We start from the raw sequence: 230,686 nt of genomic DNA on the forward strand, positions 1-230,686 counted from the left end.
CAGGCTTCATGAATCGCGGTCAACGAGGACGAACACATCGTATCGATCGGCATGCTTGGCCCTTGCAAATTAAAGAGGTACGAAATCCTATTCGCTACCGAACTAAAGGATATTTGGGGAAATATTTGCGCTCCCTTCTTCCATAATTCCGGCCCATAGAGTTCGTAGCCCGTCTTAGTAATTCCGGCAAATACGCCTACCCGGCGGTTATGCCGCACCGCAAGCTGTTCCCGGGTGTAGCCCGCGTCCTCCAGTGCTTCCCAGCAGGCTTCAATGAACAGCCTTTCCTGCGGGTCCATACCGAGTGCTTCCCGTGGCGAAATATTGAAAAACAGCGGATCGAATTCTGCAAATCCTTCGATAAAGCTCCCCCATTTGCTGTAGCTTTTTGCATTCACCACCGCTTCCTGTGGATCAGGATGGAAGAACCCTTCCAGCGTCCAACGCTCACGCGGGATTTCGGTGACACAGTCCTTCCCTGCTTTTAGATTTTCCCAATATTCGTTCATGTCCCTGGACCAGGGATACTTTCCAGCCATCCCAATGATCGCTATCGGTTCACGCATTTCCGCAGGGACAGACCCGGCCAAGCTTCGGACAGGCTTCGCTTCCGCCTTTGCCTCAGCCGGCACGGCTTCTTCCTCGGCATACAGCGGTGCCGCAAGTATTTCCTCTACAGGCTGCATGTCACGGCTCATCCCGGTCCACTGCATACACTCCTGCGGGTATTCCGCCACAAAATATTCCGTCAAAGCACGCAAGGTTTGGTACTCATAAAACAGCGTCTGGGACAGTTCTCCAAAGAAGCCCGCCAGCTTGGAATTGAGCTGGGTAATCATGATCGAGTCGATTCCATAGGTTTCCAGCGGTTCATTGGTTTCAATGCTGCCGACGCTCAGCCGGGTCACCTCTCCAAACAGCACCTTGAGACAATGCAAAGTTTTGTCGTAGAGCAAGTCTGCATCCAGCATAGGTACGCTTGCCTGGTTAGGTACAGCTGCCTGGATGGCACGGACGCCGGCCTGTGAGAAGGCTTTCGTCAGGTAGGCCTCAATTTTCTCAGGTTCTCCTTCCATGACCATTACCTGCTCCTTGCCGGAGGCCAAGCTTTGGTACAACGCCCTCATTCCCGACCGAGTCTGCATGGCTGTAATGCCCATGTTTTGCGTCATGATCTGTTCCGAATCCGCATCGATCCGCATACCGCCCTCTTTCCATAGCGGCCAGCGGATAGATAATGTCTGCCCCCGTCGTTGCTTGGCCCCTACCAGGGCATTCCGATATTCGGCGTATGCGTCCATAAAGGCATTGGCGGTCGCATAATCAGCCTGTCCCGGATTGCCCAGGCTGCCCGATATGGAAGAAAAGAGCACGAAGAAGTCCAGGTCCTGACCGCTGCTCGCCTCATCCAGATGGGCTAGTCCGCTCACCTTCGGTCCCAGCACCTCTATAAATTCTTCCCTTGTTTTCTTGATGATGAAGTTATCTTGAATCACCCCTGCACAGTGGATAATCCCATGGACACGTCCATATTCCTGCTCGATGCTGTCCAGTAAATCGATAACCGTCTTCCTGTCGGTGATATCGCCTTGCCTGTACACCACGCTGGCCCCTGAAGCTTCCAGCTCCTGAAGCTTCGTCTGCTTGTCTCGGTCCAGCGGCGACCGCCCCGTCAAAATGAAGGTCGCTGCTTGCGTCTGCCGCGTAATCTCTTCTGCAACCAGCAGCCCCAGACTGCCGGAGCCGCCGGTGATCAGATAGACCCCACCGTCTCTCCATGGAAGCCCCTCTTCTTGCCCAGATGTTTCAAGCCTGCTCCAGCAAGCGGTTTTCCGTTGACCTTCCTCATAGCGAATCCAGCCATCCATCGGGCTTCGACTGTTGTCCTCCAGCTTCGCCAGGATGCCTTCCGCCTGTTCTCCCTGATCCACTTCAATCAGCTGCCCGATGAATTTTGGATTTTCCAGCCGGGCTGTCTTCAACAGTCCCGAAAGCCCCGAAAAGAGCCGCCCTTCCCCAGAGTTCCGCACCACAATCTGGACCAATACTCTTCCCTTCGGCTTGTCTTTGAGCATACTTTGGATGCTCTCAAAGGCCTGAACAGCATAGCCCTGGAACCGTTCATCAATCCGGCTCTTCCCGGATCGACAGGCAAGCACCTGCGTAGCTCCATTCAAGCTCGCTTCGAGTTTCTCGTGCAAAGCTTCTTCCGGCTCACAAAGTAAGACCATTCGCCGATCATAGGCAGGGATTTCGACTTCCAGCGGTATGTCCTGCTTCTCCCAGGCAGGCTCAAATAGCAGTGTACAGCTACTCGTAACCGCTGGCGCTTTCGCTGTTTCGGTTCTTACTGCTCTGGCCTCAACCTCTGGAGCCCAACAACGCTCCTGTGCAAAAGGATACGTAGGTAGACTTATTCTTTTCGGTATGACATTGGAATATAGCAATCGCCAATCTATATAGAAACCTTTGGCCCACAACTCTGCCAGCTTGTTCATTTCACGATTTGCAATCCATTTGCTCATTAATTCCTTGAAACCTTCTTCCTGTTCAAATAATTGCACTGAATCTTTTGACTGATTGTTTTCTCCCCTCCAGCAGTTCTCGATATGTGCTTGTTCATTCGTGAACGATTGGAGCTTTTGTACCAGCTCGCTCGTATTCTTTACGATAAAAGCTACCCGGTTTTTCATTGCCATTCGTCCTGTCTGAAGCGTAAAGGATACATCCGACAAATTAATGTCTTCAGAAGCTATCAAAAAATCTGAAAGCTCTTGTGCATACACTTTAAGCCGATGATGATGCCTTGCAGATAATGGAATTAGATAGATAGTATCTTCGTTCGCAGAATGATCTTTAAATTGTTCTGATTCAGCATTGGCTACAAATTGTTCAAATATGGCATGAGCGTTAGTTCCGCCTATTCCAAAGGAGCTTAACGCCGCCCGGTGAGGAGACGACGCCTTCTCCCATTTTTGGAGACGATCAACAACATAAAAGGGTGAATCGGGCAAATGGATATCAGAGTTTGGTTTTTCGTAATTAAGCGAAGGAGGAATCTCATTATGGTATAGGCTTAAAGCAACTTTAATGCACCCCGCCAAACCTGCTGCAGTATCCAGATGCCCGATATTGGTTTTGACCGATCCAATACCGCAAAATTGTTTTTTGGTCGTATACTGCCTGTACGTTTCATTTAAGGCAGCAAATTCAACAGGATCGCCCAATTTTGTTCCGGTTCCATGCGTCTCGATATAACTGATAGATTCGGGATGAATTCGGGTTGATTCTATCGTCTTCTGAATAACCTCAGCCTGACCTTTGACACTTGGGGCATAAAACCCTAATTTGTCGGTTCCATCGTTGTTCACACCTACTCCCCGTAAAAGCGCATAAATATGGTCACCGTCTCTAACGGCATCTGTCGCTTTCTTCAGTAGAACAACCCCGACCCCTTCTCCGCCAATCATCCCATCTGCCGACTCGTCAAAGGCTTTAATATGTCCATCACTGGAGAAATTCAAGCCGGGTTGATGCACATAGCCTAAACTGGTGAAAGGAAAGATCGTGGATGCTCCGACTAAAGCGTACTTGGCTTCACCAGATAGCAGGCTTTGCGAAGCCAGACGCAATCCGACTAATGAGGAAGAGCAGTTCGAGTGCACAAACAGACTCGGACCTTTAAATCCTAATTTATGAGAGATCATGGTAGGAATTGTCCCACCCTGTGCTAAGATCCAGGTTACATATTCATCCGCGTTCTTCAGGACATTAGGCGATTGCGATGCCAAATTGGGAATAAATGCTTGATAGAAGCTGCTGCTTGCCGACATAAACACACTGGTATCAGGAATTTCTTTGCTAATATAGCCAGCATCCTCAACGGCTTTCCATGAATGCTGCAACAGCAATTTCATTTGAGGATCCATAAACTCTGCATTTTTCTGTGATAAACTGAAAAACTCAGGGTCGAAATACTCTTTTCCTTCAATCGTGCATCGTCCGGGAACATAGCCTCGATTACCGACGATTTCTTTTTCCAGCCCTAATCCAACCAATTCTTCCTCGGAAAAGAAGCGAACACTCTCTACCCCTGCCCTCAAATTGCTCCAAAACTCGGCATGGTTTTTGGCCCCCGGAAAATGACATGAAATCCCTATAATTGCGAGACTATCCTCGAAATAATCTGGGTAGGGTGGCTTGAGGTCGTCTTCGCCTGAATCCATTTTCGGTAAGGCTGTATTCTCAGCAGTATCTGTTTGTTCCGGTGTATGTGATTGTTCCGTTTGAGAATCAACATTCTCGCTTCTTGTTTCTGTAATATAGGCACTGAGTTCCTTAACTGTCGGATACTTGAACAATGCTGTCACCGAAATATCGCATTCCAACAATTCCTTGACCCTTCCGATCATCTCTGCTGCTGAAAAAGAATTCCCACCTACGTCAAAGAAAGCATCATCTGTACTTAGATCATCAACATTCAGAAGTTTTTTCCATACCGTTAGAACTTGCTGTTCAACATCCGATTGTGGTAAGTGGATCTTTCTTGTTGTTGCTAACTCGATCCTGCGATTCATTAATTCTTTTCGATCTATTTTTCCATTAGGGGTCAAAGGCAGCTTATCTAGCTCTATAAAAAATGCGGGTATCATATAATAGGGCAAGAAAGTTTTTAAATAGTTTCGCACTTCCTTCGGATCGAGAGGAGGCTTACCGGACTCGGAATTGTTCAGCAAACAGTAGGCAACAAGCTGCTTATTCCCCCCCTGTTCCTTGGCAATCACAACACAATCATCGATTCCTGGATATGTTCTGACCTGACCTTCAACTTCACTCAGCTCGATCCGAAACCCGCGAATTTTCACTTGATAATCCATCCGTCCCACATACTCAATAGAGCCGTCCGAAAGCCACCTGCATAAATCTCCAGTTCTGTAGAGCTTGGTTTCGGGATTGAATGGGTTGTCTATGAACTTTTCAGCCGTAAGCTCTGGCTGGTTCCAATAACCTCTGGCCAATCCGCTGCCCGAAATAAAAAGCTCTCCCGGAAGACCGACAGGCACAGGTCTAAGATGTTTGTCCAAAATGTAAATCTGGGTATTTGCGATAGGCTTACCGATCGAAATAGGCTTATCTGCGTTGATCTTTTGAATTGTAGACCAAATTGTGGTTTCGGTCGGACCGAACATATTCCATGCTTCACAGCTGTTATGAACAAAATAAGATTTCAACGTTTCCGAAAGGGCTTCCCCTCCACAGAGAACTTTCATGTTCTCTTCGTTCTTCCAGCCGGCTTGAAAGAGCAGGGTCCAAGTCACAGGAGTGGCTTGCATGATTGTCGGTTTTATTCTTTGAATTTCCCGCTTAAGTCTTTCGGCATCCTTTATATTTTTGGAAGTGCAAATATAGCATTGAGCCCCCTTAATCAAAGGCAGATATAATTCCAGTCCCGCTATATCAAAGCAATACGTTGTCACTGCAAGTAGTTTGTCCTGCGCTGTTAAACCGGGCTGCTCTCCCATGGAAATAAGAAAGTTGGTCAACGCTTTATGTGGAATCATGACCCCCTTGGGTTTCCCTGTACTTCCAGAGGTATATATCACATATGCCAAATGGTGAGGTTGTACTTCCCGTTTGATTGTCTTTCTACCCTTCACATCACTTTTCAGATGATCCCAATCTTTATCAAGGACAATACAGCTAACGTTGTTCCCTTCCAAACGTGACACTTTCTCCAACAACCCCGATTGCGTAATGACCAGTGAAACTTTGGAATCCTGAAGCATATACTCCAATCGGTCCTCCGGATATTCCGGATCGAGCGGTACGTAGGCTCCACCGGCCATCAGGATTCCTAACAGCCCAATCACCATATCTAAAGAACGTTCCATGCAAATCCCCACAAGAGTATCAGGAGTTACCCCATGTTTCTGCAAATATAAGGCCAGCAAAGTGATCTTTTCTTTTAGTTCCCCATAGGTAAGCGATTCCTTTTCATATACAACTGCAATAGCTTCAGGTGTTTTTCTTGCCTGTTTTGCGAATAATTCAGGGAAGCACTTATCAGGATGAATTGTTCCGGTAGCATTCCAGTCATTAAGGATGATGTCCTTTTCCTCTGGTAAAAGTAACGAATGCTCCTCCAAGGGCCAAGTGGGATTCTCCATAAGTGCTTCCGCTAATTCTATATAACGCTCTGCCATTTGTATGATGGTTGAATGATCGAACAAATTGGAGCGATACTTGATATTTAATATCATTTCCTCTTCCTGCTCTTGCAGTTCCAATACCAACTCGTATTCGCCTTCCTGATGAATTTCTTCAACCAATTCGACGAAAAAGATATCTTTATATGGCTTGCAAAGCTGCCGAAAGCTTGAAGTTGGAAGGAAGTTTTGATAAGAAAAGGCTGCTTGGAAAACAGGTGAGCTCGTCTGTATCCGCGGCACATTCAATTCTCGGACCAGAGCCGGAAAAGGATACGAGGCATGATCCATTCCATCGACTACTGTCAGCTGCAATTTTTTCATGAAATCTAGGAATGTCTCTGTTTCCGATATCTGACTCCGGATTGGAAGCATATTGACAAAATAGCCGATTAATTTATCAAAACGCTGCTCCGGGCGCACCATAACTGGCATTCCAACAATGATATCTTCCTGTCCCGAATACTGGTTAAGCAATACCGTATATATACCTAACAAGACTGTAGACAAGCTCGTATATTGCGCTTGGGCAAAAGACTTTACCCGTTTGACCCATTTAAGCGGAAGCGGTTTAGAATATGTTTGTGCTTCCATGCTTTGAGCCGGAAAACCAGAGCGGTCATATGGCAGCTCCAGGGTCGGTAAAGCACCTGACAGCTGTTGTGTCCAGTAGGAACGATACTTCTCCCCTTCTGCACTCGCTAACATCGTTTGCTCCCATTTAACAAAATCGCCGTAGCTCGCTGCGGGTGGCAACACTGTCGATGTCTTTCCCTGTACCACGTTCTTATAGGCATCTAAAAAGCTTTGTATAAACATGCCGAAAGAACTTCCATCAAAAATAATATGGTGGATGACAACCAGTATGAAATGTTCCTGTTCAGATCTGGACATAACATAAATACGCATCAAAGGATCCTGTTCCAGCATGAATGGTTGCTTTGCTTTATTGCTAATAAATGGAATAATCTTATCTACTTCCAAGGCTGAAATATCCTCCACTTGCACATGAAGCGGCTGCGTGGGCTGCAGCTTTTGATAAGGTATCCCATTTTCCTCTTCAATCACACTTTTTAAAATAGGATACTGTTCTAAAACGATGTGAAAAGCCCGTTTAATGCTCTCAATCTCAATCTTCGTATTAAACCGGAGGCATATTGGTATATTGTAAGCATTCATCTCAGGGGACATTTTATGTAATAACCACAACCCTTTCTGAACTTCAGAAAGCGGATTCCTTCGGAAACTGAGCGAATTTTTCTCAGTATTGACCTGTACAGTGGATTTATCTTCTTCAACCTTTTGGGCTAAATATGCCGATAATAGTTGAATCGTCGGGTTCTCTAAAATTTCTCTTGCTTTAACCTTGATCGGATAGGACTTCTCAAGGCCGCGTATAAGCTTCATGACAAGAATAGAATCGATGCCATAACCATGAAGATTTGTATTCAAATTCATTTCCTCGTGCTTGAGATTCAGTTCCCAACACAAAAATTGCACTATATACTCCTGAATCTTCGACTGAACCAACGAAATGGCATTTTTGGTAGCGTCATGGTTTTCTGCAGCGGCTTCTTCCATATTCGAATGTGATGGTGAAAACCCACTCCGATATTGATAAAGTGCTTGAAGCTCTTGTTTGATATAAGCATTGCGGCAGATCTTTCTTTGGATTTTCCCACTTCCCGTTTTGGGTATACTTCCCTTAAGCAGCAAATAGATATCGTAAATTTCAAGTTGATGTGTATTGGATACGGCATTCAGTATGTTTTCGACCAACCGTTTATATTCCTGCTCATGAAGGGGCGCTTCAATTTCCTGTACGACGATTACTTTTTCCTGACCATTGATTTCAGAGGAAAATACAGCGATGGGCAAGGTCAACTCTGGCATATTCTTTTGGATGGTCCATTCAATATCGACGGGATGATGATTTTTGCCACGAATAATGATGACTTCCTTCTCTCTGCCGATGACATAGATATGATTATCCGCAATGAAGCCAAGGTCCCCGGAACGAAAAAAGCCGCCTTCTTTTGTATCGGAAAGGGCTACCTCAAAAGTGCTATTCGTTTCTTCCTTCCTGTTTAAATATCCCTCTGCCATCCGTGCAGATTTAATCCAAATCTCGCCGACTTCCTCCGGTAAGCATTGTGTATGTCTTTCAGGATGAACAATTCGTATTTGCGTCGGATCTTCAATCTCCCCACAGCTCACTACGGACTTCGATTTGTTCTTCTCATCCGTGTATTGGACTCTTCGTTGCTCCAAGCTAGGGATATCTAAATTAAGGAATCTCATCGACTGACCTGGTTTTATACTGGCGACGGGGCACAGCTCCGATAAGCCAAGGAGGGGACAAAATATATCCTCTCGTAGCCCTAATGCCCGGAATTTATGGATGAAGTTCTCGTAAGTTTCCTTCCGAATGGGCTCACCTGCACATATAATCGCTTGGAGATGGCAAAGTGAATATTGCTTAATTGAAGCGATGTCCAGTGTGGAGCAGCAATAATCGAACGCAAAATTTGGCGCTGCCGTATGGGTAGCCTGATACTTGTCAATCATATGAATCCAATTTTCCGGATTTTTAGCGAAGCTTTCTGGCGGGAGAATAATGCTCGATGCCCCGTTTAAAAGTGGAACTAAAATATTGTTATGCAGTCCAAAAGCATGAAATTGCGGCGTCCAGGAAACAACACGACTATTCCGGTCAATTCTCCATTGCTCGGCCTTGGCCTGATTCATCAAGCAGCTGTGACTAAGGATTACACCTTTTGGCAAGGATGTTGAGCCCGATGTATACATCAAAAGAGCAGTATCCTGCGGCACTGGCATTCTCATTTCTATATCAACGTTAACGGCGTCTTCTTGAAAGATTTCATCAATATTCAGGATACGGATTGAATTAAACTCCTCCCGTGTTTGGAGAAATGCTTTGAAGTCCGTATTAGTTATGATACATACGGCTTGGGAATCCTTATAAATAGGCATCATCTTCTCAAAGATTTTTTCATCCGGCTCCGAATCTGTAATTGGTGTAGGTATGGCCACGATATTTGCATAAAAACATGCCAGCATGCTGCTGATATATTCCAGGCCCTGAGGAAATACAAGAAGTGCCCGTTCCTGCTCAGCTAGTTCTTTCAAAAGGATACTGCCCAAAGACTGTATTTGATGTAGAAGCGTATTTCCGGAAAGAATTTGAGGACTCTGGCCTTCTTTCTCAAACGTAAATAACTCTTTTTCAGGAAATTTCCCGCAAGTTTCAATAAAAGAAGCGATCGGAATATCAAGGTTCCATGTTTGGTCATGTTTTCGCATCATTCTCCACCAACTCCTCAGAACACAAAGTTTATATAACATGAGCTAAAGGCTTATCACCCTGTCCATTTTGAGCTATTATTCACGTTTGAAGCATTGCCAGGAGTTGCCTGCTAAAATATATCAAAGAAAAAACGAGTGATGAGGAAGGCTATATGCTTCTTTCACACTCGTTGCTGGTTCGCATGAACAACCGCAAAGTCGTTCAACGAATCTCTATTTGGTTATTTTCCAAACAAGTTGATAATTCGTTCTTTAACCTCCGCTTGATGAAAGGTCTTCTCATGCATGATAAGCTCTTGTTCTACGATTTTGGGAAGCTGTTCCCGGAGTGGAGCAACCAAATGATCCTTTAGCGTGATTAAAGAAAATCTGGGTTTCTCGGCTAGCTGCCGGGCAAGATCCATTACATAGCCCATCACTTCTTTGCGGGGCAGGGTCGGAAACGGAACTCCCCGTTTCTCCAGTTCAACGCCTCGATAATTTCCCCCATTTAACAATAGTTCTTCTCCCAAGCTGAACCCTAGTTTTTTAGGAATAATATACGTGGCACCCATTCCCGGTGTGAATCCGTATCTCATAAAATTAGTCGTGTACACACTTTCCTTGCTTAGGACTACAAAATCAGCAAATAGCCCCATTACAAAGCCACCGCCCACCGCATGTCCCTGCATGGCAGCTATCACTGGAACTTTACAGCCCAATGCAAGAGAGTAAATATTTTCATCGGTAAACTTCGAGATTCCTTCATGTAAAGCCAACAGTCCCTCTTGCGTCCCACCCGTGGCAAAGTAATTATCGTATCCTGTTAGAATTACGACTTTGCAGGTTGAATCTTCTTGGATCGTCTTGAACGCTTGTCTTAGTCCATGGGTCATTTCAAGCGTAAATGTATTTTTATGAACTCTATCTTGCATTTTCACTTGAATAATGCCTCGCTCGATTTCAAGTAATTCAACCACGGATTGTGACATTATGATCTTCTTCCCCCCTGCATCCCCATCTTGTGGCGCACGCCATCAGTCCATCCACGGAAATTGCCCCGTTTCAACGTACCGGAAAATCCCCTTAAGATTTTGAGAATCTGAAAACACCTCTTGATTGGACGCCAACGCTAGTGGTTTACATTGACGCAAATCGTTGAGTTCATCCATAAAGTGCTTGTAGCGTAAGATCCCCTTCTTGGTCAATCGTCTGAGGCGTAATAAATGTTTGCGTAGCACCATCTCGCTCTGAGCATCGTACGCATCAACCAATCCCCATACATGGGCCTGTTGAACCGAAACGGGCTGCGTCATTAGTGTTAAATAATGCGCTTTTTGGAATCCAATCCTGCGGACTAAAAATGGTAGAACGCAAGCAGGGAAAAGTCCGAATAGCAATTCTGATAAGCTGAACTGTGCCGTCTCGTCAGCTATCACAATATCGCTGGCAGCAATAAATCCGACGCCACCAGCGTTTGCTTTTCCTCGCACATGAGAAATCGTGATATAAGGCCCAGTTGCTAGTTTTAACCACAGATCATACATAGGTTCTGGACTCATTGCATGTTCTTGTCCACTTTCCACTTTTTCACGCATTCCCTCAAAATCCGCCCCAAAACAGAACACCTCTGGCAGACCCTCCAAAACTACGATCGTAACCGACTCCTCACACAGTGCAAGTACATGCAAGCACTCCTCGATGAGGGTATTATTAATCGTATTATTTGCCTCCGGTCGGTAAAACCGAATATAACAAATCGATTCTTGAAACCGAACCTGAATCGTTTGATAACTCATGATTCCCACCTGTATTTACGGTGGAATTCATAGATTTCTTCCAAATACAACCGCTGTCTCCCTTTCCCGGAAGCTATGACCCCCGGAATCAATTGAAAATCCAGCTTGGCGTTGCGGGTTCCAAATCGTACGGCGCCACTGCCTTTTAGCAGGGATTCATATTCGTCCATAGATAACTGATAGCGATCATTCAAATTACGCTCGATTTCAAAACGCCGCAGATGTTCCTGGCTTTGCGGCATAACAACCCCGCTATAAAATTCAGAGCAGCAGCCTGACCCGTAGGAAAAACAGCCGATTCGCTTTGGAGCATCGAATGTACCCTGATCAATCGTACCTGCCAAGGAGAGGTACAAAGTCGCCCCCATAATATTTCCGACACGTTGGCAATACGCTAATCCAGGCTTAACACGTTGTAAATAATCTGCCTCAATCTCATTTGGTTTGGATTGAGTCAACCTTCGCATCATCGTGCGATGCGCTCCTTTTACCATTCCGCCAAAAGGAGTATGAAAGGCAAGATACTGAAAGGTATCTTTATAATCCACTCCTTTCACCCGTTTTTGATATTCCAAAAACGCTTGCTCGCAACAATCCAGATAGGACATTAAAGACAAGTCTGCATCCCCAGCCTCGCTATCTGGAATCGGCCGACAAGTATCCATCACCTCATAGCCGTAATATCCATTAGCGCCTGCATCGATTTGAAAAACATGAGGATTTTCACTAATGAGCATTGCCACGGCCCCTGCGCCTCCACTGGGCTCAGCATAAGACCAATCCTCACTCAAGACATCCCCGCCTTCAGCAGCAATAAATCGTGAAATATCACTGGCAATTACAAGCGCTTTTGCTCCTGGCGAGACCTGAGAAAGAATAAAATTCACCGCCATTTGGAGTCCTGCAGTACCGGAATAGCAGGCTTGCTTGAGCTCAAATAATCTGCAATTCCGATTCAACCCCAAATAGTGGTGAATATATGTACTGATTGATTTCCCAAAATCAATACCTGATTCTGTACAGGTGATAAGCATTTCGATTCGGTTTTTTTCCGCTTCTGAAAGAGCGTCCACCAGCGGTTTTGCCGCATTTACTCCAAAGGTAACTGGATCTTCATAAGGCAGGGCAACCGCCTTTTCTTTCATTAATAAATTTTCGAACCTTGCAGGATCCAATTGCCTGTGTTGGGCTAATTGCATAACATCCAGATAGGCAGAGCCACCAAAAACGTTCATTGCCTCAATTCCCACGACAACCATAATCGTCCCCCTCTCTCAAATACGCGACTCACATTTTTGCATACAAATAGCAGTATTGATTCCACCAAACCCCATGCTCAGATTCATGGTATTGTGAATAATTGCTGGTACTGGCTCATTCTTCACCCAATTGCAGTCCAAATGGATAGGCTCCTCCAAATTACGGGTAGGGTGAAGTCTCGACTCTTTCATTTGTAAAAGAGTAGCCACAATTTCAACCGTTCCTGCCGCGCTCAAGCCATGACCGATAATAGATTTGGTTGCATTGATATAGGCATGTGACAATTTACAATCCTGTAATGCCTTTATTTCTATCTCGTCTCCAACAACCGAGCCTGTCCCATGGGGATTAATATAATCAATCTCTTTCGGTAGTAGCTTTGCTTTCTCCAAAGCTCTTCTAATCACTCGGGCTTCGCCTTCGTAAGAGGGATTGGGATTCCGGTTTCGATCCATTCCCATATCCCATCCTGCAAGTTTGGCATAAGGTTTCTCCCGACGCCTCACAGCAGAATCGGCCCGTTCTATGACTACAACCCCGCAAGATTCCCCATAGATGAACCCGTCCCGCGACTGATCAAATGGTCGACACGCCATTGCAGGTTCATCGGCATATCGGTCGCTTCCCATCGCTCCCAAGGACCGCAATGCCTGGCATTCCATATACGAAATATCCATCAATGCCCCCATTGCAATACAAACATCAACACGATCTGCTTGAATGGCCTCAATTGCTTGAATGATTGCGACTTGTCCACTCGCGGATGCACCACCGACGGTATAAGCTAACCCCTGAATGCCGAACTGTTCGGTACATAGTCCGCACAAATCAGTATCCATAAAGGAAACCCCATAGGTCGGCGGTACAAAGCACATTTTTTCCCGATAGGCCTCATAGGTCTGAAATAGCTCCCGTTGCTGAAAATTGGAGCCTCCAACCACCAGTCCAATACGGCTAGGATCAACGTTATCCAATTGGGCATCATTCCAGGCTTCTTGAAGGGTTACCATGGCCACCTGCCCCGAAAATGATGCTGTACGTAACATTCGTTTGGATAATGCCTTCGGATAAGACAAGGTTGGCAGCTCCGCACCTATAAATGAAGCTTCGCCTCTTCTGCCAGGGCGCTGCATGACGCCAAATGCATGCTGCCCTTTGAACAACGCCGAGGCAAAAGCAGCCTTCCCCTGCCCAATCGCCGAAGTCACGCCAATCCCCGTAACGACTAACTCAGACTTTTCATAATTTTTCATAATTTCGCATAAAGTGCATCTGTCAATTCCCCTATATTTTTCACGCCGGACAATTCGACACGCGGAATATTAAGAGATAATGTTTCCATCGTCTTGTTTACAATTTCGGCCCGATCTACTGAATCTGCACCCAAATCCACCAATCGATCGCTATACTCGAACGTGTGATCTTGTAATTCAGGAAGCACTTCACGAATACAACGTTTAACAATATCGAATACTTCTTCCTTATGCATAGGTATCCTCCTAAAAGATAAATGTTTTAAACTCAACAACCCGGTATTCAATAAGCATGACCTACAAACGGATTTCGATGAAAAATTGTATTGAATTTCTCATAAATCCGAGAAGTATTCATACTCCATTCCGTCTTCCTTGGTGCTACAATCGTGCAGATATAGTCACCTAACCGGTAAGACTGGGCAACATATTGTGGAAAATGTGAAAATGTACTTTGGAAGTATCCATCCACCAATCTGGTCTCATTCATTTCAAGTACATGCAGCGATGTTGTAAAACCTGTGCGCAATATTTTCGACAGGGCCTCCTTCACTGTCCAAAAAACCGTCAATAAAGCTGAGTACTCCCCTACTCCCCGCACGACAGAGATTCTTTCCTTTTCTTCCGTCGTCAGTTGGCTTTCAATTGTCTTGTTTCGCTTAGAATCAATCCTCTCAATATCAATGCCCATGGGATGCGCTTCGGGAAAAACAACAGCCGCTCCGATATAGTCGCAATGGGCAATGCTCACCTGGTAACTGTGGACACCATTGATTCGAAGCATGGGCTGGCCAAAGACACCTGTCTCCACACTTACGTTGCGCAGGTCTGGCTCGCTTAACAACACCGAAACTGCTTGTTTCGCACTTAGCCTGCCAAGCACAAAGTTGGATTTCCGCCGATGGAATACCAAACTCTCGAAGTAACTACACTCATTCGAATGGAAAACTTCTCGATCAAGGGGAGCGTCTGCGTTATAATCTGCATGGACAAAACTGACGGCCGCCTTCATCACGGCATCTTCCCGCTTCAATATTAGTTGTTCTGCATACGAGGCTACGCATATCCCCCCTAGTAAACTACTAACTTAGCAGTCCAAATCAAAAAAGGCCTTCAAATCCCTTAAGGGTTCTGAAAGCTTCCTCATGGAGTATGAACTCGTCATAAGTTCTCCACTTTAAACCTTACTTATAATTTCCAACGCCACTCTCACTAACCTAATATCACCCATAAATTCCAACTGAATGACCGCTTGTCGTTTATGTCTATCTATTTTCTTGACTATACTCCCCCTTCCTTTAAGTGGGCCATCTAGGATACGTATATTGTCTCCTTCAATAATTCCAGTTGATGATTCTATACAATAGCTATCATTGCATAGACTCTCTAACATTTGTTTCTCCGAATCTCTCATTGAAGCTTCAAACTTCGAGTATCTCAATAAACGAATGATATCACTAGAAGTGCAAATCATTGAATTTGTACTGGTTACGAACTGCAAGTCAGGTAAATTCGACTCAATAAATACATAGCTTGGGAACAAAGGAGCCCATTCTTTCTTTACTATTCCTGCTACTTTAAAAAGTCTCTCTTGGAGAGGTATAAAGGGTTTGTAGACTTCAGAATCCAACCACTCATTAATAAGCTGCTTGACCTGTTCTTCCCTACCCGTTCGCACAAAAAACACGTACCAGCTCACTTAACTCATCTCCTATAAAAACGTACTGCCAAATCATCTTCTATAATGTCTACTACCCATATACATAGCTTCGCCCTTTCACTTATCCTACTTGATAAGCTACAATCTCTCACGATATATCCCTCATTAATGGTTAACGTGACCCGCCAGCGATTAACCACAGACAAGTTCCTTTATTTTTCATATAATCATATAATTGGAATAATGTTTTTCCATTATAATCCTCTACTCAAACCCTGTCAATTCACAGTTGATTGGGAACGGCAAGTTCATCATTGGATTCGCAAACCTTTCTGAAAATGGCTCAATTTGAGGTCATTATTATCTTTCGAGTACAGCTTTTGTGTTTCTAGCGGCTCATAAAAAAACTGATCTGGGTGTTTTATACTAGTGAACTTGAGCATCTGAGGCATACACAAGCGATAGATCGTTATGTACTATTTTTTATATTCAATATTTTCTCTCACCATTAGAACTGGGCCACAATACAGACTCATTTGAAATCGAACAGACCCTTTTGGTTCGGACGCATTCTAAATTTAATAAAAGATTCCTTACTCGTAAATTGAAAATAAATATTTTCATCCATGAGGTGATTGAGTGTAAAACCAGGCGCTTTACCAAATGAATGAGCAGGATAAATTTGAATAGAGTCATCAATTTCTCGCTTTATTTTTTGTACGCTATTATATAATTCTACCGGATCTCCTCCATTTGGGTCACAAAAGCCACAACCTTCAATGAAAATTGTGTCCCCAGTAAATAAGCGATCTGATAAAAGATAGCATACACTTCCCGCGGTATGTCCGGGGGTCAAAAGACTTTTGATTTCCGTTTCACCAACCTGGATTGAATCCTTGTCTTTAATTGGATGTAAATTTCTACATCTAAAATGATAAAAATCGATTTCGTTTGTTGACATGAATACTTGCGGGTTATATTTTTCTAGGAGTGGATTTACCAAATTAATATGATCCCAATGTGAGTGAGTTAATAGTATCGCTTTGAGATCGCCATTCAATTGTTGAAGATAGGATTCTACTTTCAATAAATCCCATGATGGGTCAACAATAGCTATGTCTCTTGTTTTCTCATCCATTACAAAATATACATAGTTAATGAAATTCATAAAACAAACTCTTAACTGTTCCATATGATAAGTCAGATTCATATCAGCTTCACTGAACCACCTTCCCAATGATTAATTAAAAACAACAACATTCTGATTTAAGGTTTTAGGCCACTTCATTTTTTAGAAATACTTACTATTTAATTATAAAGGCCTAATTTCATTGTCCTATGATTATAACAATTGATGCAATAGAAAGGCTCCAACTCTCTGTTACAAGATCGCTTAATTTTTCCAAAACAAAAAACGCCTCTCCGTATGTTAACGGTGAGACGTTTTTTGTTGATCCTACATACCTGTTACGGAGTATTCCGCAGGTACACAGAACCTCGCGTTATTTTCGTTCATTTAACTTTGATGTGTCCGTTATAAATCAAGAATGCCGAGGACCGGGATCGAACCGGTACGGTAGTCACCTACCGCAGGATTTTAAGTCCTGTGCGTCTGCCAATTCCGCCACCCCGGCATAAAATTAGGAACGCTAATCTTTACACTTACTTTTCTTACAAGTATCTGAGAAACATACATCTGATTAAGAAGTGTTCTCGTTATGTAAATGTCGTTCAATTGGGCACCAACATATAATACGATAATTTTATCGAATTGTAAAGTGTTTTTAAAAAAAAATAATAAATTTCTCTTTTTGTATAACTTGTGCACATTTGAATTACACTAATAAACGTCTTTCCAAACTACCAGAAGGGGTGTTACGAATGCGTGAAGGTATGATTCCAGCTGTTCTTGGAACGGTAGTATCGGCTTCAGGCGCTGTGTTGCTGAGCAGTAAGTACAAACTTGCAGCTACAGGCATTCTCGGTTTCGGACTGGCTCATGTTGTTCTGGGGGCGATTGATCTGATTGAGCATCGCTAGTTGTTTGGGAAGTGCCGGGCGGGATTTACTTCCTCCCGGTTTTATTTTTATCAACGTTTAGTCTGGAGCACAAGCGTTTATGTAAAGTATAGAAGCTGAATGTACCTAATAAAAGGAGCTGTGATGTGCTATGAGAGATAATAATTCTGAAAAAAATCGTACTGACGATCAAATCGAACATAAACAATCCCTCGACAAGCGCGAGCCAGGATTTAATCGCATTCCTGACACCGATGCAGATACACCTGCTGCTACCGATATGATTGATGAAGCCATAGGTCGCGGGATAGACAAGTTACGTAACGATTTCACAAAATAAAGCATGGGTAATAGGACACAGGTTTGTGAGCAGCCCTTAATTTTATTTGTTTTGATATGTACAGTGATTTCGTAAAATCACTTAAAGATCAGCATAATCCAGCCAATGATCGATATCCACAGCACGATGCTGATTAAAAGTCCACACATGATACCAAAAGAGAAATTACCTTCATTCTTCGGCATAGTACTGCCAAATTTCAATCTAAGCTTCATTTGATTCCAGTTCATAGAACCCCCTCCTTAAGTTCTATTTCGGAATATGAAGCTTATTTTTTTAGACCTATAGTCATGTTTTCGAAAATAAAAAAGGGTTTTTTGTCCTATCACCCTGATCGCGGAAACAGGATTACAGCTATACCGACCAAACAAATCAATCCACCAAAGAAATCGTACAAGTCAGGTGTCTTTTTATCAATCCACCAGCCCCATGCAATGGAAAGAACAATAAAGACACCTCCGTATGCTGCATATACACGCCCAAAGGAGGAAAAAACCTGAAAGGTAGCAATGATTCCATACACAGCCAAAATTACTCCGCCGCAAAGTCCGACATACCATGTCTTCCCTTCACGCAGCCACTGCCAAATCAAATATCCTCCTCCAATTTCAGCGATGCCAGCCAATATAAAAAGTAAAGCTGCCTTTAACACCATTTCACACCCCTAATTCTTTAAATTCTTTTTGTTTTTTTGGATATCTCATTAGAGCACTCGACCTAAAATGATAATCAGTGCAATCACGCCAACCAAAATCAGCAGGTTACTAACCTGACGCCATAAGCTAGGCACTCCCTCGGAGTGAAGCTTCCGCTGATTGGCATCAAAGTTCGCTTTGGCTCCTTCAGCATCTGCTGATCTAGAGAATGGTCTGTTTTCTTCATTCATAAGAGTACCTCCTTTTCGATCCACTTTAATCATACCAAAATTTTCCGTCGATTTCGCGGTGCTTTTATGCATATACTTACCACATATTTCTGATTGCATCTTCATTTATGTGAAGTGTACATCTATATGTCAATATTTCGCTGAATATAAAGTATGATGTCGAATCAAGGTAGAGTGGGTATTTAGACGTCTTTCATTGCAGGACGGTAGTTATGGTATAATTTAGTCAACTTGTTCAAGATCGTACCAGCGCTCAATTGTTTACTCAACTTGTAATTAAATTGACATCTAAGAATCCACATCCCGGTACAACCTGCATTTTATGTTTGTAAACCTAGGAGGAGGATACCGATGTCCCCAATCTTTATAGCAAGTTTAATGATAATGGGCATATTTTTATTTCAGGCAGCCATCGTTTTCGGCATCATACATTGGATTTCAAAACGCACCCAACGTCCAGCACAAACCAAAATGTATCTTGCAATGGGTTTGCTCGTTGTAATTTTAGGCTTCCTTGTATGGGACAACTGGATACACTCACAGGAATTTAATGGATGGGCCACGATTAGTCTGCTGGTGATTATTATTAGCGCCTATATACAGCTTAGAAAGCAAAAAGAAAAATACTAATCCCATTACCATGCATCAAAGGAGGAGCGCCATGAAATCTCACTCAACACGCTTTTGGTTACAGAGGGTGCTACTGCTAATGCTTGTTTTACTCTTCAGCGGCTCTCAGCAATCATTCATTGTTGCCGATGCCGCCCCGCCAATTAATGTTCAGGCCTCTGCCAAAGCCAAGCAATTACTTGCCTACCTATCTAATGTACCGGATGATATGCTAATTTCCGGGCAGCATGATTACTTAGAGGCACCGGATGAACAAAATAACAAGCTACAACAAATCAGCGGACAATACGCAGGACTTCACGGCTATGAGTTTGGAGGATTAGCTAATCAGTCCCGTACGGCCCTACAAGAGCAACGTCAGCATGTTATGAATAGTGCTATCCAATGGAGTCAGGACGGCGGAATTGTAGCTATTACCTTCCATCAGGCGCTACCGGGCACACCCAAAACGTGGAAAAATGTACAAGCAAAAATAACTCAAGCTGAATTTAATCGTTACATCACGCCGGGTACCCCGCAATATAAACAACTGATCGCCGATCTGGATGAGGTGGCTCTGTCCCTTAAGACTTTACGAGACGCGGATGTACCTGTTTTATGGAGACCCTATCATGAGATGAACGGCAACTGGTTTTGGTGGGGGAACAAGCAAAATTACGCTAAGTTGTGGAATCTAATGTATGATCGGTTCACTCATGTCCATCATCTGGATAACCTGTTGTGGGTATGGAGTCCCAATGCCCCAAACGCATATAGCACTCCCTATAATCTGTCCTTCCCAGGTATTAACCGGGTAGATATTCTTGCAGCTGATATCTATAATAATGATTATAAATCCTCCTATTACACTGAATTGCTAAAGCTTGCGCAGGGCAAGCCTATAGGAATCGGAGAAAGTGATATTCTGCCGAGTGCGAAGGTGCTGCAAAACCAGCCAGCCTGGGCCTATGCCATGACATGGGGAAAGGAGCTGTCTGCAACCAATTCACAAGCAGCAATCAGACATTTTATGAACCAAAATAATATCATCACACGAGACCTTCTTCATGAGTCCCTCCGCTGAAAGAAAAAAGCTTCCACTTCGCTCTAAGAGCAAAGTGGAAGCTTTTTTTATACTAAATCCAAATAAAGCTCTCTAACTATTTCTGATAACCTCTTCTAGATCAATATCGGCATACGCCTCTTCACCAAGATGTACGGATACAATGGTGTAGATCCGCTTGGACAGTCTAGACATCAGCCGATCACCCGGTGCTACAGAATATTCTTCCCGATAATCTCCAATTTTGTGAAAACCGCTGGACATATGGATGTACAAGTTACCCCTACGTGTTCTACCATGCACCAACATCAAATCTCCTCCTGCTGTGTAACCAACCTAATTTCCCTGTTACATGTATATCGGTCAGAACAAGATAGGATATAAGTCCCTGGTACCCTTCTTTTGTTTCACAAGTTAGTGCACGTAAACGAAACGGGTCTGCCAGTGATGTGACAGACCCGTTTTTGTAAACCCATTTTCGTGATTTAGGAAGAAACTATTCTTGATAGGATTCTGCTATTGCATTCGCTGCAATGATTGCATTGTACACGTCAGCAGGACTAACCGGGAACGGCATGTTGACCATTGTATCATTCGATGCACAAGCAGCTTCAGCCACTTGGCGCCATTCAGCCTCAACAAATTCCTCTACACCCAAGTCACGAAGCGTCAACGGAAGGCCTACATCCTTCACCAGTTTAATCACGGTTTCCAGTTCCTCTTTCGGTGCATTTTCCAGCACTAGCTGGGTTAACAAACCGAATGTAACTTTCTCACCATGCTGTGCTTTATGGAGCGAAGGAACAGCCGTCATGCCATTATGAATGGCATGTGCTGCTGCCAATCCACCTGATTCTGCACCAACACCGCTCAGATAAATAGTAGCTTCAATCGTATCCTCAACCGCACGAGTATATACTTTACGATCCACAGCACGTTTGGCCTTCACAGCATTTTCCAGCAACGTATCATAACAAAGACGAGCAAGTCCCAGTCCTGTAGTGGAAGGCTTGTTCAGAACCAGGTTATCTCCATTGGCCTGATAGCAGGCACGAGCTTCAAAATAAGTGGCCAGTGCATCACCGATTCCAGCTGCAAAGAAACGCGCAGGCGCTGCTGCCAGGATGCCTGTATCCGCCAGTACAACGTCTGGATTAGTAGGCAGGAACAGATATTCATCAAAAGAGCCATCTTTTTTGTATATAACCGCAAGCGCGGTACAAGGAGCATCTGTAGAAGCAATCGTTGGGAAAATAACAACAGGCAGCTTTTCATAATAAGCCGTTGCCTTGGCGGTATCCAATGTTTTTCCCCCGCCAATCCCTATGATAATGTTCGAACCATGTTTACGCACCAATTCGCGGTTACGATCAATCTCTTCTTTTGTACATTCATATTGAAATTTCTCGAAGACCACCTGATTACCAGCTGCTTCAATCGAAGCACCTGCCTCCTTTTGGGCCCTTTCAAGTATGAACTCATCACAAATGACAAAGGCTTTATCGCCATAATCCTTAATATAGTCATTTAACGACGAGAGTAGATTTTGTCCAGAAATAAATTTCTTGGGTGAAGTAACGGACCTTACAACGTTTGCCATGTAAATTCCTCCTCAGCTTTGACTCATACTCAAATTAATAATGATTTGGGCATGTGACCCCTTAACTATAAACCTCTTTTCACGTTATTAAAAGGCTTATTATGGAATATTTTATGAACAAATTGTGTATCTATTATATTTGAACAGTCGAGCTCCATTCAGAATACAGGATACCCATCATGATACGATCATAACTGTTACCATCACGAAGAACAGCGGAACGAACTCTACCCTCAAGCTGGAACCCCGCCTTCTCATAAGTTCGGATCGCTTGTGTATTGTACTCAATCACATCCAAGCCGACCCGATTCAAATTGAGCTCATAAAACGCATAACGAAGAATGAGCCGTACCGCTTCTGCCCCAAAGCCCTTGCCGTGGTAATCCGTATTACCTATACCTATTGCCAGTTGTCCGCTGCGATTATTCCACTCAATCCCGTGGATAGCAACAAATCCGATCAAGACATCATCTGCCAATGTTCTTAATCGAAAATAGACCTCGTTAGAGCGGGGAGATCCTTCTGACTCCATCTGTTTCAACGTGTAGGGGAGCGCCAAATCCGTATCTACATTTCGCAGATACTTCGCATCCTCACCCCATTTGAACATCACTTCGGCATCTTCTTCCCTGACTGCGGCCAGTTTTATTCGTTCCCCATAAAATAAATTTTCGATCTTAATGACTCTTCAGCTCCTATTATGAATTGTGTGCCATGTTTTCCGTCATAATTGTCATGCTATCCGATGTCCGCAATATAAGCTGTCCCTTTTAATTCAATGTTTAAATTTTACAAAATAATCATACATAGCACAACCAAATCATTACAATTGTCATTGTGTGACACACAAAAAAGACCTTACAGCTGCAAGGTCTTCTCATAACTAATATTTAAACAACATAGCAACCAGCTGATATCCAGCTCCAATCGTCCAGAACAGCACATAATCACCGCGCCGGATACGACCCGATTCAATACCTTCATATAGCGCAATGAACGGGCTACTGGTACCTGTGTAACCATATCGATCACCCACATAAATCATTTGGGCATCCTCTAGTTTCAAGTGATCCTGAATCTTTAATACATTTGCCAACGAGAACTGAGACAGACAATAAGCCCGTACATCCTGAGGCGACAGTCCATTCTTTTTTAAAATGCGTTCAAGCAGATCAAATGTAGGAGGCAAGGCCATATTAGCATCGAACGGAAGCCACTGAATATATTTTCCGGGAGCATTCCTTTGGAGTGTTGCCGCTAACCCCTGAGCCGGGTACAAAATTTTATCTATATTGACTGGGTCTGTAAAATACATCGAATCTATAAAACCGGTGTCTTCTTCTGTACGCTCCAAAATAGCCGCACATGCAGCATCTCCATAGTTCGCATAAGTAATCTCATCCTCCGGACCGGAAATGAGTGAATTATAATCTGAACCGATAATAAGCGCTGTCCGCACGTCAGGATTAGATAGCATCGACCGACTGGCTTGATCGACAGCGACTGTCATCCCTGCACAATTCGCGTTGGAATCCATCACGGCCACATCATGTCTGGCCCCAATCGCCTGGTGAACAAACAATGCATTCATCGGAAACAGTGACTCAGGAACTTGAGTGGAGAACATGATCATATCCACATCACGGCCTGTCATACCGGCCTGTTCCAGAGCTTTTTGCGCAGCTGCAATTCCCATTGTTAGACCGTTTTCGTTAGGATCATCAATGATATAACGCTGTTTTCTACCCATATGCTCCATGAAGCGTCGAATATCTTTGCCCCGCTCGTCAAAATGGCGAACATAGTATTCGTTATCCAACGAATGGGGCGGATGGTACACACCCAGTGCTTTTATTTTGATATGGCTCATCAGGTTTCCCCCTTACACATACGTCAGCGCATTATTGTACGACAATATCTACGTTGTTTAATCCTGCTTCACGTGCTACTCGACCAAGCTGCATTTTAATAATGGTTTGTTGAAGACTGATGCCAAAGATTACTTTGGTAAATCCAGTTTCTTTGTAACGTACAAATGAGCCCTTCAATTTTTCCACTTCTCCCGGACCCAAAAGTGCCATCTGGGTACAATCTACCTTGAGTGTAAAGCTGGACGCCTGAATGGATGAAGTTTTGGCTACATAATCTTTTACAAAGCTATCATACTCCTCCTGGCTAAAAACTCCATTCACCGCCATATGTACCGTTTTCATGGCTTGATCTACTTCGATAGTGTAAGGATGTTGACTCATTTAGAAAGACTCCTTTGATTTCATTTTTTTGTCTATTAAGAGTATCGGAATAATAGGTAGAATTTTTAATATTAAATCAGATAAATCACCACTAAAATATTACAAATTTGCGAATATAAAAAACCGTCACTGCTCCTAGAAGAAGCAACTGACGGCTGGAAATTTGCGTATTCTCATGTGCAATTAATTCGTAAACGTATGGCGACCGAGTGAGATGACAGCCGGGCGACTTTTACTCCATTTGGCTGTGGCAATGGCCGGGTTGTAATAAAACAAGGACCCATTAGTCGGATCAGCACCGTTAAGTGCCTGTCTGGCTGCACGGTATGCCGTCTTGTTTGGTTTCAGGCGGTATTGACCATCCTGTACAGCGGTGAATTGGCCAGGCTGCAAAATAACGTCCGGGATCGAGCTTGGAAACTCGCCGGACTGCACACGGTTTAATACGACAGCTCCAACAGCCACTTGACCTTCAAAGGATTCTCCGCGCGCCTCAGAATAAATGATACGAGCCAGTTGATCCAGCGCGGTTACGCGCACCTCTCCGAAGGATTTCAGCTTGGCTTGTGTTGCCGCTCCGGCTACTCCATCAGGTGTCAGACCGTTATCTCGTTGAAAACGAGCCACCGCTTTACTGGTCAGAGAACCATAGTACCCAGTAAACCCAGCCTTGAAATAACCGAGCGAATGAAGCTGCTGTTGAAGCTCCAGCACCCGTTCGCTTTGAATCCCTTTCTTCAAAGCTGACGTTTGTGCTTGTGCTTGTCCTGGTGCGACTGACAATACAGTACCTAACATACATGCGCAGGACAGGATTAAAATAGATAATTTTTTCATATTCCAGACAACCTCCTCTTTCATGTTCTGTCCGGTGCAACCATTCCGGCCTGTACAACTCAGGGACGTTTATCCGATGATGTTTCTTATGACATAACTTATGCCTAGCTGCAGAAATGACGCGTGGTTACATACGGAATGGGACAATCATGCTTTCACACGTCCGTTGCAGTATACCACAAGCCGCATTTACGTATCATCCGGCTCTGGTCCTAAGACTACCCAAGCAAATAAAACGCCATCCCTAAAGGGATGACGTGTATTAAAAGCAATGGATCATGTTCTGACCACACTTGAATACGTGACTTTTTTCGCTATTTTTCGCTTCAACTTGCCCGGGATCGGAGCCTGATTTCTACTAATTCAAATCACATTTGCGCGCACACATATATGGGCGTATGCATAGGGTAGCGTACGATCATCAAATCTTGATTAACAGAAAGGCTGGAAACGACGCGTGAATTCATATATGGATTACACCTCTCCTACTGTACAATTCACCTATGATTTAAGTGACAATGTTTTGTTTCAGAAGGATGCTCAAAATTCGATCAACGAGCTGTCGATCCAGCAGCTGAATACATTAGCAAATGTATCGCTGCTGGATATTCGCCTCAGCACTGCTAATGTTGTGGAGCCTCACTATCACCAAAATGCCACAGAACTGGTCTACTGCATCTCTGGAGCAGTAACCGTGTCACTGATTAACCCCTTTACCCGTGAGTTACGACATTTTCCGATCACACCTGGCCAAGTGGCTAACGTCCCTCAAGGATGGTGGCATTATCTGGTCGCCACGATGGATAACACTCATTTGTTGACGATTTTTGATGCCCCGACCCCTGAATTCATACTGGGATCTGACATTTTGCGCCTAACGCCAAATAACATTCTGGCTCATACTTACTGCCTGGATGAGAATAAGGTTCAGGAAGCGCTCGCCCCTATTAAAAAACCTGTCATCATCGGTCCTCCCAATGACTGCAAGCAGCAGCCCCCCCGAAAACCAGGGATACATGTAAGACTTGCTGATGCTTCATCACACCATCAAGCCGTCCCCCAAAGAGATTACGCCTATACTAACGGATATCCTGGCTTCTCTTTTAATCCCTATCAAGAATAGGCTAACTCTAGTCAGGTCTTAAGTTGGAGGGAATACCCTTTCCCTGTATGTTCGCCGTTACCATAAGACCGTCCCTCTCATAAAATGCCAATGTATAAGAGGGGGTGATGGAATGGACGCTTACTACAACTGTTTGAACTGCATGAATAAAAAGGTGCGTATTCTCACCATTGACGGAAAACAGTACGAAGGAACCATTATGGATGTGGATCGTAATAATGTGTACTTAAAAACAGAACGGAACGGACGTGTACAAACGTCTGCCTTTTATCCTGGCTACGGGTATGGGAATCAAATTTTAACTTTGAGCCTGTTCACCCTGCTGGCGATTGCGTTAATTTAATCCCTGATCCATTGTCCGTTCCTGTCTATAGATGCCAATGTACCTCAAATGGCAGCTGCCCAGCCCGGCACAGTTTGTGTAGGGCTTGTACGCTGTTATTTGAGGTGTTTTATCATACGTTCCATCCTCTAAAACACTTAACCCCCCATCGGTTATATACCAATGGGGGGTTAAGCTACTCAGTTCATTTTAAACCCATAAAGACTTCGTAATGATAACGAGCAGAATGAACAGTACCAGAATAGCTCCTGTCGATGTCCATACTCCTGGGTAGCCCCCTACTGAACCGCCACCACAACCTCTTTCACATTCACTCATGGTCATTGCCTCCTTCAATTCAAGGTACAACATAGCTTATGTATTGAGCTTTCCTACGGACCGGGCTTTTCGGCAATGTTATGAATGTTTTCGCTGATGGGCATTAGCCTACACCTTTCCTAGGCAGGAGCATAGGATAACACAACTAATCTTGAAGGAGTGAAGCAATTGAATTCAAATCAAATGCTCAATTACAACGTTAATCAACCTTTCCCCCACCATCCTACCTCTCACCACGTCGTGGTGCACCCTGTAGATCCATACGTCGTAGAAACATTAAAATCGGTGATCGGCAAGTACGTTGTACTTGAGACAACACGTGGCAGAATTGATGGATGTGTAGTGGATTGTAAGCCCGACCATGTCATTTTAGATGTATACGGAAAAAAATTCTTTGTTCGAATCAGCGAAATCGTATGGATCATGCCCAACTAAACAAATCAGACATAAACATCCTCGCAGATCCCGTTCCGGATTCGCGAGGATTGATCATGATATGATTATGCTAATTAAGCTCTCCTGCCAGTGAAGCCCGGAGTTCATCTATCGTTCCGTTGTATTCATCCAAATCGACTTGGCCTTGAATACCCGGAACACTGCCTGTGCTACTGTACTGCCAAGCCCACCAGCTATTCCAAGCTGGGACTGCGGTCGGCTTTTGCGTAGTGCTGTATCGGGCTACCCACAGCTTATACATAGAAAATGTAGGATCAAACTTGGAAGCAAAGACATTGCCCGTGTATACGATCGGCTGACGCCCGGTAAGCCTCTCCATTTCATCCAAAAAAGCATGCGCCACTTCACTAATCTGTGCAGGAGTAAGACCTTTGGGGTTATTTTCATAGTCCATCACAGGGGGTAGATCCAGCCTGCCTCCTGCTGAATCTATAGCCCTGGCAAAATTAGCTGCTTCCTGACGAGCTCCATCCGCAGTAGTAGCGTTCAAAAAGTGGTAAGCGCCAACCAGGATGTTAGCATCTCTGGCACCCTGCACATTTACTAAAAATTGATTATCTTGATATTTTGTGCCCTCTGTAGCTTTAATAAAAGCAAATGTCTTGCCTGCCGCCGCCACTTGCTGCCAATCAATATTGCCATTATAGTGTGAGACGTCAATCCCTTGCGCGTGTCCATCAGAAGAAATCTCAGGTACAACAGGTATGGTAGGTATAACGTTCTCGGTAGTTGATGGCTCCTCTGTTTCCTGATCCAACGCTATAACCACCTTACCATCATCCGCATTGAGTACATGAAAGGATGTACTCTGATTAAGATCGACCACGATGCGTACCGAGGCTGGGTTTGTACTAGCCATGGAGTATCTTACTTGAGAAACATCTGGATCTTCTGTGACTGGAAAACTTCCTTGTCCACCATTGTTAAATGATTGCGATGCTGGAAATTCCTCAGCAAACTTTGTATCCGGTATGTCTACAACAATACGGTCTGCATGAGTCAACGTGGTTACTTTTGGGGTTACTTTTCCATTAACAGTTATAGTTAATTGGTGATTATCGAAGCTAATTTGGTTTATAGCCGTGCGCGCACTCTCTTTAGGATTACTTACAGCTGGAGTAGCAGGATGATCATGAGTGGACTCGCTATTGCCGCTTGAAGTAGGAGGAGTCGTCAGGAACACGGTTTTAAGCTCGTTGTTCCAGATCACATTCATTCCTGTCTGTTCCGATACAAAGCGAAGCGGAACATAAGTCGTCCCCTCTTTAAGCAAAGGAGCTACAGCCAATCCCATTTGATGATCATTGACAGAGGCTATGGGATTGTTGACCTGAAGACTGAGGTTAAGATTTTGCTTATGTATAGTTATGGTCCCTGTCTTGGACTCCCAATTCACGCTATAACCCAATTCCTCTACAATGAGACGGAGTGGAACCAGTACATTCCCCTTTACTTCTTGAATCTGAACACCTTTGCCAACACTTATATCTTTACCATCCAACTGAAGACGTGAACTCGAAGATGCAGCATGACTTTCTCTTGGAAATGCTAGTAGAAACAGAAACAAAAAAGCAAATAAACAAATTTTTTTCATTATGTACCCTACCAATCTCTATATTTTCGCTTATGAAATTCTTGCACTCTATGATTCTCAGGACCTCTATTTTGATAGACGCGAATCATATGGTAAAAGTTACGATTGATTCAGTACATATTTCAGTCTTATCATACAAAAGTACTAAAAAACTCTGCCAGCTATACAGCAAGCAGAGCTTTTTTCAGTTTTATTAACCTAGTTTACTAGCAATCTTATCACCAAACGAATACTTCATGTTCACACTGTTAAAAATGTTAACCCTATAAGAATGATCGAGGTAACAGATAGTACCAGTAAGGGAAGCATTGCTTTCTCCCGCAAAGCCTTAAAGCTCACATTCAGCCCCATGCCTACCATAGCCATTGTTAACATAAAGGTGGTAACTTGAGAAATTCCGTTCGTCAGACTAGATGGAACTACAATATATTTCCCAAAAACATAGCTGCCCACAATACTTGTAGCCATAAAGCCGATGAGGAACCAGGGAAACTCCACTTTAGCGTCTGTACGAATTTTTCCAGTTCGTTTCATCCAAACCATTAAAACAAAGCTGAGCGGTATGAGTAAGAAAACACGCCCCAGTTTAGCTAATAAGCCCATTGCAAGAGCATCCTGTCCGGCAGGCGCTGCAGCTAAGGCCACATGTGCAATTTCATGTAAACTGATGCCCGACCAGATTCCATATTGCATATCCGTCAAAGGAAGCCAGGGCCGAAGCACAGTAAACAAAATGGCAAATACCGTTCCAACCAAGGCAATGAGTCCTACTCCTATGGCTGTATCCTCATCTTTGGATTTTAACAAGGGAGAAACCGCTGCAATCGCTGCTGCACCGCAAACTCCTGTTCCAATACCAAGAAGAAGCGAAAGCGAAGCATCTGCCTTGAAACGTTTTGCCAGCCAAACCGTAAAAAAGATGGAAAATACAACAGTGCCCACATCACGCAAAAGTAAACCCAACCCATGATGAATGACAACATCCATGTTCAGCTTCAGCCCAAATAACACAATCGCTCCACGTAGTATTTTCTTTGCTGAAAACTCAACCCCCGAGCGCACAGCTTCAGGGTATCCCCACAACTGTCGGTACAGAATAGCGAGAAACATAGCACAGGCCAATGGACCTACATAATGAAAACCTGGCAATTCATTCAGGCCGTAGCCTGTCAAAGCAAATAACATCGTGAGGATAATGCCAAATATACGCTGGAATAATCGCCCTCTGTTCGAAAATAATTTGGTGTGTTGTGTATGACTGTTCATGGTGAACCCCTCCAATTCTACATGCATCCAGCTTAATATGTTTTTTGTCATAAGAAAAATAAATCATTATAATAATGATAATAAGTAAATAGATATGATGAATTTGGAGGAATGGGCTTTGGACCAATCTTTAATCGTATTTGTTATGGTCGCGGAGAAACAAAACTTCACACGAGCTGCCGAGGAGTTACACATGACCCAACCTGCGGTAAGTCAATATATTCAAACGCTGGAACGTAGCGTAGGGACCCGCCTCCTGGAGCGTAGTAATAAATATGTGCGCTTAACCAAAGCAGGTGAAATTGTGTATCATCATGCTCAGGAGATTATCCGTCTCCATACACGGATGCAATATTTGGTGGACGAGCTGATACATACGGCAAAAGGAAACCTGTCGATTGGCGCAAGCTACACATATGGCGAATATGTGTTGCCGCATGTGATTGCGCAAATGAGAATCCAGTATCCACTCATTCAGCCCTCGATTACCATCGGTAACACTCAGGAAATTGAAAAACTCATGATCCATAATCAACTGGATGTAGGCATTATCGAAGGAGAATTTCAGCATGACCATTTACACATTGAATCATTTGCTGATGATCGAATGTATATCGTCGTTCCGCAAAATCATCGTTTGGCTGGTAAATCTCAAGTGGATTTAAGTGAGCTGCAAGAGGACATCTGGATTCTGAGGGAAGAAGGTTCTGGAACCCGGGAAGCGGCTGAAAATATGTTTGCACGGTTCCGGTTCTCCCCTTCTCATATGATGAATTTTGGCAGTACACAGATCATCAAAGAGTCTGTAGAAGCAGGCTTGGGGATTTCTTTGCTGTCCCAATGGGTCATTCAGAAGGAACTTGCTCTGGGCACATTAAAAGTACTGGATATTCATAATCTTCCGGTCATTCGAAAATTCTCCTTCCTAACTCCTTCATCGACATTTGAAACGAAAGCAAGCACCGCTTTTTTGGAGATTTTGCGAAGTTATAATGTGACAAGGTAAAGTGCAGAAACCACGAAAAAAAGCACCCATTAAGGTGCTTTCAACATAATCATTATCATGTTTTTTATGAGGAAAGATGATCCTTACCATGATATAAGAAATGAGAAAAATCAGCGTAGCTTCCTTGGAATTGTTGCATATCATGAGCAGCAATACCTACAAAATTCCCTGTAAAACCACCGGATAAAAATCTGATATCCTGCATTTCAAAAAGCCGCTTCCAAGCAGGTTTGTCTCCGACTCCATAATAAAATTGCCCGTGGGATGCATGGACTTCCACAGCTAAATGTATAGGAAGATCGTCCTGAAGCGTAATCGCTTGGGGAACTAAGGTAAATGTGTTGGCTTCACATCGCATCATACGCAGCACCTTCCCTTGTCCCTCCTCATAGCTAATATAGGCGTACAAATAATCTTCTTCATTAAGGTACAGTAGAAGCCCCGCCATTTGCAAATAGCTTGTTGGCTGATACTCCAATGCTGTTTCCACCCGGAAATGATGATCCGTTTGCCGAATGGCAAGCACATGATGCTGGAACAGACTTTGAATGGATTCTCCAGCTAGAATCCGAAGATAACCGGGGCGCTGGCTTAATGAACACCAGCTATCATCCGCCAGGATACGCAATGTGTTCCACGTTTTATCTAATGTGGGTCCCTCGAAAAAATCCTCGAAAATATAACTCTGCTGCTCTTGTTTAACCGAGAACTTCCCTTGAGGTGCGGGCACCTCCAATTGAGGTGTATGGCCCCCGGCGGTTAATCGCAGCCAGCCTTCATCATTCCAGTACACTTGCTGCAAGGCTGTTTCCCGTCCTAAAATGGCATATTTCCCCTCTACTGGACGTGTGCATAAATGAGCCATGTACCATTCGCCGTCCGGTGTTTGTACAAGACTGCCATGTCCTGCGCATTGTAACGGGAAATCCAGTCGATCACGTGACGTAAGCATGGGGTTGTGCGGGTCTACTTCATATGGACCGGATATCTGCTTCGACCGTGCTACGGTAACGGCATGCCCCGTACCCGTTCCGCCTTCCGCTGTAACAAGATAGTAATATCCATTTTGCTTATAGATGTGAGGCGCTTCTGTTTTCTTCAAAGGAGTACAATCAAAGATTTTGACAGGCTCGCCAATGAGTTGTTGTTGCTTGCTGTCATACTCCTGCATGACGATACCGGAAGATTTATTGCTTTCCAACATACGGTAATCCCACAATGCGTTCAACAGCCATTTGCGTCCGTCCTCATCGTGAAATAAAGACGGATCAAATCCACTACTGTTAAGATAGACGGGTTCCGACCAAGGTCCTTGGATCGTAGGCGCCGTCATTACAAAATTATGGACGTCCTTGAACGGACGCTTGGTGCTTTTCACATCCGTATAGAGCAGATAAAAAAGGTCATCCGCATAGCTAAGCTGCGGTGCCCAAATGCTGCAATTTTTCGGGTTTCCTCTTAAATCAACCTGATCGGTCAAAATATCTGTGCAATGCTCCCAGTTGGCCAAATCTTTGGACTGGTACACCCGTACTCCAGGCAGCCACTCAAACGATGACACCACAATATAGTAAGTATCCTCGACTCGTGTAATACACGGATCGGGATTAAAGCCTTTTAATATGGGATTTTGAATCATCATGAGACCTCACTTCTCCTTACTTCCAAAATGTGACTTCATCAAATACCTGTTCCTTGCTCCATACTTCTGTTCCCGTTTCAAAACAATCTGCCCACGGAACACGTTGCTTACGTAACGTAGCAACTTCATCGGGTCCGTTATATTCCTGATAACAGACCGTTTTCTCGTTCGCGACATTATCCCAATTGTCCCAGCCACGTGGGTCAATATGATCGCCCATTTTACAATCGACAAATACGGTCTTGGCATACTCCCGCCACGGACGTCCCAAAAAAACCGGGGTAATATCAGCTTCTGCGGTTAAGTAGCAATGGTTGAATACATAACCATACGCTTGTCCTTGCGGCGTAGAGGCGGCTGTGACGTAGCTCGTTTGGTTGTCATGATGGCGTAAACTGCGAATTTCGCAATCTTCAAAATACGCGGTAGCCCCACCAAAAATAAAGTCCACCGTACCCTCTATATAACAATGCTGATAAAGCTGCCGATAGTGCCTATGATGCTCCTTCAAATGGATTCCACCAAACTGGAGTCGTTCTTTCGGTGCAGGAGGTAGAGGGCCTGTAAATAAAGTATCCTGGTGCCCTTTAAAGGTACAGTTTCTAAAGACCGTTTCATCACAATGAGCGTATACCGCAACGGCCTGCCCAATGGCTTCTCCCTGTCCTGCCGTGTTGGAAATCGTGAGATTTTCCAAGATCAGATGGCTACCGCCTAAAAATAAAGTAGGTGTCGCAAAGGTCCCTATTTCCTCTCCCGCTTCATCCCGTTCCTTGGCATACCGATCCATTCGAATCTCTACCTGTCCGATGCCTATAATATGAAGATATGAACGGTAAATTCGTACCTCTTCCTCATAAGTACCTGATAAAATAGTTAGCGTTTCCATTTCGTTGGAATCCGACTGCTCCAATACAGCAATCGCCTCCTGAATCGTATGGAAATCACAAAAGGATTCTTTTCCAACTAGCATGGTTACCCCGATCCCTTCATTTGATTTACAGGTGTTCGGCTAAAAATGACTGCCACGCCGTTCGCATTTCCAACGTCTCCATATGTCCACCGCCCGCAATCACAGGCTGCCAATGCTCAGGGTGACCTGCCTCCTGGTAAGCTTCCAGCAGCCCTTTTGCCAAATACTCGACTCCTTCAATAGGACACATCCGGTCATTTTGACCTGTTATACTCATCCGTTGACGAGGTACGATCCGCTTTTGAATATCCAAGGTGGTAAAATGCTTCAGCAAGCCGGGGACATAGGAATAGAAACCATGATGATCCAACCCCCTTTTGGCGATTAGCGTATGGGCATCTACCTGTCCACAAATATCAACCGTCACCTGTATCCGTTCATCTAACGCAGCCATCCACCATGCCATGAGTCCGCCCATCGACATACCGATTGTTGCAATACGGGAAGCATCAATATCTTCACGCTGGCACATATAATCCACCAAACGACGGTTATCATACAGCATCATGCCCCACAGCACTTGGCCCTGCCAGAGCATTTCTTTTACCAGCTCGCTCTCGGTTTTGCCTCCACGTTCATTAAAGCCCCACATGTCAATACAGCATACGCAGTACCCCATGTCTGTCAGGGTGGTACCAAACGAGGGCTGCTGCAAGTAAGAACTGCTATGGATCAGTTCATTGCGCCCGTTCGTATAATTGCCTCCATGCGAATGGTTAAAAACGACCAATGGGAACGGACCGTTCCCTTGTAAGGGTGTAGCTACATAAGCGGGTACAGACTCGATCCCGTTCAAGTCGAGCAGGAGACACTCCAGTCGGTATCCCTCGCGCTCTTCTTGATTCAGCAGAGTTGCCGTTACAGGGCGATCTGCCGGAAGGTCTCCCAACAATGCTTGCAACTTATCCACGTTGTACCTCCTTTCATGCCCTCCTAATTCATCTTATTTCGTTCAGAAGGTTGTATCGTTACTTGTTCTATCAGCTTTTCGGGCTGAGCTGTATTCTTCGAATGACAACGATTGATTTCAACGTCTTCCCCATTTTCAATATAAAAGGCAGGACCTTCATGATTCTCAATCGTCACATGTTGAAAACGAATATCCTTCACGTTACCTAGATAAAAACCACGGTTGCTCATATCTTCTATCCCTGTCATCATGGCCGGACGACCGGGAATTGCATTTTTAGCCATAGAAATATCAATATTGGAAAATGTAATTTCAGCAATATATTGTTCTGCAAGTCCATATAAGAATCCAGCAGCCGCATGAACCTGTCGTGCCGTAATATCGGAAAAATGGATTCGTCTAAAGCACGGGGTTTCATCGGTAATCGGATAGGGATTTTTGTCCCACACATATTTGTCTTTGCCCCGAGGGCCGCAGAAATAATAAAGGTTCAGAATAAATGGACAAATTACATCTTCCATCACAATGTTGCTGATGCGAATATCCTCGATGGTTCCGCCACGTCCTCGTCTGGATTTCAGACGTATGCCCCGATCCGTTTGCTTGAACACGCAATTGCTGATCGTAACATTGCGAATGTCACCACTCATTTCGCTTCCCAGTACGACTGCGCCATGTCCATGCACCATCGTACAGTTGGTAATCGTAATATTTTCACATGGAATTCGCTCTTGTGTATCTTCGGTTCCTGCTTTGATCGCAATACAATCATCGCCCACATCTATATTGCAGTTGCTAATACGAACATTCGAACAGGATTCGGGATTAATGCCATCCGTATTGGGGGAGTCCGCGGGGTTAAGAATGGACAAATTATCAATCGTAACGTTATAGCAAGCGATGGGGCTTACAGTCCAACTGGGGGAATTTTTTAACATAACATCTTTAATGGTAACCCGCTGACAACGGTCAAAGCTGATTAATTTGGGTCTCGGATACTGTAACTCCTCTGGATGATTGCGGTGCTTTTCCCACCACGGCTGACCATTTCCATCCAGCGTTCCGCTACCTGTAACTGAAATATTCTCAAGGTTCTGCCCATAAATGCATGACGCATGCACTTCCCGCTGAACGCCTTCCCATCTGGATTCTACTACAGGGTAATCAGCCAGTTCCGTACTGAAGGACAGAATTGCGCCAGGGCTTACATGAAGCTCAATGTTACTTTTCAGAAAGATAGCACCTGTCAGATACGTCCCAGACGGAACAAAAACGGTTCCTCCTCCAGCATTGCTGGCCGCTTCAATGGCAGCCGCAATCGCTTCCGTAGCCAACGTCGTACCATCCTGAACTGCTCCATAATCTACAATGTTATACAATTGCATTTTGTTCTCTCCTGTCTTTATATTTTGTGAATGTTAGATCCATTTTGTATTGGGAAAGCATAAGCTGCCCCCGGATTTCAACATCCAAGAAATCATTCAAGGAGTCTGGGGGCAACAGCCATGCTCAGCTATTATTTTTTCGTTTTCTTATACGCTTCCTCATACTCAGCAGTAATTCGTGATCCACCGGAGTTTTTCCAGTTTTCTACGGCTGCTTTAAATCCGGCTTCGTCAAGCTCACCCATAATAAATTTGAAGGAGGCATCGGTAATGATTTTCTCCAGCTCTGTTCCTTGCTCATTAGCGGTGACTGAATCCAGTGGCACGGTCGGGTCCAGAACAGCAAATTCATTATTTTCACGGACTAATTCATTAGCCAGTTCCTTTTCTGGATTGGCATCTTTTAAGTTATAGGTCACTTCGCTCGGTCTGGAGCTTGAAAACGGCTGAACATCTGCTTGCCACAAATCTGTATTCGTAATTTTGAAGGCTCCATCTTTTTCGATCTTATAATGAGTGCCTTCAATACCGCCGGTCATATACATATATACATCTTTGTCAATTAAATCATCTACAAATTGCAGCAGTCTCTTCAACTCAGCTTCTGTTTTTACTTCGGATTTCGGAAATGCGAGCAAACCTCCTACCCCGCTTCCCTCAGACCATACGTGGTATTTGCCATCTCCATTCGAAATCTTGTTAACCGGTACCAGCTTCAGCCCTTTTTGCAAGCCTTGGGACAAGGTTCTGAGGTTAGAGATATCGATCATGCCTGTATAAATACCTGCTTTACCTTGTGCAAATTGTTGCTGCTGATCCGTTTTAGCGGTTACAGCAAAGTCTTTAGAGAGATATCCATTTTTGTATAATTTATTGGAATACTTTAAGGTCTCCAAATATTGAGGAGTATCAAATTCCGGCGTAAACTTTCCGCTTTCATCTACTTTCCAGCCATTAGGTGTGCCAAAGTAGGAACTTAAAGTTTTGAAGCTGCTATAGCGTAGATCCGATCTGTCAACAAACCCAGTCGTATCATTTTTTCCATTTCCATCCGGATCATCTTCTGTAAACGCTCTCGCAACTTCATACAACTCATCCAGTGTCGTCGGCACCTTCAGTCCTAAGCGATCCAGCCAATCCTGGCGAATGACCAGACCTGCCCGAGCCAGATTTTTCTGGAACGGAACGCCATACAGTACCCCTTCAATGGATGCGGCTTCCCGAACTTCAGGCGGGATTTTTTTCAAATTTTCATAATCATCCAAATACTTTCCTACATCCCAGAATAGCCCTGATTTCAAAGAGCTTCGTACTGAAGAATTTGTCATCATCGTCAGGGTCACCATATCGGCCAATTCGCCGGATGCAAGCGCGGTAGTGATTCTCTCTTCTTTGGAAGCGTCAGGCACCCAATTGAACGTGATTTTAGAATTGGTGTATTCTTCAATTTTGCTTTTGATCGTTTCTGTAGGCGGAGAAGCTGTATGCAATACGTTTAACCAGGTAAATTCCAGTTTGGACTTCGGATCATAGGTTTGGCCGCTTTGATCCTCAGCTCCCTTGTCAGCGCAAGCAGCTAAAAAAACACTCATGACCATTAGTACAGCAAGAAGGCCCGATACTCCCTTTTTCGTCGTGATTCCCTTTTTCATCGTGTTTGCTCCTTTTCTGTTTATATATTTATGCCATATCTTCCTCTTTCACCAGAACCTCTCGCTCTATTTTGCTGAACACCTGATGCGTCATCCACATCACGAGATAACCCATAATACTTGCTCCGGCAAAAGTTAGAATTCCTGGGTACAAGCCTAGAATCAATGCAAAAAGCACGACAATGGCTACAAAAAGAACAAGCGTATATTGTAAATACGAAAATCCAATCACTATCGACATTTTGACCTTCAGTCCGATACCTTTCCAATCATAGTGAGCCAGCAGCGGGAAAATGTAGGCCAAAGAGATGAGATACAAAAAGGCTCCAATAAGCGTCACCACACGAACATACCAGGACGAGACGTTGACTATATCCACGTAGAGCACGTAACCCACAAGGCTGTAAAGCCCGCCAATGATTGCTGCTTCTTTAAAGCTTTCTCTAAAGTAACGTACAAACGTCGAGAAAATGGCGACTTCCTCATTGCCCCGAATCCACTGCCTTAAAATACTAAGCATAGCAACGGTTGCAGGCCCAACGCCTATAAAACCCAAGCCCAGAATCGTCGCAACCGTCCAAAGCAAGTTAAGGTAGACCAGGCGCAGCAGGCGCATGCACCATTTGTTCATGTTTTCTACAAACCGTACCATTTTGCATCCTTCCCGTCGTCATTAGTAAACGCCGTCTTCACCAAATTTCTTGGCCAGTCGATTGGAGCCCATAATCAGGATTAACCCTACTACACCTTTAAAAAGTCCTACCGTCGTACTGAAACTTAATTGTCCATTCTTTAAGCCCGCAGTATAAATGTAGGTGTCAAAGATTTCGGCAACCTCGCGGTTTAATGAGTTCAATAGCAGATACATATGCTCAAAGCCCAAATCCAACGTGCTACCGATCTTCAAAATTAACAATGTAATAATGACTGGGCGGATCGCAGGCAAGGTAACGTGCCATGTCTTTCTCAGGCGTCCAGCTCCGTCCATCTCTGCTGCCTCATACAATTGCGTATCTACCACTGTAATCGCAGATAGATAAATGATGGTAGACCAGCCAAGTTCCTTCCAAATCACTTGCCCGATGTAGACGGTTCGCAGCCATTGAGGAGAAGTTAAGAAGCTGATCTTCTCACCGCCCAGCGCGGCAATCATTTCATTCAGCACCCCACCGTCTACGGTTAGGAATACATAAGAAATCGAAACAATGATAACCCATGACATAAAGTGCGGGATGTAGATGATGGTTTGAATAATGTTTTTAAAAAACATCTTCCTAACCTCGTTCAACATGAGTGCCAAAATGATGGGCAATGGAAAAAAGATTACAATGTTCAGCGCAAACAAAACCAGTGTATTACGAAGCAGCATAAAAAACGTAGGCTCGGTAAACAAACGAATAAAATGCTTCATTCCTACCCATGGACTGCCCGTGATTCCCTGAAAAGCTTGATAATCCTGAAATGCAATCACCAATCCCCCCATAGGAAAGTACTTAAAAATAATGAAGTACACCAGTCCGGGTAAAACCATTAAATAGAGCAACTTGTGTTTCTGCATTCGTAAAAGGCTTTCCGTCGTTCTTTTGTTCTTTTTCATTTTCATGTTTGGTGCGGGGACACTTGAAACTTTCATTAGTTCGACCTCCTTCAAACGTTCCTGTATACGTTTTCAAGAGTACGCGATTTTCAGCATTCCGCATATAATCATCAAATGATAGCGTTTACAAAATTGAGTATACAGCCTACTTTTCAACCTTTTCACCTTAGCAAATGATTACAACACAACCTAATGATCATCCGCTTTTCTCCATGATTAGAGAACACCTCAAGATTTGATTATATACGGAATTCTTTCCTCTTGATAAGGTTGACATGTAAACGATTACGAGGAGGTCAACCACATTGACGCAACCATTACGAAAACAAAAATTACGAAAAAAAGAATCGCTGGGCAGCCGTATTTTCAACATTGTAAACAGTACACTATTGATTCTCATTGCCCTCACTTGTCTCTTACCTTTTTTGAATATCATCGCCAGCTCTTTTGCCTCAACTGAAGAAGTGATAGCCAAGAAGTTCATTTTATTCCCAGTTACTTTTTCCTTGGATGCCTATCGCTATATTCTGTCGACTCCCACCATTTTTAGAGGTCTCGGGGTTTCGGTTGGAGTAACGGTCGTCGGTACAGTTGTAAGTATGATATTTACTGCTTTTATGGCTTATGGATTATCCCGAAGATATCTACTTGGCCGCAATACGATTAACTTCATTGTCGTGTTCTCTATGTTGTTTAGTGGGGGGATGATTCCGACATTCCTGGTTGTAAAAAGCATGGGGCTTATCAATTCGTATTGGTCCTTGATTCTTCCCGTGGCCATTAATGCGTTTAACCTGATTATCATGCGTAACTTTTTTCAGGCGCTGCCAGATGATTTGGAGGAATCAGCCAAGATGGACGGGTGCAACGATTTTGGTATCTTCTTTAAAATTATGTTGCCGTTAGCCCTGCCTTCTATTGCAACCATCTCTCTATTCTACGCTGTTGCCTACTGGAATACGTATATGCACGCCATTCTCTATATCAATGATTCTGCCAAATGGCCGATTCAAGTCTTGCTTCGTCAAATTGTAATCGTTTCCAGTGGTATGCAGGCAGAAGGAACTGCTGTAGATGTCATCCCGCCTGCGCAGACGATTAAGATGGCGGTCATTGTCATTGCGACCGTTCCGATGTTAATCGTTTATCCATTTGTGCAAAAGCACTTTGTCAAAGGAGCTTTATTAGGAGCGGTTAAAGGCTAATTGGCTTGCTTCATCTTTCGGTAAGCTCCCGGTGTAACCTGTTCCTTTTTCCGAAAAGAGCGGATAAAGTTTTGCGAATTATGATATTGCAGTCGCTCAGCGATTTCTTTAATCGTCATATCGGTCTCAACGAGCCATTTCTTGCCCATTTGTAACCGGTAGCCCATTAGATATTCACTAAACGTCGTTCCGTATTCTTTTTTGAAAATACTGCTTAAATAATTCGGATTGTAATGAAGTCGGTCTCCAATGAGTTCTAATGATAATTCCTGGTCATATTCAGCACGGATAATAGCAGCAATTTTTTCCGAGAGACAGCGGAATTGCTGATTGGTCTTCTCCTTCATGCTTTTTACCATGGGGAAAATAACTTGCTCTATCAGCATACGTTCTATCTCTTCCGGGTTACGGATGTCCAGCAAACGATGATACAAGGCATGATTGTCTTGCGTCAGCAGCACTTCAATCCCTAATAGCTGCTCCAATTGGATGAGGTTATTCACAAACCGTACCAACAGCACTTCAAAGTTCATGGAATGATTGTTTTTTATCATCATTTCCTCCAATAAAGAGTGCACGGTATGGTATACCTGCTCTTCGTCCCCTATTCGGATGGCATCAAACAGTTTTGATTCCAATTCCGTAGGATAATGAAGCAGCACCGGACCTGAAATGACCATGGAAATATCTTCATAAAAAATAATCGACTCTTTGCCTAAATTTAAACGGTGATGCAAAGCTTGCTTGCTCATCTCACAGGCTTCTTTACTTTCTAATAAGTTATCATACGCCGTACTAATGCCGATGCTGATGGATACATTCAAATACTCTTTTACGTTTCGAACCAAAAGGGTCGCATCATCTAGGACTTGCTTTCTCATTTCCTGTTCGCTCTTACCTGTCAAAATTAATATAGTGGCCTGAGTGTTATCGTTCAAAATGATGGGAAGCATTCGCTGCTGCTCTGGAATCGTTTCTTCTACGATTTTGTTAATAGCCAGCAGCAAAACGTCTTTATCCGAGGGATCTCGATCTCCCAGATTATCCAGTTGGACCAACAAGGTAATATACATTTGATTCTCGATCTGCGGATAACCCAAGCGTGGCATTTTTCGTGCCAATTCCTCTGCAGAAATACGTTTGCGGAACAGGTTGAGAATCAATTGGGTTTCCAACTGTGGCATTTCGGACTGAATGAGACTTTCCAAGCTTTCCTTCTCGGTTACAATGTTGTCGATGGAATTAATAATCCATTCAATTTCATTTTTAGAAGGTTCATTTTTGAAAGCGAAATTAGGATTTTTAGGCAAGCTTCGTTTTATTTGCTGAAATGGCTTTGTAAAGTAAATGGCAATGAAGTACGCCACTACCACCATTAAGAGCGTTAATACAAGTCCCATCATGATGATTCCAAATTTGGTCGTTTGAAAGGCATCCGCAATTTCTTTCTTATCTAATACCGTTAAGTAAGTCCAATTGTTATAGGCAGATTTGGCGTAAATGACTTGTCGTGCAGGCTGCTGATCCGTTTTCTCCAAAGTTAACATACCTGTGTTGTTCGGCTTCACTGTAGCTTCTGAAATGTGCTGAAGCTGCTGAGTGGACAATAATTGTTCAGCAGGCTGGGTTTCATACATTAAATCGCCTTGTTTATTCAAAATAAAAACAGCCATATGATCCTCGGTTTGAATCGTATGATTTAACGTTTGCAGCGAAATATCCGACAAAGCAATGGCTTGCTTCTTCTTAGAGAATACAGGCAAGGTATTCACAAAACGAATTCCTTTATCTGTTTTAACCCAGAATAGCCCCTTCTCTTGGTGGTCGATATAGGTACTAATCAGCTTTTCTCGTTCCGTTTTCGTCAAATAGGACAGGCTACCATTGGAGATTCTCCAATTCTGATCCAGACTGATTAGTGAATATTCCGTTCCTTCTAATCCCATCGTAGCAATATAATTGAGCTGAGTATTCACATTCCGATACGCTATAAAATCTTTTTCTGTAATGGGATTTTTCACAACATCATTAAAGGAACTGGTCGTGCTATACGTATTAAAAGCATATTCAATCGTTTGAATTTTCTGCTCCAGGCTATTTCTGATCTGTGCCATGTAGCTTTGCTTGGTATTGGAAACTCTCTCCACAACGGAGCTAATTGTTGTAAAATAGATGTAGCTGCCAAAACTGGCCACCAATCCTACTCCCAAAACCAGAATCGTAATAAAAATAGTGTAGAACATTCTTCCTTTTTTCATTGCGCTCCCCCTCTGGCTCTTTGCTTCACATCAAAATTATAGCGCTTTCATAACAAGGTTTAAATCATTTTTTTCACGTGTGCATTATTTTTTACATCCGTATCATTCCAATTTAAGTCGATTTTGTTTGGTTTGCGGCAGTTAAAAAGAATTTTGGAGGAGTTACTTATGTTACATGTGGTTAGTCCTAAAGAACCGATTATAAAAGAACAATTTCCGTCAAACACTTCTTTTCTCTCCCTATATCCCGTAACAGTTCGTCAAGCTCGTCCTTTTATATTGGTATTACCTGGCGGTGGCTACGAGCATTTGGCCTCACATGAAGGAGAGCCTATAGCTCGGTGGTTGAATGATCTAGGTATTCATGCGGGTGTGCTGGAGTATCAAGTCGGCGATTTCGAGATTACTTCTTTGTTGGAGGATGTAGAACATGCTCTGCAATGGATTCGCCAAACACCGCATGACTGGCTAGTCATTCCTGATCAAGTGGGGCTCATCGGTTTTTCAGCAGGCGGTCACTTGGCCTCCATAGTCTCCACTATAGGGGCAGTAAAGCCAGATCTTCTGTTGTTGGGATACCCTGTAATTTCATTTCATGAGCCTTATACACATATCGGAAGCCGTACACATTTTTTAGGGGAACAGCCGACGCCGGAGCAGCTTCAAGCCTTTTCATCTGATCGGCAAGTAACTTCACAGACACCTCCAACTTTGATATGGACTACAGCCAATGATGGCGCTGTACCGGTAGAAAATAGTCTGTTGTTCGCTTTTTCATTATCCCGGGAACGTATTCCGTTTGAACTGCATGTATTTGAGGAAGGGCGACACGGATTGGGACAGTCAGAGGACAACCACGAATGCCGTCAATGGCTTGATCTGGCGGAAACTTGGCTTCAAAAACATGGATATGCTCAGGCAAGGCAACAGATGACAACTCGACTGTTTATCGCCGGGGACTCCACTGCAGCTCAAAAAGGGGCTACCGAAAAACCGATGACAGGCTGGGGTGAACACTTGCAAAGCTATTTGGCACCGTCTGTTCATGTGGACAATCGTGCTGTCAATGGGCGAAGCACCAAATCTTTTATAGCAGAAGGCCGATTAGCTGATATTGAAAAAGATATTCAAGCTGGAGACTATCTGTTTATTCAATTTGGACACAACGATGAGAAAAAAGAAGACCCCACTCGCTATACCGATCCTGATGGAGAGTATCGTCAAAACTTAATTCAATACATTCAGTCCGCTCGGGAGCGTGGTGGAATTCCAGTGCTATTGACCTCTGTAAGCCGCCGCCGATTCACCGCAGACGGTGAACCTGATCCGTTGGCTGTAGGAGCCTATCCTGCTGCCATGAGAAAAGTAGCCGCGGAAACCAAGACACCCCTGCTCGATATTTTTGAAGCTTCTCAGCAGCTTTATCGTTCAATGGGTGAAAAAGAGTCACAGCAGCTATTTATGCATTTGCCTGAAAAAGCGCATCCTAATTACCCCGCTGGTGTAACAGATAATACCCATTTTTCTGACGAAGGAGCCGAACAGGTCGCCCAGCTTGTAGCGGAAGCCATTCGACAGTGTGCGGAACTGTCTGCATTAAAACAGCGTATCGTAGAAAGGAATCTAGACAGCGATGAGAAGCTTGCACACCAACTTGTAAACTGATATCAAGAACTAAATAGATACAAACACAAAACGGACTTGGAGCTAATCACTCTGACGTCCGTTTTTTATTCCGTGTGGATCAAAGACTATACAGCTAGGAGAATAGTTCAAAAGTACAGTAAAGACTTATTGGGAGTATTATCGTCCCTAGCGCGTCCGCATCTGTAGGCCCTTCTCCGGTAATTACGCCTGTCGTAGAAGTTAACGGAGTATACTACAGAACGGCTACGTTGCCACGTAATTATTCCTATGCGTTGTCAAATTACCCAGGGGATACTTATAAAGTGGCGAGCGGAAATGTCACCGTCTCCGCTTCCGGGGTGGTAACCACCACTACTGCAACGAATGCAAGAGTTGAGATTTACGGCGGTAACGGTAAATTGAGAATGGTATACACTGTTAAGGTATCTTAAGATAAAAACGGTAAAAATAGCACTGTCCGTTTATTGGGCAGTGCTATTTTTATGGACGGGCTGATGTCAACCCCTATTCTCATAGCTATTCAATGTCCTGTTCTTTGAACTCTAAAGATCATGTTTAAACCGAATCCAATTAAAACGAAGCCCGTAGCTTTATCAATAACATTTTGTACTCTCGAAGACATTAACCATTTCCTTACATAACTCAACAATAATACGATTGTGGCAAACCAAACAATGGAAACTGCTGCATAAAGTAAAAAATGAAGGCTTGATTGTAGCCAGGCATAATAAATTTCGGTAAAAACGTGAGAAAAAATAGTGAAATTAGTTATTTGTAAATATTTACAGAAAAATAGATCTAGTTCTGATAGACTATTGCTACTATATTTTTATGCTGGAGGATATTGGGTTCATGAAAAATAAAGCTTTTTTCTCTCTTTTGTGTGCTTTTATTATTTTTATAATGGGATTAACAGCATGTGGAGTATCATCAAGTAAAGATCATTCATTATTATCTAAAGAAGAATTTGAACAAATGTACGTCAATGCTGATCAGTTTGAAGACCGCTCTATTGATTTTTATGGACAAATCACTAATGGTCCTAAGGAGGATAGAGATGGGATTTATGTTCAAGTAAATGCTGATCCGAAAAATAATGAAAAAAACACTTTTGTCTACGGCAATAGTTTTTCCAGCTTTGTTAATGCAAAAGAGAATGATTTTATCCACGTAACCGGTACTGTCATTGATAAATATCGCTATAGAACGACCTACGGCACCTACACGTCAGCTCCTGCCATCTCGGCAAATAAAATAGAAAAATCTATGTTTATTGATCCTACATTGAGCACTATAGAAGTAAATAAGTCAATAAAACAAAAGGGCTATATCATGACTCTTCAAAAAGTCGAGTTTGCTGAAGAGGAAACACGGATTTATATGGCAATCGAAAACAAATCTAAAAACACGATAAATTATTATGACTTTTATACTAAATTGGTTCAAGAAAACAAACAATACGAACCAACGACTGATAGTGTAAGTTATACTTATCCTGCGTTACAGTCTGAAATACTACCTGGTATGAAGACAGAAGGAATTCTGACATTCTCAAAAGTTGACTCTTCTACGGACTTAACCTTAATTGCAAAGGGGTCTGCGGAGGATTTTTCCATTGAATATAATCCGTTCAAGTTTAAAATCTCAAAAAAATAGCCTTTTGGGAGCTTCTCCTAGCCTATAGATTGCATCCCCTAGAATAGATATTGATCCCCACTGGGTAGTTTAATATATTCTAAGGGGGCATTCTTCATGGCAATGAAAGATTAAAAAAATTAAATCACATTTAGAAAAAGTGAAGAAAGAGAAGGTTCGCTGCAAATTATAATCGCTCCCTAATAAAGGGGCTATTCCCCTCCATTTTCTCACCCTCTATAAACAACAAAAAAACCCTTGCTACGCAAGGGTTTTGAGGAAATGGGCCCTGAGGGACTCGAACCCCCGACCAATCGGTTATGAGCCGACCGCTCTAACCAACTGAGCTAAGGGCCCTCAAAAAAATTTGTATATTCACGTTACACATTCATAACAGCAACGTTAATTAATATACAACATTTTCTTGTGTTTCGTCAATAGTCTTTCGAAAATTTTCTTTTATAAAATTATTTTTATGGACTTACGGAATAAATCGGACACCATAACGACCTTTGCGCGAGCGGTACACCTCCACTGCGCGGGGATCATTGTAGCCATACATCCAGCCGTCGTGCTCCAACCTTTTTGCCAGACATCCTGCCTGGAATTTAGTCGTGTACAGTCTGCCATAGTAAATCCAATACATCCGAGCTCCCTCTTTTCACATGATGGTAGGAGTAGTGTAACCGGATCGAATTCGATTTACACGGCCCGAGCCATAACAATCTACAATAGTTAACAACGAGTACGAATCGTTCTAATCATTAGCTCTGTTGTCCCCTATAGCTCATCTTATTTGCCAAAGGAAGCCGGGTCCTGACGCCAAGAACGCAGCAGTTCCATCTCTTCTTCCTGAATGGTTCCTTCACGCAAGGCAACATTCATCAGAGCTGTATAATTGGACAAGCTTTGCAGCTCCACACCTGCTTCTTCAAAAGCTTGAGTCGCTTTGTCTAGCTGGTAGCTGAAAATGGCTAGTACCGCTAACGGCTGAGCGCCTGCTTGTGCTACAGCCTGTGCTGCTTTAATGGAGCTGCCTCCTGTAGAAATGAGATCCTCGATGACCATAACCTTTTGTCCTGGGCTGATGCGGCCTTCAATTTGGTTCTCTTTCCCATGTCCTTTAGCTTTGTCCCTTACATAGGCCATTGGCAGATTTAGCTTTTGCGCCACCCAGGCCGCATGAGGAATCCCTGCTGTAGCTGTCCCTGCAATGACTTCGGTTTCGGGATATTGCTCACGAATGAGGGCAGCAAATGAGTCTGCGATCAGCTCGCGTACCTCCGGGTAGGACATGGTCAGGCGATTGTCGCAGTAAATTGGCGATTTAATGCCCGATGTCCATGTAAAAGGCTGCTGCGGGCGCAATGCCACCGCCTGAATACGTAACAGATGGGATGCAATTTGCTCGGGTATACTATTCAATGTAGTCATACTTGTATCATCTCCTCAATAATGTGTTCCGCTGCGGCGCGTGGGTCTGCTGCTGCGGTGATAGGACGTCCAACGACAATGTAGCTGCTGCCTTGGTCAATGGCTTGTCCAGGAGTAAGCACACGTGATTGATCGCCTGTAGCACTACCTGCCGGGCGTATGCCAGGGGTTATCGTCTTAAATTCTGCTCCACACACAGCACGAATGGCAGGCACTTCCAAAGGGGATGCTACCACACCATCCAGTCCCGCCTCACGGGTCAGTTGTGCGTAACGAACCACTGCATCCTGTACCGTACCAGGAATACCTAACTCCTTATTCATGGTCATCTGATCCGTGCTGGTCAGCTGTGTGACTGCAATAATGAGCGGCATGGAAAGCGAGCTGTCTGCCGAAATAGCTGCTTCTGCACCAGCTTTAGCGGCTGACATCATATTAACGCCCCCAGCAGCATGTACGTTGAACATATCCACACCTAGGCGTGTAATGCTCTCTGCCCCTCCCCGCACCGTGTTAGGGATATCATGCATTTTCAAATCCAGAAATACGGAGTATCCTCTGGACTTTAGCTGTTCTACAAAAGCTGGCCCTGCACTATAAAACAGTTGCATACCTACTTTTATATAACAAGGAATCCCCTCTAGCTGCCGAATTAACTGCTCAGCCTGTTGTGCATTGGGATAATCTAACGCAACCATCAGCCGTCCTGCCATCTGCTGAAATGCTCCATTCACCGTTCTACATCCCCTTTTCACGTCAATTCGGGTACATTTGCCCGTGATAAAGGACATCCGTCAGCCGAAGCTGATGAATGTCCTTCCCTGTGCTACTTATTTCCTCACATCTATTCGTAACGCATTATTTGCTCAGGACTGGCATGGATTCGGATGTGAAATTGATTGTTTCCAGCATTCTTAGCAAAGCGCGTACTGTATCCAATGAGGTCATGCAGACGATGCCATTCTCAACTGCTTCACGGCGGATACGGAATCCATCACGCTCTGGCGTTTTGCCTTTGGTCAGCGTATTGAAGACAAAGTTGGCTTCACCCGTACGGATCATATCCAGGATGTTCGGGTTCCCTTCGCTCAGCTTATTGATCGTGTTCACTGGAATGTTGGCTTGCTCCATAGCAGCCGCTGTTCCACCTGTTGCAATAATTTTATAGCCCAGTCTGTAAAAGCCCTGCATCAACTCGACAGCTTCTTCCTTGTCCTTATCCGCCACTGTAATGATGATCGCCCCAGTGGATGGAATTTTCATACCAGCCCCCACAAGTCCTTTGTACAGGGCTTTGGCATACTGAATGTCGCGTCCCATAACTTCACCTGTGGATTTCATTTCCGGGCCCAGCGTCGGCTCTACACGGCGTAGTTTGGCAAAGGAGAATACCGGAACCTTAACCGAGACATAATTACTTTCAGGCCATAGACCTTCTGAATAACCTGCATCTTTAAGCTTACCACCCAAAATAGCCTGTGTAGCCAGATTCGCCATTGGGATATTTGTTACTTTACTCAAGAAAGGAACTGTCCGCGAGGAGCGAGGATTAACCTCGATCACGTACACCTCGTCTTGATGAATAACAAACTGGATATTTACCAGACCGATCGTTTTCAATTCCTTAGCGATGCTGATTGTAATTTCCACAATTTTTTGTTTCAACTCGGCAGACAAGTGCTGTGGTGGATACACCGCGATAGAGTCACCTGAGTGAACCCCGGCCCGTTCTACATGCTCCATAATGCCTGGTACCAATACTGTCTCGCCGTCGCAGATGGCGTCGACCTCAACTTCTTTACCCAGCATATAACGGTCGATGAGCACCGGATGCTCTGGATTGATTTTAACCGCTTCTTCCATGTACCGCAGCAATTCCGTATCTGAGTACACGATTTCCATAGCGCGCCCACCCAAGACGTAGGATGGCCGTACCAGGACCGGATAGCCTAGCGCCTGTGCGGTTCCTACTGCTTCATCTACCGATGTGACCGTGTTGCCTTTAGGCTGTGCGATAGCCAGACGAGACAAAAGTTGCTCGAACTTTTTCCGGTCTTCCGCTTCATCGATACTTTCCAGACTCGTACCCAAAATATTCACGCCTGCCGCACTCAGCGGAGCTGCGAGATTAATGGCCGTTTGACCACCGAACTGGACGATAACCCCAATCGGTTTTTCCTGCTCGATGACATTCATGACATCTTCGAAGAAGAGCGGTTCAAAGTAGAGGCGGTCGGATGTGTTAAAGTCCGTAGATACCGTCTCCGGGTTGTTATTGATAATCACTGCTTCGTAGCCCGCTTTTTGAATAGCCCATACCGCATGTACGGTGGAGTAATCAAATTCAATCCCTTGCCCGATCCGAATCGGTCCAGAGCCGAGTACGATAACTTTCTCTTTGCTAGATGGAATCACTTCATTTTCCATCTCGTAAGAGGAGTAGTAGTACGGAGTTGTGGCTTCAAACTCGGCTGCGCACGTATCTACCATTTTGTAGACCGGACGCAGGTTTTGAGCTAGACGGAATTCACGCACCTCACGCTCGGTTGTCATACTATCGGTTTGGCCCATACTGCGAATCTCGGCGATCGAGCGGTCAGTAAAACCTTTACGTTTGGCCTGATAGAGTGTTTCGTAGGTCAGCTCAGATTCTCCAGCGATGATGGCTTCGAACTTGACGATTCCCTCTACCTTATCGAGGAACCACCAGTCAATTTTCGTCAAATCTTGAATCTCCTGCTGCTGCCAGCCGCGACGGAACGCCTCAGCTACCAAGAACAACCGCTCATCATCTGCTTTAATCAGGCGATCCTGGAGTACGTCATCAGACAGCTGTTCGGCTCCCTTAAGATGCAGACGGTGTACACCAATTTCCAACGACCGTACCGCTTTATGGATGGATTCTTCGAATGTGCGTCCGATGGCCATGACTTCACCCGTTGCTTTCATTTGCGTGCCCAGCTTGCGGTTGGCAGAAATGAATTTGTCAAATGGCCAGCGTGGTATTTTGCTCACGATGTAATCCAGTGTTGGCTCAAAGCAAGCATACGTTTGTCCCGTTACCGGATTCACAATTTCATCCAACGTGTAGCCCAGTGCAATTTTGGCAGCCATTTTAGCAATCGGATATCCGGTTGCCTTGGAAGCCAGCGCCGAGGAGCGGCTTACGCGTGGGTTTACTTCAATTACATAGTATTGATAGCTGTGCGGATCAAGCGCAAACTGTACATTACAGCCACCTTCGATATTGAGGGCGCGGATAATTTTCAGAGAAGCGGAGCGCAGCATCTGGTATTCGCGATCTGACAGCGTCTGACTCGGAGCTACTACGATACTGTCGCCAGTATGCACGCCGACTGGATCAAAGTTCTCCATATTACAGACAACGATGCAGTTATCATTGCCGTCACGCATGACCTCATATTCGACTTCCTTCATACCTGCGATACTTTTTTCCACCAAACATTGTCCGATTGGACTGTATCTCAAGCCAGAGCTGACGGTTTCACGCAGTTCTTCTTCTGTGGAACAGATACCACCGCCTGTTCCCCCTAGCGTATAAGCCGGGCGAACGATAATTGGATAACCGATTTCGTTAGCAAATTCCAACGATTCTTCCAAGGTTGTTACAATTACACTCTCCGGTACAGGTTGTTCCAACTCGCGCATCAAATCACGGAACAGATCACGATCTTCGGCTTTTTCTATCGAATTCAGTTGAGTTCCCAGCAGCTTGACGTTTTCACGCTCCAGCACTCCGGCGCGAGCCAGTTCCACTGCCATATTCAGACCTGTCTGTCCTCCCAGCGTAGGAAGCAGCCCATCTGGACGCTCTTGACGGATAATCTGTGTTACAAAATCAAGTGTAATCGGCTCGATGTATACTTTGTCTGCCATGTTGGTGTCTGTCATGATGGTTGCCGGATTACTGTTGATCAGTACTACCTCGACGCCTTCTTCTTTGAGCGCTTGACAAGCTTGTGTACCAGCGTAATCAAATTCTGCTGCCTGACCAATGACGATAGGACCGGAACCGATCACAAGTATTTTTTTAAGTTCTGTATTTTTCGGCATATTAGCGCTCTCCTCTCACTGCGGCGGCGATAGCAGCCTGACGCGGTTGCTTTGGATGATTTCTTTTGTGCTCACGGATCATGTCCAGAAAGCGGTCAAACAGGTAGCCATTATCGTAAGGTCCTGGTGCAGCCTCTGGATGATATTGCACCGAAAACGCGGGATACTTGGTATGTTTAAGACCTTCAATTGTTTTATCGTTGTTATTAATATGTGTCACTTCAAGCTCAGTACCTTGGATCGAATCCTCATTCACCGTGTAGCCGTGATTTTGTGATGTGATAAAGCAGCGTCCGCTCTCCAGTTCTTTCACCGGATGGTTACCACCGCGATGTCCGAATTTCAGCTTTTCCGTATCTGCTCCCGAAGCTAAAGCGAACAACTGGTGTCCCAAGCAAATTCCGAAAATCGGATATTCCCCTAACAGTTCAGCTACCGTACGAACGGCATGGGGTACGTCTTTTGGATCTCCAGGGCCGTTAGACAGCTGGATACCGTCCGGGTCCAAGCGGCGAATTTCCTCAGCCGTCGTATCATGTGGAACGACAACCACATCGCAGTCCCGTTTATTCAGTTCGCGCAAAATGCCGCTTTTTGCACCGTAGTCAATCAATACGATCCGCTCTCCGTTGCCAGGACTGCTGTACGGATGAGGTGTGGAAGTCATAGGAACCTGATTGCGCAGTTCTTCAATGGTCAAGTCAGACATCATTTCTTTCAGTTCTTCCAGCGGCTGGGAACCAGTCGTCAAAATGCCCTTCATCGTGCCGTGATGGCGAATAATCCGGGTAAGCATGCGGGTGTCGATGTCGCTAATGCCAATGATGCCATATTCCTTCAGCAAATCGCCCACGCTGTATTGAGCACGCCAGTTACTTGGCGCTGGCTCGTAATGTCTAACAGCAAAGCCATGGACATAAGGCCGTACCGATTCAAAGTCATCACGAGTAATTCCATAGTTGCCAATCAGCGGGTAAGTCATCGTTACGATTTGTCCGCAGTAAGAGGGATCAGTAAGCACCTCTTGATAGCCTGTAATCCCTGTGTTGAAAACGACCTCGCCTGTTTTATCACCTTCCGCACCAAATGATGTGCCTGTAAACAGCGTGCCGTCCTGAAGTAACAATCTTGCCTGCATCCCGTCTCACTCCTCTATATTGTTTCCTGCTATAAGGTTCTATTTTTTTTAGTGGTTTCTATTTATTTTGCTTCGTCAGCAGACCATACCAGTTTGCCATCTACCCAAGTTTTCACAGGCCAGCCTTTGAGCTTCCAGCCTGTAAAAGGAGTGTTGCGTCCTTTGCTGGCAAACGTTTGCGGATCAACTGCCTGCTCCTGCTCCAGATCAATCATGGTCAGGTCGGCTGGAGCTCCTTCTTCCAGGCGTCCCGTATCAAGGCGGAAGACACGCGCTGGATCAGCAGTCATACGACGCACCAGAAAGTCCAGCGTCCACTGTCCGGTAGCTACGAATTTCGTGTACAACAGCGGGAAGGCCGTCTCAAATCCAACGATCCCGAATGGCGCCAGCTCCATCCCTCTTGCCTTCTCTTCCTCACTGTGCGCTGCATGGTCGGTTACGACGATGTCAATCGTACCGTCTTCCAGTCCCTCGATACATGCCTGCACATCACGTGGGGAGCGGAGCGGAGGATTCATTTTCCAATTCGCATCCAGCCCAGGGATGTCCTCATCTGACAATACCAAGTGGTGTGGGCATACCTCAGCCGTTACCTTGATACCAAAAGATTTCGCGTGGCGGATTAACCGCACTGACTGCTCTGTGCTGACATGGCATACATGATAGTGTGCCCCGGTTGCCTCGGATAACAAAATGTCTCGTCCGACGTGAATGGCTTCGGATTCGTTCGGAATGCCTTTAAGTCCGTGGCGCTTGGCAAATTCGCCGTCCGTCACAGCCGCTCCTTCAACAAGCGTGTTATCTTCACAGTGTGCAATAACCGGCATATCCAGTGCTTTGGCCCACGCCATGGCGTCCTTCATCATTTGCGCGCTTTGCACCCCGACACCATCGTCAGTAAAGCCGATTGCACCTGCTGCTTTGAGCGCTTCAAAATCTGTCAGCTCACGACCCAGTTCGTTTTTCGTAATGGCTGCGTAAGGAAGAACCTTGGCAAGCCCGGCTTCCTGTCCCTTTTTCAATACCAGCTGGACTGTGTCGACATTGTCAGTCACTGGGCGTGTGTTTGGCATGCAGGCAATCGTCGTAAATCCGCCTTTCACCGCCGCGCGGCTGCCCGTTTCAATCGTTTCTTTATATTCAAAGCCAGGTTCTCTCAGATGCACATGCATATCGATTAAACCGGGGATGACCAGCTTGCCCTGGGCGTCGATTTTTTCGACTTCGCGCTCCTGTCCAGATGCCCCTTCTTCTACAAGTAGGCTAACTCCAGCATCCGCATTTGCGATAGCCAAAATCTTTCCGTCGGCGATTAGGATGGATTTCAATTCAGCCTCGCCCTGCTCGTTCAATACGCTTGCATTCATAATTAATTGTTTCATCTGAAATATTCCTCCGCTCAGTTTTCTGCAACTTTTCCTACGATCCTACTGACAGCTTCTACAGCTTCATTGCCCGTTCCATAACCGCCATGCGGATCGGAACCCCGTTTGCCATTTGTGGAAAAATTCGTGATTGTTCGCTTTCCACAACCGCACTATCAATTTCCACGTTCCGATTCACTGGAGCTGGATGCATGATAATTGTTCCGGGCTTCAGGTTCGCTGCTCTTTTCTCTGTCAAACCGTACTGCTCTCGGTACTCATCCGCTGAGCGCAACATCCCTTCGGCATGCCGTTCCAGCTGTACCCGAAGCATCATGACCACGTCCGCCTGTAGTGCCTCTTGCATCGGAACATAAGGCGCGTACGCCGCAAGATCAGGTGCTTGCATATTATCAGGAGCGCAGAAGCTAACCTTGGCTCCGAATTTTTGCAAGGCCCACAGATTCGAGCGAGCGACACGGCTGTGCAGAATGTCTCCTATGATGGATACTCTCAAGCCTTTAAGCTCACCGAAAGTTTTGCGCATGGTGTACAGGTCCAGTAGAGCCTGCGTTGGATGCTCATTGTTGCCGTCCCCTGCATTAACCAGTGGAACACTGACCTTCTCAGCGAGCTCTTGCAGCACCCCGGCTGGCTTTAACCGGATGACTCCTGCATCAATGCCCATGGATTCGAGCGTACGTACTGTATCGTAAATGGACTCCCCTTTTTCCACACTGGAAGCCGCAGCGGAAAAGTTCAAAACCTGAGCGCCCAGCCGCTTCTCTGCCATTTCAAAAGAAAAGCGGGTGCGAGTGCTGTTTTCAAAAAACATGTTGGCCGCAAAGCGTGATTGCAGTACTGGAACCAGTTTTTCTGGTTGAGATTCCCAATAATGAGCACGATCCAGAATGGACTCGATTTCATTTCGGCTAAGTTCCTTTAACCCGAGCAGGCTACGTTCTTTAAGTTGACTGGCTGTTGTGATCATAGCTGTTCCCCCCGGTTCTGAATGATTGTCACTTCGTCCTTACCGTCCGTCTCTTGAAGGGCTACTACGATTTCCTCAGATTTGGAGGTCGGGATGTTCTTGCCGATGTAATCCGGACGAATCGGAAGCTCACGGTGTCCGCGATCCGCTAGCACTGCCAGCTGAATCATTTGCGGTCGTCCGCAGTGCATCAATGCATCCATCGCCGCGCGGATGGTGCGGCCTGTGTACAGCACATCGTCAAAGAGAATGACTTTCTTATCATGAACCGATACGTCAGCAGGATTCATCAAAAGCTCTTTTCCATTTCCTTTAGCTTCGGCTACACTGCTTCGGTCATCCCGGTAGGCTGTGACATCCAGCTCTCCCCATGGAATTGGTGCGCCTTCAATCTCAGCAATTTTTTCAGCCAGTCGTTGCGCCAGATGAACTCCGCGTGTTCGAATACCTACTAGCACACAATCGTCAATACCTTTGTTTTTCTCCAAAATTTCATGTGCAATCCGTGTCAATGCCCGACGAATCGCAATTTCATCCATTAGTACATGTGTTTCATTACTCATGCTTCCAGCCTCCTCAGGTGATGTTCCCTTCAGACCTGGTCCCGTGTTCGGATACAAAAAAGACTCCTTGCCCAAGTTTGGCAAGGAGTCTCGTATGAACAGTCTTCCACTGTTCTCCGATCTCTCGGACACACTGAAGACATACCGCCGCAGCGGATGCACTGATCAGTGATCCATTCACGTTACCTTGCCAGCCTCACGGGACTGATTTAAAGGTGCTATTCAGGATTTCCTTTGTCCTGCTTCTCATAGTGTGAGATGGTTAGCCATCTCTTGGACAAAGTTCATCGCAACTACAAGAAGTATGACAGATTGAAAATCGTGTGTCAACACCCGTTCAACCGGAACCACCGGAAGCACTCTAATAATTATACAACTTCATTGTATAATTATCCATAGTTGTTTTTACCCATACCTTATCCCACAATAAAAAAACCGCCATTTAGGCGGTTTAACTTAATAATTTATTCAGGTTTGTGAATAGGAATGCAAATTGTCATTGTTTTAGCGACTACGCAGGGACGCTAAAACATCCTCCATATCAGGAGGGATCGGTCTGTTGAATTCCATGTACTCTCCAGTGGAAGGATGCTTAAAGCCCAGTACCGCCGCATGCAGCGCCTGACCATCCATACGAACCCCTTTGCTGCGCCCATACATAGGGTCGCCAACCAATGGGTGTCCAATAAATTTCATGTGAACACGAATTTGGTGTGTGCGTCCTGTTTCCAATTGAAGTTCAAGCAGGGTATAATCTCCCAATCGTTCAATGACGAGAAAATGGGTGACTGCGTGCTTGCTGTTACGTTCCGTCACTGTGAACAATTTGCGATCACCGGAATCGCGGCCAATCGGAGCATCTACCGTTCCCTGATCGTGGCTCAAATGACCGTGAACTAAGGCTATATATTTCCGAGTCACACTATGGTCCTTAAGCTGTGCTGCAAGTGATGCGTGAGCCTGATCATTTTTAGCCGCCATCAGCAGTCCTGATGTATCCTTATCAATACGGTGAACAATACCAGGACGTAATTCCCCGTTGATGCCGGAAAGATCGTGACAGTGGTACATCAGTGCGTTAACCAATGTTCCCGAAGAGTGTCCCGGTGCAGGATGCACGACCAGACCACGTTGCTTGTTAATAACAATAACGTCCGAGTCCTCGTAAACGACATCCAACGGAATATTTTCCGGTACAATATCTACACTTTCTGGCTCCGGTACCGATAATACAATATGATCTCCTTCAGCCAGCTTGTAGTTCGCCTTGATCGCCGTACCGTTCACCAGCACGCGACCGTTTCCGATCCACAGCTGTATCTGAGAACGAGACACTTCCTTCATTTCTTCGGCGATATATTTGTCTATACGCGTTTTGGCATCCCCGGAATCGGCCGTCCATTCCAGAGATTCACCCTCCAGTTCGTCCTCATAAGACAGACCTGCGGCTTCGCCGTTTTCATTCACTTCGCTCATGCTATGACTTCCCTTCAATGCTATCATTGCCATTTCCTTTTTCCCGACGCGATTCCAGCAATGTATCCAAAATAATCAGTGCTACACCGATGACAATCGCCGAATCTGCCACATTAAAAATGGGAAACGTATAGCTTCCAAAATTAAATTGTGCAAAATCAACTACTTCCCCTGAAATAGCTCGATCCAAAAAGTTACCGACTGCTCCCCCCAGCACCAAACTTAGCGCAACAGGAAGTAGCTTTTGTCCAGCCTTGACTGTTTTTCGCAGGTACCAGACGATACCAATCACCACTACAATTGTAATCACGATAAAAAGCCAACGTTGACCTTCCAAAATTCCAAAAGCGGCTCCACGATTTCGATGGGAGGTGATTAAAAAGAAATTGCCGATGACTGGTATTTGTTCGTACAATTCCATCCGCGTAGCCACCAAATATTTGACTCCCTGATCAATCAAAAAAATAATTAGCGCAATACCAAAATAAATCACAGTCCTTCGTCACTCCGATCCGCTTATATCCGTTGTTGAACCCATTTATTGTAGCATAAGCATTCTCAGATCGTCCACGAATCCCGCAAGCTTCAAGTACAGATCATCCATAAAATGAACTCCTTCGCATTTGATTAGAATTTCCTATGTAAAAGAGGTCTTCCCGGTGCAAACTACATGGAGCATACTCGACACAACGCATGCGCATGTAAACCTAGAACAAGGAGAGGATTCCATGTCCCCATTGACGGAGCAACAATTGCAGGGCTTGCGTAACGAACTGCTGGAACGCAAAAAAGAAATTGAGCATCGTTTGCAAAACAACGACCATTACGGACTCGGCGATTCCCAACGCGACCAAACCGGCGAGCTTTCTCCTATTGATAACCACCCAGGAGACCTGGCTACCGAAACCTACGAGCGAGCCAAGGATATTTCCTTACTGGAACACGACGAATTCCAATTAGAACGCATCGAATCAGCTCTGATGGCCATGGAAAAGGGGACGTATGGCATTTGTGCCGTCAGCGGTAAACCCATTCCCTATGAGCGCCTACTGGCTGTTCCCTATACCATTTACTGTAAAGAGTACAGTCCCGAAACAGAAGTGTCTAACCGCCGCCCAGTAGAGGAAGAATTTCTCGCTCCCTCGTTCGGTAGAACGAGTCTAGATGAGCGTGATGATCAAAACGGCTTCGACGGTGAAGATGCTTGGCAGATCGTCGAAAATTGGGGTACCTCTAACACACCAGCCATGGCCGAAAGTGGAGAAATCCACAGTTATGATGATATGGAAATTGAAGCAGGCGACGATAATATGGGCTTCGTAGAGCCATACGAAAGCTTTATTGCTACTGACATTTATGGACAAAATGTATCTGTTATTCGCAGCTCCATTTATCAGCGTTATATCGAAGATGGCGAGGGCGAAGGTCTACTGGAGCCGGATACGCACGAAGACGAATCGTGAACTTCAAAGTGGAGATCGCTGCCTAATAGGTGGTAAGCTCCAATTGTCGCTGTACGATCCGTACAATATCAGCGATATAATCACCGATAATCGGCAAATTCAACGCTCCGAGCACTTGCAGCACATAAATAATGGTAGCGGCAAAAAAAGTAAAACCTAGCGCGATGCCGATTCCCCGGGAAACGCCTGATATTAGATTTAGCCAGAGTAATCGCCAAGGCTTATTCAGCAGCAAAGCGTAATCTGCAATACGTGTCCGTTCCATCTGCTCTGACACAGCACGTATCAGCTTTTCAACACGACTTAATTGCTCTGCCTGATTACCTGTTTTGCTTTTATCTGCGGCTATGGCAGCCCCTTCTCCGTTCATACCTCGGAGACTCCTTCCCTGTCTACGCCTTGATCGTGCCGTCATATGCACAATCCCCCTTTTCCCATGGCTGCCCTGAACGCAGCAAACGAGCCGAAGCACGTAACGGAGAAAACCCGTTTCCGATGCTTAGGCTCGTTTTTATATGCTGCCTGTTATTGTATTATGGGACAGGGAGCTTGTAATTATTCCCCAATATGAACGCCGATGGTTTTACCGTTCACTTCCACATGTTCTGCCGGTTCGGCTTGACCAAATGTCACAGCAGTAACCAATACGTTCTCACGCAACACAGAGTCGAAGCTTTCGATGGCCAGACGCAGCTCATTATCTACATCCAACGTCAACGCCACATACTTTTCAATCGGCAGATCCAGTTTTTTACGATAATCCTGTACCGCACGAACCACTTCACGTACCCAGCCCTCTTGCTCCAGCTCCGGTGTAATGTCTGTGTTCAACGCTACCGTTAAGCCATAACCGGAAGCAGAAGCGAAGCCTTCTTTCGCTTTTTTCTCCACCAGCAATTCTTCGGCCGTAACTTGCAGTTCTTCACCTTCTGGAGAAGCGACGTTTAACACTCCTTTTTCTACAACAGAACGGGTATCCTCAGCAGACATTCCTTTGAAAAAGTTTTGTAGGAAACCGACATTTTTGCCGTATTTCTTGCCTGCTACTTTCAAATTCAGTTTCAGTGTAAAATCTACAAAGCCGCTATCGTCCGTCTCCACATGAATATGCTTCACGTTAATCTCATCTTTGATGATTTCCTCATAGCCACTCAGTTCAAAGTCCTGATCCATGGACAGAATCAACTCGGACAACGGTTGACGCGTTTTCAAACCCGTTTCGTTGCGGACGTTACGCGCCAATTCGACGACACGGCGTGCCGTTTCCATATCTCGTTCCAGTTCCAGATCGATCAAGGACTCATTGGCAGTCGGATAATCATCCAGATGAACACTTTCCCCGTTACTCAGGTTGAGGTAAATATCCTCTGCAAGCAGTGGTGTAAACGGCGCAAGCAGTTTGGCAGTCGTTAACAGCACTTCGGTCAGTGTACGGTATGCATCCAGCTTATCTTCTGTAAGACCATTGCCCCAGAATCGGTCGCGTGAACGACGGATATACCAGTTGCTCAGCTCATCCACAAACGATTCAATTGCTTTAGATGAGTTCAGGAAGTCATTTACAGCCAGCGCTTTGTCCACTACCAAAATGAGGCTGTTCAGACGGGATAAAATCCAACGATCCAACTTATGAGCCGATGGTTTGAACGGATGCTGTGCCGGATCAAATCCGTCGATATCCGCATACAAGGTCAGAAAAGCGTGTGTATTGACAAGCGTATCGACCAGCTTCGATTTAGCCTCGCCTACAATGCCTTTGGAGAAACGTTTGCTATTCCATGGTGCACTATCGGACAGCAATGCCCAACGGAAAGCATCTGTACCGTACTCGTCAATCACTTCCCACGGATCAATAACATTACCCTTGGATTTAGACATTTTCTGCCCTTGCTCATCCAGTACATGGCCTGTCGCCATGACAGCTTTATAAGGAGCTTTGCCAGTCAGCATAGTCGAAACCGCAAGCAAGCTATAGAACCAGCCACGAGTCTGGTCAATTCCTTCACAGATCATATCTGCCGGAAATTGCTGCTCAAACGTTTCAGTATTCTCAAAAGGATAATGATGCTGCGCAAACGGCATGGAGCCGCTATCGAACCATACGTCGATTACTTCCGGTGTACGAGTCATTTCGTATTTACCGCATTGACTACGAACCTTAATATCATCTACATATGGTTTGTGCAGCTCAATGTCCGCTGGTACATCGCCAATCGCACGTTCCCTCAATTCAGCAATACTATGTGGAGCGAACTGTTCTCCAGTTTCTTCACAAACCCAGATGTTTAGTGGTGTACCCCAATAGCGATCGCGACTGATGTTCCAATCCACCAGTTCCTCCAAAAACTTGCCAAAACGTCCTTCACGTATATGCCCCGGGTACCATTCGACTTCGCTGTTGTTGGCAATCAATTGATCCTTGATCGCAGTTGTTTTGATAAACCAGCTGTCCATAGCATAGTACAATAATGGAGTATCGCAGCGCCAGCAGAACGGATAGCTATGCTCGTATTTTTCCTTGCTGTACAGCAAGCCTTTTTCGGACAGCATTTTAACAATATCTACATCACAGTCTTTTACAAAACGGCCTGCAAAATCAGTGATTTCCTCTACATAGTTACCTTGAAGATCCACCACGTTGATGAACTCAACACCATTTTCACGACATACCCGGTAATCATCCTCACCATGCGCTGGAGCCATATGAACGATACCTGTACCGCTGGAGTCTGTTACAAACTTCGCACCCAGAATCTGATTTCCCTTCTCAACCTGAAAATACGTAAATGGCGGGGTATACGTTTGGCCAACCAGTTCTGAACCGGATAGCGTGCCAATCACTTCATGATCGCCTTTAATTACGTCCTCAACCAGATTTTTAGCAACGATGTATACACCGTCTTCCTGCTTCACACGTGCATATTCCAGTTCAGGGTTGACGGCGAGCGCCACGTGACTCGGCAAGGTCCAAGGTGTTGTCGTCCAAGCCAGTACATATTCACCACTGTTATGCAGCTTGAATTTAGCCGTGGCGCTCAGATCCTTCACATCTTTGTAGCCCTGCGCTACTTCATGAGAACTTAGCGTCGTCTGACAATCAGGGCAATACGGACTCACACGATGACCACGATACAGCAGATCTTTTTCATGAATCGTCGCCAAAATGTTCCATACGCTCTCGATATAGTTATTATCCAATGTAATGTACGGGTTATCGAGGTCTGTCCAATATCCGATCGCTTCGGTTAGATCACGCCATTGTTGCTCGTACTCAAACACGCTCGCCTTACATTTTTTAATAAACTTTTCAACACCGTATTCTTCAATTTCAGGTTTGTGGGAGATTCCCAGCTGCTTTTGTACACCCAATTCTACCGGCAAGCCATGCGTGTCCCAGCCTGCCTTACGTACGACGCGGTATCCCTTCATTGTCTGATAGCGACCGACGAAATCCTTAATTACACGGCCCAGCACGTGACCGATATGCGGTTTACCGTTAGCTGTTGGTGGGCCTTCATAAAACACAAAATTTGGCTTTCCTTCACGATTTGTGATGGATTTACGGAATGTGTCCTCCTGCTTCCATTTGCTCAGGATGCGTAGGTCACGAGACCGTGCTTTTTCTTTAACATCCACTCTGTTCATACCGTCATACTCCCTCTCTGCTCATCATTGATTTCTCTAGCATTTCCTAAAAAAAGCAACAAAAAAAGCCCCATCCCTGTAAAGGGACGAGACTGTGCTCGCGTTACCACCCTGATTCCGTAAAAACAGACCATTAAAAATACAGTCTCATCACGGCTCTCTGAGCCCCACTCAACTACAGCAGGGCGCCATTATAACGCATGGCAAACGGTGATTGCTTACACACGCCATAAATCTTAAGCGCTTCAGCTCACTTCTCCGGGAGGATCTTCGGTCATGTTCTGAACGTTGGCTTGCACCGGAAGGCCAACTCTCTGAGGGACAAATCATGACGTACTCGTTCCCATCAACGAATTAAACATGTTAAATTCATTGAAATCAGCAACATCGTTGCATTGAATAACAATCATCAGCCGACAGACGGATAATCATTGAATTCAGTATAGTATTTACAGTTATAGCCTGTTTAAAGATAAAAGTCAACCCTAACAAAGCCTGATAAAAGCTTGTCAGCAATGAAATTAGTAAATTTCTTTCATCTCACGCTCGCGCTCCAGTACTTCGCGTTCCCGGTTTTCAAGTGCTTCCCAGCCGTCTTGGCTTAACAAGTCAAGCTGTGCTTCCACCAGTGTACGAAACCGTGCTCGGTAAATCGAGGCCTGCTTCTTCAGTTCTTCAACCTCCAACGCAATCTTGCGGGATTTGGACAATGCTTCGTTCACAATACGGTCCGCATTTTTTTCCGCTTCCTTCACGATCAGTTGGGATTCTTTCTTGGCGTTGTTACGAACTTCATCAGCCGCTTCCTGCGCTACGATAATCGTCTTACTCAGCGTATCTTCAATCGTCGCGAAATGATCGAGCTTCTCCTGTACGTTCAACAACTCGGTGCTCAGTTCTTTATTTTCACGAATAACGCCCTCGTAATCTTTGATCACCTGATCCAAAAATTCATTAACCTGATCCTCATCATAACCGCGAAGCCGGCGGGCAAATTCCTTGTTATGTATATCCAATGGCGTTAATGGCATGCCGTCCACCTCCTATAAGATTGACAAAAAATACATTTTCCGCGTCACGACGCTCACTATCATCTATCGGTCATCATACCCCGTTTTGTGAATACTGTACAGAGCAAAATCGTTCCAGTTCTTCGCTATAGCTTAATTCTTTCGACAGAAAGCTCGTGATTCCTGCCTACAGCTATACAAACTTACCAATTTTGACACGGAATCTTCCCTTTTTTGTCATCCCGTCTGTTTCAAGCACTTTGAAACGCCCAAAACCCTGCATGGAAATAACGTCCCCCGCTTTAAGTGGAGTGGATGGATTCTCCTCCACCTTCCAATTTACCCGGCACCGCCCCGCCCGAATCGGTGTTAATATTTTACTTCGGCTTAGCTTGTACACGTCGCTGGCAATACCGTCTAGGCGCAAAGAAGCGACCGTCAGATCTAGCGCATCTAATGCAACTTCCTTTGTTCGCAGACTCGCTACAGGCAACAGTTCTGTCCATACATGAACACGATGTACCTGCTGTAAATGCATCGTCATAAAATCACCAATCTCTGAAGCTACCAATACATGGCACCCATCATCCAGTACATGAATGTCCCCGATTTTCCCACGTTTGATTCCAAGCCCCAGTAGGGCACCTAGATAATCACCGTGCTCAAGGGTACCTATTTTATGATCGTCAGATGTGATGGAAAGGACCTGAATCCCCATCTCCTCACCGTCCAAATACGAATAATCGGGCGCAATAAGCGCCCGCTTTCGTTCCGAAGCCATGTATCCGCCATCTAACCTAATCGTGACCTTATCTTCCTTCGAAGCAAGTGTCTCCAATATGTACTGTTGGCGCGGGTCCAAAAAATCAGTCAGCTTCTGCTCATGATAAGCTCCCGCATGACTGATCCATTCGGAAGCGCGATCCACATAGTCCCGTTCATCCGGGTGAAAATGCTCATAAATCTCAGTTCGCATAACTCCTCCTAGACGAAATTACCAATTAAAGAAATCAAGCCGTATGACGCAAAACGCAGAGCAATCAGCGCAACGATGGGCGAAATATCAATCATCCCGAAGATTGGCGGTATAAATCTGCGAAAAGGAGACAAATACGGCTCCACAAACTTGGCAAGTAAATCACCAATTACACTCTCTCTGGCATTAGGAAGCCAAGACAGCAGAACATATGCAATGATCATGTACGAATAAATCTGAAATAGCCAGTAAATTACCTCGATCAAGAAAAGTTCACCTCATTCTGTTAAGTTCTTGTTCAGTGTCAGCCAGTATTTCCGTAATAGAGCCTTGAATCTCAACCGTATCTGGTGTACACAGAAAAATATTATTCCCGACCTTGGAAATACCACCACCCAGTGCATACACAGTACCACTCAAAAAATCAATAATGCGCAGCGCCTGATCCTTGCGAATTCGTTGCAAATTAACTACGACGGTGCGATGGGAACGGATATGGTCGGCAATTTCCTGTGCTTCATCATAAGAACGCGGCTCATACAGGACAACTTTCACATTTTTCTGTGAATGGATGCTGACAACATTAGTGCCCTTCTGGTTCTTACGTTTATCAAAGCTTGGGGTTTCAATTTCTTGATCTTCCGGCGTATTCATAACCTCTCGCTCTATAACTTCCTCTTCTTCCTGAAGCCCCAGAAAGTTCATGAACTTATTCATTACGCCCAATGGAAATCCTCCTCTCGTCCGACCAGTACGGAACCAAGCCGCAGCCAGGTCGCTCCCTCTTCAACTGCCACTTCAAAATCATTGGACATCCCCATTGACAAGTGAACGATGGGTTCTCTGGTCAAGGCTTGTCCATTTAACGTATCCCGTAATTCACGCAATCCCCGAAACACAGGCCGAGTTTTTTCCGGGTCTTCTTCATGAGGAGCCATCGTCATCAAGCCAATCACGTCCACATGCTCTAACTCGCGAATTTGTTCCAAGAAGGGGGCAACCGCCTCAGAGGACAAGCCATATTTGGACATTTCTCCAGAAATATTGACTTGCACAAAAGCTTTAACTCGCAATCCCAGAGCGGCTGCTTTCTTGTCCAATTCCTGAGCGAGCGATAGGCGGTCAAGCGAATGTATAAATTTAAATTTTCCAATCACATCTTTAACCTTATTCGTTTGGAGATGACCAATAAAATGCCACGTTCCCCGGTCACCCAACTTGCTCCATTTATCCGCAGCATCCTGCCAGCGATTTTCGCCCACATGCTCCAGATTGCTATCCAATACAGATGTCATTGTCGCCGCCGAAACATATTTCGTGACAGCGATCACATTAACTTCATCACGCGAACGTCCGCTTCGGGCACATGCCGCTTCTACACAGGCATTCACTTCTTTAATTCGTTCCTCCAAAGACACGGGAGGACTCACCTCTCTTCCAGACCAATCCAACTCGCCATTCTTCCTGTGACACCGCCTTCTTTGCGATATGAAAAAAACAAATCGCTACGGCTACTCGTGCATAAGGTAGTACATTCGATATGGCTCGGCAATATTCCTGCTTTCATCATAATGTGTCGATTGCATTGTTTCAAGTCAAGTAGTGTTTTTCCGTCGGTTAAGGGGAAGTAAACAGAACCTTCCCATTTATCATTACCCGGGCAATCATGCTCCAAAACCCGAATTTGGCTCATCACGTACTCATCCACCTCATAGGATTCAGAACCAATAGAAGGACCGATAGCTGCTAGTATATCAGACGTCTGAGATCCATATTCGTTCTGCATGGTCTGCACCATTTTCAATGCAATTTCCGCAACGGTTCCCTTCCAGCCTGCATGCGCCAACCCAATCACACGGCGCACTGGATCACAAAAATATAATGGTACACAGTCTGCATAAAAGGACGTCAGCAAAATGCCAGGTACATTCGTCAAAAGTCCATCTGTGTCCTGAAAAGCGGATGCACGATCCCTAAAGCCCCGCCCGCGATCAGCAGCCTTGACGACAGCAACATGATGACCATGAACCTGCTCACCGCACGTCCATGCTTCAGCAGCAAAACCAAGTTGCTCAGCAATGAGCTGCCGATTACGAATGACTTTCTCGGGGTCATCCCCTACATGAAACGCACAGTTCAGACTAGCGTAGGGCACCTCACTGACACCGCCATGACGACCTGTAAAACCCGCTGTTAATCCCTGAACCTGTCGCTCCCAAGATTGAATATATAACAACTCCGGTACGGGACGTCCACCATCTTGCATTGGCTTTGTCCCCGTAGCCTCGGTATTCACTACAAATGGTTCCATTCATTCTCACCTCTACTGCCCAGTGTACCAAAAAGCCGCCGCCGTGTCTTCACAACACACTAAAATACGTAGATCTGCAAGTTCAGAAGCCCCTTCGGTCACTCCGCTCTTGACGTTCGATATACAACTTTTCTTCCCCTTCACCCGGCGGCTCTTGCAATCCTTCCAGTCGTACAAGCACAACATCCGAACCAATTTTCACAATGTTGCGCCACGGAATGACCAACTCGCTTCCGCCTCCAAACCAGCCCATAAAACGACTGCTGCCTGGAACCACAATGGCTTCAATTTTCCCCTGCCGCACGTCAATCTCCAAATCACTGATTTGTCCGAGGCGTCGTCCATCTACAATGTTAATGACATCCTTGGTTTGAAACTCGGAAATTTTCATTGCTCTTACTGACGTTTCCGGTGCACTCACACGCATCACATCCTTTATTTCACTATATGAGCGGAAGAGCCCAAAAAATGTCCTGTAAACGCAAAAACGATCCAAGTAGGATCGTTTTTATCGCTGGATCATTCAAGCATTCATTTCATTAGGACTTTACATGTTTTTGCATTTGCTGTATAGCCGACTTCTCTAATCTTGAAACCTGGGCTTGAGAGATACCGATTTCGTCGGCAACCTCCATTTGCGTCTTTCCTTCATAAAAACGCATAGACAATATCATCTTTTCACGCTGGCCCAGGCGATGCATCGCTTCCCGCAGAGCGATTTCCTCAATCCATGAGACGTCTTTATTTCTGTCATCACTGATCTGATCCATCACATAGATTGGGTCGCCCCCGTCGTGATATATCGGCTCGAACAGCGAAACCGGATCCTGAATCGCATCCAACGCGAACACAACGTCTTCTTTAGGCACATTCAGTGCCTCTGAAATTTCAAAAATCGTTGGTTCCCGCGAGTTCAGATTCGTCAGACTGTCCCGCACCTGAAGCGCCTTATATGCAATATCTCGTAACGAACGAGACACACGGATCGGATTGTTATCCCGCAAATAACGGCGGATCTCTCCGATAATCATCGGCACCGCATAAGTGGAGAACTTTACGTTTTGCGAAAGGTCAAAATTATCAATCGCCTTCATTAGGCCGATACATCCTACCTGAAACAAATCGTCCACAAACTCTCCCCGATTGTTAAATCGTTGAATCACACTCAGGACGAGCCGGAGATTGCCGTTGACCAATTTTTCTCTGGCTGATCGTTCATTATTTTGCTGAAGTGATGTGAACAACTCGCGCATTTCTGCATTGGTTAATACCGGCAGTTTGGCGGTATCCACACCGCAAATTTCCACTTTGTTTCGGGTCATCGTGTCTTACCTCCCAAGGAGCAACATTAATGTACATTATCTCCTGAGGGCATTTTTTTATTCGCCGTTTCCATCGCTTCCGGATATACCCATGCATTATACCATTTTATTGAATTCTTTTCGTAAGCGCTTTATAATTCGCTTTTCCAGACGCGAAATATACGATTGCGAGATACCCAACAGGTCAGCAACATCCTTCTGTGTCTTCTCCTCTCCGTCTTGTAAGCCGAAGCGGAGCTCCATAATCAAACGCTCTCGATCCGTCAATTTATCCAGTGCCTTATGCAATAATTTACGGTCCACCTGCTCCTCAATATTACGGTAAATGGTATCATTTTCCGTGCCCATCACATCAGAAAGCAACAACTCGTTACCATCCCAGTCAATATTCAGGGGCTCATCAAAAGAAACTTCCGTTCTCGTTTTACTATTGCGACGCAAATACATCAGAATCTCATTCTCAATGCATCGAGAGGCGTATGTGGCAAGTTTGATTTTCTTCTCCGGATCAAAAGTGTTAACCGCTTTGATTAGTCCAATAGCACCGATGGATACGAGATCCTCAATGTTGATGCCGGTATTCTCAAATTTACGGGCAATATATACGACTAACCGCAAATTTCTTTCGATTAGCATCGACCGTACTGCCGCATCTCCAGAAGAAAGTTTTCCCAGCAAATATTCTTCTTCGTCTCTCGTCAGCGGTGGGGGGAGCGCCTCGCTGCCGCCAATATAATAAATTTCTTCACTTTTCAGCCCAAATAAAAATAAAATACGATAATATTGCAATTGCAATGCTAACCTAATTTTCATCTTCAATTTCATCTGTTCCCGCATATCATTCTCCCCCTTTTGAAAATAGTGCAATTCCAGCTGTGCTCCGCCCATTTCACCATTGGATATTTCTCGTCGCCTTCAAACATCATTTTGTGTTTATTCTCTGTCATCCTGATTCTGTAAAATGCTCACCAATATGTGCATCTTGTTTCTGGTTGGTATCAGCACTGCCCCCTTCTTGTGCCGTCACATCCGGGTGGATGATGGCGCGATACTTACCCTCTGCCGACAATGTCCCCCCGTCCAAGCCAATCAACACTCGATGATGTACAAAATGAACCCCATTCATCACCACCTCTACCCGGTCTGGTTTAAGGGCCAGCATAAAGGAATGATTGCGGTTAATTGCACGATACGGGACGAGACGAACACGATCCTGCCAGCTAAACGATTCGTCCCCCAGTTCCATCACCAGTTGGTCAGCATTACCCTCAGAACATTTTCGGAGCCAAGAGGCGGGCAAATGCGATTCCCACAAGGCCGCCTCCATGACCATCACCGGGGTTCGGGTCAAAGGATCATAGAGCTGATTACCTGTATCCAACAAGCCTGTACACTCAATATGATCCTGCCCAATCCATACCTGCACTTGTCCCAGAAACCCACTCATCCTTTCTGTGCGCTGCTTTGAGGACTGCACAATACGAAAGAAAAGCATCACTCCGCCAAATGCGCATAAAATAAACCAGAATGCGATTTTGAGTTCAAAGGACATTCCGCCCGAAGCTGTGTACCAGATGCCGTTAAACAATTCCCCCGTATTTTGGAGTAAATAATGCATCCCCAAAATGCCACCTGCAGCTACAAAATTGATCATGTAAAAAGCACCCATTGTACGAAGATACTTTTGCATGCTGCCAAATCCAAAAGCCACCAGCAGCATTATGACCGATAATGCCAGTTTGATCAGGAACGTAAATAAAAAGGACAGTTCCGGCACAAACATCATGACCACATACATTGCGCCGATTCCAGCTGAAGTCATCAACCTCCACCACACTGGACGGATTTTTCTCATCCAAGCGGTGACCATCAGCAACACAGCATCAATGAACAAATTGGCCAAAAAAATCAAGTCGATATAAAAAACCAAGGCTTCACCCGCCCAGCGTTTGCAGGATAGGATTAAGTATAGTAGTCATGCTGTTCAAAGTCTGTCTAACGGTGGGGACGGTGACCGACTAATTTTGTCGGAAAGAGGAGAAGCGCCTGAACTACAGGATACGGAAAACAGAAAGAAGCCCGCATCTCCAGGGAGAATGCGGGCAATCCGAATTGAAACTAGTTATCGTTATTATTATTGCGCGAACGGTTACGTAAGAATGTAGGAATGTCTAATTGGTCACTGCTTTGAGTGTTACCAAATGGACGCAAGTTAGGAGAGCCTTTTTCCGCCGATTCGGAAGTGGCCGGGTTGGCTGCCGGTTTACGTCCCGGTGCCGGTTGACTTGGCTTGCCTTCAAAGCCAGTGGCAATGACAGTAACCTTGATCTCTTCTTTCAACTCTTCGTCAATGATAGCACCGAAAATCATGTTTACTTCCGGATCGGAAGCCGATGTTACAATTTCAGCTGCCTCATTAACCTCATACAAAGACAGGTTGTTGCCGCCAGTGATGTTCATAATCACACCACGAGCACCTTCAATGGATGTCTCCAACAACGGGCTCATGATAGCCTTGCGTGCTGCTTCAGCCGCACGATTTTCACCAGTTGCTTCGCCAATCCCCATCAAAGCGGAGCCCCGCTCCGTCATGATCGTCTTAACGTCAGCAAAGTCGAGGTTGATTAGACCCGGTACAGCGATCAAATCTGAAATACCTTGAACCGCCTGACGCAGAACATTGTCTGCTTCACGGAATGCTTCCAACATTGGGGTTTTCTTGTCCACAATTTCAAGCAAACGGTCATTCGGGATTACAATCAAAGTGTCTACTTTTTCTTTTAATCCCTCAATACCAAGTTCAGCTTGATTGGAACGCTTACGCCCTTCAAACGTGAATGGTCGGGTTACCACGCCTACAGTCAGCGCGCCGCATTCCTTGGCAATTTCAGCAATGACAGGAGCCGCTCCGGTTCCAGTACCGCCACCCATTCCTGCCGTTACGAATACCATATCCGCACCTTTGAGCGTATTCATAATGAGCTCACGCGACTCTTCAGCCGCTTTTTTACCCACATCGGGGTTAGCGCCGGCACCCAGACCGCGGGTCAGCTTATCCCCAATTTGAAGCTTATGCTCAGACTTTGCTAAATGAAGTGCCTGGGCATCTGTATTGACTGTAATGAACTCCACACCCTGAACACCATTTTCGATCATTCGGTTAACCGCATTGCTGCCGCCGCCTCCGACGCCGATCACTTTAATTTGAGCCAAGCTCTCCATTTCAAAATCAAATTCCAACATACTATTCCATCTCCCCCTCAATGTGCATGGATGGCCCGTCCATGATTGGCATAATTAGCAATGAACGTTATATAAATTCACTGAACATATTTTTTAAGCGTTCAATCAACCCCTGCTTTTGCTCGCCTTCCGCAGCGGGACTACTGCTTTTGGTTCGGTTAGTCGGCTTCTTGGTACTTCCGCCACTGTTGCTAACGCTAGTCGATCTTCCGCGATAGTAACGAATAGCATTATGCAAGATTCCAACTCCGCTCGTGTAGCCCGGATCCCTTACACCGATAAAATCAGGTACGGCGATCCTTACGGAAGCGGCCAGTTCGCTTTGTGCCACCTGAAGTACACCAGGCATGGAGACGGTGCCTCCGGTAAGTATATAACCTCCCGGAAGCTCTGTGTAACCCAAGCGCTTAACTTCCGCCAGAATGAGTTGAAAAATTTCCTGCACTCTCGGCTCAATAATAGCAGCCAAATCCTGCTGGTTGAATTCCTTATCCACATTACTGCCGATACGCGTCACTTTAAAGACGACATCGGCTGCCGCATCATCATACCATGCGCAGCCGTATTTAAGCTTTACTTTTTCGGCTTGATCGGTAAGGGTTCTCAGTCCGTAGGCAATATCATTGGTTACAAATTCTCCACCAATCGGAAGTGTTGATGTGGCAACAATCGTCCCTTCCTGGAAAATGGCAACATTCGTAGATCCTGCACCAATATCCACCAGCACTGAACCCATCACCTTTTCATCCTTCGAAAGAGACAATTGTCCGGCTCCAAGAGGCAGCAAGACCAGATCTTTAATCCTCAAGCCGGCTTTCTCAACGCAGCGCAACAGATTATGTATCGGGGTCTTGCCTCCAGTAACAATCGTAGCCTCTACTTCGAGACGAACTCCAATCATACCGCGAGGGTCCTGAATGCCTTCAAGGCCATCCACGACATACTGCTTGGCTACCACGTCAATAATTTCTCTCTCCGGTGGTACGGCAATAACCTCAGCTGCCTTCAGTACACGCTCAATGTCCTCCTCACCGATTTCACGGTCCTCGTTGGACACGGCTACTACGCCATGACTATTTTGCAGGCCAATATGATTGCCTGAAATCCCCACATACACTTCTGTTATTTGAATACCAACCATGCGTTCTGCGTGATCCACGGCGTTACGGATTGATTGCACGGTTTGATCAATGTCTACAATTGCACCTTTGCGAATCCCTTCCGAGTCGGCAGATCCAACTCCAATAATATTAAAGGTTCCATTATTCATTTCCCCAATAATAGCCCGAACTTTGGATGTACCGATGTCCAAACTAACAATGATGTCATTGTTGCTCAAGTCTGTGGCACCTCCTGACTCCAAAATGAATTTCGTTCTTTAAACACACTCTGTACATATTCAACAAACTCCATGCTTTCCCTCTTTTTTCTACAAATTTTTTAGAAGCCAATTTATGGTTGCAGTCACATAAAAATTTGAAGAAAAAAGAAGGAGGCAAGTCTATTACCCATAAAATCAATTCTAGCATTTTTTCACATCACTGAGTAGTATCTTTTTCTTGGCCCTCTTCACTCGTATCCGGTTTGAACGGAACGTAGGAATCCGCCTCCAACATGGTGATCAAACCTGGATCTTCTGTTTCTAGCACCTGGTTCAAATAACTGATTTTAGAATTCAGTAGGGAAACGGTTGTAATAACCTCAAACTGGGAACGTGTGTACATTTTGATGCGATCCGGAAAAGAAGGAATCGGTGCGGGAATGATTTCCGAAATATCGGCTGTCCATTCCCCCGGAATGCGCGATAAAGCATCACACAGCTTCGCTTTGTACGGATCATCAGATTTCCATTTGGTCAAAATAGGCTTCTCAACAGCTATTCCGCTACTCCCCACGCTCACGCTTGTCCCATTGGCTAGAATAGCACGAAGGCTCCCATCACTCTGCAACTCGTAAGCGACCGTAGCAAACTCTTTAATGTGAATAGCAATAATACCCGGAAACTGCTTGTCCACTGTGACTTGCTGTATCGATTGAATTTCCCGCAGCTTCTCAGAGATGTCGGATGAACTGACTCCGAAATACTGGTCTCCAACAGCCAGACCGCTTCGATTAAGAAGCTGATCTCGGGTCGAAAATACATTACCATCAAAACGAATTTCAGAAACCCGACTCAACGAAGAACGGAAAAAGAGAACAGCGAGCAGTACGATAAACAACAAAATGAGAAGAATAGCAATCTTCCGGCTTGTTCTTTTTTTCGTTCTGTTCTTTTTAAGAACAGGTATTTGAGCATTTGGCATAGCTTCTCTCCACAAAAGCCTTTTGTCCCCCCGTTAACGGAGGGACATTACAGGCATTAATTTACGAAATCCAGGTGCTCCGGCACCGGAGACTGACGGCTCATTCGGGCACCCAGTCCCTGGAAAAGACGTTCGATCCGGTCATACCCTCTGTCAATATGATGAACCTGCTCGACAATAGTACGTCCTTGAGCCGCTAGACCCGCTATGACCAGCGCTGCCCCTGCCCGCAGATCGGTAGCCTCTACCGTAGCCCCGTACAGACGAGAAACTCCTCTTATAAAAGCAGCATTTGCATCAACCGTAATATCAGCACCCATTACATTTAGTTCATCCACATGTTTGAATCGGCTTTCGAAGACGGTCTCTTTCATGACACTAAATCCGTCCGCCAAAGAAAGCAGAACCATGACCTGAGATTGCAAATCTGTCGGAAAAGACGGGTAAGGGGAGGTAACGATCCTCTCCACTGCTTTGGGACGACTCATACAACTTACGGTCATTATATCATTCAAGATGCCGATTTGAACACCAGCCCGCCTGAGGACGTGAATCAGAGCAGACAAGTGGGATGGATTGCAGTGGGTCAGCGACACACTTCCTCGTGTAGCTGCAGCTGCAATCATAACCGTTCCAGCTACTATGCGGTCAGGAATGACCTCATACGTACACGGATTGAGGCGGCTGACCCCCGTGATTGTAATCGTGTCGGTTCCAGCACCAATAATACGGGCTCCCATGGCATTCAAGAAGTTTTGCAGATCCTGAATCTCCGGTTCCCTCGCTGCATTGGTGATCGTTGTTCGTCCTTCAGCCAACGCAGCGGCCATCATAATATTTTCCGTTGCACCTACACTCGGGAAATCCATGTGGATGTCCGAGCCGATTAGCTTGTGGGCTCGAAACGTAATTTGCTCGTCTTTTTCCTCTATCTCTGCGCCAAGAGCTTTTAAGCCCTCTAGGTGAAGATCAATTTTGCGCTCGCCTATGGCGCAGCCTCCGGGCTGGTAAATGGAAACTTCTCCATATCTGGCGAGCAGCGGTCCCATCAGAAAGATAGATGAGCGCATTTGCTTCATCAAATCTTCCGGAATTTGGAACGTTCGGACGGACGACGTATCCACGTATACCGTTTCCTCTTCATGTCGGCATGTACAGCCGAGTCTTTCAAGGATGTGCAGCATGACCTTAATGTCTAAAAGATGGGGCACATTCCGAATTTCTACCTTACCTTGTGCAAGTAAGCTCGCTGCAAGAATAGGTAGTGCCGCATTTTTTGCCCCATGGATACGTATGGTGCCTGACAGGGGACGGCCTCCCTCAATCACCAATTTGTCCAATGTATCACCTCCGAGTTTACCGCTCACCCACTACGAAAACCTCCGGAACTAGCTTGATGCCGGTTTGAGATGATATTGTACTTTGAATATGCTTCATTAGGGTAAGCACGTCCTCTGCTGTCGCTTGACCGGTATTTACAATGAAATTGGCATGCTGTACAGATACCTCAGCGCCTCCCGCCTTCAAGCCCTTGAGACCTGCGCTCTCAATAAGACGAGCAGCATAGTCACCTGGAGGATTACGGAACACGCTTCCTGCACAAGCTAACTGTAGCGGCTGGGTCAGCCGACGGCGGTCTTTAAAAGCCGCAAGCGCTGATGAAATTTCCTCCCGATCGCCCCGCTTCATCCGAAACACTGCCTCTGTCACCATTCCACGTTGCTCATGCAACACGGAGTGACGATAGCTGAAATGCATATTGTCAGCATCGTACACAGCCAATTCCCCTGTATCCAGCACAATCTCAGCGGACTGGAATATTTGTGACACATCAGACCCATGGGCACCGGCGTTCATGTAGACAGCCCCACCGACTGATCCTGGGATACCACCAGCAAATTCAAGACCGGACAGGCCCTGCTTGCTGGCCATAACGCACAGTTTGACCAGTGAAACGCCTCCTCCAGCAACGATCTGTTCATTCTCAAAATGAACATAATCAAATCCTGGCCCCAGCTTGATCACAAGTCCCCGTATCCCTTTGTCAGAGACGAGCATGTTGGAGCCCCGCCCCAACTGCATCCAGGGAATTCCGTGCTCGCTAGCCAGCTTCAAAACTCTTGCCAGCTGCTCTTTGGTATCCGGGATGACAAGTGCATCCGCAGGGCCTCCAATCTTCCATGTCGTATATTTGGACAGCGGCTCATGCTCCAGCACTTTTCCGATATCATGCTCCGCTAATAATGGCATCCATTGCTGCATTGTACTGAAACCTCCTTGTTGCTTGCCCAGCATGGTTGTAAGGCTCTCACCTGACAACCGGCAGCCTGAGTGATGGTCACAATCTATAGGGTATCCTATGTAAATACCATCCGGTGTGTGACAACCGCCCAATTCTGCGCTGCAGACTACCTTTTATGGGCAAGACGTTCCATTTCTTTTACTAAAATATCTGCTGAGTCAGGCTTGCCGAGCGCAGACGCCGACTCTGCCATGCGACTTCGCCGTGCCTCATCCTTCATAATTCCCGCTATAGATTGAAACAGAGCCGGACCACTCAGTTCCTTTTCTACAATCATGACGGATGCGCCTGCCTTTTCAAGTGTACGAGCATTAGCCTCCTGATGGTTATTCGTCACATTAGGTGATGGGATCAGAATAGACGGAATGCCCAACGATGTGATCTCTGCCAAGAAGGAAGCACCTGCGCGATTAACAATTAATGAGGTACAAGCCAGCACCTCTGGCATATTGTGAATATAGGGAAGCACATGTAGATGATTGGGCAATGAGCCGATCTGATTCCGTATGCTATCCAGCGTTTGCTCATAATAAGATTCACCGGTTACATATACAAAATGGACGTCTTTCAGTTGTGAAAGTTGCGGAGCCATTGCAATCATGGCGTCATTAATGGCCTTCGCTCCCCTGCTGCCACCGACCACAAGGACGACCGAACTGTTCATCGGAACCCCAATTGTAGCAAATCCCCGATCCCGGTTAGCCAAACGAACTGTTGTAGCACGCGGGTTCCCAGTGTACAGTACATTTTTAGCTTTGGGGAAAGCTCCTTCTGAGCCTTCAAAGCTAACAGCCACTGTATCCACATAGCGACTCAGAAATGTATTAGTCAACCCTGGAATTGCATTTTGCTCATGAATAATGCTGGGAATTCCCAACTTGGAAGCTGCATAAACGACGGGTCCGCATACATATCCCCCAGTGCCAATAACGACATCTGGCTTAAATTTCTTTAATAATGCTTTGGATCTGCGAACCCCTTTGAAAAAGCGCATGATCGTTTTTATATTTTCCACAGACAAGCTGCGGCGAAATCCTGTGATATCAATAGCCTCAAATGGAATTTTTTCCTGAGGAACCAACTTGCTTTCGAGTCCTCGTTGACCGCCAATGTATAAAAATTCAGCGTCCGGATCAATCTCTTCGCACTGTCTGGCTACGGCCAGCGCCGGATAAATATGCCCTCCGGTACCGCCGCCGCTCAACACGACGCGCATAAACGTTCACCTCGCATAACGTGATAAATTTAGTAAAATGCCCAGAGCTGTTAGCATTAAGGTCAGAGAAGAACCTCCATAGCTGATTAAGGGCAGTGTTATTCCTGTCACCGGCATTAAACCGATAACGACACCAATATTAATGACGACCTGTACGGCGACCATTGCGACAATACCCACCGCAAGCAAACTGCCATAGGTATCCGGAATAGTTATAGCGACACGCATTCCTCTCCATACGAGGACCAAAAAGAGCCCCAGCACCGTCATTCCACCGATAAAGCCAAGCTCCTCCGCCAAAATGGAAAAAATAAAATCAGTCTGCGGCTCAGGAACGTAGCTATATTTTTGTCGACTCATGCCGAGTCCCAAGCCCGCCAGCCCGCCAGGACCAATCGCATATAGCGATTGAATAATTTGATAGCCTGCGCCAAGCGGATCGGACCAAGGGTCCAGAAAAGCGGTGATGCGCTGGAGTCGATAAGGCGCAGCTGCAATCAGTGCAGCAAACCCTGCTGCTCCCGACAAAGCCAGCAGACCGAGATGCTTCATACGCGCGCCTGCCGTAAATACGATGAGCATGGACGCTCCCATCATTACCGTGCCTGTGCCCAAATCGGGCTGGAGCATAATAAGCCCAAAAGCCAGTCCCATGAGTCCAAGCGGGGGCAACAGGCCGCGCGTAAAAGAGCTAATATCATAGTCAGGACGACTGAGCCAACGAGCGAGAAAAAGAATCATACCCAGCTTCATAAACTCGGAAGGCTGAATGCCGAAAGAGCTAATACCGAGCCAGCTTCGTGCCCCGCCTCTTACTACACCAATGCCGGGAATTAATACGGCAACCAGTAGCGCTAGACAGATCAACAACACGACCTTGGCATATTTCTGCCAGATCCGGTAGTCCGTTCTGGCAGTAAAGTACATCGCTACAAGGCCGAGCCCTGCAAACAGCAATTGCCGCTTTACAAAATAGTAGGAGTCCCCGTACTCGTGAAAAGCGAGGACGGCGCCCGCACTGTATACCATAACCATGCCGATGGCTAATAAGCTTACAATACAAACGAAAAGCCATAGATCCGGCGCTGGACGAGATTGCTTCATCAGGAGGCCACCCCTTGCATAAAAGTAGGGGCTTATCCAACCCCCCTACTTACAATTTATGCGCCGCCTCTTTAAAAATACGTCCACGCTCTTCATAGGATCGGAACATATCCCAGCTTGCACAGGCGGGTGAGAGTAATACTACATCTCCCGTCTCAGCAAATTCAGCAGCCTTGTTCACAGCCTCCACGAGCGTAGCGGCGGCATCCTCCCCATTATCGACGACCTTGACATGCTCTATTCCGGCCTGATGGGCCCGCTCAGCCAGCTTATGCCGTGTCTCACCCAAGAGCACAACGGCTTTCACACCTTCCTGCAAGGAAGGTACGAGCTCTGTATAATCAGAGCCGCGATCCAATCCTCCGGCAATGAGTACAATCGGTTGCTTAAAGGAGGATAAGGCCATCATTGTTGCTTTCGAATTGGTTGCTTTGGAGTTATTGTAATAAGCTACACCAGCGTGTTCTAAAACATATTCAAGCCGATGTTCGACGCCGCGAAAAGTACTTAATGGTTCCGCCAAATTCGCTGATTCTGCGCCTGCAGCAATGGCGATTGCGCAAGCAGCAAGAGCATTTTCTACGTTAAAACGACCGGGAAGTCCAATCTCAGCTACGCCTATAATGGGATGCAGCACACCATTTCCATCGCGGTATACGATGCTACGTTCAATATCGTCCGTCACATCCGGTATGTATGGCGGGTCAGCGAACAACCCTTCCTGCAAACGTTCTGTCATAGAGAACGGAAGCAGCTTCGCTTTTATATAGGGTACGAGCTCCCGGCAGACAGGGTCATCCCAGTTCACCACCGCAGTATCCGCTGCCGTTTGATTGGCAAATAGACGCGCCTTGGATGCAACGTAGTCCTCCATGCCTCCGTGGTAGTCCAAATGGGTCTCAGCTACATTGAGCAGGCAGGCCACAGTGGGCTTGAAATCTTTTGTTCCTTTTAACTGAAAGCTGCTCAGCTCCACAACCATCCACTCGTCCGACTTGGCATCCACAGCCGCCTCACATACGGGCGTACCGATATTACCAGCCACGATTGGATTCATGCCGGATGCTTCCAACAGCTTGCCTACCCAAGTGGTCGTGGTCGTCTTTCCGTTGGAGCCAGTAATTCCGATGATCGGAGCTTTACATAGATGGTAGGCGACCTCAACCTCGGTCACGACCTCAATGCCGAGCTCGACAGCTTTCTGTACGGGAGGGGCCGTATAAGGAATCCCTGGATTTTTGACAACCAGCTTCACTCCAGGATGAATTAGCCCTTCTGGGTGACCCCCACATAAAACGGAAATTCCCAAAGCCTCTAATTCAGAAGCTTCGGGACATTGTTTCCTATCCTTTTTATCATTGACTGTCAGCTTGGCTCCGGCCTGGTGCAGCACCTTGGCAACTTGCACGCCGCTTTTAGCCAGACCGATAATGACGACTTCCTGATCTCTGTATGCGTCTGGATGGTTCATTTGTCTACAACCCCTTGTTGAGATAAAGTCCGAGTCCTGCCAACAGCAGTCCTACAGCCCAGAATGTAATAACTACGCGCCATTCGGACCAGCCGGACAGCTCGAAGTGATGATGAATTGGGCTCATTTTGAAAATACGCTTGCCACGTGTTTTAAAGGAAGCTACTTGCAAGACTACGGACAGCATTTCAATTACGAATACACCACCGATAATGAGGAACAAAATTTCGCTTTTCGTAACGATGGCAATGGCACCTATGGCGCCGCCGATTCCCAGCGAGCCTGTATCACCCATAAACACCTTGGCTGGATGAGCATTATATACGAGAAATCCGAGTACAGCGCCAATCATAGCCGCTGAGCATACTGCTGCCGGAAGCGAGGTTGCCTGAATCGCGACAATGGCATAAGCAGCAAAGGCAATGGCACTTGTACCGGACAGCAGCCCGTCCAGCCCATCCGTGAAATTGACAGCATTGCTAATCGCCAGCATCATGATAATGATGAACGGATAATAAAACCAGCCGCCCCAATCAAATGACCATGACGTTCCAGGGATGCCGATCGCAGTACTATGATCATTGCTAAGCAGAAGCCAGCACATAATTGCGCCGAACAATAATTGCCCAAACAGCTTTTGACGCGCCGTCAGACCTAACGAGCGTTTGAATACAATTTTGATATAGTCGTCCAAAAAGCCGATCAGCCCAAAACCGAGCGTAGCAACCAGCAGAACGTAAAAGTCCGTATTTTTGATAGCTGAAAACTTAAGAAAGGTCAGTGTAAAAGCCACCAGAATCACGATACCGCCCATTGTAGGCGTACCTATCTTTTTAAGATGGCTTTGTGGCCCGTCATCCCGGACCTGCTGGCCGAATTTCATTCGCCGCAGCAGCGGAATGAGCAGTGGAGCGGCAATGACCGCCAGTATAAACGATACGACGATCGTCAGCAGTAATAATTGAATATCCATGGGAGTCTCCCTCTCGTCAACATCAGTTCTGTAGCGGACCGTTTTTCAGCGCATCCACAATTTCTTCTAGCCGCATCCCTCTGGATGCCTTAACCAGCACAATATCATTGGCGTGGAGATGAACCTGCAAATGCTGGATCAGCTCTTGCTTATCTGTATAAGCGTGCACGTTAGCAGTTGGCATCAACCCTTGCGCACCCTGCGCAATCGAAGTGCCTAACGCACCGTAGGTATACAGTACCTCTACGTCGTGCTTTGCCGCAAAAATTCCAATTTCCTCATGGAATTGCTTTTCCTCAGGTCCCAGCTCCAGCATGTCACCAAGTACGGCGACTTTACGTCCGTCCGTTTTATATGCAGACAACGTCTGAATTGCGGCCTTCATTGAAGCCGGGCTGGCATTATAAGCGTCGTTTAGCACGGTAAGTCCATTAGGACAGTTCACGACCTCAATGCGCATGCCCGTCAGTTTTAAAGACGACAACCCTTTACGTATTTGGTCTGCATCGACATTGAAATGACGCGCTACCGCCAGTGCTGCCAAACCATTTACAACATTGTGCTGTCCAAGCAAGGGAAGCCGGAAAGCCTCTTTGCCAGATTGGGCTGTTATGAATAAGCTACCTTCTTCATCCGAAGTGATTTCAGTCGGATAGTCATCGTTTCCTGTAGCTAGCCCGAACGCAAACAATTTTAAACCTTCAGGCTTGACCGTTTCAGACTCCGCCAACACTTGTGAAAGCAGTGGTTCATCCCCATTGTAGATCAGCAAACCACCAGGCTTAAGGCCACTTGTAATCTCCAACTTTGCACGAGCGATTTCCGTTCGAGAACCAAGCTGCAGCAAGTGCGATTCGCCTATGTTCGTTATGATAGCTACATCTGGTTGAGCGATATTAGCCAGCAGACGAATCTCTCCGCGCCCACTCATGCCCATCTCCAGAATGAGAATATCTGTATCCTGCGGCATGGAAAGTACAGTTAAAGGCAAACCGATATGATTGTTATAATTCCCTTCGGTTTTGTGTACTTTAAAAGTCGTGCCCAGCAGAGCGTTTACGATGTCTTTCGTTGTCGTCTTGCCGTTGCTTCCCGTGATCCCAACGACAGAAACGCCAATTTCGCGTAAGTATGCAGCTGCTAGATGCTGAAGGGCTTCTAACGTATCCTCTACCTCAATAGCATTCTCAGCCGGAGGTGCTCCATGATCCTTTTGCCATAAAAATGCAGCTGCACCTGCCTCGCTTACGATCTGCTGCACATAATTATGTCCATCAAACCGTTCGCCCACGAGTGGAACAAACAACCCTTGGCTCTGCGGCCTGCGAGAATCTGTAAAAACGCCTTCGACCATCTGTTCGGCGTCCGCTTCTCCGTGAAGTGTTCCTCCACACATAGATGCAATCTGACCGATTGTTCTTTTCATCACTTGGATAAACCCCTTATCGCTTCTTTGGCTACGATGCGGTCATCGAATTCATGCACCGTTTTTCCGATCAACTGGTAAGTCTCATGACCTTTTCCCGCAATCAATACTACATCGTCAGGGCTTGCCATTTCAACAGCTTTATGAATTGCAGTTCTGCGATCCACGATCAATTCGTATCGTTCTGCGGGTACACCTTCGTCAATCAACCCTTGTTCGATGTCTTTCAAAATCACTTTTGGGTCCTCTGTTCGCGGATTATCGGAAGTAATAAACGAATGATCACTGTAACGCGCAGCAATTTTCCCCATCAACGGACGTTTTGTACGATCCCGGTCACCGCCGCATCCAAATACACACCATACTTTACCGACCGCAAATTCCTTTACGGTGCGAAGGACATTTTCCAATCCGTCCGGTGTATGGGCATAATCTACAATAACAGCAAAGGGCTGACCCGCATCTACAGGCTCTACCCGCCCATCTACGCCTGCGATAGACTCTAGACTGCGCTTGATATCCACTAGCGAGATTCCTTCCAGCAAAGCAGCGGTAATGGCCGCCAGTGCGTTGTACACATTGAACTTGCCCACCATTCGAAGCTCAATATCGGTATCTCCTTTAAAAGTAGACACATGGAAGGAGGTTCCCTTGGAACCTATAGTGATACGAGATGCCTGCACATCAGACTCCTTTTCTACGCCGTATGTAATCACTTGGGCCGCAGTTTGAGCCTGCAAATAGGAAGAAGCCGGATCGTCTGCATTCAGAACAGCATATTTGCTATCTGATGCATCCCGCGAGAAAGCATTTCCCAACCTAGAGAACAAAAGTCCTTTTGCAGCACGGTACTCCTCCATTGTGTTGTGGTAGTCCAGGTGGTCCTGCGTCAGGTTTGTAAATATAGCGGTGCGAAAATCAGTTCCTTTGACGCGGCCCTGCTCCAACGCATGTGAGGATACTTCCATGACACAGCATTGAACCCCCTGCTCTGCCATATTTCCGAGATAACGTTGCAGTTCCACCGCTTCGGGCGTAGTGCCAGACATTGGGTAAGACTGGCCTCCGTAACGCATTTGAATCGTACCAATCAGTCCGGTGTTCACCCCGGCATCCTTCATGATCTTTTCAATCAAATAAGTTATCGTTGTTTTACCGTTGGTTCCGGTTATGCCGATCATGCGCATGCGTCGGCTCGGTGAATCAAACATATAATCCGCCAAAACCGCCATGGCATGTCGTGCATCCTTAACTACAAGCTGCGGAACAGGTACATCCAGTTCCCGTTCAACGACCAAAGCTGCCGCCCCGGACGCAATTGCCTGCTCAGCATAGTCATGTCCGTCCACTGTAAAACCTGGCAAACATAGAAATAAATCTCCCTGTTGCACTCGACGTGAATCCGCCCCGATTCCTCGGCAATCCACTGTACCGTCACCCACCACACGGGAGACGGCCAGCAGTGAAGCCAATTGTTGAAGCTGCATCTTTCATTCCTCCATTGCTCTCTCGTTATTCATAGTATGGTATAAAATGAACCTATCAATCCCCCATGTAAATACGGATCGTTGATCCCCGCTCCAATCTGGAGCCCGGCTTCGGCGCCTGACTCACGACCGTCTTGCCTGACCCAGATTTGACGAGCATAAAGTTCATATTCATATCTTCGTACAAATCAGCTGCAGTAGCACCTACCAGATCAGGTACCGTTTCGATTGGATTTTCTCCATACTTGTACTCTTTGGCAATTTGATTGGTGCGAGGCGGTATTTTCAAGGCAATCAGCGCGTCCTTTAAAATATTTTGCACGATTGGCGCAGCAACCACCCCGCCGAATTGAATGCCCTTCGGGTTATCGACAGCGGTATAAACGACGATTTGCGGATCATCCGCCGGTGCAAAACCAATAAAGGATACAATATGCTCCGAGGAAGAATAACGCCCGTTAATCACCTTTTGTGCTGTCCCCGTTTTACCTCCCACCCGGTAGCCTTCAATGAAAGCAGGACGACCTGTACCTTTAGCAACGACGCTTTCCAGCGCTTCCCTTACCTGTCGGGAGGTTTCCTCTGAAATAACCCTACGTACCAGTTCTGGCTCTACTTTTTCCAGCACTTTTCCGGTTCCCGGCTGAACCCAACCTTTTGTAATGTGAGGCTTATAAAGATTACCGCCATTGATTGCCGCTGATACAGCCGTAACCTGCTGGATCGGAGTAACAGACACCCCTTGACCAAAAGCGGTTGTCGCCAGCTCTACAGGACCAACCTGAGGAAGCTTGAACAAAATACCGTTGCCCTCACCAATCATGTCGATCCCCGTTTTGCTGCCGAAGCCAAAATTGCGAATGTATTTGAACAGTGTTTCTTTACCTAATCGCTGCCCTAATGTTACAAAACCGGGGTTGCAAGAATTCTCCACCACTTGAAGGAAAGTTTGGCTTCCATGTCCGCCTTTCTTCCAGCAACGCAGGCGTGCTCCACCGACTTCAATATATCCCGGATCAAAAAAACGGTCATTTTTGAGATTGACCTTCTTTTCTTCCAAGGCAGCCGCCAGTGTAATAATTTTGAAAGTAGACCCAGGTTCATATGTCATCCAGATAGGCAGATTTCGATTATAGATTTCAGGCGCATATTGCTTGTATTGCGCTGGCTCATAGCTTGGTCGTCCAGCCATGCCTAATATTTCACCCGTCTTAGGGTTCATAGCTATAGACAACGCGGACTTCGCCTGAAATTTGACCATGGCTTGGTCAAGCTCCCGTTCCATAATGGACTGCACAGACTTATCAATGGTTAATTGTAAATTCAGTCCATCCTTCGGTTCAATGTATTTTTCAGAAGAACCAGGCATTAGACGACCACCTGCATCCGATAAATACGCAATGCTTCCGTCGATTCCCCGAAGCTTACTGTTTTGCTGCTTCTCTACGCCTGTCAGCCCTTGATTATCAATTCCTGTAAACCCAAGAATATGAGCCGCTAGATCACCATAAGGATAATAACGTTTGTTGTCTTCAGCAACAACGATACCCGGCAGCTTCAAATCACGAATTTGCTGCGCTTTCTCCATCGTAATTTTTCGTCCGCCGGGCTGAAGTTTTTGGCTTGCTGTTCGTTTGGTAATCAGCTTGAGTACTTTATCCTCACTCATATCCAGCAAGGGCGCTAGCCTGCGTGCCGTTTCTTCCGGCTTCTTAATTTGTACTGGTATCGCCATGACTGTCGGCGAACTGACATTATAGGTCAGCGCCGTACCCTGCCTATCCAAAATTTCGCCACGCTTGGCGGCAAATGGAATATTGCGGCGCCACGAATCCTCAGCCTTGGCCGAGAGCTCGCCTCCTTTACCCAATTGAACATAGGCGAGCCGGATCGACAAGGCCGCAAACAGTACAAATAATCCCATTAGCCCCCATACCAGCCTCCGCCGCATGGTCACGTTAGATTTTTTCAAACGCGCTCCCTCCGTTCCTCAAATACTCATGACATGTCTTACCTCATGAATATTCAAAAGAACGGACATTAGAACAAGCTATCAGTTATCCTCGCCTTTAATCGCAGCAGCACTTTCCTCATCTGCAACAGCAGATATTCCTCCCTTAGGAGCTCCCGAGTCTGTTCCAGCATCAGCAGTAGTACCGGAATCGGTTTTAGTATCGACCTCCGTTTTTGTTGCGCTGCCGGTCTGGTTAGCTGCAACTCCATTGGTCGAGTCCTGTGTTTCCTCCGGTTTCACTCCGGTCACCGTTTCTTTGGCCGGCTGAAGCGTCACGCTGACCATCCGCTTTCCATTTACCATTTGCGCCTTTTGAGAGACAACATAACCTTCGCCGCTTACCTGCACACCAACCTTCATAAGGGTCAGAACTTGAAGTGTGTCACGCAACGAAACACCTGTAAAATCAGGAATAGTCATGTTGGCACTATCCTCAGTCAGCAAGTAAATGCGTTGTCCGGGTTTCATTTTGACGCCTGCTTCAGGATACTGGCGAACAATTTTGGAGCCTTTGCCTACCGTTTCATAGGCAATTCCCTGTTTGAGCAATGCATTTTGCGCATCCTTCTTCACCTGACCAGTTAATGTTGGTACCGTTGGCAAATTCACTGTTTTTACAACAGCGGCACCTGATTTATTCGTTTTAGTTCCCGTTTTTGGAACCCCCATATATTGCAACGATTGGGATACAATTTTTTTAAATACAGGTGCTGCTGCTGTACCGCCGCCTACCGATTTGTTAGGTTCGTCCATAACAACCAAAACAGCTATTTTCGGATCATTTACCGGTGCAAAACCTATAAAGGACACGACATCCTTCGAATGGTCATATACTTTTCCGACGACCTTCGTCGCCGTACCTGTTTTACCAGCTACACGATATCCGTCAATATAAGCAAGACGTCCCGTACCAATTTCTTGGTCAGATACGACCTGCTCTAGATAGCTGCTTGTCTGGACTGCCGATTCCCGAGTAATCACTTGGCGGACTTCCTTCGGTTGAATCGTCTGAACTTCGCCTGTATCTGGGTTGATGATTTCCTTCACCAGATGAGGCTGCATCAGCTTCCCTCCGTTAGCAATTGCCGAGATGGCAGCTACCTGCTGGATTGGCGTCACCTGAACACGTCCGTGTCCATATGAAGCGGTTGCGACCTCGGATTTGTACTGGGTATGGAATGTAATAGCTCCGGTAGACTCACTCGGAAGATCAATGCCCGTTTTCACGCCGAATCCAAAGTTATTAATATATTTCTTCAGTCTCTCGCCACCCAACTTATCCAGTCCCAGATGGACGAAACCAACGTTACTTGAGCGCTTGACTCCCTGAAGATAGGTTAACGTTCCCCAGTTGCGGCTTACATCACGAATATCCCAGCCTCCGACCCGAATCATACCAGATTGGTAAGATTCATTTGGATTGAACACCTTTTCTTGAACCGCAGCTGCCAAGGTTACAATCTTAAACGTGGAGCCAGGCTCGTAGATAGATTGAGTAGCATTATTACGGAAATATTCCAAGGGTGTACTCCCATATGTATTGGGATTAAAATTCGGATAAGTTGCCATACCAAGGACATCCATCGTCTGGGGATCAGCAGCTACTACAGTCATCGTTTTAGGGTTGTATTTTGCAATAGCTTCCTGCATGGCATCCTCTATATAATACTGAATTGTATCGTCAATCGTCAGCTTTAAATTTTTACCATTTTGTGCCGGCTCATAGACACTTTCCGATCCTTGAAGAGGAACTCCCTTCCGATCCCGCTGATACAGAAGCTTTCCAGCCGTCCCCGAGAGCTCTTTATTATAATAAGCTTCCAACCCCATACCTGCTGTGCCATCTTTTCTTTGATAGCCAAGAACATGGGAAGCCAGCTTATTTTCCGGATAATAGCGTTTGGATTCTTGAACAGTGTCCACAGCTCCAATTACTTCATACTTATCCTTCAAATACTCTTTGAACGTATCCACTTGTGCCTTGATCTCAGGGTCTACCTTCCAGCCCCCATTACGAATCTCGCGATTTTTTAAGTAGTTCCCCTTTTTATCCTTTGCAGAAAGATGTCCTCTCAGCTCATCCTCAGGCGTTTTGAGTAACTGGTGCAGCTTAGCTACAACCTCATTCTCCAAATCATACTCCTGAATGATGCTAGGATTGACAACTACCGTATAAGCCGGTGCATCCGTAGCCAATACGTTTCCTTTACGGTCCGTAATGGTTCCACGCTTGGGCTGAATGACCTGATCTCTTTCCACTTGATTAACTACCAGGTTATGCCAGTACTCCCCGCTCACAACTTGAATCCAAAATACCTTAAGTAGCAGAACAAGAAAAAAGAGGGTAATACATCCCCCTATTAGCAGTGTGCGAAGCTTTATTCTTTTGACCATAGCTCAAACCTCTCTGCAAAAAAATGTACGTCAGAGCATAGCTTGATGCTATGCCCTTAACTATTTGGCAGCCTGCTTTTCCACACGAATGGGCTCTCTTGTTGGTTCGATATATCCCTGTTGCTTTGCAGTCGGCACGATCTGATTTTCCAGACGCTCCTTTTGAATCTTCAGTTGGGCGATATTGGTCTGTAATTTGGAAATGTCCTTGCTTGCCGTATTAATCGAATAATTGATTTGATAAATGTGAGCGTACCTGCTAATCAACATACCAGCAATGACAATGCACGCTACAAGTGTCAATAGATACAGCAGCTTTTCTCGAATCGGCAGCTCTCTGCGGCGTGTAACGACTTTGGTGGTCTCACGATACCGTTGTTGCTGAACCTGTTCCTGACGGGCTCTTTCTTTTACAGCCAAATTACCGCGTGTATAAGCCATGTCGCCTCTCCTTCTCCATTAAATTTACAATTTCTCGGCAACTCTCAGCTTCGCTGACCGGGACCGTGGATTAAGCTCCAGTTCCTGCTCTGACGCCACAATCGGCTTACGGTTCACCAGCTTCAGATCGCCTTCCATTTTGTCCTCCAAAATAGGCAAATCAGATGGATAGATGCTTTTCGCCAAATACTCCTTGAAAATATGCTTGCATATCCGATCCTCCAGAGAATGGAATGTAATGACCGAAATTCTGCCTCCTGGAGCCAGACATCTTACTGCCTGATGCAAAGTATCTTCCAGTGCACCCAACTCATCATTCACAGCAATCCGCAAAGCCTGGAAACTGCGTTTAGCCGGATGTCCCCCGGTTCTGCGTGCCGCAGCCGGAATTCCTTCTTTGATAATATCGACAAGTTCCCCAGTTGTGTGAATAGGCTTGTTCAATCGACGTTCAATCATGATCTTTGCGATCCGCCGTGAAAACTTCTCTTCTCCGTAATGAAACAAAATACGCGCAATCTCTGCTTCCGACCATTCATTGACAATTTCGTAAGCCGTAAGCGAGCTACTCTGATCCATCCGCATATCAAGCGGCGCATCATGATTGTAGCTAAATCCCCGTTCCCCCTCATCGAACTGGGGCGAGGACACACCCAGATCGAACAAAATACCCTGGACCTGCGGGACGCCGTCTTTCTCGGGCAATCCCAATTCGGTCAGCTTGTCCTGCAAGTGGCGGAAGTTGGATTTCACTAATGAAATCTTGCCTTCATAGGCTGACAGCTTCTCTCGCGCATTGTTCAATGCCCAGTCGTCCTGATCAAAGGCAATGAGCCTTCCCTCAGGGCCAAGCTGTGATGCAATGACGGAACTGTGTCCTGCCCCTCCCAACGTGCAGTCCACATAAATCCCGTCCTGCCTGATGTTTAGTGCCTGTGTTGCTTCTTCTTTGAGTACGGTAATGTGGTGAAACAAACGGCTGACCTCCTAAATTACAATTCAAAGTTGAAATCAACCAATTTCTCAGCAATGTCGTTAAATGCTTCTTCTGATTGGTTGAAATATTGCTCCCAAGTGTGCTTGCTCCAAATCTCTACACGGGTGGACACTCCCAATACGACGCACTCTTTAGTGAGCTTGGCGTATTCGCACAAATTCCCCGGTAAATTTACCCTGCCCTGTTTGTCCAATTCGCATTCAGTCGCCCCCGAGAAAAAAAAACGGGTAAACGCCCGCGCATCGGCCTTCATCAGAGGCAGTGCTTTAAGTTTTTTCTCCATGACAGCCCACTCATCCATGGGATACACGAAGAGGCATTGGTCCAACCCGCGGGTAACCACGAACGAGGCACCGAGAAGTTCACGAAACTTGGCCGGTACAGTAAGCCGACCCTTCTCATCAATGCTATGTTGGAACTCCCCCATAAACATTGGTTTCGTCACCCCTTACCCCATTCTCCCACTTTGGCCCACTTTCCACCACCTAAGCATAATAGATTCGCTTTAAAAAATCAAAGACCTCTTTTTCATTACCAAAAAGTGATAGAAGCCGGATCCATACCATTATGTCTGTTATTGTAGCTCCGCGTCACAAGATGCAAAAAAGCCCCTTATCCCATGAAGCCGTCCCCCGACAATATGCATCAGGTTTCGAAACAACACGGAATAAAGGGCTTACTCTCTGTCCATTATGTCAACCTAAACAAATACTTGCATTAAAAACGCAACACTTTGCAGCGAAAATCGTGATGGAAAAATCCGATTACGCGTTCCAGCTGTCCAAATAGATCTTTTGTTCTTCAGTTAACGTGTCAATTTGGATTCCCAGACTATCAAGCTTGAATCGAGCTACCTGCTCATCAATTTCATAAGGTACATTAATAACGGCTTTGCCTAGTTCATTGTAACGATCATTCACATATTTCAAGCCAAGCGCCTGAAGCGCAAATGTCGTATCCATAATTTCCGCAGGATGTCCATCAGCAGCAGCCAGATTCACGAGGCGTCCTTCTGCCAGCAAATACATTTTACGTCCATCTTTAAAACGATATTCCTCGATATTGCGACGCACCGTACGAATGGATTCGGAACGTTTAGCAAGCTCAGGCTTACTAACCTCCACATCAAAATGCCCTGCGTTACACAGCACAGCTCCATCCTTCATCACATCAAAGTGTTCTCCTGTAATTACAGCCTTGTTTCCAGTTACTGTAATAAAGAAGTCGCCCAGTTTGGCAGCCTCTACCATCGGCAAGACATGGAAACCATCCATATGGGCTTCTACTGCCTTGATCGGATCAACTTCGGTTACAACAACGTTAGCTCCCAGCCCTTTCGCACGCATTGCAACTCCTTTGCCACACCAGCCATAACCTACCACAACCACTGTACTTCCTGCTACAACCAGATTAGTCGTACGAATAATGCCGTCGAAAGCTGACTGTCCTGTACCATAGCGGTTATCAAACAAATATTTGCAGTAAGCATCATTAACAGCCACCATCGGAAAGTGAAGTTGCCCTTCTTTTTCCAAAGCCTTCAAACGAATAATGCCAGTAGTTGTCTCCTCTGCTCCCCCACGGATCGTAGAAATCAGATCAGGCCGTTCGGATTGCAACAGAGTAACCAAGTCACCACCATCATCTATAATGAGATCCGGCTTTGTTTCCAGTGCCTTGATTTGCAAATTCTTGAATTCTTCTGGGTCTGGATTGTATTTAGCTAATACTGTAACGCCATCTTCAACTAATGCGGCACAAACATCATCTTGTGTAGACAAAGGATTACTCCCCGTAATAGTTACCTGCGCTCCACCTGCTTGTACCACTTTAGCCAGGTAAGCCGTTTTGGCCTCCAAATGTAGACAGATGGTTACCTTCAGACCAGCAAAAGGCTGCTCTTGCTCAAATTGTTGACGTATACGGTTCAATACCGGCATATGGGCTTCTACCCAATCAATTTTTAAATGACCTTCAGGGGCCAATTTAAGATCGTGAACTATGCTATTTTGTAGAGAATGGGAAGTCATACTTTGTTTCCTCCTTCATATTGGTTAAATTTGCTCCATGATAAATCCTATATAAAATAACAATCATACATAAATAACACGATGCGTACCTGTCAGATCCAATGGTACATTCATAATCGTATCAATCAAGCTGAGACCATGACGATTTAGAAAATGATAGACCGTATACGCCCGCTCCTGCGGCTGTCCAAATGGAAAAAGCGACCATTCAATACGATCCCACTGGCGAAGTGCTGTTTCATTTTGCCGAAGCAACGCTTCCTGAACTTTTGCCTCCAGATAGGCGATCTGTGCCAGAATCTTCTCGCGGTTGGTTTCTCCGAGCCGTAGCAAACCTTTTTCAATCAAACCTGTCTGCTGCACAAGTGGTTCGTACATGCGGACAAAAGCTTCCTTAGCCCCTGAAAACTGATCCTGCATTCCAAGCTGATCTTGAGTGGCAATCCATTGCTTTTTCCGTTCCTCAAGTCCGTCTCTAACTTGACCAAAACTTAATTCATACTTAAGCATATGCTTCTCCACACCTGGCTCTACCAACGTAAAAGACATTCGTGGCAGCAGTATCGGCATCTGCATCTCCAACACCTCGAAAGCATCTCGTGTAATCGCCCAGTAAGCAATCTCACCTAGACCCAGCACAGATGCCAGCACCGGAAACAGTGAATCCTGCATTAGAGGACGAGTTAGCACATTGTTACTAAAACGTTCGGGATGTCTATCTATCTCTTCAAGCAGTTCATCCACAGTAAACGCCACCAGACCGTGTCGATCCGTGAATAGTCCAGCTTTTTTGAAAAGCAGCAAGCGTTCATCTTCATGGATATAAAAGAGATTCGCGCCACCTTCATGCACATCGGCTTGTAAATGATATCCATAATCTACGATCCGTGTGGCAGCCGTCCGATAAGCCTGCTCCAACTCATCATTGTGCTGAACCAGCCGCTTAAAAACGGATGCTTCCAGCTTGCGTAGCGAAGGATCTGCTGAATCCAAGAGTACTAATCCATAGGTGCCAAACAAAAGGCCCAGCAACTTGGCAAAGGCTTCACTCAGTCCATATGAATCCGTTATCCCGTTCTCAATCATGCGCATTATATCAGCCTTATGTTCTGAATCTGGCAAGCTTTGCTCTATATCCGCTATCGCTTGCTTCCATTCAAAAGCGTCAACTTTAATGGCACTAACCGAAGATCGGCGTTCAGGTTGCTTGTTCAGCTTGATTTTGACGGCTTGTGGGTCATTTGCCATTACGTATGTATGATTGACCTCGTCCCAGTCATGATCTTCGCCAGCAATCCAGAAGATGGGAATAACCGGACGTCCAAGCCGTTCCTCAGCTTCTCTCGCCGCCTTAATAAGGGTAGCGGCTTTGTAAATGACCAACATCGGACCTGTGAACAATCCGCTTTGCTGCCCGCCAGCTACTACTAAGGCATCTGGACTTTCCAGACGGTCCAATGAAGCACGAACCGCCTCATACGAATTGTATTTCTCATTGTATATACGAAGACATGCTACGACATCCTTACGGTTTAATCGCAGATGCCCCGTCTTATCCAGCCACTTCGCCCGTTGGGCATAAGCATCGGCGTGCAGCACATTATATTCATACAAGTCGCTTGCGCGTCCTGTACCCTGTATATAATCTTCTGCCAAAGCCGACCCTCCGCGAAGCGTTTCCGGAATTATTTTCATGGGTCTGCCTCCTGTCTCCACCAAAACCTTACTGCTTGATTGTACCGAAAGCCTCTGTCCACGTCAAAGCTTCCTACAAAAAAAACCGCCGAATAACTCGGCGGTTGGTGCATAAAACAAGATCAGGCGTAAGGCTCAGCTACAAAATGTCCTTTAGACACTTCGATGAGCGTGGCATTTTCCAGGTTATAAGCCCCTGTCTTACTGCCAGATGCATCATGAATCGGGCCTGCTTGGTCGCCTGGCATAATAATCCGTTTTTTGTTGGCTTCTACTTCTGGATCAGGAAGTGGGATCGCCGACAAAAGCATTTTCGTATAAGGATGGATCGGATTTGCATACAACTCAGCACTTTCTGCAAGCTCAACCATTCTACCCATATACATTACAGCTACCCGATCACTGATGTGCTTGACCATCGACAGATCATGCGCAATGAACAGGTATGTTAGACCCAAACGTTCTTGAAGCTCTTTTAACAGGTTGACAACCTGAGCCTGAATAGATACGTCAAGAGCTGAAATCGGCTCATCACAAATGATGAATTTAGGATTAACAGCCAGTGCACGTGCAATACCGATCCGTTGACGTTGACCACCAGAAAACTCATGCGGATAGCGTGTTGCATGGTCAGGGTTCAAACCAACCAGATCAAGTAACTCCTCAATCCGTTTCTTACGTTCTGCACGGCTACCCGCCATATTGTGAATATCCAGTGCCTCACCAATAATATCAGAAACGGTAAAACGCGGGTTCAATGATGCATACGGATCTTGAAAGATCATCTGCATATCACGGCGCATTGCTTTCATTTTACTTGGTGATAATTTGTAAATATCCGTACCGTTAAAACGTACGCTACCTGCTGTAGGTTCATACAAGCGCAAAATCGTACGACCCGCTGTAGACTTACCACAGCCGGATTCGCCAACCATACCCAGCGTTTCACCCTCGCGAATATAGAAATTCAGGTTGTCCACCGCTTTGAGCACACGGTTTTTGCCAACATTAAAATACTTTTTAAGACCTTCAACCTCAATTAAATTGTTGCTACTCACCATGATCTCACCTCCTATTTCTTCAACTTCGGATCAAGCGCATCACGCAAGCCGTCGCCAAAAAGGTTGAACGCAAGCATAATCAAACTGATCAAACCTGCTGGGAAAAGCATCCGCCACGGGTAATACATCCACCCGGTCAGAGCTGATTCAATCATTGAACCCAACGACGCCTGAGGAGCCTGTACCCCTAATCCAAGGAAGCTCAGGAATGCCTCAGAGAAAATAGCACTTGGAACTGTCAAAGTCAGTGTGACAATGATCGGTCCTACCGCATTGGGCAACAAGTGACGGAACAGCAAACGACCAGCACCTGCACCCATTGAACGGGAAGCGAGTACGAATTCTCGGTTTTTAAGTTGTAACATCTCACCACGTACAATCCACGACATGTTAATCCACCCCGTTACACAGAGCGCAATAATAATTGTAGTGATACTTGGCTCCAGTACCACCAGCAACAGGATCGTAACAAGCAAGTAAGGAATGGAGTACAAGATTTCAGAAAATTTATTCATGATTTCATCAACGCGGCCACCAAAGTAACCCATAATTCCACCATAAATAACTCCAATCATCAAGTCAATCATTGCAGCAGCCAAACCAATAATCAAGGAAATCCGAGCGCCCATCCAAGTACGTACAAACATATCACGCCCCAGATCATCTGTTCCGAACCAATGTTCCGCCGAAGGAGGAAGATTGGTGCTCAACAAATCATTCGTGCGGTCATCGTATGGGGACAGCATTGGACCAACGATTGAAGCAAGCACAATGAGAACCAAAACACTCAAGCTTGTCATGGCCAGTTTGTTTTTACGAAGTCGCTCCCAAGCATCTCGCCAAGCGGATAAGCTTTCGCGCTGAATAACTTCAGACTGCTTTTCATCCGCCCCGACCTTCTGGAAATCTTCCGGTTTCACCTGAAGCTTATCCAAGTTCACAGCATTATCTTTAACAGACATAAAGTTATCCCTCCTTCCCGCCAGTAAGCTTAATCCGCGGATCAATAAATCCATATGCAATATCTGTAATAAAACGCGCCACCATCAGCAAAATACCGTAAAAAATAGTAACTCCCATAATCATGGTATAATCACGGGTTGTAATACTATCTACGAATACCTTACCAATACCGCCAATCCCGAAGATACGTTCAATAACAACTGAACCCGTAATAATATTGGCCGTCATTGGTCCCACATAGGTAACAACCGGCAGAATAGCATTACGCACAACGTGTTTGAACATAATAGTAATGGATTTCAAGCCTTTAGCCTTGGCAGTCTTGATGTAATCCGCATGAAGCACTTCCAGCATACTAGAACGCGTTAGTCGAGCGATAAACGCAATAGGGGAAGCAGATAGAGCTGCAACAGGCAGAACGTAGTCCATCGGACCGTCAAAGCCCATAACATTAAACCAACCTAACTGTTGAGCGAAGAAAAATTGAATCAACGATGCCAGAACGAAGCTGGGAACCGCAATCCCCATGATAGCTAATACCATTGCAACGTTATCTATTAGCCTACGATGATACAAAGCTGCTAGCATACCTAGCAAGAGACCGACAATTATCGACACGATTATGGCAACAAAACCCAGTTTAAGGGAAACCGTAAACGTTTGTCCGATAATGTCAGTTACACTTTGATTCAGCTTTTTCATAGAAATACCAAAATCACCTGAAGCAATATCACCTAAGTATTTAAAATATTGGACATATACAGGCTTATCCAGCCCATATTGCTCCATTAACCGGGCTTGAATCTCAGGAGAAGTCGCTTTTTCACTCATGAAGGGGTTACCCGGAATTGCTTTCATGAGAAAAAACGTCGCAGAGATCAGAATGAACAAAGATAGCAGCATGTAGAAAAATTTACTGATCAAATAACGCGTCATTGCCCGTTTACACCCCCCATAAATTTTTTTCGACACCATTCGATTTTATCGAAATAGAATTGGACTGTCCAATCTACTTATTTACATGGTTACATGATGATGGAAAAGACCATGACACACAAAAAAAACGGGATATATATGGTTCTATCCACATATATATCCCGAAGTAACTATCAAACTTCAGAATCGAGCTTCAGTTACTGTGTAATATACGCTCTTGTGAAATCAACTGCTCCACTAAAGTCAAGCCCAATGTCTTTTACATTCGGTTTTGTTAAAGAAACATTTGAGTAGTAGTAGATCGGAAGCATTACCATATCATCTTGAACCAGAATTTTCTCCGCTTTCGCAAAATCTTCCATTCGTTTTGCTGGATCAGTTTCTTTCTTAGCTGCTTCAATCAAAGCATCGTATGCTGGGTTAGCATAACCTGCATTGTTGTTGCCATTGCCTGTTGTCCACATATCCAGGAATGTCATTGGATCATTATAGTCAGCAGACCATCCACCACGAGCGATTTGGAAATTCAGCTTGTTACGTGTTTGGATAAATACGCCCCACTCTTGGTTTTGGGTTTTGATGTCAACGCCAAGGTTTTTCTTCCACATATCAGCAACTGCCAAAGCAATCTTTTGGTGACTCTCACTGGAGTTATACAGCAATGTTACCGGAGGAAGTGTAGTTACGCCTTCTTCCTTCATACCTTCTTGAAGCAATTTTTTCGCTTCAGTGAAGTCTTCTTTGAAGTAATCATCTTTATTCTCAGTGCGGAATTCTTGAGATACTCCTTTGATACCTGGAGGTACAAAGCCGTATGCAGGAATTTGACCGCCCAATGTTACTCTTTCAACGATTGGTTGGCGTTCAATAGCCATCGCAAACGCTTTACGGATTTTAACATTGTTAAATGGTTTTTCAGTTACATTAAACAGATAGTAGTACGTACTTGCAATCCCTTTTGCCTTAAATTCGTTAGGCAGTTCTTTTTTCACAGCCGGAATTTGGTCGGTAGGAATTTCACCGTTTGGCATACCTGCGTAATCGAGTTGTCCACTTCTATAAGAAGCCAGCTCTGTTGCACCGCTATTTACAAGGGACATCGTAATTTTGTTCAGCTTGATCTCATCTTTACCCCAATAGTTTTCACTCTTGGTTACTTCGATCTTTTGACCGCTGTCCCAAGTCGTTAATGTGTAAGGTCCATTAGTGATCATGCTATCTTTCTTAACAGCCCACTTATCATTACCTTTAACAGAAGGATTTACAGGATAGAAAGTGTAGAAAGAAGTCAATCCCAAGAAGTAAGGAGTTGGGTGCTCCAGCTCTACTTGCAATGTATGATCGTCAACAGCTTTAACACCTACATCTTTAAAGTCTGTAACTTTAGTGCCTTTAAAAGATTTCGAAGTGCTCAGGTTGTAACCCTCAGCATTTTTGATATAGTACAATTGGTAAGCATATGGAGGTGCAGGAGCCGTGGAAGGATCCAATACCCGTTGCCAAGCAAATACGAAGTCGCTTGCTTTGACTGGGTCGCCATTACTCCATTTTGCAGTATCACGAAGCTTGAACGTATAGGTTTTGCCGTCATCGGAAATTTTCCAAGATTCAGCTACGCCAGGGATTTCTTTGCCGTCAGGACCCATACGTACGAGACCTTCATACAAAGTTTTCAGAACCGTGTTAGTTTGACTATCCTGAGCCTGTGCCGGATCGAACGTTGGCGGCTCGGATGCAAGGTTAATGCGCAAAATTTGCTTGTCGGCCGCAGCCGGCGTAGTCGAGGTGTTTTCTTGTGCGCCCTTACCATTGGTATCGTTCTTGCCGCCGCAACCTGCGAGCAGTGCGCCAACTGCAAGAATGAGTGTCAAAAGGACTAAAAAGCTTTTCCTTTTCATCTAGCGTTTTCCCCCTAGTTCTAAAGTGGTATATGTTTATAGATTATACAACCAGCGGTCAAAAAAATCTACATTACATTTCTTCAAATTGAGCTTTTTTTTCAAAAAAACATGATTAATTCATATTTTTTCACCTTTTCATGTCACCTTATATCACATGGCGTTGAATATATTCTTAAATATACCAACTACAGTCAACAAAATATACGCCAATGTCATCGCCATAAAAGTTAATCTCCAGACCGCTCTACATAATCTTTTACCATCAACCTTCCCTTTTATTCGATTTTGAGCTCCTCCAATTAAACCCAAGGCCAGTAATAGGAGCAGTAGAATCAAATAAAAACCGAATCGAGATGTAAAAATGACGTTAAAGAGTGCTGCGACGGAAAATATCAGAAAAAACGTGGTAATATCCATAGAAGTAAGTAACGATTTCTTTTTTTCCATTTTAAGAATGTAGCGACAAACCGCAAACACGATCAAAAACGGAAAAAAGGGAAGAATACTGAAAGTAATAATAGTACCTTGTATAAGACTCAACTGATCACCCCTCTTTTAGCCGCATGCCTTCAATTAATTGCCACAATAACTCATGAGTTGGTGCAGTAACTCCAGCCCGATCTGCCATCTGCACCAGTTGTCCGTTAATCGAAGCAACTTCCGTCATGGACTGTGCAAGTACATCAGCTAGCATGGACGAGTGATTCTCTGCCGTTGCCCGGCATACATTCATAATTTGCTCCCACCATGCGTTTTCCCAGTGGATACCATGAGCTTCATACACTTGAATGCCTTCATCGTACAGCCTGCGCATCATATGTATTCGAATAGGGTCCGAAAGCAGCTCGCCATTACGAACTCGCCATAACGCCGTCAGCGGATTGATCACAGCATTGATCAACAACTTGCGATACATACCGTTCTCGATTTCTTTCGACAAGCAAGCGTCAAATCCTGCTGCAACCAGCCGATTTAGCACACATTGATTAAAATTATTGTTCTTCGACTCCTCCTCTTCCTCCGAACATCCTATTTCAGTAACACCCGATCCTGCATGTACAATAGATGCTACTCCCTGCCTCTTGGCTCCTTCAGTCGTCACAGCAGGGTATACTACAGCCTTAGGCCAAGCCTTTCTAATGCGTTCTATATGGCCGATTCCATTCTGGAAGCAAACAATTCCTGTATCTCTATCCATTTGAGCTGCAGGCTGGATCTGTTCTAATACTTCTTCAATCGCCCCCTGTTTGGTCATAAGCATTATCCATCGTGCCGGAGCCTGTGAATTTAACAGTTGCCAATCTGCCAATGGCGCTACCTTCAATTTATTCCCGGACACATGTACTGCCGTCTGTCCCTCCTTATCAAACACAGTAATCCCTTCACGAGCAATGATGCGTGCCTGCTCAAGTGTACGCGTCCACAGCCTTACTTTTGTACCTGAGGCAGACAACCTCCCGGCAAACAACAAACCCAGCGAACCCGCTCCAATAATATCAATCACCTTTGTATCGTCTCGCTTCCATCTTTTTTTCTACTATATCATATGCACTCTAGAGAAATACAAAAAACGCCAACTACAGCAAAGCGCTAGTTGACGTTTTATTTCAATATTGCAAAAGTAATCTTGTTACTCAATGCGCTCCAGATTCCCATTGGCGTCCATTTTGAATCTGGATTTAAGCTCTTCCTCATCATCAGTGATTAAAGCCAAGCGCCGAGCCCGGTCCATAATCTGAATCAGAGCTTTATAATCATCATTCACAACACGATAGTCGGTTTGCACCTCATTCACTTCTTTGGACAGCCGGTCATTAATGGAGCGAAGCTGATTCAATTCTTCTTCCTTTTCCCGTAAATCTTTCTCCAGCATCTTAATCTGCCGATTCGTTTCCTGGACGGATCCCTTCCATTGACGCAAGAAGCGAATTACTGCATCAATAGATAACGTATCCTCACTCGTACCATCCGTTCTGTACCCACCTTCGACTGCATCAAGCGAGGCAAAAGCCGCAACCTGTGATACACCTACCGGGTTCTGCTTACGGATATAACTGCGCTTCTGGCGCTGTGCTTTGGCAATGCTAATCGCTTCATCATAACGTTTGCGCACGCAGCTGTTCCAACGAAAGCCGCATGCTGCAGAGGTTCTTCCGATTTTTTGTCCAACCTCCTCAAACGCAGCGAGCTGCGTCCCACCTTCACGGATATGCCGCAATGTCACCTCCGCCAATATCAAGTCATCTTCCACACTCCATGCATCTTGTCTTATTGCAGTCATGCCTCTAGCCCTCCTAACAACATCCTGAAATAACCGTCTTCATGAACCGATCTTGCCGGTATTTGAATAGGGTATAAAAGCTGTTTATTCATTCCTATGCCTCTCGTAGAGTTCATAGAATCTATTTGATACTAAATTGTATTTCCATTTCTGCAAGAACTCATACGTGAATGTAAACAGTTTCGGGTTTCAAGCATGCTCAGACTGCTGTACAATAAAATGAATGGTTAAAGAAACAGAAAGGATCATATACATTACCATTAGTTTTTTCGGGAATACATAAAAGGGGAAACCAAATGAACAAACGAATAAAAATCACAATCAGCACCCTGCTGACCACTATCATGATGCTAACTTTCATATATGTACGTCCTACTCTGGCCGCTCCCTCTCATGAAGAAAATCAGATTTTACAAGATAGCCTGTCGATTGTAGAGATAGACCATGAAATTGAGCGAATCAGTCAAGAGCAGCAGACTCTTTTGCAGCGTCAGCGAGAATTGCGAAGTAATCTCACCGTTCAGCAAGAGCAAATGACCGTACAACGGAAGCGTGCAGGTTTTGTGCTGCGATCGTATTATATGGGAGAAAGGGACAAGCTGTTGAGTGTAGTGCTAGGGGCGAAAAGTATAAGGCAACTTCTCTCTCTGTACGATTACTACTTATTATTAATTAGTCACGATCAGGATGTGCTTCAAGAATACGAATCCAATTATCAATCTATGCGAAAAACAGAACAACAAGTCACCCAAGCCTCAATGGAATTGGAGACAGTCAAAACAAACTTACTGGCACAACGCAAACGCATTATCCTGCTTCAGTCGCGTGTAAATGACGGCGTTAACGCCAGTAATGACCCGGATACCCTACGCAAGCTTATTGGCGAAATGACAGCTTATTGGGAGAATGTAGGTGTCTACGAGGTAAATAAGCACTTTAAAGCATTAGCTCAAGCTATGCAGGATTTACCGCAATTCATTCAACAACAACAAGGTGCTATGGTTACAAATGGAAAAGTGATTACGATAAGCATTCGCGAAGAGGACTTTAACCGTTTTTTAAAGTCAGAAAATGAATTGTTTAATCACTTCAACTTTACATTTGCACAGGATCGAATTATGGTAGAAGGTCAGCAGGGAACGATGAAATTAAGAGTAGAAGGTCACTACACGGTAGAAAATGAACCGAAAAATGCAATTTTATTTCATGTAGATCGATTGGTATTTAATGGTCTGGAACTACCTGATACGACCCGCAACAAGCTGGAAAAAGATTTTGATCTAGGTTTCTACCCACAGCAGCTTATTTCCTATGTCAAAGCCACAGAAGTACGCACTTTAGCAGGAATGCTTGAAGTTAAGCTCGAATTAAACTTTAAATAAGCTTTTGCTCACTTTCATTGTTCTGAATTTTTACGTATACAAAACAAGAGACCCCGGGATATTCCCGAGGTCTTTATTATTGTAATAACGATAGGGATTTTATAGCAGATCGGCTGCCAACTGCGCGAGCTTGGAGCGTTCTCCTTTTTCCAACATAATATGCCCGCTAATCCCTTCTTGCTTAAACCGCTCCACTACATAGGTTAAACCGTTACTGGCTGCATCCAGATAAGGGTGGTCAATCTGCTCCGGATCTCCCATCAAAATGATCTTGCTCCCCTCACCCACCCGGGACACAATCGTTTTGATCTCATGTCGGGATAAGTTTTGCGCCTCATCGACTATAATAAATTGCCCAGGTATCGAACGCCCGCGAATATAAGTAAGTGCCTCCACCTGAATACTGCCCAAGCCCATCAAAATTTTGTCGATATCACCTGATTTTTTGGCATCAAACAGATACTCTAGATTGTCGTAGATTGGTTGCATCCACGGGCGAAGCTTTTCATCCTTTTCTCCCGGTAAATAACCAATATCCTTACCCATAGGAACAACAGGCCGAGCAATCAGCAGTTTCTTGAAGCGATGTTCATCCTCTACCTTAAGCAAACCTGCCGCCAGCGCCAGCAGCGTTTTGCCCGTACCCGCTTTTCCTGTAATGGTCACGAGGGGGATATCGTCATTAAGCAAAAGCTCCAATGCCATCCGCTGTTGAGCATTACGCGCGCTGATTCCCCACACCGATTCGTTACTTAAGTACAGCGGCTCTAATCGCTCTGCCTCCTGATTTACTTTCAGCAAAGCTGATTTTCCAGTTCCCATTTCATCTTTCAGAATGACAAATTCATGTGGATACAGCGTATAAGGTAGTTCTAGTGGCTTGATTGGTAAAAAACGGTTAGAGTAAAATTCATCTATGATGGACGGGTGCACCTGTATTGCCGAGTATCCGGGATATAGCTCACTTAGATCGCCTGTTCTATCGGATAGGTAGTCTTCGGTCAGCAGTCCCAATACATCTGCCTTGATCCTGACCAGCACATCTTTACTGACCAAAACGACCGAACGTGGTTCAGGCTGCTCTTGCTCTTCCAGATGATAATTCAAGGCAACCGCCAAAATCCGGTTATCGTTCGAAACCTCCCCGAACATCTCCTGAACTTTCAAAAAACTTCGGTGGTTTAACTCAACCTTAAGCCTTCCACCTTGGGGAAGTGGAACGCCACTATGCAGATGACCCACTTCTCTCAACCCGTCCAACAATCGCGATACATTGCGGGCATTCCGTCCAATCTCATCCGCGTTGCGTTTTTTGGAGTCGATTTCTTCCAGAACTACAGCTGGAATAACAACTTCATGTTCTTTGAAGGTAAAAATGGCTTTCGGATCATGCAGCAGCACATTCGTATCCAGCACAAAAATTTTCTTCATTAAATCCCCTCCAAAGCGGCGTGGACAATCTCGTGTTTCATACCTATACCTATTCACCGGGTACCTAATACTTGCTGATTCCCTGAAAAAAGAACCCCAAAGCAGCATTAAACAACGAAAAGTTGTAAGTGAAGATAGCCTCTGAGCCTGTCCATTTTTGAAATTAGACACAAAAGGCCCAGTGATTGCTCACTGGACCTAGACTTGGTTCACTATAACTTTAGACATACCTCAACCCCCTTATGTTATATAAGAGCTTTACTCGCTGCGAGTATAACATAAGTGGGAAGAAAGATACATACTCAGGAATTGGAAGAAGCTGCGGTATTGTCGCTTGCTTTTTTAGCTAATTCCTCTTGTAGCGCTTGCTTGGCCAAATCGAGCTGTTGCTCATCAATGTACACATACGGGCTACGCCACGTTCCTGCTACCGGATTGTATTTCACATTTTGCTTGGAAATATTCCAATAGGTTTGTACGATATTTTTCATTTGCTGTGACTCGATATCTGTCATCATATTCTTATCAACCGATTTAATAATTGTACTAAACTTGGTCAAAGCGTTAAAGGATTGCATTTGGTCAATTAGGGAATGAAGCACCTGATTTTGTCGACGATTACGATCAAAATCGTCAGATTCAGCTGTTCTCGGACGGCAATTCGATTTGCGGTAGCGAACAAAATCAAGAGCCTGATCACCGTTCAAATGCTTGGCTCCAACTGTCAGGTTAATATCGGTACCATCTGCACGGTCACGATAACACATGTTTTTATCAACCGTCACATCTACGCCACCCAAATTATCTACTACATCTCTAAAGCCCTGGAAGTTAATAACCGTCACATAATCAATATCAATGTTTAAATATTTGCCAATCATCTTCTTCATTTGTTCTTCAGCAACTTCGCCAGATTCTTTCTCTCTAGCCTTAAACACCGGATAATACTCATTCAACTTGCGAGGTTTATATCCATCCATTTCTAGACGCGTATCGCGCGGTAAGGACACGATGGTAGACGATTTAGTATTGGGGTTCAATGTAGCTACCATAATAACGTCGGACAAATAAGTCGGATGATCAGGGCGGTAATCGGTTCCTAGCAATAAGATAGTCAAAGGCTTAGCTTCTGCCAATTGTGTTTTGGGTACTTCCTTGTTGATCCCCGTATCCAAAACTTCCTCTACCTGATTGTAAATATAGTAGGTATAACCACCTGCTGCCAAAATACCTATAATAAGCAGAAACAAGACAAACTTCATAAACGATCTGAAAAAGCTTTTTTTCTTTTTCGTTTTTTTCGGTTTGGCGGATTTTTTCCCGCTTTGTGTCCGGGGAGGCAATCCGTTCGAAAGATTACTCATGCTTCAACACCTTTTCCTGCGTTTTGAGAAATATAGCTTTCTCCAAGTTTACAATCCTAAAACACACACAGCGGCGCATCCCGTTCCCGGGCGTCGCCGCTGTGGCCAAAGACCAATCCAATCAATTACATATTTGCTTGTGCTGTTTTACGTTGTTTCTCCGCACGCTCGCGTTCACCTTTGTTCAAGATCTTTTTACGCAAACGGATAGCGTTAGGTGTAATTTCGCAATACTCATCATCATTCAGATATTCGAGCGCCTGCTCCAAAGAGAAAATAACAGGTGTTTTCAGTTTAACTGTATCGTCTTTTGTTGCTGAACGAACGTTTGTCAATTGTTTTTCTTTACAAATGTTAACGACAATGTCGTTATCACGTGTGTGCTCCCCAACGATCATACCCTCATAGATTTCAGTACCTGGCTCCAGGAACAAAATACCGCGATCTTCCACGCCCAGCATACCATAAAATGTAGAGCTGCCGTTTTCCGTTGACACGAGTACACCCTGATGACGTCCACCTACTTGACCGCCAACAAATGGTCCATAGCTGTCAAACGCATGGTTCATTACGCCATAACCACGAGTCAAAGTCAGGAAGTTTGTAGTGTAGCCGATCAGACCACGTGCAGGGATCAAGAATTCCAAGCGAACCTGTCCGGTGCCGTTATTAATCATGTTAACCATTTCGGCTTTACGGGAGCCCAAACTTTCCATAACCGCGCCCATGCTTTCTTCCGGAATATCAATAAGGAGACGTTCGATTGGCTCCATTTTCTTACCGTCAATTTCTTTGACGATAACTTCCGGTTTGGACACTTGCAGTTCGTAACCTTCACGACGCATGTTTTCAATCAGGATACCCAGATGCAACTCACCACGTCCGGATACAATAAAGGCGTCCGGGCTATCTGTTTCATCAACACGTAAGCTGACATCCGTTTCGAGTTCTTTCAGAAGACGCTCACGCAATTTACGGGATGTTACCCACTTACCATCGCGACCTGCGAATGGGCTGTTGTTAACCAGGAAGGTCATTTGCAGTGTCGGCTCATCAATCTTCAGTACAGGCAACGCTTCAGGATGATTTGGATCAGCAATGGTTTCACCAATGTTGATATCTTTAATTCCCGCAATCGCCACAATGTCACCAGCGCCCGCTTGGTCAGTTTCAATACGTTTCAGACCTTGGAAGCCGAACAGCTTCTCAATACGCGCTGATTTACTGCTACCATCACGCTGCATAACTGTGACTGCTTGCCCCTGCTTGATGATACCGCGGTTTACACGACCTACTGCAATTCGGCCAAGGTATTCGTTATAGTCCATCAGTGTTACGAGGAATTGAAGAGGCTCATCTACTTTCTCAGTTGGAGCCGGAATGTGCTCTACAACTGTTTCGTACAATGCTTGCATGTTATCGTCTTGCTTTTCAGCATCCATGCTGGATGTTCCGTTCAGCGCCGAAGCGTACACAACAGGGAATTCCAATTGCTCGTCATTCGCACCCAACTCGATAAACAGATCCAGTACTTCGTCAATAACTTCTGCCGGACGAGCTGCCGGACGGTCAATTTTGTTTACTACAACGATTGGCGTCAGATTTTGCTCCAGCGCTTTACGCAGTACGAATTTCGTTTGCGGCATGCAACCTTCGTAAGCATCAACGACGAGCAAAACACCGTCAACCATTTTCATAATCCGTTCCACTTCGCCACCAAAGTCGGCGTGTCCCGGTGTATCTACAATGTTAATCAGATAATCTTTGTAAGTGATAGCTGTATTTTTAGCCAAAATCGTAATACCGCGTTCACGCTCCAGATCGTTGGAGTCCATGGCGCGCTCCTGAACAGCCTCGTGTTCTCTAAATGTTCCGGACTGTTGAAGCAGCTTGTCGACAAGCGTCGTTTTTCCGTGGTCGACGTGGGCAATAATCGCAATATTGCGAATGTTTTCTCTAGCATGCATGGTTTGTATCCATATCCTTTCCGTATATCAAAATAGTGTCTCTATCCTGAAGCAGTGCTGATTCAAGGCTAACAATCGTTCTTTAGGCCCACTCCCTGCCAGCCTTCTATATGTTTCAGGCTTTGTACAGACAGCTTCTCTCTCCGATTCGCGTGAAAACCTTAAAATAAGCGTCAGAAATCATTCCGACGCTCTTATCATATCCATTATATTATAGTTGAAATATGTCATAAAGCAAGACATTATTGCCTGTTCCGTAATTTACCGCCATAAAATCTCACAGCTTGTCGTTTTAACTTTTGCGTTTGCCACGGTTGTTTAGGACCAACCAGATTCCAGCGCCAATCAATAAAACTGCAATAACATATATGATACCCGTTCTTAGGGAGGTAATAACCAATAAAAGCACCGATACCAAGCCCAATATTACGCCCCCTGTATATACATTGCGAGAAAGCGAAATATCATTAATGGCATACTCCCATAATCCAATCGCCACACCTAGAAGTAACAAAGGCCATAAATAGGCCATTAAATGCCAGCCCCAAATATTGCAGAGCAAAAATAAGAAGCCATAAACCGACAAAATCCCTGCCGGCAGCAACATAAAGGGTGAAACTTTACGCTTTATGTACATTGCATGCAGTACGATTCCAGGTATTAAAAACAGCAAAGGCCAAAAGTTTCGTCCCAAAAAGGAGAACGCCCCCAGTTTCCCCAACAAAATAATCAGTCCTACGGCAACAATGCCCACTCCGATCATACGCTCTTTTCCGGAATTCATCGTGGTCTCCTTTGTTTGCTGAATTTGTTATTAGGTCTCTTAATGTGATTGTTTTTAAGTATATTTTTGTGAATATAGAGTCTTTACAAAAACCGAGTAAACTTGGCATTCGCAAAAACTCTATGTCTATTTTAGCCGATGTTTTCCAAAAAAACTACGTTCAAATATGGCGAGCTCGTAACTGACGATATATACCTGCAACGACAACTGCTGTTGCCAAGAGTCCCGGTAACCATGCATGTATAAGCTCTCCCGTACCTGCTAACCATACACCCAATCGGGGATCACGCAGTAGCATTTCTCCTGCCGTAAAAGCCAGGATTGCAGATCCGAGCAAAACAAGTACAGGGAACCGGTGAAGCCAGATCGCAATCACGTTGCTGCCCCAGACGACAATCGGAATACTAATCGCAATCCCAATGACAATAATGGCGATATCCCCATCTGCTAGGGCTGCAATAGCTAACACGTTATCTAGACTCATCACAAAGTCCGCTACCAGAATCACCTGTATAGCCTTCCATATGGTTGTTTCTGCTCTTACTCCCACATGATCCTCATTCTCATAAAGCAGCTTAAACGCAATCCATAACAGAAGTAGACCGCCTGCCGCCTGAATAAAGGGTATGCCCAGCAAAATGACAGCTACAAAAGTCAAAACACAGCGCAGGAGGACTGCACCGACTGCCCCCCACCATATAGCTTGACTCCGCTGCCTTGCAGGCAAGTTTTTGCTTGCCATGGCTATAACAACCGCATTATCACCGCTTAACACCAAATTAATCATTAATATTTTCAACAGCAAAATGATATGCTCCATGTGTACAAACACCCCCATCCTACTTGTATGCGAAATAGGACGAGGCTATGCTTATAAGCCTTGTCAAATAAGTCATCATTTATTAAAAATTGATGTCAAATTTGTTGAGCAAAGACCTTGAAATCAATAACAAACAGCAATATAATGAATCGTATTTCCGAAAAACGGGTATTAAAATAAACAACATACAATGATTTTAGGATGTTTAATCAGGGAGATGAGAACGATTGATATGTCTGGACTTCAGTTCTTTTGGCTACTGCTTAATGTGATATTTATTGACCTTCTGCTCGCAGGAGATAATGCGATTGTAATTGGACTTGCCGCCAGAAAGCTGCCTCCTGCAACGCAAAAAAAAGCGATACTGTACGGTACCGGTGGTGCCCTTCTCATTCGCATTGCAGCCACCATTGTGGTACTCTGGCTGCTTCAAGTACCATGGTTGTTACTCATCGGGGGTGTCATGTTAGTCTGGATCGCGTATAAGTTGCTCGTAGACCAGGAGGACCATACCGAAGTCAAAGCGGGAACAACGTTATGGGGTGCTATCCGCACGATTGTTGTAGCCGATGCGGCTATGGGTCTGGATAACGTGATTGCTGTTGCTGGCGCGGCCCAGCAGCATTTGCTCCTTGTAGTGCTGGGACTATTAATCAGCGTACCGATCGTTGTATGGGGAAGCACTCTTTTTATCAAGTTGATCAATAAATTCCCTTGGATTATCTATTTAGGATCGGCTGTGCTTGGTTATACAGCCTCTAATATGATTACTGAAGAACGTAAGCTGGAACCCTACTTTAATGAGCATCCTGCGCTGCGTATCTTGTTTATTGCCGCAGTCATGGCAGGTATTTTGCTCACAGGATATCTTCAAAATCGCAGAGCAGTGTCCAGTCGAGAAAAAGCCGTCTAAAATCATTCAAAAACTGTTTTAACTAAAATAAAAAGGCAGACCCAAAATAGCTGGCGGGTCTGCCTTTTTGTTTAAAACCAATCTTCCTGTATAACTTCCTCTTTGCGCCCCTCTATAGCTCCGCCTGCCTCCAGGACAAGCGTCTCCGTTGTAGCCACAGCCTGTTCAATCAACACATTTAAATCCCGAATAGAGGCTTCAATCTTTTGAACAACCCACAAATTTGGATTGGTCGTTGGGGATTTAGGAACAAACAATGTGCAGCAATCCTCATAGGGGAGGATCGATAGATCGTAGGTGCCAATCTGCTTTGCGATTTCCGTGATCTCCTGTTTATCCATCATTACGAGAGGTCGCAGCAATGGTAATTCTGTCGAGCGGCCAATCACATTCATGCTGGATAACGTTTGACTAGCGACTTGCCCCAGACTGTCGCCTGTCACGAGTGCCAGTGCTCCTTCACGCTCAGCCAGCATCGTTGCAATTCGCAGCATAGACCGTCTCATTAGCGTAATAATCAGATTATCCTGTCCAGTGCGCGTAAAGGCCGTCTGCACCTCTGTAAACGGGACAAGGTGGATTTTGATTCGACCCGCATAGCCTGCTAATACCCTTGCCAAATCAATAACCTTTTCTTTCGCACGCTCACTTGTAAACGGATAGCTATAAAAATGTACACATTCAATTTCCAATCCTCTACGCATGGAAGACCATCCTGCTACCGGGCTGTCAATTCCACCAGACAGCAGCAGCATAGCTTTACCGTTCGTTCCTAACGGAAAGCCCCCTACAGCCATAATAACATCGCTGAATATATAGGCCGCCTGCTCTCTAACCTCCACACGTAACTCAATATCTGGTTGATGTACATCGACCCTCAACGCTTGAAACTCTCGCAATATAGGAGAACCAATTAAATGATTCATCTCTTGTGAGGAATGAGCAAACTCCTTCCATACTCTGCGGGCATTTACCTTGAACGTCGTTCCCTCGGCCACATTCAGCTCACGCATCAAAGCTACAGCGGTCTCAATGATAGCACCCAGCTCGACAGGAGCCATTTTGACAGGACTTATTGTCGTGATGCCAAACACTTTTTGTAACACTTGAATGATCTGTTCATAAGGCTCTCCTCCGAGAACCACATAAATCCGTCCAAATTCCTTCCGCAAAGAAGCACCGGGAAACGGTTTGAGCAGCAGCTTCACGTGATTCAGTACTGCCTTTTCAAAACGAGTCCGATTCTTCCCTTTTAATGTAAATTCACCGAAGCGAAGTAACAGCATATCATAGTGCATTTTAACGTTTCCACCTTTCAAGGGATTCCAGCTTGGCTACAGCCTTTCGCAGTGCAAGTATAAGCTCATCGATATCCTGTTCCGTATGTTCATCACCGAAGCTGATACGAATGCCGCCAGACGCTTCCGCCTCATTGCATCCCATCGCCAGCAGCACCCGACTGGGTTCAGCCAATTTCGAAGAGCAAGCCGATTTGGTGGATACTACCACACCCAGTTGCTCCAGCGTATGCAGCATTACCTCGGCTTTCATGCCCGGATACGAAAAGTGGACAATATGTGGCGCTTCTTCCCCGCTGTTCAGCCGCAGTTGAGGGAGTGTCTTCACTTCTGCGACCACCCGTTCTCTCCACTCGGTCATACGGCGTGCTGTCTCTACTTGCCGTTCGCCCGCCAACCGTATCGCCTTAGACATACCAACAAGCACCGGTACATTTTCCGTACCTGCACGAAAACCCTGCTCCTGAGAGCCGCCACTATGCAGTGGGAAAAGCTCTACACCTTCCCGAACGAATAGTAGTCCAGCACCTTTGGGTCCACGCAACTTATGCGCAGAGAGACTGTACAGATCAGCCTGCCATCCCCGGATATCAACCGGTAGCTTTCCAAACCCCTGTACACCGTCAATATGAAATAGAACGCGAGGGAACTGTTTCTTCAGCGCAACTCCGATATCATGCAACGGTTGCACCCTTCCCGTCTCATTATTGACATGCATAATACTGACTAAAATCGTATCTTTACGGACAGCGGCACAAACCTGTTCGGCGCTCACATGCCCTTCTGCATCGACAGGTAAAAATGTAACCTCAAAGCCCAGATTTGTCAGTTGTCTGCAAGCTTCATACACAGACGGGTGCTCTGTCGATACAGTAACAATATGCTTGCCTCTGGTCTGATACTGCAAAGCTGCTCCCTTGATAGCAAGATTGTTGCTTTCCGTTGCCCCAGATGTGAAGACAATCTCTGATGGATGCACTTCCAAAGCCGCAGCACATACTTCGCGCGAACGCTTAAGCAACTTATCCGCATCCTCTCCAAATCGATGCATCGAGGATGGATTCCCGTAGTGGCGTCTCATGACCTCGGCAACTGTTGTAATCACCTCTTCAAAAGGCGGAGTTGTCGCGGCATAATCAAAATATTTCATTGCACTCCCCTTTTCCGCTCTATAACTGCTGCAACAAAAAAAGACCAAAACAGGGAAAGGCCGCTACATTATAGCGACACCCTTTCCCCATATTGATCCTGTCTGCGGACCTAATCTAATTGAAATTACGCACTTTTTTCGTTGTAAGCTATAGGGCTTAGATCGTATATTTTTCACGTGCATTTTGAATTTTGGTAATATATCTTTGCGTTTCCACCGGAAGCTTGTCCAGTACAGCCATTAACTGTTCATCACTATTTACACCAAGCCGCTGCACCCGTCCGGGACCTGCATTATATGCAGCCAGCGCCATATTTTCTTGTCCGTTAAACCGTTTAATCTGGTAAGACAAATAACGAACACCGGCATCAATATTTTGAACAGGATCATATGGGTCGCTGACTCCAAGGCCTTGAGCCGTAGCATCCATAAGCTGCATAAGCCCTTTGGCTCCGGCCGAAGAAGTGACCGACGGATTAAATGAAGATTCCGTATCAATAACCGCTTTAATTAACGCTACTGGAACGCCGTATTTCTGGCTAGCCTCGTTAATCAAATCATCATATGCTGTAGGTGTTGTGGGTCCGTCTGTTGCTGTGCTGGAAGGAGCGGGGTACAATGACGAAGCCGTTCCCCTCGAAGGTCCCAATTGAAGCCATAGCAAACCGTTTTCGTCTCTGGTAACATCACTTGAATTTTCTCGTGTCACAGCACCATCAGTTTCCAACTGACCTACTTGTTCCAGTAATCCGGAAAAAGCGTCCGTTGTACCCGTCTGGGTTGTAGCACTCATATTATTTAACAGCTGCATGTCTAACATGGACTTGGACACGCGCGGATCAATTTGCATGTGGTGTTCCCAACTTTCTATAGTTGTTATATCCCAAATAGCTTGTCATTACTGCTATGATACAACTTTTTACTATGTACTTCCATACCTTTTAATGAAAAAAAGCTCCGTTTCTGTCGAAAAGACAGTGGAGCTTTATAAATCAGCTTTAATGTAATTATATCACTAAGATGATTTTTCTCGGATATACAAAAGAAAACTGAGCTTGTTCTCCAGTAGGGTCAACGAACAAACGGGATAAAAGCAAAATAACTCAATGTCGCCAGCGCCCCAAGACCAATCGACCAAATGCCGGTCGTTTTGCTGCCATTCACATAAGCAAAAAAACCTAAAACTGCAGCAATAGGTCCCAGCACAATTGACCACATAAACAATGAGGCAATTCCTGCAGCCAGACCAATATAGCCAGAAATACGGCCACTATTGTTTATAACCTGCTCTTCACCCTTAATCTCATGTCGAGTCACAGCTGAGCCGGGAGCAACCTCTGCTGCATATTCCTCACGATCATTACGGCGCTTGGCAGATCGTTCATGAATGTGACGGGGGTAATCTACACGTTCGCGGCTAACATGCTCTTTACTCTGATGCTTGTCATTTTCATGATCTTCCATAATAAACTGCACCTCCAAATGCGAAATGAATCGCGCAATAAAATTTACACGGACTTCGGCTTAAAAGTGTGGCAACAGGTTGCGGCTGACGTGGCAGCCTTATCACGTTCTTCTGAACTGAAGCTTTCTCCCGCATATTCTTCTTTAAATTTCTTACCGGCATGACCATCAACTTCAATCATGATTAAATCTGCCTTGCAAAAGTTGTTTTCTCCCCAATAATGGCAATTGGCTACGCTACACTTAACGATTGGCTTGGCCTCTTGGCTCATGATTATCACCTCGGATTCATTGTCCCCCCGCTACCCTGCACCTATGCGTTCATGGTATATGGCAGTTGGTGACATACGAAAAAAGCCGCTTCCTTCACCTCCTCCAAAATGGCAGGAAGCAAGTAGAAAACGGCTTGCTTGTCTTGTTTTAGTTTTTGATTAGAATTGATCTTCCCCATTGAATGCTTTAGGCATGAGTACGTCGAGTCTGCATCCGGCGCTGAGTCAAATAGTCACTTTCATAATAAGTCAGATCATCACGCAATTCTTCAAAATTTTTCGTAATGTCCATGATCACTTCGCGAGCGGCTGGCACTGGCGTTTTACGGAAGCGAATAGCATCTTGTCCCGTATACGCATAGCGTCCATCCTCTGCGTAAGATTCATTTTTGGGATAAAAAAAGCTGTTCACGCAGTCATGGTAAACGTTATACAATGCCTTCTCCGCAAAATCGACGTCAAAATTGGCACGGCGTAAAGCCACACCCAGCTTTTCATAAGATACTTCGGAAAAAACAAGGACATGACGGAGATCCGACAAAAGGCCTTTGTAAAAAAGTACGGACTCCTCATTGCCATCTGCAGCAAGTTGCGGCAGAGCATGCTCATTGAGGAATGTTTCCACCCGTTTCACGGCAGTTTTCAGTCTCTCCTGCGCCGACTCACATAATTTTTGTACGTTGACTGCTGACATCAAGGCAGCTCCCCCTTATTTGTTGCTTGTTCATCAATTGGTTACCCGAAAATAGTCCCTTCTAACCGAAAGAGCTGTAATTTTCAGTATTTATCCTACCACAAATGAGCATTGAAAGGTATAAAAACATGCCAACCTCCTCACGCTAAACCATAAATTTATGAATACTCAAGGAGGACGGTCCCATGTCTCGGCGAAAATGGTTAAAACCCCTGCTCGGAGCAGCTGCCGGGGTGCTTCTCATCACACTGATGCTGCCTTCCCGTGATCACCGCCATACACCGCAGCCCGAATATACGGCCAAGATGGTGCCACAGCAAGAGAAGCAGCTCAAAAAAGGAATGTTGGCTTTGGACCTGTCCGCTACGGATACCCTCACACGCATGGATGCAAGGCAGGATATTCATTACGTGATGCGGGAGCTTGATGGTAAAACTGCTGATCAGAAAAGGCAGTTTACCCGCACGCTCCAGCAATCGCACAGTCATCTTCATACGTTACTGTGGATTCACACACGCGACGGGAACACGAGCACCTATACGGGCGGTAAATCACAAACTCGTCTGCTGAGTCATCCTCAAATTAAAAGCAGTTTGGCCGCGGCTCGCCGTTCCGTCATGCAAAATAAATCCTACGAATCTGCTGCATTTCAGGCTGAAGGCGGTAAATATTTTGTCATGGCAGAACCATCTGCTGACGGAACATGTGGCGTTGCTGCCCTGGTCAGTCAGCAAGTATTGCGAGACGTGGAGAAGCATCAGCGTAAGAATTTGCGGTTGATTCCCTATCCAAAAGAAGGCAGCTACAAAATCGAATCCGTACATCCCGACACATTGCACGATATTACTGTCAAGACGGGCCACGACAACGAAAATGCAAGTCATTATTTTGAAAACGAAATTGTCGTTCGCTTCCGTCACAATCCTGATTCACGACAATTGCAGGAAATTGCAGCAGATTTACACTGTGCGCCAGGGCGCAAGCTTGGTTATACCTATGTATTTCATTCGGATAAGATGAACTTCAAGGAGCTAAAGCAATATTTTTCAAGAAAGTGGAACCCGCTTTATATCGAGCCTCACTATATGTATCTAACCAATGAGAAAACACCTATCCAAGCCGACAGCTCTATCCCCAATGATTTGCTCTTTTCCCGCTATCAATGGAATCTGCCGGCTACGGAAACCAACCGGGGGTGGAAATTAAGCAAAGGCAGCAAGGATGTAATTGTCGCTGTCGTAGATACGGGAGTAGATTTGGATCACCCCGACCTAAAAGGTCAAATCCTTTCAGGGCATAACGTGGTAAACCCGTCTGAAAAGCCTTATGATGACGTCGGTCACGGAACGCACGTCGCCGGCATCATTTCTGCCCTCGTGAATAATGCTGAGGGGGTCGCTGGCATGACATGGTACAACAAAGTCATGCCGATTAAGGTACTTGACCAATCTGGCTCCGGTACGACTTACTCGGTTGCAGAAGGTATTATATGGGCAGCTGATCATGGGGCCAAGGTCATCAATTTGAGTCTGGGCAATTACGCACAAGCTGAATTTTTGCATGATGCGATCAAATACGCCTATGATAAAGATGTCGTATTAGTTGCAGCCACAGGTAATGACAATACGGAACGACCTGGCTATCCAGCAGCGTATCCAGAAGTATTTGCCGTTTCCGCTACAGATTCTTCTATGCACCGTGCATCCTTTTCTAACTATGGAGATTATGTAGACGTCATGGCTCCAGGTGCAAGTATCGCCAGTACGTACCCAGGAAATCAATATGCTGCACTGTCAGGCACTTCAATGGCCAGTCCCCATGTATCAGCGCTTGCTGCACTGATTCGATCCATTAACCCCGATCTGACCAACAAAGAGGTAATGGAATTAATGAGAAGCAGCGTAATTGACTTGGGCACACCAGGGCATGACAAATATTTCGGGTATGGTCAAATTGACGTGTATAAAGCGTTGAAAGCAGCACAACGTCCATATGTTCCTTTGCAATTCTATCCACAGCATTTAAGTGACAAGTTAAAATCAATTTTAAAGAAACTGGAAACGTAAGATTCCTTATTGGAAAAAAGCAGCCATGTTGCTCCATGGCTGCTTTTTTGGGCTTTATTAACGCTTGGAACTGCTGCGAACAGAACGCTTGCCATGGCTGCGAGTATGACAGCAAGGTTCTCCAGGATCCTTTATACTTACCGGAAATACGTGATGAGGCACAGGTACAATGTGCGTCTGATTTACAATTTCAATCGGATGAACCACAGGCACGACTTGTGGGAAAAATTGATGATTTACAAATTGGATCGGTGGGCACACGATCGGGTCGTAAGGGCAATGACTCATAATGTGCAACTCCTTTCGGTGAATTAGTACAGCATATTAAGAAGGCAGGTGCTGTGCTTGGATGTTTACCCCCTAATACAAATATCCCTTATAAAATAGGCTTCCGCTCAACAATGACCGAACGATCAAGCAGTTCACCCAACAAACGGCACAGTTTGTGAAGACCTGTTTTAAGTGTTTCCTTGTCCGCATACGAAAAAGAAATACGGATATGATTACTGTCCATACCACCTGCATAGCATACTGCCCCAGGTAAAAAGGAAACGCCTTCTCGGTCAGCCAGCCGCTCCAATTCTGGAATATCAACATTAGGAGGAAGCTTAATCCACACATTTAGGCCGCCTTCGGGAGCATACCAGCTGACCTCTGGTGGAGCATACCGCTGGAGCGTGTGCAATGCGACTGTCAACCGATCCCGCATTTGTTCCCGCAACCAAACAAGATGCTGATCAAGTCGGTTCTTGATAAAGGGCAGTAGCGCTTTTTGCGTTAATAGAGGGCTCCCCAAATCTGTAGTAGACTTGGCAGCCACCAAACGATCCATTACACTGCCCGTGGCCGCTACACAAGCTATACGGCAGCCGGGAGCAACGGTTTTGCTAAAGCTTTTGATATATATCACATGTCCAGACTGATCATGCGCCTTGATAGAGAGTGGCGGCTTTGTTTTATAATAAAGGTCGGAAAATGGATCATCTTCAACAATGAGACAATGATAACTTTGAGCTATATCCAGTAATTGTGTGCGTCTGGCCATCGTTAAAGTTACTCCGGTAGGATTATGAAAAGTGGGTATCGTGTAGATCAGTTTTGGGGGATGAGTGTCGCAAAGACGTGTGAGGATATCGATCCGCATGCCCTGCTCATCCATCGGAATCATAATTACTTTGGCACCACGACTGGTAAACACATCAATGGCCCCCGTATATGTAGGAGCCTCCATGTAGACAACATCTCCAGAACCAACAAAAGTACGTGCCACCAAGTCAATCCCTTGTTGGGCACCACTGGTTACGAGTAGCTGTTCTGCCACTGTGCATATACCGCGTTCGTTCAAGTGATCTACAAACACTTCCCTCAGCGCCAAATCACCTTCAAAAGTCCCATATGCTGCCATTGCATCGGGATTTCCAGAGGATAGACGTTGAGTATCAGCAATGATTTCGCGTGTAGGAAGAAGCTCCGGTTGAATTGCTGCTATATGAAAAGAATAGGGAACCTGTCTGCTATGGTTAAAGTTTCTCCATAGCTGTGCGCGCGGCAAATAATCGATCAGCGACATTTGCCATGACAAATCCTGCGCTCCCTCTCGTTGAACAGCTACCGAAGGCTCTGCTACATAGCAACCTTTTCCCTGTGTACAGGTAACCAAATGAATAGACTCCAGCTCAGCATACGCCTTGCTTACAGTTACGGGACTTACCGCAAGTAGGCTGGACAGATGACGGACAGACGGAAGCTTTGTGCCCTGAGGCAGCAATCCAGACTGGATGCGATCTGCTAATGTTTTGGCAATCTGTAAATATAATTTGACACTGCTATTGCGGCTGAGATCAATATGCATCGGAACTGTCCCCTCCAAAAATCAACTGTTACATTTAGACGTTTACTGTTATACTTCATTATCGATATAATACAACAAATTTCATAGTACAGTATAGAACACAGGAGATGATTGGATTGGAACACAAATTTTCGGGTATGGCTCGTACTCAGGGCTCGTCCATGGTAAGGGACATTTTAAAGCTGACACAGGGAACAGATGTGTTATCTCTGGCAGGCGGCCTTCCTGCCGATGCCTTTTTCCCCATCGAAGCTGTTGCTAAAGCCTATGAGCGGGTATTTCGCCTCGGCGGTACTACCGCTCTTCAATACGGCCTAACCGAGGGCTACATTCCTCTACGGGAACGTCTTGCAGCAATCATGTCATCCCAAGGCATCTCCGTCACCAGAGATAATATCATTATGACGACGGGCTCACAGCAGACTATTGATCTGGTTTCGCGTGTGTTGCTCGATCCGCAGGATACTGTATTGGTGGAGTCCCCTACTTATTTGGCGGCTCTTCAGGTATTTAATTCCTATGGTGCCAACATTGTCAGTGTAGATACAGACTCTAACGGTATGCAATTAGAAGATCTTGAAGCCAAGATCAAAAAACATCAGCCTAAATTCGTGTATGTCATCCCCACCTTCTCCAACCCGGCAGGAAGTGTTTGGAGTATGGAACGCAGAACAGGCGTTGTTGAACTATGCCGTAAATACGGCACTTTGATTTTTGAAGATGATCCTTACGGACGTCTTAAATTTGACGAAAACCTTAACTTTCCATCCCTTTTCTCAATTGATCAACAGTTAGGTGGAGACAGTCATGTAATGTACACTTCTACATTCTCTAAAACTGTCGCTCCAGGTGTTCGCTCTGGATGGTTGGTAGCCGATCAAGCTATCGTCGTTAAAGTCGCGAATGCCAAACAATCTGCCGATCTGCACTCCAGCAGTATTGATCAACGTGCTTTGAATGAGTTACTGGACTTTTTTGACTTGGACGGACATATTCGTACCGTGTCCGCCGAGTACCACACTCGTATGCTGCGTCTCACATCGCTGATGAAAGAACGCCAATGGGAAGGAATCACATGGAATGATGCACTTGGCGGTATGTTTATGTGGGTTACCCTACCTGAGGGCTTCCGTTCTGACCGGTTGCTGCAACTCGCAATTCAGGAAGGAGTCGCATTTGTGCCTGGACAAGTCTTCTATGCTGACCTGAGCGGCAGCAACCATATGCGAATCAACTTCACGCATACCGATCCTTCCCTGCTTCCAAAAGCAGTTGACCGATTGGATCGAGCACTGAAGATGTACACAGAGGAAAGTGTGGTAAAAAGCGTACGCTGATGGAGTTGTCAGAACACGTACATGAGGCCCGCTTCACGTTGTTTTTACGATCGCTGTTATCCCTGATTCGTTTGGATTTTGAATAGTAGTGGAATCTGGGACAAAAGCCGCACGCCTCGCTCTACAGATTCAAATGCGTTGCTACGCTGACTACGTGCCTCTTCCTCGCACGTTTTTACGGTAGAGGAAGTAAAAATTAAAATGAAAGCCTCCAGTAATTATGCTGGGGGCTTCATTCTAAAATTGCACTATTTCTGCGCAAATACGGTATGTTAAAAAGGGTGTGTCATGATTCCCACAGGAATATGACACACCCTTTTTAATTCAATAAATACATTTGGATTAAAGGCTTTCATGCAAACAGGTCATTTACAAAAGTTAAATTCATACATTTTAAGGTGTTGCAGTGGGGAAAGTTTTCCGTAAGCCGGGTTCTGTGCTATTCGTGGTACAGACGGGAACTACCCTCCCACTACAAGCGACAATCATCTATCTAGGCCGAACATTGCTATCCAGCTCCAGCGACCAACCTAGACACGCCTCGGGCTAAGGCTGCTTCGCGAAGAAGCTGTGTCCCATTAGGTCTTGCTCCAGATGGGGTTTACCAGGAACGAAGTCACCAGCGTTCCTCGGGGTCTCTTACACCTCGGTTCCATCCTTGCCTGTGCCGCAAGCGGCCATCGGCGGTCCATTTCTGTGGCACTATCCTTCAACTCGCGCTGACTGGACGTTATCCAGCATCCTGCCCTATGGAGCCCGGACTTTCCTCTCGCGGCTTATGCCGCCAGCGATTGTCTGTCAAACTTTCCGAACAACATTACATAGTATACAGGGAACGCGCGCACGTTACAACCCTGAAAATATTGTAAAAAGTAGAAAGCACCTTTATTTTCTCATAGACGTTGAGGTTTTACAAAAATTGGAAAGGTTCGGTTTCCACCTGAGATACATGTACTTCCGTTGAGTATCGACCTTCTGCCAAGCGTTTACGCATCCACTCTGCAGTTTTAGGCTTCATAATCTTTTCAGCGTTATGTCCAGGGTCAATAATAGCAATCCCCGCCATAAGGGCATCCTGAGCCGTGTGATAGTCAATATCCCCCGTGACTAATACATCAGCCCCCTTAAAAAGCGACTTGTTCACATAACGGCTGCCAGAGCCCCCAAGCACGGCTGCCTTTTTGATCGTACGATCTAAGTCGCCCACCACACGTACATGCTCGACGTTGAAACCGTTTTTCACAACATCGACAAACTCACGTAACGTGCAGGCTTCCTTAAGCTTGCCGACCCGCCCCAAACCAAAGCTACGGCCTTGCAAATCCATATGGTACAGGTCATAAGCCACCTCTTCATAAGGATGAGCCTTCAGCATCGCTTGAACAACTTTATTGCGTACACCCTGCGGTACAATGGTCTCAATACGAACCTCTTCACTACGTTCCATTTTACCCTGCTCACCCAAAAACGGCTGTGTGCCTTCACCCGGCACAAAAGTTCCGTAGCCATCAATGTTAAAGCTGCAATGGCTGTAGTTGCCAATATGTCCAGCTCCCGCTCCCAGTACGGCATCCAGTACCCGTTGATGATGTGTTTTGGGTACGAAAACAACAAGCTTGAACAATTGCTCGGTGTGAACATCCTCCAGCGTACCTTCACTTTGAATACCCAGTGCTTCCGCCATCCAGTCATTCATGCCGTCCTCAGCCGTATCCAGATTCGTATGACTGATGTAGACAGCAATATCATTCTTGATCAGCTTTTCATACAATCTGCCCGCAGGCTGATCCGTGTTCAAAGCTTTAAGTGGGCGGAATATAATCGCATGATGCGCAATAATGAGGTCTGCTTTTATGCGGATTGCCTCTTCGACAACCTCATCATTAACATCCAGGGCTACTAATATGCTTTTGATTTCCTTTTGCAGACTACCCAGCTGAAGCCCGATTCTATCGTCTGGAACTGCTAAGTATTTTGGAGCCAGCTGCTCCATGTAAGTAATTACTGTCTGTCCTTTGGCAAACATGCAAGTACCTCCTCTAGCTGTTCAATTTGCTTGCGCAATTGTTCCCGCTTATGCTGTGCGGATTCCTGATCTGACCGTGCCACTTGTGCCAGCACATCCTGAAGCTTGCGAATCTCCAATTTCCATTTATAAAAAAAGATTTCATTCGGTGCTTTAACCAATAGCGGCCCGAGTTTCATTAACAAATCCTGTGTCAGTACCAGCGAACTATCGGGAAGTTTCCATGGTTGATACAGCTCATCCTGTTTCAGTGGGCTTACCGAATCAGGTACTGCCGTCAGAATCTCATATATTTTTCCGTCTTCTTCCATAATATGTTCACTTGTTAGTACCCATTGATGTTCGATAAGCCATCGGCGTAAAATATCCTCGCCTACGTTAGGCTGTAGAACAAGTTGTTTTACTGAAATAAGCTTGTCTTTCCCTTGCTCTAGAATGGAAGCGATCAAGGCACCACCCATGCCGGCTATTGTAATAACATCAACCTCATTGGCCTTAATTACAGCCAAGCCATCTCCCTTTCTAACCGCAATGCGATCAGTAAGACCTGCTTCGGCCACCTGCTTTTGAGCCGCACGCAACGGCCCATCGTTGACTTCACCCGCCACGGCTTTCTGTACTCTGCCACTACGCACTGCAGCCACAGGGAGTAGTCCATGATCCGAGCCAATATCCGCAAGTCTGCTCCCGGCAGGAATTTGTTCCATAATATATTGTAATCGTTGAGAAAGTTTCATGACGTCACCCACGTAATCCATTTTTTTCGAGTCCAAAATAAAATCCCTACAACAAATGCCAACTTCAGTATGCTGTAAAACACCACATCTCCCGCTGCTTGATGGCGCAGGATAATCATGTCTGCTTCAGCCATGAATGCTAGTGTCATGCCTATAGCGAAATAAACCAAAGCGAGACGCGGAAAGCGGCGATGCACCCACCAGCTTAACCAGATCAACAATACTGCGTGCAAAATCCAAAATGCCTCAAGCATCACTAAAGTTGCTGTAGGCCAGTAGCGGCCTATAAAGACCGCGTACACTAAAAGCAGCCCAGCAAGACCACAGTAATGAAGTAAGCTGATCCGCAAAGTTAACCCTACAAGACACCATACTACACCGCATAGGCCTACGAGAAAAAGAAACCAAACCTTAGCTTCACCTTGATGGAGCTGAATGATCCACACACCCGAACCCAGCATAATCGCACTGCCTAAAGTGCTCAACATCGCACTCATACTCTTTTCGGAAGACCGCCAAAATGCGGCCACTCCATAGCAAATCGTAGTAACTGCACTTGCCGAGAATATTTGCATTGCCAACGGAAAAGCGGTAAAATAAAAACCGATCAAACAAATGCAGGAAATAATGACAAAACCAAGAAGCCAAGCGATCCCATGCCCGTGTCTAAGATATGTAAGCAGCCCGGTGTTATTACGGTTCTGGCTCTGCGACGGCTCTTCGTCCTCCCGATACAGGTTAGACAAAAAATCGCAATATTGCTCAGGGAGCAGCCGACTTCGCCGCCAATGCTCAATTTCATGTAACAGTATTGCCCGTTTTTTCTCCTGGTCCAAGCTTCTTCCCCTCCACCAAGGCTGCCATGAGATAAAAAAAGACCCCCTGCGCGCTTCAAGCCGCAGAAGGTCCGCAATGTTACGCTTCTATTCGAGGAAATCCTTCAGTCGCTTACTGCGGCTTGGATGGCGCAACTTACGCAGCGCTTTGGCCTCAATCTGACGAATACGTTCACGTGTAACACCGAACACTTTACCCACTTCTTCAAGAGTTCTGGTTCTTCCGTCGTCCAAACCAAAGCGGAGACGCAAAACATTCTCTTCCCGTTCGGTCAACGTATCCAGTACATCCTCAAGCTGTTCCTTCAGAAGTTCATAGGCAGCCGCATCTGCAGGCGCCAAGGCTTCCTGATCCTCAATGAAATCCCCCAGATGTGAGTCATCCTCTTCACCAATTGGTGTTTCCAATGAAACCGGTTCTTGGGCAATTTTCATAATCTCCCGTACTTTTTCCACGCTCAGCTCCATCTCGGCAGCTACTTCTTCCGGCGTAGGTTCGCGCCCCAGCTCTTGCAACAGTTGACGCGATACGCGAATCAGCTTGTTGATCGTCTCCACCATATGCACCGGAATACGGATCGTTCTCGCCTGATCGGCTATTGCGCGCGTAATGGCCTGACGAATCCACCAGGTTGCATAGGTACTGAATTTAAAGCCTTTTTCGTAATCAAATTTTTCTACTGCTTTAATCAAACCCATATTACCTTCCTGAATCAGATCCAGGAAAAGCATTCCGCGACCAACATAACGTTTGGCAATACTTACAACCAGACGCAAGTTCGCTTCGGCCAACCGACGCTTAGCTTCTTCATCGCCGTTATTGATCCGTTTGGCAAGCTCCACCTCATCATCAGCAGAAAGCAACGGTACACGACCGATTTCCTTCAAGTACATCCGGACCGGGTCATTAATTTTAATACCGGGAGGCAGGCTCAGATCGTCATCGAAATTAAAATCATCCCCATCATTGTTTTCCGGGTCGTCATTTTGACGCAATCTGGTAACTTCTTCGTCGTTGTCATTCACAACCTCAATCCCCAAGTCACCCAGCTGCTCATAAAACTCATCCATTTGCTCGGGGTCCTGATCAAACGGCGACAGTTTTTCCATGATATCTTTGTAGTTCAGAGAGGAACTTTTTTTACCCAACTCAATCAGTTGATCTTTAACCTGATCCAGTGTTAGTTCCGTCTCCAGTTCAGTATGCTGATCATTCGCCATCTTTCGACTCCCTCCTCCCTAGAAACATCCGACCTCTGTGTGTTCATTGTCTCTCTAGGGCTATAATCTCACTTGCAATTTGTGCTGCGCGCAAAAAGTCACCTAAGCGCTCAGCGGCTCTCATTTCTTCCCTTTTCAAATCCAGTTGCTCCTGCAATGGAAATTTTCGCACTTGATGAATATAATCATCCAAAATGTGCGGTGCCCATACGCCTGGAGCATCCATCATCATGATCGAACTTACGTTCTTCTCCAGTCGGTCGTCTTGCAAAGATGAAATAAAACGGCTTGTATCCGGTAACTTCCCTTGCGCGTAATAGGCATATAGATAAGCAGCAATTGCTGCATGATCCTCAATATTAAAGGCGTCGCCCAGATGCTTTTCTACATACTCTGCAGCTTCTAAATCCTGCATCATCCAGTGCAGCAGCCTGCGTTCAGCCACATGGTAAGCTGGCAACAGATTAGGTGTGGAGACCTGCCCTTTTTTATGCCTACCATTATTCCACCCATTTTCGTTATTATCCCCAAAGTTCTGTTTTTTTTGCAGGGATTGACGGAGTAAATTGCATTCTTGCTTCAAGGTTTCAAAATCCACCTTGACTTCGGATGATACTTCGCGCAGATACACTTCCCGCTCGGTCGGGGATGACAGAGGTGCAATGACATTTAATGCTTCGCGGGAATACGCGATTCTTCCTTCTTCCTCTTGCAGTATATGGTTTTTTTTCAGATATATAAGCTTAAATTTCACCGTTGAAACAGCACTTTCGATAATTTGGCGCTGGAATCGTTCGCCGCCGTATTGCCGGATAAAATCATCCGGGTCCATACCGTCACTGACCAGCGCTACTTTCACGTGAAGCCCCGCATTTTCCAACAGCGGAAAATTTTTAAGCGCAGCAGCTTGTCCTGCCCGGTCACCATCATAACAAATAATAACCTCGTCGCACAGTCCTTTTAACATCGTAGCATGGTGCTCCGTTAGAGCAGTGCCCATGGCGGCCACCCCATTTTGTACGCCAGCTTCCCACGCCGAGATAACATCACCATAGCCTTCAAAAAGAACACTTTGGCGTAGCTTGCGAATTGAGGTTTTAGCATGATGGAGATTGTACAGCGTTCGGCTCTTGTTGAATAGCTTGGTCTCCGGTGAATTCAAATACTTCGGCTGTCCCTCACCAAGTATACGGCCTGCAAAGGCAATGACTTTTCCGTTGCGATTCCAAATGGGAAACATGATACGATCTCTGAATCGATCCACATATCCATCACCCTCATGCCGGGGAGAAATAAGCCCTCCCTTTTCCATCTCCACTGGATCAAAAGAACGCTTCTCCAGAAACTGAACGATCGTATCCCATCGGTTGGGTGCATAGCCAATTTGAAATTGATCAATGATCTTGTCACTGAATCCCCGTGAACGCAAGTATTCCATCGCTGGTTTGCCGTGCTCCGTATTTTTAAGCAAAAAATGGTACATCTTAGAAGTTAACTCATACGCTTGCAACAGCCTGTCCAACTCAGGATGCTGATGCGATGAATCACGTCCCTGCCATTCGCCGAGCGGGATATGACTTTCTTCTGCCATTGTCCTGACAGCTTCGGGAAAGGATAGTCCTTCGATTTCCATCATAAACTTGATGGCATTGCCTCCCGCGCCGCAGCCGTAGCAGTAAAAAATCTGACGATCCGGTGTCACGGTGAATGAAGGGGTTTTTTCGGAATGAAAAGGACAGAGGCCTTTCATATACTTCCCCTGCTTGGTCAAATGCACGTACTTGCTTACCGTATCTACAATATCATGATGTTGTAAAACCGACTCAATGATATCGTCCGGTATGTTACCTTGTCCGGCACTCATATTAACCACCTTCATCTCTTTAGCACGTAAATATAATTCGATACCGTTACTCATTCTCCTGCAAGCGAAGTAAAAGTTTTGTCAGTTTATGTTGAAAAACTTCACGATCCTCTAATGTAAACGGTTTAGGACCTTTTCCATAACGTCCTTTTTTCCGTTCTTTGGCAGAAGTATGACGTCGGTCAAGCATGAAATCTATCGAATCGTTTCGATACATAGCTCCGCGAAAAGACATCACTTCACAACCTTTTGCCAAGGCAAGTGCAGCAAGACCATAATCATTGGTGGTTACAATATCTCCGCGGCGGATATGATTGGCAATATAGAGATCGGCACTTTGGTCGCTTCGGTCTACTTTAACGACGCTTACGCCTTTGCTGCCCTGAATGAGATGATCATATGAAGATACCATAATAACCTCAATATGAAAACGGGAAGCTATCTCCGCAATTTCACTTTTAACAGGACAAGCGTCCCCGTCAACAACGATCCGCACATCCAGTAAAGTTCCGGTTTCCTCCATGAGCATCCCCCATCTCCATCCGCATTCGAGTAAAATACGGAACGGCTGCAAGATTACTCTTACACCGTTCCGTATATTTATACCCATTTTTTCAAGTTGTTCATACTACCACAACTGACGTTTAAACTACAAGCTTGGAAAAATCGGCAAAACGCTTCAGTTCTGAGTCAATAGCAGCCAGCAATGCCAAACGATTATTACGAACAGCATCATCCTCAGCCATAACCATAACGGAATCAAAGAATGCCGTCACCGCAGGGGTAATAGATGAAGCAAGCGCTAACGCTCGTGTCGCATCACCTTCCTGTAAAGCTACGCTATAAGATTCATAAGCGCTAGACCATGCTTCGTAAAGCGTTTTTTCGCCTTGCTCCGTAAACTCACTCGTATTAACTAACTTATGCACTGCTTTAGCAGCCAGATTCCCTACACGATTAAAGGATTCAACTGTTGCTTTGAATACCTCACCTGTTTGTACGGCAGTCATTAATGCAGTTCCGCGGTTAACAACGGAAGTGACGTCGTCATATCCAGCTGCAAGCACAGCATCCACAACGTCATAGCGAAGTGTCTCAGACAATAGTTTCTTCACGCGTAATCCGAAAAACTCATGTAATTCTTTACGTATTTCATCCGCGGAACGTTTCATATTTCCAAGGTTCCCGTGCACATCAAGCGCGATATTGAACACATCAGACAACGTAGCCGAAAGCTTACGATCCAACAAGATCTGCACAATACCTGCTGCCTGACGACGAAGCGCGTAAGGGTCCTGTGAACCTGTTGGAATAATACCGATGGAGAAGCAGCCTGTAATGGTATCTATCTTGTCTGCGATACTTACAATCGCTCCAGCATTCGTTGAAGGAACCGTTTCTCCTGCATAACGCGGTTGGTAATGCTCAAACACCGCTCTCGCCACTTCTTCCTTCTCTCCAGCCTTACGAGCATAATCCTCACCCATCACACCTTGCAGTTCAGGGAACTCATATACCATTTGTGTTACTAGGTCAAATTTACAAATATCTGCTGCTCGACTAACCGATTCCTGTGTATCTGAGGAAACGTGAAGTTTCTCTGCCAGACCATCAGCAATACGGCGAATCCGGCGCACTTTGTCTCCAACCGTTCCCAGCTCTTCGTGGAAAACGATACTTTCCAATTTCGAGAGTGCATCTTTAATTTCCAGCTTCTGATCTTCTTCATAAAAGAATTTGGCATCAGACAGCCGCGCACGCAATACTTTTTCATTCCCTTTAGCAATGACTTCCAGCGATTGACTTCCTCCGTTACGTACCGTAACAAAGTATGGCAGCAGCTCTCCTGTGCGATCCAGCACTGGGAAATAGCGTTGATGTTCACGCATGGAAGTAATGAGTACATCCTTCGGAATGTTCAGGAACGCAGGATCAAAACCTCCGAACAGTACTGTTGGGGTTTCCACCAAATACAGCACTTCTTCCAGCAGATCATCCTTGACCGCAATCGTCCAATCTTTTTCGGCAGCCAGCGCTTCAATTTGCTTTACAATAAGCGTTTGACGTTCCTCAATGTCCACAATGACATGCTGCTTGCGAAGTACTTCAACATAGTCAGCTGGACTTGCTACAACGGCATCCTGTCCCAGGAAACGATGCCCTCTTGTCACATTTCCTGACTGCACGCCGGCAATCTCCAAATTAACAATATCGTTACCAAACAAGGCAATCAACCAGCGGATCGGACGAACAAATTTAAAGTCATAACTTGCCCAACGCATGAATTTAGGGAATGTCATGGCATGTAAAATGTGCAATAAACCTTCGGATAGTACATCCGCTGTTGGTACACCTATGCTGCTCTTAGTGGCGTAAATATATTCCACGCCTCCAAGCTCCTTGAATGTGAACTGTTCAGGATCAACACCTTGGCTGCGAGCAAAGCCTAGTGCAGCCTTGCTCCAGTTACCAGCTTCGTCGAGTGCGATTTTGCGGGAAGGACCTTTAACTTCTTCGTTAATATCTTCTTGCTTCTCCGCTACTTCCTTGACAAGTACCGCCAAACGGCGAGGTGTAGCATAAGCCTCTACAGCACCGTAAGCAATACGTGAGCTGTCAAGCCACGCCGTCATACGCTGCTTCAACTGCTGAATCGCATTCGGGATAAAACGTGCAGGGACTTCTTCCAACCCGATCTCAAACAATAAATCCTTAGACATTTGCCGCACCTCCTTTCTTCAACAGCGGGAAGCCCAGCTTCTCGCGCTCCTCCAGATAGGTCGCAGCCACCTGACGCGCCAAATTACGTACTCGTATAATAAACCCAGTCCGTTCCGTCACACTGATCGCTCCGCGAGCGTCCAGCAAGTTGAACGCATGAGAACATTTCAGCACATAATCATAGGCTGGAAATACAAGATGCTGCGCCATCGCTTTATTTGCCTCTTCTTCATACATATTAAAAAGAGTAAAGAGCATTTTGACGTCAGATACTTCGAACGTATACTTGGAATGCTCAAATTCAGGCTGGTGGAAAACATCACCGTACGTGATTCCATTGACCCACTCCAAATCGAACACATTCTCCTTGTCCTGGATGTAGGAAGCAAGACGTTCCATACCATACGTGATTTCTACGGCAACCGGACTGGCATCAATACCGCCCACTTGCTGGAAATAGGTGAATTGGGTAATTTCCATACCGTCCAACCATACTTCCCAACCTAAGCCCCACGCTCCCAACGTCGGTGCTTCCCAGTTGTCTTCAACGAAACGAATATCATGCTCCAGAGGGTTAATGCCCAAACGGCTCAAACTCTCCAAATACAATTCCTGAATGTTATCCGGTGAAGGCTTCAAAACTACTTGGAACTGATGATGCTGATACAGGCGATTCGGGTTCTCACCATAACGTCCGTCTGACGGACGACGAGAAGGCTCAACATAAGCTACATTCCAAGGCTCAGGTCCGATCGAACGTAAATACGTCATTGGGTTCATCGTGCCTGCCCCTTTTTCCGTGTCATACGGCTGTACAATAATACAGTTGTGTTCTGCCCAAAATTGTTGCAGCGTTAAAATCATCTGCTGAAAATTCATTGGTACACGCTCCCTTTCTACTTCCCTCAAATGTTGGTGATTTCTTCTCATTAAGCTCGTATGTACAGGGCTGTTTTATCCCAAAAGCCTTGCTAGAGACAGCAAAAAGCCCCCGCCTCTACGCCTGTACAGACGTAGGGACGAGAGCTGACTCCCGCGGTTCCACCCTACTTGATTGCGATCCTACACACCAATCAGATCGTAATCCTCTTTTCCGTGTCCATTCAGATGCTCCCGAGTGCCTTGTTCACGAAGAATTCCCGCTGGGCTTACACCGTCCCCAACTCGCTAATTACAGAGAATACATCCCGCTACTTTCTCGTTCAATGCATCTGCTCCCGAAGGAGATATATAGTAGGATATTACACGTTTTCAGCAATACAGTCAAGAGAATAGGGCGTTTCACATATCGTACTTGTCGAGCTGATCCAAGAAATTGCGGGATTTCAGCTTGACCTCCAACTGCATATCCATGAACTGACGCATGACATGTTTGATCTCCAGCTTAGTGGAGTCCTTCACGTCAATGTTGCCGAGCCGATTCAAATCCATTCTGGCGAACAAGCGCAGCAACTTCAATGTACGTGGAGTCACGCTCAATGCAGCTGGATCAAAATGCTTGTAGCTCCGACACAAAACTCCGCCTAGCCTCGGACTGACAAACATATCTTCATCAGCACATTGTTGACCACTTGAAATACATGCATCAAGCTGAGGAGCATATCCGGCCGCCTGCAATATTTTAAATTCATAAATACTCATGACGATCAGCGGATCTTTGCCACTCTCCAGCGCCTCCAAACATGCCTTTAGCTGCTTAAACCAGAACGCACCTGTTTCCTCATCCTGTAACACCCGATCGAGTAATTCACAAGCATAAGAAGCGTAAGCAGCCTTAGTTATATCCTCGCGTAATGTATGGTGGGATTGGATGATTTCACCGGCATTCAACGTGCCTAAGCCTGTGTTTCGAAAAAAAACGAATTCACCGTACGTAAACGGCTGCGTTAAAGCAGCGTGACGGCTTTTGGACTTTTTTGCACCTCTGACCAGCACGCCTGCTTTGCCTCCGCTTTCGGTGCAAAGCGTAATAATTTTGTTCCCCTCACCGTAATCCATACTGCGGATGACGATTCCTTCCACCCTGTAAAGCATGCCTCTTCCCCCAAACATTCGCGAAGAAGCCAGTGGCTTGTACTATTCACGGGCTTCTTCATGCTCGTCCGACTCTCCCTCATCCGTGTCTTGCTCCCTTGTCACGGCGCTCTCCCGATATAACAGATACGCACCGACATCTCCAGTCATCGCAAAATACTTCCACGAAAAATCTCGCAATTGTATTCATCCTTTCTTCGGAAATGACGTTTGCATCTCAAAAATAGGATGATGCGAAGAGGGGAGAAGTATGCGATGAAATAAATGGATTGCGTTAAAAAAGGCTGCTGTATGTAGATTGGAATACCGCTTCGCAAATGATTTGATCTTACGATCGCTGTTACCCCCGAATTTATTTGAATGTACAAACATACAAAGGGTTAAATTCGGGGGTAAAGGCGAACGCTATCGCTTCTTCAGATTCAAATCCTTCGCTCCGCTACAACGTGCATACAGATAACCTTTTTTTAAAACGTTCGTTATTTCATCACTGGAAGAAAAGGGTGAAAAAGGGCAAGAGTTAAGCGCCGCATATGCGCGGCGCTTTGAATGACCAGTAGACTGTTACTTATCTCAGTCATAGAGATCGGGACGGCTTTTTTATGATGCTTACAACAACTATACATATTTATTTAATATCAATTTTTTTAGCCTCAATAAACCCTTGAACTAAAGTAACGTAGAATCGAATTCTGTTTTTAAGCGTCGCGATGGAAGCCAAGGTCACGAAGGACGCGGTCCTGATTGCGCCAGTCTTTTTTGACCTTAACCCAAAGTTCCAGGAAAATCTTGGAGCCTAGCAGGTTTTGGATATCCTGGCGGGCCTGTTTGCCCACCTCTTTGAGCATGGCTCCCTGTTTGCCGATAATGATCCCCTTCTGGGAGTCACGCTCTACAAAAATAACAGCCATAATATGCACTACCCCATTATCCTGCACTTTCATGTCTTCAATCATAACGGCAATAGAATGGGGTACTTCCTCACGTGTCATATGCAGAATTTTTTCCCGAACCAGCTCGGCAATAACAAACTGTTCTGGATGATCGGTAATTTGATCATCCGGATAATATTGCGGACCTTCTGGCAAGTATTTTTGCACCTGCTCCAGCAGGGTGTTTACATTGTTGCCCATTTTGGCCGAGATCGGTACGATTTCAGCAAAGTCGTACAACTTGCGATACTGCTCAATCAGGGGTAACAACGCTTCCGGCTCAATGCGATCAATTTTATTCAGCACCAAGATAACTGGCGTTTTTACTTGTTTAAGCTGTTCCGCAATAAAACGGTCGCCACCGCCTAGACCTTCAGCAGCGTCAATAAGAAAAAGTACCGCTTCTACTTCACCCAACGTATTAAAAGCAGTCTGATTCATGTAGTCGCCTAATTTTGACTGGCGCTTATGAATCCCGGGTGTATCCAAAAATACAATTTGCGTGTCCTCTGTAGTAAATACGCCGTGAATTTTGTTGCGTGTAGTTTGTGGCTTGTCTGACATAATGGCGATCTTCTGCCCAATGACGTGGTTCATCAGTGTTGATTTTCCGACATTGGGTCTGCCAACAATTGCGACAAAGCCTGATTTAAAGTGTTTCTTAGCCATTTCATTTCCTCCAGCGCGATTAAGCACCTATTTTATTTTGGTTTTTCCATTAAAACAGCGAACTAATTAACGTCAACATAGGCCTATAAAACACAAATATACCAATAATTACAGCAAAAACCGCTGCCAGGAGCACGGCTCCGGCGGCGGTGTCTTTAGCCGCTTTGGCCAGCGGATGAATATCAGGTGAGATGAGATCCACCGCTGCTTCAACAGCGGTGTTGAACAGTTCGGCTACAATGACTATAGCGATAGCCACGCAGACGAATAACCAGTCGAGCCGGGAGATGTGCAGAGTTAAGCCTGCTACAATGACAAGGAGCGCCACGGCCACATGTATCCGCATATTTACTTGCGTACGCAGAGCATACATCACGCCTTCTGCCGCATAGCGAAAGGTCATTCTCCAAGGCTGACGTCTCATTACCTTGTCAACCCCGCTTGAGCCAGTACAGCTTCCTGTTTGCCCATCATTTCAGCTTCACTCACATCATCCTGATGATCATAGCCTAACAGATGCAGAAAGCCGTGAACAAACAAAAAACCGATTTCACGCTCAATGGAATGTCCGTATTCTTCGCTCTGAGCTTGCGCTGTCTGTACAGAGATTATAATATCCCCCAGAACATCCGGTACATCATTCAATGAATTTTCTTCATTCGGTTCGTAAATAATTTCAAGCTCTTCATCCAGTGTCTCCTTCATAGCAAAAGACAACACATCGGTGGGACGATCAATTCCCCGATAGTCCCTGTTCAACTCATGAATTTGCTCATCATTAACGAAGGTAAGGGCTACCTCACCGTCTGTGACTCCTTCCACTCTGCCTGCCTCCTCTAATAAGGTGTTCAGCAGCGTAATTAAAGATTCGTTAATTACCATATCGTTTTGTTCATTATTCCAAGCTAATTGAAGGCCCATGCCAACCGCTCCTTTTAATTCTAGTGCTCTACCCGTGCTTCATGCACAAGTTATATTAAGCTTTTCCGTTTTCAGACTTGGGCCTTTCCTCTGGATACTCAATACGGGAATGGAAAATCCCCATTACTGTTTCCTTGAGGGTTTGAGCCACGATATCAAGCTCCCGCATGGTCAGCTCGCAGTCGTTAAATTGGTGATCATCAAGACGGCTCTTAATAATTTTCTCAATCATGGATTCAATCTGTTCCACCGTCGGCTTCCGTAAGGAACGAACTGCTGCCTCCACACTATCAGCAATTCCCACCACAGCAGACTCTTTAGACTGAGCCTTCGGTCCCGGATAACGGAAATCATCCTCCGTGAAGTCAGGCTCCACCCCCCGCTCTTCAGCCTCACGCAACGCCTTGTGATAAAAATAGTGTAAGAATGTCGTTCCGTGGTGCTGCTCGGCAATATCGCGAATTGGCTTGGGTAGCTTGTAATCCAATTGCATTTCCACGCCGTCACGAGCATGGGCGATAATGATGGATTTGCTAAGCTTGGGCTCTATTGAATCATGTGGATTTTCCAACCCATTTTGATTTTCAATGAAGTACGAAGGCCTCTTGGTTTTACCAATATCATGATAATACGAACCAACCCGGCACAACAAGCCGTTTGCTCCTATAGCCTCCGCTGCGGCCTCTGACAGATTACCCACCATTACACTATGATGATACGTTCCCGGTGTCTCCGTAAGCAGCTTGCGGAGCAATGGATGGTTGGGATTCGACAGCTCAACAAGCTTCAGTGCCGACAAGATACCAAAAGTAGACTCAAAAAATGGCATTAGCCCAATAACAAGTATTGCTGTTATCAGACCGCCTGCAAAAGCAAAAGCTACCCCATAGAGCGTCGTCGTTTGAGTCCAATTCCCTTGGTCAATCAGTGCCAGAGAAAAAACAGACAGGGCACCGAACAGGCATACCATAATCGCCCCTTTGAACAGTGTTGAACGCTGGCTGGCTCGATGGGTAGAGAAAATCGCTGCCAGACAGACCACAATAGCAAAAAAACCAAAATTAAAGTCAAAAATTTGTCCCTGACGGACATTCAAAATAACACTTGCCAATATACTGAATATAACGGCACATACAAAAGCCAACGACATATCAAGCAACAGCGTTACGAGCATAGCTCCAAGCGCGATAGGCGCCAGATAGCCGAGATAGGAACGTTCACTGTTCTGCAGTATAGAAATTAACATCATTGCTCCAACTGTTATCACAAAGATTAATACTAGCATGAGCAACTGCGCATTATTATACTTGAAGTTTCGTGTTCGTGATTGGAATTGACGAATATACATAAACAGGCCCAATGCCAGCATCATAGACAACATCAGCAGCCCAAATTGTGGCCAATAATTGATTTTATCCTTGAGCAATTCATTTTCATCAAGCAGTGTATAGATTTCCTGGGTAATAATCTCACCCTTCTTGACGAGTACTTCACCCTGTTTAATGTAAACTGTCGGTGTATCTTCACGAGCCTGTACCTTGGCGTCCTTCGTAGCTGTATCATCATAAAACTTGTTGGCGGTAATCACAAGCCTTGCAAGTTCCTGAACAACCTCCCGTGAAGTACGCTTAGTAAGCGAGCTTGTACTAACCCGCTCAGCTACTTTTGCTCGGGCTGTCTGAGCATCCGTAATTTGATCATTCATCAACCCTGTCACAATCTCACGGGCAACAGGCCGCATTTCAGCAATATCCTCAGATGTAAGGCGCGGAATTTTAATGAATGTCTCCTCTGGAATTCGGTACGTTTGCTCTTTCGTTTTTTCCAGCACTTCATCCAGCAGCTTATCTGGGTAGGCATCCGCATTACGGCTGTTATTCACAAAATTTTGCACAAATTCCCGTGCACGTTGCGGAATCTCATCCTTATAAATCGAAATCTTATCTGCTCTGGAAACCTGATCATCCTGATTGAGCCGTTCAATTCGATCCAAAATACCAGTAATCAGGTTATCGTTGCGAACGGGCACAATGGTATACATGGGCTGCACACGTTCAGCTGATTCCTCTTGAGCCTTCAAAGTCGCCTTACTGTTAGGAAGCTGCATCGGGGCGACAATTTCCTTTTCACTCGGTTGATTTACCCGAATATCATAACGCTCGGGAAGCAGCTTGGACGCAAAGCCTACATAAAAAAGAACCACCAAAAATAAAAACAGAAGATAGCGTGTCGCCACGCTATACTTCCATCCATTTATTCTATGCTGGAACGTTTTCCCTTTAGATAATTCCTTCGAGGTCATCTAAAACAATCCCTCTCCATCATCTTTTTCAAGGCAGCTACACTGCTCATTTTATACTTTTTCTGATCGTACACACCATACTCGTGATTGAATGGCTATCCATGATTTTCGGCAACACGGTCATAAGCAACAATGATTTTTTGAACGAGGGAATGACGGACAACATCCTCTTCTGCAAACTGGACAAAGCCTATTTCCTCAATCCCTTGTAAAATCGCATTCGCTTCAATCAGACCGGATTTTTTGCCACGAGGCAAATCAATTTGCGTGACATCGCCGGTAATAACCATTTTGGAGCCGAAGCCAAGTCGAGTCAAAAACATTTTCATTTGCTCGGGTGTGGTGTTTTGCGCTTCGTCCAAAATAATAAATGAATCATCCAGCGTACGTCCCCGCATATAAGCCAAAGGTGCAATTTCTATTAACCCGCGCTCCAGTGCCTTTGCTGTCTGCTCTGGGCCCATCACATCGTATAGGGCATCATACAATGGACGTAAATACGGATCAACCTTTTCCTGTAAATCCCCTGGTAAAAAACCTAAATTTTCACCTGCTTCCACCGCAGGGCGAGTCAGTACAATGCGCTTGACTGAACCTTCCTTCAGGGCAGCTACGGCCAGCACTACAGCCAGATAGGTTTTACCAGTACCCGCCGGGCCAATTCCAAATACAATATCGCGTTTCTTAATCGTGGTTACATAGTGCTTTTGTCCAATCGTTTTGACGCGAATCGGTTTACCCCGAAACGTCGTCGTAATTTCACCCTTGAACAAATCGAGCAGCTGATCAGCGCGCAAATCTTTGGCCAATTCAATCGCATAATGGACATCCCTTTCGGTCAGTATATACCCATTGCGAATTAACTGGAGTAATACATCGAACAATTGTTCGAGCACTTCCACCTCGTTTGCATTACCAAAAACATTAACTTCTGCCTCACGAGATGCTATTTTTGCTGGAATAGCGGCTTCGATTAATTTTAAAAAGGAATCCTGCGGGCCAAATAACGCCTGTCCTTCTCCCGCATTGTTCAATGCAATTTGTATGCTGCGTTGTTGTTCTGCCAAATAGCCTCATTCTCCTTGGTTATGAACTAACGGAAGTTCTTCCGCAATATCCTGCTCCACTTCAAAAAGCACTTTCATATAAACTTTACCATTCTCTCTCTTCTCATGCAAAATTTTTTGGCTCATTATTTTCGTTCCTTTGCCGTATTTAGCTAAAATATCAGCTCGCGCGCCTTCTATTCCTGACATTTTCGCTTCGGCTTCCGTAAGCTTCTGCTCTTGTATCTTTGTCTCCCTCACACTTTCGGTCATCCAACCCATTGGAAGTTTGTAGGAACGCCATGTTAGCGGATCATGTTCAACAGTTGTTTTATGTGTAGAATAAGGTATTTTCCCATATCCCCACAATTGTATCGCACGGTTGCCTAACACCAGATACAAGCGGTCATGACTGGTACCTGTATACGTGCTGCTGCGTTGCACCGTGGGACTGCTAATTTCGTATTCATGCCATACAAGACCCTTAACCTCTCCTTTGGCTACGACCTGCTGCTGATTCTCCTCATCTCCAAGCGTTCCCGAGATGAGAATGGCTCCTTTTTTGACACGCGTATTTTTATGCACGACAGGACGACCCTGCTCGGCAAAAATTTCAGTGACTACCGCGTCTGCCTTACTGATGATATGACGTGGGCTGTAGAGCGGCGCAGGGGTAGGCTGTGAAGCTTCAACAACCTGAATCGTTACCAAAGTACCCTGCTTTTCCACACCGATCCAGGATGCCTCTGGAAGCTTCTGCATGAGCGCACGGGAAAGCTTGTCTTGACTGGAAAGACGAAAGCTCCATTGAAACGGATACAACCCCTCCTGTCGGGCGGCTTTGAGAACGGATTCCGTTGAGAGCTTATCATTCCCCTTCACTTCAATGTCCCAGATAAGCGAAGACATCAGCAGGAGACCTATCCAGAACAAAGCCAATCCAGCCAGAAAAAATTTACGTTTGGCAAGTCGTATAACAGTAAAGGGAAGCCCTTGCCGCTTCAGAACATGCATTTTACAGCCTGTCCTTCTCAAAAGCGGGCGTAGGAGGAAGACGTGCGGCAGCAGAAGGTTCATTTCTGCATGTCTAGTACCCATCGGCCGCACGTTCCAAACAGGTATATGTTGATCGGTGAGTAAATTAATAAAAGCTTCCACACTTTCGCCCTTGACAGCAAGGGTAACCGTGCCATTCAGCTTTGCTAAAGCAGGATGTTTCACGAGCCTTCCTCCGTTCCTTCCATTTGGATATCCGTTATATGTCCCTCCACACTTACCTGCTCTGGCAGAATAGACGTAATGACTAGATCATGGCCGGACACCCTCAGCCTGCCTTGCGCAAGTGCAAGTACGAGCTGATCCGGCGTAAAATCCACCACGCCCCGGTGATTCTCCACATAAAGCTGGCGGCTGCCGATGAGGGTTAACCGCGGCAAGTCAAATAGAATGTCCTGCGGAAGTTCCAGCGTCTCGCTGGCCCACTTTCGCAGTTTGCGGCTCATCCTGCTCATACGGCGAAATCTCCTTTCCCGTCATCAAAACATCTGTTATCCAACGGCTCATAGTTGTTTTGATGACAGCACGCTGCTATTTTTTCATCTTCTGTTATTGCCATTCGGACCCATAGATGTTTCATGGCAGCTACGCTGCTGGCTTTTCATCATATATTCTTATTATCAGTGAACACCATTACACCAGCGCCACAGATATCTGTTCTGTACATTTTATGATCCAGTCCCCGCATTTATGAGGCTAAACTTACAATTCGTAGCTGCTACTATATTGCAGAGGCAAAAGATGGGTTCTTTCAAAATTCACAACCAAAAAAGCCAACCTCGTTTTCATATCGAAAACAAGGTTGGCTTTTTTGATTTTCATTATATGACACGGTTATTTCTCGGTATCTCGATTTAAAAGAGAGTTTTTTCTAGAGTATAAGAAGTAAATAGCCATACCAATGACAAGCCAAATAATAAAGCGAATAAATGTCTGACCATTCAAATTAAGAATGAGCACCCCACATGAAACGATAGCCAGGATTGGAATATACGGAACTCCAGGACATCGGAAGGCCCTTGGCAAATCAGGTTGTGTTTTTCTCATAACGATGACGGCGATCGAAATCAGAATAAATGCTGACAGGGTTCCAATGTTCACCAAACTAGCTAACTCATCTAGCGGGATCAGCCCACCCATTAATGCAGATAAAGTACCGAAAAACAACGTGCTAATGTAGGGCGTTTTATATTTGGAATGAACCTTGGATAATACTTTGGGGACTAAGCCGTCACGTGACATAGCAAACATAATGCGAGTTTGACCATAGAGCATAACCAGCATGACCGTTGTCATTCCTAAGATAGCTCCTATATCTATAATACCTGCAACCCAATTCTGACCTGCAACCTGCAATACCAATGACACAGGGTGAGAGATACCTTCAAATTGCATAAACGGTACTATACCAGTCATAATCGCGCTAACAACGACATACAAAAATGTACAAACAACAAGTGAGAAAATAATGCCTCGCGGTAAATCACGAGCGGGATTTTTGGTTTCTTCAGCCGCTGATGAAACAGCATCAAAACCAATAAAAGCAAAAAACACAAGAGCTGCGGCTCCAAACACCCCACTGAACCCAAACGGTATAAACGGTGTCCAGTTATCTGGCTTCACATATTTAAAAGCAACGATGATAAACAATAAAATAACAACAATTTTTACGATTACCATGATGTTGTTTATCCGTTTTGATTCTTTTATCCCAAAATAAAGTAAGAACGTGATACCCATCAAAATTAAAAAAGCTGGGAGATTAAAATAAGTCGTTTGGTCTTTTAAAGCCCCAGGTGCAGCAGTGAATTCAAGCGGAATGTGAAGGCCAATTCCATTCAAAAATGATACAAAGTAACCCGACCAACCTGCGGAAACGGCGCTGGCTGCCAGCATGTATTCCAAAATCAAATCCCATCCAATAATAAAGGCCAATAGTTCCCCCATCGTTGCATATGTAAAAGTGTAAACAGAACCGGATACTGGAACGGTGGATGCAAACTCCGCATAAGCCAATGCTGCGAATAAACAGGCGAGTCCCGCAATCACAAAAGAAAGAACCAAGCCTGGACCAGCTGTAACTGCTCCCGTACCTGTCAACACAAAAATCCCTGTTCCAATAATGGCTCCAATTCCAAGCATCGTTAAATCAAACGCACCCAGTTCCCTTTTGAGTGCTTTTTCCCCCCGCGTAGCAGCAATCAATTGATCGATGCTCTTCTTTCTGAACAAGCTATTCCCCATCCATTCCATCCTCCTAAAAATTAATTTTTCATTTTTATAACCTCGTTTTATCACCTCAATTTAAATCAAATTTTAGCTAAATATGGAGTTAATTTCATAAGTATCTATCATTGAGAACATTATATATAAAAAAGAAAAAATGAAAACTGCTTTCGGAAAGCCTCATTCATATTGTTACATTTGATCATTTTTCACGAATATATTTTCATAAATGAGGCCCTAAATTAGACAAAATGCCACCATTTTAGATGACAGCAAATGTTAGAAACCTAGGGCACACAAGAGATTATCACATTCGTTGTCAGGTAATTAGAGCATTTGTCGTTAATTCACTTTTTATTCTGAGCATGCTTATGTATTCCTAAAGCATCACAAAAAAGATCCGCCACAGCCAAAGCCGTGACGGATCCACTATCATTTTAACGTCTTCCTCCACCCATGTAGCGCTTGGAACGCGGAGGACCTAATATTTCTGCCCAAATCACACCTCTGCGCAGATCAGCCGTATCCACCGTATTACGGTCTTGCGAAGCTATCTCTGGCGCATCTGTAATTTCCCCTGACTCCCTCGCGTTGGATATACGATCGAGACGGGCTAAAACCAATCTGCGCTCTTCTTCCATAGCACGGATCCGATCCTCTAGAGTCGAACCGTTATCTAATGAATCCCGGTCCATCCGTTCTTCCGTTTCCGAACGATCGCCCACTTCTTCTATACGGCGAGCTTCTATAACCGCCCGTCGTTCATTAGGAAATTGACGTTGCAACTCACCAGCAACCTCCTGCTGGCGCTGCTCTTGCCCATGTTCCGTTGTGAAGGGTCTGGATGACGTCGAGGGCCCGCGAGAACCATGATCACCCCCAAAGGTAGGCATACCTTTTCGCGGTGGTGATTTCCGCCCTGTACCTTGGATGCTTTTCCCCAAGAAGGACACCAAAGCAAAGCCAATCACGATCAGGATATACAAATGTTCAAAGATCCAGCTGATAAAGTTCATTACTCACCACCTAGCTGCCGTAATTCATCGGCTATGTCCCGTTATTAATCCCGGTTCTTGTTGTCATTCCCGGAGTTCTCATTCGGTTTGCCTAAGGAGCCACGCATTTGCGTATCCGCCTCAATATTTTTCAAATTCATATAGTCCATGACACCAAGCTTCCCGCCACGCAGCGCTTCAGCCATTGCCAGCGGCACTTCGGATTCGGATTCCACCACGCGCGCTCTCATTTCTACAACACGTGCCTTCATTTCCTGCTCCTGCGCTACAGCCATCGCACGCCGCTCTTCCGCTTTTGCCTGCGCAATACGTTTGTCGGCTTCCGCCTGCTCTGTTTGCAGAAAAGCACCGATATTTTTACCTACATCAACGTCCGCAATATCAATGGACAAGATTTCAAATGCTGTCCCGGCATCCAAACCTTTGGACAATACAGTTCTTGAAATTGAATCTGGATTCTCCAATACGTCCTTATGCGAGTTACTGGAACCTACGGTTGTAACAATACCTTCACCGACCCGTGCAATAATCGTTTCTTCTCCGGCACCCCCAACAAGTCGATCAATGTTGGCACGCACCGTAACACGAGCTTTAACCTTTACTTCGATACCATCCTTGGCGACCGCAGCCACAATAGGTGTCTCAATAACACGCGGATTAACGCTCATTTGGACCGCTTGCAGAACATCCCGTCCCGCAAGGTCAATCGCTGCCGCACGTTCAAACTCAAGCGGAATGTTAGCTCGCTGCGCAGCAATCAACGCATTGATCACTCGGTCTACATTCCCTCCTGCGAGAAAATGGCTTTCCAGCTGGTTGATGTTCAAGCCCAGACCCGCCTTGGTTGCCTTAATGAGCGGATTGACAATTCGGCTTGGCGTGACGCGCCGTAACCGCATAGCTACCAGCGTAATGATACCAATGCGCACACCCGAAGCCAATGCTGAAATCCACAGCATCACCGGGAAGAAACTGAAAAATACGCTCAATACAATAATCACTACAACGGCAATCAGCAAAACGCTGACAATACCCGATTCGAACACTCGCATCATCCTCCATTAATCTAATTCTTTGTTGTTTACTTGTTTAGACGCTAGTGTCTGCCTTGACCACAATTCGCCCACCTTCTACTTTGGATACTATAATCGGCATATCTGTAGCAATAAACTCGCCGTTCGTTACAACATCGACTCGCTCATCAGCAATCAGCACCGTTCCGGCTGGACGAAGTGGTGTCAGACTGACACCCCGTTGACCTAATAGCATTTCCCGGTTCACAACTGAAGAAAAACCTTGGTCAGCCGTTAAACTTTCTTTAAGTATAAAACGGTTCCATATCCCTCGGTCCTTGAATACAACCGCGATGATCGCCACCACGGCAACCGCAGCTGCAAAGGCAATGCCCAAAGATATAAACGCATGCTGCATGTTGTATGCTGCGCGAACAACTCCGGCGACAAGACTGACTGAACCCAAAATGCCCAAAATACCAAAGCTTGGGATGAACATTTCAAGGATAAGCAGAGCCAGACCGATAATAAACAACAACCACGTCTCCGAACCTGCAAAACCAGCGATATAATTGCCGAAAAAATACAACCCAAATCCGAGTATGCCCAAAATTCCCGGTACCCCAAAACCAGGTACGAGCAGCTCAATAACGACACCCGCGATGCCGATAAATAAAAGCAACGTCTGCACAATTGGGTTGGTCAATATCTCGGCTGCTTTTTCAGCCCATGTTCGCTCCACATGAATTACATCATCCGTGCTGTAACCCATCCACTGGATAACTTCTTGTTCGGAAGACGCGATGTGATCCGCATAACCCAACTTCAGCGCTTTCTCACTGGTTAAAGAAATGATCTGACCATTTTCCTTATTAAAGTTCATCTCTGGAATAGATATGGTCGTTTTAGAGTCGACCATACCTCTGGCAATATCCGGATTACGTCCGCCAGCTTCTGCGGCAGATGCCATGCTACTCTTCCACCAGGCTATCGTTTTTGGATCTGTGATAGCCTGCCCCCTGCCGTCTACTAACGCTGCTGCTCCGATAATACTCCCCGGTTTCATAACAATTTTGTTTGCGCTCAACGCAATATAGCTACCCGCTGAGGCCGCTTCGCCCCTTATATAGGCTACGGTCGGAATTGGACTGTCTTTAATCAGTTTGCCCAGCTTCTCCGCTGTATCTACCCGTCCACCGGGAGTGTTAATATCCAGTAAAATCAGACCTGCTTTGAAATCTGCTGCTTCTGCAAATCCACGTTCCATAAATTTGCCCAGACCTTGCTCAATCTCCTGATCAACTGGTATAACAAACACAGCTCCACCTTTAGTTTGGGCCGCCGCTGATTCGGAATGAACTAAGGGTAACAGCAAAACGGATACCATAATCCACAACGTTAAAAAGATCAATTTGCGACTGGAGTGGTGATGTTCTCTATGCATTTCTCTCCCCCCTTTCGATCTTTCTATGTTACAGCATACCAAACTTTGTTAGACAAACTATACAGTTTTCAGGATTTAATGTGAAATTATTGGGTATATTGCTAATCCTGACGGCTGTCAGATACTTTACGCACCCAACGGACATCACGTTTCACACAATTAACGATAACGCTTAAATATAAGAATCTTCTTATCATTACATTCTATGGTAGGCATCGCTTATATAGAAATAACACCCTCTGTAAACAGAGGGTGTTGTGTTTTCCTGTTTGTCGCAGGTTTATTGCAGAAATTGCTGAACCGCTTGGTTCACGAGCTTACCGTCAGCGCGGCCTTTTACCTTAGGCATCAAGGCCGTCATTACTTTCCCCATCTCGGCTTTCGAAGAAGCACCGGTTTCCTGGATGGTCTGCTGTACAATAACTTTAATTTCTTCCTCAGAAAGTTGTTCGGGAAGGTACTGAGCGATGATCTCTATTTCTGCTTTAGTGCTTGTCGCAAGTTCATCACGACCGGCTTTTTCAAATTCATGGAGGGCATCTTTTCGCTGTTTGATCTCACGACTCAGAATATCAAGCACTTCGTTGTCGTCCAAATCCCGTTTCAAATCTATTTCAAGATTTTTAATCGTAGAACGAACCATTCGAATGGTGGAGAGTTTGAACTTGTCCTTACTCTTCATTGCTTGCTTCATATCTTCGTTCAATCGTTCGCTCAAATTCATGATTGCTTAGATCCTCCTAGAACTTTCTCTTACGAGCAGCCTCGGACTTTTTCTTGCGCTTTACGCTTGGCTTTTCATAATGCTTGCGTTTCTTCACCTCAGCCAATACGCCATCCTTAGCAATGGAACGTTTAAAGCGACGAAGTGCAGCATCAATTGTCTCGTTTTTGCGAACTTTAGTTTCAGACACCAGTTTTCCCTCCCTCCGACCAGACCGTCCAAGAGCAATAACACGGTTCATCAAATTTTATTATAGGTGAAACGGAAACCAGGTGTCAACCTATAAGAAAAAATGAATACATAAAGGGCCATTTTTCTCCATTCACTTCCGTATTACTGAAAAGACAAGCTCTGTCATTTTTTAAGAATGTGAGTCCGAAATACCTGTCAAGGCACCCAATTTGGCGCCGCCCAGTAAGTGATAATGCAGATGCCCCACCGCTTGTCCACTATCCGGGCCACAGTTGTTAATCAACCGATAGCCAGACTCAGCGATTCCTAACTTTTTCGCAACCTCAACCGCAACACGATGAATCTCCGCGATAAGAGGAAGATCCTCCTCCGTCACAGCGTTCATCGAAGGAATATATTTTTTGGGAATAATGAGCACGTGTACTGGCGCCGCAGGCTGGATGTCATGAAATGCGAGCACATTGTCGGTTTCCAACACCTTTTTGCTGGGGATGGTTCCATCCACAATTTTCAAAAACAGATCGTCCATTCAAAACCCTCCTTTGGCAGTGAGCCGATCGTAAGTAAATAGGCATAAACAGCCCTTGCTCTCGGCATTCAAAGTTATGTATTTCCCACACTGAATAGAAACATATACAGCCATGTTTGGTTATACTTATGTTTCTATATGTATCATAACGGAAAAAGGGTCTTAATACCAGTTTCCCTTACTAACTTCCTCTATAATAGCTTTCACCCCTGCATCAATTTGATCCAACTGCGCGCGCGAAATACTTATGCGCAAAAACTTCTCTTGTTCCCTATAGCCTGATAAATAAAAGCCTTTGCCAGCTACAACCTGGATGTTCCTCGCGGAAAGACACTGTACCAAACGTTCCAAATTCACCGTCCGAGGCAGTTTAAACTGCATATAAACCCCTGAGGTTACAGCTGAAGTCTGAACGTATCCAGCCTGATTGTATCGTTCCACAGCCTTGTTAAGAGCACGAACGCGCTCCGAATACAGTTTGCATATCGTGTGCTTGTGGCGTTCATACATTCCATTTTTAATATAAATATCAAGCGCCGCCTGAGACAAAATAGATGTGTCGACATATCTTTTATAGGTATTAAACGTCTTTAATAGGGCTTCTGGCAATACCGCAACTCCTAATCGTAAGCCGGGGAAAATGATTTTCGAGAAGCTTTTCAAATAAATAACATGGTCCGTCTGGTCGTATGCATAAATGGGATCAAAAAGATGATCGGCCCCCAAATCTGCCATATAGTCATCTTCTACAATGTACACATCATATTTGGCGGCTAAGGCAGCTATCGCTTTTCGCTCCTCTGTGTTGTAAGAGACTCCTAATGGATTATGATATCTTGACATGGTATAAAAAAACTTGATGCTCTCGTTCTTAAATTGATTCTCCAATTCGTGAAAATCCATACCTTCCGCTGTCCGGACGATGGTACTGACGGGTATGTTCTCTTCCTCCAGAAAACGCAAATAAATATCGTAACTTGGCTGCTCGACCAAAACCTTTTCTTTGCCATTGGGAAACGGCATTTTAGCGAGTATCTCCAATGCCTGCTGAACACCCGAAGTAACGATAATCCGATCCATTTTTGCAAACACCTGAGTATCAGCTAAATGGGAAACCAACGTATGACGCAGTGTTTCCAGTCCTTGCGAATCGCCATAAGTGAACAGATGATATTTGTAGGTGTCAATAGCCTGATTCAAACAATGTTGGAAATCCAGATAAGGGAATACATTTAAATCCGGGGAGGCCGAAGCAAAATCAACGGAGTCTTGCATATGACTATGGTGTAAATCGCCCGAATTTTCCACTACATAGTATCCACTTTGCGGTATGGAATAGATGGCGTGTTTCTTTTCAAGTTCAGCATATGCCCGCAAAATCGTGCTTTTGCTGCACCTGTATAATTCAGAAGCCTCACGGACCGACGGCAGCTTGTAACCTGATTTATATTGTCCCTCGCGAATTTTAAGTTCTATATCCAATAAAATTGAAACGTATTTTTTCACAATATCCTCCCACCTGCTCTTTACATACTCATTTTATTACATGCTTATTCCGTCTTATGTTTCTTTACACGCTAGATGTTACCATGGTTTATGGATAAACAGGATACTTCATTTCATTGAACTGTACTGATACAGTTTCAATTATTGGATCATATTTGGGATGGTTTACGTGAAAAAGAGGCTGTTTCTTCATAATGGAAGAAACAGCCTTGCATGGTGATGATGTATGGATGCGCCTTAAAGTCACTTGTACTGTACAAGAACTGTAGGCGGGAGAGAGCAGAGAATTCACTATATCTGGCGACTAAGGAATTAGGATTAGTAATAAGGCAGCAAGCTAATCGCTGTCAACGCTGCAAGTGGCAGAATCAAACGATTAAAGCGACGGCGTCCGTATGGGAACCCATGTGCATAAGCGGGTACTGGATACGGGTACGGGTACGGATACGGGTACGGAGGATAAGACGCATAGCCACCATAAGCACGGGAGCCGCAGCCACAATTGTTAGGTGGATATGGGAGATTAACATTGACATTCTCCATCTCGTCTCCACCCATAGGAACGGCTAAGTATATCTTTTCATCATCCACATGCTCTACAATGCCATCATACATTGTCCCGTCCTTCACCCATACGCATACATAACGATGCATATGCTTTTGACATAGTGTTTTAGCATCCGTCTGTTCCGGTGCTGTAACTTTTTCGGTTGTCATGCTTTTTTCCATGGTTGTTTCCTCCTAGGCTCTTGCATGTATACCGTATGTTATTCAAAAACGGGCTATTTGCTACATCAAATTGGGCGAATTCCGGCTTGCAAAAAAAAGAAGCACCCCGGGAGCTCTTGGCAGAGCCCCTCTGAACGGACGTATGACGGGAAGATTTCTTCCGCAGCATACGTCCGCCGGGGTGCTGTATGATTAACTTGTCGGCTTGGCTGTATTATAACAATAGTTTGAAACTGTATCTGTGACCTGTATCACATTACTTCAAAAAGTTTCCATAACCACACGTGAGCCGCCTCCAGCCTGCTCTGCTGGAAGAACAACTAGCTTGCGCGGAAGACGGGCCCGTAGTTCAGGCACATGACTAATCACACCAACAGACAATTGATCGTGGTGCAGCTTTTCCAGTGAAGTGATCACTGTGTCAAGCAGCTCAGGGTCCAACGTTCCAAAGCCTTCATCCAGAAAGAAAAATTGCAGAGGGTATTGGCCCCGCAATTGAATTTGAGCCGACAGCGCAAGCGCAAGCGACAAGGAGGTCAGGAATGTTTCGCCACCGGACAAGGTCGATACTGGACGTTTGACCCCACCGTTGGCATCGTCACTAATGACAAAACCACCGCTGGAATCTACCTCTAGCGCGTAACGTTGCTTGGTCAGAAAACGCAGGCGGCGTGAAGCTGACTGGCTGACCTGCATGAGCTGCTCCTCGGCAATATATTCAACAAAGGCATTGCCACGAAAAACAGACTGGAGCTTGGACATTTTTTCCGCTTCGCTACGCAAATGTATACGATTGGACTCCAGCTTCATCCAGCGGACGTGTCGATGCTGCAAGTCCTCTAAATCACGCTCAGCCTTGGCGCGATTCTGAAGCGCCTCTTCGTCGCGTGTACGGCAATCGCGCAGCTGCGCAGTGGTCGTTTCCCACTGTTCCTTTGTTACCGTTGCTCCATTCAGCTGCTCTTCGACATGCTTTAAGCGGGAAGACAGCTCTTTTTCTCGTTCTCGATGCACACTCACTTCACGTTCATAACGTGCGACTTCTTCCGGTCCCAAGCAACATTCCATAACCTCTGCTTCCGTAGCAAAAGAGGAGGCTTCCAGACGGCTGCCCCAACGGGACTCTGCCATCAGCCGTCTCTCTTCTGCCGAGTCGGAGGCCTGCCGGGCAATCAGTGAAGCATGGACGGCTTGCTGCTTGCGTTCTTCCGCTTCGGTACGGCGGCGTGCCGCGGCTTCGGCTCCGTTTTTCAGCCCCAATAGTCGCGAGTACGCTTCTTCCAGCAATGAAGCCGCTTGGCCATCTCCAACCCATTTTCGGAGCTGTGCTAGCTTTTCACGAAGCGAATCATCTTTGCTTTGGAGCCCTGTACGACGGGCAATAATGATTTTGTCCTCCTCGATGATACTCTGCTGTATCTGTTGAACACGCGCCGCCTTTCCTTCGAGGAAGGTCACACTCGTCTCCAGCCGGGACCGCAGCTCTTCCGCACGCCCGTCGCGCTCCTGCATGGCACGGTAACGCTCCGCAGCTTCGCTCGGAGCGACATCCGGCAGCTGCGCCGCCCATTCGGCGCGCAGCCCCTCGCTGCGCGTGGTGCATGCCTCGCGCTTGCTGCGTGCCTGCGTCAGCGCTGCAGCTGCTGCCTCCTGCTCGGCAGCAGCACGGATGCGCCGCTGCTGTCCGGCGGCGTCTGCCTCGCGTAGCGCCTGTGCCTCGGCAGGCAGTGCATGCGCACGTGCGGCTAGCTCTGCCGCAGCACGCTCCAGCGCCGTGCAGCGTTCCACCCAAGCGGCAATACCCCGCGGCTCTGCTGGCGCTGCCACAGGCGTGAAAGGCTCGCCCGTGGCGGCAGCGCCGCTGTCTGCGGTGGCGGGCTGCGCCAGCAAGCTGCGCTGCTCGTGCAACTGCTGGCGCAGTGTGAGGCGCAGCTCCTGCAAACCAAGCCGCAGGCGGTGCAGCTCATCTGGCGCAGCGGCATCCGCGCTATGCGCCGCAACGACGGCAGGCGCGGGGTGATGCAGCGAGCCGCACACTGCGCACGGCTCGCCTTCGCGCAACTCGGCAGCGAGATGCTGTGCGAGACGCCCCAGCTCCTCCGCACGGAGCTCGTGGCGCAGTTGTTCTTCCTCGGAGGCCAGTGACGACATATCGGCGGTGATCTCTGCCTCCAGCGTCAGCAATGCCTCAATGCCATCAGCTGCCTGTGCAGCAAGGGCAGAACGCCGTGCCTCTGTCTCCTGTGTCTCCTGGTCCGTCAGCTTTAGACGTTCGTCAGCTTGCGCAAGCCGTTTCTCCTGAGCGGCATACTCCAGTTCAGCTTCACGCAATTGCTCATTCGCGATTTCCAGCTGTTGCAACCGTTGCACAGCCTCTTGCAGCATACGCCGCTCATCTGCCCGCACTTCATTTTGCTTTAGCTCTTGTTGAAGCTCCTGCTGTCGCTTCAAGCCTCGCGTCTGTAGCTCTTGTTCCTTTGCGAGTCCTTCTGCATGTTCAGCAAGGGTTTGTTCGCTTTGCACAAGCTCGGCCGCCAGACGGTCTCGTTCAATACGCAATGCTTCCGTATCACGCTCCAGTTGAAGTGCCTGCTCTAGTTGGTCGATCCGAAGCAATAGCTTCGGTTCTTCGGCACTGAGTGCTTGCCGGGCCTGCTCATCTGCTTGCGCAGAGACAAGCGCAGCCTCCTGCGCGGTAGCGGCCAGGACTGCCACTTCTTCGGCAGTCTTATGCCGCTTTTCCGCTTCAGCAATGGCTTCCTTCCAATCCGTCAGCGCAGGCAGCAATGCCTCGGCTGAAGTTGCTTGTCGAAGCTTGTGCTCCAGCAAAGCAATGCCTGGCTCCTGTGCTGCCAACTGCTCCAGCTCGTTCGATCTTTGGCTGAGCTCGACAACCAGCTCACGGGTTTTGTTTAGCGCCTCCCATTCACGTGAGACACGCTCTAGCTCACGACGCGAAGCTTCTGCATTGGCAATCGCCTCTTTGAGACGCAACTCTACATGTTCAAGCGCTTCAGCACTGGCATCCCCCAGCCCTTGCTGCTCCGCCTCTAACGCTTTCAGTGCGGTATCGTTATCTTTCACACGACGGCTTAGCTTCTGTGCAAGTTGGTCTCCGTACTTCTCCAGATGGAACAAACGCTGTAGCATCTGTCTGCGTTCACTGCCTTTTAAGGACAAGAATTCCGCAAACTTTCCCTGCGGCAACACGACAGCTCGTGTAAAATCGTCCATTTTCAGACCGATATACTCCTCCACACAGCGCGTCACATCCTGCACCTTATCGGCAAGCACTTCCTCGCCATCCTCTGTTAACGCAATAAAACGGCTAAGCGTATTATTAACCGATACGCCTCCAGCACGTTTGAAACGTCGTTCTACACGGTAACGACGAGGCCCTTGAGCTGACATTAATTCAAACGTAAATGCAACAGACAATGTATCCTCAGCATGATTCATAATGCCTTGTGTACCATTCACTGCCCGCTCCACTTTACCGTACATAGCCAACGTAATGGCATCCAGCAGCGTTGATTTTCCACTACCCGTTGGGCCAAATATCCCGAACAGTCCAGTTTCGGTCAAATCGTCAAAGCGAATTTCCTGCGACTCCCGGTAGCTTTGCAACCCCGCCAGTTTTAGAAGGATTGGTTTCATGCGTCATCCTCCTCAGCGTGGTCTCTTGCATCATCCTGTTCCACCAGTTCCAGAAACAACTGCACTAATCCGTCATCTGGCTGTGCTCCACCTGTCTGCCGCTGATAGAATGCCCGGAACAACTCATGCACTGGCAGTTCTGATCGTTGGTGCTCCAGCTGTGCGGCAGCCATTTCTGGATACATTGGGCGAATATGAATGATGCCTTCACGGCTTTTGCGCAGCCGCTGAATATCTCCCATCGACATCGCTTCATCCAGCGTAATTTCCAGATCAATAAAGGCATCGGCATCCAATCCTTCGTCCAGCCAGCGATATACTTCCTCCAGACCTCCCCGTGCGCGCCACCTCACTAATGGGCGTCCACTGGTAATATACAGTTCCTCGACCTGAGCAGGCTTGCCAGCAACCACGTCAATTAACGTAACCGATTTGGCTTGTCCGGCTTCGGAAAAGCTATAAGCCAGCGGCGAGCCACTGTAACGCATCAGCCCGTCTCCCTTCACATATTGGGGACGATGCAAATGTCCTAGAGCCGTATACTGTGCCCCAATACTCAAAGCAGACGGATCTACGGTATACGCCCCCCCGACCTGAATCGGGCGTTCCGAGTCCGACTCCAGCCCGCCGAGCACATAAATATGGCTCATCGACAAATTAACGGTGTCAGGCCGAAATGCTGTACCCAGTTGTGACATCAGCAAGCCCACACGGCGACTGTATGCCTCGCGCAAGACTGTTTCATCTCCGTCTTCAGACAATAGCTCGTTCAGACGAGACTCGGACGGATATGGCAAGGCTGCAATGCATGCCATTTCACCCGTTCGCGGTGTACGAACGCGTACCGCTTCCCCATGGGGCAGTCCCAGCAACGTAATTCCACGCCCGCTCACCAGCGGTGTGACCGAGGATACCCTTTCCGGCTGATCATGATTGCCCGCAATGACGACTAGTGGTCTTCCTCCAGCCGTGAGACGGGCAGACGTTTCATAAAACAATTGCTCGGCTGCGGCCGAAGGATTGACTGAGTCGTATACGTCTCCAGCCATCATAATCAAATCAGCCTGCTGATCGTCAGCCATTTTCGCCAACTCTTCCAAAAACGCCTCCTGCTCCTTCAAACGGCTGCGTCCTTCCAACGTGCGGCCCAAATGCCAATCACCCGTATGCAAAATCCGCATGCTATTCCTCCTCTCCCTATCTATATAACTACAGCTGTACACTCTCTCCAGCTTCTAAAAAATACAGCCACTTCTCAGCAACCTTTTTGCTTGTAATCTCTTCGATCACACGGGCATACAGCTCCAATTGAAAACGATATTGGGCTGTTAAATGGGCAAGTGTACGATATTCAGATATCCGATCTGTTTTATAATCCACCAGCACGTGTCCTTCGGGAGTTTCAAACAGACAGTCAATAATCCCGTTCATCAGCACTTTATCGCCGTCCTGTCCAGCTTCCGAAACTGTTTCTTGTCCTGGTGACATCGATGGTAAGCTGTGGTTCCAGTAATCGGTTGCCCGCATGGTATAAGTAAACGGAAGCTCTCTTTGCACATGGGATGCCCCCAGCATCCTGCTACCCAGCTCACTAGTGAAAAAGCGTAATATTTTATCCGTATCTAGCGCCTTTGCATGAACATCCAGTAACATACGCTGATTGAGCAAACGAGCCTTGGTTTCCTCAATAACTTCGGCGCTCATCCCCCCATCTAATGGCAAATGCAGCATCAACGTATGATAGACTGTTCCTCGTTCCGTTGGAGTCAGTCGCTGATTCCCCATAAACTTAGGTCTGCGCAAGTGTAATTGACTTCCCCCAGTGTGAGAATCCTCCCAATCCTCCGGTGACTCTGCTAGTAGAGAGTTAGATAGATTCAGCCAATCGTCCGAACCCATCTCCTGCATTTCCAGCCATCTTTTCATCTCAGTAACCGATGTATTGGCTGCCGTCTTGCCAGCCCGTTCATACGGATAGATCCAGGAAAGAGCAGCTTCAATATCCGTTTCACTCTCTTCGTTCAAGTCGATTAGCTCCGCATTTCTCAGTGCTTCTGTCTTCTTTTGGCGCTCTTCGCCCGACACCTCTTCCTCATGATCTGAGTTCACACGAGAGCCAGAAAGTGTTTCCGAGGCGACGATTTTAAATAACCAGTCTGTTCCCGGCATATGTTCCAGCCTGTGATAGTACCCATCCTGATCGCCTGCCGCTTCCCTCAACAAAGTAGCAGAAGGATGCCGAATCAAAGCAGGACCTACCCAGTCCAGATAGCTGCGGCCTGCCGCCAGCATATAGTCTGGTAAGACCGTTTCCGTATGTTCTTTGGCACGTGCCCAACCCGCTGCGCGCGAAGCGAGATCCTTCACGGTTCCGGTCATAATCAGCTTTTCACGCGGACGCGTAAGCGCCACGTATAACACCCGCATTTCCTCAGCCAATAGCTCCAGCTGTGAGCGTCGGCGGATCGCTAAATTAGGCAGCGTAGGGTAGCTGACACGATTTTGTTCCTCCACATATTTAGGACCAAACCCCAACTCCTTGTGCATAAGAAACGGCGCATTGAGATCCTGTTGATTGAACATTTTTGCTGTCCCAGCAATAAACACGATAGGGAATTCAAGTCCTTTACTTTTATGAATGGTCATAATACGGACAGCCTGATCGGGTTCAGTCCCCCCGCTAATGGATCCTAAATCACCGCCTCGCTCCCGTAGACGGGAAATGAAGCTCAGAAATCGGAACAATCCTCGGTTGGACGTAGAAGTCTCATACTGTCTCGCTCGGTCATATAGCGCCCGCAAATTGCTTTGACGCTGTGAGCCGCCAGGCAGTCCACCGACCCAATCCAGATATCCTGTTTCCTCCAGCACATTCCAAATCAATGCACTTAAGCTGCCTTGTCGGGCTTCCTGCCGCCAGGCTTTCAAATTACGCAAAAATGAACGTAGTCGAGCAGATAACGTATTCCCATCATTTCTATTACCAAAGTCAGATGAAGATAAAGAGTCCTTAGGGAAAATATCCAACTCCATAATGTCAGCTGAGATCCCTTTTTCACTTTCTTCCAGTGGGTCAGCTTCTGCCGCCGCCAGCAATGCGTCATAAAATAATCCATCCGGCTTCTCCAACCGAATTTGTGCAAGTTCATCTTCGGTCAAGCCAATAATCGGCGAACGAAGCACGGATGCAAGCGGGATGTCCTGCTGCGGATTATCAATAATGTGCAGCAGAGACAACATCACCTCAACTTCCGTTGCTTTAAAAAAGCCTGTCGTCTGCTCCCCTGAAGCCGGAATGCCCTCAAGCCGCAGTTCCTCCACAATTAGGGGGGCCCACACGCTTGCCGAACGAAGCAAAATGACGATATCGCCGTAGACTGCCGGGCGCATCGCTTTTAATCCTCTGTCGTAAATCAACAGTGGTTGTCCAGTGTCTCCGGTCAGTTCTTTAATCCGTTGCGCGATCGCACGAGCCTCTAACTGTGCCGTTTCCAGCTCCGCAAGCTCACTTTCCTGTAGAACAGATTCGTCCCCCGTTTCGGACAGCTCTGAAGCCTCGGAAAGACCCTGTCCACCCTTATCAACTAAGAGCAGCTCAGGTGCGTATACAGGTGCGGTGTCTTGATCCGACGGGTCGGGATAGGATGCGCCGTGTACCAGCCAGGCTCGTTCATCGTACTCAATTTCCGCCACATCCACACTCATAATCTGGCGGAACACCAAATTGACCGCATCGACAACCTCCTGCCGACTGCGAAAATTACGCGCCAGATCAATTAAAAAGCCATCTTCCTGCTCCTGCATGCCGTACCGTTGATACTTATTCAAAAACAGACCCGGCTCCGCCAGCCGAAACCGATAAATACTCTGTTTCACATCGCCCACCATAAAACGGTTACCCGGTTCCTCCCGTGATACCAGCCTAACGATATCTTCCTGTACGGTATTCGTATCCTGATACTCATCCAACAGCACCTCGTCGAATTGCGCCTTATATTCGAGCGCAGCGTCGGAAGGTAGCAGCTTGTACGGAGTAGAATCGGGATGTCGTAATATTTTCAGACAATAATGTTCCAAATCCCCGAAATCCACCAACCCTTTTGACTGCTTGTGCTGTTGAAATCGTTCCCCGAATACAACCACGGTTTCTACCAACTCGTCCATCAGCGGAGCCGCGGCGTGTAGCTCCTCCCAATAGGCTTCTGCTCTCCTGCCAAACAGGGATGCCTTCATATCTGTAATCATTTTTTTGGCTGCTTCGCGCAACGTCTTAACCCGTTCCTGCAACGCAGGCTCAGTCTGATCTTTTTTGACCGGCTTGAGCTTACCGAAGGCAGCTGTCTGAAAATGATCATATAGAGATGCCCACGGCTGTGTCTCCAGCTCTTGCAGCAATCCCTTCACCATCGCCGCATCCTCTTGTAGAGTCACGGCATAAGGTGCAGGGCCGCCGGGCTGCATAGCTGTTTCATGCGCCTGTTCCAGCAAGCTCGCTGCTCCGCGCAAAGAAAGTACGGCATCCGCCAAAATGCTGCGAACCCAGGGAGTCTCTCCCAAAGCGGCTACATCCTGTACACGAAATGCTGCCGCTGTCTCACGCAGCCAATGTTCTGGCCAAGGATGACTTTGAGAAAAATCATACAACCGCTGAACAAGCACGTACATTGCATCATCGGTGCGTTCTCCACTAAACCAGTCGACCAGTCTGCGGAATGTACTGCCTTCATCATGAGCCTCATATTTCTCCTCAAACAGTTCTTCTAGAAGCTCCTGACGCAGCAATTCTGTCTCATGCTCATTCATAATCCGAAAACCAGGATCAAGAGGAATGGCCTGATAATGCCTGCGGATGACCTCCATACAAAATGAGTGAAGCGTCGTAATCGAGGCCCGATTCAGCAACGACAGCTGGCGGCGTACATGCTCACTTTCCGGTTCCTGTTCCAACACACGTTCCAACGCTTCGCGTATCCGTTGACGCATTTCGGCGGCTGCAGCCTTCGTAAAGGTTGCTACCAGCAACCGATCCACGCTGAAGCCAAGCTGGGGATCGACAATTTTACGGATAATACGCTCTACGAGCACCGCTGTTTTACCAGACCCTGCCGCTGCCGCGACCAGCATGTTGTTACCCGATTCCGAAATGGCACGCCACTGGTCATCGCTCCACATACTGCCTTCCGGCTTCGGCATGTCTTTAGTGTTTGACGTGCCTATCATTGGTCCATTCCTCCTTTCCCTTCCTGTGTATGACCCAGCAGATTCCAGATTTGATCCTTACCGGGTTTACCCCATTGATTGTAGCCACTGCCCTCCAGACTGTCGTCAAATTGACAAACAGGCTTATAAGAACAGAAGGTACAAGCCGTCTCTTGCTGGATTCGATAAGGTTCAATGGCCACATCGCCCTCTGTCATCCGTGTGCCAATCGTCCGAATATTATTACGCACCGAAGCTAGCAGGCTGTCCCACTGTTCCGGCGAAGCAACCGAAGCACTGCTATAAAAACTGCCGTCTGCTTTCACCGCAACAGGTAAAATAGAGGAATATCCTTTGTCCAATGCTGTATCCATTTGTCCAACTACATCCCGATCCGCAAGCAATAATCCCTTCATCTTAAAACGTTTCAAAAGCTCCTGACGAGCCTGTTCTGCGCTAAGACCGTTAGGCGACTGCAACATCGGATTGTGGACGTGAAAATACAGGGTACCCGCTGGATAAGCTGTCTCGCCCAACCATTCCTCCGCCGCATTCAGCAGCACATCCAGGTAGGTGAGCATTTGCAAGGACAGGCCATAGTACACTTCATGCAGCTTGAGATCCTTTTGGCTAGATTTGTAATCGATGACACGCAAAAGTAACCCCTTTTCTCCCTCTGCCACATCTACACGGTCAATCCGTCCGACAATTTCCATCACAACGCCGTTATCTAACCGGAAGCTTAACGGAGGAAGCTGCTGACCCGGTCCAAAGTCCAACTCCAACCCAATCGGCTCAAAACTACCTCTTCGCGCATGTTCACCTAAAATCAACGAAGCACGGCTCACGATGTCTTTCAATTTGCGCAAAATGTAGCCATACCGCTTGGAACTCATTAAAATCTCGCCTTGCAGACGAGGAGCCAAACGCTCCACTGTACTTTCCGCCTCTTGTCGGCATTCCTCGGTGCTGAGACTGCCCCAGCTGACATTGCGTTTACGCAGATTGATCGCCATCTCTCCAAGCGCTGCATGGAATAATTGTCCGATATCCGGGGCCTTCAGGCGATACATTTGACGTTCCTTCAAACGAAGACCGTGAGAGGCAAAGTGCGAAAATGGACATGCCACAAAACGTTCCATACGAGATACGCTGGTACGCAGCTTGCTACCATACAGACGGCGGCTCGTTTCCTTCTGCATTTCGGCATGGTTCTCATAAAAAAGTGAGGTCAACAGCTGACGCAGCTTGTCCTTCTCACTCCCTTGCTGGCCTGCATACCAGTTATATACCTCCCACCAAGGAGATAAAATGTCACCGCCACGTCGCCAATGCCGTAATTGCGCAATGAGCTGCGGCAAAGCCTCGGACGGATGAGAAGCATACTCCCATTGCGTCGTCCAAGCATCCCCAGGCAAAGGGTATCCAGCCAACGGACGTTCGTCCAGACTAGGAAACAGGTGCCGCACATGTCGTACTAACTCAGACGGCAACAATGACTTGCCTTCTTCATCAGTCACTGCATAGCTCATCCACAGGCTTTTACCAGCTGAGGTAAGGGCCGTATAAGCAAGAAAACGTTCGTCCAACAAACGTCTTGTCATATCCGGCGCCAGCTCTACGCCTCGTTCGTTTAATGCCATACGCTCCTGCTCATTCAGCACACCGTCCTCATGGAATACAGCCGGCATCACACCTTCGTTCATACCTAGCACAAAGGCATGTTGAATACCGGACACACGTGTACGGTCCGTGTTTCCGACCAGAACCTGATCCAGAGCTGGCGGAACAAGTCCCATACGGAACTCGGCCAATCCCGTTTCCAGCACACCCGCAAACAAAGAGGTATCCAGCCTCTCATCACCCATCATTTCGACGATTTGATCCAGTAGTTCAAGCACTGCATCCCATACCTGACGATGCTCCTTGGCCTGCTCAGGTTTTCCTACTTCCTCTGCCTGATGAATGAAGGCGTCCAGCTTGTGGCCGATTTCTGCATCTTCCAGTAACAGATATACCGCTTCACACTTCTCAAGTGCAGTTCGTGCCTTGCCCACACGTTTCTCAAACGCACGTAAAGGCGTCACGATCACATCCCGGCACAGCTCCATCAAATCCAACGTTTCATCCCGCCTACGGTTCCGTTCCTGCTCCTCCAGCTCCAGTGACAAGCTGGGCACAGCCTGCCACGGCCGACCATCTGTCCAACGGCTGCCTTGTATTCCGCAGGCCAGAACATAGTTTTCCAAACGGTCCATCTCCTCGCGGCTCACCCGACCGTCCAGCGGCAGTAGAAGGTCTGTTTTGACCGCACGGAATACATCCTCATATCGCCAACGCCGCTGCACGATATCCAGCGAAGCCCGAATCAATTCCACCAAAGGATGATGTAATACACTTCTTCGCTGATCCAGAAATACTGGAACCTCATACTGTTTGAATATCGGTTCCACCCATGGCTCATAATCTTCAATATGACGTACAAACAGAGCCATCTCCCGGTAACGCGCGCCTTCATCTCGGGCCAGACGGCGCATTTCGCGTACAGCCCCTTCCAGCTCTGCACGGCGATTAGCCGCAGTGTACAGTTTTATGCCCTCCGGCTGTTCTTCTGTCCACTGCTCTCGTAGCTGCTGCAGCCGCATCCGTTGTTCCTGATTCCGTAACCCTGTACGATGTTCAAAGTTAGCCTCCAAATATGCCAACGCTGGACGCTCCTTAAATCTCGGCAGCGGATCAGGGCGCAGTAATTGTGTCTGCGTCTCTATCATCAGCTCGTCCGCCATTCCTTTGAGCTTTACATACGTAGCCGCCGAAGGATGAAACAAATCCAACTCATGCGGAAGCTGTCCGCTCTCGTAGCTACGGTTGCAAGTCAGCGCCACCGTCAACGAGGAGGCATGCAGCATAAGTTGCTCCACCACCTTGTATTCATGTGGTGTAAACCTACGGTAGCCATCCATCCAAATGTCTGCTCCACGCACAAGGGAAGACTCCGCAATCTGTTCTGCCAGCATGCGCAGCGTATCTTCACCGTCTATATATTTAAGCGTCAGCTCTCGTTCAAAATCCTCATAGATTAGACTGATATCTTTGAGCTTGCCGCGCAAAATCGGAGTTGACTCTCCCACAGCGTTCATTCGCTCCAGTTGCTCGGGTACAGACCGAGTATCATTTCCATACTGCTTTAGCTCCGTAAACAATGTATTCAACCGATCCACAAAGCCGAGCTGGTCTCCCGAATCCTTAAACAAGCTCAGTTCATCCTTGCGACGACGAATAATTTTATATAAAAGCATCTTCTTGCCTTCTTCCGTTACAGGCACCAGTGCTGAACCCCCGGTTTCCTGCATAACTAAATAGGCAAGACGATGAAATCCCATCACTTGGGCGCGCACCGACCCCTGAATACCGTTTCCGGCTTCTGTAAGTAACGCTTGCTCGGAAGCAAATGACGATTGCTCCGGTACAAGTAACAGCATAGGCTTACCTAGCGGCTCCTCGCGTAACATAGACGTCATATCATTGCGGATTAACGTACTTTTACCACTACCAGAGCGGCCAATCAACAAGCGGACCGACATGATGCGGCCTCCTTTCCAACGAACAACATTCTATTAAACAGTATAGCATATCAGGCAAGGGAGAAAAGAACGTACGTTTGCCATGTTGTAGCAATTCATCCTCCCCCTAAAAATAAATCAGTCCCGCAGGTTGGCTTGGTGCATGCCTTCTCTACAGGACTGATTTATACCTAAAATGAGTCTATTTTACCTATTTAATCACCAAAAAGGCGATTGACTTTGACTTTGTATGAAACCTACAGCTGTGTCCGGCTGCGCACCTCAAAGATGGCGAATTTCAAGTAATGGCCTTCCTCCACACCCAAAATTTGAGGATGGTCCTTACCAGCCGCTCTCCAGTCTACCAGACGAAGGATTTTGCCGGCATCTGCCGCCGCTTCCTTAATAGTGTCCAAAAACAGCTCTGGCCGCATATGGAACGAACAGCTCGCTGTCACCAGATAGCCGCCCTCATTGACAAGTTTCATCCCATGCAGGTTGATATCTTTATACCCACGTGTAGCTCCTTTGACAGCGTTCTTCGTTTTGGCAAAGGCTGGCGGATCGAGAATGACCACATCAAAGGTGCGTCCGCCACCTGCTGTCAGCGGATTGGATGTATCTCCTTTGCCCCCGGCTCGTGCATTGCGTTCCTCTACACCTTTCACTTGATTGCGCAAATATTGAAAAGCATCGTCGACGACAAACTCGACGCGTTCCTCAAAACCGTTCAGCTTGACATTATCCCGCGCACTTTCAATCGCATGCTCAGAAATATCAAGACATGTTACTTTTTTAGCACCATGTTTACATGCATTGAGCGTAAAGCTTCCCGTATGTGAAAAACATTCCAATACGGTTGCGCCATCCCAGAATGGGAATTCAACAACCTTACCACTTTTATTCACTGGCTTCAAGACCGTTGTGCCCGCATCCCCTGAGTCTGCAGCTACTTCTTGTAGCGTAATTCCACTACGTGCTCCCCAACCTGTCATCAACGGTGCTATAGCCGCACGATTTTCACGCTGGTCAAAGAAATACCCCGTCTTCTGGCCCTCTACGATATCAACCTTGATTTGCAGGCCATTTTCCGTCACCACCACATGACGCGGGCAATCACCGTACAAAGGACCCTTCGTTTGTTCCAATCCTTCCAGCTCACGGATGGATACATCACTGCGCTCATATATACCAGCAGGACCCACTACTTCAACGAGCGCATCCCTGATTTCTTCCCTGCGCCGATCCATGCCAAGCGTTAACAACTGCACGACTAACACATCACCAAATCGATCTACAATCAGTCCAGGCAAAAAATCAGCCTCGCCGTACACCAACCGATAAGCGTTTCCCCCGGTCACAAAACGTTCGCGGTGCTCCAGACATTTGCGAAAGCGTTGGGCAAAAAAGTTTTGATCCATTGCTTCCAGCGGCTCGTAGGACATCACACGTACTGTAATTTGTGAAGCCGGATTATAGTAACCTGTCGCCAAATAACGCCCCTGATGGTTAACGATGCTGACCAAATCGCCTGCCTCTGGGTCACCCTCAATCTTGGCTATTTCGTTTTTAAACACCCAAGGGTGTGCGTGCTCCAGCCTTTTTTTACGGCTGCGTTCTAATATTACTGAAGGCAAAATCCTTCACTCCCATTCTTGGATTACTCAAAGTGTTAAAACGTTGTTCGATAGGGGCGCGGCTCCGCGGATCATTTGATCTTACGATCACTGTTGCTTTTCCAGATTCAAATGATCCGCTTCGCTACTGCCCGCCTGTATATCGACGTCACGCTTTTAAAGCTTGTGAAGATACTACAAAAATTATCGTTCTATAAAAAAACAGCTCGGCCATGCTTGTCATGGCTGTCCTCGGTAGATCATAGGCTGTTACATAAGTATTTTCACCTAGAAAAGGGGGCTATGCCCGTGTTTATACATGTTATACTCCCGCTGTGCGGCGGGCTGTTTATTTTTTTGGGCGGGATGAAGCTGATGGAAGCAGCCCTCCGGCATTTGGCCGGCCCCTTCCTCACCCGCTGGCTGAACCGCGCCACAGTTTCCCCTTGGCGGGGCATGCTGTTCAGCTCAGGCATTACCGCCTTGCTGCAAAGCAGCACCGCCGTAACGGTGCTGACGATCGGACTGGTTAACGCCGGGCTATTGACCTACGGCCGCACGCTCGGCATCATTCTCGGCACCAATATCGGCACCTGCCTGACCACCGAGCTGATGGGGCTCCAGCTTGGCATGCTGGCTGTTCCGCTGCTCTGCGGCTCATTGCTATGCTGGAGCACTGCCGTCCTGTGGGGTGAAGCTGTCCCCAATCGCCAGTATGCGTCCGCCGGAGCTTCACCCGGCTCCAATGGGCTTAGCCGTCCGCAGGCTGTACAATATATCAGCCTCGTCTTTGCTGGATTTTCGCTGATTCTGGCAGGTATCCGCGTAATGCAAACAGTCGGCCCCTGGATTGAGCAGGCCGGACTATTCCGCTGGTTTCTTGATCACGCTGCGGCCAACATGTGGTGGGCCTTCGCTGCTGGAGCCTGCCTGACCGCGCTGGTTCACAGTAGCGCAGCCGTCATTGGCATGGCGATTAGCCTTGCCGCTGCTGGAGCCTTGCCAGCCGATGTGGGGATCGCCATCGTCATCGGCTCCAATGTAGGCACCTGCGTAACCGCCCTGATTGCCGCTGTTGGCGGCAGCGTGTCCGGCAAATTTGTAGCCTGGTCCCACGTGCTGCTGAACGTAGGCGGAGCCTTGCTCTTTATGCCGTTGATCCCTGGTCTGGAGATGGCCGCTGCCTGGATATCTACCGAGCCCGGAGCCAAGGTAGCCCATGCCCAAACTCTGTTTAACGTTATTAGCTCTCTGCTGGTCTTGCCTCTCTGCTATCTACCTGTGTGGACGCGTTTAGAGGATCGTATATCTCCCCACAGAATCAAACATTAATTCCTAGCATGGACAGCGCCTTGCTTAAAATGACATCATTATTGTCATATCCACCCTGGCGCTGGAGACGCCATGCTTCCTCAGGCGTATGCCACGCAACTCCTTTAATTTCTTCGATCTGTGCCTGTAAATCCCCATCCAGTGCCTCTACGAGATAATAATGTACTTCTTTATCTACTTCCCCAAATTCTGGATGCTGATACGTATAAGCAATCATATCTACATGCTGGATAATCCGCCCGATCAACCCTGTTTCCTCGCGAATTTCACGTAAAGCCGTCTGTTCGATTGTTTCTCCCAACTCCATTTTCCCTTTAGCCAAGGATACCTTGCCATATCGGTCAGTAATGAGCTGAATTTCAAGCTGCTCCCCCTGTTTGCGAAACACAACGCCGCCTGCGGAAATTTCCTTTTTTGCTGCCATCCTGTAATCTCCCTTCCTTGCGCAACAAGGATTCCGTCCTCTCTGTAAGGAAAGGCGAAATCCTTGTTTGCCATCTCTATTGCCTGTTCAGGCTTTTTTTGTTCTTACAGAGCTGTTTGCAGCCCATTCTCTAGTACGCGGACCAATTGGCCTTCACTTTCATTAATGCCTGCCTTCGTCAGCTTCACGCGGCATACCTTGCCAACCAGATCCTCAGTACCTTCAAACGCCAGTTGAATATAATTGTCACTATATCCATGGAGTATGCCGCTATCTTCGGTCCCTTTCGGTGCAACTTCCGGAATGACCTCCAGCACCTGACCTACAAACTTCTCAGCATACGCCAATTGCATTTGCTCTGACAGTTGTATCAGCTCATGCACTCGTGCATTTTTCACGTCTTCGTCCACCTGATCCTCCATACGCGCCGCAGGAGTTCCACTGCGCTTGGAGTACGGGAACACGTGCATTTCCGAAAAATCGATTTTTTTCATCAGCTCATAGCCATTGCGGAACATTTCATCCGTCTCCCCAGGGAAGCCGACAATCACATCCGTTGTAATCGCTACATCTGGCATTGCTTTGCGAATCATAAGCATTTTGTTATAAAACTCTTCTGTCGTGTACTTGCGACGCATCCGTTTCAACACGGTGTCGTCCCCCGCCTGAAGCGGTATGTGAAAATGACGAACCAGCTTGGTGGAACGATTCAGTACATCAAGCATTTTTTCATCAATCTGGCTGGCTTCAATCGAACTGATACGGATACGCTCCAGCCCTTCCACCTTCTCCAGATCCCACAGCAGATCAGATAGGTCATAATTATCCATGTCATCACCATAACCACCAGTATGGATACCTGTGAGTACAATTTCCTTGTAGCCTGCGTGTACCAGTTGGCGCGCCTGTGCAATAATGCTCGCAGCGTCACGACTGCGGGATAGACCCCGTGACCACGGAATGATGCAGAAGGTACAGAAGTTATTGCACCCATCCTGAATTTTCAAAAATGCCCGAGTATGATTAGCAAAATCAGGCACATCCATTTCCTCAAATACACGCGTTTTCATAATATTGCGCACGGCGTTCACCGGTTGACGCGTCCCTTGAATTTCCTGCACGAACGGAATGATTTTGTCCCGATCCTGAGTCCCGATAACGAGATCAACGCCAGGAATATCCATAATTTCGGCAGGAGAAGTCTGGGCGTAACAGCCCGTCACTGCCACTATGGCATCTGGATTCCGGCGAATCGCACGGCGAATGATCTGACGACTCTTTTTATCGCCGGTATTCGTAACGGTACATGTATTAATAAGATAGACGTCAGCAGTCTGCTCATCAAAGTCCACCTGTTCATAACCTTCATTTTTAAACAGCTGCCAGATCGCTTCTGTATCATAAAAGTTAACCTTACAGCCCAATGTGTAAAATGCCACTGACGGCATATTAAACCCCTCCCATTTCTCCTGTCTCATATAAAATGCATGCCAATGCAGCCATTCCTGCGGTCTCCGCACGCAAAATACGTCTTCCCAGTCCTGTAGACTGGGCTCCAGCCTGCTCGGCTTCCAGGCTTTCCGCTTCAGTAAAGCCACCTTCCGGGCCTACCACCAGCAGAACACGCGGCATGTCCGTCGACGCCCATTGTCCTGCCAAAGGTTGGATTACATCCCGTAGCTGTTTACCCTGCTCTTTTTCATAACAATAACATATCAAATCATACCCAGCAAAAGAAGCCAGAAGTTCTTTCCACGTCATGGGCGCGCTAATTTCTGGAATCCGGTTACGGTGGCTTTGTTCAGCCGCTTCCTTCACAATCTTGCGCCAACGCTCCAGTCGCTTGCCTTCTTTTTTGGCATCATACTGCACGACCGTACGCTCGGACAAAAACGGTACAAACCCGGTTGCTCCGATTTCTGTACATTTTTGCATCACCGTCTCCATCTTGTCTCCTTTAGGAAGACTCTGAGCGATGGTGACCTGCACATGCGGTTCAGAGGTCATCTTCAGCGGCTCAATAATCGTCGCCGTAACATGATCCTGCTCAATCGTATCCAATGCAGCCAGCGCTTCCCTAGATACCCCGTCACTAACTATAATTTTGTCACCACTACGGCCCCGCATGACTTTAGCGATATGTCGCGCGTCCTCACCCGCAACAATCACGTGATCTTCTAGAAATTGCTCTGCCGGAATAAAATAACGCTGCATTCTCTCTCACACCTATTCCTGGATTTTGCAAAATCCTCATTCTAAAAATAACTGTTATCCACTACGTTCCGTACAAAATCCGAATAAATCACCAAGCAACATCATATCATCTTTTGCGCCTGTATGACCAGTCTGTTCCCTCTTCCATTCAGGTTATACCTACCTATTCTCGTAAAAAAGGAGCCCTCAGGCTCCGAATAATCCAGTGATATAAAAAGAGAACTGCAAAAACTGTATATAAATCATCTGGGCCAGCGTGTATAGAGGTTCAATTGTTACAGCTCGAACCTGCGGAATGACCAGGATTAGCAGAAAAATAAAGATCGACCACTGTTCAAATTGCTGAAGTTTACGGCGTACAGGAGTGGGGGCCACATCTTCCACGATCCGGTATCCATCCAGTGGAGGCAGTGGGATCAAATTAAAGATAAACAAAAACAGATTTAAATTGATCAGAGCATTGATAAACAAATAGATTGCTTGAGCCACCCGTTGGTTCTCCATCCCCGGCAATACTTGAAAATGAAGGAGCACGGCATAGATCAAAGTAGTAACAAATGCAAGCAGCAGATTGCTGAGCGGACCCGCAGCCGATACGATAATGCCCATGAGGCGCGGACGGCTAAAATTGTCACGATTAACCGGAACTGGCTTGGCCCAGCCAAAGCCTCCGATCAACAGCAGCAGCGTACCCAGCAGGTCAATATGCACTGCCGGATTTAAAGTCACGCGCCCAAGTAGCTTGGCTGTAGGGTCGCCAAATTTATTGGCATAATATGCATGTGCAAACTCATGAACCGTGAACGATATGATCACAGCCAGTAAATAAAAGGGAAGAACATTTAAATTTACACGAAAAATATTTTGTAAAAAATCCATACTTACCTCTTTCTCGCCACAAACGCCAGCCAATCTTCATCCCGGCTTATTTCGGCAATCTCAAAGCCAGCTGCTTTCAATGCAGTTTCGACAACTTCTTCTTTGTTCTTCCAAATCCCTGAAGCAATATAAATACCACCTGGTTGCAGGGCTTTATATACATCATCAATGAACAGCAAAATAATCTCTGCCAATATATTAGCTACCACCAGCTTGACCGGTAACTGGATACCCAGCGTTGGATCGCTCGCATTAAGCACGGATAGCAAATCACTTTCTTTAATGGTAATGCGTTCCTCCAGTCCGTTCAAACGCGTATTTTCCCGCGCACTGGATACTGCCACCGGGTCCAGATCCAAGGCAAGTACATGCTTCGCTCCCAGCTTTACAGCTCCAATGGCCAAAATACCGGAACCCGTGCCGACATCAATGACTTCTTCCCCGCCCTTAATTACAGATTCCAGCGTTCTCAGACAAAGGGATGTCGTAGGATGCGTTCCTGTCCCAAAGGCCATACCAGGGTCCAGCTCAATGATTTTTTCCTCTTCACTCGCAGGCTCATAGTCTTCCCAAGTGGGTTTAATCGTCAGACGGTCCGACACACGCAAAGGCTTGAAATATTGCTTCCAAGCATTTGCCCAGTCATCCTCATCAACTGTTTTCAGTTCATACTGAACCTCACCAGGGTCAATATCGAAAGTTCTCAATTCTTCGACGCGCGGCTCAATTTGCGAACGAATACGATCCATGTCCACTTCTTCGGCAAAATAGCCTTTGATGATCGCTTGTCCTTCAGGTATGTCGTTCAAAGGTCGATCATACCACTGTCCATAGGACGTATCCCGCGGCTTGTTGAGCGAACCGGATTCTTCAATGGAAACCCCTCCTGCACCTGCTTCGTGCAGAAAATTCGAAATCATTTCGATGGCTTCTTCGGTTGTATGTATTGTAATTTCATTCCACAACATGGTTTTCATTTCCTCCTCATTTCACATGCATACATTACATTGTACTATATACATGTACAGGAGTTCAAAAAAGCTAGTATTATAGGGATTCAAAATATTTTTTTGTAGAGCTTCTATATGTTGTCCACTCTTTTAGTCCAAGCATCCTTAACTCTAGTACATACAATACAATATACTAGAAAAGGAGTGATTTAGTATGGCAAAGACGGTGTTAGATTATAATGCCAGTGTTATTACACCTATCACTAATGGTATCAATCTACCTGTTCCGATTTCTCCAGCCGGACTTGGAATTGCTACGACCTCTGTATTTATTGATCCTGCTATTCCTGGTGCTGTCAACAACCGAGTGGAGTTAAAAGCCTCGATTGGACTACGTTTTGTCGGTACTGGCAACATTAGAGTGCTTGTACGGATTTGGAGAGCTGGCAAAGAAATTTATTACGGACTGGAATCCAATGTCTTCGATAACAATATTATTCTTAATGTCGAAACGGTAGACGTTGCGCCACTGGGCGTGCAAAACTACCAACTGATTATTGAAAATCAGACGCCTGCGACGACTGCTTTTGTCTCCGGTCCTCTTGTTTTTAGTGCAACAGCATACAGCGGATAATGAATAGAAAGAGGAAAGAATACAAATAAGACGGGCTATCCCACAAATTATCCTTATTAATGGAGATAACCCGTCTTATTAAATTCTACTCATTGTCGTTTATGATACGTTGCTGACGACGGTCAGCTACTTCGCTACGCCGGATCGCTTCTAGATCCTCAGCATCTGCCTGATCTGCCGAGAACTCAACATCTTCATTTTTAGCAGATTGCATGCGTTTGATTTTCTCCGTTTTGGTCAGCACTTTATCAAACCGTTTGTTTTTGGACATCGGTCACTACTCCCTCCAAACTTTTCACAGCATTCCACCCGCTTGTTCCACGATGGACATCGCCTGATGATGAATGGATTCATCCACCACAGCAGTCAACAAAATATCGCGGCCCGTCGGTCCGCCCTGTCCTCCATCACTCATGCCACTGGCGGACGGATCAGCCGCAGCCAGTATTGCTGGAGTTGCATCTGTAAAGTCCACGCCCTGTGTCAGTGAGGACAAGCTGCTAATCTGTCCTGAAAATACAGGCAATCCGGCGTTGCCAGTAGACTGCCGCGGATACCGGCTAAATCGGTCTATCGACACATCGGCTACCCGGAGAGCTTCCAGTTTTCTAGCGGCTCCCTGTGCTTCCTCAGGACTTTTGAAATACGCCAAAATATTTTTTTCGCCCATCTCAAAATCTCCCTGTGTAGTATTGAGCGCAACTGCTCTTCAAGAGCATGGAGCGTTACGCTTTGTTATATCCTGCTCATTGGCACGATTTTATATTCCCTACGAAAGCTAGACGGATCAGGCGGTATCGAGAACAGCAGGCCAAGACTGTGAACCATAGTTTGTGAAGAATATAACTTTTACGGGTGTAAAGTAGCAGCAGGAGCTTCACCTGACTTGGCCACTCCTGTCTCCCATGCAGCACGAATGACAGCATCCCGTACCTTTTGAACCACCTTCGGATTAAAAACATTCGGTATGATATAAGTTTCACTTAGCTCCTCAGGACAGATCGCATCAGCGATGGCAAGTCCGGCAGCTAGCTTCATTTCCTCATTAATCGTCGTAGCATGGCAATCTAGAGCACCCCGGAAAATTCCCGGGAAGCACAGCACATTGTTAATCTGATTTGGAAAATCGGAGCGGCCGGTAGCAAGCACACGTACATGAGGTGCGGCTACAGCCGGATCAATTTCCGGCTTCGGATTCGCCATGGCGAACACGATAGGATCAGTTGCCATGCTCTGTATATCCTCCACAGTCAGTATATTCGGGCCTGAAACACCGATGAATACATCAGCTCCCACAATCACATCGGATAAACTTCCACTTAAATTGTGCGGATTAGTCATGTTCGCATACTCTGTCCAATGCGGGTTACTGTACTCCACGTCACGATGAATAGCTCCCTGTCGATCAACGCCAATCAGATTGCGCACACCTGCCTTAAGCAGCATACGGGAGCAGGCCATACCCGCCGCACCAATCCCTGCAAATACAACTTTAACATCCTCCATTTTTTTGCCACATACCTTTAATGCATTGACCAGACCCGCTAATACAACAACTGCCGTACCATGCTGATCATCATGAAATACTGGAATGTCTAGTTCCAGCTTCAACCGTCTCTCGATTTCAAAACAGCGTGGCGAAGATATATCTTCCAAATTAATGCCGCCAAAGGCAGGAGCAATCATTTTGACAATTTGAACAATTTCATCAGCGTCCTTCGTGTTGAGACAGATTGGGAAGGCGTCAACACCTGCAAATTGTTTGAACAACACTGCTTTACCCTCCATTACAGGCATAGCGGCCTCCGGTCCGATATCTCCTAATCCAAGTACTGCTGTTCCGTCTGAAACGACTGCTACTGTATTCTTTTTGATCGTTAATTGATACGCTTTGGCTGGGTCATTGGCGATTTCCATACAAATTTCAGCTACACCCGGCGTATACACTTTGGATAACCCCTCCATCGTTTCAATTCGTTTCTTTGGTAAGGTCTCCATTTTGCCACCTGCATGTAATTCTCTAATTTCGTCTATTAAACTGCTCATATTTTTCTCCGTCCTCTCATGTCTCTATTTGGATATGAAACTCAGTCCTGTGTATAAAACTCATCAGCTCCAAAATTGGAGTAACAAAGTGGCTAAAATGACCGTGCCTGCCCCGCCAATACGTGTTGCAATTTGTGCAAAAGGCATCAGTTCCATCCGATTGGACGCAGACAGAATGGCTACATCTCCCGTGCCCCCTAACCCACCGCGACAGCTAGTCACCAAAGCAGCTTCTACGGGATACATGTGAATCCATTTTCCTGTGAAGTATCCGGTAACAATCAATGCAACTACAACAGATGCGCAGGTAATGGCATAAGGAACCGTTAAAATCCCAACTACACTATCCAAAGGTACATACAAAATACCCAATCCCACCATCAAGGGCCACGTCAGACTTGCCGTTATACATTTGTACAAGTGAAAAGCTCCCTGCTCCAATGTGTTCGGCATGATCTGAATACACTTAATTAATGCCGCCGCCAGAATCATGAGGATCGGACCTGGAATATGGAGATACGGCTCCAGCAGCTTACCCACAATGAAGAAAGTACAGGCCAACAGCAGACCTCCTCCCATCAATGGAAAAGAAATCGATTGTTCCAGACTTGCCGGAGCTAACTTGTCTGCATCTTTCTCAAGTTTCAACAACCTTCCGTTACCTGAAGTTTTTGGATTTTTCTCTGCTAATCTCTTCAGAACACCCGCACCTATGATTGCAACAATGTTCCCAATAATTGCAGCCGGGATAAACTGGGATACGAATACTGCCGAATCCTTGCCCAGCACCAACCCATACGAAATGGACAACGGTAAAATGCCTTCCCCAATCCCACCGGAGATAATCGGAATGATGATGAAAAAAAATGTATGATAGGCGCTATAGCCAAAAGCCATACCCACCACCATTCCCACGCCAACAGCTGCAATAGATCCTATAATAATGGGGGCAAAAATTTTGACAATTCCGTTCATCAGCATTTTGCGATCCATGCCAAGAATACTTCCCGTTACTAGACATGCGATGTAGAAGTAAAGAAAATTCGAGGTTTTCATAAGCGTGTGTACCGCACCCATCGCAGATGGACTAAACATATTCCAAAATACCATTAACGATGGAACCATAAGTGATAAAATGGCCGGCCCGCCAATATGCTTAAGCAACGGAAGTTTGGCCCCTAGATCACTGAGCAGTATACCTAAAATCATGATGACGGCAAACCCGCCTAACAGATCGTTTGGAAGTCTTTCAGTAACTGCAGCTGCATAAACAATCAGCGCGATCACGGCATAGAGTGGAAGAGGAATAACCCCCAACTTTACCCTACCCAGCATTCTAATGCCATCTACAAAATTTTTACTCCATCTTTGCCCCTTTTGAATGACAGGCTGATTCGTAGCATTTTCCATAAATCTCCCTCCATAAAGTGAAGAATGATGATCATGTTTCCATTCTACACCTTGGAAAACGCTTTATTTGGTTTTATAACTAATCATTCACTTTTGTAATTAAAGTAATCAGAAAGAAGATTTAAATAAAACTGTTCATGATGCCTTCTGCCTGTGGCAATATTCGGTATTGGTAAACAGGGCGTCCTATGGTACCGTATATGGTTTCCATGGAAAGAGCCTCAATCTCTGTCATAAAAGCCAGGTACTTGCGCATAGACACCCTGGATATCCCTGCGCTCTCCGCAATATCCTCGGTGGAAAATAGCACCTTATTATGCCGCTGGATACAATTCCATATCATAGCCAGCGTGGATTTAGTTATGCCTTTGGGCAACCGTGCCAAGTCTTTAGTCAAGCTTTTATGATAAATCAGTCGGTCCAGTTCCTCCTGAGAAAGTAGACTGTGCTCACGCACGATGCTAATGTGCTCTCGGTACCCCGTGAGGGCCTCCAAAAAACGGTTAAAGTGAAACGGCTTAATCAAGTAATCCACCGCGCCGAAGTTCATCGCTTTTTTGACACTGTTCATGTCACTTGCAGCCGAGATGACAATGACATCTATATTTACACCTGTCTCCCGTATGAATGATAGTAAATCGAGGCCATTGCTTTCCTGCATATACACATCTAGCAGTATCAGATCAATGGCCTGTTCAGCTATATATTTCTTCGCCTCTTCCACAGAAGAAGCCCAGCCCCCACATCGAAAACCTTCCACCTGCTCCATATATTTGCGGTTAAATTCCGCAACCATCGGATCATCTTCTACAATCAGGACATTAATCATGTTCATCATTCCCCGCTATAATGTATGGAATCGTAATCTGAAAACAGCACCCTTGCTCGGCTGGGATCAACTTTATACTTCCCTGTAATCTTTTCACGCTTTGCGTCACCAGATAAAGGCCCATTCCTCGTGACTCTCCCTTGGTCGAAAAACCTTTTTCAAATATAGCCTCCACAAGCCCTTCCGGTATACCCGGACCATTGTCGCATATTATACAGGTCAGATAACCGTTCTTCTGGCTTTCCTCATAATAAAGTGAAAGGGTAATCCGCTTGTGCTCCAAAGATTCCATTGCCTCCACCGCATTATCAAACAGATTGCCAAGAATAGTAATCAGTTCATGCGTCGTTTGAGTTTGACTGGATTCGGGCAAGTAACTACCTGGAGTCAGTTCAAAATTCACCCCTACTTCTCTGGCCCGGCTTAATTTCCCCAACACAAACCCTGCCATAACCGGGTCCCTGATCTGCCGCGTAATAGAGCCAATTTCCACTTGATGATGCTCGACGGCATCCATAATGTAATGTTCCAGTTTATCATACATTCGTAAGTGCACCATCCCCATAATGACATGCAGCTTGTTCATAAATTCATGAGCCTGCGCACGTAGTGCTTCCGTGTACAGAGACACTCCTGTCAAACGTTCCGCCAGCTGGTTCATCTCCGTTTTATCCCGAAAGGTTACAATTGCCCCCACAATTTCCCCTTTGACCCGTATCGGAACACTGGTGGTCAGCAAGGTTATTCCACCCAGCTCCATTTCCTCATCCATCTGTGGAGTACTCGCTTCCAAGACCTCTTGCAATCGAAAAGCGGATAGATAAACGGTAATCTCCTGTCCGGAGAATGAGAAATCTTCAATCCCCGCTTGTCTAAGCAGACGTATCGCTTCTGCATTCATCAGCATGACGCAACCGAATTCATCTACCGCAATAACTCCTTCCTTGATGGATTGCAACATAGCGCTGCGTTCCTCCAGCAAGCGTGCGATTTCCGGCGGCTCGAGACCGACTAGCATATTTTTGATTTTACGAGCCAGCACAACCGCACCTCCAGTGCCAATCAATATTCCAGTGCCAATGGCTATTGCAATAAGACGGTTGTTGCCTTCCTGAGCCATCTGTACATCTTGCATGGATATACCAACAACAATCGCCCCTACCTGCTTCCCCGTTAAACTGAACACGGGGGAAAAGGCTCGCATGGACAAGCCCAATGTTCCCTTCGCAACGGACACGCTCTCATGGCCATGAAGTGCGGTATATTCGTCTCCGCCGACAAAGGCTTTGCCGATCATCCTAGCATCCGGGTGCGTTTTACGAATTCCCTTCATATCCATTGCCACGATAAACTGGATGTGATTTGCTGCTGAAACCCTCTTCACATACTCCTGCATGGAAGGAGACGAACCCGTCCCTTGCAATTGCTCGACAATAAGCGGCGTATGGGCGAGTGTACGCGCGATGGACATTGCCTTTTCTTCTAGTCCCTTCTCAGTTTCAAGCTCCACTCTCTCAGCAAATAACAGGGTTACAGGCAGAAGCACAAGTGCCATAACTAGACATACTAGCAGTGTAATTAGGCCTCTGAGCTTTAATAGCGGTTTACCCCGACGCAGCTTGAGCTGTACATTTCCGATGGAACTCACCCCTTTCTACTTGATATTAAGTCTCAACAGTTCAACATGCCTATACAAAAATGGTTATGTATGTGTTTACGTGAATATAAAAAAAGGAACTATCCCGCAATTGCGGAATAGTTTCCTTTGATTCATGGTTGAAGCTCCGCGATTCCTAATTGGGCTTAGTCGCCTCGGAAGGCGCGCTTCACACGGTCAAAAAAAGACTGCTCATTCTCATGTGTCTGCTCTCCGCTAAGCGAAGAGAATTGACGCAGCAAATCCTTTTGTTCCTCACTCAGCTTACTAGGCGTTACCACAACGACCTTAATATGCTGGTCACCCTGACCTACGCCACGCAGTTTTGGCACACCTTTTCCTTTAAGACGGAAGTAAGTACCTGTTTGCGTACCTGCTGGAACTTTCAGCTTCACTTTCTCGGTCAACGTTGGGATCTCGACTTCATCTCCCAATGCTGCCTGTGAGAACGTCAGCGGAATTTCACAGTAGATATCGTCTCCCTCACGCTCAAAGAAGTCGTGCGATTTCACACGGAACACAACGTACAAGTCACCTGCTGGTCCTCCGTTGACACCGCCTTCGCCTTCACCGTTAATACGCATTTGCGCGCCGTCATCCACACCCGCTGGAATACGAATATGAATTTTACGTTGCTTGCGTACACGACCCGAACCGCTACAAGTCGTACATTTTTCTTTAATGATTTTACCGGAACCGCCGCAATTGGAGCAGGCGCGTCGATTAACCATACGACCAAACGGTGTATTCTGCACCACTTCTTCCTGTCCGCTGCCGTGGCAGACGGAGCAGGTTTGTGGTTGAGTACCCGCTTTGGCTCCCGTACCGTGACACGTATCACATGTTTCCGTACGTTCAATATGAATGTCGGTTTCTTTACCGAACACCGCTTCCTTGAATTCAATCGTCATCGTATATTGAAGATCGTTCCCACGCTGCGGTGCATTCGGATCACGTCGACCATTGCCGCCGCCACCAAAGAACATATCAAAAATATCGCCAAACCCGCCACCGAAGTCGGCGCCACCACCGAAGCCGCCTCCCATGCCCTGGTTCGGGTCTACATGACCATACTGATCGTATCTTGCCCGCTTCTGACCATCGCTGAGAACATCGTAAGCTTCTTTCACTTCTTTAAATTTAGTTTCCGCGTCCGCAGCCTTGTTCACGTCCGGATGATACTGACGCGCAAGCTTACGGTAAGCCTTTTTGACTTCTTCATCCGAAGCGCCCTTCGCGACGCCCAGCACCTCATAATAATCACGCTTATCAGCCAATGTTCCACCCCCATGCCTACAACGTGTCTGCACTACATATAAAAGGAAAGCCAAAGGCACGGGATGACCCGGCTTTGACCTTCCCATCATTTCAAGGCAGTACAACCCGTAATATGCTTATTTATCTTGGAAATAACTGTTACCCTTCGGCTAATTGTTATTTATCAAGGCAGCTACGCTGCAATTACTATTCAGTATATCATAACGCATCGGTGTACCGTAAAGCTACCACTGCCCGATCCGTAGCTTAGTCTTTCTTCTGGTCTTCGTCAACAACTTCATAGTCCGCGTCAACTACATTGTCGCGGCCTTTGCTGTCTGCTGCGCCGTCTTGAGCTTGTTGAGCCTGTGCTTCTTGAGCAGCTTGCTCATATAGCTTCACAGACAATTGCTGAACGATTTCAGTCAGTTCTTCAGTAGCTTTTTTGATGTCTTCCAGGTTGTCGGTTTCCAGCGTTTTTTGCAGATTTTCTTTAGCTGCATTTGCTTTTTCGACTTCGCCTGCATCCGCTTTTTCGCCCAGATCTTTAATCGTTTTGTCTACAGAGTAGATCAGTTGATCCGCAGCATTTTTCGCTTCTACCAAATCTTTGCGTTTTTTATCTTCTTCCGCATGCAACTCGGCATCCTTCATCATACGTTCTACTTCCTCGTCGCTCAAGCCGCTGGAAGATGTGATCGTAATTTTTTGGCTTTTGCCTGTGCCTTTATCTGTAGCGGATACGTTCACGATACCGTTCGCATCCAGATCAAAGGTAACTTCGATTTGTGGTACACCACGTGGTGCTGGAGGGATATCTCCCAATTGGAAACGACCCAGTGTTTTGTTGCCTGCTGCCATTTCACGTTCACCTTGCAACACGTGAATTTCTACGCTAGGCTGATTGTCGGCATATGTCGAGAATACCTGCGATTTGCTCGTAGGGATCGTCGTGTTACGATCAATCATTTTAGTAAACACGCCACCTGCGGTTTCAATACCGAGGGACAGTGGAGTTACGTCAAGGAGAACGACGTCTTTCACATCACCAGTCAGTACACCCGCTTGAACTGCCGCGCCCAAAGCTACCACTTCATCAGGGTTTACGCCTTTGTGTGGCTCTTTACCTGTCAGCTTTTTGATTGCTTCTTGTACAGCCGGAATACGTGTGGAACCGCCGACCAGAACGATTTTGTCGATGTCGCTGGCACTCATGCCTGCATCTTTCATTGCTTGACGAGTAGGTCCTAATGTACGTTCTACCAGACCTTCAGACAATTCTTCAAATTTCGCACGAGTTAGGTTCAACTCCAAATGCTGTGGAACGCCATCAGCTACTGTGATAAACGGCAAAGAAATCGTCGTTGTCAGTACGCCGGACAGTTCTTTTTTCGCTTTTTCCGCTGCATCTTTCAGACGTTGTACAGCAGCTTTATCTTTGCTCAGGTCGATGCCTTGATCTTTTTTGAACTCATTTACGAGGTAATCAATAATCACTTGGTCAAAGTCATCGCCACCCAGCTTGTTATCGCCGCTTGTTGCTTTAACTTCGAAGAAACCGTCGCCCAGTTCCAGAATGGATACGTCAAATGTACCGCCACCCAAGTCATACACGAGGATCGTTTGGTCTTCGGATTTTTCCATACCGTATGCCAATGCAGCTGCGGTTGGCTCGTTGACAATCCGCAGAACTTCCAGACCAGCAATTTTACCTGCATCCTTGGTTGCTTGACGTTGACCGTCATTGAAGTAAGCTGGAACAGTAATAACAGCTTGAGTAACCGTTTGTCCCAGGTAAGCTTCAGCATCGGATTTCAGCTTTTGCAAAATCATAGCGGAAATTTCCTGTGCGGAATATTCCTTGCCGTCAATGCTTTCTTTATGGTTTGTACCCATGTGACGCTTGATGGACATAATTGTACGATCCGGGTTCGTAATTGCTTGGCGTTTTGCCGTTTCCCCTACAGTACGTTCTCCATCTTTTTTGAAACCAACAACGGAAGGGGTTGTGCGTGCGCCTTCCGGATTTGGAATAACGACCGCTTCGCCGCCCTCCATAACAGCCACACAAGAGTTGGTTGTACCTAAGTCAATACCGATTACTTTGCTCATCGGACAATTCCTCCTTCTGTATATACGAGGCCCGCAGGCCAGAATGGTTGAATCAAAATGATGTATTTCTAATGTATATTGAAAAAGCTACATGCTCACTTTTACCATCGCTGGACGAAGCACCTTGTCCTTCAGCATGTATCCTTTTTGTACCTCTTCAACGACGATGCCTTCCTCATGCTCTTCGCTCTCCACCTGCATAATAGCCTGATGGAAATCCGGATTAAACGGTTGTCCCACCGAATTCATGGCCGTTACACCCTCTGCCTGAAGCACACTCTCAAACTGGCGGAAAATCATTTCCACGCCTTTGCTGAATGACTCAGACTCCGCTCCTTGCGGTGCTGTTGCCAGCGCACGCTCGAAGTTATCCAAAACAGGCACCAACTCGGTAACCAGCTTCATAGATGCATATTTGGCAAGGTCTTCTTTTTCTTTCAGCGTACGACGGCGAAAATTATCAAAATCCGCCTGAGCGCGTAAAAACCGCTGTTGATGCTCTTCCGCCTGGGCGCGAAGCTTAGTCAGCTCTGTTTCGCTTTCTTGGTCTTCCAGTGCTGCCGCTTCATTAACCGGCTCTTCCTGCTGGCTCGTTTCGGCGGCTTCCTCTGTGCTTACATTTTGTTGTTTTTCTTCTTGGAACGCTTGTTCTTCCTTCAAAATGTTTCACCTCCTTCAAGTCATAACTACCTTTACAAAAACACGCAACAATGCACCCGCGCAGGATACAAACCGTATCCCGGCGCGGAACATGTAGTACCGCAACCTATGCGGTCTTGTTCTATTTAAACCGTTGCGTTAGCATTGCGGTCAAATCCTTAGACAGGATACCCAAAATATTAATAACTCTCGCATATTCCATCCGTGTCGGACCCAGTATGCCTATAGTGCCCAACGCTTCTCCATCTACTGCATACGTAGCAGTAATCAGGCTGCAATTGGCAAACGCCTCATGATCATTTTCAGTGCCGATGCGGACTTGAATTTCAGGTGCCCCGGCAACAGGTGTCATTAGTTTAAGCAGCGTTGGTGTTTCCTCCAGCAGATCGAGAATATGTTTAACCTTTTCTACATCTTTAAATTCAGGTTGATTGAGCATGTTCGTCGCACCGCTCAAATACAAGCGCTGATCCGATTCATTATCCAGTGCTTTATCCAGCACCTTCATAGCGTCCTCAAAATGAGACACATGCTTCTCCATCTCCTGACCAAGTGCGGTGTAAAGGCGTGATTTAAGCTGATAAATCGGCACACCGACCAGCTTGCTGTTCAGTAAATTCACAACCTTCTCCATCTCGGAAATCGAAATTCCCGGTGGAATATCTACCGTTTTATTCTCCACCTGACCGGTATTGGTCACGATAATCGCTACAGCCGTCGTTTCGTTGAGCGGCAGCAGCTGAAAATGACGCAATGAAGTATGAAAAACCTCCGGCCCAAGCAGGATGGAAGTATAATTGGTCATATGGGACAAAATGCCTGACGCATGCTGGATCACTTGCTCCATTACATTCAGCTTTTCGGCGTAAAAGGCTTTCAGTTCCCGCATTTCCATAGGCTTCAATGTATTCAGTGGCACCAGATGGTCCACATAATAACGATAACCTTTATGAGACGGGATGCGTCCCGCAGAAGTATGGGGTTGCTCCAGATAGCCCTGTTCCTCCAAATCCGACATTTCATTACGGATCGTGGCCGGGCTGAATCCGACATCCTGCCTTTTGGATATGCTGCGGGAACCCACTGGCTCAGCCGAATGAATGTAGTCATCAATAATCGCATTTAGAATGAGCCTCTGACGTTCGGTTAACAAGCGAATCCCCCCTTGTTGTTTATCCATAATAGCATGATTGTTAAATGGAATCATTAGCACTCGTTCGCGATGAGTGCTAACCGATAATACAAAAATACCAAACCGACCTGATCATTGTCAAGTCAGATCAGTATTTTCAATAAACAAGATTTATCACAACAGTTTAGTTTACTGGAATGAATCCAGAACGTTTACGCTTTTTCACGAAAAATCTCAATATACAGCGTATAAAAACCGTAATTATGTATAGTGACACAGAAAATAGAAAAATTCGAGACTATGTCTCCATACCATTATAGCTTCTTTGTCCTTGAGGAGGAATTAAATTTGAGAACTAATCGCCGCAATCTTTTATACGCATCGATCGCACTTTTACCTACAATTTGTATGTTTCAAATTTTAATCGAGTTGTTTCCGTATACAGGACTAGGAAGAATAGTTGCTTTGCCATTGGTATTCATCCTGAATGCAGCCCTTATTATTTCAGTCATCCATTTAATTCGTAAATTAACCCCCCTGTGTTGTGCCTTAATCTTGGTTCCTACAATACTTTTAAGCATATGGAATACCATTTTGTTTTACCCTCAAGAATTCAGTCCAAGTATTCCCAAGCAAATAAAATACAGTATATCGGCAATACAGCATTACGATGATTTAACACTAGCCGATTGGGAAGGATATACAAATAGTCCAAGCAGAAGCGGAGCGTCTGAAAGATATGTTGTCGCCTTGTATAAATATAAACACCGAGTTCCATTAGACGGCACTGCATACTTTTATAATGATACTGATTATCATAAGGACCATCCCATAAGAAGCCTGAATGGAATACCTTCCGAACTGGAGCCTCATCATCAATTCATTTGGTGGTTGCTCAAAACATATGAGAAATGAATCAGGATTAAACAATGTAGGCTGTATAATATACGCATGATTAGGTCCTGATGAAAAAAAGAACTGACCTCATTATTGACAGGTCAGTTCAGTACTTTCAACACTGCGATTTCATCACAATTGTTTTGTTTACTACAGTGAATGCAGTCGGTCCATACCTTTTCAGGGAAAATCTCTTTGCTTACTACATCAAAACCGTTTTTTATAAAAAAGGAGACCTCGTAGGTCAATGCCATAATTTTAGGAATACGTTGCCGCCGTGCTTCTATAATAAGGCCCTCCACGAGCTTGGAGCCAATACCCATACCTTTGTGTCCCTCAGAGATGCCAAGGGAGCGAATCTCTACCAGATCAGCGCCCAATTTGCATAAAGAACCACAACCAACAACTTCGCCGTCCACCTCTGCAACAATAAACAGCTCCAGTTGGCGCGTAAGCACTTCCCTCGAACGTGGCAGCATAATCCCCCGCTCTGCATAGCCGCTAATCATTTGATATAAAGGCTCCACATCCTCAGGAACCGCACTTCTGCACAATACATCTTTACACACTGAAGCCATCTTGCTCTCCTCCTGCCGCTTGCCGCATATAATGAATAAATATACAACACAACGCATAGAATCGCAATACTCCATTTACCCTACTGTGACAGAATGGTGTTATAAAATGATCGTCCCAGCTTATAAAGTTGAAACGTACTGTACTGAAGCCTATGACTTATGAATTTACCGTGATAGAACCGATGAACTCTGCAAATACATCATTTCCGAATAAAATGCCGCGTTCACTCAAACGATAACCGTCCTCAATGGATTCGATTAACCCGGCATTAAGCATTTTTCCGAGAGGAGCAGTAAATGTATCCTCCAATGCTTGACCGAATTGAGCTTCAAAGCGGGACTTGGAAACGCCCTCTAGCATTCTCAAACCGACCATAAGAAAATCCTCCATAGCTTCCGCCGCCGGCACCTCAAAGCTATCCAGACGTGGCAAACCACTACGACTAGCCTCCACATAAGGGTTAATGCCCTTAATGTTCATATGACGCTCTCTGCCAACATATCCATGTGCCCCAGCGCCAAGACCGTAGTAGTCCTCATTTCGCCAATAGGTCATGTTGTGCTTGCTCCCCAAGCCTGGTTTTGCAAAATTGCTAATCTCATACTGCTCATAACCCGCTTCTTTCATGCGACGCATGAGAAGTAAATACATTTCCAGTTCATCATCCTCGTGTGGAAGCGGTAGCTGATTTTTCTGATACAGCGTGTGGAAGAGCGTGTTTTCTTCAACCTTCAAGCTGTAGATAGAGTAATGAGGAAGCTCCAGCTCTAGTGCTCTACTCACGCTTTCATGCAGCATGTCCACCGTTTGATTCGGCAAACCAAACATCAGGTCAATCGACAGGTTGTCCAAGCCAACCTTACGGGCGTTTTCCAAACTACGATATACGTCATCCGTACTGTGAATACGACCTATGCCTGTGAGTAGCTCATTCTGAAAAGCCTGTACACCAAAGCTCAGTCGATTGACGCCACCTTCTTTCATCACAGAGAGTTTTTCAAAATCAGTGGTACCTGGATTGGCTTCCATGGAGAACTCAATATCTTCCGCCCAATGAGGGAAATAGGTTCGAACGCTCTTCAGAAAATATTCCATTTCCTTCGGGTTTAGGGTTGTTGGTGTTCCACCCCCGACAAAAATGGTTTTAATCTCTCCTGGCGGGTGAAGCTTGACTGTATGTTCCATTTCTCGTTCCAGTGCATACAGATATTCCATAACAGGTTGATCCTTGAGCACATAAGAGTTGAAATCACAGTAAAAGCATTTATTCGTGCAAAAAGGTATATGCAGGTAAACCGCTTGAGGCGCGGATGAATGTTCATGTTTTTGTATGGATGCGGTCATACCGATCCTCCTTGTCAATTCAGGGAATAGTGAAAAAATGCGCCGAGGTCGAGATCAACCGCTTCGTGTTCCTTTTGATCTTCTGATCGCTGTTACTCCAGATTCAAATGAACCACTCCCCTGCTGTACCAACATCGGTCATTTTTTTGTGGTGTAGGTGTTGCAGTAAGAGTAAAGCATCTTTAGAAATACGTAAAAGATGCTGTTGTTATACTATTTTTGCAACTGAGATAACAAACACTCCATCTCTGGATAGCTTGCTCAAATAAATAACGTCCATTCTCCATGCACGGCAAATGCCCCATGAAAGAATGGACGAATACCGCTTGGAAACAAGCGGATTGTAATACCTTAGGGTACTCACAGAGTGATTGTACCTAAGCTACTACAGAATCATGCTGTTGTTGCTTATGTGTATTCAATTCATATACACAATTCTGATGTATCGAATTCAATACGATGCTGCTGATTCAAGCGGCTTTACTCATCTATTTTCAGTACCGCCATAAATGCTTCCTGTGGTACTTCTACGTTACCGACCTGCTTCATACGCTTCTTGCCCTCTTTTTGCTTTTCAAGCAGCTTCCGTTTACGAGAAATATCGCCGCCGTAGCATTTGGCCAAGACGTTTTTACGCATCGCCTTAACGGTTTCACGCGCCACAACCTTTGTTCCCACAGATGCCTGGATCGGCACCTCGAACATTTGACGCGGGATGAGCTCGCGCAGCTTCTCACAGATAATACGTCCGCGATGATAAGCCCGATCTCTATGCACGATGAACGACAGCGCATCGACCTGCTCGCCATTCAACAAAATATCCATTTTCACCAGGTTGGACTGGCGATAGCCTGAAATCTCATAATCAAAGGAAGCATAGCCTTTGGTACTTGATTTAAGCTGATCGAAGAAATCATATACGATTTCAGACAGCGGAATTTGATACGTAATGGTTACCCGTGTCGTATCCAGGTATTCCATATTTACGTATTCCCCACGCTTGGTTTGACAAAGCTCCATCACCGTACCTACGTAATCATTAGGGACGATAATACCTGCTCTTACATAGGGCTCTTCCACATGTTCAATCCGTCCGATTTCCGGATAATTCGATGGATTATCGATCTGGATCGTTTCCCCATTCGTCAACTTTATGCGGTAAATAACACTTGGTGCCGTTGTAATCAGTGGAATGTTAAATTCACGTTCAATCCGTTCCTGAATAACGTCCATATGAAGCAGACCAAGGAATCCACAACGGAAGCCAAAACCCAACGCGCTTGATGTTTCTGGCTCAAAGCTGAGCGAAGCATCGTTCAGTTGTAGCTTTTCAAGCGCCTCACGCAGATCGTTATACTCCGATGTTTCGATTGGATACAGACCGCAATATACCATCGGATTAATTTTCCGATAGCCTGGCATCGGTTCTAATGTTGGATTTTTTGCATCTGTCACCGTATCCCCGACACGCGTATCACCCACATGCTTGATACCAGCAACGATAAAACCAACATCACCGATGTTCAGCTCGTCCACGATGCTCATACGTGGCATGAAGGCTCCTACTTCGATAACCTCAAACGTTTTTTCGGTCGCCATCATTTTAATTTTGGAACCTGCCTTGATGCTACCATCTACGACGCGGACATACACAATAACGCCTTTATATGGATCATAATGCGAATCGAAAATAAGCGCCTTCAGCGGATTATTCGGATTCCCTTGCGGAGCAGGTACGCTTCTGACCACCTGTTCCAAAATTTCCTTGATACCGATTCCAGCTTTGGCCGATGCGTGGACAGTCTCGCTCGTATCCAAGCCGATAACATCCTCGATTTCCTGCTTCACCCGTTCAGGATCGGCACTTGGCAAATCAATTTTGTTAAGCACCGGCAGAATTTCCAGATTGTTGTCCAACGCCAAATATACGTTAGCCAATGTCTGTGCTTCAATACCCTGTGCCGCGTCTACAACTAGCAAGGCCCCTTCACAGGCCGCCAAGCTTCGGGAAACCTCATACGTAAAATCGACGTGTCCCGGTGTATCAATCAGATTCAAAATGTACTCTTCGCCGTCATCGGCCTTATAAGTGAGTCGCACTGCCTGGAGCTTGATTGTAATCCCGCGCTCCCGTTCCAGATCCATCTGATCAAGCACTTGCTCCTGCATTTCACGGGATGTGAGTGCACCGGTGTATTCCAAAATCCGGTCAGCCAGCGTGGATTTACCGTGGTCTATATGTGCAATGATACTAAAGTTCCGAATTTTACGTTGTCTTGCCAATATGTCAGTCATGCCTTACCCCCACACAATGCCTAGTGTCAATCAGCTTATTATAGCAGTTGTATAGGGGGTCAGCAATATTTCTATTCTGTCACTCCGTCAAAAACAGACACAACCCATCGAATCCCCTGTCTTGATAGGTTTTGCAGCAGCCCAGCCGTTTTGTCCGCCATGGTATCCACCGAAGCTTGTTGTCCCTTGACGGCTAACAGTTCACGCGGTGTCTCCAGGTCCTGAGTATTGACATGCTGCGCAGTCGTCGAATACCACCTGGATGCCCCGAGTTCCGTCTGCTCCTCATTTTCTTCCCTTCCACTAGCTTCATTTATACCCGCTCCCGTTTTCGGCTCAACCTTAACATTTCCACTTGTGCTATACATACCGCTATATGCACGAGTGTTAGCTGCGGGTGTATCCTCAATAACCGTCTGTTCATATCCGACTTTCTGTTGATTTACCGATTGAATCGTATCCCCGTTCCATTCCGGTCCATACACTGAACGCAGGCCAGATCCTGCCAGTTGCATACCGAGTAGAATTCCTGCCCCCATGAGCAGTACAAATCCAAGTGCTTTCTTACGAAAATGTCCAGACATTACCCTTCCCCCTTACCGCTACCTCATTTAATTGCCGCTGTTGCTCTTTTTTGTATCCGATACGTTAGTGCCCGCTTTCTGAGCTTTCTGATCTTCCCAATACACTTCACCGATCATGTCCGCCAAAACGTCCGAGGTACGTTTTAACTCCTCCTCGGTGTTGTCAATCCCCCCGATTTCAATTAAAATGCTATGCGAAGACAAGCTTTGATTGTATTCACCGTTGTTGCCTTTGCCACCATCTTTCCCCCATACACCACGTGATACGCCATGATACGATTTTTCCAGCTTTTCATGAATACGAGCAGCAAAAGCTTCATTTTCTCGCCAATTTTTGTTGTCATGTCCGATAATAAAATACACCTTGGCATAAGAGAGCCCATTAATGGTTGCTGTTGTTTTTCCGTGACGTTGTGAATCCCGATGGATATCAAGCAAATAAGTTAAACCTTTATTTCCAGCTAAAGCTTCCTTGACTGTTTCGCGTGAATATTTATAGGAATAGTTCCAATTGTAATTTTGAACTGTAGTGGCATAATCCTTGTTTACATGCAGTGTGGATATCCCTTGCTTTTCCAGTCTCTTCTTTACGAAGTCCCCTACCCTTGACACATTGGCTGATTTAGAACCTGAATTAGGATTGGAACTGGTTTTGCTGAGTAGTGGGTTATATGCTTCTCTGGGATGAGAATGGTAGATTAATATACGCTTGTCCCCTTTGGCCGTATCACCTGGATGATCCTCACGTACCGGGTCTGTTTCCGGTGTTGTCGGAATATCCGGCGTAGTAGTTGGTGGATTCTCAGATGTATCTGAGCCACCAGGGGCATCCGTCGTCCCCTGATCGGGCTGATAATCCGTAGGACCCTCTACCTTGGTGTTCCCCGAACCCTTGCGCAGCAACACAGGTGCTCCTGCAGACATACCAGGAATCTCACGAGAAATGAGACTTTTAGGGTCCTGCGGATTAATACCTGTAAGCATCTGAAAAACAAAAGGCGACCATTGTTCACCCGACAACGAAGATTGTTGCTTCTTTTGTGCCAAGTGAGGTACTTCCATACCTAGCATATCCGCAAAAAAGCCACTAGACACCGAACCTGCCAATCCTTTCATGGAAGAAACAGGAGAGGTTTGTAGACGATTTTCTGCCAATCCCCCTAGCCCCAAAACGACAAATAAAAGCGCTGAGCCCATGATCAGCAGCACAAGCGTATGTCCCATCGCCAAAATTTCGATACCTTTTCTTCTCCATCTTCCGACGTTCCAGGTCTGAATTTTTTTCATGTGAGCCTTGTCCTCCTTCGTCCCGTCGAAACCCGCTTTATTTAGGAACATAGGGTTCCTATCTGCTACGGAAATCTCTTATACTTCAACTCTATGAACGGAGAACAATTGCTAGAACACAAAAAATCTCTACTACAGGTATATCATCTCCCTTTTTGAAAGAGATTAGATTCCTGTTAAATAGAGACTATTGTGTATGAAATACGATTTTACCAACCCTTGATTAATGCGTATAGGCGGCGACATTGCCAGGATCAACAGCTTCGTGCAGAGCAGCGTTCAATCCAGTAGCAATGATGTTCGCGATATCTTCAATAAATTCATCGATTTCTTTGGGAGTCACAATCAGATCATGTCCCAGCGGTTGCAGTACCTCTCTTACCAGTCCAAGTCTCTCAGGTTCTGAAATATCGTCCAACATCCCAAGGATTGCTTTTGTAGAAGCCTTTTCTTTGGTAAAATGTGTTTTCATTAGTTCAATTACGTTATTGACAATGGTCGAAGCGTAGCATACCGTTGGCACGCCGATAGCGATACACGGAACACCCATAATATCCTTGGTGATACCGCGCCGCTTGTTGCCAATACCTGAACCCGGATGTATCCCGATATCGGCCACCTGAATGGTCGTATTGACGCGCTCCAATGAACGTGACGCCAGAGCGTCAATGGCAATAATCAGTTCTGGCTTTGTGCGATCTACGATGCCTTGAACGATTTCACTCGACTCGATCCCCGTAATACCCAGGACGCCCGGTGCAATTGCGCTCACATCCCGATAGCCTGGGTTGATTTGATCAGGTGTCAGTTCAAAAAATTGACGAGTCACCATCAAATTTTCAACGACAAGCGGACCCAGCGAATCGGGAGTGACGTTCCAGTTGCCCAGACCTACCACCAGTACCTTTGCCGTATTAGAGATTCCTATTTTTTGAATAAAGTGTTCCATTTCTTTTGCAAATGCAATTGCTACACGTTGCTGGAGCCCCGTATCGCCTTCACGTAAGCCGGGTACTTCCAGCGTGACGTAATGCCCTTGTACCCGCCCAATACGGTTGGCTCCTTCTTCATTCAGTACATCCAGCCGTGTGATTTTGATTCCGTTATCTTCCTCCACGTTCTCACTTATGCCCGCCAGGGGTACAGGCTGATCCCGTTCGGCCAGTTCCCTTGCTTCTAATGCCAAATCCGTGCGTACCGCATACTTCTGCAAATCCAGATCCATCTTTTAAGCCTCCTTGGATACCATCTTTGACTATAGTGTGCGAGACACCCAACAAGTTTATGCACATCCATTTTCATCCTGTAATTCGCATCGTCTCAGAATGTTTTCTTATTGCAATTTGAGGTGTGGCATGCTAAAATATTTTAAGTTGTGAAACGTTTGTGTTCATAAGTAATGCCTTTACAGGAGGTGAATGTAATGCCAAACATCAAATCCGCTATCAAACGCGTTAAAACTAGCGACAAACGCCGTGCGTTGAACGCTTCCCAAAAATCCGCGCTTCGTACAGCAGTAAAAGCTGCCGATACAGCGTTGGTAGGTAACGAAGCTGAAACTGCTGCTGCTGCTTTCAAAGTAGCTTCCCAAAAGCTGGACAAGGCTGTAACTAAAGGTCTGATCCACAAAAATGCAGCTGCTCGCAAGAAATCCCGCTTGGCGAAAAAACTTAACGCTCTTACAGCTCAAGCGTAAGCAAGAGCTACTTTCATACGTTAATGAAAAAAACCTGACCAGCCTTGGCTGATCAGGTTTTTTTAGTTTATACCTTTTATTAATTTATAGAGTCAGCTTTTCACGATACATTAGCTGACTCTATAACAGCACATGGAGGGAATTAGATTGAAGCCCCCGCACCCATTTTCATCAAAAATAATTCCAGTCCCAGTACCTTGTCAACGACACCTGTTTTCATATGATAATCCAGCTCGCCCAATTCGTAGAGAAGCTGACGCAGCTGCTCAGGGCGGAACCTCCGCGCTTGGTCCCCTGCAACTTTCACACCATAAGGATGCAAACTAAGCTGACTCGCAATTTGTTGCTGGGAATAGCTTTGACCTGCCAGCTCTTTGACCTGCAACATAATACGGAACTGGCGCGTGATCAAAGCGGCAATCTTGATCGGTTCCTCTTTTTGCTTAAGCAACTCATAGAAAATACTGAGTGCCTTATCCAGCCGCAAATTAGCCAGATCCTCAACCATCGCAAATACGTTTTGCTCTGTGTTACGAGGCACCAGGGATTCTATATCAGCAGATGAGATGGTTCCCTGTGCTCCTGCGTACAAGCAGAGCTTGTCTATCTCAGCAGCCAAGGATTGCAGCCCGGTACCTGTGAATTGAATGAGGCTTTCAGCAGCTCCTGCAGCCAATTGCACTTCTCTTTCTCCTGCACGCTTATGAATCCAAGCCACAAGATCATCTCCACCCATTGGAGCAAAAGCAATAACCGAAGCATCACTTTTCAGTTTTTTGACAATCTTTTTCCGTTCATCCAACTTTTCAGCCTGAACCGTAAAAACGATGACGCTATAGTCAGTCGGGTTATCCATATAAGTCAACAGCGTCTCAAGCCGGTGCTCTATCTTACCGCTATCTTTGCCTGCTGCAAATACACTGGTATCCCGTACAATAATCAGCTTCTTTGGTACCAGAAAAGGCGCTGTTTCCGCCTCCTCCACGACCACCTCAATGGGCGTTTCGGTTAAATCATAAGGAATGATGGCGAAGTCACGATGCTCCTCTTCCACCACTTTCTCTTTAAGCATCTCAACAAACTGCTTCATTTGATATTTTTCACTGCCGTATAGCAAATACACTGGCGAAATGTCGCCTTTGCGAATAGCCTTAGAGGCTGTTTTTACATCCATTTTCCGTTCTCCCCCCACCCACTGATCGTACCCGACATCCGACCGGAAGGCAAGTCATGATACAAACGAAGGGACCCTGCCTATAGGCAGAATCCCTTCACCACCATCTATATCAACACGGCAGCAGAAAGCTCTAGAAACTTTCGGCCGTCGGGATACGACGTCGGTTCATATAGTTTATTCTCTATTTTTAAAAGTGTGTCAACTTACGGAAACTATTTTCCAGTGCTGCGCGGGACGGTGTACGTATATTTACTTGCTGTCCCATCCTGCTCCGTCTCATACATAAAGGTCTGGCTGTCTTCTGACCAGCTTCCTTTGACCCAGGCACCTTTTAAAGTACGGACTTCCAGGGTTGTTCGGTCTACACCGTTATCGGAAAGCTTATACACTTTCAGCTTTTTGCCCTCAATAGCCACCGCATAGCTACCATCAGGCGAGTTGAGCTGATCTGTAGATGCGGATTGGGCACTATAGCTGGAAGCATTATCGTTGTCTGGAGAGACCAGTGAATTAGATACAAAGCCTTCTTTACGAACGGGGTCTTGTGACACGGATGATTGCTGATCATTAGAAGCTGCATTGCTGCTATCCGTTCCCAAGGCATTCCCCGAATCCTTAGTGATGCTTTTGGAAGTCGTGTCTTTCGACGTTTCGTTTGACGCAATCCGCTCCTGCACCTTCAATTCCTGACTAAGCGACGAAGATGAATCATTCGTACTCGTGCTATCGTTATTACCGTCCTGAGCCGTACCCGCTAGGGGCGCTTTTTCCATTTTCGGTTCTAACTGTTCATCAGGAGCAATCGTGGGTTGATCAGATTTTTCCTGACTTAACTGTTTGTCCTCAGATTTAGAAGCATCTGCAGCAGACGGATTTTCCTTTGCCACCTGACGATCCGTACGTAGCTGTCCCTGCCCTTCATCCTGACGAGAAGAATGTTCAGCTGGTGTAGACTTCGTCGAATCTTCCTCCTCAGCTCGCTGATCGTCACGTTTCCCAGCATCCCGTTTGGAAGAGTTCTTTTCATCGTCTGCATTGGTTGCACCTTGTTTGCTCAGGTCAGGTTCTTTATCCGCAGATGGCTGAGATGCATCCGTTCCTTGCCCCTGCTCTGACAGCTGCTGTGTAGAATCCGAACCAATGGCTGCATCACGGCCTCCACTGCCATTGGCTGTATCTGTAATTTCCGTCTGATTCTGCGGATTCGTCACTTCGGGCGACTGGGTTGTAAGTATGCCTTCCGCATCCTGCACTGTTTTAGGCTCGAAGTTAAATACTACAATCCCCAGTACAACAGCAGCGGCAGCCACGCCCATAGCAGCGCGCCCAGCCATTCGATTCCACCAAGGTGTAGGCTGGGTACGCTGTCTAGGCACTGGTCCAGGCTCTACAGCCACAGGCTGCATTTCCTGAAGCGCACTTCCCTGCTCTTCACGTGCGCGGTCAATGGCATCAAGCTGAGGCATGATGGAATCCACCAGGCTGAACGCCGGGGAAACCGCAGGCAATTCCTCCAGCTCGCGAGAGAGTGTCTGAAGAATAAGAAATTTTTCCGCACAGTCCGGGCAAGTCGCAATATGGTTCATTAATTGGGACGTTTCTTCTTCGCCCAGCTCATGATCCACATAACGCTGCATCCAATCCATCACCTCTTCCCCACACTTCATCCTGATACACCACCTTTCTGATATTCCTGAAGTAGCCCTTGCAATTGCTGTCTTGCACGATATAAGTATGACTTGACCGTATTTAGCGGCAAATCCAGAGAATCTGCAATCTCGTTATAGGAGAAGTCCTGCAAATATCTTAAGACAATTACCGTCCGGTGGTGCTCCGGAAGCTGTTGTATAGCCTCACGAACATCCTGTGCCATGTAAGAGGTCAACACCTCGACCTCCACGTTTTGGGGATCGTTGAATATTATGTCGTGCTCGTCAATGGAAACCGAGGGTTTCGTTCTTCTGAATTTGTCGATGCATATATTCGTTACAATGCGTTGGACCCAAGTTTTAAACTGCGCTTTTTCCTCATAAGAGTTAATTTTGGAATAGATCCGTATGAGGGCTTCTTGTGAAGCATCCATGGCGTCCTGCTCATTGTTTAGAATGTAATATGCCGTACGGTACACATGCTGTTCTATCTCTCTTAATAGGGTAATGAGAGCGTCGCGATCGCCCGATTGAGCGGCTCGAATGAGTCCCTGCTCTACCACAAAGGATCCCCCTCTCCCTGCAATATTACAGACGTATCCATTTTGCAAATTGTTGCAGGATAGACGTCTGACACTAATTTTATTTTTTTAACAAAAAAAATTATACCAAAAAGCCCAGAATCCCCAGCATATCCTCCCTTAGAATAACAGAAAAAGGGAAGGTAGTCACCTTCCCCTAGCTCCTACATACATCTAAATGCTAGCCTATCGAGCTGCAAGATCATATTGTTACTTCTTGGAAACCAAAAAATCCGATATGAGTTCTAATTGATAAGTCAGAGCAATCGGATCTTGAAAATAAAAATCGTCGATTGAGTATTGATATACTTTACCTGATTTAACGGCAGAAAGGTTCTTCCACACACTTTTAGATAAAATATCTTTTCCTTGGTCTGCTCCGTCGCCTCGAATACCCAACATTAAAAAATCGGCATTGCCCAGCATCTCCGGTAAAGCCTCTATTGAAATGCTGGCCCACCCCTTCTCGAACGCTGCCTTTTCTACCTTCTCAGGAGCATGAAGTCCCAGCTCATCATAAAGTATGGCTCCTCCACGCCCATAAGATTTTCCATATAGATATAATTCTTTTCCTGTAATCTCAAAAATAGCTATTTTTTTACCCGAATCAATGACGTCAGACAAAGCCTGTTTCTTCTCATCAATCTTGGTTGCAAAGTCAGCCAGGCAATTTTTAGCTTCCTGCTCCTTGTTTAACACTTTGCCCAGCTCCATCAAACGGTCCTTATATTGATATTTACCATATGGGATAAACACTGTAGGCGCTATTTTTTTCAGATTTTCATATGCTTTCTCATCATAGGTAATGATCAGATCCGGCTTCAGGGTGATCACCTTTTCAAGGGATAATGCGGAGCTGTCACCGATATTTGCAACACCATTCAAATATTTTTTATAATATGGAGCATCAAATACAGTGTCTGGAGCCCCTACAGGTGTAATACCAAGTGCTAGCACATCACCTACATAATCACCGACTGCTACAACGACACGCTGGGGATGTTCAGGAAGAGTAATTGTACCTTTATCACTTTCATATGTACGCGTGGCAGCCTCATCTCCAATTGATGTGGTCTTGGAAGCAGTCGATTGACCGCTTTCTGTTACAGTCCCACCCCCACTTGTAGCGCATGCACTCAATACCAGCATTAATGAAATGATGAACAAACAAGCTGATGCTCTAAATTTAAAATAACTCACAATATTCCTCCCGTTAATAATGATTCTCATTTTCATTACTCATATGATTCTATCAAAGCTTACAGCTACTGTCCATGCAGATTGGATTCAAAGCAAACAGCCCACTCCTGAGAGTGAGCACCCGTTTTAGTATGTTGTTGTATTCGTATCTGTTTTGTACTGTTTGCGTTGGTACCTCACACTCAGTTTTCCTTGCTGCGCTCGGATCTGTATCTCTCCCATCGTATCTGTTCGATATATAGCAGAATCAACTGCCGATAAACGTTCCAATACCGCTTCATTCGGATGTCCGTAAGTATTGGTCACACCGACCGAAATAACGGATACTTTCGGTCGCCAGTAGGATAACCACTCTTCCGAGGTGGAATACTTGCTACCGTGATGTGCTATTTTCATGACGTCTACAGCTTTCCCGACAGCCCCCGTTGCTCCCTTATCTTTCACACTTGATGAAAAACGAGTTAATTCAGAGAGCAACGACGACTCTGCTGCATCATCCATATCTCCTGTGAACAAAAAAGAGGCTCCCTCCATCTCCAATATCATGGCAACAGAGTAATGATTCTGTTCCTTCATAACAGGCATCTGCTCAGATTCGTTCTCCGGTAGTGTAAACGGATAGAGAAAGCGGATTTTTGTAGCCTGGTCTGGCTCCCATTCCATACTATGATGTGCACCGTACAGCTTGATCTGCTTGTCTAAAGCCGTGTTCAACAGCTTACGGAATGGGGCTTTATCTGTCAGGGTACCATTAAAAAACAAGGTAGATACGGGAATCTGGTCAAGCACAGCCTGTAGTCCTCCGGCATGATCATGATCTCCGTGTGTTAAAATGACAGCGTCCAGCCGATGTACACCTCGTTGTTTTAGCAAGGGCACAATCGTATCTTCACCTACCTCGTAGGGATCTGCGCGTTTGCGCCAAGCATTTTTCCCTGTAGCAAAGTCCATTGTACCCCCGCCATCTACCAAAATATGTTTCCCGCCCGGCGTGGTAATTAAAATGCTGTCACCTTGGCCCACATCCAGATATTGAACCACCCCCGTATTTCTCCCACCAGGAGATTGATAACCTGTATACAATATGCCAAGCCAGGCGATAACACTTAGAGTCAGTGCCAAATGACGATAACCATTCCACTGTCGACGCGCAAATTTCCCTGCTCCCTCAGGTTCATGAGCTGTATTCAAAACAGCAGCCCATTCGGCAGAAGCCGCTAATCCCGTATACACGGGTGATGATATGGGAGTGGAATTCAAAACAGAATTATCGTCTGTTTGCCTGCGAGATGTCAGCCACGTTTTAAGCCAGTACAGAACACTATACAGAGCTGCGTAATACGCCATGACCCACAGAATGGAGGAAGACGGCCAAATACTCACATAAGCATCATCCACATTCAGCCATTTCACTAGTAAAAAGGTCAAATCGTTCAATTGCTCTGCCGGCCACGCAAGAATACGAGCCCCATCCCCCCACAAAAAGGAAAGCCCCATCGCCACCGTACCTATTGGAAGCACGATATATGTAATAAGGGGTACAAGCACAAAATTGGCCGCAAATGATAACAGCGAAAATTGATTAAAGTAGAATACCGTCATTGGAAACGAAACAAGCTGTGCCGTAATTGTAATCGCAACCTCACCTCCGATTAGGAAAGGCCATTTGGCGAAAAACGGCTTCATAAGCGGCATATAAATGAGCAACCCACCTGTCACCAAAAAGGAAAGCTGAAAGCTGACGCTAAGTAGATAATATGGATTCCAAATCAGCATGAGCAACGCGGATATACTTAAAATATTAAGTCCGTCTTTGAGCATACCTCGTCGGGCTGCAAACAAGCCGATCATCGCCATAATTCCCGCCCTCACAACAGAGGGAGAAGCACCTGTCAGCAGGACATAAGCCGGAATGAGTATCAAAACGACTGTAAGAGATGTCTCGCGGCTAACTCTTAGTAGCTTGAGTAAATATAATAGTGTAGCTGCATATACCGCCACATGCATGCCCGATATTGCTAAAATATGCGTTAAACCAAGCTGCGTAAACTCGTTATATGTTGCTGGGTCCAACTCATCTGTTACCCCAAGCACCAGTCCTTTCATATATCCTGCGTGATGAAGTGATGTAAATGCCGATTCCATTCTCTGCCCTAGTTGCTCCCTTAGCTGATCATTCCATCTGAACAAAGTGTAGCGGTTCCACAGTGAAGCCTCCTGCTTCTGTAACGAGGCTGCCCCATCGCCTTTGAAAAGCCAGTGGATTTCCTGTGTGTGCAGGTATTCACTGTAATCAAAGCTACCAAAGTTCCCCGCTTTTGTAGGAGCCTTTAAGGTGCCACGCAGTACGACTGCATCTCCACGTTGCCACGCTGCCGCAAGTTGCTGTTCCTGCTTGGCAGCCAACTTGATATGAACAATGACCTGTTCAGAAATTGGTGTACGATTCTCGTCCTTTTTCGAATGACTTCCGTAGTGATTGATTGAGGTGACTCTCATCTCAAACTGTGTTCGATCACCATCTACCTGTACTTCAGAAGCGATAAGCCCTGCTACTTGAACAGGCATGTCTTCCACCATAGAAGACGATACATGAAGAGCATCGGGAATACTGCTAACATTATGCGTGTCATGCCAAAACCAATGAAATCCACCACCGCTGAATGCAAGCCAAAGTAATACCATATGCCGGATGGGGATTTTCATCCATAAAGCTATAAGCGGAAAGATCAGGGTAACCCCCGCCCAGAGTAACAAAAGCATATGTCCAGAATACAGACATGCTCCCGCACTTCCTGTAATCCAACAAACAGTAAGGGTCAATATAGGTCTAGTTAACACAAGCTTAGCTTGAATACAATCACCTTCCGGTAGCAAACATTGCTTTCTGTCCAAAAAACACAAAACAAAAAGAACCTCTGACAAAATAGCATTCGTCAGAGGTTCTTCCTCATTTACTTTTTTAATTCATTACATCCATCAGCGTTTCTTTTGGTGGATGATAGGTTTTCAGCATACGAAAGGCGATTCCCTTTTCCTCCATCATAGCACGAACCTTGTCGGCATCTTTGGGATAAGGTCGGTGGTATACAATCTCCACAATACCGCTGTTCGCCAACATATTGGCACACGTCCAGCATGGCTGGTCGGTGACATATACCGAAGAGCCTTCACGATCAATTCGGTCAGTAAACAGCAGCAGGTTCTGCTCCGCATGAATAGTGCGAATACAACGCTGCTTCTTAACCATTTCCTCGCGCCCATCACGGTGAACGACCTCATACTCCTCTGAGATCATGCAGCCTGCCTCAGAACAGTCAGGTACCCCGGATGGTGCTCCATTATAGGCCGTCCCCAAAAGCTTTTTACCTTGTACAAGTACGGCTCCAACATGACGCCGCGCACAGCGCGAACGGGTGGATACCATATAAGCGATATCCATGAAATAGGTGTCCCAGTCCTTGCGTACATCTGCACTCATTTCCATCTCTCCCGTATAAACAAGTTAAAACGTAAACCATATCCGCTACCGCCGTTCTCAGGACCTGTACATTATAATCTTATATAAGTTACAAACTGACATACGGCTTCATTTTAGCCAACATTTTAGCTCCGATTCCCTTTACGTGATCCAAATCGTTCACACGTTTGAACGCCCCGTGCTGATTACGGTAGTTCAGTATAGCCTCGGCTTTTTTAGCCCCAACCCCTGGTAATTCCATTAACTCAGCAGCAGTCGCCGTGTTGATGTTTACCTTTTTTTCGCCGGAATCGGGTGTAGTAACCGAATCACTTACCCTATTGGCCCTACTCGTCGTTACACCACTCGAACTGACAATACCTGTGTCTGAGCTCGGATTCGCAACACCTGACTGCTTTACGGTACTTGAATTTCCCGCAATAGAGTTTTCGCTCACAGCAGCAGATACACCAGTAGAAATCTGCACAGTATCACGTTTCACATTGTCAGCGGCTTCGGCATTCCTACTGCGCTCAGCTTTGTCTGAAGGTTCTTTTACAACAGACTTTTTCTGGGCGTAGTCACTGCTGCGCTGCGACTTATTTGGCTCTGTCTCCATCGCCACAGCCTGCTCCACCTTATGGTTAAGTAAAGTCCACTCTTCTTGCGGCTCAGAGCGCTGTCCTCCGGCAAATAAAATAAGTCCACTCCCGATTACAGCAAGCGTTATCGCTGTTCCTGTCCATACACGTTTCATTTCCGTATCGTCCCCTACTCCACATGGATTTCGGGAAATTGAGCCGACTGAAAACACCGTCTCAATCAAACAGAGCAAGTCTGTCCAATTCCCGTTAAACCGGAGGGTGCAAACAACCTCCATACGGTCTCGCTGTGAGCATTTTCACAAAAAAGTGGTACGACCCCGGGGACGATCTAACATGCTCAGACATAAAATTCGTCATGTCGGCCAAGACCAGGCGCATACACTAAGAAGAATGACAGCTGACAGCACAGCGTCTATACCGCAAAGTATGAAAGGAGGACGTTGAACAATGAAAGTTGGATTTATCGGGACTGGCAGCATGGGAAGTCTGCTAATTGAGTCTTTTATTAATTCTAACGCACTCAAGCCGCAGCAAATATCAGCAAGCAATCGAACGCATTCCAAGGTAACCGAGCTAGCCCGTCGCTATCCAGGTTTGCATGCAGCCCAAAGCAACCGTGAAACGGCAGCGGAAAGTGATGTTCTGTTTATCTGTGTGAAGCCGCTGGAATCAAAAGCCGTAACGGATGAAATACGCGACGTCATTACAGAAGAGCAAATCGTCGTATCTATCACAAGCCCGGTGCAGATTCGTATTTTGGAACATGCACTGAAAGCCAAAGTATCCAAAATTATTCCAAGTATCACCCACCAAGTGGGCAGCGGAGCCTCACTGTGCATCCATGGAAGCCGGATTACAGAGGAGGATCGCACCCTTCTGGAAGAGCTTATGTCCCACATCAGCAGGCCGATTCGGGTTAAAGAATCTTATACTCGGATCACGTCGGATTTTTCGAGTTGTGGTCCTGCTTTCTTGGCCTTTTTTATGGACCAGTGGATTCAAGCCGCAGTTCAAGCTACAGGTATAGACCGTACGGAGCTATGCGCCCTGGCCGGTGAAATGATCATCGGCACTGGAAAGCTGCTCACGGAAGGCGGGATGACACCAGCCGAGTTACAGGCCAGAGTGGCGGTTCCGGGAGGTATTACCGCCGAAGCTCTCGCATTGTTGGACATCAGCCTGCATAGCGTCTTTCCCGAGCTAATACAGGCCACGCACAACAAGTATGAAGAGGACATGCAAAAGGTAGATGTCTCCTTCGGCTTAAAGCCGATTAACCGGCAACAATATTAACCAGTTTACCTGGAACAGCAATTACCTTGCGGATCGTTTTGCCGGCCAGTGCCTGCTGAACATTGTCCAACGACACAGCGAATGCCTCCATCGCTTTAGCATCAAGGTCCTTGGCAATCGTTGCACGCTGTACGATTTTACCATTTACTTGCACAACAATTTCCACTTCGGCGTCCACCGTCCATGCTTCATCATAAGCAGGCCAAGCCGCGTAGGTAATGCTATCATTGTGCCCCAGCAGCTGCCACAATTCCTCAGCCAGATGGGGTGCAAGCGGCGACAGCATTTGCACGAAGTTTTCCATTGCTGCACGCGGCAGAAGGTCTGCTTTGTATGCATCGTTGGTGAAGATCATCAGCTGGCTGATCGCTGTATTGAAACGCAGCGCATCCAGATCTTCGGTTACTTTTTTCAGCGTTTTATGCCAAGTACGATTGAACTCATCGCTACCGCCGTCATTTGTAATTTTATCGTTCAGGCTACCATCCTCGGAAACAAACAGGCGCCATACGCGGGACAGAAAACGATGTGCTCCCTCTACCCCATTCTCATTCCATGGCTTGGTCGCTTCCAGCGGCCCCATAAACATCTCATAAATACGCAGCGTATCGGCGCCAAACGTATTGACAATATCATCAGGATTAATGACATTACCGCGTGATTTACTCATTTTTTCATTGTTGTTGCCTAAAATCATACCCTGGTTGACCAGCTTATAAAAAGGCTCTTTCGTTTCCACTACGCCGATATCATACAGTACCTTATGCCAGAAACGGGCATACAGCAAGTGAAGAACCGCATGTTCCGCTCCGCCAATATACAAATCAACAGGCATCCATTCACGCTGTTTTTCTTTGGATACAAGCTCTTTGTCATTTTTCGGATCAATAAAGCGCAGGTAATACCAACAACTTCCTGCCCATTGCGGCATTGTATTCGTCTCGCGGCGTGCTTTCATACCTGTCTCAGGATCAATGGTTTCCACCCAATCTGTTGCGTTCGCCAGCGGGGATTCACCTGTACCTGAAGGCTTGATATTGTCCATCTCCGGCAGTACGAGCGGAAGTTGGTCCTCAGGAACCGTTTTGATCGTTCCATCCTCCAGATGAATTACCGGAATCGGCTCGCCCCAATAGCGTTGACGGCTGAACAGCCAGTCACGCAGGCGGTAGGTGACTTTGCCGTGTCCTTTGCCCTCGGCTTCCAGCCATTCAATCATCTTCGGAATCGCTTCCTCGTTGGTAAGTCCATTCAGCGGGCCTGAATTGACATGCGGTCCATCCTCAGTATATGGCTCATTAGCCACATCTCCACCTTGGACAACCTCAATGATATTCAATCCGAATTGCTTGGCAAATTCCCAGTCACGCGCATCGTGAGCAGGTACAGCCATAATCGCTCCAGTTCCGTAGCCTGCCAGTACATAGTCAGCAATCCAGATCGGCAGCTTTTCGCCGTTCACCGGGTTCACTGCATAAGCTCCTGTGAATACGCCTGTTTTATCCTTGGCCAGATCCGTACGCTCCAGATCGCTTTTACGAGCAGCTTGTTCACGGTACTGTTGTACAGCATCCTTTTGCTCAGGCGTAGTGATAATATCCACCAATTCCTGCTCTGGTGCCAGCACACAGTAGCTTGCGCCGAACAGTGTATCTGGGCGGGTTGTAAATACTGTGAGTTGCTCGTCATAGCCTTCAATTGGAAAACGAACCTCAGCCCCGGTAGACTTACCGATCCAGTTCCGCTGCATATCCTTAATACTCTCAGACCAATCCAGTTCCTCCAGATCATCCAGCAGACGATCCGCGTATTCCGTAATTTTCAGCATCCATTGACGCATTGGTTTACGGACGACCGGATGACCGCCACGCTCACTCTTACCGTCAATAACTTCTTCATTCGCCAGCACTGTTCCCAGCGCTGGGCACCAGTTCACGGGTACTTCAGCTACATATGCAAGGCCGCGCTTGTACAGCTGGATGAAGATCCACTGTGTCCATTTGTAATAATCAGGGTCCGTCGTGCTGATTTCACGATCCCAGTCGTAGGAGAAGCCGAGCGATTTGATTTGACGGCGGAAGTTATTTACGTTTTTCACCGTAATTTCGCGTGGGTGCTCCCCTGTATCCAGCGCATGCTGCTCGGCAGGCAGACCGAAGGCGTCCCAACCCATCGGATGCAATACGTTGTAGCCGCGCATTCTTTTATAACGTGAAACAATATCCGTAGCTGTGTAGCCCTCTGGGTGGCCTACATGCAGGCCGGCTCCAGATGGGTACGGAAACATATCCAAAGCATAAAACTTCGGTTTGCCCGGCTCTTCCCCGGTGCGGAACGTCTTGTTCTCATCCCAATATTTCTGCCATTTTGGTTCAATACTTTGCGGTTGATAGCCGTGCTTCGGCTGTGTGTCTGTCATTGTCTTTTCCTCCTCAAACGGTATGCAACAAAAAAACCTCTGCATCCCGTAGCGTGTCAGCGCTAGGGACGAGAGGTTATATTCCCGTGGTACCACCCTAGTTAGCAGAAAGCGTTCTTCGCGTTCTACTCCCTTTGCACCTGATAACGGAGGTGATCCGATGCGGGTTAATAACAGGATACAAGCACCTGTAAAGGCGTTCCTGCGTTGGACGCATATCTCCGAGGCGAGTTCACTTTGCGCTGTCAACCGGCTTGCACCACCCGCCGGCTCTCTATATGTCCAGACAAAGCTACTATTCCTCATCAGCGATTGTTTAACCGTTAATAATGGCACTATTATATTGAAAACCGCGAAAAAAGTCAAATAAGGACTATCTTTGGTGTTAAAGACCCTCTTCATACTAATTGTTCATGACACATGCATACGAATGTTTTATAATAACTTCGAATTAAATTGATGCAAATTGAGTTGAGTTGAGATAAGAAAGGTGAGCTGAGACATGGCACAGATTAAAATTTTCGGAATAAAAGAAGCTCTAAATCCAATCAAAAAGCAGCTTTCAGAGGTGATTCATTCTGCTGTGGTGGATGCATTCAAATACCCTCCAGACAAGAGGTTTCATCGTTTTTTCCCTATGGATCAGGAAGACTTTATATATGCCGATGGTCGCTCTGAGGCGTACACCATTATTGAAATCAGTATCTTTGAAGGCAGAACGACAGAAGCTAAGAAGCAGCTCATCCAGCTGTTATTCCAACGAATTATGGACCATTTTGGCATTGCTCCACAGGATCTTGAGATTACTATATTTGAAACGCCCAAACAGAACTGGGGTATTCGGGGTGTACCGGGTGATGAGCTTCAGTTGAACTATAAAGTGAATATATGAGTGCAAAAAGACGCCCTTCATGTCATCATGAAAAGCGTCTTTCTTTTCCTAAATTTGCTCAATGAGTCTTCACTATTTTACAGCAACATAAAACAGTCTCGCCGCGTCATCTTCTGCTTCTACCCATTCAAAATCCGCATATACCTTCACATCACGAAAACCTGCTTTGGACAATTCTGCTTTCATCCAGTCTGGATCATAGGCACGCTGTACATGAATTTCCTCGAAACGCTGATACAGATCGCGTCCTTCATGTTCTGCTTTCGCAAAGATACTAAGATGATGCTCAATTTCACAACGGGGAGTGTCCAACGCACATGTCCAGATATATGAGATAGAGCGATCATCCAGTACGAATGGCTGCTCTTCATCATAACGTAAAAACGTCTGCGGATGATGCACATCGAACAAGAAGGTTCCGCCAGGCTTCAGTCCAGCATGAGTTCTACGAAAAGTAGAAATTATATCTTCTTCCTCCAACAAGTAATTCAGACAATCGCAAAAAGAAATTACAGAATCCACAGGCTCGGGTAAAATCCATTCTCTCATATCCTGCTGTATCCAGCGAACGCTTCCCTCACGAAACAATCGCTGTCCCTGGGGAGTGGTTTCCATTTTGCGACGGGCTACTGCCAGCATGTCAGAGGATAAGTCGATTCCAGACACTTCGAAGCCCGAGTTAACTAGGGGAATCGTAATCGAACCCGTTCCACAGCCCAGTTCGGCCACCGTATGCGGCATACCGTACTGATCCCAAGCCTGCCGTGCAAAGCGTAACCAGTCCGGGTACGGCATGTCCTGCATCAGCTCATCATACACATAGGCAAACTTCCGGTAAGAAGCCATTTTTTATTCCCCATTCCCGTCCTTCGGTTTCGGCATTTTCTCCACCAGGTAGGTCCAGTTTTCCTTTTGTGTAACCATTCCTTCCTTCATCAGCTTGCCCATCGCACGCTTGAAGGCGGATTTACTGATACCAAACCGTTGCTTGATAATATCCGGCGGCGTTGCGTCGGAGTAAGGCATGCCGCCACCCGGACGCTCTTTCAGAAAAGCAATTAATCGATCCGCATCCTCATCACGACCTACTTCCTTGCGTGGCGACATCGCCAGATTGACCCGACCGTCTTCGCGAACAAGTGTGACCCGTACCTTAACCTCTTCGCCCAAGCGAAGCATCCGGTTGCGTTCCGAGGAGTGAATCATCCCAATCGCACCAAAACCAAGCACACCTCCGTCCACCAGAACGAATGTGCCCATTTGAAGCGGCTTGTACACAGTCGCCTGCACCCACGTATTCAGCCACGAATCAGGGGCGTGGAAGCACAACGGAGCCAGTTCCTGTTCCCCTGCCAGCTTAGCCCGCAGTCTACCTTGCTTGTCATGCTCCATAATGGCATACACGTAGTCGCCCACCCGAGGATGTAAATCTCGGTTTTCTGGCAACTCACGAATCGGCAGCAAAAGCTGACGACCCAATCCCATCTCCAGGAAACAACCCAAACGCGGATGCACATCAGCCACTTCAAGCTTTGCCATTTCGCCCAACGACAAGAACGGCTTTTTCATGGTTGCGGCCAAGCGGTCCTCTGTATCGTGAAAAATAAATACCTCCAACCGTTCACCAACTTCAATTTCACGTGTCAGCTCCGTATAATGCAGCAGCACATCCTGCTCACCAACAGTGAGAAAGTAGCCGAAAGGAGATACCTCACGATCCACCATAATGGTGACATAAGTACCGGCGATCAAACTCATACCTTTTCCACAACCTTAGCATCCGACCAGAGTCGTTCAATGTTATAGTATTCGCGCTCGTCGCGATGGAAGACATGCACTACGACATCCCCCAAATCCATTAGAACCCAACGGGCGGAATCCATTCCTTCGATTCCTTTGATGGTTACACCTTCATCATGAGCGCGTTTGCGAATTTCTGTTGCAATCGCCTGTACCTGTGTATCCGAATTACCGTGGCAGATAACAAAATAATCAGCTACTAGTGATATTCCCCGCAAATCCAGTGCGACAATATTCATTGCCTTTTTATCATTTGCAGCATCAACCGCTGTTTGCATTAATTGCTCATTAGTTAGGGTCATTCATGAACCTCCGTTTTTCTCTGTTTTAGTTGTTGAATCAAGTCATTACGCGACAAGACTGTTAGTGGAAAAATAACCTTTTTCTTTTCCAGCAACAATGAAATCGTGGAGTCAAATCCAGCGATAAGGCCCTGCTCCAAGCTTTTCTTTGCCTGTTTACGGATATGCTCAACCCCCGGAAAATCCCGTCCCGGTTCGATGTAATCAGCGAGACACACGACTTTATCCAGCAGGCTCATACCTACGCGTCCTGACGTATGCCAGCGGATCGCATTCCTTATTTCCGGATCATCCACTCCGTAATCTCTTGCTGCAACGCAGTATCCTACCTCTGAATGCCAGAGCTGCTTGTCATGTTCCAAAAGCTCCTGATCACATTCGGGATGACTGCGAATCACCTCTTCCATCTGCTGAACAGGCCAATACTTCGCTACATCATGCAAAATAGCCGCCAGTTCTGCCTTATCCGGATCTGCTCCATAGCGCTTCGCAAGCTCCACTGAGGTATGCATAACACCTAGTGTGTGCTTCCAGCGCTTTTCAGGCATTTGACCAGATACGGCTTCCATTAATTGCTCACGGCTGTACTTCATACAAACCGCCCCTTGTAATATAGTCATGCACACGATCAGGTACAAGATAACGGATAGTGCGCCCTTCCGCAGCACGCTCTCGAATATCCGTCGACGAAATATCCACCACCGGCATATCCGCCAGCAGTACCTTGTCCTGCAAATAATGCGGCAACTCATCCAACGCAAGCTGGAATCCTGGGCGCCGAACACCAATAAAACAAATTCGCTGCGCCAGCTCCTCAATTCCCTGCCAATGAGGCAAGTAGTTCACCATATCCGCACCAATAATAAAATAAAAATCCACAGCAGAGTGCAACTCCTGAAGCTCCTTGATCGTGTCAATGGTATAGGATACTCCCCCACGAAGCACTTCAATATCCAGCACTTCAAAAGCAGGATGACCCGCTACCGCTTCACTCGTCATCTCCAGACGCTCCTTACCGCTCGCCCCCGCCTGATGCTTGTGCGGAGGAATATGAGAAGGCATAAACCATACTTGATCCAGCCCATAGGCATCTCTTGCCGCTTCTCCAGCCAGCAGATGTCCAATATGAATCGGGTCAAATGTACCACCCATAATACCGATTTTCATAATTTTCTCCCCGCGTGTTATCCTCTAGGCAACTCGATTTCCTTATGATCACGGGATTCTTTGTACAAAATAATAGTGCTCCCGATGATCTGTACAAGCTCAGAACCTGTCTCCGCGGCCAGTTCTTCCGCAATTTCATGCTTGTCGTCCAAACAGTTGTTCAAAATTTGCACTTTCATCAGCTCACGCTTTTCAATCGCATCGTTGATGTGACGCATAAGATGCTCATTCGTACCGTTTTTACCTACTTGAAAAACCGGGTCCAAATGATGCGCCATTGAACGCAAATATCTTTTTTGTTTACCTGTTAACATGTATATTTAACCCCTTCGTCGCCACATATGCAATGCAGCATTTCCATAATTTTAATGTACAATCTTACTTACGACAGGCTACTCAGCACAGCCGCTCTCATTTGCTCTACAGCAGGGACAACCCCTGTAAAATACTCAAAAGCCACAGCCCCCTGATACACGAACATGCCCAAGCCTCCATGTACAGTACAGCCGCGCTGTTCACGGCTTTCCCGTAAAAGTCTCGTTTCCAGCGGGTTGTAGATCAAATCACTCACAATGATTCCCTCCGGAATCAAGCTCGTTTCCAGTGGAAGCTCATCCGCTAAAGGAGACATTCCCACCGAGGTTGTGTTAATCAACACATTCACTGTGGCGAGCACGCTCTTGGCATCTTCGTTGGAATAACCCCTCACTGGGATCGCTTCCGTCGTCCACTCTAATGCCAGTTGCTCAGCTTTGTCACGTGTTCGGTTCAAAATAATAACCGATTCCGGTTGCTCCTCCAACAGAGCATGAATCACGCCACGAGCAGCCCCTCCGGCTCCAAGAACAGCAATTCTTGCGCCCTTCAACTCGACAGAAGTCTCTTCTTTGAGGGAACGTACGTAGCCAATTCCGTCCGTGTTATAGCCCTTAAGACGTCCATTGTCATTCACTATCGTATTGACAGCGCCAATGAGTCTGGCCCCTTCATCAATCTCATCCAGATATTTCATAACCTCGACTTTATGGGGAATCGTCACATTGACTCCGCGGAAATGCATAGCGCGAATCCCCTTCATGGCATCTTCCAGCTGATCCGGTTTGACATGAAGAGGTACAAAATCTCCTTCAATCCCCGCTGCCTGTAAAGCTATTTTATGCATAAGAGGCGATTTGGAGTGCTTGATCGGATCACCCAATACGCCCAATAGTACAAGACCTTGTTCGGTCGCTTCAGACTCCCCGCTGTTCATCGTTGCTCTCCCCCATATTGCAAAATATTAGGCCGCACAAATACATGAATGGCGGCAGGAACCAGTACCTGTTCCTTGCCGCCCTATAACATGGTTACAGCAACGTTATATCAACGCAGGCCGCAAAAGCACACGGACTCCCCGAGGAGCATGAACTGCAACCAGAGCTCCGTTCTCGCTATTTACCCTGATCCATCCCAAACCGGAAATGTAGATGTCCGATGGAGATTTGCGTGGAACGCGGAACTCATGTCTTGTCCATTCCGGCATCTCTGCCAATTGATCGCGTGTTGGCGGAGATAACAATTCCCCGGCATGATCAGCGAACAACTGATCAGCTCGCTCCAGCTTCGTGCGATGTATCTTAAGACCACCGTTAATGTAGCAGGTAAATGATTGGTGCTGACCCTCCACAAAATCAAATCGGGCCATACCGCCGAAAAACAATGTTTGTCCGGCATCAAGCTGATATGCAGCAGGCTTCAGCGGCTTGTCCGGCATAATAGCGCTCAAGTCCTGACGGGAGACGATTTCGCTGAATCGCCAAGGGTATACAATACCCGGAGTATCAATAATGTGCTTGCCGTCGTCGAGCGGAATATTCACCATATCGAGTGTAGTCCCCGGGTAACGGGACGTTGTGAGTTCCTGCTCCATATCGCTATAATCACGAATCAAGCGGTTAATAAGCGTCGATTTACCCACATTTGTCGCTCCGACTACATATACATCGCGGTTACCACGGAGCTCAGATACCACATCCAACAGACGGTCAAAGCCCTGATTTTTTTTAGCTGAGCACAGTACGATTTCTTCCGTGCGTAGTCCTTGCTCTTTCGCTTGCTTTTGTACCCAGTTACGTACCTTGTTCCAATTCGTTACCTTAGGCAGCAAATCGGTCTTGTTCACAGCCAGTATAACCGGATTGGAGCCTACAAAGCGTTGCAAACCGGAAATCAAGCTACCTTCAAAATCAAAAATATCTACAATGTGGATGACGAGCGCATCTTTGTCGCCAATCTGGCTGAGCAGCTTCAAGAACTCATCTTGATCCACCGTAACTGAAGACGTCTCATTATAGTTTTTGATCCGGAAGCAACGCTGACAGATGACAGGTTCGCGAGTAAGCAATTTTTCAGGAATATATCCCGGAAGCTCCGGGCTAGTGGTCTGCACGGTAATACCGCAACCACTACATTTGACGGCAGTGCCGCCGTCAGGTCTTTCAGTCATTCTTCTTTTCCTCCTCAAGCCATAAGCCTTTCTTACGTAACCTTGTGAGCGCGATTCGCTCCAACCGCCGATTAAATCGGGTCATGACTCCTTCATCATGAATGGATATCGGTAGCACCAACACCGTATGCAATCCCAGTCGGTTGCCTCCCAATACGTCCGTCAACATTTGGTCCCCGACCATAATAGTCTCTTCCGGAGTCAGCCCCATCATACGGATGGCTCTACGAAAAGACGAGTTGGAGGGCTTCCGTGCGGCATGTATAAATTCAATGTCCAAAGGCGTAGCAAACACGGATACACGGTCCATATTGTTGTTAGACACGATGACAAGCTTAAAACCCGCCTGTTTGACCTTCTCAAACCAGGCCACCAGCTCGGGAGTCGCATTCGGCGCTTTTGCACCGACCAGCGTGTTATCTAGATCCGTAATAATGCCGCGATATCCTTGAGCATACAAGCCCTCAAGATCAATATCAAAGACGGTATTCACCCGTAATTTGGGCATCAGCATTTCAAACAACGTCGGTCACCTCAGTTTCATACGACAAACTATACCATATTACTATGGCTTAGTAAAAAGCTATCCGCAACAAACGGACAGCTTTTTCACTAAATATATAGCTAAAGATTAAAATAGACGGCGTTTGGACCTAATCAAAAATAGACTAGTCTTGATCCTTCTGATCCGACGCAGCTTTTCGTCCAGCCCATCGTTTTATCCATCCTTCTTTGTGTAACAGAGATGCCTGCTGGCGAACCATATGCCAATCTTCTGCGGTTACGGATGAGGGGCTATAACGCGCTTGTTCAAATCGGCCAAGCAGCTGATGTAAAATTGAAGCGTGTTCCGGTACTTCTAGCGACCATCTATCAACTGATTCCCTCAGCGTCTCGTGACTGGCGCGGACAAATCCCCTTCTTCGCATGTACCTTAACCAGTGCTCAGTTTCGACGACCACCTTTTCATCCGGGGTCAGCGGCTTACCTCTGCGTAAGCGCAGCAGGTAAAAGTGAATGTCTGCGCGATTACGCCAGACGATATAAGCAGCCCACAGCAGCAGAATTGCAGCAGCAGAACCTATAATTACAGGATGAATATTTGAACCTTCTTCTGGATTAGTCTGCGGGGTTTGTTCAGGCTGTTCTGGTTCAGGCTGATCTTTAACCTCAGGGACTTCTGGAGTCTTTGAATCCTCCTGTTCCGTAAGCAGCGGCATATCAAAACCAGGCGTAGCTTCTACAGGAACCCAACCGTATTCACCTAAATATACTTCCGCCCAGGAATGAGCATCCGCATTTGTCACGGAGTAAGAGGACATATTTTCGTCATTTTCGCCCGTTGTTGCATCATCTGAAAATGTCTGCTGACCAGGTGCATATCCTTTAACCCAACGGGCTGGAACCCCAACAGAGCGAGCCATCATGACTAATGAGGTGGAATAATAATCGCAATAGCCCTCCCGAATCTCAAACAGAAAGGCATCCACAAAATCTCTGCTTCTTTTCCGTGAGAGGTCCGGGTTGTTCGTATATGCATAATTTTGCTGCAAATACTGCTGTAGTAATCCGACTTTTTCATACGGCGTTTTCGCCGTTGACGTTACGTTCTGAGCCAAATCACGAACCCGCTGTGGCAACTCATCTGGAATTTGTAGATAGGCATCCTGTTTGTTTTTTCCGTACAACTCATTAAAAGTTTTTGTGCGTAGCTCTTTCTCAGGGATCACAGGGACATGTGATACCAGAGTATACGTTTTAGGATAAGCAGTTCTTCGGGAGGATGGATTCCAAAGCAGTTCCGCCTGTTCCGGGTTCCAACGTAACCCATCTGCCCGTGAATCTCTGTCCACCGATTGAACACGCTGCACCGAATAGGCGCCAAACAGAACAGGATAGCTCTGGTCATTTTGCATCGTAATGGTCTGAACGACCTGCTCCGTCGAATGCCGCGTTTCTTGTGTGTTTTCAAGCTCTGCGGTCATTGGAACATCATTCAGCGTTTGATCATCGTTTCCCCCGTCACTCCAGCCTGTACCGGAATAGGTTCGTTTTGTTTCCCCCCGCCAGTAGCTTCGTTGAGTGGTCGTGATGGTCATGACAGGAGAATAATCAAAATTAAAACCTCCACCCAACCGATTATCCTGGCGACTATAACCTGATGCGGTGTTCATCCGCTGATTCAATGCCCCAGATCCATTGCTAATCCCGGCGGTGGTTGAGCTATTTCTCTGGGTCCACGCTGTATAGGGATCCGTCAAAGCTGGCTGTACCTCTGGCATATTGACACCAGCCATAATAATGAGCGCAAAAATGACCGCAATATTGGCTGCTATTTTATATGGATAGCGTCGAATATGCTTCCAGCCTTGAGGATAATGCTGCCGAAAATACTGAAGATGCTGTGTCACTAGCCAACCCATACCAGCAAAGACGATCCAGGCAACTTCCTCCCACAGCACAGTAGGCGTAAAGGAATCAAGCACTGCCAGCGCGGCGATATTAATACCCACAAAAACAAGAATCCGCTGCTTCGTTGTAACGATGAGCGGCACCATTTCAATAACTAGCCAAGCGATAAGGGAAAACCAAATATAAGGAGACATATTGGATATAAATTGGTCCAGGCGATTGGCTACCCCTCCGAAGGGGATAATGATGGAGTAAGACACCAATGTCCGATACAAAATAAAAAACAGCGCCGCCGCCTTAACAATAAATTCAATCCAAGGACGAAATGGTAGTACAATCTTCACCAGAGCCAGCATTGTAATGGTCATCAGTACAAGTGCTCTTGTCTCTTCAAGCCATAATTCGGAAGCAAAAGAAACCCATTGCATGGCAATAATAATAATCCATAAAAATGTAAAAGCGGGGGCCCAGGAACCCTTTAACGATTGTAACCAGCTCTTCATAGTGTCCCTCCCCCCATTACAGCCGGGAGCTCTTCAAGGCTCTCAACATCGTAGCCCTTGATTCCCCTTGCACGAAGCATGCTCATCCATTCTTCAGCTTCTCCCTCAGCAGAACCTTCTCCTATATAGACATGGCACGGAGTCATCCCCCGAGTATCGGCCCAGCGAAGAAGCTCCATCGCCTGATAATCCTTCAGCGGACTAATCAGTATAAAATAACAGCCTTGCGGAAACTGACGCACACTGCTTTCTACAGCGGATTTCAAGCTACCTTGTGAAGTTGTGTGTATGTCTACCAAGTGATGCATCATTCGTTGTCGTTCCATTGTCTGCTCACTTGGCTGAAAGACAGTGCCTTTTTCTCCAGCTGTGCACAATCCAACCCCCATTCGCTCCCGTCCACCATATTCCAGCAATGAAGCGGTAGAGGATACAGCTAGCTCAAACTGTTCGGCGTTTACATAATGCTTCATGTGTACGTCCAGCACAAGCATCGTTTTTGGAACGGTCTCATGCTCAAATTCCTTGGATTTCCAGCTACCTGTACGAGCCGTCGCATTCCAATGGATGCGCGAAAACCGATCTCCATATACATAGTCCCGTACACCGTTAATTTGTGTCGTTTCACGCCGCGTTCGAGTTTGAACGGTCTGCGGTCCAGACATCCTTGAGCGACGGTCATTCATCTGCCAATATGGAATGAATACCGTTCGGGGCAGCACCCGAAATTCACCGCGTGCGTTCAAGCTGCCTTTGTGCTCCAACAGACCGAAGATGTCCTCACTCACACATTCCGTTTCCTCAAAGTGATAGCTTCCTCGCTCTAAAGCAGGAGTCTGAAATGTAAGCTGACCGCCCCCTTTTAGACTGGGAATGACACTGTCCTCAAACGACCAGGATTCACCTGTATGTCGCTTGAGGACCTCACGGACAATGACATAGGGTAACGGAAGAAAACCAGGTATACTGAGGCTCAGCTTTACATGCACCTGATCTCCCGCATGCAGCAGTTCTCCAAACTGCGAGCCTTGCGAAAGCTGCCGGGAGCCTTGCACACGGCGAACTCCGCTCAGACCAACGATCCATAAATAAACGATTAACAGCGTAACCATAGACAACAGCATGACCGACGTCTTGCCGCCCTGAAACAACAAATATAGCAGGCACACCACCCATATGACCACCAGAAGCCAGATGCGGCCTGACAGCCGTGGAAGCCTGCGCTTCCTTTTGACCATATTCATTCCCTAAGGACGCTCCATTCGTACGGGTACATGAACCTGCCGAAGGACAGCCTGCAGCATGGACTGGGCACTGGAACTGTCCAGACGCGCCTCGGGACGCAGCAACAAACGATGCGTTAGCACATAAGGTGCCAGCGCCTTCACATCATCAGGCAGCACATAGTCACGGTTGTCCAGAAAAGCGTATGCCTTCGCAGCCATTACAAAAGCAAGCGCCGCCCGGGGGCTAGCTCCCAGCAGCACGGATGGATGTTCTCTTGTCGCACGAACGATATCAAGTAAATAGGACGTCACTGCTTCGTCCATATAAATCCCTCTAATTTCCTGCTGGATGTCAGCAATCTGCTCCATATGAGCTACAGCCTCCAGGCGGTCTGCTGGCTGGCCTGCCTGATGATGAAGCAGCATGTTTCGCTCCGTCTCCATGTCAGGATAACCCAAGCTGATTTTGAGCATAAAACGATCTAACTGTGCTTCCGGCAGCATATAAGTGCCTTCAAAATCAATCGGATTTTGTGTCGCACACAGCATAAAAGGATGAGGCAACATATGAGTGTCCCCATCCACTGTCACACTGCGTTCCTCCATAACCTCCAGCAGAGCCGACTGGGTTTTCGTCGTCGCTCGGTTAATTTCGTCCGCCAGCAAAATATTAGTCATCACAGGACCCGGACGGAAATAAAAACGCTCGTCCCGTGGATGAAATATGGATACCCCTGTAATATCACTCGGGAGAATATCAGGATTACATTGAACACGGCGGTAATCACCGCGCATGGATTTGGCAAGAGCCTTGATCATTTGCGTTTTTCCCGTACCCGGAACGTCCTCGATCAGAATGTGTCCACCCGCCAGCATAGCCGTAAGCAGTAATTTTATTTCAAAGGATTTACCTAATATACATGATTCCAGATTAGAACGGATTGCAGATACAATCTGCACAGATTCTTGACGTACGGGCATAGCTCTGTAAACCTCCTAGATAGCAACATGTTTCCTATTATTGTACATGAAGGTGGGCACAGAGTACACTTAACCCCCTGCCCGTATTATTCAAACTCTATCCTTCTTTCGATCTTTCATGTGCAGAACAATTAAAAACCCTTCGGTCATTAGATCCGAAGGGCACATGTATATCATTTATTTTTATGTCAAATCTAAAGTACGCTGCTTTTATATGCTTCCTTTTGGACGAACAAACAAGCATGCCAGAAAAGAGAAAATAATCGCAGAGGAAATTCCTGCACTTGTCAGACTAAAGATCCCTGTAATGACACCCAGCCATCCGTCCTTCTCCAATTCGGTTAATGCGCCGTGTACAAGTGAGTTACCAAAACTGGTAATTGGAATGGTCGCACCCGCCCCTGCAAATTTAATAAGCGGATCGTATATCCCAACAGCATCAGCAATTGCACCTGCAACCACTAACGTACTCATCGTATGTGCCGGCGTCATTTTGAACACATCCATCATCAACTGGCCCACAACACAAATGGCACCACCCACTAAAAAAGCCCATAGAAATATCATACTGTTCCTCCCGCTTCAAAAGCTACAGCATGTGCAACACAAGGAATGCTTTCACCCTGCTGTGTAGTCAAAGGAGATAATAACGCTCCAGTCGCCACGACCAGTACCTTTTGCAGCTCTCCTTTTTCGATCCGCTTCAACAAATGCCCGTAGGTTACAACAGCCGAGCAGCCACAACCACTGCCTCCTGCAATGACTTTCTTTTGCTTATTGATGTCGTAAATCAGCAAACCGCAATCATTAAATTCCGTCTGATTCATATCGAACCCATCTTTTTTGAGCAGCTCCTTGGCAATTGGTAGCCCCACTGAGGCTAAATCGCCCGTTACAATGAGATCATAGTAACCAGGGTCACGGCCAGTGTCTCGAAAATGAGACAACAGCGTATCCGCAGCCGCGGGAGCCATGGCTCCACCCATATTAAAAGGGTCTTTAATGCCCATGTCCATTACACGTCCAATGGTAGCACAATCCACCACCGTTCCTGACTTGGCATGTCCTACAATTGCGGCGCCGGAACCGGTAACAGTATACTGAGCCGTAGGGGGCTTCTGTGATCCGTATTCATTAGGATAGCGGAATTGTTTTTCTACAGTACAGTTATGGCTGGTCGTACCCGCCATCACGTAGTCACCGGCCTCTGAGTCCACAATAAGTGCGGCTAAGGCTAAGCTTTCCATTGATGTTGAACAGGCTCCAAAAACACCCAAATAGGGAATAGCCAGCTTGCTTGCCGAGAAGGAGCTACTGACAATCTGATTCATCAGATCACCACTAATAAAAAACTGCACTTCTTCTTTGTTCAAATTGGCATTAATTAGCGCCAGCTCTGTAGAATGCTCAATCAATCTACGTTCCGCTTTTTCCCACGTTTTCTCGTTGATTTCTATATTGTCATAAATATAATCAAAATCTGTGGACAACGGCCCCTCTCCTTCATCCGGGCCCACAACAGTGGCACTTCCAATGATGCGCGGTCTTGATTCAAACTTCCAGGTTTGTCCTCCCTGTCTTCTCATAAGTGATTGCCTCCCACACCAAGGATGGCATATATAACGCCTACGATAAATGCAGCCACCACCCCGAATACGACAACCGAGCCTGCAAGTTTGAACATATTCGCGCCCACTCCGAGCACCAGTCCCTCAGAACGATATTCCAATGCAGCCGAACACATGGAGTTAGCAAAGCCTGTAATGGGCACAGCGGTTCCTGCTCCTGCCCATTGAGCAACCTTATCGTAAACCCCGATACAGGTTAATATGACCGCCAGCAAGATCATCATCGATGAGGTCGGCGGGGCGGCCTCCTTGGCTGATATGTGCATTCCTGCCATAAAAGCCTCTTGAATCGCCTGTCCAATCACACATATCCCGCCTCCAACCAGAAAAGCGCGCACACAATTGGCAAATACTTTTCTCGAGGGTTCATGCTTTTGTGAAATATTCTGATAGTCCTTCTCATTTATGGACAGCGGCGACGTATTGGTACGAAAACCGCGCTGCCCGGATTTAGCTGGCATCATTCACCACCCCTTATCTGTAAGTTTTCGCGCTTGGCGGTTCGAATTGCTTGGGTCTTTTTCATTATGAGCTTTTTGGAGAAATGTTATGTCAGGAAAATGATATCGTGGACATTCGATACAAATCCATTCATACTGAATACATGACGACCACTGGTTAATTAATAAGGAGTGAGGTATACATCATGGAATCAAAAACATTGGAATTGTTTAAAACCTTAACGGAGTTTCCTTCCATTCCTGGACATGAGCGTGAGTTGCGGGCATGGGTTAAGGAACGAATATCCGGTTATACCGATGAAATCGTGCAAGATCGACTGGGCAGTCTTTTTGGGGTGCTACGCGGTCAAGAGAGTGGACCACGTGTAATGGTGGCAGGCCATCTGGATGAAGTCGGTTTTATCGTGAATGGTATTACGGAAACTGGAATGATTCGTTTTCAGCCGGTTGGAGGCTGGTGGAGCCAAGCCATTATGTCACAACGTCTTCAAGTATTGACACCAAAAGGCCCAGTTATCGGTGTAGTTGGCTCTGTCTCGCCTCATTTGCTGGATGAATCGCAACGCAGCAAACCTATGGACATCAAGCATATGTATCTGGATATCGGCGTAGACAGCAGACAAGAAGCGCAGGACCTGGGGATCGTACCAGGAACGGCCATTGCGCCGATCTGTGATTTCACTCCACTGGCAAATCCTAAAAAAATTATGGCTAAAGCATGGGATAACCGCTACGGTGTAGGCTTGGCTATTGAACTGCTTGAAGCATTACATAAAGAAAAAGACAAGCTTCCCAATACATTGTATGCAGGGGCCACTGTTCAAGAAGAAGTGGGACTGCGTGGTGCACGTACAGCGGCCAATCTGATTCAGCCGGATATATTCTTTGCACTGGATTGCAGTGCAGCCAACGATATGGGCGGCGACCCGAATGCTTACGGGCACCTCGGTAAAGGCGCACTGCTGCGGGTATTTGATCCAGGTATGATTACACATCGCGGGATTGTGGAGTACGTGCAAGACATGGCGGAAACTCACAAAATCAAGTATCAATATTTCATCTCCACAGGGGGAACCGATGCAGGTCAAGTGCACTTGAGCGGAATTGGCGTGCCATCCACTGTCATAGGCATCTGTGGACGATACATCCATACTTCCTCGTCCATTATTCACACTGATGATTATGATGCAGCCAAAGAGCTGATCATCAAGCTGGTTCAAAATCTGGATCGTACAACGCTGAATACCATTATTGAACGAGCCTAAGTTGTAACAGAGAATCGCAATCTATAAAAAAACAGTCAAGACACGTACAACGTGCATTGACTGTTTTTTTAATTTAATAGAAACAAAAGATAGAATATATCAAATCAAATGCTTATAACGAAGCAAAGCAATCACTACAAGTACAGTAGTTAAAGCAATACAGACGTTTTCTATCTTAGCTCCCTTCCGGGTTCCGGTACTCATCAATTTAAATCGCAGCTTCCATTTGAACGGCGGCAAAGGTTTAATTCCATTATTCGTCAAGGAATCTGCCAGTAAATGCAGCAAATATGCCATACCTCCAGCCAGCCATATGCTGTCACCGTGCAAACGTGTCGTACCATAAAGCAGCGCAGTCCATGCGACTGTCCCGTATACCGTATGTGTCAACCCTCGGTGTGGGACTAACGTACAAATGATCAGCAGACACCCGGCGATATAATTCCACGGTGCATATGATTCTCCATACCAGGCTAGGCCGATACCAATTAGAAAGATAATAACCTTGCGCATGGATCGTGAAGGCATAAAAGAAGCACTGATCATCAGCAAAGCCAAAACAAGATTCCATGGCGGTGGAGCCAAACGGGTGAAAAATACCCAACCAGCAGCCCCAATCATTAGAAGCTGTATAAGCCTAAGCATTTTGGTTGGGAGCGCACGGCTCACGAGCATGGAGTTAGGCTCGTCAATATCCGGCAACAGTGAACCGACCACAGCAGCTGCCACGGCAGCCGGGGTCACTTCGTATCCACTTAAAGCTAATACCGACAGGGAGACCCCGGTTCCAATAATCAAATGGGCTCTTCCCATCATGGTGCAAAACATCCTTTCGTTGCAGCATACAACAGAGTTCACATCACTCCATTTGAATCAGCATGATTCGATTGTATACGACAAACAAAAAGAGAACAATAGTTCGCTTATTCTATTTAAAAGACTTCATCCAAAAGTCCTAGTTTCGTCCTCATTACTTAATCCTCCCCTTATTCTTTATCTGTACAACCATTTCTAAAAAAACACGCCATATGGCCTATGAGTATGTTGACAAACATCTTCAATATTTTCTTTTTGCCTCAAAGTCCTATTGTACAATTTGAAATATTAGGTAATATAGTGTTTATATTTACTATATGAATCTATTAAATGAATAAGGAGGAAATGTTATGCAAAAAATATCGACGTTCCGAAAGTTCAAAACCATCGGTCTAACATCGTTGCTAAGTCTTGTATTATTCGCCCTTCCCGCTTCAGCTGCTTGGAATGATACATACACGGGGTACGCCACATATACAGGATCAGGTTACTCTGGAGGGGCATTACTGCTTGATCCCATCCCTTCGGATGCCAAAATTACAGCGCTTAATCGCACACAACTGAATTATAACGGAATCAAAGCTGCATTAGCTGGAGCCTATTTGGAAGTTCAAGGTCCCAAAGGGAAAACAACCGTATATGTAACTGATCTTTACCCTGAAGGTCCAAGTGGCGCGCTCGATCTGTCCCCAAACGCGTTCAACCTGATTGGCAATAAAATAGACGGAAAAATTAATATTTCGTGGAAAGTTGTCAAAGCTCCGGTTAACGGCAATGTCTCCTACCGCATTAAAGAAGGCAGCAGCCAATGGTGGGCAGCCATTCAAGTACGCAATCATAAATATCCGGTCTTGAAGATGGAAGTCCAACAAAACGGACAATGGCTCAATCTCGAAAAACAGGATTACAACCACTTTCTAGGTACTAACTTAGGAAAACAACCTCTGAAAATACGGATTACGGACATTCGCGGTGTCGTGCTAAACGACACAATCCCAGCTCTAGCGGAAAATGGTACAGGCGGAGCCTATATCGTTAATGGTAACGTTCAATTTCCTGACTAGTTGCAGTACCGTCATCTTTCCTTCTTTTATTTGAATACACAAACCCGGCCGGGAACCGACGCAATCCAATGCGTATAAGTGTTCCTGGCCTTTTTACGAAAAAATCATTATTTTTCACAAAGAATCGGTTTGTTCACTGTCCTGTTCACAAGATCACACGTATAATGAATACATAAATAGGATGTACTTTACAGCTACGTGCACACAGACAGGAGGCCTGTTCATATGAGCAATTTCAAAAAGCATCACAAGCTTCACAGCAAATTGCTGGTCAGCATTACGTTATGTATTACGCTAACGTTGCTGGTATCCACCACTGTGTATTATTTTTACTATATTCGCGTGGAAAAGGAGCAGGCATTCGAGGCCAATCACAACAGCTTGACGTTGAGAAGCAAAGAAGTTATTAACATGACATCTATTGCTCAGTCGTTGGCATTCCAAATGTATCGCAGCAGTACCCTGTCCAAGTTGTTGTATTATCCAAAACCTAATGTATATGATGTAACCGCTGCCATGACCGAATTGAACAATTATCTTAACTCTATGCCGTATATCGAATCCATCTACGTGTTTAACCCTAAAAGCGGCACCTTCTACATTGCGTCCTCACAAGGTCAAAACGGGTTATTCAGCAAACATGAACTGGCTGATACAGATATCATTCGCGTGCTGGATCATTATCAGGACTATAAACCCTTTACGCCTATTCCACGCACGTATCCGCTGCTGTCTGCCTCAGACTCCAGAGCTGAAGTAGAGCAAGCAAGCCCAGAAATCGCAGCCTATACGTATTTATGTTATGACGCAATTAACTCGAACGAAGCGATAAATTCGGCTGTGATTGTGAATGTGTCGGCGGCCTGGATGAACAAGGAAATGGCGGCGAATCCAATCTCAGGCGGGACCGCTTATATTTTAGACGATCAGGGCAGACTGTTGTCTGGTACAACATTGACAGACGAAACTTTGAACGAAAAAGAACAGCTATGGCTGCACACGAGAGTCAAAAAACAAGAAACAGGCTATTTTGTAGAAGACTTTCATGGTAAAAGATCACTCATTTCCTACACCTCTCCGGATGGACTAGGTTGGCAGTATATTAGTGTCACACCGTATGAAAGCGTTATCAAAATGGCAAGTGTTATTCGTAATGCGATGTTACTGATAGCCGCCATCATTGCATTGGCAGGATTCGTGGCTTCGTGGCTGCTGTCCAAAATGCTGTATACGCCTATTGGCCAAATTGTTGTGCATATGAATTCACTGGAATCAGAGAAACGAAACAGTATGTACACGATCCGGCAAAACATTTTAAAAAATGTGATCCGGGGAATCCGAAATCTTCCTACCGGTGAAGAACCGGAACGATTGCGCGAGCTTGGGATTACGTTCCAGTTCGACAAAGACTACCGCCTTGTGCTGCTGCGCATAGATGAATATACCCGATGGCAAAGCGAACGTGGACCTGATCTGCTACCCTATAAGTTTGCAATCATGAACATTGCTTCTGAAATATGCGGACAGACGTACCAGGTGGAGACCGTTGATATGGATGAGGACAGTGTACTGCTGATGCTTAACATTCTCGATCCCGCAGAACATACAGACACTGTACTGCTAGAAACTTTATTACGCCAAATACGTGAAGCTTGCTTTGAATATTTGAAGCTGAGCGTTTCACTGACTTACAGTGCCATCACAAGTCAACCAGAACGGCTGCATCTGCTGTATCGCCAAGTACAAGACGCATCTATGCACCGATTTTTTCAGGGGCACAGATGCATTATTAATGCGCAAAACACTACAGACGAGGATATCCAAAATACTTACGTATATCCAGCCGATAAAGAGAAAAAAATGCTAGATATGCTACTGTCTGGTCATACGGAGGATGCACACAGTATGTTCAAAGAATTATTGATGCATATGGAAAAATATCCTTTTCCCTCTGTTCAAGTGGCGATATCCCGGCTCATCATGAGTGTAAATAATGCTGTTCGGCATATCAATGAGCTCAATGGATTTGCTATAGAATCTAAGCCTGAATTACCATCCGCTGATCGGTTAGAGACCGCTGAGAATCTTATTGATCATTATCAATTGGTCTTTGATCATATTCGCTCCAGTCTATCGGAAAAACGAAACACGAAGCAGGAACGACTGGTACGGCAAATTAATGAACGAATGGAGCAAGCCTATACGGATCCCAATTTTTGTCTCAATCAGATTGCGGAAGAGCTGGATATGTCGCCGATCTATGTCAGCAGGCTATATAAGCAACAGACCATGTCAACTATCGTGGACGTCATCCAACAACTTCGTATTCGCAAGGCCTGTGAGCTGCTGGAACAGACCGACTGGTCCGTAGCTGACGTAGCAGAACAAACCGGATTTGCGAGTAGCTCTTATTTCCATCGTATGTTCAAACGTAGCTTGGGTGTAACACCGACAGATTTTCGCCGTTCTAAAGCAAATGCGCAATAAGTAAACTGCTCTACACGCCTGCTCCGAGAACGGAACATTGCTCCCAAAAAATAGACTGACATTAAAAAAGCAAGCCTCCAACTTTCTGGAGACTTGCTTTTTTCTTTATCACAATTCTTTATGTTTTATTTAATCCCCTTCTCCTTTACATAGGCTTCCCATTGTTTTGTATATTCGGTTTGAATTTTCTCCAAACCAGCTTGGTTTGCCTTTTGCAAGAAGGTCTGCAAGCCTTGATCTACATTGTCGATCAGTCCAGCTTGGAGCGGATACAGATATTGCTTCTCAACCTGTTCTAGAGCTGCTTTTTCTGCTTGATATGTCGTGTAGTCCTCTGCAAAGCCTGTAAACAGGTCAGGCTTCTGGATTTTATCCAGCTCGGCAAAAATTTTCTTCACACGGTCAAAGCCAGAATCAAACAGCATGTATTCCGGGTTACGCCAAGCCCAACTATTCATACCTTCGCGTGAAAATCCATTAGTACTGCCGCTACCTATCATTTGGTAGTAACCATCTTTGACTTCGTAGTTTTTGCCTTCAATACCATATTGCGTGAGCAGGTTATAGCGTTTGTCCGTCACCAGCTTTTCATAAAAGGCCAATGCGCGCGCTGGATTCGGGCTGCTTTTTGGAATCGCAAAGCCGTTATGAATCGGATGCACTGGAGTTGCATAACCTGTCGTCAAAGGGAATGGGTAGTACTCGAGCTTCCAGTCCGGGTGAGATGCTTTGAGCTTAATGACCATATCATTAAACCGGGTTGGATTGTCACCGAAAATACTCGCTGCTTTACCAGAAGTCACTTGATCCTGAAGCGTATCTTTTACGTTTAATACGTTTTTGGGAATGAATCCTTTATCGGCCCAGCGTTTGTAAGTGTTCAGCTCTTCCTTTTGTTCATCCGAGCCCCAAAATTTATATACCTCTGTTGGTTTTTCGTATTTAATACCGATACCGTAAGGCAGTGTGCCCACGCTCTTCGTTACTAATTCAGTATATCGATCATGCAGATTTCCCTTAATATCGCTGTTCAGAGATACTGTTTTCATATTTGGCTCATGCTGACGTATCCCATCCATATAAGCCTCATAACTTTTCATATCTGTCGGTTTAGGCAAATTGTACTTCTCACGTAAATCCTCACGCCATACAAAACCGTTTGTGACATATTCTTTATACGTGCCAGGCACGGTATAAATTTTGCCTCCGATTTTAACTCCATCCCACATGTCCTGAGGCACAAATTTTTGCAAGGCAGGTGCAGCCTTAGGCAGCAGATCGTCTAGCGGCAGGAATGCGCCCTTTTTGGCATAGGCCTGATACTGCGTCCAATCTGCAGTGAAGATCAGGTCGATAGGCTGACCCGAAGACAATAACAGCTTATATTTTTGATCCCAGTCTGTCCACGTCGTATAGTTAAATTTGACGGTGGCATTCAGATCTTTTTCCGCCAACTTATTGATCTCTGTCTCAATGGTAGGCAAGTCCTTAGGAGCATCCCCCAGCATATAAAATTGCAGCTGTACTTTCTGGGATTTATCATCCTCTCCATTTGCTTTTTGAGCGCTGTTTCCACTACCTCCTCCACATCCGGCTAATAGCGCCGTGATGACCATTACTGCAATCAGGATGGACATGCGTTGTTTTCTTTTCTTTGTGAATGTCATGTGAATCCTCCCTTTGAAATGGTAGTCTGATTAAATAAAACGCTTACAAAGAGTGCTATTTAGATGGCACAACGTCAGCACGTCATGCCATCACAGTCCTTGAGTGCCACTTTAGCCTTTTACCGCACCAATGGTCAATCCCTTAACAAAATAGCGCTGTACGAACGGGTACAGCAGCAAAATAGGTCCGGTAACCACGATAGCCATTGCCATTTTGGTCGACTCTGTCGGCATATCGTTGGAAAGGGTTACGCCAGTACCTGCACCCATTTGAGCGATAAATTGCATGGAGTTAATTACATTATACAGATAATATTGCAACTGGTATTTATGCGGATCGTTAATAAAGAGTGAGGATGAGAACCAGTCATTCCAGTAAGCCAAGGCCAGAAACAGTCCCACAGTGGCAATACCCGGTGTAGATAAAGGCAACACAATTCGATAGTAAATTTTAAAATCACCCGCACCGTCAATTTTAGCGGACTCGAACAGCTCTTCCGGCATGGAGGAACGAATGAAGTTTTTCATTAAAATGATCAGAAACGGAGTCATCAATCCCGGGAAAATAAGCACTGTATACGTATCAAGCAATCCTAAATACTTCGTCAGCATAATGTACCAAGGTACCAAACCGCCTCCGAACAGCGTCGTAAAGTAAATATAGAATGAAAACGCATTACGGTATTTAAAATCTTTGCGTGCCAGCACATATCCTGCCATCGTCATCAGGAACAGGCCCAACGTCGTACCTACAATTGTGGTAAAAATCGTCACCCCGTATGCCCTTAACACCTCTTCAGGAAAGGTGAACACCGTCCGGTAACCTTCCAGTGAGAATTGCTGTGGTATAAAGTGATATCCATCCCTGATAATCGATTCATTACTGGTCAGTGAAGCCGAAATAATAAGTAGGAACGGGAGTAAACAAGCAATGGAAGCAATAATGATAATCACATAAGAGATAATTTTAAAAATTCGAGTGTATACATCTTCTTTGATCGCCATCCGTTTGGGTCCTCCTTTCTAGAATAAGGCATACTCGTCGTTCAACTTGCGGATGATATAGTTCACGGTCATGATCAGTACAAAGCCAAACAATGATTGGTACACGCCTGCCGCCGAAGCCATACCCACATCAAAAGTCACTTTCAGCGAACGGTACACATAAGTGTCCAAAATATCCGTCGTATTATACAGCACCCCATTGTTGCCGATTAACTGATAGAAAAGATCAAATTGTCCTTTCATAATACTACCAAGCGCAAACAACAGCAGCACAACGAATGTCGATTTAAGCATCGGAACGGTAATGTACCAGATTCGTTGAAAAATGTTGGCCCCATCCATTTTAGCTGCCTCATAATATTCGTCACTGATACCTGTAATCGCTGCTAGATAGATCACCATACTGTAGCCGAGATTTTTCCATAAATAGAACAGGATAATCAGGAAAATCCATACCCATGGTTTGTTGTATACATCCACGCGTTCACCACCAAATTGCAGCAGCAGCGTATTCAGGAAACCATTATCATAATTAAATATGTTATACACGATAACACTTAGAATAACGAAAGAAACAAAATAAGGCAGGAACATCACGGATTGAGCGATCTTTTTAAAGTAGCGGCCTCGCAGCTCATTCAGCAAAATAGCGAGAACAATCGCTAGCACGTTACCGAGTAAAATAAACGCTGCATTGTATCCGACCGTATTCAATGTCAGTTTTGTCAGCGTGCCGGATTGCCATAGAAAGCGAAAATTTTGGAGTCCGACGAACTTGGCATCAAACAGGCTGGTATTAAAGTCGAACTGGGTAAATGCATAATAAATACCCACCATAGGAATGTAGGAATTAATGAAGAAAAAAATTAAAGTGGGCAACAACATCAGAAATAATACCCGATTGCGGAACAGTTCATAGAAAAAGCCGTGTTTCCTACCCGTTCCCAGCCTCTTACCGTTCAGGCGGGAATCCGTTGTAAGCATTGCAGAATTTTTGGGCATAGGCTGATTCAATGTGAGTCACTCCCCCTCTGTATACGTTACCGACAGCAAAGTTTGTAGCACCGCCGCCGTATAACTATATTTTATGTAAGCGCATTCAAAATGAAAAGTGAAGCCTCTCATGCTTCATGAACAAAGGAGTGTCCTGAGGAGTGAACAATTCGGATATTTGTGAAGTTTTGTGTAATATGAGGCGTCTAATCGACGCCTTGAGTCCAGTCACAAAGCATATTTGAACGATCTACTTCACTCCTTTTTGCCCACCCTGGAATGTGGTTTCATCCTGTTTTACCCGAAATCCGATTTTCTTTGCCTGTTCCAGCAGCTCGGCGGCGTTATCCTGCGGCTTATATCCGATTTGTTCTTCCAAATAGCCAATGTCATAATAATTATCCGTATTGGCTGACGTACCGTACAAATTAAGATAGCTCATCTCCGGACGAGCTTCGATACAGCAGACGGTCAGACGGATCATATCACGCTCGGAAATCCAAATATGAGCGGCGCGCTCCGAATGGGGCCGATCATCTCCAGGAAAATTTCCGATACGGATATTAATTGAAGATATTTTGCCCTGATCGGCATACAGCCGTCCTAACAGTTCAATGTAGCACTTACTCAATCCATAAAAACTGTCTGGTCGGTAGGGATCTTCTACATCTATGCTTTCGCCTACTTTATAAAACCCTGTGGCATGATTGGAACTGGCAAAAACAATGCGTTTTACCCCATTTTTCACCGCAGCTTCATACAGCTTGTAGGCTCCACTAACATTGCCAGATAGCACTTTGCCGAGGAAATCCCCTTCATCCTTGATCCATGCAAAATGCAGTACCGTATCCACTCCGCGTGTAAGCTCAGCCAGTCGTGCAGCATCATGTATATCCATTTCCACAATCCCTGCCTCTTCATCCCTCTTCACATCAGCAGCGATTATTTCATATTTACCTTCCGCTTGTAGCCCTTCATACAATACTTTCCCAATTGTACCTGCCGCACCTGTAATCAATAATTTTCGTGCCATCGTCCGCATCTCCCTTCTTTGCTTGGTTGTATGCTGTCATCCATATCATAATCTTAACCAACTCCCCAGGGAGGAAACCCCTTAAACTCTCGAATTCGGTAGGTCATAGCCCACTTAGCTGTGTCTCCTGTCGGCATATAAAAAGGGACCCTACTATTGTGCAAGAGTCCCTTGTTGTTACTATAGTTTCAAGTTCTATCTTTCAATCTCTTGGTTTCAACTACTACGCTCAAGCTTGTCGTACTACTCTCGCTCTGCGATTAACCAAATAAATGCTAAGCCCGATTAAGATTAACCCGATAAGCAGGAAAGCCGTAATCGCTTCGCCCAGCACCAACGAGCTGACAAACACCGAGATCACAGGCACCAAAAACGTATAAGACGCAACCTTACTCGCATCCCCTGAATTAACAAGTGTGAAATACAGCAACCAGGAAAGTGAAATTCCCAACACCGTGCCGAATATCAGCCCTGACACATACGGGACATTCCATACGATATCTGACCAGCTTTCCGTCACCGTTCCAGCTCCCGTCAACACGATGCCTCCCAGTGTACATTGGAATGCAACCAGCCACAGCGAATCCACACGCTGGTTTACCTTTTTCACATATACCGTTCCCAATGCCCAGCTCACGGCTGTAATAATGGCGATGATTACACCTGCCACAGCCACATGCCCTGAAAATCCGCCTACACTGACAGCTGCAACGCCCAAAAATCCGATGACCAATCCAATCACCTTGAGTCTGGACATCGCTTCCCCTAGCCACATCCATGCAAAAATGCCGACCAGCACAGGCTGGAGATATACCAGCACAGAAAACAAGCCGGAAGGGACGTACATTAGTCCCACCGTTTGCAGACCATAAAACAGTACCACGTTAAAAATACCTGAAATAGCATACACCCGCCAATTTTCTTTCCAACGAATGCGATTCCATCTCGGTACTAAAATCACTCCCAACAGTAGTCCGCCCAGCAGTGTACGTAGTCCCGCAAACAACAGTGGAGGTGTGAATTCCAATGCGACTTTATAAATGGGCCAAGAAATGCCCCATAATACAACCAGCAGCGCGATCATCATCATCCGCTTGGCTGTCGTTAACTCTCCCATGACGCTATCGCTCCTCTATGAAAAAAATCACTAGACTTTATATACTACGCCTACAGAACAACTTTATCAAACAAAAAATATGTATTGGAAAGCTCCACCTTTCATGCCCGCTTGTTCATCGAGGTATGTCTTCGGACAGAGGAATCCAGTCATTTTCCTATGTTACAATATACCAAAAAGATAGATAAAGCTTATAAGGATAGGAGGTTGTCTGAACTTGATTTATATCATCAAATTTTTGTACAGCTTTGTGCTCCCTCCCGGTTTGTTCATCCTGGTGATGGCAGGGCTCGTGATCTGGCTATGGAAAAGGGCACGTATACCTGCGGTCGTACTGCTTCTTGTCACATTGCTGCTGTATGTATCCTCGACCAATCTGGCTGGAGATTTGTTAATCAGTAGCCTGGAAAAACAGTACCCACAACCCCGTACCGTTCAAGGCGATGTCATTGTCGTACTTGGGGGCGGAGCCACACAGGGAACCCCCGACATCAATGGACAAGGCAATCTGCTAGGATCTGCGGCTAATCGACTGCTCACTGCGGCCCGACTGCACGAAGCAACAGGCTTACCCATTCTTTTCTCCGGCGGGCAAGTGTTTGGAGACAGTGGTAATGAAGCAAATATTGCGCAGAGGCAGCTACTAGGACTCGGTATTCCGGCAAAGGACATCCTGATCGAAAACCGTTCTTTGAACACACAGCAAAATGCCGTATATACATCGCAAATTTTGGGAAAACATCAACTCACTAGACCTGTTCTGGTGACCTCCGCTTTCCATATGCCACGTGCTGCACTGGAATTTCAGCGTGCAGGCATGCAGGTCATAGCTTATCCTACCGACTATCTGGCAAGTGAAAAGCTGGCACTGTATGCTGGCAAGCTCTCGCCGTCTGCTGGGGCCATGTCTACAACCGGAACAGCCCTCAAGGAATACCTAGGAATTCTTGCATTAAAGCTTAAATAATGTGATGTCTAATCGTATAGCGGCACATAGCACAAACAAGCGTCTTGCGCTCGCAGGTATAAGCCTGTAAGCTAGCAAGGCGCTTGATCTACCATTTCATATTTAATCCAAGAAAATATCCGATATTTGTTCTTCCGATATGACCTTAAAGCCTTCCTTTTTTAACAAAGCCGAGGTTACCCCGTTACCTACTATTTTACGATTTTCGAATGACCCATTATATATTGTTGCTGATCCGCAGGACGGGCTGTTTTCTTTTAAAACAACAAATGTTGCGTTAACCTCTCTGGCTATATTCAGGGCTTCGTACGCACCTCTAATGTACATATCGCTGACATCGTTGCCTGAAAACTCGACCACCTTGGCTGTGCCGTTCAGCACATCCTCCCCTGTCCCTCCAACAATCTCAGCAGGCTCTCTCGGAGTCACAAAGCCCCCCAAAAGCTCAGGACAGATTGTCATAGCCTTCTTTTCCTCTACCAACTTCTGAATATGTACATCCAGGCTATCTGTCCCGTTATATCGTACCTTCATGCCCGCCAAACACGAACTTACCAGAATCATTAGCTTCCACCTCATATCCATTGCATTCACTATTAAGTAGTTAAAGTATAAACAAATTTTCTCGTAGAGTCATCGTGCGAAAATTTAGACTCACCACTACGTCCGCGTTCCGTAATGATATTCGTCCAGCTGATGTCATAATCATGATCTTGCACTCTACCCATACCCTTTTGAACTTTGCTCGAAATACAAGTAATGAAAAAAGACCCTGATTAGGGCCTTCAAATACTGCGGAGTTCTACGTATCTTCTTTGTCATTTATCCTTTCTGTTTGTAAGTAAAATAAATTCACTCTTGCTATAAGTCGTAATTTAAGATATATTATTAATTAAATAATCATTCATTTAATTAATTAAAGTTTAGTTTAAAGAGAGGGGAATACATTTGGCAAGACCCATCAATGAAGAAAAAAGACTGGAGCGGCGTAAACGTATCCTAGAAGAAGCTGTTGTCCTGTTCGCAGAAAGTGGATATTCTAATACCACAACGGCGATCATTGCGCAGAGTGTGGGAGTGACTCCTGGAACCATTTTTCAATATTTCCCCAGCAAAGAAGCTTTATACTACGCCGCTGTCCTTGAGCCGCTTGCTGATATTCAGGCGAAATCGCTTGCTTGTCTACAACAGGAGGGGACGCCGGGCGTATTGATTAAGAACATGGTGGCAGAACAATTCAACCGTATCTACTTCTATATAAATGAATTGCGGCTTGTTCAATCTGTCTTAGGACAACGAATAAGATTCCCTGAACTTACACAGAAGGTCCTTGAAAGTATAAAGGTAATGACAGATGCAATCGAATCCGTCTATGCCAAGGGACAGTTAATGGGAGAATTCAACAAAAGCTTTTCTCCAGCAATGATCTCTCGTGCCTATATCTCTTTCCTAAATGGAGTGGGCTTAACTCTTGGAGAAAGTATTATTCATCATCCCGAGTGGGAAAATCTGAAGGGGCATGCCTTTTATTTGTTCGCCCCCATACAACCTAAAGAAAAACTGGAGGAATCTGAATGAATCAGGCATCATTACAACCCGATCTGACAATTAACGTTCGTGTGAAAAAACGAAAGAAAATTTTATGGAGCCTAGGGATCGTGCTTTTGCTTGTGATGGCTCTTGTATTTTTTATATCTTATAAAGTAGTAGACACCTTGTTGCACCATCCTAGAGACACTAATGTCAGCTACGAATTGAATATCGATAAAACTCCCTACGAAGAGGTCGAGTTCAAGAGTTTGAAAAATGATAATACGATTAGAGGTTCCTTCTTTCCTGCAAGTGGTCTTTCTGGTAAAGCAAGTAATAAGACGATTATTGTCGTCCATGGATATACGAGCAATCGTTTAGTCAAAGGGCGGACCCAAAAGTTAGTAGAGCATTTCGTTCCGAAAGGCTACAATGTATTGGCATTTGACCTCAGCTCACAAGGTAAATCCGATGGTGATTTGATTACACTGGGCTTCAATGAAAAATACGATTTGCTAGGAGCTGTAAGCTATTTAAAATCCAGAGACCATACGGGTGATAAGATTGGAGTTATCGGCTTTTCAATGGGTGCTGCTACTTCTTTGCTAGCCGCTAGTGAAAGTGATGACATCAAAGCCGTAATTGCAGATAGTCCTTTTCGTAATGCTGGTCTATTTCTGAGAGAGGGTTTGCCCTTCTTTTCAGGTTTACCTGCATTTCCATTCAGTTATACATCGACATGGATGGCAAATTGGGCCTTTAAGGTTGATCTTGATTCCATATCTCCTATGGATGCGGTAAAAAAGATGCAAGACAAGCCAGTTATGCTCATTCATGGTACTGGAGATCAGCAAATTAGTTATAAAAATACAGAAATTATTTACGATTCCTTAAAAGATAACCCAAAAGCAGAAGTATGGTACCCGCAAAATACGGAGCACATCGATGCCATCAACCATTACCCCACTGAATATTTCAAAAGAGTAGATCGCTTTTTGGATGAGTATGTAGGAAAATAAATTCAGTCCAAGAGAGCCAACTAGCGAAGGAGCTTGTCCTGACGAAGTAAAAATACCCAATAATACCAAGCATTTTTAGCCTGTAGTGTAGAAAACCACTACAGGCTTTTATTTGCGTTTTAAATGAAAATACATAGCAAAATAGTTATTATTTAAGCGAAAAGGAGCAGTTGTTTTTATAAGATAGCCTTAGATAAGAATATTGGATGGGCAGAGGGGAATGCAATTTAAACACGCCTCTGAAAAGAAGCAAGTAATTGAATTATAAAAAGACCTAAAAAGGCCCTGTTAAGGGCCTCAAGCGGCTTCATATATCTCCTTATCCATTACCCCTTCTGCTTGTAAAACTCATGGTACAACTTCATCAGCGCGCGCTTTTCGATTCGTGACACGTACGAGCGCGAAATTCCCAGTTCTCGTGCAATTTCCCGCTGTGTTCGTTCTTCTCCTCCGGCTTCCAGGCCGAAGCGGCCGATCACCACTTCTTTTTCACGCTCATCTAAAATATCCAGGTTGCGATAGATTTTACTTTTCTCAATTTTGAGCTGTACTTTATCTACAATATCATCCGCCTCGGTGCCGAGGATATCAATCAAAGTAATCTCGTTGCCTTCCTTATCAGTCCCTATAGGATCGTGGAGAGATACGTCTTTGCGTGTTTTTTTTAGGGATCGTAAATGCATAAGAATTTCTATCCCCATGACAATAGGGGTGCTAAAAGGTAATAATGTTCACTTCATCTTTAGTTACCCTTACTTCTCTAACTACTCGACGGATTAGATTTTGCTTATCCTCAAATGTGAGCTCATCAGGATTAAGGGTCAGGTAGTATTCCAACGTTTCCTTGAGCAGATTACGGCTACTTTCGTAATTCTGTATATTATCCGCCTCAGCAGTCAATTCAGCATGACGTTGCTTTAAACCCTCTTCACGTTCTGCGAGTTCCTTGAGTTCCTCTCTTATTTCCTCTTCACCCATCCCGATATCAGAAGAGAATAACTTGATAAGACGTTTACGAGCTGCCTTCATCTTCTCCAAGTCATTTTCAATCCGTTCTAGCTCCTGATCTGCAAATGAGTCCTGTGTCTCTTCCATACTAGCGGCCGCAATTTCTTCTGGTTGTGACAACCACATGTGTACACGATCCCAAACAATAGTATCTATGGTTTCACAGGAAATCTTCATACCGCACCCTTTATTTTTTGCACCAGATGTGTTCTTTACGTCGACATACTCCAATACGTATTTCCCCCAATTCTTACTTCTTCTTCCCGTCATAGTATTCTCGCACACTCCACAACGGACCAGACCAGATAGTAGATACTTACGCAATCCGTTCTTAGCAAAGCGGCGTCGCGCCTCTCCTAACAGTTTTTGCGCCTGTTCAAACTGGAATTCAGTTATTATCTGTGGGCAATCAACCCATATCCATTCTTCTTTAGGCCGCATTTTGATAGGTATTTTTTCTTCTTTTGGCTTGTGCTTATTACCCAGCATGCCTTCCGTATCCCATTTATTCTGTGCAAATCTACCCGTATACGTTTCGTTCATCAGTATTTGTCTGACTACCTGTTTGTGCCAAACCTTTGCACCACGTTTTGTTGGTATTTTTTGACCCGTAAGATATACAGCTATACCGTTTATCCCTTCTGCGATTTCATTAGGCTGGGTGAAGAGATTGAAAATAAGTTGCACAACACGTGCTTCATACTCGTTTATAACATTTGCATTATTCTGCTTATCGAAATCATATCCATACGTAAAATTATTTTTGACTACTTTTCCTTGATTGGCTTTTTCTTTTCTGCCTCTACTCATACGTTCATTAATCTTTGCTTTCTCAAATTCGGCAATAGCACCACGCATAGAGTAAAATAATTGACCTTCTGGTGTTTTGGCATAATCACCATTAATGAAAATAAGTTCCGCACCACTTCGTTCAAATTCATCCGTTATGATAAGTTGAAGCATGAGTTTACGGGCTAGCCGGTCCGGGTCCAAACAAATAACTTTAGTAATAATACCCGCTTTTACATCTTTTCTAAGCTGCGTCAGACCAGGACGTTCCAGAAATTCTCCTGAATATCCTTCATCCGAATATATTTTAACGTCATCTGTCCCGGCTTTCTTCTTCCCTTCTCTGATCTGGAAGTCTATCGAAAATCCGGTTCGCGCTTGTTCGTCTGTTGATACTCGTGGATAAATTCCGATCACGCTGCATACCCCCATATTTCTGATAGAGATAATCATAACAGGCGCTTCGCAGCTTGTCAGTAGAATCAGACGTTGTAAACTTTACATGCATGTGTGCATCACCTCAGCACATCGTATGCGCCGAGGGATTGTCCATATACAAAAAAAGAGCCCCGAAGGGCTCAAGCAGATTTCTTTGCATTGTAATCTTGCACAGCCTTTTCGATTACGGCCCGTATCTCCTGTTCCGTCACATTTAAGCCCATTACCCGCAGCCTACCGATCACATAGTCCGCGGCCTCCTGTAGCTTCTTATCTCCTTCGAAGTCCTTAAACACGGATTCAGCGTAGGCAACTGCCTCTACACCTACTTTGTGCAAAAACTCCCGA

The 230,686-nt window shown here is 46.0% G+C and carries 202 protein-coding genes, 2 tRNA genes, 1 other RNA gene, 1 pseudogene and 2 other annotated features (1 of these 208 cut by a window edge); of the genes and pseudogenes, 29 read left to right on the plus strand and 177 right to left on the minus strand.

Annotated features, from left to right (window positions below; genetic code table 11):
• The 10 genes from G9G54_RS12520 to G9G54_RS12565 all read right to left on the minus strand — a co-directional run.
• Positions 1–9,533 (minus strand): non-ribosomal peptide synthetase (locus tag G9G54_RS12520; protein ID WP_165178355.1); only part of this gene is annotated, 9,533 nt, incomplete at its 3' end.
• A 221-nt stretch (positions 9,534–9,754) separates the two neighbouring features.
• Positions 9,755–10,504 carry a polyketide synthase gene (locus G9G54_RS12525; protein WP_013310979.1) on the minus strand — a complete coding sequence of 250 codons (750 nt, stop codon included), beginning with the start codon at positions 10,502–10,504 and terminating at the stop codon, positions 9,755–9,757.
• A gap of 45 nt (positions 10,505–10,549) precedes the next feature.
• Positions 10,550–11,311 carry an enoyl-CoA hydratase/isomerase gene (locus G9G54_RS12530; protein ID WP_165178356.1) on the minus strand — a complete coding sequence of 254 codons (762 nt, stop codon included), beginning with the start codon at positions 11,309–11,311 and terminating at the stop codon, positions 10,550–10,552.
• Positions 11,308–12,570 (minus strand): hydroxymethylglutaryl-CoA synthase family protein, encoded by a 1,263-nt coding sequence (locus G9G54_RS12535; protein ID WP_069289930.1) that lies wholly within the window; start codon positions 12,568–12,570, stop codon positions 11,308–11,310. The genes G9G54_RS12530 and G9G54_RS12535 overlap by 4 nt, the downstream gene beginning before the upstream one ends.
• 15 nt (positions 12,571–12,585) lie before the next feature.
• Positions 12,586–13,824, minus strand: a complete 1,239-nt coding sequence (locus G9G54_RS12540) for a beta-ketoacyl synthase N-terminal-like domain-containing protein (RefSeq protein WP_165178357.1) — start codon at positions 13,822–13,824, stop codon at positions 12,586–12,588.
• Entirely contained in the window at positions 13,821–14,060 is a 240-nt protein-coding gene (locus G9G54_RS12545; RefSeq protein ID WP_165178358.1) for an acyl carrier protein, read from the minus strand. Before G9G54_RS12545 ends, G9G54_RS12540 begins: the two co-directional genes overlap by 4 nt.
• Positions 14,061–14,107: 47 nt before the next feature.
• Entirely contained in the window at positions 14,108–14,857 is a 750-nt protein-coding gene (locus G9G54_RS12550; RefSeq protein WP_238808005.1) for a 4'-phosphopantetheinyl transferase family protein, read from the minus strand.
• A 144-nt stretch (positions 14,858–15,001) separates the two neighbouring features.
• Positions 15,002–15,523, minus strand: coding sequence for an antiterminator LoaP (gene loaP, locus G9G54_RS12555; RefSeq protein ID WP_061828474.1), 522 nt, complete (start codon positions 15,521–15,523; stop codon positions 15,002–15,004).
• A gap of 493 nt (positions 15,524–16,016) precedes the next feature.
• Complete coding sequence (locus tag G9G54_RS12560; protein WP_185156297.1) at positions 16,017–16,694, minus strand: MBL fold metallo-hydrolase; 678 nt, start codon at positions 16,692–16,694, stop codon at positions 16,017–16,019.
• 338 nt (positions 16,695–17,032) lie between these two features.
• Positions 17,033–17,118: transfer RNA gene (locus G9G54_RS12565), tRNA-Leu, on the minus strand.
• 247 nt (positions 17,119–17,365) lie between these two features.
• Here G9G54_RS12565 and G9G54_RS12570 point away from each other — a divergent pair.
• On the plus strand, positions 17,366–17,524 hold the full coding sequence (locus G9G54_RS12570; protein ID WP_013311032.1) for a hypothetical protein: 159 nt from the start codon (positions 17,366–17,368) through the stop codon (positions 17,522–17,524).
• Positions 17,525–17,654: 130 nt separating this feature from the next.
• The gene (locus G9G54_RS12575) at positions 17,655–17,843 is read left to right on the plus strand and encodes a hypothetical protein (protein WP_023989396.1); all 189 of its coding nucleotides are present in this window, start codon (positions 17,655–17,657) and stop codon (positions 17,841–17,843) included.
• A 77-nt stretch (positions 17,844–17,920) separates the two neighbouring features.
• Here G9G54_RS12575 and G9G54_RS12580 read toward each other — a convergent pair whose 3' ends face one another.
• The 3 genes from G9G54_RS12580 to G9G54_RS12590 all read right to left on the minus strand — a co-directional run bounded on the left by G9G54_RS12580 (position 17,921) and on the right by G9G54_RS12590 (position 18,729).
• A complete protein-coding gene (locus G9G54_RS12580; RefSeq protein ID WP_165149143.1) occupies positions 17,921–18,073 on the minus strand; it encodes a hypothetical protein in 153 nt (50 codons plus the stop codon).
• Between the two features lie 95 nt (positions 18,074–18,168).
• Positions 18,169–18,495, minus strand: a complete 327-nt coding sequence (locus G9G54_RS12585) for a YnfA family protein (RefSeq protein WP_165178742.1) — start codon at positions 18,493–18,495, stop codon at positions 18,169–18,171.
• Positions 18,496–18,546: 51 nt separating this feature from the next.
• Positions 18,547–18,729 (minus strand): hypothetical protein, encoded by a 183-nt coding sequence (locus G9G54_RS12590; protein WP_029517708.1) that lies wholly within the window; start codon positions 18,727–18,729, stop codon positions 18,547–18,549.
• 351 nt (positions 18,730–19,080) lie between these two features.
• Here G9G54_RS12590 and G9G54_RS12595 point away from each other — a divergent pair, with 351 nt between their 5' ends.
• On the plus strand, positions 19,081–19,359 hold the full coding sequence (locus G9G54_RS12595; protein ID WP_069289956.1) for a hypothetical protein: 279 nt from the start codon (positions 19,081–19,083) through the stop codon (positions 19,357–19,359).
• A gap of 31 nt (positions 19,360–19,390) precedes the next feature.
• A complete protein-coding gene (locus G9G54_RS12600; protein WP_165178360.1) occupies positions 19,391–20,422 on the plus strand; it encodes a glycosyl hydrolase in 1,032 nt (343 codons plus the stop codon).
• Positions 20,423–20,494: 72 nt separating this feature from the next.
• Here G9G54_RS12600 and G9G54_RS12605 read toward each other — a convergent pair whose 3' ends face one another.
• The 6 genes from G9G54_RS12605 to G9G54_RS12630 form a co-directional block, all read right to left on the minus strand.
• On the minus strand, positions 20,495–20,710 hold the full coding sequence (locus G9G54_RS12605; protein ID WP_165178361.1) for a hypothetical protein: 216 nt from the start codon (positions 20,708–20,710) through the stop codon (positions 20,495–20,497).
• A gap of 187 nt (positions 20,711–20,897) precedes the next feature.
• Positions 20,898–22,001: a glycerol dehydrogenase gene (locus tag G9G54_RS12610; protein ID WP_023989402.1), complete on the minus strand. Its 1,104-nt coding sequence runs from the start codon at positions 21,999–22,001 to the stop codon at positions 20,898–20,900.
• A gap of 133 nt (positions 22,002–22,134) precedes the next feature.
• The gene (locus G9G54_RS12615; RefSeq protein WP_165178743.1) at positions 22,135–22,683 is read right to left on the minus strand and encodes a GNAT family N-acetyltransferase; all 549 of its coding nucleotides are present in this window, start codon (positions 22,681–22,683) and stop codon (positions 22,135–22,137) included.
• A gap of 201 nt (positions 22,684–22,884) precedes the next feature.
• Positions 22,885–23,871: a ketoacyl-ACP synthase III gene (locus G9G54_RS12620; protein WP_165178362.1), complete on the minus strand. Its 987-nt coding sequence runs from the start codon at positions 23,869–23,871 to the stop codon at positions 22,885–22,887.
• Between the two features lie 31 nt (positions 23,872–23,902).
• Positions 23,903–24,253 (minus strand): hypothetical protein, encoded by a 351-nt coding sequence (locus G9G54_RS12625; RefSeq protein WP_013311042.1) that lies wholly within the window; start codon positions 24,251–24,253, stop codon positions 23,903–23,905.
• 183 nt (positions 24,254–24,436) lie between these two features.
• Complete coding sequence (locus tag G9G54_RS12630) at positions 24,437–25,090, minus strand: cell wall hydrolase (RefSeq protein WP_165178363.1); 654 nt, start codon at positions 25,088–25,090, stop codon at positions 24,437–24,439.
• A 457-nt stretch (positions 25,091–25,547) separates the two neighbouring features.
• On the opposite strand from G9G54_RS12630, the gene G9G54_RS12635 reads away from it, so the two are divergent.
• Together G9G54_RS12635 and G9G54_RS12640 are read left to right on the plus strand one after the other, a co-directional pair.
• Positions 25,548–26,213 carry a cupin domain-containing protein gene (locus G9G54_RS12635; RefSeq protein ID WP_061828481.1) on the plus strand — a complete coding sequence of 222 codons (666 nt, stop codon included), beginning with the start codon at positions 25,548–25,550 and terminating at the stop codon, positions 26,211–26,213.
• A gap of 112 nt (positions 26,214–26,325) precedes the next feature.
• Entirely contained in the window at positions 26,326–26,556 is a 231-nt protein-coding gene (locus tag G9G54_RS12640; RefSeq protein ID WP_025719727.1) for a hypothetical protein, read from the plus strand.
• 189 nt (positions 26,557–26,745) lie between these two features.
• Here G9G54_RS12640 and G9G54_RS26010 read toward each other — a convergent pair whose 3' ends face one another.
• Positions 26,746–26,874, minus strand: a complete 129-nt coding sequence (locus tag G9G54_RS26010; protein WP_013371969.1) for a hypothetical protein — start codon at positions 26,872–26,874, stop codon at positions 26,746–26,748.
• Between the two features lie 168 nt (positions 26,875–27,042).
• Between G9G54_RS26010 and G9G54_RS12645 the strand changes: the two genes are divergently transcribed.
• On the plus strand, positions 27,043–27,309 hold the full coding sequence (locus tag G9G54_RS12645; RefSeq protein ID WP_025719729.1) for a DUF2642 domain-containing protein: 267 nt from the start codon (positions 27,043–27,045) through the stop codon (positions 27,307–27,309).
• Positions 27,310–27,379: 70 nt separating this feature from the next.
• Here the strand turns inward: G9G54_RS12645 and G9G54_RS12650 are convergent, their stop codons facing one another.
• Positions 27,380–28,924, minus strand: coding sequence for a GH25 family lysozyme (locus G9G54_RS12650; RefSeq protein WP_165178364.1), 1,545 nt, complete (start codon positions 28,922–28,924; stop codon positions 27,380–27,382).
• 240 nt (positions 28,925–29,164) lie between these two features.
• Positions 29,165–30,190: a YeiH family protein gene (locus G9G54_RS12655; RefSeq protein WP_061828483.1), complete on the minus strand. Its 1,026-nt coding sequence runs from the start codon at positions 30,188–30,190 to the stop codon at positions 29,165–29,167.
• A 118-nt stretch (positions 30,191–30,308) separates the two neighbouring features.
• On the opposite strand from G9G54_RS12655, the gene G9G54_RS12660 reads away from it, so the two are divergent.
• Entirely contained in the window at positions 30,309–31,196 is an 888-nt protein-coding gene (locus G9G54_RS12660) for a LysR family transcriptional regulator (RefSeq protein ID WP_165178365.1), read from the plus strand.
• 64 nt (positions 31,197–31,260) lie between these two features.
• Here the strand turns inward: G9G54_RS12660 and G9G54_RS12665 are convergent, their stop codons facing one another.
• The 7 genes from G9G54_RS12665 to G9G54_RS12695 form a co-directional block, all read right to left on the minus strand.
• A complete protein-coding gene (locus G9G54_RS12665) occupies positions 31,261–32,838 on the minus strand; it encodes a glycoside hydrolase family 43 protein (protein ID WP_165178366.1) in 1,578 nt (525 codons plus the stop codon).
• A 16-nt stretch (positions 32,839–32,854) separates the two neighbouring features.
• Positions 32,855–33,811, minus strand: coding sequence for a pectinesterase family protein (locus G9G54_RS12670; RefSeq protein ID WP_165178367.1), 957 nt, complete (start codon positions 33,809–33,811; stop codon positions 32,855–32,857).
• Positions 33,812–33,836: 25 nt separating this feature from the next.
• On the minus strand, positions 33,837–34,721 hold the full coding sequence (locus G9G54_RS12675) for a dienelactone hydrolase family protein (protein WP_165178368.1): 885 nt from the start codon (positions 34,719–34,721) through the stop codon (positions 33,837–33,839).
• Positions 34,722–34,744: 23 nt separating this feature from the next.
• Positions 34,745–36,106 carry a glycoside hydrolase family 28 protein gene (locus G9G54_RS12680; protein WP_165178369.1) on the minus strand — a complete coding sequence of 454 codons (1,362 nt, stop codon included), beginning with the start codon at positions 36,104–36,106 and terminating at the stop codon, positions 34,745–34,747.
• A gap of 131 nt (positions 36,107–36,237) precedes the next feature.
• The gene (locus G9G54_RS12685) at positions 36,238–37,758 is read right to left on the minus strand and encodes an extracellular solute-binding protein (RefSeq protein WP_165178370.1); all 1,521 of its coding nucleotides are present in this window, start codon (positions 37,756–37,758) and stop codon (positions 36,238–36,240) included.
• 28 nt (positions 37,759–37,786) lie between these two features.
• Positions 37,787–38,410 carry a YesL family protein gene (locus tag G9G54_RS12690; RefSeq protein ID WP_023989417.1) on the minus strand — a complete coding sequence of 208 codons (624 nt, stop codon included), beginning with the start codon at positions 38,408–38,410 and terminating at the stop codon, positions 37,787–37,789.
• A gap of 21 nt (positions 38,411–38,431) precedes the next feature.
• Positions 38,432–39,391: an ABC transporter permease gene (locus G9G54_RS12695; protein ID WP_023989418.1), complete on the minus strand. Its 960-nt coding sequence runs from the start codon at positions 39,389–39,391 to the stop codon at positions 38,432–38,434.
• A gap of 269 nt (positions 39,392–39,660) precedes the next feature.
• On the opposite strand from G9G54_RS12695, the gene G9G54_RS12700 reads away from it, so the two are divergent.
• Positions 39,661–40,560 (plus strand): carbohydrate ABC transporter permease, encoded by a 900-nt coding sequence (locus tag G9G54_RS12700; protein WP_028540498.1) that lies wholly within the window; start codon positions 39,661–39,663, stop codon positions 40,558–40,560.
• Here the strand turns inward: G9G54_RS12700 and G9G54_RS12705 are convergent.
• On the minus strand, positions 40,557–42,818 hold the full coding sequence (locus G9G54_RS12705; RefSeq protein ID WP_165178371.1) for a helix-turn-helix domain-containing protein: 2,262 nt from the start codon (positions 42,816–42,818) through the stop codon (positions 40,557–40,559). The two genes, G9G54_RS12700 and G9G54_RS12705, sit on opposite strands and share 4 nt — an antisense overlap.
• Positions 42,819–42,986: 168 nt before the next feature.
• Between G9G54_RS12705 and G9G54_RS12710 the strand changes: the two genes are divergently transcribed.
• From G9G54_RS12710 to G9G54_RS12720, 3 genes are all read left to right on the plus strand, one after another.
• Positions 42,987–44,483 (plus strand): GDSL-type esterase/lipase family protein, encoded by a 1,497-nt coding sequence (locus G9G54_RS12710; RefSeq protein WP_165178372.1) that lies wholly within the window; start codon positions 42,987–42,989, stop codon positions 44,481–44,483.
• Between the two features lie 284 nt (positions 44,484–44,767).
• The gene (locus G9G54_RS26015; RefSeq protein ID WP_257785365.1) at positions 44,768–44,896 is read left to right on the plus strand and encodes a hypothetical protein; all 129 of its coding nucleotides are present in this window, start codon (positions 44,768–44,770) and stop codon (positions 44,894–44,896) included.
• 421 nt (positions 44,897–45,317) lie between these two features.
• A complete protein-coding gene (locus G9G54_RS12720; protein ID WP_061828493.1) occupies positions 45,318–46,121 on the plus strand; it encodes a DUF4352 domain-containing protein in 804 nt (267 codons plus the stop codon).
• A gap of 262 nt (positions 46,122–46,383) precedes the next feature.
• Here G9G54_RS12720 and G9G54_RS12725 read toward each other — a convergent pair.
• The 11 genes from G9G54_RS12725 to lspA all read right to left on the minus strand — a co-directional run bounded on the left by G9G54_RS12725 (position 46,384) and on the right by lspA (position 57,636).
• Positions 46,384–46,457: transfer RNA gene (locus tag G9G54_RS12725), tRNA-Ile, on the minus strand.
• 124 nt (positions 46,458–46,581) lie between these two features.
• Positions 46,582–46,746, minus strand: a complete 165-nt coding sequence (locus G9G54_RS12730; protein ID WP_014282411.1) for a hypothetical protein — start codon at positions 46,744–46,746, stop codon at positions 46,582–46,584.
• Between the two features lie 146 nt (positions 46,747–46,892).
• Entirely contained in the window at positions 46,893–47,534 is a 642-nt protein-coding gene (gene pyrE, locus G9G54_RS12735) for an orotate phosphoribosyltransferase (RefSeq protein ID WP_061828494.1), read from the minus strand.
• A complete protein-coding gene (gene pyrF, locus G9G54_RS12740; protein WP_081112405.1) occupies positions 47,531–48,325 on the minus strand; it encodes an orotidine-5'-phosphate decarboxylase in 795 nt (264 codons plus the stop codon). The genes pyrE and pyrF overlap by 4 nt, the downstream gene beginning before the upstream one ends.
• Positions 48,326–48,392: 67 nt before the next feature.
• Positions 48,393–51,608, minus strand: coding sequence for a carbamoyl-phosphate synthase large subunit (carB, locus tag G9G54_RS12745; protein ID WP_165178373.1), 3,216 nt, complete (start codon positions 51,606–51,608; stop codon positions 48,393–48,395).
• Position 51,609: 1 nt separating this feature from the next.
• Positions 51,610–52,746 carry a glutamine-hydrolyzing carbamoyl-phosphate synthase small subunit gene (carA, locus tag G9G54_RS12750; RefSeq protein WP_025718621.1) on the minus strand — a complete coding sequence of 379 codons (1,137 nt, stop codon included), beginning with the start codon at positions 52,744–52,746 and terminating at the stop codon, positions 51,610–51,612.
• Between the two features lie 62 nt (positions 52,747–52,808).
• Positions 52,809–54,131, minus strand: a complete 1,323-nt coding sequence (locus G9G54_RS12755; protein ID WP_165178374.1) for a dihydroorotase — start codon at positions 54,129–54,131, stop codon at positions 52,809–52,811.
• 58 nt (positions 54,132–54,189) lie between these two features.
• Complete coding sequence (locus G9G54_RS12760) at positions 54,190–55,104, minus strand: aspartate carbamoyltransferase catalytic subunit (protein WP_023989427.1); 915 nt, start codon at positions 55,102–55,104, stop codon at positions 54,190–54,192.
• The gene (gene pyrR / locus G9G54_RS12765) at positions 55,101–55,667 is read right to left on the minus strand and encodes a bifunctional pyr operon transcriptional regulator/uracil phosphoribosyltransferase PyrR (protein ID WP_043882258.1); all 567 of its coding nucleotides are present in this window, start codon (positions 55,665–55,667) and stop codon (positions 55,101–55,103) included. Before pyrR ends, G9G54_RS12760 begins: the two co-directional genes overlap by 4 nt.
• 504 nt (positions 55,668–56,171) lie before the next feature.
• Positions 56,172–57,143 carry an RluA family pseudouridine synthase gene (locus G9G54_RS12770; protein ID WP_165178375.1) on the minus strand — a complete coding sequence of 324 codons (972 nt, stop codon included), beginning with the start codon at positions 57,141–57,143 and terminating at the stop codon, positions 56,172–56,174.
• A gap of 1 nt (position 57,144) precedes the next feature.
• A complete protein-coding gene (gene lspA / locus G9G54_RS12775) occupies positions 57,145–57,636 on the minus strand; it encodes a signal peptidase II (RefSeq protein ID WP_023989430.1) in 492 nt (163 codons plus the stop codon).
• Between the two features lie 235 nt (positions 57,637–57,871).
• On the opposite strand from lspA, the gene G9G54_RS12780 reads away from it, so the two are divergent.
• Positions 57,872–58,606 carry a TraR/DksA C4-type zinc finger protein gene (locus G9G54_RS12780; RefSeq protein WP_165178376.1) on the plus strand — a complete coding sequence of 245 codons (735 nt, stop codon included), beginning with the start codon at positions 57,872–57,874 and terminating at the stop codon, positions 58,604–58,606.
• A 22-nt stretch (positions 58,607–58,628) separates the two neighbouring features.
• On the opposite strand, the gene G9G54_RS12785 is transcribed toward G9G54_RS12780, so the two are convergent.
• The 37 genes from G9G54_RS12785 to G9G54_RS12965 all read right to left on the minus strand — a co-directional run bounded on the left by G9G54_RS12785 (position 58,629) and on the right by G9G54_RS12965 (position 100,108).
• A complete protein-coding gene (locus G9G54_RS12785) occupies positions 58,629–58,976 on the minus strand; it encodes a DUF5665 domain-containing protein (RefSeq protein WP_165178377.1) in 348 nt (115 codons plus the stop codon).
• A 185-nt stretch (positions 58,977–59,161) separates the two neighbouring features.
• A complete protein-coding gene (gene ileS / locus G9G54_RS12790; protein WP_165178378.1) occupies positions 59,162–62,251 on the minus strand; it encodes an isoleucine--tRNA ligase in 3,090 nt (1,029 codons plus the stop codon).
• Between the two features lie 79 nt (positions 62,252–62,330).
• Positions 62,331–62,610 (minus strand) — a binding site (T-box leader).
• 162 nt (positions 62,611–62,772) lie between these two features.
• Positions 62,773–63,282 (minus strand): DivIVA domain-containing protein, encoded by a 510-nt coding sequence (locus tag G9G54_RS12795; RefSeq protein ID WP_023989434.1) that lies wholly within the window; start codon positions 63,280–63,282, stop codon positions 62,773–62,775.
• A gap of 172 nt (positions 63,283–63,454) precedes the next feature.
• Entirely contained in the window at positions 63,455–64,237 is a 783-nt protein-coding gene (locus G9G54_RS12800; RefSeq protein ID WP_165178379.1) for a YlmH family RNA-binding protein, read from the minus strand.
• An 8-nt stretch (positions 64,238–64,245) separates the two neighbouring features.
• Complete coding sequence (locus G9G54_RS12805) at positions 64,246–64,503, minus strand: YggT family protein (protein WP_023989436.1); 258 nt, start codon at positions 64,501–64,503, stop codon at positions 64,246–64,248.
• 7 nt (positions 64,504–64,510) lie between these two features.
• Entirely contained in the window at positions 64,511–64,963 is a 453-nt protein-coding gene (locus G9G54_RS12810; protein WP_013311078.1) for a cell division protein SepF, read from the minus strand.
• Positions 64,954–65,655: a YggS family pyridoxal phosphate-dependent enzyme gene (locus tag G9G54_RS12815; RefSeq protein WP_165178380.1), complete on the minus strand. Its 702-nt coding sequence runs from the start codon at positions 65,653–65,655 to the stop codon at positions 64,954–64,956. The genes G9G54_RS12810 and G9G54_RS12815 overlap by 10 nt, the downstream gene beginning before the upstream one ends.
• A gap of 8 nt (positions 65,656–65,663) precedes the next feature.
• Complete coding sequence (gene pgeF / locus G9G54_RS12820) at positions 65,664–66,548, minus strand: peptidoglycan editing factor PgeF (RefSeq protein WP_165178381.1); 885 nt, start codon at positions 66,546–66,548, stop codon at positions 65,664–65,666.
• 82 nt (positions 66,549–66,630) lie between these two features.
• The gene (locus G9G54_RS12825; protein ID WP_172828260.1) at positions 66,631–66,975 is read right to left on the minus strand and encodes a YlmC/YmxH family sporulation protein; all 345 of its coding nucleotides are present in this window, start codon (positions 66,973–66,975) and stop codon (positions 66,631–66,633) included.
• 112 nt (positions 66,976–67,087) lie between these two features.
• A complete protein-coding gene (gene sigG / locus G9G54_RS12830) occupies positions 67,088–67,870 on the minus strand; it encodes an RNA polymerase sporulation sigma factor SigG (RefSeq protein WP_007431182.1) in 783 nt (260 codons plus the stop codon).
• 96 nt (positions 67,871–67,966) lie between these two features.
• Complete coding sequence (gene sigE, locus G9G54_RS12835; RefSeq protein WP_013311082.1) at positions 67,967–68,707, minus strand: RNA polymerase sporulation sigma factor SigE; 741 nt, start codon at positions 68,705–68,707, stop codon at positions 67,967–67,969.
• 106 nt (positions 68,708–68,813) lie between these two features.
• On the minus strand, positions 68,814–69,800 hold the full coding sequence (gene spoIIGA, locus G9G54_RS12840) for a sigma-E processing peptidase SpoIIGA (protein WP_165178382.1): 987 nt from the start codon (positions 69,798–69,800) through the stop codon (positions 68,814–68,816).
• Positions 69,801–69,988: 188 nt separating this feature from the next.
• A complete protein-coding gene (gene ftsZ / locus G9G54_RS12845; protein ID WP_013311084.1) occupies positions 69,989–71,113 on the minus strand; it encodes a cell division protein FtsZ in 1,125 nt (374 codons plus the stop codon).
• Between the two features lie 67 nt (positions 71,114–71,180).
• A complete protein-coding gene (ftsA, locus tag G9G54_RS12850; protein WP_165178383.1) occupies positions 71,181–72,452 on the minus strand; it encodes a cell division protein FtsA in 1,272 nt (423 codons plus the stop codon).
• Between the two features lie 199 nt (positions 72,453–72,651).
• Positions 72,652–73,416, minus strand: a complete 765-nt coding sequence (locus G9G54_RS12855; protein WP_061828510.1) for a cell division protein FtsQ/DivIB — start codon at positions 73,414–73,416, stop codon at positions 72,652–72,654.
• A gap of 56 nt (positions 73,417–73,472) precedes the next feature.
• Positions 73,473–74,783 carry a UDP-N-acetylglucosamine 1-carboxyvinyltransferase gene (gene murA, locus G9G54_RS12860; RefSeq protein ID WP_172828261.1) on the minus strand — a complete coding sequence of 437 codons (1,311 nt, stop codon included), beginning with the start codon at positions 74,781–74,783 and terminating at the stop codon, positions 73,473–73,475.
• The gene (murB, locus tag G9G54_RS12865) at positions 74,773–75,678 is read right to left on the minus strand and encodes a UDP-N-acetylmuramate dehydrogenase (RefSeq protein WP_069289985.1); all 906 of its coding nucleotides are present in this window, start codon (positions 75,676–75,678) and stop codon (positions 74,773–74,775) included. Before murB ends, murA begins: the two co-directional genes overlap by 11 nt.
• Before the next feature lie 146 nt (positions 75,679–75,824).
• Complete coding sequence (gene murG / locus G9G54_RS12870; RefSeq protein ID WP_061828512.1) at positions 75,825–76,934, minus strand: undecaprenyldiphospho-muramoylpentapeptide beta-N-acetylglucosaminyltransferase; 1,110 nt, start codon at positions 76,932–76,934, stop codon at positions 75,825–75,827.
• Between the two features lie 6 nt (positions 76,935–76,940).
• The gene (gene spoVE, locus G9G54_RS12875) at positions 76,941–78,038 is read right to left on the minus strand and encodes a stage V sporulation protein E (RefSeq protein WP_061828513.1); all 1,098 of its coding nucleotides are present in this window, start codon (positions 78,036–78,038) and stop codon (positions 76,941–76,943) included.
• 49 nt (positions 78,039–78,087) lie between these two features.
• Positions 78,088–79,509: a UDP-N-acetylmuramoyl-L-alanine--D-glutamate ligase gene (gene murD, locus G9G54_RS12880; protein WP_165178384.1), complete on the minus strand. Its 1,422-nt coding sequence runs from the start codon at positions 79,507–79,509 to the stop codon at positions 78,088–78,090.
• Positions 79,510–79,513: 4 nt separating this feature from the next.
• The gene (mraY, locus tag G9G54_RS12885) at positions 79,514–80,482 is read right to left on the minus strand and encodes a phospho-N-acetylmuramoyl-pentapeptide-transferase (protein WP_013311092.1); all 969 of its coding nucleotides are present in this window, start codon (positions 80,480–80,482) and stop codon (positions 79,514–79,516) included.
• A 22-nt stretch (positions 80,483–80,504) separates the two neighbouring features.
• The gene (locus tag G9G54_RS12890; RefSeq protein ID WP_165178744.1) at positions 80,505–81,908 is read right to left on the minus strand and encodes a UDP-N-acetylmuramoyl-tripeptide--D-alanyl-D-alanine ligase; all 1,404 of its coding nucleotides are present in this window, start codon (positions 81,906–81,908) and stop codon (positions 80,505–80,507) included.
• Positions 81,908–83,395 carry a UDP-N-acetylmuramoyl-L-alanyl-D-glutamate--2,6-diaminopimelate ligase gene (locus G9G54_RS12895; protein ID WP_069289989.1) on the minus strand — a complete coding sequence of 496 codons (1,488 nt, stop codon included), beginning with the start codon at positions 83,393–83,395 and terminating at the stop codon, positions 81,908–81,910. Before G9G54_RS12895 ends, G9G54_RS12890 begins: the two co-directional genes overlap by 1 nt.
• A gap of 55 nt (positions 83,396–83,450) precedes the next feature.
• Positions 83,451–85,367: a stage V sporulation protein D gene (locus G9G54_RS12900; protein WP_069289990.1), complete on the minus strand. Its 1,917-nt coding sequence runs from the start codon at positions 85,365–85,367 to the stop codon at positions 83,451–83,453.
• Between the two features lie 81 nt (positions 85,368–85,448).
• Positions 85,449–87,803, minus strand: a complete 2,355-nt coding sequence (locus G9G54_RS12905; protein ID WP_165178385.1) for a penicillin-binding transpeptidase domain-containing protein — start codon at positions 87,801–87,803, stop codon at positions 85,449–85,451.
• A 60-nt stretch (positions 87,804–87,863) separates the two neighbouring features.
• A complete protein-coding gene (locus G9G54_RS12910; RefSeq protein ID WP_025721604.1) occupies positions 87,864–88,244 on the minus strand; it encodes a hypothetical protein in 381 nt (126 codons plus the stop codon).
• A gap of 24 nt (positions 88,245–88,268) precedes the next feature.
• Positions 88,269–89,219, minus strand: a complete 951-nt coding sequence (rsmH, locus tag G9G54_RS12915) for a 16S rRNA (cytosine(1402)-N(4))-methyltransferase RsmH (RefSeq protein WP_061828520.1) — start codon at positions 89,217–89,219, stop codon at positions 88,269–88,271.
• A 17-nt stretch (positions 89,220–89,236) separates the two neighbouring features.
• Positions 89,237–89,674: a division/cell wall cluster transcriptional repressor MraZ gene (gene mraZ, locus G9G54_RS12920; protein ID WP_013311099.1), complete on the minus strand. Its 438-nt coding sequence runs from the start codon at positions 89,672–89,674 to the stop codon at positions 89,237–89,239.
• Between the two features lie 331 nt (positions 89,675–90,005).
• Positions 90,006–91,271 (minus strand): adenosylhomocysteinase, encoded by a 1,266-nt coding sequence (locus G9G54_RS12925; RefSeq protein WP_165178386.1) that lies wholly within the window; start codon positions 91,269–91,271, stop codon positions 90,006–90,008.
• A 63-nt stretch (positions 91,272–91,334) separates the two neighbouring features.
• The gene (gene bshC / locus G9G54_RS12930) at positions 91,335–92,966 is read right to left on the minus strand and encodes a bacillithiol biosynthesis cysteine-adding enzyme BshC (RefSeq protein WP_165178387.1); all 1,632 of its coding nucleotides are present in this window, start codon (positions 92,964–92,966) and stop codon (positions 91,335–91,337) included.
• A 122-nt stretch (positions 92,967–93,088) separates the two neighbouring features.
• Entirely contained in the window at positions 93,089–94,027 is a 939-nt protein-coding gene (locus G9G54_RS12935) for an ABC transporter ATP-binding protein (RefSeq protein WP_013311102.1), read from the minus strand.
• An 11-nt stretch (positions 94,028–94,038) separates the two neighbouring features.
• Positions 94,039–94,989, minus strand: coding sequence for an ABC transporter permease (locus G9G54_RS12940; protein ID WP_013311103.1), 951 nt, complete (start codon positions 94,987–94,989; stop codon positions 94,039–94,041).
• 4 nt (positions 94,990–94,993) lie between these two features.
• Complete coding sequence (locus G9G54_RS12945) at positions 94,994–95,926, minus strand: ABC transporter permease (RefSeq protein WP_023989458.1); 933 nt, start codon at positions 95,924–95,926, stop codon at positions 94,994–94,996.
• 197 nt (positions 95,927–96,123) lie between these two features.
• Positions 96,124–97,824 carry a peptide ABC transporter substrate-binding protein gene (locus G9G54_RS12950; RefSeq protein ID WP_165178388.1) on the minus strand — a complete coding sequence of 567 codons (1,701 nt, stop codon included), beginning with the start codon at positions 97,822–97,824 and terminating at the stop codon, positions 96,124–96,126.
• A gap of 153 nt (positions 97,825–97,977) precedes the next feature.
• The gene (locus G9G54_RS12955; protein WP_165178389.1) at positions 97,978–98,367 is read right to left on the minus strand and encodes a DUF3397 domain-containing protein; all 390 of its coding nucleotides are present in this window, start codon (positions 98,365–98,367) and stop codon (positions 97,978–97,980) included.
• A gap of 4 nt (positions 98,368–98,371) precedes the next feature.
• The gene (locus G9G54_RS12960; RefSeq protein WP_165178390.1) at positions 98,372–99,331 is read right to left on the minus strand and encodes a ketopantoate reductase family protein; all 960 of its coding nucleotides are present in this window, start codon (positions 99,329–99,331) and stop codon (positions 98,372–98,374) included.
• Between the two features lie 126 nt (positions 99,332–99,457).
• On the minus strand, positions 99,458–100,108 hold the full coding sequence (locus G9G54_RS12965; RefSeq protein WP_165178391.1) for an RsfA family transcriptional regulator: 651 nt from the start codon (positions 100,106–100,108) through the stop codon (positions 99,458–99,460).
• Positions 100,109–100,404: 296 nt separating this feature from the next.
• Here G9G54_RS12965 and G9G54_RS12970 point away from each other — a divergent pair, with 296 nt between their 5' ends.
• Complete coding sequence (locus tag G9G54_RS12970; RefSeq protein ID WP_165178392.1) at positions 100,405–101,490, plus strand: hypothetical protein; 1,086 nt, start codon at positions 100,405–100,407, stop codon at positions 101,488–101,490.
• A 99-nt stretch (positions 101,491–101,589) separates the two neighbouring features.
• On the opposite strand, the gene G9G54_RS12975 is transcribed toward G9G54_RS12970, so the two are convergent.
• From G9G54_RS12975 to G9G54_RS12995, 5 genes are all read right to left on the minus strand, one after another.
• Positions 101,590–102,921: a PhoH family protein gene (locus G9G54_RS12975; protein WP_023989462.1), complete on the minus strand. Its 1,332-nt coding sequence runs from the start codon at positions 102,919–102,921 to the stop codon at positions 101,590–101,592.
• 302 nt (positions 102,922–103,223) lie between these two features.
• Positions 103,224–104,285, minus strand: coding sequence for an LCP family protein (locus tag G9G54_RS12980; RefSeq protein WP_061828528.1), 1,062 nt, complete (start codon positions 104,283–104,285; stop codon positions 103,224–103,226).
• A gap of 125 nt (positions 104,286–104,410) precedes the next feature.
• Positions 104,411–106,252 carry a translational GTPase TypA gene (gene typA / locus G9G54_RS12985; protein WP_061828529.1) on the minus strand — a complete coding sequence of 614 codons (1,842 nt, stop codon included), beginning with the start codon at positions 106,250–106,252 and terminating at the stop codon, positions 104,411–104,413.
• A gap of 292 nt (positions 106,253–106,544) precedes the next feature.
• Positions 106,545–107,036 carry a hypothetical protein gene (locus G9G54_RS12990; protein ID WP_165178393.1) on the minus strand — a complete coding sequence of 164 codons (492 nt, stop codon included), beginning with the start codon at positions 107,034–107,036 and terminating at the stop codon, positions 106,545–106,547.
• A gap of 160 nt (positions 107,037–107,196) precedes the next feature.
• On the minus strand, positions 107,197–107,856 hold the full coding sequence (locus tag G9G54_RS12995; protein ID WP_013311114.1) for a TerC family protein: 660 nt from the start codon (positions 107,854–107,856) through the stop codon (positions 107,197–107,199).
• A gap of 217 nt (positions 107,857–108,073) precedes the next feature.
• Between G9G54_RS12995 and G9G54_RS13000 the strand changes: the two genes are divergently transcribed.
• The gene (locus G9G54_RS13000; RefSeq protein WP_165178394.1) at positions 108,074–108,769 is read left to right on the plus strand and encodes a TerC family protein; all 696 of its coding nucleotides are present in this window, start codon (positions 108,074–108,076) and stop codon (positions 108,767–108,769) included.
• Positions 108,770–108,840: 71 nt separating this feature from the next.
• On the opposite strand, the gene thiI is transcribed toward G9G54_RS13000, so the two are convergent.
• The 6 genes from thiI to G9G54_RS13030 form a co-directional block, all read right to left on the minus strand.
• A complete protein-coding gene (gene thiI / locus G9G54_RS13005) occupies positions 108,841–110,067 on the minus strand; it encodes a tRNA uracil 4-sulfurtransferase ThiI (protein ID WP_165178395.1) in 1,227 nt (408 codons plus the stop codon).
• Between the two features lies 1 nt (position 110,068).
• On the minus strand, positions 110,069–111,217 hold the full coding sequence (locus G9G54_RS13010; RefSeq protein WP_165178396.1) for a cysteine desulfurase family protein: 1,149 nt from the start codon (positions 111,215–111,217) through the stop codon (positions 110,069–110,071).
• 157 nt (positions 111,218–111,374) lie between these two features.
• Complete coding sequence (locus G9G54_RS13015) at positions 111,375–112,067, minus strand: lytic transglycosylase domain-containing protein (RefSeq protein WP_069289995.1); 693 nt, start codon at positions 112,065–112,067, stop codon at positions 111,375–111,377.
• A 221-nt stretch (positions 112,068–112,288) separates the two neighbouring features.
• Positions 112,289–112,681: a hypothetical protein gene (locus tag G9G54_RS13020; RefSeq protein WP_165178397.1), complete on the minus strand. Its 393-nt coding sequence runs from the start codon at positions 112,679–112,681 to the stop codon at positions 112,289–112,291.
• Positions 112,682–112,725: 44 nt separating this feature from the next.
• Entirely contained in the window at positions 112,726–112,953 is a 228-nt protein-coding gene (locus tag G9G54_RS13025) for a DUF1540 domain-containing protein (RefSeq protein ID WP_061828536.1), read from the minus strand.
• Between the two features lie 187 nt (positions 112,954–113,140).
• Positions 113,141–113,647: a YpuI family protein gene (locus G9G54_RS13030; protein ID WP_061828537.1), complete on the minus strand. Its 507-nt coding sequence runs from the start codon at positions 113,645–113,647 to the stop codon at positions 113,141–113,143.
• A 185-nt stretch (positions 113,648–113,832) separates the two neighbouring features.
• On the opposite strand from G9G54_RS13030, the gene G9G54_RS13035 reads away from it, so the two are divergent.
• A complete protein-coding gene (locus tag G9G54_RS13035; protein WP_165178398.1) occupies positions 113,833–115,713 on the plus strand; it encodes a S8 family peptidase in 1,881 nt (626 codons plus the stop codon).
• A gap of 57 nt (positions 115,714–115,770) precedes the next feature.
• Here the strand turns inward: G9G54_RS13035 and G9G54_RS13040 are convergent, their stop codons facing one another.
• Both G9G54_RS13040 and pdxR read right to left on the minus strand, forming a co-directional pair.
• Positions 115,771–116,001, minus strand: coding sequence for a hypothetical protein (locus G9G54_RS13040; protein WP_081112406.1), 231 nt, complete (start codon positions 115,999–116,001; stop codon positions 115,771–115,773).
• Positions 116,002–116,089: 88 nt separating this feature from the next.
• Complete coding sequence (gene pdxR / locus G9G54_RS13045; RefSeq protein WP_165178399.1) at positions 116,090–117,565, minus strand: MocR-like pyridoxine biosynthesis transcription factor PdxR; 1,476 nt, start codon at positions 117,563–117,565, stop codon at positions 116,090–116,092.
• Positions 117,566–117,681: 116 nt separating this feature from the next.
• On the opposite strand from pdxR, the gene G9G54_RS13050 reads away from it, so the two are divergent.
• Positions 117,682–118,902 (plus strand): aminotransferase-like domain-containing protein, encoded by a 1,221-nt coding sequence (locus G9G54_RS13050; RefSeq protein WP_165178400.1) that lies wholly within the window; start codon positions 117,682–117,684, stop codon positions 118,900–118,902.
• 408 nt (positions 118,903–119,310) lie between these two features.
• On the opposite strand, the gene rnpB is transcribed toward G9G54_RS13050, so the two are convergent.
• From rnpB to G9G54_RS13210, 32 genes are all read right to left on the minus strand, one after another.
• Positions 119,311–119,709, minus strand: an RNA gene (gene rnpB, locus G9G54_RS13055) — RNase P RNA component class A.
• A 103-nt stretch (positions 119,710–119,812) separates the two neighbouring features.
• Complete coding sequence (locus G9G54_RS13060) at positions 119,813–120,928, minus strand: Nif3-like dinuclear metal center hexameric protein (protein WP_165178401.1); 1,116 nt, start codon at positions 120,926–120,928, stop codon at positions 119,813–119,815.
• The gene (locus tag G9G54_RS13065) at positions 120,904–121,665 is read right to left on the minus strand and encodes a tRNA (adenine(22)-N(1))-methyltransferase (RefSeq protein WP_165178402.1); all 762 of its coding nucleotides are present in this window, start codon (positions 121,663–121,665) and stop codon (positions 120,904–120,906) included. Before G9G54_RS13065 ends, G9G54_RS13060 begins: the two co-directional genes overlap by 25 nt.
• On the minus strand, positions 121,662–122,501 hold the full coding sequence (locus G9G54_RS13070; RefSeq protein ID WP_165178403.1) for a hypothetical protein: 840 nt from the start codon (positions 122,499–122,501) through the stop codon (positions 121,662–121,664). Before G9G54_RS13070 ends, G9G54_RS13065 begins: the two co-directional genes overlap by 4 nt.
• An 87-nt stretch (positions 122,502–122,588) precedes the next feature.
• On the minus strand, positions 122,589–123,722 hold the full coding sequence (rpoD, locus tag G9G54_RS13075; RefSeq protein WP_007431230.1) for an RNA polymerase sigma factor RpoD: 1,134 nt from the start codon (positions 123,720–123,722) through the stop codon (positions 122,589–122,591).
• A gap of 43 nt (positions 123,723–123,765) precedes the next feature.
• Positions 123,766–125,640: a DNA primase gene (gene dnaG / locus G9G54_RS13080; protein WP_180984627.1), complete on the minus strand. Its 1,875-nt coding sequence runs from the start codon at positions 125,638–125,640 to the stop codon at positions 123,766–123,768.
• Positions 125,633–126,109, minus strand: a complete 477-nt coding sequence (locus G9G54_RS13085; protein ID WP_446675797.1) for a YaiI/YqxD family protein — start codon at positions 126,107–126,109, stop codon at positions 125,633–125,635. The genes dnaG and G9G54_RS13085 overlap by 8 nt, the downstream gene beginning before the upstream one ends.
• A 121-nt stretch (positions 126,110–126,230) precedes the next feature.
• Entirely contained in the window at positions 126,231–128,306 is a 2,076-nt protein-coding gene (gene glyS, locus G9G54_RS13090) for a glycine--tRNA ligase subunit beta (RefSeq protein WP_165178405.1), read from the minus strand.
• The gene (glyQ, locus tag G9G54_RS13095) at positions 128,299–129,186 is read right to left on the minus strand and encodes a glycine--tRNA ligase subunit alpha (RefSeq protein WP_023989480.1); all 888 of its coding nucleotides are present in this window, start codon (positions 129,184–129,186) and stop codon (positions 128,299–128,301) included. The genes glyS and glyQ overlap by 8 nt, the downstream gene beginning before the upstream one ends.
• A gap of 402 nt (positions 129,187–129,588) precedes the next feature.
• The gene (recO, locus tag G9G54_RS13100) at positions 129,589–130,341 is read right to left on the minus strand and encodes a DNA repair protein RecO (protein WP_013311133.1); all 753 of its coding nucleotides are present in this window, start codon (positions 130,339–130,341) and stop codon (positions 129,589–129,591) included.
• Between the two features lie 42 nt (positions 130,342–130,383).
• Complete coding sequence (locus G9G54_RS13105) at positions 130,384–130,521, minus strand: YqzL family protein (protein ID WP_013372137.1); 138 nt, start codon at positions 130,519–130,521, stop codon at positions 130,384–130,386.
• A gap of 518 nt (positions 130,522–131,039) precedes the next feature.
• Positions 131,040–131,942, minus strand: coding sequence for a GTPase Era (gene era / locus G9G54_RS13110; RefSeq protein ID WP_039272276.1), 903 nt, complete (start codon positions 131,940–131,942; stop codon positions 131,040–131,042).
• 49 nt (positions 131,943–131,991) lie between these two features.
• Entirely contained in the window at positions 131,992–132,366 is a 375-nt protein-coding gene (locus G9G54_RS13115) for a diacylglycerol kinase family protein (protein WP_025722122.1), read from the minus strand.
• On the minus strand, positions 132,366–132,863 hold the full coding sequence (gene ybeY, locus G9G54_RS13120) for an rRNA maturation RNase YbeY (protein ID WP_025722123.1): 498 nt from the start codon (positions 132,861–132,863) through the stop codon (positions 132,366–132,368). The genes G9G54_RS13115 and ybeY overlap by 1 nt, the downstream gene beginning before the upstream one ends.
• 55 nt (positions 132,864–132,918) lie before the next feature.
• A complete protein-coding gene (locus tag G9G54_RS13125) occupies positions 132,919–135,165 on the minus strand; it encodes an HD family phosphohydrolase (protein WP_165178406.1) in 2,247 nt (748 codons plus the stop codon).
• Between the two features lie 95 nt (positions 135,166–135,260).
• A complete protein-coding gene (locus tag G9G54_RS13130; protein WP_165178407.1) occupies positions 135,261–136,232 on the minus strand; it encodes a PhoH family protein in 972 nt (323 codons plus the stop codon).
• A 6-nt stretch (positions 136,233–136,238) separates the two neighbouring features.
• Complete coding sequence (gene yqfD, locus G9G54_RS13135) at positions 136,239–137,432, minus strand: sporulation protein YqfD (RefSeq protein ID WP_165178408.1); 1,194 nt, start codon at positions 137,430–137,432, stop codon at positions 136,239–136,241.
• Complete coding sequence (gene yqfC / locus G9G54_RS13140) at positions 137,429–137,722, minus strand: sporulation protein YqfC (protein ID WP_029517796.1); 294 nt, start codon at positions 137,720–137,722, stop codon at positions 137,429–137,431. The genes yqfD and yqfC overlap by 4 nt, the downstream gene beginning before the upstream one ends.
• A gap of 379 nt (positions 137,723–138,101) precedes the next feature.
• On the minus strand, positions 138,102–139,511 hold the full coding sequence (locus G9G54_RS13145) for an amino acid permease (RefSeq protein ID WP_165178409.1): 1,410 nt from the start codon (positions 139,509–139,511) through the stop codon (positions 138,102–138,104).
• Between the two features lie 419 nt (positions 139,512–139,930).
• Complete coding sequence (locus tag G9G54_RS13150) at positions 139,931–140,509, minus strand: hypothetical protein (protein WP_165178410.1); 579 nt, start codon at positions 140,507–140,509, stop codon at positions 139,931–139,933.
• Between the two features lie 44 nt (positions 140,510–140,553).
• Complete coding sequence (gene floA / locus G9G54_RS13155; RefSeq protein WP_029517799.1) at positions 140,554–141,555, minus strand: flotillin-like protein FloA; 1,002 nt, start codon at positions 141,553–141,555, stop codon at positions 140,554–140,556.
• A gap of 43 nt (positions 141,556–141,598) precedes the next feature.
• Entirely contained in the window at positions 141,599–142,966 is a 1,368-nt protein-coding gene (locus G9G54_RS13160; RefSeq protein WP_165178411.1) for an NfeD family protein, read from the minus strand.
• 280 nt (positions 142,967–143,246) lie between these two features.
• Positions 143,247–143,690 carry a GatB/YqeY domain-containing protein gene (locus G9G54_RS13165; RefSeq protein ID WP_013311146.1) on the minus strand — a complete coding sequence of 148 codons (444 nt, stop codon included), beginning with the start codon at positions 143,688–143,690 and terminating at the stop codon, positions 143,247–143,249.
• A gap of 16 nt (positions 143,691–143,706) precedes the next feature.
• A complete protein-coding gene (rpsU, locus tag G9G54_RS13170; protein ID WP_005547957.1) occupies positions 143,707–143,880 on the minus strand; it encodes a 30S ribosomal protein S21 in 174 nt (57 codons plus the stop codon).
• A gap of 171 nt (positions 143,881–144,051) precedes the next feature.
• On the minus strand, positions 144,052–144,411 hold the full coding sequence (locus G9G54_RS13175) for a histidine triad nucleotide-binding protein (RefSeq protein WP_025722131.1): 360 nt from the start codon (positions 144,409–144,411) through the stop codon (positions 144,052–144,054).
• Positions 144,412–144,573: 162 nt separating this feature from the next.
• Positions 144,574–145,917: an aminotransferase-like domain-containing protein gene (locus tag G9G54_RS13180; RefSeq protein WP_165178412.1), complete on the minus strand. Its 1,344-nt coding sequence runs from the start codon at positions 145,915–145,917 to the stop codon at positions 144,574–144,576.
• 318 nt (positions 145,918–146,235) lie between these two features.
• Entirely contained in the window at positions 146,236–146,646 is a 411-nt protein-coding gene (locus G9G54_RS13185; protein ID WP_165178413.1) for a hypothetical protein, read from the minus strand.
• Positions 146,647–146,907: 261 nt separating this feature from the next.
• Positions 146,908–150,303, minus strand: a complete 3,396-nt coding sequence (locus G9G54_RS13190) for an AAA family ATPase (protein ID WP_165178414.1) — start codon at positions 150,301–150,303, stop codon at positions 146,908–146,910.
• Positions 150,300–151,484: an exonuclease SbcCD subunit D gene (locus tag G9G54_RS13195; RefSeq protein ID WP_165178415.1), complete on the minus strand. Its 1,185-nt coding sequence runs from the start codon at positions 151,482–151,484 to the stop codon at positions 150,300–150,302. Before G9G54_RS13195 ends, G9G54_RS13190 begins: the two co-directional genes overlap by 4 nt.
• Positions 151,485–151,512: 28 nt before the next feature.
• Positions 151,513–155,523, minus strand: a complete 4,011-nt coding sequence (gene addA, locus G9G54_RS13200; protein ID WP_165178416.1) for a helicase-exonuclease AddAB subunit AddA — start codon at positions 155,521–155,523, stop codon at positions 151,513–151,515.
• Positions 155,520–159,086, minus strand: a complete 3,567-nt coding sequence (gene addB, locus G9G54_RS13205) for a helicase-exonuclease AddAB subunit AddB (RefSeq protein WP_165178417.1) — start codon at positions 159,084–159,086, stop codon at positions 155,520–155,522. The genes addA and addB overlap by 4 nt, the downstream gene beginning before the upstream one ends.
• A 236-nt stretch (positions 159,087–159,322) precedes the next feature.
• Complete coding sequence (locus tag G9G54_RS13210; RefSeq protein ID WP_165178418.1) at positions 159,323–160,702, minus strand: class I SAM-dependent rRNA methyltransferase; 1,380 nt, start codon at positions 160,700–160,702, stop codon at positions 159,323–159,325.
• A gap of 288 nt (positions 160,703–160,990) precedes the next feature.
• On the opposite strand from G9G54_RS13210, the gene G9G54_RS13215 reads away from it, so the two are divergent.
• A complete protein-coding gene (locus G9G54_RS13215; RefSeq protein ID WP_165178745.1) occupies positions 160,991–162,013 on the plus strand; it encodes a Na/Pi cotransporter family protein in 1,023 nt (340 codons plus the stop codon).
• Here the strand turns inward: G9G54_RS13215 and G9G54_RS13220 are convergent.
• The 5 genes from G9G54_RS13220 to prmA all read right to left on the minus strand — a co-directional run bounded on the left by G9G54_RS13220 (position 162,003) and on the right by prmA (position 166,498).
• Positions 162,003–162,437, minus strand: a complete 435-nt coding sequence (locus G9G54_RS13220; RefSeq protein ID WP_165178419.1) for an NUDIX hydrolase — start codon at positions 162,435–162,437, stop codon at positions 162,003–162,005. The genes G9G54_RS13215 and G9G54_RS13220 overlap by 11 nt on opposite strands.
• Before the next feature lie 104 nt (positions 162,438–162,541).
• Positions 162,542–163,885: a tRNA (N(6)-L-threonylcarbamoyladenosine(37)-C(2))-methylthiotransferase MtaB gene (gene mtaB, locus G9G54_RS13225; protein WP_165178420.1), complete on the minus strand. Its 1,344-nt coding sequence runs from the start codon at positions 163,883–163,885 to the stop codon at positions 162,542–162,544.
• Position 163,886: 1 nt separating this feature from the next.
• The gene (locus G9G54_RS13230) at positions 163,887–164,651 is read right to left on the minus strand and encodes a 16S rRNA (uracil(1498)-N(3))-methyltransferase (protein ID WP_103049600.1); all 765 of its coding nucleotides are present in this window, start codon (positions 164,649–164,651) and stop codon (positions 163,887–163,889) included.
• Between the two features lie 186 nt (positions 164,652–164,837).
• Complete coding sequence (locus tag G9G54_RS13235; protein ID WP_023989504.1) at positions 164,838–165,530, minus strand: site-2 protease family protein; 693 nt, start codon at positions 165,528–165,530, stop codon at positions 164,838–164,840.
• Positions 165,531–165,532: 2 nt separating this feature from the next.
• Positions 165,533–166,498 (minus strand): 50S ribosomal protein L11 methyltransferase, encoded by a 966-nt coding sequence (gene prmA, locus G9G54_RS13240; protein ID WP_165178421.1) that lies wholly within the window; start codon positions 166,496–166,498, stop codon positions 165,533–165,535.
• Between the two features lie 196 nt (positions 166,499–166,694).
• On the opposite strand from prmA, the gene G9G54_RS13245 reads away from it, so the two are divergent.
• Entirely contained in the window at positions 166,695–167,114 is a 420-nt protein-coding gene (locus tag G9G54_RS13245; protein ID WP_165178422.1) for a hypothetical protein, read from the plus strand.
• Between the two features lie 85 nt (positions 167,115–167,199).
• Here G9G54_RS13245 and G9G54_RS13250 read toward each other — a convergent pair whose 3' ends face one another.
• From G9G54_RS13250 to hrcA, 10 genes are all read right to left on the minus strand, one after another.
• Positions 167,200–167,385 (minus strand): YfhD family protein, encoded by a 186-nt coding sequence (locus G9G54_RS13250; protein ID WP_069290020.1) that lies wholly within the window; start codon positions 167,383–167,385, stop codon positions 167,200–167,202.
• 24 nt (positions 167,386–167,409) lie between these two features.
• A complete protein-coding gene (locus tag G9G54_RS13255) occupies positions 167,410–167,784 on the minus strand; it encodes a hypothetical protein (RefSeq protein ID WP_013311164.1) in 375 nt (124 codons plus the stop codon).
• 179 nt (positions 167,785–167,963) lie between these two features.
• Positions 167,964–169,160 carry an NAD(P)-dependent malic enzyme gene (locus G9G54_RS13260; RefSeq protein WP_165178423.1) on the minus strand — a complete coding sequence of 399 codons (1,197 nt, stop codon included), beginning with the start codon at positions 169,158–169,160 and terminating at the stop codon, positions 167,964–167,966.
• 63 nt (positions 169,161–169,223) lie between these two features.
• Positions 169,224–170,570: a 2-hydroxycarboxylate transporter family protein gene (locus G9G54_RS13265; RefSeq protein ID WP_165178424.1), complete on the minus strand. Its 1,347-nt coding sequence runs from the start codon at positions 170,568–170,570 to the stop codon at positions 169,224–169,226.
• A 121-nt stretch (positions 170,571–170,691) separates the two neighbouring features.
• Complete coding sequence (gene dcuR, locus G9G54_RS13270) at positions 170,692–171,399, minus strand: two-component system response regulator DcuR (RefSeq protein ID WP_069290023.1); 708 nt, start codon at positions 171,397–171,399, stop codon at positions 170,692–170,694.
• On the minus strand, positions 171,392–173,047 hold the full coding sequence (gene dcuS, locus G9G54_RS13275; protein WP_165178425.1) for a DcuS/MalK family sensor histidine kinase: 1,656 nt from the start codon (positions 173,045–173,047) through the stop codon (positions 171,392–171,394). Before dcuS ends, dcuR begins: the two co-directional genes overlap by 8 nt.
• Positions 173,048–173,202: 155 nt before the next feature.
• Positions 173,203–174,333, minus strand: a complete 1,131-nt coding sequence (gene dnaJ / locus G9G54_RS13280; RefSeq protein WP_023989511.1) for a molecular chaperone DnaJ — start codon at positions 174,331–174,333, stop codon at positions 173,203–173,205.
• A 247-nt stretch (positions 174,334–174,580) separates the two neighbouring features.
• A complete protein-coding gene (gene dnaK / locus G9G54_RS13285) occupies positions 174,581–176,425 on the minus strand; it encodes a molecular chaperone DnaK (protein ID WP_023989512.1) in 1,845 nt (614 codons plus the stop codon).
• A gap of 87 nt (positions 176,426–176,512) precedes the next feature.
• Positions 176,513–177,085, minus strand: a complete 573-nt coding sequence (gene grpE, locus G9G54_RS13290) for a nucleotide exchange factor GrpE (RefSeq protein WP_013311172.1) — start codon at positions 177,083–177,085, stop codon at positions 176,513–176,515.
• A 121-nt stretch (positions 177,086–177,206) separates the two neighbouring features.
• Complete coding sequence (hrcA, locus tag G9G54_RS13295) at positions 177,207–178,238, minus strand: heat-inducible transcriptional repressor HrcA (RefSeq protein WP_165178426.1); 1,032 nt, start codon at positions 178,236–178,238, stop codon at positions 177,207–177,209.
• A gap of 327 nt (positions 178,239–178,565) precedes the next feature.
• Here hrcA and G9G54_RS13300 point away from each other — a divergent pair, with 327 nt between their 5' ends.
• Complete coding sequence (locus G9G54_RS13300) at positions 178,566–179,132, plus strand: hypothetical protein (protein ID WP_238808018.1); 567 nt, start codon at positions 178,566–178,568, stop codon at positions 179,130–179,132.
• Between the two features lie 83 nt (positions 179,133–179,215).
• Here the strand turns inward: G9G54_RS13300 and G9G54_RS13305 are convergent, their stop codons facing one another.
• The 6 genes from G9G54_RS13305 to gpr form a co-directional block, all read right to left on the minus strand.
• On the minus strand, positions 179,216–179,692 hold the full coding sequence (locus G9G54_RS13305) for an N-acetyltransferase (protein ID WP_013311174.1): 477 nt from the start codon (positions 179,690–179,692) through the stop codon (positions 179,216–179,218).
• A 157-nt stretch (positions 179,693–179,849) separates the two neighbouring features.
• The gene (hemW, locus tag G9G54_RS13310; protein ID WP_165178427.1) at positions 179,850–181,037 is read right to left on the minus strand and encodes a radical SAM family heme chaperone HemW; all 1,188 of its coding nucleotides are present in this window, start codon (positions 181,035–181,037) and stop codon (positions 179,850–179,852) included.
• A gap of 480 nt (positions 181,038–181,517) precedes the next feature.
• Positions 181,518–183,332 carry a translation elongation factor 4 gene (gene lepA, locus G9G54_RS13315; RefSeq protein WP_165178428.1) on the minus strand — a complete coding sequence of 605 codons (1,815 nt, stop codon included), beginning with the start codon at positions 183,330–183,332 and terminating at the stop codon, positions 181,518–181,520.
• Between the two features lie 71 nt (positions 183,333–183,403).
• Positions 183,404–183,916, minus strand: a complete 513-nt coding sequence (locus G9G54_RS13320; RefSeq protein WP_165178429.1) for a hypothetical protein — start codon at positions 183,914–183,916, stop codon at positions 183,404–183,406.
• Positions 183,917–183,943: 27 nt separating this feature from the next.
• On the minus strand, positions 183,944–185,203 hold the full coding sequence (locus G9G54_RS13325) for a stage II sporulation protein P (protein WP_069290028.1): 1,260 nt from the start codon (positions 185,201–185,203) through the stop codon (positions 183,944–183,946).
• Positions 185,204–185,426: 223 nt separating this feature from the next.
• Positions 185,427–186,428 carry a GPR endopeptidase gene (gpr, locus tag G9G54_RS13330; RefSeq protein WP_039272306.1) on the minus strand — a complete coding sequence of 334 codons (1,002 nt, stop codon included), beginning with the start codon at positions 186,426–186,428 and terminating at the stop codon, positions 185,427–185,429.
• A gap of 198 nt (positions 186,429–186,626) precedes the next feature.
• On the opposite strand from gpr, the gene rpsT reads away from it, so the two are divergent.
• A complete protein-coding gene (gene rpsT, locus G9G54_RS13335) occupies positions 186,627–186,899 on the plus strand; it encodes a 30S ribosomal protein S20 (RefSeq protein ID WP_013311181.1) in 273 nt (90 codons plus the stop codon).
• A gap of 142 nt (positions 186,900–187,041) precedes the next feature.
• On the opposite strand, the gene holA is transcribed toward rpsT, so the two are convergent.
• The 7 genes from holA to G9G54_RS13370 all read right to left on the minus strand — a co-directional run bounded on the left by holA (position 187,042) and on the right by G9G54_RS13370 (position 195,723).
• Positions 187,042–188,073: a DNA polymerase III subunit delta gene (gene holA, locus G9G54_RS13340; protein ID WP_029515366.1), complete on the minus strand. Its 1,032-nt coding sequence runs from the start codon at positions 188,071–188,073 to the stop codon at positions 187,042–187,044.
• A gap of 215 nt (positions 188,074–188,288) precedes the next feature.
• Entirely contained in the window at positions 188,289–189,743 is a 1,455-nt protein-coding gene (locus tag G9G54_RS13345) for an anti-sigma factor family protein (protein WP_165178430.1), read from the minus strand.
• Positions 189,740–190,288: an RNA polymerase sigma factor gene (locus G9G54_RS13350; protein WP_165178431.1), complete on the minus strand. Its 549-nt coding sequence runs from the start codon at positions 190,286–190,288 to the stop codon at positions 189,740–189,742. Before G9G54_RS13350 ends, G9G54_RS13345 begins: the two co-directional genes overlap by 4 nt.
• Before the next feature lie 228 nt (positions 190,289–190,516).
• Positions 190,517–191,506, minus strand: a complete 990-nt coding sequence (locus tag G9G54_RS13355) for an iron-hydroxamate ABC transporter substrate-binding protein (RefSeq protein WP_165178432.1) — start codon at positions 191,504–191,506, stop codon at positions 190,517–190,519.
• Between the two features lie 126 nt (positions 191,507–191,632).
• Positions 191,633–194,212, minus strand: coding sequence for a ComEC/Rec2 family competence protein (locus G9G54_RS13360; protein WP_238808025.1), 2,580 nt, complete (start codon positions 194,210–194,212; stop codon positions 191,633–191,635).
• Positions 194,213–194,468: 256 nt separating this feature from the next.
• On the minus strand, positions 194,469–194,987 hold the full coding sequence (locus G9G54_RS13365; protein ID WP_025723414.1) for a deoxycytidylate deaminase: 519 nt from the start codon (positions 194,985–194,987) through the stop codon (positions 194,469–194,471).
• A gap of 88 nt (positions 194,988–195,075) precedes the next feature.
• Positions 195,076–195,723: a ComEA family DNA-binding protein gene (locus G9G54_RS13370; protein WP_165178434.1), complete on the minus strand. Its 648-nt coding sequence runs from the start codon at positions 195,721–195,723 to the stop codon at positions 195,076–195,078.
• A gap of 295 nt (positions 195,724–196,018) precedes the next feature.
• Here G9G54_RS13370 and comER point away from each other — a divergent pair, with 295 nt between their 5' ends.
• Positions 196,019–196,864 carry a late competence protein ComER gene (gene comER, locus G9G54_RS13375; RefSeq protein WP_165178435.1) on the plus strand — a complete coding sequence of 282 codons (846 nt, stop codon included), beginning with the start codon at positions 196,019–196,021 and terminating at the stop codon, positions 196,862–196,864.
• Here the strand turns inward: comER and leuS are convergent.
• Positions 196,845–199,283 carry a leucine--tRNA ligase gene (leuS, locus tag G9G54_RS13380; RefSeq protein ID WP_103049583.1) on the minus strand — a complete coding sequence of 813 codons (2,439 nt, stop codon included), beginning with the start codon at positions 199,281–199,283 and terminating at the stop codon, positions 196,845–196,847. The two genes, comER and leuS, sit on opposite strands and share 20 nt — an antisense overlap.
• 61 nt (positions 199,284–199,344) lie before the next feature.
• Positions 199,345–199,601 (minus strand) — a binding site (T-box leader).
• A gap of 184 nt (positions 199,602–199,785) precedes the next feature.
• Between leuS and G9G54_RS13385 the strand changes: the two genes are divergently transcribed.
• Positions 199,786–200,175, plus strand: a complete 390-nt coding sequence (locus G9G54_RS13385) for a tautomerase family protein (protein WP_160789315.1) — start codon at positions 199,786–199,788, stop codon at positions 200,173–200,175.
• Between the two features lie 72 nt (positions 200,176–200,247).
• Here the strand turns inward: G9G54_RS13385 and G9G54_RS13390 are convergent, their stop codons facing one another.
• From G9G54_RS13390 to spoVAC, 15 genes are all read right to left on the minus strand, one after another.
• The gene (locus tag G9G54_RS13390; protein WP_103049581.1) at positions 200,248–201,021 is read right to left on the minus strand and encodes a class I SAM-dependent DNA methyltransferase; all 774 of its coding nucleotides are present in this window, start codon (positions 201,019–201,021) and stop codon (positions 200,248–200,250) included.
• 3 nt (positions 201,022–201,024) lie between these two features.
• Complete coding sequence (locus G9G54_RS13395; RefSeq protein ID WP_029515375.1) at positions 201,025–201,933, minus strand: CvfB family protein; 909 nt, start codon at positions 201,931–201,933, stop codon at positions 201,025–201,027.
• The gene (gene rsfS, locus G9G54_RS13400; RefSeq protein WP_013311194.1) at positions 201,930–202,277 is read right to left on the minus strand and encodes a ribosome silencing factor; all 348 of its coding nucleotides are present in this window, start codon (positions 202,275–202,277) and stop codon (positions 201,930–201,932) included. The genes G9G54_RS13395 and rsfS overlap by 4 nt, the downstream gene beginning before the upstream one ends.
• Positions 202,274–202,870 carry a bis(5'-nucleosyl)-tetraphosphatase (symmetrical) YqeK gene (gene yqeK / locus G9G54_RS13405; RefSeq protein WP_039272316.1) on the minus strand — a complete coding sequence of 199 codons (597 nt, stop codon included), beginning with the start codon at positions 202,868–202,870 and terminating at the stop codon, positions 202,274–202,276. The genes rsfS and yqeK overlap by 4 nt, the downstream gene beginning before the upstream one ends.
• Positions 202,854–203,444, minus strand: a complete 591-nt coding sequence (gene nadD, locus G9G54_RS13410) for a nicotinate-nucleotide adenylyltransferase (RefSeq protein WP_071641885.1) — start codon at positions 203,442–203,444, stop codon at positions 202,854–202,856. The genes yqeK and nadD overlap by 17 nt, the downstream gene beginning before the upstream one ends.
• Before the next feature lie 17 nt (positions 203,445–203,461).
• Entirely contained in the window at positions 203,462–203,758 is a 297-nt protein-coding gene (gene yhbY / locus G9G54_RS13415; RefSeq protein WP_013311197.1) for a ribosome assembly RNA-binding protein YhbY, read from the minus strand.
• Positions 203,759–203,826: 68 nt separating this feature from the next.
• Entirely contained in the window at positions 203,827–204,696 is an 870-nt protein-coding gene (gene aroE, locus G9G54_RS13420) for a shikimate dehydrogenase (protein WP_165178436.1), read from the minus strand.
• A 105-nt stretch (positions 204,697–204,801) separates the two neighbouring features.
• Positions 204,802–205,929 carry a ribosome biogenesis GTPase YqeH gene (gene yqeH, locus G9G54_RS13425; RefSeq protein WP_025723401.1) on the minus strand — a complete coding sequence of 376 codons (1,128 nt, stop codon included), beginning with the start codon at positions 205,927–205,929 and terminating at the stop codon, positions 204,802–204,804.
• A complete protein-coding gene (locus G9G54_RS13430; protein ID WP_013311200.1) occupies positions 205,922–206,452 on the minus strand; it encodes a YqeG family HAD IIIA-type phosphatase in 531 nt (176 codons plus the stop codon). The genes yqeH and G9G54_RS13430 overlap by 8 nt, the downstream gene beginning before the upstream one ends.
• 145 nt (positions 206,453–206,597) lie before the next feature.
• Entirely contained in the window at positions 206,598–208,844 is a 2,247-nt protein-coding gene (locus tag G9G54_RS13435) for a transglutaminase TgpA family protein (protein WP_165178437.1), read from the minus strand.
• On the minus strand, positions 208,841–210,088 hold the full coding sequence (locus G9G54_RS13440; protein WP_165178438.1) for a DUF58 domain-containing protein: 1,248 nt from the start codon (positions 210,086–210,088) through the stop codon (positions 208,841–208,843). Before G9G54_RS13440 ends, G9G54_RS13435 begins: the two co-directional genes overlap by 4 nt.
• Positions 210,089–210,091: 3 nt before the next feature.
• Positions 210,092–211,051 carry an AAA family ATPase gene (locus G9G54_RS13445; protein ID WP_165178439.1) on the minus strand — a complete coding sequence of 320 codons (960 nt, stop codon included), beginning with the start codon at positions 211,049–211,051 and terminating at the stop codon, positions 210,092–210,094.
• Positions 211,052–211,261: 210 nt separating this feature from the next.
• Positions 211,262–211,618 carry a stage V sporulation protein AE gene (gene spoVAE, locus G9G54_RS13450; RefSeq protein ID WP_013311204.1) on the minus strand — a complete coding sequence of 119 codons (357 nt, stop codon included), beginning with the start codon at positions 211,616–211,618 and terminating at the stop codon, positions 211,262–211,264.
• Complete coding sequence (spoVAD, locus tag G9G54_RS13455) at positions 211,615–212,637, minus strand: stage V sporulation protein AD (protein WP_075154476.1); 1,023 nt, start codon at positions 212,635–212,637, stop codon at positions 211,615–211,617. Before spoVAD ends, spoVAE begins: the two co-directional genes overlap by 4 nt.
• The gene (gene spoVAC / locus G9G54_RS13460; RefSeq protein ID WP_025723396.1) at positions 212,634–213,140 is read right to left on the minus strand and encodes a stage V sporulation protein AC; all 507 of its coding nucleotides are present in this window, start codon (positions 213,138–213,140) and stop codon (positions 212,634–212,636) included. Before spoVAC ends, spoVAD begins: the two co-directional genes overlap by 4 nt.
• 185 nt (positions 213,141–213,325) lie before the next feature.
• On the opposite strand from spoVAC, the gene G9G54_RS13465 reads away from it, so the two are divergent.
• Positions 213,326–214,405, plus strand: a complete 1,080-nt coding sequence (locus G9G54_RS13465) for a M42 family metallopeptidase (RefSeq protein WP_061830384.1) — start codon at positions 213,326–213,328, stop codon at positions 214,403–214,405.
• Positions 214,406–214,504: 99 nt separating this feature from the next.
• Here the strand turns inward: G9G54_RS13465 and G9G54_RS13470 are convergent, their stop codons facing one another.
• A complete protein-coding gene (locus tag G9G54_RS13470; protein WP_165178440.1) occupies positions 214,505–215,221 on the minus strand; it encodes a metal-dependent hydrolase in 717 nt (238 codons plus the stop codon).
• 350 nt (positions 215,222–215,571) lie between these two features.
• Here G9G54_RS13470 and G9G54_RS13475 point away from each other — a divergent pair, with 350 nt between their 5' ends.
• Both G9G54_RS13475 and G9G54_RS13480 read left to right on the plus strand, forming a co-directional pair.
• Positions 215,572–216,285 carry an expansin EXLX1 family cellulose-binding protein gene (locus G9G54_RS13475; RefSeq protein WP_165178441.1) on the plus strand — a complete coding sequence of 238 codons (714 nt, stop codon included), beginning with the start codon at positions 215,572–215,574 and terminating at the stop codon, positions 216,283–216,285.
• A gap of 225 nt (positions 216,286–216,510) precedes the next feature.
• Positions 216,511–218,772: an AraC family transcriptional regulator gene (locus G9G54_RS13480; RefSeq protein ID WP_165178442.1), complete on the plus strand. Its 2,262-nt coding sequence runs from the start codon at positions 216,511–216,513 to the stop codon at positions 218,770–218,772.
• Positions 218,773–218,897: 125 nt separating this feature from the next.
• Here the strand turns inward: G9G54_RS13480 and G9G54_RS13485 are convergent, their stop codons facing one another.
• From G9G54_RS13485 to G9G54_RS13505, 5 genes are all read right to left on the minus strand, one after another.
• Positions 218,898–220,439: an extracellular solute-binding protein gene (locus G9G54_RS13485; RefSeq protein WP_023989543.1), complete on the minus strand. Its 1,542-nt coding sequence runs from the start codon at positions 220,437–220,439 to the stop codon at positions 218,898–218,900.
• Positions 220,440–220,550: 111 nt separating this feature from the next.
• Complete coding sequence (locus tag G9G54_RS13490; protein ID WP_165178443.1) at positions 220,551–221,444, minus strand: carbohydrate ABC transporter permease; 894 nt, start codon at positions 221,442–221,444, stop codon at positions 220,551–220,553.
• Between the two features lie 18 nt (positions 221,445–221,462).
• Complete coding sequence (locus G9G54_RS13495; RefSeq protein WP_023989544.1) at positions 221,463–222,458, minus strand: ABC transporter permease; 996 nt, start codon at positions 222,456–222,458, stop codon at positions 221,463–221,465.
• Between the two features lie 229 nt (positions 222,459–222,687).
• Positions 222,688–223,470 (minus strand): NAD-dependent epimerase/dehydratase family protein, encoded by a 783-nt coding sequence (locus G9G54_RS13500; protein ID WP_165178444.1) that lies wholly within the window; start codon positions 223,468–223,470, stop codon positions 222,688–222,690.
• A 229-nt stretch (positions 223,471–223,699) separates the two neighbouring features.
• Positions 223,700–224,587, minus strand: a complete 888-nt coding sequence (locus G9G54_RS13505) for a DMT family transporter (RefSeq protein ID WP_165178445.1) — start codon at positions 224,585–224,587, stop codon at positions 223,700–223,702.
• 217 nt (positions 224,588–224,804) lie between these two features.
• Here G9G54_RS13505 and G9G54_RS13510 point away from each other — a divergent pair, with 217 nt between their 5' ends.
• Positions 224,805–225,554, plus strand: a complete 750-nt coding sequence (locus tag G9G54_RS13510; RefSeq protein ID WP_028540426.1) for a YdcF family protein — start codon at positions 224,805–224,807, stop codon at positions 225,552–225,554.
• 102 nt (positions 225,555–225,656) lie between these two features.
• Here the strand turns inward: G9G54_RS13510 and G9G54_RS13515 are convergent, their stop codons facing one another.
• Positions 225,657–226,118 carry a DUF523 domain-containing protein gene (locus tag G9G54_RS13515; RefSeq protein WP_165178446.1) on the minus strand — a complete coding sequence of 154 codons (462 nt, stop codon included), beginning with the start codon at positions 226,116–226,118 and terminating at the stop codon, positions 225,657–225,659.
• Between the two features lie 384 nt (positions 226,119–226,502).
• On the opposite strand from G9G54_RS13515, the gene G9G54_RS13520 reads away from it, so the two are divergent.
• Both G9G54_RS13520 and G9G54_RS13525 read left to right on the plus strand, forming a co-directional pair.
• Positions 226,503–227,132 (plus strand): TetR/AcrR family transcriptional regulator, encoded by a 630-nt coding sequence (locus tag G9G54_RS13520; RefSeq protein WP_165178447.1) that lies wholly within the window; start codon positions 226,503–226,505, stop codon positions 227,130–227,132.
• Complete coding sequence (locus tag G9G54_RS13525) at positions 227,129–228,103, plus strand: alpha/beta hydrolase (RefSeq protein ID WP_165178448.1); 975 nt, start codon at positions 227,129–227,131, stop codon at positions 228,101–228,103. The genes G9G54_RS13520 and G9G54_RS13525 overlap by 4 nt, the downstream gene beginning before the upstream one ends.
• 326 nt (positions 228,104–228,429) lie before the next feature.
• Here G9G54_RS13525 and G9G54_RS13530 read toward each other — a convergent pair.
• The 3 genes and pseudogenes from G9G54_RS13530 to G9G54_RS13540 form a co-directional block, all read right to left on the minus strand.
• A pseudogene (locus tag G9G54_RS13530) lies at positions 228,430–228,795 on the minus strand (sigma-70 family RNA polymerase sigma factor); the annotation flags it as partial.
• A gap of 22 nt (positions 228,796–228,817) precedes the next feature.
• Positions 228,818–230,317 (minus strand): recombinase family protein, encoded by a 1,500-nt coding sequence (locus G9G54_RS13535; protein WP_165178449.1) that lies wholly within the window; start codon positions 230,315–230,317, stop codon positions 228,818–228,820.
• 161 nt (positions 230,318–230,478) lie between these two features.
• On the minus strand, positions 230,479–230,686 hold the 3' portion of the coding sequence (locus G9G54_RS13540; protein ID WP_165178450.1) for a phage holin, LLH family. The gene runs 152 nt beyond the window's last position; the window shows 208 of its 360 coding nt (coding positions 153–360); the start codon falls outside the window, past its right edge — the gene reads right to left on this strand; its stop codon occupies positions 230,479–230,481.

The organism is Paenibacillus sp. EKM212P (genome assembly GCF_011066115.1).
GTDB lineage: Bacteria > Bacillota > Bacilli > Paenibacillales > Paenibacillaceae > Paenibacillus > Paenibacillus polymyxa_B.

What these genes read in the sequence shown, in the direction of transcription:
- G9G54_RS12525 (WP_013310979.1), bottom strand. Translation starts at nt 10,504, where the DNA reads ATGTCACAATCCGTGGTTGAATTACTTGAAATCGAGCGAGGCATTATT.
- G9G54_RS12530 (WP_165178356.1), bottom strand. Translation starts at nt 11,311, where the DNA reads ATGAGTTATCAAACGATTCAGGTTCGGTTTCAAGAATCGATTTGTTAT.
- G9G54_RS12535 (WP_069289930.1), bottom strand. Translation starts at nt 12,570, where the DNA reads ATGGTTGTCGTGGGAATTGAGGCAATGAACGTTTTTGGTGGCTCTGCC.
- G9G54_RS12540 (WP_165178357.1), bottom strand. Translation starts at nt 13,824, where the DNA reads ATGAAAAATTATGAAAAGTCTGAGTTAGTCGTTACGGGGATTGGCGTG.
- G9G54_RS12545 (WP_165178358.1), bottom strand. Translation starts at nt 14,060, where the DNA reads ATGCATAAGGAAGAAGTATTCGATATTGTTAAACGTTGTATTCGTGAA.
- G9G54_RS12560 (WP_185156297.1), bottom strand. Translation starts at nt 16,694, where the DNA reads ATGAATCTGACTTATCATATGGAACAGTTAAGAGTTTGTTTTATGAAT.
- G9G54_RS12570 (WP_013311032.1), top strand. Translation starts at nt 17,366, where the DNA reads ATGCGTGAAGGTATGATTCCAGCTGTTCTTGGAACGGTAGTATCGGCT.
- G9G54_RS12575 (WP_023989396.1), top strand. Translation starts at nt 17,655, where the DNA reads ATGAGAGATAATAATTCTGAAAAAAATCGTACTGACGATCAAATCGAA.
- G9G54_RS12580 (WP_165149143.1), bottom strand. Translation starts at nt 18,073, where the DNA reads ATGAACTGGAATCAAATGAAGCTTAGATTGAAATTTGGCAGTACTATG.
- G9G54_RS12590 (WP_029517708.1), bottom strand. Translation starts at nt 18,729, where the DNA reads ATGAATGAAGAAAACAGACCATTCTCTAGATCAGCAGATGCTGAAGGA.
- G9G54_RS12595 (WP_069289956.1), top strand. Translation starts at nt 19,081, where the DNA reads ATGTCCCCAATCTTTATAGCAAGTTTAATGATAATGGGCATATTTTTA.
- G9G54_RS12600 (WP_165178360.1), top strand. Translation starts at nt 19,391, where the DNA reads ATGAAATCTCACTCAACACGCTTTTGGTTACAGAGGGTGCTACTGCTA.
- G9G54_RS12605 (WP_165178361.1), bottom strand. Translation starts at nt 20,710, where the DNA reads ATGTTGGTGCATGGTAGAACACGTAGGGGTAACTTGTACATCCATATG.
- G9G54_RS12610 (WP_023989402.1), bottom strand. Translation starts at nt 22,001, where the DNA reads ATGGCAAACGTTGTAAGGTCCGTTACTTCACCCAAGAAATTTATTTCT.
- G9G54_RS12620 (WP_165178362.1), bottom strand. Translation starts at nt 23,871, where the DNA reads ATGAGCCATATCAAAATAAAAGCACTGGGTGTGTACCATCCGCCCCAT.
- G9G54_RS12625 (WP_013311042.1), bottom strand. Translation starts at nt 24,253, where the DNA reads ATGAGTCAACATCCTTACACTATCGAAGTAGATCAAGCCATGAAAACG.
- G9G54_RS12630 (WP_165178363.1), bottom strand. Translation starts at nt 25,090, where the DNA reads ATGAAAAAATTATCTATTTTAATCCTGTCCTGCGCATGTATGTTAGGT.
- G9G54_RS12640 (WP_025719727.1), top strand. Translation starts at nt 26,326, where the DNA reads ATGGACGCTTACTACAACTGTTTGAACTGCATGAATAAAAAGGTGCGT.
- G9G54_RS26010 (WP_013371969.1), bottom strand. Translation starts at nt 26,874, where the DNA reads ATGAGTGAATGTGAAAGAGGTTGTGGTGGCGGTTCAGTAGGGGGCTAC.
- G9G54_RS12650 (WP_165178364.1), bottom strand. Translation starts at nt 28,924, where the DNA reads ATGAAAAAAATTTGTTTATTTGCTTTTTTGTTTCTGTTTCTACTAGCA.
- G9G54_RS12655 (WP_061828483.1), bottom strand. Translation starts at nt 30,190, where the DNA reads ATGAACAGTCATACACAACACACCAAATTATTTTCGAACAGAGGGCGA.
- G9G54_RS12665 (WP_165178366.1), bottom strand. Translation starts at nt 32,838, where the DNA reads ATGATGATTCAAAATCCCATATTAAAAGGCTTTAATCCCGATCCGTGT.
- G9G54_RS12670 (WP_165178367.1), bottom strand. Translation starts at nt 33,811, where the DNA reads ATGCTAGTTGGAAAAGAATCCTTTTGTGATTTCCATACGATTCAGGAG.
- G9G54_RS12680 (WP_165178369.1), bottom strand. Translation starts at nt 36,106, where the DNA reads ATGCAATTGTATAACATTGTAGATTATGGAGCAGTTCAGGATGGTACG.
- G9G54_RS12685 (WP_165178370.1), bottom strand. Translation starts at nt 37,758, where the DNA reads ATGAAAAAGGGAATCACGACGAAAAAGGGAGTATCGGGCCTTCTTGCT.
- G9G54_RS12690 (WP_023989417.1), bottom strand. Translation starts at nt 38,410, where the DNA reads ATGGTACGGTTTGTAGAAAACATGAACAAATGGTGCATGCGCCTGCTG.
- G9G54_RS12695 (WP_023989418.1), bottom strand. Translation starts at nt 39,391, where the DNA reads ATGAAAGTTTCAAGTGTCCCCGCACCAAACATGAAAATGAAAAAGAAC.
- G9G54_RS12705 (WP_165178371.1), bottom strand. Translation starts at nt 42,818, where the DNA reads ATGAAAAAAGGAAGAATGTTCTACACTATTTTTATTACGATTCTGGTT.
- G9G54_RS12710 (WP_165178372.1), top strand. Translation starts at nt 42,987, where the DNA reads ATGTTACATGTGGTTAGTCCTAAAGAACCGATTATAAAAGAACAATTT.
- G9G54_RS12720 (WP_061828493.1), top strand. Translation starts at nt 45,318, where the DNA reads ATGAAAAATAAAGCTTTTTTCTCTCTTTTGTGTGCTTTTATTATTTTT.
- G9G54_RS12730 (WP_014282411.1), bottom strand. Translation starts at nt 46,746, where the DNA reads ATGTATTGGATTTACTATGGCAGACTGTACACGACTAAATTCCAGGCA.
- pyrE (WP_061828494.1), bottom strand. Translation starts at nt 47,534, where the DNA reads ATGACTACATTGAATAGTATACCCGAGCAAATTGCATCCCATCTGTTA.
- pyrF (WP_081112405.1), bottom strand. Translation starts at nt 48,325, where the DNA reads ATGTCCTTTATCACGGGCAAATGTACCCGAATTGACGTGAAAAGGGGA.
- carB (WP_165178373.1), bottom strand. Translation starts at nt 51,608, where the DNA reads ATGCCGAAAAATACAGAACTTAAAAAAATACTTGTGATCGGTTCCGGT.
- carA (WP_025718621.1), bottom strand. Translation starts at nt 52,746, where the DNA reads ATGCAGGCAAGATTGTTACTTCAGGACGGCACGCTGTTTACAGGCACA.
- G9G54_RS12755 (WP_165178374.1), bottom strand. Translation starts at nt 54,131, where the DNA reads ATGAAACAATTAATTATGAATGCAAGCGTATTGAACGAGCAGGGCGAG.
- G9G54_RS12760 (WP_023989427.1), bottom strand. Translation starts at nt 55,104, where the DNA reads ATGATCACAACAGCCAGTCAACTTAAAGAACGTAGCCTGCTCGGGTTA.
- pyrR (WP_043882258.1), bottom strand. Translation starts at nt 55,667, where the DNA reads ATGAGTAATGAAACACATGTACTAATGGATGAAATTGCGATTCGTCGG.
- G9G54_RS12770 (WP_165178375.1), bottom strand. Translation starts at nt 57,143, where the DNA reads ATGAGCGAAGTGAATGAAAACGGCGAAGCCGCAGGTCTGTCTTATGAG.
- G9G54_RS12780 (WP_165178376.1), top strand. Translation starts at nt 57,872, where the DNA reads ATGTCCCCATTGACGGAGCAACAATTGCAGGGCTTGCGTAACGAACTG.
- G9G54_RS12785 (WP_165178377.1), bottom strand. Translation starts at nt 58,976, where the DNA reads ATGAACGGAGAAGGGGCTGCCATAGCCGCAGATAAAAGCAAAACAGGT.
- ileS (WP_165178378.1), bottom strand. Translation starts at nt 62,251, where the DNA reads ATGAACAGAGTGGATGTTAAAGAAAAAGCACGGTCTCGTGACCTACGC.
- G9G54_RS12795 (WP_023989434.1), bottom strand. Translation starts at nt 63,282, where the DNA reads ATGCCATTAACGCCATTGGATATACATAACAAGGAATTTGCCCGCCGG.
- G9G54_RS12800 (WP_165178379.1), bottom strand. Translation starts at nt 64,237, where the DNA reads ATGCGAACTGAGATTTATGAGCATTTTCACCCGGATGAACGGGACTAT.
- pgeF (WP_165178381.1), bottom strand. Translation starts at nt 66,548, where the DNA reads ATGGAACCATTTGTAGTGAATACCGAGGCTACGGGGACAAAGCCAATG.
- G9G54_RS12825 (WP_172828260.1), bottom strand. Translation starts at nt 66,975, where the DNA reads ATGCGTGTGAGTGCACCGGAAACGTCAGTAAGAGCAATGAAAATTTCC.
- sigG (WP_007431182.1), bottom strand. Translation starts at nt 67,870, where the DNA reads ATGACCCGAAACAAAGTGGAAATTTGCGGTGTGGATACCGCCAAACTG.
- sigE (WP_013311082.1), bottom strand. Translation starts at nt 68,707, where the DNA reads ATGCGGGAACAGATGAAATTGAAGATGAAAATTAGGTTAGCATTGCAA.
- ftsZ (WP_013311084.1), bottom strand. Translation starts at nt 71,113, where the DNA reads ATGTTGGAATTTGATTTTGAAATGGAGAGCTTGGCTCAAATTAAAGTG.
- G9G54_RS12855 (WP_061828510.1), bottom strand. Translation starts at nt 73,416, where the DNA reads ATGCCAAATGCTCAAATACCTGTTCTTAAAAAGAACAGAACGAAAAAA.
- murB (WP_069289985.1), bottom strand. Translation starts at nt 75,678, where the DNA reads ATGCAGCAATGGATGCCATTATTAGCGGAGCATGATATCGGAAAAGTG.
- murG (WP_061828512.1), bottom strand. Translation starts at nt 76,934, where the DNA reads ATGCGCGTCGTGTTGAGCGGCGGCGGTACCGGAGGGCATATTTATCCG.
- spoVE (WP_061828513.1), bottom strand. Translation starts at nt 78,038, where the DNA reads ATGAAGCAATCTCGTCCAGCGCCGGATCTATGGCTTTTCGTTTGTATT.
- murD (WP_165178384.1), bottom strand. Translation starts at nt 79,509, where the DNA reads ATGAACCATCCAGACGCATACAGAGATCAGGAAGTCGTCATTATCGGT.
- mraY (WP_013311092.1), bottom strand. Translation starts at nt 80,482, where the DNA reads ATGGATATTCAATTATTACTGCTGACGATCGTCGTATCGTTTATACTG.
- G9G54_RS12890 (WP_165178744.1), bottom strand. Translation starts at nt 81,908, where the DNA reads ATGAAAAGAACAATCGGTCAGATTGCATCTATGTGTGGAGGAACACTT.
- G9G54_RS12895 (WP_069289989.1), bottom strand. Translation starts at nt 83,395, where the DNA reads ATGCAGCTTCAACAATTGGCTTCACTGCTGGCCGTCTCCCGTGTGGTG.
- G9G54_RS12905 (WP_165178385.1), bottom strand. Translation starts at nt 87,803, where the DNA reads ATGGTCAAAAGAATAAAGCTTCGCACACTGCTAATAGGGGGATGTATT.
- G9G54_RS12910 (WP_025721604.1), bottom strand. Translation starts at nt 88,244, where the DNA reads ATGGCTTATACACGCGGTAATTTGGCTGTAAAAGAAAGAGCCCGTCAG.
- mraZ (WP_013311099.1), bottom strand. Translation starts at nt 89,674, where the DNA reads ATGTTTATGGGGGAGTTCCAACATAGCATTGATGAGAAGGGTCGGCTT.
- G9G54_RS12925 (WP_165178386.1), bottom strand. Translation starts at nt 91,271, where the DNA reads ATGACTTCCCATTCTCTACAAAATAGCATAGTTCACGATCTTAAATTG.
- bshC (WP_165178387.1), bottom strand. Translation starts at nt 92,966, where the DNA reads ATGAAAATAATTCCGGAAACGCTTCGCGGAGGGTCGGCTTTGGCAGAA.
- G9G54_RS12935 (WP_013311102.1), bottom strand. Translation starts at nt 94,027, where the DNA reads ATGGTGAGTAGCAACAATTTAATTGAGGTTGAAGGTCTTAAAAAGTAT.
- G9G54_RS12940 (WP_013311103.1), bottom strand. Translation starts at nt 94,989, where the DNA reads ATGTCTGTTAAAGATAATGCTGTGAACTTGGATAAGCTTCAGGTGAAA.
- G9G54_RS12945 (WP_023989458.1), bottom strand. Translation starts at nt 95,926, where the DNA reads ATGACGCGTTATTTGATCAGTAAATTTTTCTACATGCTGCTATCTTTG.
- G9G54_RS12950 (WP_165178388.1), bottom strand. Translation starts at nt 97,824, where the DNA reads ATGAAAAGGAAAAGCTTTTTAGTCCTTTTGACACTCATTCTTGCAGTT.
- G9G54_RS12965 (WP_165178391.1), bottom strand. Translation starts at nt 100,108, where the DNA reads ATGACTGCAATAAGACAAGATGCATGGAGTGTGGAAGATGACTTGATA.
- G9G54_RS12970 (WP_165178392.1), top strand. Translation starts at nt 100,405, where the DNA reads ATGAACAAACGAATAAAAATCACAATCAGCACCCTGCTGACCACTATC.
- G9G54_RS12975 (WP_023989462.1), bottom strand. Translation starts at nt 102,921, where the DNA reads ATGAAGAAAATTTTTGTGCTGGATACGAATGTGCTGCTGCATGATCCG.
- G9G54_RS12980 (WP_061828528.1), bottom strand. Translation starts at nt 104,285, where the DNA reads ATGAGTAATCTTTCGAACGGATTGCCTCCCCGGACACAAAGCGGGAAA.
- typA (WP_061828529.1), bottom strand. Translation starts at nt 106,252, where the DNA reads ATGCATGCTAGAGAAAACATTCGCAATATTGCGATTATTGCCCACGTC.
- G9G54_RS12990 (WP_165178393.1), bottom strand. Translation starts at nt 107,036, where the DNA reads ATGAATTCCGGAAAAGAGCGTATGATCGGAGTGGGCATTGTTGCCGTA.
- G9G54_RS12995 (WP_013311114.1), bottom strand. Translation starts at nt 107,856, where the DNA reads ATGGAGCATATCATTTTGCTGTTGAAAATATTAATGATTAATTTGGTG.
- G9G54_RS13000 (WP_165178394.1), top strand. Translation starts at nt 108,074, where the DNA reads ATGAGAACGATTGATATGTCTGGACTTCAGTTCTTTTGGCTACTGCTT.
- thiI (WP_165178395.1), bottom strand. Translation starts at nt 110,067, where the DNA reads ATGCACTATGATATGCTGTTACTTCGCTTCGGTGAATTTACATTAAAA.
- G9G54_RS13010 (WP_165178396.1), bottom strand. Translation starts at nt 111,217, where the DNA reads ATGAAATATTTTGATTATGCCGCGACAACTCCGCCTTTTGAAGAGGTG.
- G9G54_RS13015 (WP_069289995.1), bottom strand. Translation starts at nt 112,067, where the DNA reads ATGCAAATTGATCCGCGCGTGTCCAAGTCCATGTTAGACATGCAGCTG.
- G9G54_RS13020 (WP_165178397.1), bottom strand. Translation starts at nt 112,681, where the DNA reads ATGGAAGATCATGAAAATGACAAGCATCAGAGTAAAGAGCATGTTAGC.
- G9G54_RS13025 (WP_061828536.1), bottom strand. Translation starts at nt 112,953, where the DNA reads ATGAGCCAAGAGGCCAAGCCAATCGTTAAGTGTAGCGTAGCCAATTGC.
- G9G54_RS13030 (WP_061828537.1), bottom strand. Translation starts at nt 113,647, where the DNA reads ATGTCAGCAGTCAACGTACAAAAATTATGTGAGTCGGCGCAGGAGAGA.
- G9G54_RS13035 (WP_165178398.1), top strand. Translation starts at nt 113,833, where the DNA reads ATGTCTCGGCGAAAATGGTTAAAACCCCTGCTCGGAGCAGCTGCCGGG.
- G9G54_RS13040 (WP_081112406.1), bottom strand. Translation starts at nt 116,001, where the DNA reads ATGAGTCATTGCCCTTACGACCCGATCGTGTGCCCACCGATCCAATTT.
- pdxR (WP_165178399.1), bottom strand. Translation starts at nt 117,565, where the DNA reads ATGCATATTGATCTCAGCCGCAATAGCAGTGTCAAATTATATTTACAG.
- G9G54_RS13060 (WP_165178401.1), bottom strand. Translation starts at nt 120,928, where the DNA reads ATGTTTGCCAAAGGACAGACAGTAATTACTTACATGGAGCAGCTGGCT.
- G9G54_RS13065 (WP_165178402.1), bottom strand. Translation starts at nt 121,665, where the DNA reads ATGAAACTTTCTCAACGATTACAATATATTATGGAACAAATTCCTGCC.
- rpoD (WP_007431230.1), bottom strand. Translation starts at nt 123,722, where the DNA reads ATGGCGAATGATCAGCATACTGAACTGGAGACGGAACTAACACTGGAT.
- dnaG (WP_180984627.1), bottom strand. Translation starts at nt 125,640, where the DNA reads ATGAGTAACGGTATCGAATTATATTTACGTGCTAAAGAGATGAAGGTG.
- G9G54_RS13085 (WP_446675797.1), bottom strand. Translation starts at nt 126,109, where the DNA reads ATGGAGGAAACCGGAACTTTACTGGATGTGCGGATCGTTGTTGACGGG.
- glyS (WP_165178405.1), bottom strand. Translation starts at nt 128,306, where the DNA reads ATGTCTAAGGATTTATTGTTTGAGATCGGGTTGGAAGAAGTCCCTGCA.
- glyQ (WP_023989480.1), bottom strand. Translation starts at nt 129,186, where the DNA reads ATGAATTTTCAGCAGATGATTTTAACGCTGCAACAATTTTGGGCAGAA.
- recO (WP_013311133.1), bottom strand. Translation starts at nt 130,341, where the DNA reads ATGCTTTACAGGGTGGAAGGAATCGTCATCCGCAGTATGGATTACGGT.
- era (WP_039272276.1), bottom strand. Translation starts at nt 131,942, where the DNA reads ATGGCTAAGAAACACTTTAAATCAGGCTTTGTCGCAATTGTTGGCAGA.
- G9G54_RS13115 (WP_025722122.1), bottom strand. Translation starts at nt 132,366, where the DNA reads ATGAGACGTCAGCCTTGGAGAATGACCTTTCGCTATGCGGCAGAAGGC.
- ybeY (WP_025722123.1), bottom strand. Translation starts at nt 132,863, where the DNA reads ATGGGCCTTCAATTAGCTTGGAATAATGAACAAAACGATATGGTAATT.
- G9G54_RS13125 (WP_165178406.1), bottom strand. Translation starts at nt 135,165, where the DNA reads ATGACCTCGAAGGAATTATCTAAAGGGAAAACGTTCCAGCATAGAATA.
- yqfC (WP_029517796.1), bottom strand. Translation starts at nt 137,722, where the DNA reads ATGAGCAGGATGAGCCGCAAACTGCGAAAGTGGGCCAGCGAGACGCTG.
- G9G54_RS13145 (WP_165178409.1), bottom strand. Translation starts at nt 139,511, where the DNA reads ATGGGGAATAGCTTGTTCAGAAAGAAGAGCATCGATCAATTGATTGCT.
- G9G54_RS13150 (WP_165178410.1), bottom strand. Translation starts at nt 140,509, where the DNA reads ATGAACTTTATCAGCTGGATCTTTGAACATTTGTATATCCTGATCGTG.
- G9G54_RS13160 (WP_165178411.1), bottom strand. Translation starts at nt 142,966, where the DNA reads ATGCATAGAGAACATCACCACTCCAGTCGCAAATTGATCTTTTTAACG.
- G9G54_RS13165 (WP_013311146.1), bottom strand. Translation starts at nt 143,690, where the DNA reads ATGAATTTGAGCGAACGATTGAACGAAGATATGAAGCAAGCAATGAAG.
- G9G54_RS13175 (WP_025722131.1), bottom strand. Translation starts at nt 144,411, where the DNA reads ATGGACGATCTGTTTTTGAAAATTGTGGATGGAACCATCCCCAGCAAA.
- G9G54_RS13185 (WP_165178413.1), bottom strand. Translation starts at nt 146,646, where the DNA reads ATGGAAAAAAGCATGACAACCGAAAAAGTTACAGCACCGGAACAGACG.
- G9G54_RS13190 (WP_165178414.1), bottom strand. Translation starts at nt 150,303, where the DNA reads ATGAAACCAATCCTTCTAAAACTGGCGGGGTTGCAAAGCTACCGGGAG.
- G9G54_RS13195 (WP_165178415.1), bottom strand. Translation starts at nt 151,484, where the DNA reads ATGCGGATTTTGCATACGGGTGATTGGCATTTGGGCCGCACGTTGGAA.
- addA (WP_165178416.1), bottom strand. Translation starts at nt 155,523, where the DNA reads ATGATAGGCACGTCAAACACTAAAGACATGCCGAAGCCGGAAGGCAGT.
- addB (WP_165178417.1), bottom strand. Translation starts at nt 159,086, where the DNA reads ATGTCGGTCCGCTTGTTGATTGGCCGCTCTGGTAGTGGTAAAAGTACG.
- G9G54_RS13220 (WP_165178419.1), bottom strand. Translation starts at nt 162,437, where the DNA reads ATGGCAGCAAAAAAGGAAATTTCCGCAGGCGGCGTTGTGTTTCGCAAA.
- mtaB (WP_165178420.1), bottom strand. Translation starts at nt 163,885, where the DNA reads ATGCCGTCAGTGGCATTTTACACATTGGGCTGTAAGGTTAACTTTTAT.
- G9G54_RS13230 (WP_103049600.1), bottom strand. Translation starts at nt 164,651, where the DNA reads ATGCAGCGTTATTTTATTCCGGCAGAGCAATTTCTAGAAGATCACGTG.
- G9G54_RS13235 (WP_023989504.1), bottom strand. Translation starts at nt 165,530, where the DNA reads ATGGATTTTTTACAAAATATTTTTCGTGTAAATTTAAATGTTCTTCCC.
- prmA (WP_165178421.1), bottom strand. Translation starts at nt 166,498, where the DNA reads ATGTTGTGGAATGAAATTACAATACATACAACCGAAGAAGCCATCGAA.
- G9G54_RS13245 (WP_165178422.1), top strand. Translation starts at nt 166,695, where the DNA reads ATGGCAAAGACGGTGTTAGATTATAATGCCAGTGTTATTACACCTATC.
- G9G54_RS13250 (WP_069290020.1), bottom strand. Translation starts at nt 167,385, where the DNA reads ATGTCCAAAAACAAACGGTTTGATAAAGTGCTGACCAAAACGGAGAAA.
- G9G54_RS13255 (WP_013311164.1), bottom strand. Translation starts at nt 167,784, where the DNA reads ATGGGCGAAAAAAATATTTTGGCGTATTTCAAAAGTCCTGAGGAAGCA.
- G9G54_RS13260 (WP_165178423.1), bottom strand. Translation starts at nt 169,160, where the DNA reads ATGAGCAGTTTAATAGACGAAATTAGAGAATTACATGCAGGTGGCAAA.
- G9G54_RS13265 (WP_165178424.1), bottom strand. Translation starts at nt 170,570, where the DNA reads ATGGAAAATGCTACGAATCAGCCTGTCATTCAAAAGGGGCAAAGATGG.
- dcuR (WP_069290023.1), bottom strand. Translation starts at nt 171,399, where the DNA reads ATGATTAATGTCCTGATTGTAGAAGATGATCCGATGGTTGCGGAATTT.
- dnaK (WP_023989512.1), bottom strand. Translation starts at nt 176,425, where the DNA reads ATGAGCAAAGTAATCGGTATTGACTTAGGTACAACCAACTCTTGTGTG.
- G9G54_RS13305 (WP_013311174.1), bottom strand. Translation starts at nt 179,692, where the DNA reads ATGGCTTCAGTGTGTAAAGATGTATTGTGCAGAAGTGCGGTTCCTGAG.
- hemW (WP_165178427.1), bottom strand. Translation starts at nt 181,037, where the DNA reads ATGACCGCATCCATACAAAAACATGAACATTCATCCGCGCCTCAAGCG.
- lepA (WP_165178428.1), bottom strand. Translation starts at nt 183,332, where the DNA reads ATGACTGACATATTGGCAAGACAACGTAAAATTCGGAACTTTAGTATC.
- G9G54_RS13320 (WP_165178429.1), bottom strand. Translation starts at nt 183,916, where the DNA reads ATGTCTGGACATTTTCGTAAGAAAGCACTTGGATTTGTACTGCTCATG.
- G9G54_RS13325 (WP_069290028.1), bottom strand. Translation starts at nt 185,203, where the DNA reads ATGAAAAAAATTCAGACCTGGAACGTCGGAAGATGGAGAAGAAAAGGT.
- gpr (WP_039272306.1), bottom strand. Translation starts at nt 186,428, where the DNA reads ATGGATCTGGATTTGCAGAAGTATGCGGTACGCACGGATTTGGCATTA.
- rpsT (WP_013311181.1), top strand. Translation starts at nt 186,627, where the DNA reads ATGCCAAACATCAAATCCGCTATCAAACGCGTTAAAACTAGCGACAAA.
- holA (WP_029515366.1), bottom strand. Translation starts at nt 188,073, where the DNA reads ATGGATGTAAAAACAGCCTCTAAGGCTATTCGCAAAGGCGACATTTCG.
- G9G54_RS13345 (WP_165178430.1), bottom strand. Translation starts at nt 189,743, where the DNA reads ATGAAGTGTGGGGAAGAGGTGATGGATTGGATGCAGCGTTATGTGGAT.
- G9G54_RS13360 (WP_238808025.1), bottom strand. Translation starts at nt 194,212, where the DNA reads ATGAAAATCCCCATCCGGCATATGGTATTACTTTGGCTTGCATTCAGC.
- G9G54_RS13365 (WP_025723414.1), bottom strand. Translation starts at nt 194,987, where the DNA reads ATGAGTGCAGATGTACGCAAGGACTGGGACACCTATTTCATGGATATC.
- G9G54_RS13370 (WP_165178434.1), bottom strand. Translation starts at nt 195,723, where the DNA reads ATGAAACGTGTATGGACAGGAACAGCGATAACGCTTGCTGTAATCGGG.
- comER (WP_165178435.1), top strand. Translation starts at nt 196,019, where the DNA reads ATGAAAGTTGGATTTATCGGGACTGGCAGCATGGGAAGTCTGCTAATT.
- leuS (WP_103049583.1), bottom strand. Translation starts at nt 199,283, where the DNA reads ATGACAGACACACAGCCGAAGCACGGCTATCAACCGCAAAGTATTGAA.
- G9G54_RS13385 (WP_160789315.1), top strand. Translation starts at nt 199,786, where the DNA reads ATGGCACAGATTAAAATTTTCGGAATAAAAGAAGCTCTAAATCCAATC.
- G9G54_RS13390 (WP_103049581.1), bottom strand. Translation starts at nt 201,021, where the DNA reads ATGGCTTCTTACCGGAAGTTTGCCTATGTGTATGATGAGCTGATGCAG.
- G9G54_RS13395 (WP_029515375.1), bottom strand. Translation starts at nt 201,933, where the DNA reads ATGAGTTTGATCGCCGGTACTTATGTCACCATTATGGTGGATCGTGAG.
- rsfS (WP_013311194.1), bottom strand. Translation starts at nt 202,277, where the DNA reads ATGACCCTAACTAATGAGCAATTAATGCAAACAGCGGTTGATGCTGCA.
- yqeK (WP_039272316.1), bottom strand. Translation starts at nt 202,870, where the DNA reads ATGAAGTACAGCCGTGAGCAATTAATGGAAGCCGTATCTGGTCAAATG.
- nadD (WP_071641885.1), bottom strand. Translation starts at nt 203,444, where the DNA reads ATGAAAATCGGTATTATGGGTGGTACATTTGACCCGATTCATATTGGA.
- yhbY (WP_013311197.1), bottom strand. Translation starts at nt 203,758, where the DNA reads ATGTTAACAGGTAAACAAAAAAGATATTTGCGTTCAATGGCGCATCAT.
- aroE (WP_165178436.1), bottom strand. Translation starts at nt 204,696, where the DNA reads ATGAACAGCGGGGAGTCTGAAGCGACCGAACAAGGTCTTGTACTATTG.
- yqeH (WP_025723401.1), bottom strand. Translation starts at nt 205,929, where the DNA reads ATGACTGAAAGACCTGACGGCGGCACTGCCGTCAAATGTAGTGGTTGC.
- G9G54_RS13435 (WP_165178437.1), bottom strand. Translation starts at nt 208,844, where the DNA reads ATGAAGAGCTGGTTACAATCGTTAAAGGGTTCCTGGGCCCCCGCTTTT.
- G9G54_RS13440 (WP_165178438.1), bottom strand. Translation starts at nt 210,088, where the DNA reads ATGAATATGGTCAAAAGGAAGCGCAGGCTTCCACGGCTGTCAGGCCGC.
- G9G54_RS13445 (WP_165178439.1), bottom strand. Translation starts at nt 211,051, where the DNA reads ATGCCCGTACGTCAAGAATCTGTGCAGATTGTATCTGCAATCCGTTCT.
- spoVAE (WP_013311204.1), bottom strand. Translation starts at nt 211,618, where the DNA reads ATGATATTTCTATGGGCTTTTTTAGTGGGTGGTGCCATTTGTGTTGTG.
- spoVAD (WP_075154476.1), bottom strand. Translation starts at nt 212,637, where the DNA reads ATGAGAAGACAGGGAGGACAAACCTGGAAGTTTGAATCAAGACCGCGC.
- spoVAC (WP_025723396.1), bottom strand. Translation starts at nt 213,140, where the DNA reads ATGCCAGCTAAATCCGGGCAGCGCGGTTTTCGTACCAATACGTCGCCG.
- G9G54_RS13465 (WP_061830384.1), top strand. Translation starts at nt 213,326, where the DNA reads ATGGAATCAAAAACATTGGAATTGTTTAAAACCTTAACGGAGTTTCCT.
- G9G54_RS13470 (WP_165178440.1), bottom strand. Translation starts at nt 215,221, where the DNA reads ATGATGGGAAGAGCCCATTTGATTATTGGAACCGGGGTCTCCCTGTCG.
- G9G54_RS13475 (WP_165178441.1), top strand. Translation starts at nt 215,572, where the DNA reads ATGCAAAAAATATCGACGTTCCGAAAGTTCAAAACCATCGGTCTAACA.
- G9G54_RS13480 (WP_165178442.1), top strand. Translation starts at nt 216,511, where the DNA reads ATGAGCAATTTCAAAAAGCATCACAAGCTTCACAGCAAATTGCTGGTC.
- G9G54_RS13485 (WP_023989543.1), bottom strand. Translation starts at nt 220,439, where the DNA reads ATGACATTCACAAAGAAAAGAAAACAACGCATGTCCATCCTGATTGCA.
- G9G54_RS13490 (WP_165178443.1), bottom strand. Translation starts at nt 221,444, where the DNA reads ATGGCGATCAAAGAAGATGTATACACTCGAATTTTTAAAATTATCTCT.
- G9G54_RS13500 (WP_165178444.1), bottom strand. Translation starts at nt 223,470, where the DNA reads ATGGCACGAAAATTATTGATTACAGGTGCGGCAGGTACAATTGGGAAA.
- G9G54_RS13505 (WP_165178445.1), bottom strand. Translation starts at nt 224,587, where the DNA reads ATGGGAGAGTTAACGACAGCCAAGCGGATGATGATGATCGCGCTGCTG.
- G9G54_RS13515 (WP_165178446.1), bottom strand. Translation starts at nt 226,118, where the DNA reads ATGATTCTGGTAAGTTCGTGTTTGGCGGGCATGAAGGTACGATATAAC.
- G9G54_RS13525 (WP_165178448.1), top strand. Translation starts at nt 227,129, where the DNA reads ATGAATCAGGCATCATTACAACCCGATCTGACAATTAACGTTCGTGTG.